The 228,109-nt window shown below is 58.1% G+C and carries 194 protein-coding genes, 4 tRNA genes, 14 pseudogenes and 2 riboswitches (2 of these 214 cut by a window edge); of the genes and pseudogenes, 101 read left to right on the forward strand and 111 right to left on the reverse strand.

Translation table 11 applies throughout. The annotated features are described in order from the left end of the window. The 4 genes from AC3IT6_RS12375 to AC3IT6_RS12390 form a co-directional block, all read right to left on the reverse strand. Positions 1-304 carry the 5' portion of a gamma-glutamylcyclotransferase gene (locus tag AC3IT6_RS12375; RefSeq protein ID WP_489355839.1) on the reverse strand. It extends 413 nt beyond the left edge of the window, so only the first 304 of its 717 coding nucleotides appear in the window; its start codon is at positions 302-304; its stop codon lies off the left edge, out of view. A gap of 39 nt (positions 305-343) precedes the next feature. Then, on the reverse strand, positions 344-1,303 hold the full coding sequence (locus AC3IT6_RS12380) for an alpha/beta fold hydrolase (protein WP_489355841.1): 960 nt from the start codon (positions 1,301-1,303) through the stop codon (positions 344-346). A gap of 16 nt (positions 1,304-1,319) precedes the next feature. Then, the gene (locus AC3IT6_RS12385; protein ID WP_489355843.1) at positions 1,320-2,732 is read right to left on the reverse strand and encodes an NAD(P)-binding protein; all 1,413 of its coding nucleotides are present in this window, start codon (positions 2,730-2,732) and stop codon (positions 1,320-1,322) included. A 199-nt stretch (positions 2,733-2,931) separates the two neighbouring features. Next, positions 2,932-3,633 carry an EthD domain-containing protein gene (locus AC3IT6_RS12390; protein WP_489355845.1) on the reverse strand — a complete coding sequence of 234 codons (702 nt, stop codon included), beginning with the start codon at positions 3,631-3,633 and terminating at the stop codon, positions 2,932-2,934. 271 nt (positions 3,634-3,904) lie between these two features. Here AC3IT6_RS12390 and AC3IT6_RS12395 point away from each other — a divergent pair, with 271 nt between their 5' ends. Next, the gene (locus tag AC3IT6_RS12395) at positions 3,905-5,062 is read left to right on the forward strand and encodes an HD-GYP domain-containing protein (RefSeq protein ID WP_489355847.1); all 1,158 of its coding nucleotides are present in this window, start codon (positions 3,905-3,907) and stop codon (positions 5,060-5,062) included. A gap of 51 nt (positions 5,063-5,113) precedes the next feature. Next, on the forward strand, positions 5,114-9,523 hold the full coding sequence (locus tag AC3IT6_RS12400) for a response regulator (RefSeq protein ID WP_489355849.1): 4,410 nt from the start codon (positions 5,114-5,116) through the stop codon (positions 9,521-9,523). Positions 9,524-9,566: 43 nt separating this feature from the next. Here the strand turns inward: AC3IT6_RS12400 and AC3IT6_RS12405 are convergent, their stop codons facing one another. After that, positions 9,567-10,970, reverse strand: a complete 1,404-nt coding sequence (locus AC3IT6_RS12405) for a glutamine synthetase family protein (RefSeq protein ID WP_489355851.1) — start codon at positions 10,968-10,970, stop codon at positions 9,567-9,569. Positions 10,971-12,145: 1,175 nt separating this feature from the next. Between AC3IT6_RS12405 and AC3IT6_RS12410 the strand changes: the two are divergent. From AC3IT6_RS12410 to AC3IT6_RS12425, 4 genes and pseudogenes are all read left to right on the forward strand, one after another. Beyond that, positions 12,146-12,277: pseudogene (locus AC3IT6_RS12410) on the forward strand (amino acid ABC transporter ATP-binding protein); the annotation flags it as partial. Positions 12,278-12,327: 50 nt separating this feature from the next. Continuing rightward, positions 12,328-12,993, forward strand: coding sequence for a GntR family transcriptional regulator (locus AC3IT6_RS12415; RefSeq protein WP_489355853.1), 666 nt, complete (start codon positions 12,328-12,330; stop codon positions 12,991-12,993). Positions 12,994-13,007: 14 nt separating this feature from the next. Then, positions 13,008-13,859 (forward strand): urea carboxylase-associated family protein, encoded by an 852-nt coding sequence (locus tag AC3IT6_RS12420; RefSeq protein ID WP_489355855.1) that lies wholly within the window; start codon positions 13,008-13,010, stop codon positions 13,857-13,859. Between the two features lie 273 nt (positions 13,860-14,132). Beyond that, positions 14,133-14,267, forward strand: a pseudogene (locus tag AC3IT6_RS12425) (transposase domain-containing protein); the annotation flags it as partial. Positions 14,268-14,391: 124 nt separating this feature from the next. On the opposite strand, the gene AC3IT6_RS12430 reads toward AC3IT6_RS12425, so the two are convergent. After that, positions 14,392-14,781, reverse strand: coding sequence for a MerR family transcriptional regulator (locus tag AC3IT6_RS12430; protein WP_489355857.1), 390 nt, complete (start codon positions 14,779-14,781; stop codon positions 14,392-14,394). Between the two features lie 73 nt (positions 14,782-14,854). Between AC3IT6_RS12430 and AC3IT6_RS12435 the strand changes: the two genes are divergently transcribed. Further along, complete coding sequence (locus AC3IT6_RS12435; RefSeq protein WP_489355859.1) at positions 14,855-15,934, forward strand: SDR family oxidoreductase; 1,080 nt, start codon at positions 14,855-14,857, stop codon at positions 15,932-15,934. Between the two features lie 358 nt (positions 15,935-16,292). Here the strand turns inward: AC3IT6_RS12435 and bcaP are convergent, their stop codons facing one another. Further along, entirely contained in the window at positions 16,293-17,681 is a 1,389-nt protein-coding gene (gene bcaP / locus AC3IT6_RS12440) for a branched-chain amino acid transporter BcaP (RefSeq protein WP_489355861.1), read from the reverse strand. A 195-nt stretch (positions 17,682-17,876) separates the two neighbouring features. Between bcaP and AC3IT6_RS12445 the strand changes: the two genes are divergently transcribed. From AC3IT6_RS12445 to AC3IT6_RS12455, 3 genes are all read left to right on the forward strand, one after another. Next, positions 17,877-18,407, forward strand: coding sequence for an Lrp/AsnC family transcriptional regulator (locus AC3IT6_RS12445; protein ID WP_489355863.1), 531 nt, complete (start codon positions 17,877-17,879; stop codon positions 18,405-18,407). 141 nt (positions 18,408-18,548) lie between these two features. Continuing rightward, positions 18,549-19,448 (forward strand): DMT family transporter, encoded by a 900-nt coding sequence (locus AC3IT6_RS12450; protein WP_489355865.1) that lies wholly within the window; start codon positions 18,549-18,551, stop codon positions 19,446-19,448. A gap of 161 nt (positions 19,449-19,609) precedes the next feature. Beyond that, positions 19,610-20,080 carry an autoinducer binding domain-containing protein gene (locus AC3IT6_RS12455; RefSeq protein WP_489355867.1) on the forward strand — a complete coding sequence of 157 codons (471 nt, stop codon included), beginning with the start codon at positions 19,610-19,612 and terminating at the stop codon, positions 20,078-20,080. 14 nt (positions 20,081-20,094) lie between these two features. Here the strand turns inward: AC3IT6_RS12455 and AC3IT6_RS12460 are convergent, their stop codons facing one another. From AC3IT6_RS12460 to AC3IT6_RS12470, 3 genes are all read right to left on the reverse strand, one after another. Then, positions 20,095-20,835, reverse strand: a complete 741-nt coding sequence (locus AC3IT6_RS12460) for an NAD-dependent epimerase/dehydratase family protein (RefSeq protein WP_489355869.1) — start codon at positions 20,833-20,835, stop codon at positions 20,095-20,097. A 156-nt stretch (positions 20,836-20,991) separates the two neighbouring features. Then, the gene (locus AC3IT6_RS12465) at positions 20,992-21,366 is read right to left on the reverse strand and encodes a GNAT family N-acetyltransferase (protein WP_489356543.1); all 375 of its coding nucleotides are present in this window, start codon (positions 21,364-21,366) and stop codon (positions 20,992-20,994) included. Between the two features lie 50 nt (positions 21,367-21,416). Next, positions 21,417-22,550 carry a pyridoxal-phosphate-dependent aminotransferase family protein gene (locus AC3IT6_RS12470; protein WP_489355871.1) on the reverse strand — a complete coding sequence of 378 codons (1,134 nt, stop codon included), beginning with the start codon at positions 22,548-22,550 and terminating at the stop codon, positions 21,417-21,419. A 535-nt stretch (positions 22,551-23,085) separates the two neighbouring features. Between AC3IT6_RS12470 and gbdR (AC3IT6_RS12475) the strand changes: the two genes are divergently transcribed. Next, positions 23,086-24,189 (forward strand): choline metabolism transcriptional regulator GbdR, encoded by a 1,104-nt coding sequence (gbdR, locus tag AC3IT6_RS12475; RefSeq protein WP_489355873.1) that lies wholly within the window; start codon positions 23,086-23,088, stop codon positions 24,187-24,189. An 80-nt stretch (positions 24,190-24,269) separates the two neighbouring features. On the opposite strand, the gene AC3IT6_RS12480 is transcribed toward gbdR (AC3IT6_RS12475), so the two are convergent. From AC3IT6_RS12480 to AC3IT6_RS12510, 7 genes are all read right to left on the reverse strand, one after another. Further along, on the reverse strand, positions 24,270-25,706 hold the full coding sequence (locus AC3IT6_RS12480; RefSeq protein ID WP_458369570.1) for an NAD(P)(+) transhydrogenase (Re/Si-specific) subunit beta: 1,437 nt from the start codon (positions 25,704-25,706) through the stop codon (positions 24,270-24,272). Then, positions 25,703-26,059, reverse strand: coding sequence for an NAD(P) transhydrogenase subunit alpha part 2 (locus AC3IT6_RS12485; protein WP_223441317.1), 357 nt, complete (start codon positions 26,057-26,059; stop codon positions 25,703-25,705). The genes AC3IT6_RS12480 and AC3IT6_RS12485 overlap by 4 nt, the downstream gene beginning before the upstream one ends. An 11-nt stretch (positions 26,060-26,070) precedes the next feature. After that, positions 26,071-27,192 (reverse strand): Re/Si-specific NAD(P)(+) transhydrogenase subunit alpha, encoded by a 1,122-nt coding sequence (locus AC3IT6_RS12490; protein WP_223441320.1) that lies wholly within the window; start codon positions 27,190-27,192, stop codon positions 26,071-26,073. 73 nt (positions 27,193-27,265) lie between these two features. Further along, positions 27,266-28,378, reverse strand: a complete 1,113-nt coding sequence (gbdR, locus tag AC3IT6_RS12495; RefSeq protein WP_489355876.1) for a choline metabolism transcriptional regulator GbdR — start codon at positions 28,376-28,378, stop codon at positions 27,266-27,268. Between the two features lie 111 nt (positions 28,379-28,489). After that, a complete protein-coding gene (gene gabP, locus AC3IT6_RS12500) occupies positions 28,490-29,890 on the reverse strand; it encodes a GABA permease (protein ID WP_489355878.1) in 1,401 nt (466 codons plus the stop codon). Between the two features lie 550 nt (positions 29,891-30,440). After that, positions 30,441-30,995, reverse strand: coding sequence for a YdeI/OmpD-associated family protein (locus AC3IT6_RS12505; protein ID WP_223442839.1), 555 nt, complete (start codon positions 30,993-30,995; stop codon positions 30,441-30,443). 47 nt (positions 30,996-31,042) lie between these two features. Beyond that, entirely contained in the window at positions 31,043-31,498 is a 456-nt protein-coding gene (locus tag AC3IT6_RS12510; protein ID WP_489355881.1) for a VOC family protein, read from the reverse strand. 379 nt (positions 31,499-31,877) lie between these two features. Here AC3IT6_RS12510 and AC3IT6_RS12515 point away from each other — a divergent pair, with 379 nt between their 5' ends. Beyond that, positions 31,878-32,360, forward strand: a complete 483-nt coding sequence (locus AC3IT6_RS12515) for a GNAT family N-acetyltransferase (protein ID WP_489355883.1) — start codon at positions 31,878-31,880, stop codon at positions 32,358-32,360. A gap of 186 nt (positions 32,361-32,546) precedes the next feature. Here AC3IT6_RS12515 and AC3IT6_RS12520 read toward each other — a convergent pair whose 3' ends face one another. The 6 genes and pseudogenes from AC3IT6_RS12520 to AC3IT6_RS12545 all read right to left on the reverse strand — a co-directional run. Then, entirely contained in the window at positions 32,547-33,440 is an 894-nt protein-coding gene (locus tag AC3IT6_RS12520; protein WP_489355885.1) for a LysR family transcriptional regulator, read from the reverse strand. An 80-nt stretch (positions 33,441-33,520) separates the two neighbouring features. Further along, positions 33,521-34,576, reverse strand: a complete 1,056-nt coding sequence (locus AC3IT6_RS12525; protein ID WP_489355887.1) for an alpha/beta hydrolase — start codon at positions 34,574-34,576, stop codon at positions 33,521-33,523. Positions 34,577-34,629: 53 nt separating this feature from the next. After that, positions 34,630-35,700 carry an alpha/beta hydrolase gene (locus tag AC3IT6_RS12530; protein ID WP_489355889.1) on the reverse strand — a complete coding sequence of 357 codons (1,071 nt, stop codon included), beginning with the start codon at positions 35,698-35,700 and terminating at the stop codon, positions 34,630-34,632. Between the two features lie 2 nt (positions 35,701-35,702). Next, positions 35,703-36,488, reverse strand: a complete 786-nt coding sequence (locus tag AC3IT6_RS12535; RefSeq protein ID WP_489355891.1) for a carboxymuconolactone decarboxylase family protein — start codon at positions 36,486-36,488, stop codon at positions 35,703-35,705. A gap of 76 nt (positions 36,489-36,564) precedes the next feature. Continuing rightward, entirely contained in the window at positions 36,565-37,056 is a 492-nt protein-coding gene (locus AC3IT6_RS12540) for a (R)-mandelonitrile lyase (RefSeq protein ID WP_489355893.1), read from the reverse strand. Positions 37,057-37,096: 40 nt separating this feature from the next. Continuing rightward, positions 37,097-37,192, reverse strand: a pseudogene (locus AC3IT6_RS12545) (flavodoxin); the annotation flags it as partial. 514 nt (positions 37,193-37,706) lie between these two features. Between AC3IT6_RS12545 and AC3IT6_RS12550 the strand changes: the two are divergent. Then, positions 37,707-38,051 carry a DUF6124 family protein gene (locus tag AC3IT6_RS12550; protein WP_489355895.1) on the forward strand — a complete coding sequence of 115 codons (345 nt, stop codon included), beginning with the start codon at positions 37,707-37,709 and terminating at the stop codon, positions 38,049-38,051. A 167-nt stretch (positions 38,052-38,218) separates the two neighbouring features. Here the strand turns inward: AC3IT6_RS12550 and AC3IT6_RS12555 are convergent, their stop codons facing one another. The 6 genes from AC3IT6_RS12555 to AC3IT6_RS12580 all read right to left on the reverse strand — a co-directional run bounded on the left by AC3IT6_RS12555 (position 38,219) and on the right by AC3IT6_RS12580 (position 46,789). Then, on the reverse strand, positions 38,219-39,958 hold the full coding sequence (locus tag AC3IT6_RS12555) for a dipeptidase (protein ID WP_489355897.1): 1,740 nt from the start codon (positions 39,956-39,958) through the stop codon (positions 38,219-38,221). A 160-nt stretch (positions 39,959-40,118) separates the two neighbouring features. Beyond that, a complete protein-coding gene (locus AC3IT6_RS12560; RefSeq protein ID WP_489355899.1) occupies positions 40,119-40,418 on the reverse strand; it encodes a hypothetical protein in 300 nt (99 codons plus the stop codon). 163 nt (positions 40,419-40,581) lie between these two features. Beyond that, positions 40,582-41,796, reverse strand: a complete 1,215-nt coding sequence (gene gltS / locus AC3IT6_RS12565) for a sodium/glutamate symporter (protein WP_489355901.1) — start codon at positions 41,794-41,796, stop codon at positions 40,582-40,584. A gap of 225 nt (positions 41,797-42,021) precedes the next feature. After that, on the reverse strand, positions 42,022-42,582 hold the full coding sequence (locus AC3IT6_RS12570; protein WP_150723586.1) for a lipid-binding SYLF domain-containing protein: 561 nt from the start codon (positions 42,580-42,582) through the stop codon (positions 42,022-42,024). 301 nt (positions 42,583-42,883) lie between these two features. After that, complete coding sequence (locus tag AC3IT6_RS12575; protein ID WP_489356545.1) at positions 42,884-46,210, reverse strand: Ig-like domain-containing protein; 3,327 nt, start codon at positions 46,208-46,210, stop codon at positions 42,884-42,886. Positions 46,211-46,701: 491 nt separating this feature from the next. Then, positions 46,702-46,789: transfer RNA gene (locus AC3IT6_RS12580), tRNA-Ser, on the reverse strand. A 123-nt stretch (positions 46,790-46,912) separates the two neighbouring features. Between AC3IT6_RS12580 and AC3IT6_RS12585 the strand changes: the two genes are divergently transcribed. Beyond that, on the forward strand, positions 46,913-47,584 hold the full coding sequence (locus AC3IT6_RS12585) for a Bax inhibitor-1/YccA family protein (protein ID WP_057714309.1): 672 nt from the start codon (positions 46,913-46,915) through the stop codon (positions 47,582-47,584). 60 nt (positions 47,585-47,644) lie between these two features. On the opposite strand, the gene AC3IT6_RS12590 is transcribed toward AC3IT6_RS12585, so the two are convergent. Both AC3IT6_RS12590 and AC3IT6_RS12595 read right to left on the reverse strand, forming a co-directional pair. Continuing rightward, positions 47,645-47,974, reverse strand: a complete 330-nt coding sequence (locus tag AC3IT6_RS12590) for a YceK/YidQ family lipoprotein (RefSeq protein ID WP_489355904.1) — start codon at positions 47,972-47,974, stop codon at positions 47,645-47,647. Positions 47,975-48,030: 56 nt separating this feature from the next. Continuing rightward, entirely contained in the window at positions 48,031-48,468 is a 438-nt protein-coding gene (locus AC3IT6_RS12595; RefSeq protein WP_046038550.1) for an Lrp/AsnC family transcriptional regulator, read from the reverse strand. A 136-nt stretch (positions 48,469-48,604) separates the two neighbouring features. On the opposite strand from AC3IT6_RS12595, the gene AC3IT6_RS12600 reads away from it, so the two are divergent. After that, the gene (locus tag AC3IT6_RS12600) at positions 48,605-49,498 is read left to right on the forward strand and encodes a DMT family transporter (RefSeq protein WP_489355906.1); all 894 of its coding nucleotides are present in this window, start codon (positions 48,605-48,607) and stop codon (positions 49,496-49,498) included. Positions 49,499-49,513: 15 nt separating this feature from the next. Here AC3IT6_RS12600 and AC3IT6_RS12605 read toward each other — a convergent pair. Together AC3IT6_RS12605 and AC3IT6_RS12610 are read right to left on the reverse strand one after the other, a co-directional pair. Continuing rightward, positions 49,514-50,210 (reverse strand): annotated as a pseudogene (locus AC3IT6_RS12605) (hypothetical protein). 68 nt (positions 50,211-50,278) lie between these two features. Continuing rightward, a complete protein-coding gene (locus tag AC3IT6_RS12610; protein WP_489355908.1) occupies positions 50,279-51,904 on the reverse strand; it encodes an NADP-dependent glyceraldehyde-3-phosphate dehydrogenase in 1,626 nt (541 codons plus the stop codon). A gap of 450 nt (positions 51,905-52,354) precedes the next feature. On the opposite strand from AC3IT6_RS12610, the gene AC3IT6_RS12615 reads away from it, so the two are divergent. From AC3IT6_RS12615 to AC3IT6_RS12660, 10 genes and pseudogenes are all read left to right on the forward strand, one after another. Continuing rightward, positions 52,355-53,242, forward strand: coding sequence for a Dyp-type peroxidase (locus AC3IT6_RS12615; protein WP_489355910.1), 888 nt, complete (start codon positions 52,355-52,357; stop codon positions 53,240-53,242). 50 nt (positions 53,243-53,292) lie between these two features. After that, positions 53,293-53,489 (forward strand): annotated as a pseudogene (locus AC3IT6_RS12620) (gfo/Idh/MocA family oxidoreductase); the annotation flags it as partial. 220 nt (positions 53,490-53,709) lie between these two features. Beyond that, on the forward strand, positions 53,710-54,462 hold the full coding sequence (locus AC3IT6_RS12625; protein WP_489355913.1) for a GntR family transcriptional regulator: 753 nt from the start codon (positions 53,710-53,712) through the stop codon (positions 54,460-54,462). After that, complete coding sequence (locus AC3IT6_RS12630) at positions 54,459-56,189, forward strand: fumarate reductase/succinate dehydrogenase flavoprotein subunit (protein ID WP_489355915.1); 1,731 nt, start codon at positions 54,459-54,461, stop codon at positions 56,187-56,189. The genes AC3IT6_RS12625 and AC3IT6_RS12630 overlap by 4 nt, the downstream gene beginning before the upstream one ends. Before the next feature lie 26 nt (positions 56,190-56,215). Beyond that, positions 56,216-56,461 carry a 4Fe-4S dicluster domain-containing protein gene (locus tag AC3IT6_RS12635; protein WP_489355917.1) on the forward strand — a complete coding sequence of 82 codons (246 nt, stop codon included), beginning with the start codon at positions 56,216-56,218 and terminating at the stop codon, positions 56,459-56,461. 316 nt (positions 56,462-56,777) lie between these two features. Continuing rightward, positions 56,778-58,184: an ABC transporter substrate-binding protein gene (locus AC3IT6_RS12640; protein ID WP_489355919.1), complete on the forward strand. Its 1,407-nt coding sequence runs from the start codon at positions 56,778-56,780 to the stop codon at positions 58,182-58,184. Positions 58,185-58,336: 152 nt separating this feature from the next. Then, positions 58,337-59,119, forward strand: a complete 783-nt coding sequence (locus tag AC3IT6_RS12645) for an ABC transporter permease (protein WP_489355921.1) — start codon at positions 58,337-58,339, stop codon at positions 59,117-59,119. Continuing rightward, the gene (locus tag AC3IT6_RS12650; protein ID WP_489355924.1) at positions 59,119-59,967 is read left to right on the forward strand and encodes an ABC transporter ATP-binding protein; all 849 of its coding nucleotides are present in this window, start codon (positions 59,119-59,121) and stop codon (positions 59,965-59,967) included. Before AC3IT6_RS12645 ends, AC3IT6_RS12650 begins: the two co-directional genes overlap by 1 nt. Continuing rightward, positions 59,964-60,926, forward strand: a complete 963-nt coding sequence (locus tag AC3IT6_RS12655; RefSeq protein WP_489355926.1) for a HEAT repeat domain-containing protein — start codon at positions 59,964-59,966, stop codon at positions 60,924-60,926. The genes AC3IT6_RS12650 and AC3IT6_RS12655 overlap by 4 nt, the downstream gene beginning before the upstream one ends. Then, positions 60,923-61,201 (forward strand): DUF971 domain-containing protein, encoded by a 279-nt coding sequence (locus AC3IT6_RS12660; RefSeq protein WP_489355928.1) that lies wholly within the window; start codon positions 60,923-60,925, stop codon positions 61,199-61,201. Before AC3IT6_RS12655 ends, AC3IT6_RS12660 begins: the two co-directional genes overlap by 4 nt. Positions 61,202-61,270: 69 nt before the next feature. Here AC3IT6_RS12660 and AC3IT6_RS12665 read toward each other — a convergent pair whose 3' ends face one another. The 5 genes from AC3IT6_RS12665 to AC3IT6_RS12685 all read right to left on the reverse strand — a co-directional run bounded on the left by AC3IT6_RS12665 (position 61,271) and on the right by AC3IT6_RS12685 (position 65,866). Then, a complete protein-coding gene (locus tag AC3IT6_RS12665; protein WP_489355930.1) occupies positions 61,271-61,990 on the reverse strand; it encodes an AAA family ATPase in 720 nt (239 codons plus the stop codon). A 754-nt stretch (positions 61,991-62,744) separates the two neighbouring features. Continuing rightward, positions 62,745-63,950 (reverse strand): YcaO-like family protein, encoded by a 1,206-nt coding sequence (locus AC3IT6_RS12670; RefSeq protein ID WP_489355932.1) that lies wholly within the window; start codon positions 63,948-63,950, stop codon positions 62,745-62,747. 1 nt (position 63,951) lies between these two features. Continuing rightward, positions 63,952-64,743 carry a SagB/ThcOx family dehydrogenase gene (locus AC3IT6_RS12675; protein ID WP_489355935.1) on the reverse strand — a complete coding sequence of 264 codons (792 nt, stop codon included), beginning with the start codon at positions 64,741-64,743 and terminating at the stop codon, positions 63,952-63,954. Further along, a complete protein-coding gene (locus AC3IT6_RS12680; protein WP_489355937.1) occupies positions 64,724-65,605 on the reverse strand; it encodes an McbB family protein in 882 nt (293 codons plus the stop codon). Before AC3IT6_RS12680 ends, AC3IT6_RS12675 begins: the two co-directional genes overlap by 20 nt. 78 nt (positions 65,606-65,683) lie before the next feature. Further along, the gene (locus AC3IT6_RS12685) at positions 65,684-65,866 is read right to left on the reverse strand and encodes a hypothetical protein (RefSeq protein WP_489355939.1); all 183 of its coding nucleotides are present in this window, start codon (positions 65,864-65,866) and stop codon (positions 65,684-65,686) included. A gap of 781 nt (positions 65,867-66,647) precedes the next feature. On the opposite strand from AC3IT6_RS12685, the gene AC3IT6_RS12690 reads away from it, so the two are divergent. From AC3IT6_RS12690 to AC3IT6_RS12720, 7 genes and pseudogenes are all read left to right on the forward strand, one after another. Next, the gene (locus AC3IT6_RS12690; protein ID WP_489355941.1) at positions 66,648-67,889 is read left to right on the forward strand and encodes an MFS transporter; all 1,242 of its coding nucleotides are present in this window, start codon (positions 66,648-66,650) and stop codon (positions 67,887-67,889) included. Then, positions 67,873-68,976 (forward strand): DegT/DnrJ/EryC1/StrS family aminotransferase, encoded by a 1,104-nt coding sequence (locus AC3IT6_RS12695; RefSeq protein WP_489355943.1) that lies wholly within the window; start codon positions 67,873-67,875, stop codon positions 68,974-68,976. The genes AC3IT6_RS12690 and AC3IT6_RS12695 overlap by 17 nt, the downstream gene beginning before the upstream one ends. 94 nt (positions 68,977-69,070) lie before the next feature. Further along, positions 69,071-69,225: pseudogene (locus AC3IT6_RS12700) on the forward strand (gamma-butyrobetaine hydroxylase-like domain-containing protein); the annotation flags it as partial. 90 nt (positions 69,226-69,315) lie between these two features. Continuing rightward, positions 69,316-69,933, forward strand: coding sequence for a transcriptional repressor LexA (gene lexA, locus AC3IT6_RS12705; protein ID WP_489355945.1), 618 nt, complete (start codon positions 69,316-69,318; stop codon positions 69,931-69,933). Next, complete coding sequence (gene imuA, locus AC3IT6_RS12710) at positions 69,933-70,550, forward strand: translesion DNA synthesis-associated protein ImuA (RefSeq protein ID WP_056724376.1); 618 nt, start codon at positions 69,933-69,935, stop codon at positions 70,548-70,550. The genes lexA and imuA overlap by 1 nt, the downstream gene beginning before the upstream one ends. A gap of 7 nt (positions 70,551-70,557) precedes the next feature. Beyond that, positions 70,558-71,973 (forward strand): Y-family DNA polymerase, encoded by a 1,416-nt coding sequence (locus AC3IT6_RS12715; RefSeq protein ID WP_489355948.1) that lies wholly within the window; start codon positions 70,558-70,560, stop codon positions 71,971-71,973. Further along, entirely contained in the window at positions 71,949-75,056 is a 3,108-nt protein-coding gene (locus AC3IT6_RS12720; RefSeq protein WP_489355950.1) for an error-prone DNA polymerase, read from the forward strand. Before AC3IT6_RS12715 ends, AC3IT6_RS12720 begins: the two co-directional genes overlap by 25 nt. 120 nt (positions 75,057-75,176) lie before the next feature. On the opposite strand, the gene AC3IT6_RS12725 is transcribed toward AC3IT6_RS12720, so the two are convergent. The 7 genes from AC3IT6_RS12725 to AC3IT6_RS12755 all read right to left on the reverse strand — a co-directional run bounded on the left by AC3IT6_RS12725 (position 75,177) and on the right by AC3IT6_RS12755 (position 82,549). Beyond that, positions 75,177-75,839 (reverse strand): flavin reductase family protein, encoded by a 663-nt coding sequence (locus AC3IT6_RS12725; RefSeq protein WP_007973324.1) that lies wholly within the window; start codon positions 75,837-75,839, stop codon positions 75,177-75,179. Positions 75,840-75,851: 12 nt separating this feature from the next. Next, complete coding sequence (locus AC3IT6_RS12730) at positions 75,852-77,339, reverse strand: amidohydrolase family protein (protein ID WP_489355952.1); 1,488 nt, start codon at positions 77,337-77,339, stop codon at positions 75,852-75,854. Then, a complete protein-coding gene (locus tag AC3IT6_RS12735; RefSeq protein WP_489355954.1) occupies positions 77,336-78,532 on the reverse strand; it encodes an amidohydrolase family protein in 1,197 nt (398 codons plus the stop codon). Before AC3IT6_RS12735 ends, AC3IT6_RS12730 begins: the two co-directional genes overlap by 4 nt. Before the next feature lie 143 nt (positions 78,533-78,675). Beyond that, on the reverse strand, positions 78,676-79,743 hold the full coding sequence (locus tag AC3IT6_RS12740; RefSeq protein WP_489355956.1) for an extracellular solute-binding protein: 1,068 nt from the start codon (positions 79,741-79,743) through the stop codon (positions 78,676-78,678). Between the two features lie 16 nt (positions 79,744-79,759). Further along, a complete protein-coding gene (locus tag AC3IT6_RS12745; protein WP_057714357.1) occupies positions 79,760-80,548 on the reverse strand; it encodes an ABC transporter permease in 789 nt (262 codons plus the stop codon). Next, on the reverse strand, positions 80,545-81,462 hold the full coding sequence (locus AC3IT6_RS12750) for an ABC transporter permease (protein WP_015094870.1): 918 nt from the start codon (positions 81,460-81,462) through the stop codon (positions 80,545-80,547). Before AC3IT6_RS12750 ends, AC3IT6_RS12745 begins: the two co-directional genes overlap by 4 nt. A 1-nt stretch (position 81,463) precedes the next feature. After that, positions 81,464-82,549: an ABC transporter ATP-binding protein gene (locus AC3IT6_RS12755; RefSeq protein WP_489355958.1), complete on the reverse strand. Its 1,086-nt coding sequence runs from the start codon at positions 82,547-82,549 to the stop codon at positions 81,464-81,466. A 140-nt stretch (positions 82,550-82,689) separates the two neighbouring features. On the opposite strand from AC3IT6_RS12755, the gene AC3IT6_RS12760 reads away from it, so the two are divergent. Together AC3IT6_RS12760 and AC3IT6_RS12765 are read left to right on the forward strand one after the other, a co-directional pair. After that, on the forward strand, positions 82,690-83,379 hold the full coding sequence (locus AC3IT6_RS12760; protein ID WP_046038514.1) for a GntR family transcriptional regulator: 690 nt from the start codon (positions 82,690-82,692) through the stop codon (positions 83,377-83,379). Between the two features lie 251 nt (positions 83,380-83,630). Next, positions 83,631-85,742, forward strand: coding sequence for a hybrid sensor histidine kinase/response regulator (locus AC3IT6_RS12765; protein ID WP_489355960.1), 2,112 nt, complete (start codon positions 83,631-83,633; stop codon positions 85,740-85,742). Here AC3IT6_RS12765 and AC3IT6_RS12770 read toward each other — a convergent pair. Then, positions 85,732-85,917 carry a hypothetical protein gene (locus AC3IT6_RS12770; RefSeq protein WP_489355962.1) on the reverse strand — a complete coding sequence of 62 codons (186 nt, stop codon included), beginning with the start codon at positions 85,915-85,917 and terminating at the stop codon, positions 85,732-85,734. The genes AC3IT6_RS12765 and AC3IT6_RS12770 overlap by 11 nt on opposite strands. On the opposite strand from AC3IT6_RS12770, the gene AC3IT6_RS12775 reads away from it, so the two are divergent. After that, entirely contained in the window at positions 85,916-86,149 is a 234-nt protein-coding gene (locus AC3IT6_RS12775; RefSeq protein WP_458369605.1) for a DUF465 domain-containing protein, read from the forward strand. The genes AC3IT6_RS12770 and AC3IT6_RS12775 overlap by 2 nt on opposite strands. Before the next feature lie 258 nt (positions 86,150-86,407). Here the strand turns inward: AC3IT6_RS12775 and AC3IT6_RS12780 are convergent, their stop codons facing one another. The 5 genes from AC3IT6_RS12780 to AC3IT6_RS12800 all read right to left on the reverse strand — a co-directional run bounded on the left by AC3IT6_RS12780 (position 86,408) and on the right by AC3IT6_RS12800 (position 90,974). Then, positions 86,408-87,487, reverse strand: a complete 1,080-nt coding sequence (locus AC3IT6_RS12780; RefSeq protein WP_223442942.1) for an SMP-30/gluconolactonase/LRE family protein — start codon at positions 87,485-87,487, stop codon at positions 86,408-86,410. Then, a complete protein-coding gene (locus AC3IT6_RS12785) occupies positions 87,484-88,629 on the reverse strand; it encodes a sterol desaturase/SRPBCC family protein (protein ID WP_223442945.1) in 1,146 nt (381 codons plus the stop codon). The genes AC3IT6_RS12780 and AC3IT6_RS12785 overlap by 4 nt, the downstream gene beginning before the upstream one ends. Positions 88,630-88,735: 106 nt before the next feature. Beyond that, complete coding sequence (locus AC3IT6_RS12790) at positions 88,736-89,599, reverse strand: LysR family transcriptional regulator (protein WP_489355966.1); 864 nt, start codon at positions 89,597-89,599, stop codon at positions 88,736-88,738. 271 nt (positions 89,600-89,870) lie between these two features. After that, positions 89,871-90,185 (reverse strand): SCP2 sterol-binding domain-containing protein, encoded by a 315-nt coding sequence (locus AC3IT6_RS12795; RefSeq protein WP_015094878.1) that lies wholly within the window; start codon positions 90,183-90,185, stop codon positions 89,871-89,873. 78 nt (positions 90,186-90,263) lie between these two features. Then, positions 90,264-90,974, reverse strand: coding sequence for a histidine phosphatase family protein (locus AC3IT6_RS12800; RefSeq protein ID WP_489355969.1), 711 nt, complete (start codon positions 90,972-90,974; stop codon positions 90,264-90,266). Between the two features lie 201 nt (positions 90,975-91,175). Between AC3IT6_RS12800 and sohB the strand changes: the two genes are divergently transcribed. The 3 genes from sohB (at position 91,176) to AC3IT6_RS12815 (ending at position 98,103) form a co-directional block, all read left to right on the forward strand. Continuing rightward, positions 91,176-92,198, forward strand: a complete 1,023-nt coding sequence (sohB, locus tag AC3IT6_RS12805; RefSeq protein WP_223442954.1) for a protease SohB — start codon at positions 91,176-91,178, stop codon at positions 92,196-92,198. A 488-nt stretch (positions 92,199-92,686) separates the two neighbouring features. After that, entirely contained in the window at positions 92,687-93,994 is a 1,308-nt protein-coding gene (gene ltrA / locus AC3IT6_RS12810) for a group II intron reverse transcriptase/maturase (protein WP_489355972.1), read from the forward strand. 221 nt (positions 93,995-94,215) lie between these two features. Then, positions 94,216-98,103 carry a dermonecrotic toxin domain-containing protein gene (locus AC3IT6_RS12815; protein WP_489355974.1) on the forward strand — a complete coding sequence of 1,296 codons (3,888 nt, stop codon included), beginning with the start codon at positions 94,216-94,218 and terminating at the stop codon, positions 98,101-98,103. A gap of 51 nt (positions 98,104-98,154) precedes the next feature. Here the strand turns inward: AC3IT6_RS12815 and AC3IT6_RS12820 are convergent, their stop codons facing one another. Both AC3IT6_RS12820 and AC3IT6_RS12825 read right to left on the reverse strand, forming a co-directional pair. Then, complete coding sequence (locus tag AC3IT6_RS12820; protein ID WP_150723618.1) at positions 98,155-98,649, reverse strand: DUF934 domain-containing protein; 495 nt, start codon at positions 98,647-98,649, stop codon at positions 98,155-98,157. Beyond that, the gene (locus AC3IT6_RS12825) at positions 98,633-100,291 is read right to left on the reverse strand and encodes a nitrite/sulfite reductase (protein ID WP_150723619.1); all 1,659 of its coding nucleotides are present in this window, start codon (positions 100,289-100,291) and stop codon (positions 98,633-98,635) included. Before AC3IT6_RS12825 ends, AC3IT6_RS12820 begins: the two co-directional genes overlap by 17 nt. Before the next feature lie 523 nt (positions 100,292-100,814). On the opposite strand from AC3IT6_RS12825, the gene AC3IT6_RS12830 reads away from it, so the two are divergent. After that, complete coding sequence (locus AC3IT6_RS12830) at positions 100,815-101,900, forward strand: ABC transporter substrate-binding protein (protein ID WP_489355976.1); 1,086 nt, start codon at positions 100,815-100,817, stop codon at positions 101,898-101,900. 6 nt (positions 101,901-101,906) lie between these two features. On the opposite strand, the gene AC3IT6_RS12835 is transcribed toward AC3IT6_RS12830, so the two are convergent. Further along, positions 101,907-102,125, reverse strand: coding sequence for a DUF2970 domain-containing protein (locus AC3IT6_RS12835; protein ID WP_489304313.1), 219 nt, complete (start codon positions 102,123-102,125; stop codon positions 101,907-101,909). A 180-nt stretch (positions 102,126-102,305) separates the two neighbouring features. Between AC3IT6_RS12835 and AC3IT6_RS12840 the strand changes: the two genes are divergently transcribed. Continuing rightward, complete coding sequence (locus AC3IT6_RS12840; protein ID WP_489355978.1) at positions 102,306-108,923, forward strand: NEL-type E3 ubiquitin ligase domain-containing protein; 6,618 nt, start codon at positions 102,306-102,308, stop codon at positions 108,921-108,923. 148 nt (positions 108,924-109,071) lie between these two features. On the opposite strand, the gene metH is transcribed toward AC3IT6_RS12840, so the two are convergent. Next, positions 109,072-112,782, reverse strand: coding sequence for a methionine synthase (gene metH / locus AC3IT6_RS12845; protein ID WP_489355980.1), 3,711 nt, complete (start codon positions 112,780-112,782; stop codon positions 109,072-109,074). A 156-nt stretch (positions 112,783-112,938) separates the two neighbouring features. Here metH and AC3IT6_RS12850 point away from each other — a divergent pair, with 156 nt between their 5' ends. Further along, positions 112,939-115,236, forward strand: a complete 2,298-nt coding sequence (locus tag AC3IT6_RS12850; RefSeq protein WP_489355982.1) for a fatty acid cis/trans isomerase — start codon at positions 112,939-112,941, stop codon at positions 115,234-115,236. Between the two features lie 201 nt (positions 115,237-115,437). Then, positions 115,438-116,022, forward strand: a complete 585-nt coding sequence (nfuA, locus tag AC3IT6_RS12855; RefSeq protein ID WP_489355984.1) for a Fe-S biogenesis protein NfuA — start codon at positions 115,438-115,440, stop codon at positions 116,020-116,022. 157 nt (positions 116,023-116,179) lie between these two features. Here nfuA and cobM read toward each other — a convergent pair whose 3' ends face one another. The 4 genes from cobM to AC3IT6_RS12875 all read right to left on the reverse strand — a co-directional run bounded on the left by cobM (position 116,180) and on the right by AC3IT6_RS12875 (position 118,330). Continuing rightward, complete coding sequence (cobM, locus tag AC3IT6_RS12860; protein ID WP_056724408.1) at positions 116,180-116,926, reverse strand: precorrin-4 C(11)-methyltransferase; 747 nt, start codon at positions 116,924-116,926, stop codon at positions 116,180-116,182. 83 nt (positions 116,927-117,009) lie between these two features. Beyond that, positions 117,010-117,423, reverse strand: a complete 414-nt coding sequence (locus AC3IT6_RS12865; RefSeq protein ID WP_223460948.1) for a cobalamin biosynthesis protein — start codon at positions 117,421-117,423, stop codon at positions 117,010-117,012. Next, entirely contained in the window at positions 117,420-118,127 is a 708-nt protein-coding gene (locus tag AC3IT6_RS12870; protein ID WP_489355987.1) for a CbtA family protein, read from the reverse strand. The genes AC3IT6_RS12865 and AC3IT6_RS12870 overlap by 4 nt, the downstream gene beginning before the upstream one ends. An 11-nt stretch (positions 118,128-118,138) precedes the next feature. Then, complete coding sequence (locus tag AC3IT6_RS12875; RefSeq protein WP_489304307.1) at positions 118,139-118,330, reverse strand: CbtB domain-containing protein; 192 nt, start codon at positions 118,328-118,330, stop codon at positions 118,139-118,141. Between the two features lie 121 nt (positions 118,331-118,451). After that, positions 118,452-118,677: riboswitch (cobalamin riboswitch) on the reverse strand. A 210-nt stretch (positions 118,678-118,887) separates the two neighbouring features. Then, a riboswitch (cobalamin riboswitch) is annotated at positions 118,888-119,100 on the forward strand. A 103-nt stretch (positions 119,101-119,203) separates the two neighbouring features. Between AC3IT6_RS12875 and cobW the strand changes: the two genes are divergently transcribed. The 4 genes from cobW to AC3IT6_RS12895 all read left to right on the forward strand — a co-directional run bounded on the left by cobW (position 119,204) and on the right by AC3IT6_RS12895 (position 125,978). After that, positions 119,204-120,274 (forward strand): cobalamin biosynthesis protein CobW, encoded by a 1,071-nt coding sequence (gene cobW, locus AC3IT6_RS12880; RefSeq protein ID WP_489355989.1) that lies wholly within the window; start codon positions 119,204-119,206, stop codon positions 120,272-120,274. 3 nt (positions 120,275-120,277) lie between these two features. Then, the gene (gene cobN, locus AC3IT6_RS12885) at positions 120,278-124,141 is read left to right on the forward strand and encodes a cobaltochelatase subunit CobN (protein ID WP_489355991.1); all 3,864 of its coding nucleotides are present in this window, start codon (positions 120,278-120,280) and stop codon (positions 124,139-124,141) included. Between the two features lie 164 nt (positions 124,142-124,305). After that, positions 124,306-125,313: a magnesium chelatase ATPase subunit I gene (locus AC3IT6_RS12890; RefSeq protein WP_489355993.1), complete on the forward strand. Its 1,008-nt coding sequence runs from the start codon at positions 124,306-124,308 to the stop codon at positions 125,311-125,313. A 119-nt stretch (positions 125,314-125,432) separates the two neighbouring features. Then, positions 125,433-125,978 (forward strand): vWA domain-containing protein, encoded by a 546-nt coding sequence (locus tag AC3IT6_RS12895; RefSeq protein WP_317853287.1) that lies wholly within the window; start codon positions 125,433-125,435, stop codon positions 125,976-125,978. A gap of 120 nt (positions 125,979-126,098) precedes the next feature. Here AC3IT6_RS12895 and AC3IT6_RS12900 read toward each other — a convergent pair whose 3' ends face one another. Further along, positions 126,099-127,322 (reverse strand): NADH:flavin oxidoreductase/NADH oxidase family protein, encoded by a 1,224-nt coding sequence (locus AC3IT6_RS12900; RefSeq protein WP_489355996.1) that lies wholly within the window; start codon positions 127,320-127,322, stop codon positions 126,099-126,101. Positions 127,323-127,398: 76 nt separating this feature from the next. On the opposite strand from AC3IT6_RS12900, the gene AC3IT6_RS12905 reads away from it, so the two are divergent. The 11 genes from AC3IT6_RS12905 to AC3IT6_RS12955 all read left to right on the forward strand — a co-directional run bounded on the left by AC3IT6_RS12905 (position 127,399) and on the right by AC3IT6_RS12955 (position 135,600). Beyond that, positions 127,399-127,803 carry a MerR family transcriptional regulator gene (locus tag AC3IT6_RS12905; protein WP_489355998.1) on the forward strand — a complete coding sequence of 135 codons (405 nt, stop codon included), beginning with the start codon at positions 127,399-127,401 and terminating at the stop codon, positions 127,801-127,803. Between the two features lie 305 nt (positions 127,804-128,108). Continuing rightward, positions 128,109-128,357, forward strand: coding sequence for a type II toxin-antitoxin system Phd/YefM family antitoxin (locus AC3IT6_RS12910; protein WP_489356000.1), 249 nt, complete (start codon positions 128,109-128,111; stop codon positions 128,355-128,357). Beyond that, the gene (locus tag AC3IT6_RS12915; protein ID WP_460156972.1) at positions 128,347-128,628 is read left to right on the forward strand and encodes a type II toxin-antitoxin system RelE family toxin; all 282 of its coding nucleotides are present in this window, start codon (positions 128,347-128,349) and stop codon (positions 128,626-128,628) included. The genes AC3IT6_RS12910 and AC3IT6_RS12915 overlap by 11 nt, the downstream gene beginning before the upstream one ends. A 267-nt stretch (positions 128,629-128,895) precedes the next feature. Further along, positions 128,896-129,744, forward strand: a complete 849-nt coding sequence (locus AC3IT6_RS12920; protein ID WP_150753471.1) for a transporter substrate-binding protein — start codon at positions 128,896-128,898, stop codon at positions 129,742-129,744. Positions 129,745-129,795: 51 nt separating this feature from the next. After that, positions 129,796-130,458 (forward strand): amino acid ABC transporter permease, encoded by a 663-nt coding sequence (locus tag AC3IT6_RS12925; RefSeq protein ID WP_150756924.1) that lies wholly within the window; start codon positions 129,796-129,798, stop codon positions 130,456-130,458. An 8-nt stretch (positions 130,459-130,466) separates the two neighbouring features. Beyond that, positions 130,467-131,135 carry an amino acid ABC transporter permease gene (locus AC3IT6_RS12930; protein WP_489356004.1) on the forward strand — a complete coding sequence of 223 codons (669 nt, stop codon included), beginning with the start codon at positions 130,467-130,469 and terminating at the stop codon, positions 131,133-131,135. Continuing rightward, the gene (locus tag AC3IT6_RS12935) at positions 131,132-131,926 is read left to right on the forward strand and encodes an amino acid ABC transporter ATP-binding protein (protein ID WP_150723637.1); all 795 of its coding nucleotides are present in this window, start codon (positions 131,132-131,134) and stop codon (positions 131,924-131,926) included. Before AC3IT6_RS12930 ends, AC3IT6_RS12935 begins: the two co-directional genes overlap by 4 nt. A gap of 30 nt (positions 131,927-131,956) precedes the next feature. Further along, complete coding sequence (locus tag AC3IT6_RS12940) at positions 131,957-132,346, forward strand: RidA family protein (RefSeq protein ID WP_046038467.1); 390 nt, start codon at positions 131,957-131,959, stop codon at positions 132,344-132,346. 172 nt (positions 132,347-132,518) lie between these two features. Further along, positions 132,519-133,283, forward strand: a complete 765-nt coding sequence (locus AC3IT6_RS12945; RefSeq protein ID WP_489356007.1) for an IclR family transcriptional regulator — start codon at positions 132,519-132,521, stop codon at positions 133,281-133,283. Between the two features lie 39 nt (positions 133,284-133,322). After that, complete coding sequence (locus tag AC3IT6_RS12950; protein ID WP_489356009.1) at positions 133,323-134,540, forward strand: amino acid deaminase; 1,218 nt, start codon at positions 133,323-133,325, stop codon at positions 134,538-134,540. 127 nt (positions 134,541-134,667) lie between these two features. Then, the gene (locus AC3IT6_RS12955) at positions 134,668-135,600 is read left to right on the forward strand and encodes a sugar kinase (protein WP_489356011.1); all 933 of its coding nucleotides are present in this window, start codon (positions 134,668-134,670) and stop codon (positions 135,598-135,600) included. 126 nt (positions 135,601-135,726) lie between these two features. Here the strand turns inward: AC3IT6_RS12955 and AC3IT6_RS12960 are convergent, their stop codons facing one another. From AC3IT6_RS12960 to AC3IT6_RS13015, 12 genes are all read right to left on the reverse strand, one after another. Further along, positions 135,727-136,002: a peptidylprolyl isomerase gene (locus AC3IT6_RS12960; RefSeq protein ID WP_007898282.1), complete on the reverse strand. Its 276-nt coding sequence runs from the start codon at positions 136,000-136,002 to the stop codon at positions 135,727-135,729. Positions 136,003-136,068: 66 nt separating this feature from the next. After that, positions 136,069-138,606, reverse strand: coding sequence for a PAS domain-containing hybrid sensor histidine kinase/response regulator (locus tag AC3IT6_RS12965; RefSeq protein ID WP_489356013.1), 2,538 nt, complete (start codon positions 138,604-138,606; stop codon positions 136,069-136,071). 210 nt (positions 138,607-138,816) lie between these two features. Continuing rightward, positions 138,817-140,772: an acetoacetate--CoA ligase gene (locus tag AC3IT6_RS12970; protein WP_489356015.1), complete on the reverse strand. Its 1,956-nt coding sequence runs from the start codon at positions 140,770-140,772 to the stop codon at positions 138,817-138,819. A gap of 145 nt (positions 140,773-140,917) precedes the next feature. Then, positions 140,918-141,691: a 3-hydroxybutyrate dehydrogenase gene (locus tag AC3IT6_RS12975; RefSeq protein ID WP_489356017.1), complete on the reverse strand. Its 774-nt coding sequence runs from the start codon at positions 141,689-141,691 to the stop codon at positions 140,918-140,920. Positions 141,692-141,698: 7 nt separating this feature from the next. After that, entirely contained in the window at positions 141,699-143,090 is a 1,392-nt protein-coding gene (locus tag AC3IT6_RS12980) for a GntP family permease (RefSeq protein WP_150723644.1), read from the reverse strand. 285 nt (positions 143,091-143,375) lie between these two features. Next, a complete protein-coding gene (locus tag AC3IT6_RS12985) occupies positions 143,376-144,791 on the reverse strand; it encodes a sigma-54 interaction domain-containing protein (RefSeq protein ID WP_489356020.1) in 1,416 nt (471 codons plus the stop codon). Between the two features lie 140 nt (positions 144,792-144,931). Next, positions 144,932-146,509, reverse strand: a complete 1,578-nt coding sequence (locus AC3IT6_RS12990; RefSeq protein ID WP_489356022.1) for an ABC transporter ATP-binding protein — start codon at positions 146,507-146,509, stop codon at positions 144,932-144,934. A gap of 26 nt (positions 146,510-146,535) precedes the next feature. Continuing rightward, positions 146,536-147,558 (reverse strand): ABC transporter permease, encoded by a 1,023-nt coding sequence (locus AC3IT6_RS12995; protein WP_489356024.1) that lies wholly within the window; start codon positions 147,556-147,558, stop codon positions 146,536-146,538. Beyond that, entirely contained in the window at positions 147,558-148,619 is a 1,062-nt protein-coding gene (locus AC3IT6_RS13000) for a microcin C ABC transporter permease YejB (RefSeq protein WP_489356026.1), read from the reverse strand. The genes AC3IT6_RS12995 and AC3IT6_RS13000 overlap by 1 nt, the downstream gene beginning before the upstream one ends. Beyond that, on the reverse strand, positions 148,619-150,487 hold the full coding sequence (locus AC3IT6_RS13005) for an extracellular solute-binding protein (RefSeq protein ID WP_489356028.1): 1,869 nt from the start codon (positions 150,485-150,487) through the stop codon (positions 148,619-148,621). Before AC3IT6_RS13005 ends, AC3IT6_RS13000 begins: the two co-directional genes overlap by 1 nt. A gap of 135 nt (positions 150,488-150,622) precedes the next feature. Further along, entirely contained in the window at positions 150,623-150,904 is a 282-nt protein-coding gene (locus AC3IT6_RS13010) for a peptidylprolyl isomerase (RefSeq protein ID WP_008051985.1), read from the reverse strand. A 107-nt stretch (positions 150,905-151,011) separates the two neighbouring features. Further along, on the reverse strand, positions 151,012-151,893 hold the full coding sequence (locus tag AC3IT6_RS13015; protein ID WP_489356030.1) for an esterase/lipase family protein: 882 nt from the start codon (positions 151,891-151,893) through the stop codon (positions 151,012-151,014). A 338-nt stretch (positions 151,894-152,231) separates the two neighbouring features. On the opposite strand from AC3IT6_RS13015, the gene AC3IT6_RS13020 reads away from it, so the two are divergent. Then, positions 152,232-153,296, forward strand: a complete 1,065-nt coding sequence (locus tag AC3IT6_RS13020; RefSeq protein WP_489356032.1) for a hypothetical protein — start codon at positions 152,232-152,234, stop codon at positions 153,294-153,296. Between the two features lie 72 nt (positions 153,297-153,368). Here AC3IT6_RS13020 and AC3IT6_RS13025 read toward each other — a convergent pair whose 3' ends face one another. Together AC3IT6_RS13025 and AC3IT6_RS13030 are read right to left on the reverse strand one after the other, a co-directional pair. After that, entirely contained in the window at positions 153,369-154,433 is a 1,065-nt protein-coding gene (locus AC3IT6_RS13025) for a 3-deoxy-7-phosphoheptulonate synthase (protein ID WP_489356034.1), read from the reverse strand. A gap of 338 nt (positions 154,434-154,771) precedes the next feature. After that, on the reverse strand, positions 154,772-154,900 hold the full coding sequence (locus AC3IT6_RS13030; RefSeq protein WP_259674428.1) for a hypothetical protein: 129 nt from the start codon (positions 154,898-154,900) through the stop codon (positions 154,772-154,774). 162 nt (positions 154,901-155,062) lie between these two features. On the opposite strand from AC3IT6_RS13030, the gene AC3IT6_RS13035 reads away from it, so the two are divergent. The 8 genes from AC3IT6_RS13035 to AC3IT6_RS13070 all read left to right on the forward strand — a co-directional run bounded on the left by AC3IT6_RS13035 (position 155,063) and on the right by AC3IT6_RS13070 (position 161,567). Next, a complete protein-coding gene (locus AC3IT6_RS13035; protein WP_489356036.1) occupies positions 155,063-155,821 on the forward strand; it encodes a carbon-nitrogen hydrolase family protein in 759 nt (252 codons plus the stop codon). Further along, on the forward strand, positions 155,821-156,294 hold the full coding sequence (locus AC3IT6_RS13040; protein ID WP_489356038.1) for a GNAT family N-acetyltransferase: 474 nt from the start codon (positions 155,821-155,823) through the stop codon (positions 156,292-156,294). The genes AC3IT6_RS13035 and AC3IT6_RS13040 overlap by 1 nt, the downstream gene beginning before the upstream one ends. Before the next feature lie 96 nt (positions 156,295-156,390). Further along, positions 156,391-157,032, forward strand: a complete 642-nt coding sequence (gene gacA, locus AC3IT6_RS13045) for a response regulator transcription factor GacA (RefSeq protein ID WP_008015884.1) — start codon at positions 156,391-156,393, stop codon at positions 157,030-157,032. A gap of 2 nt (positions 157,033-157,034) precedes the next feature. Continuing rightward, positions 157,035-158,858 (forward strand): excinuclease ABC subunit UvrC, encoded by a 1,824-nt coding sequence (uvrC, locus tag AC3IT6_RS13050; protein ID WP_489356040.1) that lies wholly within the window; start codon positions 157,035-157,037, stop codon positions 158,856-158,858. A gap of 32 nt (positions 158,859-158,890) precedes the next feature. Beyond that, entirely contained in the window at positions 158,891-159,451 is a 561-nt protein-coding gene (gene pgsA / locus AC3IT6_RS13055; protein WP_007992985.1) for a CDP-diacylglycerol--glycerol-3-phosphate 3-phosphatidyltransferase, read from the forward strand. 63 nt (positions 159,452-159,514) lie between these two features. Beyond that, a tRNA-Gly gene (locus AC3IT6_RS13060) sits at positions 159,515-159,590 on the forward strand. A 46-nt stretch (positions 159,591-159,636) separates the two neighbouring features. Beyond that, a tRNA-Cys gene (locus AC3IT6_RS13065) sits at positions 159,637-159,710 on the forward strand. Between the two features lie 285 nt (positions 159,711-159,995). Next, positions 159,996-161,567 (forward strand): SNIPE associated domain-containing protein, encoded by a 1,572-nt coding sequence (locus AC3IT6_RS13070; RefSeq protein ID WP_489356042.1) that lies wholly within the window; start codon positions 159,996-159,998, stop codon positions 161,565-161,567. Between the two features lie 208 nt (positions 161,568-161,775). Here AC3IT6_RS13070 and AC3IT6_RS13075 read toward each other — a convergent pair whose 3' ends face one another. Beyond that, positions 161,776-162,522: a tyrosine-type recombinase/integrase gene (locus tag AC3IT6_RS13075; RefSeq protein ID WP_489356044.1), complete on the reverse strand. Its 747-nt coding sequence runs from the start codon at positions 162,520-162,522 to the stop codon at positions 161,776-161,778. Here AC3IT6_RS13075 and AC3IT6_RS13080 point away from each other — a divergent pair. From AC3IT6_RS13080 to AC3IT6_RS13100, 5 genes and pseudogenes are all read left to right on the forward strand, one after another. Further along, a pseudogene (locus AC3IT6_RS13080) lies at positions 162,418-162,951 on the forward strand (phage late control D family protein); the annotation flags it as partial. The gene AC3IT6_RS13075 and the pseudogene AC3IT6_RS13080 sit on opposite strands and share 105 nt — an antisense overlap. Before the next feature lie 40 nt (positions 162,952-162,991). Beyond that, complete coding sequence (locus AC3IT6_RS13085) at positions 162,992-163,555, forward strand: glycoside hydrolase family 19 protein (RefSeq protein ID WP_489356046.1); 564 nt, start codon at positions 162,992-162,994, stop codon at positions 163,553-163,555. Continuing rightward, complete coding sequence (locus tag AC3IT6_RS13090; RefSeq protein ID WP_489356048.1) at positions 163,537-164,079, forward strand: lysis protein; 543 nt, start codon at positions 163,537-163,539, stop codon at positions 164,077-164,079. Before AC3IT6_RS13085 ends, AC3IT6_RS13090 begins: the two co-directional genes overlap by 19 nt. Before the next feature lie 150 nt (positions 164,080-164,229). Beyond that, positions 164,230-165,024, forward strand: a complete 795-nt coding sequence (locus AC3IT6_RS13095) for a DNA adenine methylase (protein WP_489356050.1) — start codon at positions 164,230-164,232, stop codon at positions 165,022-165,024. Between the two features lie 168 nt (positions 165,025-165,192). Beyond that, a complete protein-coding gene (locus AC3IT6_RS13100) occupies positions 165,193-165,570 on the forward strand; it encodes a DUF6232 family protein (RefSeq protein WP_489356052.1) in 378 nt (125 codons plus the stop codon). 368 nt (positions 165,571-165,938) lie between these two features. Here the strand turns inward: AC3IT6_RS13100 and AC3IT6_RS13105 are convergent, their stop codons facing one another. Both AC3IT6_RS13105 and AC3IT6_RS13110 read right to left on the reverse strand, forming a co-directional pair. Further along, on the reverse strand, positions 165,939-166,616 hold the full coding sequence (locus AC3IT6_RS13105; RefSeq protein WP_489356054.1) for a hypothetical protein: 678 nt from the start codon (positions 166,614-166,616) through the stop codon (positions 165,939-165,941). Between the two features lie 1,271 nt (positions 166,617-167,887). Continuing rightward, complete coding sequence (locus AC3IT6_RS13110; RefSeq protein ID WP_489356056.1) at positions 167,888-168,358, reverse strand: hypothetical protein; 471 nt, start codon at positions 168,356-168,358, stop codon at positions 167,888-167,890. A 226-nt stretch (positions 168,359-168,584) separates the two neighbouring features. On the opposite strand from AC3IT6_RS13110, the gene AC3IT6_RS13115 reads away from it, so the two are divergent. Next, positions 168,585-169,622, forward strand: coding sequence for a hypothetical protein (locus tag AC3IT6_RS13115; protein ID WP_489356058.1), 1,038 nt, complete (start codon positions 168,585-168,587; stop codon positions 169,620-169,622). 646 nt (positions 169,623-170,268) lie between these two features. Here the strand turns inward: AC3IT6_RS13115 and AC3IT6_RS13120 are convergent. From AC3IT6_RS13120 to AC3IT6_RS13130, 3 genes are all read right to left on the reverse strand, one after another. Beyond that, positions 170,269-170,556 carry a hypothetical protein gene (locus tag AC3IT6_RS13120; RefSeq protein WP_489356060.1) on the reverse strand — a complete coding sequence of 96 codons (288 nt, stop codon included), beginning with the start codon at positions 170,554-170,556 and terminating at the stop codon, positions 170,269-170,271. A gap of 50 nt (positions 170,557-170,606) precedes the next feature. Continuing rightward, positions 170,607-171,428 (reverse strand): hypothetical protein, encoded by an 822-nt coding sequence (locus tag AC3IT6_RS13125; RefSeq protein ID WP_489356062.1) that lies wholly within the window; start codon positions 171,426-171,428, stop codon positions 170,607-170,609. Between the two features lie 230 nt (positions 171,429-171,658). Next, positions 171,659-171,829, reverse strand: a complete 171-nt coding sequence (locus AC3IT6_RS13130; RefSeq protein WP_489356702.1) for a hypothetical protein — start codon at positions 171,827-171,829, stop codon at positions 171,659-171,661. Between the two features lie 537 nt (positions 171,830-172,366). On the opposite strand from AC3IT6_RS13130, the gene AC3IT6_RS13135 reads away from it, so the two are divergent. The 7 genes from AC3IT6_RS13135 to AC3IT6_RS13165 all read left to right on the forward strand — a co-directional run bounded on the left by AC3IT6_RS13135 (position 172,367) and on the right by AC3IT6_RS13165 (position 178,380). Next, positions 172,367-172,453: transfer RNA gene (locus tag AC3IT6_RS13135), tRNA-Leu, on the forward strand. A gap of 160 nt (positions 172,454-172,613) precedes the next feature. Further along, positions 172,614-173,933, forward strand: coding sequence for a tyrosine-type recombinase/integrase (locus tag AC3IT6_RS13140; RefSeq protein ID WP_489356064.1), 1,320 nt, complete (start codon positions 172,614-172,616; stop codon positions 173,931-173,933). Beyond that, entirely contained in the window at positions 173,924-174,589 is a 666-nt protein-coding gene (locus tag AC3IT6_RS13145) for a hypothetical protein (protein ID WP_223487422.1), read from the forward strand. The genes AC3IT6_RS13140 and AC3IT6_RS13145 overlap by 10 nt, the downstream gene beginning before the upstream one ends. Positions 174,590-174,661: 72 nt before the next feature. Next, the gene (locus tag AC3IT6_RS13150) at positions 174,662-174,883 is read left to right on the forward strand and encodes a helix-turn-helix transcriptional regulator (RefSeq protein WP_007899974.1); all 222 of its coding nucleotides are present in this window, start codon (positions 174,662-174,664) and stop codon (positions 174,881-174,883) included. A 122-nt stretch (positions 174,884-175,005) separates the two neighbouring features. Then, positions 175,006-177,480 carry a toprim domain-containing protein gene (locus AC3IT6_RS13155; RefSeq protein WP_489356067.1) on the forward strand — a complete coding sequence of 825 codons (2,475 nt, stop codon included), beginning with the start codon at positions 175,006-175,008 and terminating at the stop codon, positions 177,478-177,480. Further along, entirely contained in the window at positions 177,480-177,770 is a 291-nt protein-coding gene (locus AC3IT6_RS13160) for a hypothetical protein (RefSeq protein WP_489356069.1), read from the forward strand. Before AC3IT6_RS13155 ends, AC3IT6_RS13160 begins: the two co-directional genes overlap by 1 nt. A 256-nt stretch (positions 177,771-178,026) precedes the next feature. Next, complete coding sequence (locus tag AC3IT6_RS13165; RefSeq protein WP_489356071.1) at positions 178,027-178,380, forward strand: HNH endonuclease; 354 nt, start codon at positions 178,027-178,029, stop codon at positions 178,378-178,380. Positions 178,381-178,671: 291 nt separating this feature from the next. Here the strand turns inward: AC3IT6_RS13165 and AC3IT6_RS13170 are convergent, their stop codons facing one another. Together AC3IT6_RS13170 and AC3IT6_RS13175 are read right to left on the reverse strand one after the other, a co-directional pair. Next, positions 178,672-179,418 (reverse strand): GIY-YIG nuclease family protein, encoded by a 747-nt coding sequence (locus AC3IT6_RS13170; RefSeq protein WP_489356073.1) that lies wholly within the window; start codon positions 179,416-179,418, stop codon positions 178,672-178,674. A gap of 456 nt (positions 179,419-179,874) precedes the next feature. Beyond that, positions 179,875-180,939 (reverse strand): restriction endonuclease, encoded by a 1,065-nt coding sequence (locus tag AC3IT6_RS13175; protein ID WP_489356075.1) that lies wholly within the window; start codon positions 180,937-180,939, stop codon positions 179,875-179,877. Between the two features lie 216 nt (positions 180,940-181,155). Between AC3IT6_RS13175 and AC3IT6_RS13180 the strand changes: the two are divergent. Next, positions 181,156-181,292 (forward strand): annotated as a pseudogene (locus AC3IT6_RS13180) (IS5/IS1182 family transposase); the annotation flags it as partial. A 227-nt stretch (positions 181,293-181,519) separates the two neighbouring features. After that, positions 181,520-182,037: pseudogene (locus AC3IT6_RS13185) on the forward strand (isochorismatase family protein). 311 nt (positions 182,038-182,348) lie between these two features. Here the strand turns inward: AC3IT6_RS13185 and AC3IT6_RS13190 are convergent. From AC3IT6_RS13190 to AC3IT6_RS13200, 3 genes are read right to left on the reverse strand one after another with little or no spacing between them, the layout of a single operon-like run. Then, a complete protein-coding gene (locus AC3IT6_RS13190; RefSeq protein ID WP_080274897.1) occupies positions 182,349-182,558 on the reverse strand; it encodes a KTSC domain-containing protein in 210 nt (69 codons plus the stop codon). 8 nt (positions 182,559-182,566) lie between these two features. Continuing rightward, positions 182,567-184,438, reverse strand: a complete 1,872-nt coding sequence (locus AC3IT6_RS13195) for an ATP-binding protein (RefSeq protein WP_489356078.1) — start codon at positions 184,436-184,438, stop codon at positions 182,567-182,569. After that, a complete protein-coding gene (locus tag AC3IT6_RS13200) occupies positions 184,438-185,658 on the reverse strand; it encodes an SIR2 family protein (protein ID WP_489356080.1) in 1,221 nt (406 codons plus the stop codon). Before AC3IT6_RS13200 ends, AC3IT6_RS13195 begins: the two co-directional genes overlap by 1 nt. A gap of 805 nt (positions 185,659-186,463) precedes the next feature. Between AC3IT6_RS13200 and AC3IT6_RS13205 the strand changes: the two genes are divergently transcribed. Continuing rightward, the gene (locus AC3IT6_RS13205; RefSeq protein ID WP_489356082.1) at positions 186,464-188,026 is read left to right on the forward strand and encodes an AAA family ATPase; all 1,563 of its coding nucleotides are present in this window, start codon (positions 186,464-186,466) and stop codon (positions 188,024-188,026) included. Between the two features lie 3 nt (positions 188,027-188,029). After that, positions 188,030-188,881, forward strand: coding sequence for an HNH endonuclease (locus AC3IT6_RS13210; protein ID WP_489356084.1), 852 nt, complete (start codon positions 188,030-188,032; stop codon positions 188,879-188,881). A gap of 280 nt (positions 188,882-189,161) precedes the next feature. Here the strand turns inward: AC3IT6_RS13210 and AC3IT6_RS13215 are convergent, their stop codons facing one another. The 3 genes and pseudogenes from AC3IT6_RS13215 to AC3IT6_RS13225 form a co-directional block, all read right to left on the reverse strand. Beyond that, positions 189,162-190,493 carry a protein kinase domain-containing protein gene (locus AC3IT6_RS13215; RefSeq protein WP_489356086.1) on the reverse strand — a complete coding sequence of 444 codons (1,332 nt, stop codon included), beginning with the start codon at positions 190,491-190,493 and terminating at the stop codon, positions 189,162-189,164. A 774-nt stretch (positions 190,494-191,267) separates the two neighbouring features. Then, positions 191,268-192,300 (reverse strand): annotated as a pseudogene (locus tag AC3IT6_RS13220) (tyrosine-type recombinase/integrase). A gap of 1 nt (position 192,301) precedes the next feature. Continuing rightward, on the reverse strand, positions 192,302-192,508 hold the full coding sequence (locus tag AC3IT6_RS13225; RefSeq protein ID WP_489356088.1) for a DUF4224 domain-containing protein: 207 nt from the start codon (positions 192,506-192,508) through the stop codon (positions 192,302-192,304). Positions 192,509-192,682: 174 nt separating this feature from the next. Between AC3IT6_RS13225 and AC3IT6_RS13230 the strand changes: the two genes are divergently transcribed. Beyond that, positions 192,683-193,108, forward strand: coding sequence for a hypothetical protein (locus AC3IT6_RS13230; protein ID WP_489356090.1), 426 nt, complete (start codon positions 192,683-192,685; stop codon positions 193,106-193,108). Positions 193,109-193,273: 165 nt separating this feature from the next. On the opposite strand, the gene AC3IT6_RS13235 is transcribed toward AC3IT6_RS13230, so the two are convergent. Beyond that, on the reverse strand, positions 193,274-193,651 hold the full coding sequence (locus tag AC3IT6_RS13235) for a hypothetical protein (protein WP_489356092.1): 378 nt from the start codon (positions 193,649-193,651) through the stop codon (positions 193,274-193,276). Positions 193,652-193,914: 263 nt separating this feature from the next. Between AC3IT6_RS13235 and AC3IT6_RS13240 the strand changes: the two are divergent. Further along, positions 193,915-194,007: pseudogene (locus AC3IT6_RS13240) on the forward strand (acyl-CoA thioesterase); the annotation flags it as partial. 1 nt (position 194,008) lies between these two features. On the opposite strand, the pseudogene AC3IT6_RS13245 reads toward AC3IT6_RS13240, so the two are convergent. The 3 genes and pseudogenes from AC3IT6_RS13245 to AC3IT6_RS13255 all read right to left on the reverse strand — a co-directional run. Further along, a pseudogene (locus AC3IT6_RS13245) lies at positions 194,009-194,221 on the reverse strand (phiTE_072 family protein); the annotation flags it as partial. A gap of 610 nt (positions 194,222-194,831) precedes the next feature. Next, the gene (locus AC3IT6_RS13250) at positions 194,832-195,188 is read right to left on the reverse strand and encodes a hypothetical protein (protein ID WP_489356094.1); all 357 of its coding nucleotides are present in this window, start codon (positions 195,186-195,188) and stop codon (positions 194,832-194,834) included. 57 nt (positions 195,189-195,245) lie between these two features. Then, on the reverse strand, positions 195,246-195,461 hold the full coding sequence (locus AC3IT6_RS13255) for a hypothetical protein (protein ID WP_489356096.1): 216 nt from the start codon (positions 195,459-195,461) through the stop codon (positions 195,246-195,248). A gap of 91 nt (positions 195,462-195,552) precedes the next feature. Here AC3IT6_RS13255 and AC3IT6_RS13260 point away from each other — a divergent pair, with 91 nt between their 5' ends. After that, entirely contained in the window at positions 195,553-195,870 is a 318-nt protein-coding gene (locus AC3IT6_RS13260; RefSeq protein WP_489356098.1) for a hypothetical protein, read from the forward strand. A gap of 253 nt (positions 195,871-196,123) precedes the next feature. Then, positions 196,124-196,609 (forward strand): annotated as a pseudogene (locus AC3IT6_RS13265) (phage portal protein); the annotation flags it as partial. Between the two features lie 98 nt (positions 196,610-196,707). Here the strand turns inward: AC3IT6_RS13265 and AC3IT6_RS13270 are convergent. Beyond that, entirely contained in the window at positions 196,708-196,962 is a 255-nt protein-coding gene (locus tag AC3IT6_RS13270; RefSeq protein WP_489356100.1) for a hypothetical protein, read from the reverse strand. Positions 196,963-197,425: 463 nt separating this feature from the next. Between AC3IT6_RS13270 and AC3IT6_RS13275 the strand changes: the two genes are divergently transcribed. Next, complete coding sequence (locus tag AC3IT6_RS13275; RefSeq protein ID WP_489356102.1) at positions 197,426-197,647, forward strand: GDCCVxC domain-containing (seleno)protein; 222 nt, start codon at positions 197,426-197,428, stop codon at positions 197,645-197,647. Positions 197,648-197,848: 201 nt separating this feature from the next. Here AC3IT6_RS13275 and AC3IT6_RS13280 read toward each other — a convergent pair whose 3' ends face one another. Beyond that, positions 197,849-203,128 (reverse strand): DUF5801 repeats-in-toxin domain-containing protein, encoded by a 5,280-nt coding sequence (locus AC3IT6_RS13280; RefSeq protein ID WP_489356104.1) that lies wholly within the window; start codon positions 203,126-203,128, stop codon positions 197,849-197,851. A 553-nt stretch (positions 203,129-203,681) separates the two neighbouring features. Between AC3IT6_RS13280 and AC3IT6_RS13285 the strand changes: the two genes are divergently transcribed. Then, a complete protein-coding gene (locus tag AC3IT6_RS13285; RefSeq protein ID WP_489356106.1) occupies positions 203,682-203,957 on the forward strand; it encodes a hypothetical protein in 276 nt (91 codons plus the stop codon). Between the two features lie 449 nt (positions 203,958-204,406). On the opposite strand, the pseudogene AC3IT6_RS13290 reads toward AC3IT6_RS13285, so the two are convergent. Next, positions 204,407-204,646: pseudogene (locus AC3IT6_RS13290) on the reverse strand (cytochrome d ubiquinol oxidase subunit II); the annotation flags it as partial. Positions 204,647-205,148: 502 nt separating this feature from the next. On the opposite strand from AC3IT6_RS13290, the gene AC3IT6_RS13295 reads away from it, so the two are divergent. The 6 genes from AC3IT6_RS13295 (at position 205,149) to AC3IT6_RS13320 (ending at position 211,613) form a co-directional block, all read left to right on the forward strand. Next, complete coding sequence (locus AC3IT6_RS13295) at positions 205,149-205,754, forward strand: transglycosylase SLT domain-containing protein (RefSeq protein ID WP_489356108.1); 606 nt, start codon at positions 205,149-205,151, stop codon at positions 205,752-205,754. Positions 205,755-206,043: 289 nt separating this feature from the next. Continuing rightward, positions 206,044-206,940 (forward strand): HpcH/HpaI aldolase family protein, encoded by an 897-nt coding sequence (locus tag AC3IT6_RS13300; RefSeq protein WP_489356110.1) that lies wholly within the window; start codon positions 206,044-206,046, stop codon positions 206,938-206,940. Between the two features lie 61 nt (positions 206,941-207,001). Then, positions 207,002-207,922, forward strand: coding sequence for a branched-chain amino acid transaminase (locus AC3IT6_RS13305; protein ID WP_489356112.1), 921 nt, complete (start codon positions 207,002-207,004; stop codon positions 207,920-207,922). Positions 207,923-208,015: 93 nt separating this feature from the next. Then, on the forward strand, positions 208,016-210,724 hold the full coding sequence (gene mdeB, locus AC3IT6_RS13310) for an alpha-ketoglutarate dehydrogenase (RefSeq protein ID WP_489356114.1): 2,709 nt from the start codon (positions 208,016-208,018) through the stop codon (positions 210,722-210,724). 96 nt (positions 210,725-210,820) lie between these two features. After that, positions 210,821-210,952 carry an E3 binding domain-containing protein gene (locus AC3IT6_RS13315; RefSeq protein ID WP_489356116.1) on the forward strand — a complete coding sequence of 44 codons (132 nt, stop codon included), beginning with the start codon at positions 210,821-210,823 and terminating at the stop codon, positions 210,950-210,952. A gap of 148 nt (positions 210,953-211,100) precedes the next feature. Then, positions 211,101-211,613, forward strand: a complete 513-nt coding sequence (locus AC3IT6_RS13320; protein ID WP_489356118.1) for an Lrp/AsnC family transcriptional regulator — start codon at positions 211,101-211,103, stop codon at positions 211,611-211,613. 236 nt (positions 211,614-211,849) lie between these two features. On the opposite strand, the gene AC3IT6_RS13325 is transcribed toward AC3IT6_RS13320, so the two are convergent. Together AC3IT6_RS13325 and AC3IT6_RS13330 are read right to left on the reverse strand one after the other, a co-directional pair. After that, a complete protein-coding gene (locus tag AC3IT6_RS13325; RefSeq protein WP_489356120.1) occupies positions 211,850-212,044 on the reverse strand; it encodes a hypothetical protein in 195 nt (64 codons plus the stop codon). A 92-nt stretch (positions 212,045-212,136) separates the two neighbouring features. After that, a complete protein-coding gene (locus tag AC3IT6_RS13330; protein ID WP_489356122.1) occupies positions 212,137-212,979 on the reverse strand; it encodes an NAD(P)H-binding protein in 843 nt (280 codons plus the stop codon). Between the two features lie 178 nt (positions 212,980-213,157). Here AC3IT6_RS13330 and AC3IT6_RS13335 point away from each other — a divergent pair, with 178 nt between their 5' ends. Next, the gene (locus AC3IT6_RS13335; RefSeq protein WP_489356124.1) at positions 213,158-213,820 is read left to right on the forward strand and encodes a TetR/AcrR family transcriptional regulator; all 663 of its coding nucleotides are present in this window, start codon (positions 213,158-213,160) and stop codon (positions 213,818-213,820) included. Between the two features lie 202 nt (positions 213,821-214,022). On the opposite strand, the gene AC3IT6_RS13340 is transcribed toward AC3IT6_RS13335, so the two are convergent. The 7 genes from AC3IT6_RS13340 to AC3IT6_RS13370 all read right to left on the reverse strand — a co-directional run bounded on the left by AC3IT6_RS13340 (position 214,023) and on the right by AC3IT6_RS13370 (position 221,010). After that, positions 214,023-214,253, reverse strand: coding sequence for a hypothetical protein (locus AC3IT6_RS13340; protein WP_057714650.1), 231 nt, complete (start codon positions 214,251-214,253; stop codon positions 214,023-214,025). 129 nt (positions 214,254-214,382) lie between these two features. Continuing rightward, positions 214,383-214,604 (reverse strand): hypothetical protein, encoded by a 222-nt coding sequence (locus AC3IT6_RS13345; protein ID WP_223443953.1) that lies wholly within the window; start codon positions 214,602-214,604, stop codon positions 214,383-214,385. 126 nt (positions 214,605-214,730) lie between these two features. Next, positions 214,731-215,810 (reverse strand): molybdenum ABC transporter ATP-binding protein, encoded by a 1,080-nt coding sequence (gene modC / locus AC3IT6_RS13350; protein ID WP_489356126.1) that lies wholly within the window; start codon positions 215,808-215,810, stop codon positions 214,731-214,733. 3 nt (positions 215,811-215,813) lie between these two features. Next, complete coding sequence (gene modB, locus AC3IT6_RS13355; protein ID WP_489356128.1) at positions 215,814-216,494, reverse strand: molybdate ABC transporter permease subunit; 681 nt, start codon at positions 216,492-216,494, stop codon at positions 215,814-215,816. Then, positions 216,495-217,262, reverse strand: a complete 768-nt coding sequence (gene modA, locus AC3IT6_RS13360; RefSeq protein WP_489356130.1) for a molybdate ABC transporter substrate-binding protein — start codon at positions 217,260-217,262, stop codon at positions 216,495-216,497. Positions 217,263-217,384: 122 nt separating this feature from the next. Continuing rightward, entirely contained in the window at positions 217,385-218,452 is a 1,068-nt protein-coding gene (locus AC3IT6_RS13365; RefSeq protein ID WP_489356132.1) for an NAD(P)H-dependent flavin oxidoreductase, read from the reverse strand. 104 nt (positions 218,453-218,556) lie between these two features. Next, the gene (locus AC3IT6_RS13370; RefSeq protein WP_489356134.1) at positions 218,557-221,010 is read right to left on the reverse strand and encodes an autotransporter; all 2,454 of its coding nucleotides are present in this window, start codon (positions 221,008-221,010) and stop codon (positions 218,557-218,559) included. Positions 221,011-221,188: 178 nt separating this feature from the next. On the opposite strand from AC3IT6_RS13370, the gene acuI reads away from it, so the two are divergent. Continuing rightward, positions 221,189-222,172 carry an acrylyl-CoA reductase (NADPH) gene (gene acuI / locus AC3IT6_RS13375; RefSeq protein ID WP_489356136.1) on the forward strand — a complete coding sequence of 328 codons (984 nt, stop codon included), beginning with the start codon at positions 221,189-221,191 and terminating at the stop codon, positions 222,170-222,172. Here acuI and ada read toward each other — a convergent pair whose 3' ends face one another. The 5 genes from ada to AC3IT6_RS13400 all read right to left on the reverse strand — a co-directional run bounded on the left by ada (position 222,173) and on the right by AC3IT6_RS13400 (position 225,324). Then, positions 222,173-223,237: a bifunctional DNA-binding transcriptional regulator/O6-methylguanine-DNA methyltransferase Ada gene (ada, locus tag AC3IT6_RS13380; RefSeq protein ID WP_150723682.1), complete on the reverse strand. Its 1,065-nt coding sequence runs from the start codon at positions 223,235-223,237 to the stop codon at positions 222,173-222,175. An 87-nt stretch (positions 223,238-223,324) separates the two neighbouring features. Next, on the reverse strand, positions 223,325-224,005 hold the full coding sequence (gene alkB, locus AC3IT6_RS13385; RefSeq protein ID WP_489356139.1) for a DNA oxidative demethylase AlkB: 681 nt from the start codon (positions 224,003-224,005) through the stop codon (positions 223,325-223,327). Then, complete coding sequence (locus AC3IT6_RS13390; protein ID WP_489356141.1) at positions 223,995-224,699, reverse strand: 2OG-Fe(II) oxygenase; 705 nt, start codon at positions 224,697-224,699, stop codon at positions 223,995-223,997. Before AC3IT6_RS13390 ends, alkB begins: the two co-directional genes overlap by 11 nt. A 117-nt stretch (positions 224,700-224,816) precedes the next feature. Beyond that, positions 224,817-224,984: a hypothetical protein gene (locus tag AC3IT6_RS13395; protein ID WP_191624874.1), complete on the reverse strand. Its 168-nt coding sequence runs from the start codon at positions 224,982-224,984 to the stop codon at positions 224,817-224,819. A 37-nt stretch (positions 224,985-225,021) separates the two neighbouring features. After that, positions 225,022-225,324, reverse strand: a complete 303-nt coding sequence (locus tag AC3IT6_RS13400) for a DUF1883 domain-containing protein (protein ID WP_007912251.1) — start codon at positions 225,322-225,324, stop codon at positions 225,022-225,024. Positions 225,325-225,525: 201 nt separating this feature from the next. Between AC3IT6_RS13400 and AC3IT6_RS13405 the strand changes: the two genes are divergently transcribed. Next, the gene (locus tag AC3IT6_RS13405) at positions 225,526-225,882 is read left to right on the forward strand and encodes a hypothetical protein (RefSeq protein ID WP_489356143.1); all 357 of its coding nucleotides are present in this window, start codon (positions 225,526-225,528) and stop codon (positions 225,880-225,882) included. A gap of 72 nt (positions 225,883-225,954) precedes the next feature. Beyond that, on the forward strand, positions 225,955-226,185 hold the full coding sequence (locus tag AC3IT6_RS13410) for a hypothetical protein (protein WP_008053025.1): 231 nt from the start codon (positions 225,955-225,957) through the stop codon (positions 226,183-226,185). A gap of 11 nt (positions 226,186-226,196) precedes the next feature. Here AC3IT6_RS13410 and AC3IT6_RS13415 read toward each other — a convergent pair whose 3' ends face one another. Continuing rightward, positions 226,197-226,478, reverse strand: a complete 282-nt coding sequence (locus AC3IT6_RS13415) for a hypothetical protein (protein WP_489356145.1) — start codon at positions 226,476-226,478, stop codon at positions 226,197-226,199. Positions 226,479-226,612: 134 nt separating this feature from the next. Beyond that, positions 226,613-226,801 carry a hypothetical protein gene (locus AC3IT6_RS13420; RefSeq protein ID WP_007985505.1) on the reverse strand — a complete coding sequence of 63 codons (189 nt, stop codon included), beginning with the start codon at positions 226,799-226,801 and terminating at the stop codon, positions 226,613-226,615. Positions 226,802-227,091: 290 nt separating this feature from the next. On the opposite strand from AC3IT6_RS13420, the gene galU reads away from it, so the two are divergent. Together galU and gorA are read left to right on the forward strand one after the other, a co-directional pair. Beyond that, complete coding sequence (gene galU, locus AC3IT6_RS13425) at positions 227,092-227,931, forward strand: UTP--glucose-1-phosphate uridylyltransferase GalU (protein ID WP_007975949.1); 840 nt, start codon at positions 227,092-227,094, stop codon at positions 227,929-227,931. 130 nt (positions 227,932-228,061) lie between these two features. Continuing rightward, on the forward strand, positions 228,062-228,109 hold the 5' end (the start) of the coding sequence (gorA, locus tag AC3IT6_RS13430; protein WP_489356147.1) for a glutathione-disulfide reductase. 1,311 nt of this gene lie beyond the right edge of the window; only the first 48 of its 1,359 coding nucleotides appear in the window; it begins with the start codon at positions 228,062-228,064; its stop codon lies off the right edge, out of view.

Here is a 228,109-nt window from a genome sequence, read left to right on the forward strand (position 1 = left end):
CGCGCGTGCCGCGCCAGCGAGTCAGTTTGAGGCAGAACGATCGATGCCAGCCGAAGGCGGTAGCGCTACGGCTCTCCAAAAAATCGAACTCCGGACTCCATATCAGTGAGCCATAAGCAAAGATCCAGAGCTCCTGCGGTTTGTATTCAAACAACAGTGCCTCCACCATCGCATCAAACTCTGCTTCGGTGTGTTCGGTCGTGCCCGGTTCGGGTCCGGGATCGGGCTCAAAACGCTCAACGCGAGCGACGAGTTCTGCAGTCAGGTTTCGTCTTTTGGCGGGCGTGGTTCTCAGGGGTGCCATACCGGCCCTCCCACTATGGATAGAAATTCAAGCTCCTGATCAGAGTTTTTTCAGGAAGCCCAGTAGCAACTCATTGACCTCGGTCGCGCGTTCGCGCTGTATCCAGTGGCCGGCATCTTCGAGGATATGACACCCGCGCAGGCCCGGCAGTGTCTGCGCGAAGGCTTCGATCTGCCGCGGGGCGCCCGGAAACTTCAGCACGGCGTCGCGGCTCCCGGCAATGAACATCGACGGCTGCCGGATAATGCAACCGCGCCAGGGTGCCAGCAGTGCCCATGAGCGCGTCATGTTGCGGTACCAGTTCAAGCCGCCGCGAAATCCGCTGCGGGTGAATTCGCGGGTGTAGTAGGCAATATCCGCAAGGCTTAGCCAGGCTGGCAGGGTTTCGGGTTCGATCATCCCCCCCAGGAAGCCCTGGTCCGGCTGCAGCTGGCCAAACACCGGCCCATCGGGCCCGTCACCCGAGCCATTGAAGTAGATGCGCCGGATCGACGACTCGACGTCCCTTTCCAGCTCGGCCTCGGCCACACCCGGCGTCTGGAAATACTGGATGTAGAAGTCGCTGATACCTCGCGAGGCCAGCGCGCTCAGGAGCTCCACGCGCCCCGGTGGCGAGAAGGGAACGCTCATGCCGACCACTGCGCGGAACAGATCGGGCCGCATCAATGCTGCGCTCCAGGCCACCTGCGCGCCCCAGTCATGGCCGACGATCACGGCTTGCTGTTCGCCGAGTGAGTTGACCAACTCCACCATGTCGCCCACCAGGTGGAGTGTGGTATAGGCGTCGGGTTCGGCCGGCGCATCGGTGCCGCCATAGCCACGCATGTCGGGCGCGACCGCTCTATAGCCGGCGGCCGCCAGCGCAGCAAGCTGGTGGCGCCACGAGTACCACAGCTCCGGGAATCCGTGGCATAGCAAGACCAATGGACCTGAGCCCTGGATGGCGACCTGCATGCGGATGCCGTTGATGTCGAGCATTTCGAGGTGTGGCTCGTTCATGTGTGCTTCCTGCAATTCAAGCGATGGACCCCAGCAACCGCGGCAGATTCGCCGCAGCCTGCTGCCTGCTGACAGAGAGGCGATGCAGCTGTGCCAGTTTCTCGGTGTCGGTTTCCTGCAACCCCCTGACCACCGCCGTCAGAAAGTACAAACGCGACTGCCTGATCCAGCGGGCCAGGCCTTCATGTTCTCCCCAGCGTAGTTGGTTACCCAGGTAGACCGCCCACATTCTGATCCAGTCCGTGGGTACGTGAGGCGGGGGGACCATGGTGCAAAGCGCGTTCATTTGCGCTTGATCGTCCAGGTGGCTTTCCACATAAGCGATCAAGGCTGCGCTGAACAAGGGTTGGCAAGTGCTTACCATCAACAGGTTAATCTTGCCGCCATCGAACACCTTCATTTCAGGCAGTGACGGGATGGCACTGGCGCTGCAGTCAATGTGCAGAGCACCCGGGCTCGTGGCGATGCTGCCCTGCTCAAGCACAATGCGCGTTGGCTCGATCACTCGCACCCGCCCCAGGCGCACAATGTTGTCGATGCGGCGAAGCTCACGTAATTCCGCCTGTGTGACAGTGGCGCAACGGTAAGCAGTGGGTTCCACCGACTTGTCTATGCGCAGGAGCTGGCCCGTCGCCTCAAGCCTGGAGAACAGGTCCGGGATCGAGTCTGCGGTTGTGATGGCCTCAAATTGTGCCGTGAGGCCGCCGATTGTTCGTTCGAAGCTGTCGAGGCCAGGTTGCAGGTTGGCCCGGTCGATCAACCACGGGTCGTTCGGCATGATCCAGCAGATTTTTTCGGGCGCAATACCGTTTTGCAGACACCACAGGCAAGCGTCGATCCCGGTCTTGCCCGATCCCACCACTACGTAGCCAGAGTGTGGGTGCCGGATCTTCGGCAGGTCGTTCAGTGGCACGCATTCCACGCCGGGCTCCACCCTGTACCTGGGCGGGTGAGTCGAGGGAACTGCCGTCTGGGCATGGGTGGCGTCCACCACCTTTTTGTGCACCCGGACCTGATGGTTTGCGCCGCTGACCAGTGAGGTAAAGCGGTGGTCGTCAATGCGGTCGCCGGTGTAGTTGCACATGGGGAAGTAACGGACTCGACCTGACGGCAGAAACTGCTGATTCATCACCTGGTCGAAGTAGCTCACCACCTCAGTGCCGGAGGCTAGCTCATACAAGCCCGAGTTCAGTGGCGCCTGGTCTTTCGTTGCGCTGCCCAGTTCCCGTGAGTTGACGCCATAGAAAGCCGAGGGCTGATGCAATCGGACGAACGAGTAGGCATCATTCCAGTGCCCGCCAGGTCGATCGTGTCGATCCACCATCATGACGCGTGCATTCGTTTCCTTGAGTAGCGTATCGACGAAAGCCATGGCCGTCGCGCCAGCACCAATGATCAGGTAGTCGGTTTCGATCATATTTTCGTCCATATGCTTTCGCCTTTCTGAAGGTTGCTCCCTCTCAAGTTCAGTAGATTAGCTACCTGTACCAAGCCCAATAGAACGAATGCTCCTCACTCAAATAACCGATGGAATTAATGGCTGCGGCCGCAGTGATCATTAGCGCCGGCGGGCATGCTATTGCAGTGAATTCGCGTGAGGGGCCTTCACACATGACGATTTCCCGGTCCTACAGGCAGTACTGGCTGGTAGGCAGCACGTCGATCCTGTCGAAATCGATGAAGCGGCTGCAGCTGTCCGTCATCGCGGCCAGGTTGCGCTGGAATTTCGCTTCGTCGCCCACCGCATCGAAAAAGGCCATGGGATCGGTCATGGCCGCCGGCGGAAAACATTCCTCGACGATGGCATCGATCCGTGGGGCTCCATGCGTCAGTGCCGACACCACCAGGTTTTGCACGTACTGGAAGTTGGCTTGCGTGTCCACGGCCACCGTCGTGTGATGGTTGCGCCAGATGTCCAGCCAGGCCTCGGGGGTCAGGCGTGGAGGGCGGGTCAGCAGGGCCAGTTGGGCAAAGCCGTGGGTACGCTCACCTGGCGTTGCAGGGAAGCGAGTATTGGCGATAGCAACCGACTCGCAGACCAGGTAGGCGGCCATGCGCGCCGTTGCCGCGCTGATCAAGTGATCGAAAGGGCGACGAGCCGGCCCGTTGGCACTGTCCAGCCACAGCGACAGGCTGCCATCGGGCAATGGCCGGTTGTTTTCCTGGCGCAGGCCGGCTGCAGGCAGAACATCGGCATCGGCCAGGTTCAATTGCACATTACGGGCACCGAGTGCCTGCAATTGCCCGGCGACCTCACTGCGCAGGCGATGGGCGAAGGTATCAGGACTGACTTGAGTATCACGCCACAGCAGATAGATGACTTTTTCCATAGCTATCAAACTCCTCGTTGCGGTTGATGGATGGCGCAGCGGTCGTGCTGCCTGGTCCATCCGGATGGCCGAAAATCCCTGGCGTCATAGTCATTCAAGGTCTGCCCTGGGTAATACCTCAAACAGACTATTGACCCGCACTATGAGGGCAATGGCTCCGCCGCTCGACGCCGGGCAGCCCTGGAGAACTGCAGCTAAGCTTTCTTGCGCTGGGGCGGCAGTGGAAGTGTTGCCTTGGGATGGTCCATGTCTGGCAAGGGAGCCCCCCGCCATGAGTGCCGAACAGCGTCATTACAGTCCACCAACCCTCCTGGTGGTCGATGACACGCCCGATAACCTGATGCTGATGACGGATCTGCTCAAGGATCGCTACCGGGTCAAGGCCGCCAATAGCGGTGAAAAGGCTTTGCGCGTACTACAGGGCGACACCCTCCCGGACCTGATCCTGCTTGACGTGATGATGCCCGGGCTGTCCGGCCATGAAGTGGCGCAGCAGCTCAAGCGCGACCCGCGCACCCGTGATATTCCGATCATCTTTCTGACGGCCATGGCCGCGACCGAAGATGAGATCCATGGCCTGGAACTGGGCGCTGTCGACTACATCACCAAACCGATCAGGCCGGCGCTGGTCCTGGCGCGGGTAGATACCCAGCTCAAGCTCAAGGCGGCGGCAGACTTCCTGCGCGATCACAACGACTATCTGGAAAAGGAAGTGGAGCGCCGGACCCGCGAAGTGATTGCGATCCAGGATGTGGCCATCCAGGCCATGGCTTCACTGGCCGAGACTCGCGATAACGAAACCGGCAACCATATCCGGCGGACCCAGCATTACATCAAGGTGCTGGCGGAGCATCTGCGTGATCATCCGCGTTTCAGTCACTTTCTCACCGAGGACACCATCCAGTTATTGTTCAAGTCGGCGCCGCTGCACGACATCGGCAAGATCGGCATTCCCGATCATATCCTCCTCAAGCCGGGACGCTATACCGAGGAAGAATTCGAGATCATGAAAACTCATACAACGCTGGGACGCGACGCCATCCAGCATGCCGAGGATCAGCTCGGCATTCGCGCCGAGTTCCTCAGCCTGGCCAAGGAGATTGCCTACAGTCACCAGGAAAAATGGGACGGCAGTGGGTATCCGCAGGGGCTGGCGGGTGACGACATCCCCGTCAGCGCCCGGTTGATGGCGGTGGCTGACGTCTATGACGCGTTGATCAGCCGTCGGGTCTATAAAGCGGGGATGCCCCACGCGCAGGCCGTCGAGATTATTCGTCAGGGGCGGGGCACGCACTTCGACCCGGACATCTGCGATGCCTTCCTGGTCTGCGTTGAACAGTTCCAGACCATTGCCGAGCGCTTCGCCGATACCGAACAGGACATGGCCGGCCAGCGGGCTGCCCTGGAGCGTATCGGCCAGACTCCGTGAACCCGCTACTGCCCTATATCAGTGTTTTCATCAGGTCCACGAGGACAGGTCATGGCCGGATTGCGCACCCTGCTTGAGCGCCTCGCGCTGTTGCACAAACTGATCCTGGGTTTTTCAGCACTGCTGCTGTTGGTGCTGGTGCTCGGCGTGCAAAGCCTGCGCACCCAGCAATCGCTGAAGCAGGACATGCAGAACCTCTACCTGCAGGAACTGGTCGGCATGGAGCACTTGCAGGAAGCACGTGTGCAATTGCCCCATATGATGCAAGCACTGCAGCGTGCGGTGGGCACCGACAGCGCGCAGATTCGCGTCGAATCCCTGCAGCAACTGCATGCAATCCGCGAAGGCCTGCAGCAGGCCGTGGCCCACGCCAAAGTGACCCTCAGACGCGCGGAGAATCTGGCGCGTCTCTCCGAGTTCGACCTGCTGCAGCAACAGTTGCAGCGTTATAGCGACCAGGCCTTTGTATTGATCGACCAGGGCCAGCAGAGTAGGGCGTTGTTGCTGCTCAATAGCAGTGAGTTCCAGCAACTTGCCCAACAGGCCGACAGCCTTTTGTACGCGATCGCCCAGATCAAGGAAGCCTCGATTCGCGACACGGCCAAGGACATTGCCGAGTTTGCCGAACACAGCACCATGCTGACTTACGTACTGTTGTTCGGTGGCTTGTCGCTGTCGTTGCTGTTGTCCTGGGTCGTCAGCCAGTCGATCCGCAATCCGCTCAACCGGGTGCGAGTGGCGGTAGACCACTTGGCCGCCGGGCAGCTCGATCAACCGATTCCCCACACCGACCTGAACAACGAAACGGGCGATCTGGCGCGGGCCATCGCCAAGCTGCAGACCGAGTCCCAACAACTTGAGCGTCAGCGCTGGATCAAGGCGCATACCGCCCAATTGCAGGTCGATCTGCAGCAGGCAGAAACCCCGGCGGAACTGGCGCAGGTGTTCCTGCAATGCATGGCCAGCCTGCACGGAATCTGCCAGGGGGTGCTGTACAGCGCACAGGAGGACGCCGGCACGCTGCTGTTGATGGGCCGCTATGCCACCGATTCCGAGCGGCCACCCGAGGCGCAAATCATGTTCGGCGATGGCCTGTTGGGGCAGTGCGCGGTGGATCGCCTGCCACGCCAGTTTCAGGCGATGCCGGAGCAATACTGGCGTTTGCGCTCGCCGCTTGGCGAGGTCCCGGCCCGTTGCCTGCTGCTGCAACCCATTGTGCGTGGCGAGCGGCTGCTGGGCGTGCTCGAACTGGCTGGCCTGGAGCCATTGGGCGAGCGTGAATTGCTGCTGTTGCAGGAAGCCACACCACGCCTGGCCGCGGCCATGGCGATTCTGGAGCGCAATCAGGCGGTCAAGACCCTGTTGGCGGAGACCCGGCGCCAGGCCAATGAAATGGCGGAACAGGCGCTGCAACTGGAGCAGCAGGCGCAGGCACTGGAAACCCAGCAATCGGCGTTGCGCGCCACCGAGGCCTGGTATCGCGGGATTATCGAAGCGGCGCCGGACGGCATGCTGGTGGTCGATGCCGAGGGACAAATCCTGCGCACCAATCGCCAACTGGATCAGTTGTTCGGCTATAGCCCCGGTGAGTTGCTCGGCGAGACCATCGATCGCCTGGTGCCGTTGCCCAGTCGCGGGCGTCACGTGGCGCTGCGCAAGGGCTTCATGGCCCACGGCGACACTCGCCAGATGGGGGCCAACCTGGACGACCTGCAAGGCGTGCGCAAAGACGGCAGTCTGTTCTCGGCAGAAATCAGCCTGTCGCATCTGCCGAGTCTGGAGGGGGGCGGAGAATGCGTGTGCGCTTCGGTGCGCGACGTGAGTGAACGCCGTCATCTGCAGGCGGCACTCAAGGCCAGCGAGGCGCAGTTGCGCGCAGTACTCGACAGCAGCCCGGTGGCCATGGTGATCAGGGACGTCGATGGCCGTCCGACCTACTGTAATCCGCAGTTCGACAGCTTGTTCGGGACTCGTCTGGCTGAACTCGAAGGTACGGATCCGGCGCAGTTCTGGATCGACCCGCAGGCACACCAGCGCTTTCTCGCAGCGGCAGCGCAAGGTCCAGTGCTGAACTTCGAGACCACCCTGCAGCGCGTTGGAGGCGAACGCGTCGACGTACTGGTTTCGGCCGTCTCGATGACGCCGGGGGAGCGGGGCATGGGGGCCAATTGGTACTTTGACATCACCGACCGCAAGACCGCCGAGGCCGAGGTGCAGCGCGCACGCGAGGCTGCAGAAGAGGCGACCCGGGCCAAGAGCAACTTCCTGGCCACCATGAGCCACGAGATCCGCACACCGATGAACGCCATCATCGGCATGAGCTACCTGGCATTGCGCACCGAGCTCGACCACCGCCAGCGCAACTACATCGAAAAGGTCCATCGCTCGGCGGAATACCTGTTGGTGATCATCAACGACATCCTCGACTTCTCCAGGATCGAGGCCGGCAAGATGCACCTGGAGCACATTCCCTTCCACCTCGAAGCCGTGCTCGACGGCTTTGCCAGCATGATTGGCCTGAAAGCCGAGGACAAAGGCCTGGAATTGCTGTTCAGCACCGATGCCGAACTGCCGACCGCTTTGATCGGCGATCCGTTGCGTCTTGGCCAGGTGCTGATCAACCTGGGCAACAATGCGACCAAGTTCACCGAGCAGGGCGAGATCGTGCTCGGTGTAGAGCAGCGGAGCTCGGCAGGAGAGCTGGCGCAGTTGCATTTCTGGGTACGTGACACCGGGATCGGCATGAACGCCGAGCAATGCTCGCGCCTGTTTCAACCCTTCAGCCAGGCCGATAGCACCACCACCCGCAAGTACGGTGGCACCGGATTGGGCCTGGCCATCTCCCGGCATCTGGTGGAATTGATGGGCGGGCACATTTGGGTAGAGAGCGAGCCGGGCCATGGTTCCACCTTTCATTTCGAGGTGAGCCTGGGCGTGCAGCGCGACAGACATTTGCGGCGCATGGTGACCGCCGACGAATTGCTGGGCAGCCGTGTGTTGGTGGTCGATGACAACGCCAGCGCGCGCGAGATCCTGTCCAGCATGGCACGCAGTTTTGGCGTGGAGGTGGACGTCGCGCAAAGTGGCCGGGCTGCACTGGCCATGCTGGTGGAGGCCGAAGCGAAGGTGCTGCCCTATGATCTGGTGCTGATGGATTGGCGCATGCCTGGCATGGACGGCGTGGAAACAGTGCGGCAGATGCAGGCCGCCAAACTGGCGCAAACACCATCGGTGATCATGGTCACTGCGTTCGGTCGCGAGGAGGCCCGCGAAGAAGCCAGTCGGCACGGTATTCATTTGCCGGTGGTACTGACCAAACCGGTGACGCCGTCTACGTTGCTTGAGGCGCTGGTCACGGTGCTCGGCAAGATCCCCCAGGCCGATACCTGGGCCAGTGAGCGACTCGGCCAGAGCGCCAGCGCCATGGCCAGCCTGCGTGGCGCGCGACTGCTGTTGGTCGAAGACAATGAGCTGAACCGCGAGCTGGCCTGTGAACTGCTGGAGAGCGCCGGGATCGAGTTGTGCCTGGCCGTTCACGGCGCGCAAGCGCTCGATCAACTGCAGCATGACGCAGACTTCGATGGTGTGTTGATGGACTGCCAGATGCCGGTGATGGACGGTTATACCGCGACCCGCAAGATACGTGAGCAGCCACGCTGGGCGGATCTGCCGGTGATCGCCATGACTGCCGACGCCATGGCGGGGGACCGTGAGCGGGCGCTGGCCTGCGGCATGAACGACCACATCTGCAAACCCTTGAACGTCGACGACATGTTCGCCACGTTGGCCAAGTGGATACATCCGCGAGCTGACCGTGGCGCGGTGTCGGCTGACGTTTCGCCGCTCACCACGGTGCCAGCGGCGAGCCTGCCAGCCAGCCTTCCCGGTATTGATTTGAAAGCGGGCCTGGGCACCTGCATGGGCAAGGTCGAGCTTTATCTGCGCCTGCTGCGCAAGTTTCGCTCCAGCCACCAGGCTTTTTGTGCCGAGTTCCTGGCTGCCCGAGGTCAAGGCGATCCTTCGGCGACGGTCAGGCTGGCCCATACCTTGCGCGGCACGGCGGGCAACATCGGTGCTGTTGAATTGGCGAGTGCAGCCGGCGCGCTGGAGCAGGCGTGTCTGAACGATGGGGCGGGAGATGGGGTGGAGCAGGACCTGGCCGATCGGCTGGTGGAGGTCGAGCGTTGCCTGACACTGGTGCTGGAAGGATTATCGGTGCTCGGCGAACCGACATCGTCCGCAGACTCATCAAGCGCGCCACCGGGCAGCGAATGGCATGCACAATTGGCCCACGTCCGGTCTCTGCTGGCCGAGAGCGACACCCAGGCGCTGACGGCCTTGCTCAAGCTGCAGGGGCTGGCTTCAGACCCGCGGATGACCGAGCAGTTGCTTCGGGTTGTCCGGCAAGCGGAGTGCTTCGATTTCGATCAGGCGCTGGAGTTGCTTGAAAACCTGTCCTGATCATTAAATCGGTGGATAGGCATCGCTCATGCCTGAATGCCGGTCAGGGTTGGGTCAGGTACCAGCGCCAGTCCCGTTCACCGAACTCGGCCATGAATTGCCGGTACTCAGCGCGTTTGACTGCCAGATAGACGCCGAGAAATGCCTTGCCCAAGGCGTCGCGTGCCCAGCTCGATTGTTCCAGCGCCTGCAGTGAAGTCAGCCAGTCGGTGGGCAGCAGCTCCTTGGCCTGAGTGTGGCCGTCGCCTTCAACCGGCTCGCCCGGATCGACGTTTTCACTGATCCCGTGATGAATGCTGGCGAGAATCGCTGCCGCTGCCAGATAAGGGTTGGCGTCGGCGCCGCAGATTCGATGCTCGATGTGCCGTGTACAAGCCGGGCCAGTGGATACACAGAGGCTGGCGGTGCGGCTGTTGATGCTCCAGGTCGACGCGAGTGGCGCGTAGTTATTGGCCTGGAAACGGCGGTAGGAGTTGGCGTTGGGGCAGAACAACAGCAACGAGTCGAGCAGCAGGGCCAGCATGCCGCCCACCGACCGGCGCAGCAGCGCAGTACCGGCCTTGTCTTCACTGGCGTAAAGGTTGTTGCCCTCGGCATCGGCCAGGCTCACATGCAGGTGCATGCCGGTCCCCGCCAGGTGCTCAAAAGGCTTGGCCATGAAACAGGCCTGCAGGCCATGTTTGTGGGCCACGCCTTTAACGATTCGCTTGTAGCGAATGGCCTGGTCCATGGCCGATAGCGCGTCTCGATGCTCAAGGGTGATCTCCATCTGGCATAGCGCGTCTCCATGCTCCGAGGTGATCTCCACCTGGCCGGGGGCGCACTCGGAAATCGCGGTGCGCGCCTTGATATTCTGGGCCATGCACGCGGCATACAAATCCGCCATAAAGGGTTCGATCTGCTCCAGTTCACGCAGGCCGTCGACCTTGGAGCTGCGCCGGCGAGCGACGTCACCGTCGAGTGTCGGTTGTGGCCGACCCTGGCTGTCGCGCGGCTGGTCGAGCAGGTAGAAATCCAGCTCGCAGGCCATCACCGGGTTATAGCCATCGGCCTTGAGTGCATCGATCACCTTGACCAGCAGATGGCGTGGGTCGGCTACCGTGGCCGGCATGCCTTCGGTGGGGTGCATGCAGACTTGCACGGCAGCGGTAGGGATCAGTCGCGTGGGCATACGCATCAGACTGCCCTCCAGTGGGTAGGCGCAGCAATCGATATCGCCCACATCCCGGGTCAGCCCCGAGTCTTCGACATCATCGCCGTTGAGCGTCAGGCCGAGCATGGCACTGGGCAAGGAGCGCCCGCGTTGGTAAACGGTCAACAATTCCTCACGCTGCAGCAGCTCACCGCGAGGCACGCCATTAGCGTCGAGGATGAACAGCTCGAACATTTCAATATCAGGGTTCTGCGCTAGAAAATCCTCGGCTTGCTGCACACTGGCAAATTGCATGGGACTCTCGCTTGCGCCATCGGGCGCACGGGGACCGCCTACGGTTAGCGGCAGGCTGGTCTTCATCGGATTGAGGCCGGCCGTGTTCGGCCAACGAATTCAAATCAACGCGAGGGCTGCATCTGGTGGGCGCGCATGACGGCAATGCCACAGCGCCCAAAAGGCCAGAATGATATGGAGCAGGGGATTTTGACACGGACGGGCTCGCACCTTCGGGAAGGAAGGGCTTAGCTGGCGACGGATCAAGCGCAGGAGCGAAATCATGGCTGCGGATACTCCCACCGTTTGAAGGTGCATTAAATCAGCATTTGTGAACCTTTGGTTATTGCTTGATTAAACAACTGCAGCAATGCGCCGGGGCCGTGTTCTACAGTGAAAACCAGCGGCAGCGCCCCCAATATTTGCTGATCAAATCAAAGCCGGCTCACCTGCAGCACCCAGAAGACTTCTGCATGCCTGATGACTGCTTCTGGCCGATCGGTGCCTGTCGCGAAGGGCAGCGTGCGACGCAAAGCGGCCTATCGCTACACACCATGCAGACAAGCACCAGGGCTCTTAATGAGGCAAAAGCCTGGCTTCAAAGCGCACCTCGATCGCGCCATTGCCTATAAACGCTGACGTCGACCCTCATTACCTCGACAAAGAGATCGATGTAATTGAGGGGGACCAGGTCCCTTTCTGTCTGAAAATGTCCGGAGGGCCGTGAAATCGCTCCTGCCTGGGCGTCGCCAATCCAGAATTGAAGTCATTGGCTGCCGTTCGGTTGGGTACAGGAATCCATCGAGATGAGCGCGCGATTTACCGAGCCACTACGCAGCGCAGGGTCACCAAACAGTGAAGCTGCCCCTCCACAATGACGATCAATCCATTGCAGCTTACGGCTATGCGGGAATCGTGCGCGTTCGGTAATAACTCGAAATTTCAGCTGCGTAAAAACTGTTTTTTGCTCTGCAACGTAGCGTTCGGTAACGAATCGCACCGTGTTGGCGTACCCGCCTGTCCATAAAAGACGTTCTCCAGACAAAAAACTTTCAAGCAGGCCTTAAATTAGGTAATTGGCACGGTATGCGCATACATGCAATCAAGTGATTGTTGAACAATCATGATCGCCCTCACTGCTTCCACCTACCGAGGATACGAACATGCAAAAAGGTCTGATGGGCAAGAAAACCACGCGTAACCTCATCGCCCCGGCGCTGGCCATGCGACCTTCGGTGATGCTGTTCGACGAGCCGACTTCGGCCCTCGACCCGGAACAGGTCGGCGATGTCCTGGCGGTGATCGAGGAACTGGCGCGCGAAGGCATGCCCAGGTTTCTCAAAGACGTACAACTGGCGTGGACGGAGGGAGTGCAACGGTGAGTCAACCCAAGGAAAAAAGCCTGTCGCTGCCGGACCAGGTCGCCATCGAACTGCGCGAAGACATCATTGGCGGGCGCCTGTTGCCAGGCATGCCACTGGTGGAAAGCGAGCTGGTCAACGCCTACAACGCCTCGCGCAACACCGTACGCGAGGCGCTGCACCAGTTGGGTCGCGAAGGCCTGACCAGCTATGTGCGCAACAAAGGCGTGATGGTGCGCCGAATGGGTATCGACGATGTGCGCGACATCTTCAAGGTCCGCCGCACGCTCGAATTGCAGGCGATCGCCGCGAGCAAGCCGTTACGCGAGTACCAGTCCGATCTGATGTTCGATGCCATCGAGGCGGCGCAACTGGCCCAGGATCGCGAGAACTGGCAAGCCTTCGGTACCCACAGCCTGCGTTTTCACCAACACATCGTCGGCCTGATGCGCAGCCCGCTGTTCGACGAATTCTTCACCCACGTGGCAGCCCAGATGCGCCTGGTGTTTTCCAACGCCCCCAGCGAGGAAAGTTTCCAGAAACCCTGGCTTGAACGCGACCGGCATATTCACGACCTGCTGGGCGATGGCCGCAAGAAGGAAGCCGAGGAGGCCATGAGCAGCTATCTCAACGACTCCGAACTCGTGCTGCTGGATATTCTGAGCAGCCGACCAAAACACTGAAGAGAGGATCCATCATGTACAAGGATTATCCAGCGGCCTACCAAGTCAGCAAGGGCGCCGCATTGCAGGTAGACAAAGCGTTCTATGACCGCGTGCGCGAAAGCAAGGAAGGCCGCACGCTGGTCGAGCAATTCGAAGTGCCGATTCGCACCGGCCGCGCCTGGAAGGTGCCGGCGGGGCATGTGTTTCGCGTGACCACGCCTGTGGGGCCACAGGTCGGCGACTTCAACGTGTGGAGCGCCAACGATCCCCGCGAACGCATGTGGGCGGCCCGCACCCGTCAGTTGCAAGGCGCGCATGTCACCACCTACGACCGCTTGTGGTCGAACCTGCCGTTCCTGCGACCGATGGTCACCATCACCGACGACAGCCTGGCCGGCTACGGCATCGACGAACATGGCGGCCGTTTGCACGACCTGCTCGGCACCCGCTGCGATCCTTACGTGAACAAGATGCTCACCGGCGAGGATTTCCATCACCATTGCCACTCCAACCTGACCCGCGCAGTGTTGCCGCACGGCCTGACCGAGTTCGACGTGCACGATGTGTTGAACATTTTCCAGTGCACTGGCCTCAATCACGACGACATGTACTTCATGAAGGCGTGCCCGGCGAAGCAGGGCGACTACCTGGAGTTCTTCGCGGAAATCGACCTGCTCTGCGCGCTGTCCACCTGTCCGGGCGGTGACCTGTCATTGCCGATGTGGGGTCCCGACGCGGAGGATCCGCTGAAGGTTTGCCGTCCGCTCGGCGTGGAAATCTACCGTCTCGACGATTCGCTGCTGGAGGGTTGGAAACAGCCTGAGCGCGCCGCTTATAACGGTAACCACGGCTTGATGATTCCCAAGGCCGAGTGGGAAAAGTAAGGACCGAGTCGATTGACACCCGGGATGTCCGCCTGTCCCGAGTGTGTTCGCAAGCTGTCGGCGGACGAATGTTCATGAAGGCGCGATGTTGGTCGGTGAGAATTCATTGAGCCGTTCCTGTCGATCCAGGGAAACAGCGAGCGATCAGTTCGAAGGTTGACTCCTCTTGTCATGGGGCCTTGGCGCTGTTGATGTTTCAGCAAAATGTGGGGCACACAACATCAAAGGTGAATCGGAAATACGCTCGTATCGTCAAAGGCTGGGTGAAAGCCATTGGCCTTGATCCAGTCGGCACGGCTTAACGGCCGTGATCCGTATGCGTATTTAAAGGACGTGCTCACGCGACTGCCGACGCAGCGGGCGAGTGAGATTACCGAGTTGCTGCCGCATGGATGGGCGCCCGTTTAACCACGCAAGTTCTGTTGGGCGGACGCTTACTGTCCAGGGCCTGGCCAGAAGGTTTTAGAAAATGCGTAGGGGGGGCTTGAAACTGGAAGCAGGCTGCAGCTTCCGTTTCCCAGATGCTGACAGTTCAGTTGGAAGAGTTGTTCAACTGCTGAAGCGCAAGTTGCTTGGCAGCACTGGCTTCGAGGTTTGCACGCTCTTCATCCAGATACCGATAAATGCTTTGGAAGTTGGCGATTTTCTGTTTGATTTCTGCCATCTTCTTTTCAATTAGCTTGGCGCCGTCAGCACAATCGATCAGCTTGTTGCGCTGCGCATCCAGAATCTCGCGTATTTCCCCCAGGGAAAATCCCATGCTTTGCGCGTGCTGGATAAAGTCCAGATCCTGCAGAGTTTGCGCTGTGTAAACGCGATAGTTGTTAGTTCGCCGCAGCGGTGAGATCAGGCCGATTTGCTCGTAGTAACGCAGCGTATGGCGGCTGGCGCCGCTGCGGGCCTCGAGTTCACCGATTTTCATGAAAACACCGCTTGACTATAGAGTTGGGTCGATAGTTTACGCTTGATTTCTCACCTTAACCAGGAGCAGGGAAATGAGCGTGGAGTGCTTTGTAACGGGGGGTACCGGCTTCATCGGTCAACATTTGGTGGCGTACCTGAGTGCAAAAGGTCACACCATTCGGGTGTTGATGCGTCGCCCAGAGCGACTGGCTGCACTGCGGGAGCAAGTCGACAATTTGGGAGGGAGCGCAACCCGGGTATTTGCCGTAGCTGGCGATCTGGAACGGGACAACCTCGGGCTGAGTCTTGCTGACCGAGAAGTGCTGAGGCACGCCAGAGTCATATTCCACCTGGGCGCCCACTTCGCTTGGGGGCTTTCAGTGGAGCATTCTCGTGCGGTGAATGTAGAAGGGGCAAAGCGCGTGGCGCTGTTGGCGGCTGAGCAAAAAAGCCGGTTAGTGATGATCGGCGGCTACATGCTGAAAAATCATGAACATCTGCAACGCATCGGGATTGATCCTCGTTATCCGCAGCTGACGAATTGGCCTGCCGTCTACCGGCATGTCGGTGGTTACGAGGGGAGCAAGCTGGAGGCGCATTTTGCGACCCTGGAGGTCATGTCCGCCAAGGGCGGGGAGATTACCGTTGTCCATCCCGCGACGGTTTGTGGCCACAGCCGCACGGGGCATATCCTTGACGGTCAGCCGCTGGTGGAGCTGATACGCAACCTTGTACAGGGAAAGCTGACTGCAGTGCCCGGTACCGCCGAGCACTGGCTACCACTGGTTACCGTGGATTACCTGGTTGAACTGGTGGCGGTTTGTGCTTTTGATCCTGCCATGGTGGGTCAGGAACTGCTGGCGCTTGATGACCAAACTCCCAACTTGCGAGAACTCCTGGTACAGGTGGCAAAACCCGTTGGCTTAAAGTCTCCCAAGCATTACATTTCGCTGCGATTGCTGAAGTTGCTACTGAGTATTCCTCCCGTCGCGCGTTTTTTGAATACAAAACCCGAAGCCTTGGACTTTATCCAGGCCACTCGTTTTGATACAGCGGCGGTCGAGCAATTTGCCAACAGGCATGGAATAGCCAAACCGGATATACGCCAGTCTTTGCAGCACACTGCAACGTTCGTCAACTCATATTGCATAGCGAAGGGCAAGGCCCGCTGACTTCTCCCTTGGGGGCGACAAAGCCGTTAGCCCCGATTAAATGGCGGCAATGGCGGCAGAGCGCGCGGAAGTCGCTAAGCGATTGCTCATCCCATGTGACGGTGAGGTACTGAATATCCGAACCGTAAGGAGCGGGAGTAGGTACCTTGAAAATGGCCAGCTCTGCTGAAATAGTTGGCATTCGGGTTCAAAAAGGCTTCGATAGATGACTCTGCCGGACGCATACGATAAAAAGCAGGATGAATGAGGTGAGGATTGACAGGCGCATGCAATCAGGTGCGCAACTGGAATGCAGTTTCGCACCTGAAAACTATTGGAGGTTGATTGACACTCCAGAGAGACCTGACGAAATGCCGGATCAATGCAACAACGAGCGGCGCCTCGCATAGGCGAAGTAGATCACCAGGCCAATTGCCAACCACGCCCCAAATACCAGCCAGGTCGTCTGCTTGAGGAAGGTCATCAAGGTTACGCAGAACGCGATGGCGAGCAACGGAACAACGGGCACGCCCGGGCATCTGAATGCGCGAGGGAGATCGGGTCGGGTCTTGCGCAATACGATCACTGCCACCGAGATCAGACTGAATGCGGCCAACGTACCGATATTGATCAGCTCGGCGAGGACGTTCAGCGGAATCAGTGCCGAGATCAGCCCGAAGACTATTCCGACCATCCAGGTGGCGAAAAATGGTGTGCCGAATCGTGGATGAACCCTGGAAAGGCGCTGGGGAAGCAGTCCGTCGCGCGACATTGCGTAGATGATCCTGGTTTGACCGTACGCCATAACCAGAATGACAGTCGTCATGCCAATGATTGCGCCTAAATCAACGAACCCGGCGACCCAGCTTTCACCGGCATGTTGCAACGCCAATGAGACCGGATGATCAACGCCAAGGAATTGGGCATAGGGCACGATGCCGGTCATGATCATTGAAACGGCAACGTACAACACTGCACAAACGGCCAAGGAACCGATAATGCCGATGGGGAGGTCACGCGCCGGGTTTTTCACTTCTTCGGCGGCAGAGGAAACCGCATCGAAACCAATAAAAGCAAAAAAAACCAAGGCCGAAGCACTCAAAATGCCTTGGCCACCGAAGGGCGCGAAAGGTTGCCAGTTAGCCGGCTGAACATGTCGCACACCAACGGCGATGAAGAGCAGCACCACGGCGATCTTGATGATCACCATCACGTTGTTTACGCGCGCGGATTCCTTGATGCCCATGGAAAGCATCCAGGTAATTGCCAGCATAATCACCAGCGCGGGTAGGTTGAACCAGGTTTCCACACCGGGCAAAGAGCCTGGAGCCGCCGTAAGCACAACCGGAAGACTCAGCCCAAATCCGCTCAGCAAGGACTGGAAGTAACCCGACCACCCAACAGACACAGCCGAACTGGCCAGTCCGTATTCGAGCATCAGATCCCAGCCGATCATCCAGGCCACCAACTCTCCCAGCGTCGCGTAGCTGTAGGTGTAAATCGAGCCTGCTACCGGTACAGATGAGGCGAACTCGGCATAACAGAGCGCCGCAAATGCACAGGCCAACGCCGCTAACAGGAATGAAACCATGAGGGCCGGTCCCGCAGTCAATGCGCCGGTTCCGGTCAATACAAAGATGCCCGTCCCCACGATTGCACCGATACCAATCAGGACCAGATCCAGCGGCCCCAGCACTTTTTTCAACCCGGCAGGAGCTCGGGCAGCAGCAATCATTGCGTCCAGGTCTTTTGTTCTGAAAATGCTCAATATTGCCTCCGTTGTTACTTGTTTTTATTGTCAGAGCCAGTGGCTTGGGTGTCGGAAATGACAAGAAATTGTATTTCAGTGCCTCGAAAATTAGCTTTCGAAACGGATCTGTATTTAATTATTTTCAGACGTTAATTATCCAAAATGTGTTCTTTATGTAATTTCCTTTCTAATATTTGTCGTTTCTGGAAATGGATGCTTGATCAAGGACCTGCGGGATGGGGCCAATCGCCCTACCGCGTACTCATTGTTAAAGGGAGAGAACACATGGCGGAAATGGATAAGGTTGATCGTTCAATTCTGGAAATTCTGCAAATGAATGGTCGCCTGACGAACGCCGAGATCGCCACTCGTGTCTGCCTGTCAGCGCCGGCCTGCTGGAAGCGCCTGAAGCGCCTGGAAGAGGAGGTGATTGTCGGGTATCACGCGCACTTGAACCCAAAGACCATGGGGCTGGGACTTTTTGCTTTCATCAGCGTCACCCTCGATAGCCACTCCGAGGACGCCATGGAGCATTTCGAAGCGGGCGTTCTGGCGCTGCCCAACATTATTGCCTGTCACAAAGTGTCGGGGAAATACGACTACCTCTTGCAGGTAGTCGTCAAAGACATGGAGGCATTCCATGAGCTCGCCATGCATCGCATACGTACGCTCGGCAATATCAAGGAAATGTACACCGGGTTTTCGCTCAAGGAGATCAAGCACTGCAATACCTTGCCACTGTAAGTGCCTGGACTTGCCCCTTGTTCAGGACGAGTCACACAATCAATGCCGGGTTTGGCGGGATCTTTGTATCCTCGAACTTGGCGCCGTCGATGTGGGCTGGCATTCTATCTAACGACAAAGCAACGACAGGGACCGTCATCAATGCAATCCAGTTTCAGCAAAGGCGTCATGTTTGCACTCTCCGCCGCGGCACTGAACGCGACGATCGGTGTGCTTAGCAAAGTACTCATGAGTAATGGCTTCACTGCCAGCAGTGTGGCCGTCATCAAGACCCTGCTGGGTTGCCTGCTACTTTCGATCCTGTTGCTTTTCCTCAAGCGCCCGGCGTCTACGGCCAAATGGTCTCAGGCGGCAATCTGCGCCTTCCTTGGCATCTTCGTGCTGTTTCACTTCGAAACGTCCGCCTATCGGCATTACGCTGCGGCAGGTGTAGTGGTGGTGCTGATGGCCAGTGCCTCGATTTCCTCGATCATCCTGGGGCGCATTTTCCTCAAGGATGCCATCACCGCGAACGCGACCGTGGGCGCCGCACTGGCCATCGCCGGGATCGCGGTGATCTTTGGCGCCGACCTGCAACAGGGCTTTACCCTGCAAGGTGCTGCGCTTGCCTCCATGGCCGGCTGCGGTTATGGGGCCTTTTCGGTTGCCATGAAGCAGATGGGCGTGTCCGGGGGGCTGCACCTCACCCGGCAATTGCTGTTTTTTGGCAGCCTGTACCTGCTGATGCCGACTGCGGCCGATGGTTTCGTGATCGGCGAGCTGTCGCCATTGGCGATCGCCGCACTGCTGGCGCTGGCCGCGCTGCCGACCATCCTCGGCTTCTTTTGCACCACCAAGGCCATCGAATATCTCAAGCCATCCCAGGTGCAGGCGCTGGAACTGACCGAGCCGCTGTTCGCCGCGCTGCTGGCGTTTGTGGTGCTCCATGAAGTACCGCGCGAAAGCCTGTTCGCGGGGGCGGCACTGATCATCGTCGGGCTGTGTTTCTCCAATGAGCTGATCCGCTTGGGCAGTAAAGCCCCGACCCCGACGACTGAGTGAGCGATTGACGGGGCCTTTGCTGGCATATTGACTTCAATGCTCCCCGTCACTACCTTGCCGCCCCACTTTAATGGCAGGGCTCGATTTCCCTCGTGCTATCTCAGGATGAGAGCACCGTCGAACGGTGTGATCTTGGAAGGGAATGACCATGCTGGTAATGGATGATCCGGTACAACCCGGTAAGACGGAGCGCTTCGAGGACTGGCTGGGGGAGCCTGAAAACACTGACGTGTAGACTGGGTTACTCGAATTTCCTGTTGGGCGTAAAGCCTGGTCCTGGTACGCCCAACCAGCAGGTATTGATTCAAAGCAACTACCCGGTTACCTGGCGCAATCATTACTACAGCCAGGCCTATGCAGCGATAGACCCGATCGTGCATCACTGCCTCAACTCTAACCTGGCGCTGCTCTGGAACCGGGAGAACTACCGTCGGCCCGCGGAATCGGCGTTCTTCGAAGAAGCCGCGATGCATGGGCTCCAGTTGGGGCTGGCAGCCATTTGCAACGGATTTGACCCGCACCCCTGGCAACCAAGACTGGCAGTGAACGGCCAGAAGCGGTCTCTCGAAAATCATCAGAGTGGCTCCGACAAAATACGGCCAACTTCTGTCGGATCAGTTAGTCGTTCTTAACGTATTACTTGTGTTCAATTAGATTGAGCGTTTCCTTCCAGAATCTCAAACCCATCATCAAGGGGGGCGTATCCAACAACTTTTCTGGTCTTATCAATAGAAAGGCGCTTATACCTGTTGTCTGAGACCCCATGGATAACGTGGAATCCGTTCAGTTCGGCCTCAACGCAATTTCTAAGCAGTGCGACAACATCCTTAAAACTGATAAAAGCAGCTACGTCCCTAGGACTGTGGCTCTCCCCTTGGTGAAACTTGGCTACGTTTGCAATACGGACTGCGATTGTTGTCATGTGACCATCGTTTGCATACATCGAAGCGAGAGCTTCCCCAAACACTTTGCTGACCCCGTAAAGATTGCCTGGTTTAGGTGCCATACATTCATGTATCTGGACATCTTTTGGATAACCTTCAATAGTCTGGGCACTGCTCGCAAATATGAAGCGCTTGCAGCCTTGAGCCCTTGCGGCGAATAGCATGTTGTAGGTCCCCACAATATTCACAGGAAGCAGGGAGGTCATGAAATCGGCGTCTGGGTTAGGGTCAGCAGCTAGATGAATCACGGTATGTATGCCTTCGCAAGCTTCAAGGCAACTGGCTTGATCCCTGATGTCGAGAGAGAAACGTTGTGCCGAGTCCGGAAGTTTTGAAACGTCTATATCGGCTAAACGCAAATCTGACTTATCGCCTTGCGCTGTCCAAAAAGCGCTGCCGATCTGGCCCGCAGCACCTGTGACTAAAATTTTTCGTGTTCTCATTTCAGCATGTCCTTATGGTAAACCTCACTCTAGCCTCCCAGCCTTGTGGACGGTTTACAACCTCCAATAAGGGTGACAAGCATCAATTCTAAAGTCCGCTGCTGGCCGATTGTGGTCCCCAACGAAAGCAGCTATCGGGCCAAGATCAAAACGCTGTCAGCACAACGACTTCTGGTAATAGAGCCGGGTATGTCCCGGTGGATAGTCTGCCAGGCGTCCGAATTCGGAGTAGCCAAGTTTTTGATAAAAACCGGGTACTTGAAAGCTGAAGGTCTCCAGCCAGATACCAGTGCAGTTCTTTTTCTGAGCGATATCTTCGGCCATGCGCATTCGCCGTTCTCCGATACCTTGGCCACGCATCGACTCGGGAACGCTGACAAGATCAATGAGCAGCCAGCGATAGGAGACCTTGCCGTACAGCCCGCCTATAACTTCGTTACTGTCAGGGTCTCGTAGCAACAGGGCAAATGTTTCATGGGCGTCGTCCCCTCCGTTGGCCAGATTATGGGCCGGCAGTGCCCAGGGCAGGATGCCTTCCTGGAATTCACAGGTTCGTTATGTGCTGCGGGCAAGATGAGGGCTTAGTTAACCATCACCTCGTCCAGTGCCTGCTCGAGGGTGCTGACCGTGCGCTCGATATTGTGCAGCTTTTCGAGTCCGAACAGACCGATGCGGAAGGTCTGGAAGTCGGCCGGCTCGTCGCATTGCAACGGCACTCCGGCGGCGATCTGTAGGCCGTGGTTGGCAAATTTCTTACCGCTCTTGATGTCGGCATCATCGGTGTAGCTCACCACTACGCCAGGGGCCTGAAAGCCGGCTGCGGCCACGCTTTTGATGCCTTTGCCGGTCAACATTGCGCGCACCCGATCGCCCAGAACCTGTTGTTCGCCGCGGACCTTGTCGAAACCGTAGGCTTGTGTCTCTTTCATCACTTCGTTAAATCGCGCGAGGGAATCGCTGGGCATGGTCGCATGGTAGGCATGTCCGCCCTGTTCGTAGGCCTGCATGATCTGAAGCCACTTTTTCAGGTCGCAGGCGAAGCTGCTGCTATGCGTCTGTTCGATGCGCTCGAGGGCCAAAGAACTGAGCATCACCAGGGCGCAGCAAGGGGAGGCGCTCCAGCCTTTCTGCGGTGCGCTGATCAGCAGGTCGACTGCGCATTTGTGCATATCAACCCAAAGCGTGCCTGAGGCGATGCAGTCCAGCACGAACAGGCCACCCACCGCATGCACGGCGTCGCCGACGGCCCGCAGGTACTCGTCGGGCAGGATAATCCCTGATGAGGTTTCAACGTGGGGGGCGAAGACAATCTGCGGCCTCGAAGCCTGAATGGCTGCCAGCACTTCGTCCAGAGGGGGTGGGGCGTAGGCAGCCTGGCGACCAGTGTCGACCGGCCGGGCTTTCAGCACCGTGGTGGCCGCCGGGATGTTGCCCATCTCAAGGATCTGGCTCCAGCGATAACTGAACCAGCCGTTGCGTATCACCAGACATTGCTGGTCGGTGGCAAACTGTCGCGCCACCGCTTCCATGCCGAATGTGCCGCTGCCCGGGACCACCGCAACAGCCTGGGCGTTGTAGACCTGTTTCAGGGTCCTGGAAATGTTCTTCATCACGCCTTGAAATGACTGCGACATGTGATTGAGCGAGCGGTCGGTGTAGACCACTGAGTACTCGACCAGCCCCTCGGGATCGATACTGGGATATAGCTTTGACATGGGGTGACTCCTTTGGCAGAGATGTCAGTGGTATCGAACCTGCCCTAAGCCTTGGCAAATGACAAGATTACTCGGGATTGAATTACGACTTCTGTCGAGCGGCTGGAATCATCAGGTCGATTACTGGACGTAGCAATGCTCGCAGGTGGCTGCTGAGTTGCGGGAGGGTGGGCCTTAAAGGTTCCTTGTGTCAGCCCAAATCGGGGCATTGGTTGTTACTTTATTCAAAAACCGACATGTGGATGTCGGTGACAAGTAAGTTGTCGTTTATAGGCATCTCTCGCGTATATGCTACGAAAGTGCACAACATTGATGAACGCAGGCGCAAACTCAAGCGTTTTCCCTATGGCTCCCGCCCTGCAAACCCTCAGCATAGAGACATTGGGTGATGTCGTTTTTGGATCCACTCAAAGTTATGTAATTGGGTATGACCTTTGCAGATTGAATAGGAATAAACCCACCAACTTTTGGATGGGATAATAAAAAGAGCCTTTGCCTGAGGCCATTCACCCGCTTTGTGTGAGGAGATACCGCGATGACGTCGTTCAACTCCGGGGCCCAACCCCAGAACCGTGCGCCTCAATCCATCGGCTTTCTGCTGCTGGACAATTTCACGCTGATTTCTCTGGCGTCCGCTGTAGAACCGCTGCGGATGGCCAACCAGTTGTCCGGTCGCGAGCTGTATCGCTGGACCACCCTCACCGTTGATGGCGGCCAGGTCTGGGCCAGTGATGGCCTGCAAATCACCCCTGACGCCTCCATGCACAAAGCCCCGCCAATGGACACGATCATCGTTTGCGGTGGCGTCGGCATTCAGCGCACCGTTACCCGTGAACACGTATCCTGGTTGCAAAGCCAGGCCCGCAAGGCCTGCCGCCTCGGCGCGGTGTGCACCGGCAGCTGGGCCCTGGCCTGCGCCGGCCTGCTCGATGGTTTCGATTGCAGCGTGCACTGGGAGTGCCTGGCGGCGATGCAGGAAGCTTTCCCGCGGATCGTAATGAGTACCCGTTTGTTCACCCTCGACCGTAACCGCTTCACCAGCTCCGGAGGCACCGCGCCGCTGGACATGATGCTGCACCTGATCAGCCGTGATCACGGGCGTGAACTGTCCGCCGCGATCTCGGAAATGTTTGTCTACGAGCGCATCCGCAACGAGCAGGATCACCAGCGCGTGCCGCTCAAGCACATGCTCGGCACCAATCAACCGAAGTTGCAGGAAATCGTCGCGCTGATGGAGGCCAACCTCGAAGAGCCGATCGACCTGGACGAACTGGCGGTGTATGTCGACGTGTCCCGTCGTCAGCTGGAGCGGCTGTTCCAGAAGTACCTGCACTGTTCGCCGTCGCGTTACTACCTGAAACTGCGTCTGGTCCGTGCGCGCCAGTTGCTCAAGCAAACACCGATGTCGATCATCGAAGTGGCTTCGATCTGTGGCTTCGTGTCCACGCCGCACTTCTCCAAGTGCTACCGCGAATACTTCGGCATTCCGCCGCGTGACGAGCGCGTCGGTTCCAATACCGCGCAGCAGGTGGCGATGATACCGCTGCCGCAAGCATTGGTGCTCTCGCCGTTGGCCGGTTCGATGTCAGCTTTGAGCCAGGCACGTAACGAATCAACTTTTGCCAGCGTTCGTCTATAAGTCTTCATCCCTATCCTGCGAAAGCGTAACGTTCGCAGGATAGGGGGGCGCTTCATTTTAGTGTTGCGCTGAGGCAGGTTTTACTCGACGGCTTTGACCATGTCTTCGATGACCTTTTTAGCGTCGCCGAACACCATCATGGTCTTGTCCAGGTAGAACAGTTCGTTGTCCAGGCCGGCGTAGCCGCTGGCCATCGAGCGCTTGTTGACGATGATGGTCTTGGCCTTGAACGCCTCGAGGATCGGCATGCCGGCAATCGGCGATTTCGGATCGTTCTTCGCCGCCGGGTTGACCACGTCGTTGGCGCCCAGCACCAGTACCACGTCGGCCTGGCCGAACTCGGAGTTGATGTCGTCCATCTCGAACACCTGGTCGTAAGGCACTTCGGCCTCGGCCAGCAACACGTTCATGTGGCCGGGCATACGACCGGCAACCGGGTGGATCGCATACTTCACGGTCACGCCGCGGTGGGTCAGCTTCTCGGTCAGTTCCTTCAGCGCATGCTGTGCCCGGGCTACCGCCAGGCCGTAGCCCGGCACGATGATCACGGTGTCGGCGTTGGTCAGCAGGAAGGTCGCGTCGTCAGCCGAACCGGATTTCACCGGACGGGCTTCTTTCGAGCCCGCCGGGCCGGCCGCATCCGCCGTATTGCCGAAACCGCCGAGCAGTACGTTAAAGAAGGAGCGGTTCATCGCCTTGCACATGATGTACGAGAGGATCGCACCGCTTGAGCCCACCAGCGAACCGGCGATGATCAGCATCGAGTTGTTCAGCGAGAAACCGATACCCGCCGCTGCCCAGCCGGAGTAGCTGTTGAGCATCGACACGACCACTGGCATGTCCGCGCCACCGATCGGGATGATGATCAGCACGCCGAGCACGAAGGCCAGGGCCAGCATCACGGCGAAAGCGGTGTAGTCGCCGGTGAGCATGAAGGTCACGCCCAGGCCCAGTGTGGCCAGGCCCAGCAGCAGGTTCAGCTTGTGCTGGCCACTGAACTGTACCGGTGCACCCTGGAACAGGCGGAACTTGTACTTGCCGGACAGCTTGCCGAACGCAATCACCGACCCGGAGAAGGTGATTGCACCGATGGCGGCACCGAGGAACAGTTCCAGGCGGTTACCGGCCGGGATGGCGTCACCGAGTTGCTTGACGATGCCCAGCGACTGCGGCTCGACCACGGCAGCCACGGCGATGAACACCGCCGCCAGGCCGATCATGCTGTGCATGAAGGCGACCAGCTCGGGCATCTTGGTCATTTCAACGCGTTTGGCCATGATCGAACCGGCAGTGCCGCCGATCAGAAGGCCGACGATCACGTAGACGATGCCGTCATGGGCCAACTCGGAACCCAACTTGTAGATCAGGCCGACCGTGGTGAGGATCGCCAGGCCCATGCCGAGCATGCCGAACAGGTTGCCACGACGCGACGTGGTGGGGTGTGAGAGGCCCTTGAGCGCCTGGATGAAGCAGACCGAGGCGATCAAATACAGGGACGTAACCAGGTTCATGCTCATGCTTGCTGCACCTCAGCCTTGGCTGCTGCGGCTTTGGCTGCCGGAGCTTTTGCCGGAGCCGCTTTTTTCTTGAACATTTCCAGCATGCGCCGGGTCACCAGGAAGCCACCAAACACGTTGACTGCGGCCAGGGCCACGGCCAGGGTGCCCATGGTCTTGCCCAGCGGGGTCACGGTGAGGGCGGCGGCGAGCATGGCGCCGACGATCACAATGGCCGAGATGGCATTGGTGACGGCCATCAGTGGCGTGTGCAGAGCAGGTGTCACGTTCCAGACCACGTGGTACCCGACATAGATAGCCAGCACGAAGATGATCAGGTTGTAGATACCGTCAGAGATCAGCATGTCTTCCATTGTTTTTATCCTCAGCCGTTCTTGCGCACGATCTGGCCGTCGCGGCACATCAGGCACGCGGCGACGATATCGTCTTCAAGGTTGATCACCAGTTGTCCTTCTTTATCGAACAACAGTTTCATGAAGTCCAGCAGGTTGCGGGCGTACAGCGCCGAAGCGTCAGCCGCCACGGCGCTGGCCAGGTTGGTCGGGCCAACGATGGTCACGCCATTTTCGACGACCACCTGATCGGCCACGGTCAGCGGGCAATTGCCGCCCTGGGCGGCCGCGAGGTCGATGACCACCGAGCCCGGTTTCATCTGTGACACGGTTTGCGCGCTGAGCAGTGTCGGTGCCTTGCGGCCGGGAATCAGCGCGGTGGTGATAACGATGTCAGCCTGCTTGGCGCGTTCGTGCACGGCGGCGGCCTGGCGCTGCATCCAGCTGGCCGGCATCGGGCGGGCGTAACCGCCGACACCGACGGCGCATTCACGCTCTTCGTCGGTCTCGTAAGGCACGTCGACGAACTTGGCGCCGAGGGATTCGATCTGCTCTTTTACCGCAGGACGCACGTCCGACGCTTCGATCACCGCCCCCAGGCGTTTCGCCGTAGCGATGGCCTGCAAACCGGCCACGCCAGCACCGAGGATCAGCACGCGGGCCGCTTTCACGGTGCCCGCAGCGGTCATCAGCATCGGCATGAAACGCGGGTAGTAGTGCGCGGCCAGCAACACAGCCTTGTAACCGGCGATGTTGGCTTGCGACGACAGCACATCCAGGCTCTGAGCGCGGGAGGTACGAGGCGCGGCTTCCAGGGCAAAGGCGGTAATGCCGCACTCGGCCATTTTAGCGATGGTTTCATTGCTGAACGGATTGAGCATGCCCACCACTATGGTGCCGCTCTTGATCAGTGCGAGCTCACTGTCGCTGGGGGCGACGACTTTGAGAATCAGCTCTGCACCAAACGCATCGTTGGCGCTGCCAATGCTTGCGCCTGCCGCTTCATAGGCACTGTCGACAACGCTGGCATTAATGCCGGCGCCGCTTTGTACAGTGACCTTATGGCCCTGGCCGATCAGCTTCTTGATGGTTTCCGGGGTTGCAGCAACCCGTGTTTCACCGGTCTGGGTTTCGAGAGGAACACCAATGTGCACGTCAAATCTCCTGCGTGATCTTATTGAGTAAACCCATGCACTGCGGATGAATGGGGACGGCAGGGACGGCCGATCAGCACGATTGCGCCAAATCGGAACGATCAATCATCCGAACACTGGCAAAAGTCGATTCGTTTCGTGCCTGGTCGAGCGCTGTCAGCGGTCTGGTCGATGAATGCTGCGTAGTCGCAAGCGTTGCAGGTTTGCCACTCATTTCAGAGCCGGAACGCTCGTCGCTGGGTGGAACACCAAAGTACTCGCGATAGCATTTGGAAAAGTGGGGTGTGGACACGAAACCGCATACATACGCCAACTCAATGATCGACAATGATGTTTGCTTAAGCAGTTGTCGCGCTCGAATTAGACGTAATCTCAGGTAGTAGCGTGACGGCGTACAGTGAAGGTATTTCTGAAATAGCCGCTCCAGCTGTCGACGTGACAGATCAACGTATTCGGCAAGGTTATCCAGGTCGAGCGGTTCCTCGAGGTTGGCCTCCATCAACGCGACGATCTCCTGCAACTTGGGCTGATGAGTTCCCAGCACATGCCTGAGCGGAACGCGCTGATGGTCCTGTTCGTTGCGTATGCGCTCGTAGACAAACATCTCAGAGATGGCGGCGGATAATTCACGACCATGATCGCGACCGATCAGGTGCAGCATCATGTCCAGCGGCGCTGTTCCCCCGGAGCTTGTGAATCGGTTTCGGTCGAGGGTGAAGAGACTCGCGCTGATGCTGACTCGTGGGAAAGCTTCCTGCATGGCAGCCAAACATTCCCAATGCACGCTGCACTCGTAGCCGTCGAGCAGCCCGGCTTTGGCGAGCGCCCAGCTGCCGGTGCACACACCTCCCAACCGTCTGGATTGACGCGCCAAGGCTTGCAGCCAAGTAATGTGCTCGCGGGTAATCACACTCTGGATTCCAACACCACCGCACACGATTACAGTGTCCGCCACTAATGGATTGTTCCACGAAGCATCCGGAGTGATCGGCACGCCGTCACTGGCCCAGACAGGCTCTCCATCGGGGCTGAACGTATGCCAGCGGTATAGCTCTCGCCCCGACAACTGATTGGCCATGCGCAGTGGCTCTACGGCGGACGCCAGGGAAATCAACGTGAATTTATCCAACAGCAGAAAACCAACGGATTGAGTCGTACCGCCGGACACGGTGGAGTTCGATGACATCGTGGTCATGTCCTCACAAAGAGCGATTACGGCCTGAGACACAGGAGCTTGTAATTCCCCCCAGCCTCGGCGTAGGGAGCATCAGGTTCGGCGCAAATACCTCCTTGGTTTTTATCCCACTGACGTTGCCCTTGCATCCCGCGCAGGCTGACGCGATGTCACAAGACCGATAAAGGAAATCGCCAGCGCCAGGCCAATGGTCGAGCTCACTTCGCTACGGTGTTCCGGGGTGACCATCATCACCGCCAGCGCTGCGCAAATGAACGCGATCACCAGCCAGGTGAGCCACGGGAACAGCCACATGCGAAAGGCCAGTTCGACATTCTGTCGGCGCAGCATCCGACGCATACGCAACTGCGACACTGCAATGGCCAGATACACCAGCAAGGCAATCGCACCGGAGCTGGCCAGCAGGAAGTCAAACAGCCCGGCGGGCATGAAGTAGCTCCACACGGTGATCGCTGCGCCCAGCACGGTGCTGGCGATGACGGCTGCCCGCGGCACGCCTTCGGAGGAGGTCGCCTTCAGCGCCTTCGGCGCATCGCCACGACGGCCCAGCGAGTACAGCATGCGCGAGGCAATGTAGATCGAGGAGTTCATGCAGCTGGCCACGGCGATCAGCACCACCACGTCCACCATGAACTTGGCGTTGGGAATGTTCATGATTTCCAGTGCCCGCTGGTAGGAGCCTACCTGGGCCAGCAGCGGATCGTTCCAGGGCACCACGGAGATGACCACGAAAATCGACAACAGGTAGAACACGCCGATGCGCCAGATCACCGAACGCGTGGCTTTGGCAATGTTCTGCGACGGGTTGTCGGATTCGGCGGCGGCGATGGTGACCGCTTCAGTACCAATGAAGCTGAACATGATGGTGATGAAAGCGCCGACTACCGCCGACAGGCCGTTGGGGGCAAGTCCGCCATGCTCGGCCATCAGTCCGCTCAAGCCGCTGACTTCCCGATCGGGAACCCAGCCCATCAGCACGGCAAAACCCACGCCGATGAAACCGATGATCGCCACCACCTTGGCCATGGCGAACCAGAACTCGAATTCACCGTACTTGGACACGCTGAACAGATTGGTGATCACCAACGCAATGATCGACACCAGGGCGAACAGCCAGGCATCGATCTGGGGAAACCATTGGTTCAACACATGGCCGGCGGCCAGTGCTTCGATAGGGATCACCAGCACCCAGAACCACCAGTAGAGCCAACCGATGGTGAAGCCTGCCCAACGACCTATTGCCTGGTCGGCATAGGTGGAGAACGAGCCGGTGTCCGGGTTGGCCACCGCCATTTCACCGAGCATGCGCATGACCAGAACGACCAGCAGGCCGGAGAATAGGTACGCCAGTAGGACTGCTGGGCCAGCAGCTGCAATGGCATGTCCTGAGCCAACGAATAAACCGGCGCCGATAATCCCGGCGATAGACAGCATTGTTACGTGACGAGGCTTGAAGCCCTGCGCCAATTGGCCACTCGAATCCTTGGAGTTCGGGCTAATCATTGGTTTTTTTTTCTCTGCTGATCGAGATTTAAGCGAATTGATAGGGGCAACGGATCATCATTGTTGCCTGCTGGCCTTCCTGAAAGTGGCACCCTTCAAACGCTGCAGTTCTTATCAAACCCATCTTCGCGATGTGGTTATTTCGATGAAAAGATGCGCCACCTTACCCGGCTTGTCCGACGTTTCAGTTACCTGTTCGCGTCGCCTTCTTGTCTGATATCGACACATGCAAATTTAGCGTTCACGGTGAATACCAATCGGTCATGAAATGGCCAGGCGCAATTATTTTGTTTTGTTGAAGAATCTGCTAGAGCAGCAACGGATGGGGATAGCTTGGAAGGTTTAAGCGGGCGAGAAGGTTTCGGGACCAGGGCCGCGAGATCTCTCTGGGACGAGCGGATTGGATGATTACTGCCTGTCGCGACCGGTTGAAAACGACCCTTTGCAGACATTCATAACAATTAAGCTAAAAGGCCGGCTTTAGCCGGTCGCGGTGAACGAAGCGAACGATTTGAACGCATTGTCAGGCGTATTCAACGGAATGTTCCATTTAAAAATTTTCTGCCTCGGGTGCACGGAAGGCCTTACTGTAGTAGCCGGACTGGTCGAAACAGCAAACCTGCTTCTTGCCGGATGCAAGCATATCGCAGGCATCACCCATTCGTTTTGCGCGCGTCTTAAGTTGCTTGGCTGAAGTAATCCAGTGTATCCAGTCTACTCGTGCGATGGTCGTCGTATTGTTCCAAACTTTACGAGCCTCAGGAGTGGCTGCCAGTGCCTCCTGAAAATCTGGCGGGATGTCAGGCTCGGGTTCCTTCTTCACAGGGATTAGCTCTAGTGTAACGATATCCCCAACGGCCGCGCCTGCGGCTTCGAGTAACTCTCTACTTACCTGCAGCCAATGGCTCAACTGACCATCCGGCTCAAGGGTTGCCTGGAAATGGTGCCCATTGATTGTGCCTTCAACTGTCGTCCTTCCTCGCCTCGGAAGCTGTTCACTCGCGTCTCTTGGCAGTACTACGAACGCCCACGACGTATCATTACCAGGCTTTGCCGGACGAAGAAGCTTTGCTTCGAATCGGGATTTCACATCGATTGTTGTCATTGCAACTCCTCCAACTAATACGCCTGACTACTATTTGGCGACATCACTCAGGCAAATGCAGCCTCTACAAACGCCTCTAGCGCCTTGTCTTCCAGGATTTCGATAGAGAAGTGCCCGAAGCGCTTGGGTAACCAGATAATGCGTGTCCCGGACGGGGATTGCAGGTTCGCGCGGGCCATTGGCTTTCCGTTTTCGTCTTCTGGCTGAACACCGGCGGCTATCAGTTCGTCATAGGCCTTCTCGATGTCCGGCGTCGAATAGCAGTGGCGATAAATCATCCCTTCGCCCGAGGCGTCCAATAGCTCCCTCAGGTTCCCTGCCAACGGCTGTACCAACATGAAACGCTCTTGACCGATCAACGCAATCGCGTAGCGCACATGCAGACCACCTCGTTCCCAGACGAGCGTTTTGGAGATCCTGGCGTTCAGTATCTGTGCGTAGTAAGCACAGGCTTCCTCGAGATCCTTGACCAGTACATCGATGTGACTGAACTTCAGTTCCATTACATGCCTCCTGCTGCCCCGGCGTCCTATTGACCCATGGATGAGCAATGGGTACTGATCTCGAAATTGCTCAATCATAGACCGAGGCCAGCATGCCATTAACCACTCTCTGGCGTTGCGATGATCTTGTCGATGTCGACACCGGCAATTACTACCGTAAAACGCTTGGTTTCACAGTGGCTGACCTCAATGTTCACCTTGAATGAAGCGTTTCACCGGCTTCCCCCTGTAAATGAATACGCAAAAATAATAGTACACAGAGGCAGCCCTTCATTCGCATTTGAGGTGGACGTATGTATTCGACGGTGAAGCCGAACTGGGAACCACCTATCAGGCTCTCTATACTGGCCATCTCTGGATGGTAGTTAGAGTGCAAAATATGCCCGTCACACCCAATCAAAATTCCCCAGTCGTTTTGGTCCTGGCTCAACAAAGCGACTTGGACAATCTTGTAGCCATTCGAATTGAGGCTATGCGCGACAGTCTGGAGCGTGTTGGGCGATTTGATCCAGTGCGTGCGCGCGAGCGGTTTCTTAGCGGTTTTGAAGCCCACAACACACACTACATCGAGGTATCTGGAGAGAGGGTTGGTTTTGTAGTGGTCAAGCATCACCACAATGAACTCTTGCTCGACCACTTGTATGTGAGACCGGCCGCGCAAGGATCAGGGATAGGCTCTGCTGTTCTCACACAGATTTTCAAAGAGGCGGATGCGGCTGCGCTCCCTATTAAAGTTGGTGCTCTCAAAGAAAGCGCTTCGAATCGCTTTTATACCCGCCATGGCTTCCAATTCGTCGAAAGCAGTGAATTCGACAATTATTATGTTCGTCAGAGCGTTCCGCCGGTTGGCCCAGCTTGCTAGCTGGATGTGATGCACCTTGACGTACGTTTTTACACACTCTGGGCCGATTGCTGCCTGTCTCGAAGGGCTGCAAACGATTGTGGATTCAACCGGTCGATGCAACACAACTAAGCTGTCCTTCATGGCGGAACTGCTGTGCGAAGTTCCCCGTTAACGTGCCATCCAGGCACCTTAACGATGGACGACTCAGCGTTTATAACGCAGCGCGTCCACCACTACGCCAAACGCTGAAGAATGCTCACGGCGATTGGGGTAGTAAAGGTGGTAGCCGGCAAAGGGTTGGCACCAATCCTCCAGCACCCGCACAAGGCTACCGTCGGCAAGTTCCCTGGCGACCATATCTTCCGGCAAAAAACCCAAGCCGCAGCCCGCAACGGCAGCGCGCAGGATCGGCACGCTGCTGTTGAACGTCCATTGCCCTTCGACACGCGCCTTGAGTTCGTGACCGTCCTTTTCAAAATCCCATTGCATCAGGCTCCCGTGGGTGGGCAGGCGCAAATTGATGCAATTTTGGGCGGCCAAATCCCTTGGCTCTTGCGGAAACGGCCGCTGTTTGAAGTATTCGGGAGACCCCACTACCGCGATGCGCAACGGGGGGCCGATCGGCACGGCGATCATGTCCTTGGCCACCTGGTCTCCCAGGCGCACGCCTGCGTCGTAACGCTGCGCGACGATGTCGGAGAGGGCGTAGTCGACGGTGATTTCGACCTTGATGTCCGGGTAGTCGGGAAGCACCTTCAACAGCTTGGGCCAAAGAATGTTGTTCGCCGCATGTTCGGAAGCTGAAATCCGCACGTTACCTGCCGGGGTGTCGCGAAACTCGCTGACCGCAGCCAGTTCAAGTTCAATTTCGTCGAAGCGCGGCGCCATGGACTGATACAGCCGTTGACCGGCCTCGGTAGGGGATACGCTGCGCGTGGTCCGGGTCAGCAGGCGAACGCCGAGCCTGGTTTCGAGCGCGCGCATGGTGTGGCTCAGCGCAGACTGCGAGACCCCCAGCTGTGCGGCGGCGCGAGTGAAGCTGCCTTCGCGGGTAATGACCACGAAGGCTTGCAGATCGTTGAGGTTGGCGCGGGACATTGATGAGGGCCTCTCATGCGGAGCGCGGGATTATTCCATGTAATCAGGTTCCGCATGGATGCGCGACCCAAACGAGCCAATCACAGGGTTCTTGCGTAGAACGGCGTCAACTTGCCGAGTGCAGCGTCCACATACTTGGGAACCCAGTAGGTTTCGATGTGCGTTGCGCCGTCGATGATGAACAATTCCTTGTCTTTCGTACCGGTGGCCTTGGGGAACGCGTCCTGGGTCATGTACAGGCTGTCGGCCTTGCTGCCGGCAATCATCAGCAATGGCTGATTGATCAGTTCGATCTGGTTGGTGGCGTCGAAGCGCATCAGATCCAGCAGGCTGCTCGTGGTGTACTTGAAGGTCGAGTCAGGGTGGGCATGGGTCTTCCAGTAGTACTCGTAACCCTGGCGATACAGCTCGAACGGCAGTTTGGCGATTTGCTCGTCGGTGAGGTTGGCATCACCGGAATAGAGCACCGCGCCGCCGGCTGCTTCCTGGGCGCGGGCAGCGGAAGCCTGTTGCAGGCGTTGCTCGATGGTGTCCAGTTGCGAGTCGTTGTAGCCATTGCGACGCACCCGTCCAGAGTTGAACATGCTCACGGTCGCCACCGACTTGAATCGCTTGTCGGTTTGCGCGGCGGCCAACGAGTAGCCACCGCCACCGCAGATGCCGAGCAGGCCCAGGCGCTTGCCGTCGACGCCGGCATACTGAGTGATGAAGTCCGCCATGCCGTGGATATCCTCGATACGGTACGCCGGCTTGTCGATGCTGCGCGGCTGTCCGCCACTTGCGCCTTGATACGCGGCATCGGCGGTGATCGTGATGTAGCCTTGTTCAGCCAGGCGCTGGGCATACAGACCGGCCACTTGCTCTTTCACGCCGCCGTTCGGGTGCGCCACCACCACCGTGGGATAGACCTTCTTCGCATCGTAGTTGGCAGGGGTGTAGACGTTGGCAGCGATGTCCAGGCCATTGAGCTTGTAGCTGACCGGGTGGATGTTGACCTTGCCGGGCTCGTTCTTGGTGATTGCACCGTCGTAAGCCAGGGTGAACGGGTTCTTTTTGTAGTCGGCGGCACCGGCTTCGCCAGCAGACATACCGACCATGGCGGCCATCAGCGAGGCTTTCAGAATGGTGTTTCTCATAAGAGTCTCCGGAGCATTAAAAGGGGGGCGTTTGAAAAACTGTTCTGTAGCCGTCAATCCAGATGCTTTTCGGTCAGGAACCCGGACACCAGGTCCGCGATCTGCACGTTGTTCAAATCCGACATGGGGAAGTGGGTATTGCCCTTGATGCCAATCTCCGGCAAGTGGATCAGCCTCACGTCACCGCCATGCCGGTTGACGGCATCGCGCCATAGCCGGGCCATGGTGAGGCGGGCGCGCCAACTGTCCTGGGCGGGCAGGTCGACGGCCTGCTCCGGGATGTTGTCGCCGTAGAAGATCAGGATCGGAATGCGCGTGAGCGCCATGAACTGATCCATCGGCACCGCTGCGCCTTGCACCGTGTCGAACGCGCTGGGAATCGGCGCGGGGACCTCACCCTGCGCGAAGACAAAGCTGCTGCCCGGCTCGAAAGCCACGATGGCCTTGACCTTGTTGTTCTTGATCGCCGTCAACCAGCCCGGTCCGCCACCCTGCGAGTGAGTGAACAGGATGCCGGGGCCGATTTTGTCGAACACCGCCGACACGCCATCGGAGACCACGTTCATGTCGAACGGCCCGGTGTTCGGCGTCATTGCGCGGAAGAACTGGTCGCGCGTTTGCGCATCCCGGGCAACCTGCACACCTTCGAAATAGTCGGGCCACAGGCCGATGCGGAACTGGTTGAACCAGAGCTGTTCGTCCGGGACAGGCTTGACCGTCGCCTCGACCATGCTGCGTCCGGCATCGCCACGACGCGGCTGGTCGATCAGATACACGCCGAACTGACGACGCAGAAAGATGTTCTGGAAGCCTTCCCGGCCATCCGCGGTGGTTTCCCAGGTCTTGGAAAACTGGCCTGCGCCGTGCCACATGACGATGGGCAGTTTTCGCGCATCGACCGGGATCTGGTAGAAGGTGTAGGCATGGTCGCCGTGGTAAGTCTGGCCGTCTGGCGTCATGGGCTTACGCGGATTGAACGTGCCCGGTGCGGTGGTCATCGTCCCGCCGGCGGCAAAGCTGCCTTGCTCCTGAATCATCAAGGGAGCGGCGGCATTGGCATGGCTTGCACAGGCGGCAAGCACGCTCAGCAGGGTAACGCCCAGCAGGTTTTTTCCAGTCTTCATGTTCAACCTCCCGAGGCAGCAAGTGCCTGTGTCAGGGCCGTGCTTGCACGTTTGGCGGATTGTTCATCACCGTGTTTGGCCAGTACCTCGATGACCTGACGCAATTGCTCTACGCTCAACCCGACCCGCATGCTTGCTCGCATGTGCGAGCGCAACTGCGATTCCACACCCGGCGTTGCGGCCAGCGCGCCGACGGTCGCCAGCTCGCGGCTTTGCCAGTCGAGGTTGTCGCGCTCGAAGATGTCGCCGAACAGGTGGGTTTGCAGGAACTGGTTGATGACCGGGGCGAAATCGAACACCGGCCCTTTGACCGGCCCACCCGAGATACGGGTTTGATTGGCCGTTCCTGCCGCGAGCAAAGCTTCACCGGTTGGGATGGCACGGCCAGGTTCGCTTCCAGGCGCATCCTGGATGCCACGCTGTTTGCGCGCTTGCACCACCGTCATCAGTTCATTCAATGCATTGAGGCTGCGGGGGAAGCCGACATAGGCGTAGAGCTGCACCAGGATTTCCCTGGTCTCGCTGACCGTCAGGCCGGCATCCAGGCCTTGGTTCAACGCAGCGTTGAGCCTGGGCATGTCACTGGTCGCCATGAACGCTGCGATCAGTGGAATGGCCTGCTGCCTGGCCGACAGCGTTTGTGCCGCAGGTTGTGTGTTGGTCATGGGTTGCGATGCCTCGGCTTTCTGAGTGGCAACACCCGACACCAACCCAAGGCCCAGACACAGGGCTATCAGCGCGGGGAGAGGGCTGGTCTTGCGATGTGCGATCGGTGTGTCAGTGGTCATCGTGGAAGGCTCCATCCATTGCTCATCACTGCTTTGGCAGGCGGTGTTCGAGTGAGGTTTGATCTACAACAAACAGCTACATGCCCTGCGCGGGCGATTGACCTTCGTACTGCGCATCCGAAACTTTTTCCGCCCAGGTGACAGCCTTGCCGTCCTCGGCTTCGGCGATTGCGATATGAGTCATTCCGTTGGTGGCCGTCGCGCCGTGCCAGTGACGTGTTTGCGGCGGGACCCAGACAATGTCGCCCGGACGGATTTCCTGACGTGGGGCGCCCTCTTGCTGCACGTAGCCGACCCCGGCGGTGACGATCAGCGTTTGCCCCAGCGGATGGGTATGCCAGGCGGTGCGTGCACCGGGTTCGAAGGTCACGGTGCCACCGCCGATGCGGGCAGGGGAATCACCCTTGAACAGGCCATCAACCCGAACCGTGCCGGTGAAGTTTTCCGCAGCGCCCTTGACGGAGGGCTGTGAGCCGGCGTGGGTGACCCGGATCTCGCTGGAGGCCTGGGCGCTGGTTTCTCCAGCCATGAGGGATAAGGCCACCAATGGGGCGATCAAGGGATTCATCAATGTTGCTCCTAAAGGCGGGTTAGCCAACTGCAAGGCAGCCGCCGTGGGTGTTGAAGGGGATGATGGTTTTCCCGCTGAGGTCGTGGGCCGTCAGGAACGAGCGCACAACGGGAGGCGTGGTTTCACCCCAAATTCCCGCTTTTGATGGTCAGGCTGCACGTCAGTGGTATCGGCTGGGTACAGGACCGCTGGGGAAACAGTAAGCGAGCTAACGGATGAGCACTAGACGGGTAAATCGGCAAGGGTTCATGAGGTTTGTTCATCAATCCGGGCAAGTGCGCCATGTCACTCAACATCGCCGGAGAGCGTTTGTTTAAAGGCGTTTAAGGTTACTTCATGCAAGCTACAAGACCTTGCGCCGTTGCCTACGGCTACGCCAGAATCCGCCGGCTTGTGCGCCTTGGGGGCCATCGGTAACTTGATTCGAGTCACTGCTCATCAGTGATCGGGTTTAGTCGCCTGGTGGTAATTGAAGTCGCACAAGTTCCGTCAGACAGGTATTTCCTCCTGTATTTGATGGTGGCTGTGCGCAGGGCACCTTCGGGTGCGCCGGCTTCTTCAATTCCCCGGTCGACTAACCTGCGTACAGCTACCACCCCTTCGTTTAGTCGCGAAGTGGTGACAGCATCACTCAGGAATTGAAGATCATGTTCAAGGTAACGCCAAACCCACCGGACGCCGATCCGGTCTCCCCACATGAACCCGACTCAACCAGGCTCAACGAAGCCGCCCTCGATTTTCACATCCCCTCGATTGCCGATATAAAAGCCACACCGCGCACCCCCAGCACCTTGTTCACCGTGGACCCGCAGGCGAGTGCCGAAACGTTGATGGTTTATCTGGTCGAAACCCTCGCGTCGGTCGATGTGATGGTGCATCAGTTGGTGGATCACCTGGATGGTGGGTCGCGCAATGCGCTGCTGGGCATTTCCAACAGCGTGATGCTGGCGGAGATCACGGCGAACCGGGTGCTGGATCAAATCGACCGGTAGGAGCGAGCTTGCTCGCGATGCAGGGTAACGATGACGCGGGAATCCAGACTTACCGCGGCGTCCTCTGGTTTTTCGCGAGCAGGCTCGCTCCTACAGGGGCCGGCATGTGATTTGGGAGTGGGAGTGAAAGCAATGGACCCGCCAGGGCGGCGGGTCCGAAGGGGGGATCAAAGTTTCGGCAATTGCCCGATGCGGCCCATCATCTCGGTCACGATCTGCAAGTCCAGCAGGAACTGCTCGGTGGTCTTGAACTCGTTGTCGTTGTGACCGGTGTATTTGACGTCCGGCATGGCCAGGCCGAATTGCACACCGTTGGGCAGTTCATGCACGGACGTGGCGCCGGCGGAGGTGCCGAACTTGTGTTCCATGCCGAGGTTTTCGCTGGCCACCGCGAGCAGGGCCTTGACCCATTCACCCTCGGGGTTGCGGTACATCGGTTCGGCAATCGACAGGTCGAAGGTCGGTGTGATGCTGGTCTTCTTGCTCCAGGCGTCCAGCTTAGCGGCGATTTCGGACTGGAGCACTTGCGGCGTCTTGCCCTTCGGTACGCGCAGGTTGACCGCGAGTTTGAAGGCTTTGTCATCCATCCCGACATAGGTCAGGGAAGTGGTCAGCGGGCCCATGAACGCATCGGCAAAACCGACTCCCAACTTGCCACCCAGGTAGTCCAGCCCCCAGTTGTCGGCGGCGTAGCGGGCGGCGTCCGTGATCTGGTTGTGCTTGAGCGCGACCTTGCCGTCGAGGCCATTGATGAAGTCGAGCATCCTGGCCACCGGGTTGACGCCGGACTCGGGCTCGGAGGAGTGGGCGGACACACCGATGACCGTCAGTTTGACGTCCTTGCCGTCGACCTTGGCGGCGACCTCGAAGTTGCCGCCGTTGCGCTTGGCATATTCGGTGCCGGCCTTTTGCAGGCTGGCGGCCAGTTCGGCGGGCTTGTCGGTCACCAGGGTCGCGACCGATGTCGACGGAATCTGGTTGGTGGCCAGGCCACCGGTCATCGAGGTGATTTCTGCGCCCTTGTCTTGCGCGGCGCGCTTGGCGAAGCTGGCCATGACCGTGCCGTAACCTTTCTCGGCGATCACCACCGGGTAGCCGCCATCCAGCGCCAGGTTGTAGTTGGGCGTCGGGTTGCGTTCAAAGTAGTAGGGAATGGCGTCGCCCGTGGTCTCTTCGGTGGTGTCGACCAGCAGCTTGAAGTTGCGGGCCAGCGGCAGCAGCTCTTCCTTGATGATCTTCATTGCGTAGAGCGCCACCACGATGCCGTTCTTGTCATCCTCGGTGCCGCGGCCATACATGCGATCGCCGATCAGGGTGACCTTGAACGGATCGAGGCGGGTGCCGTCCTGCAGCACCCAGTTTTCCGGCGTCACCGGCACCACATCGGCATGGGCGTGGATGCCCACGACTTCATCGCCGCTGCCTTCGAGGGAGATCTCGTAGACGCGGTTGTCGATGTTGCGAAAGTTCAGGTTGAACGCCTGGGCCAGGCCCTTGATCTTCTCGGCAATCTTGAGGAATTCGGGGTTGTCGTGTTGGGCCACGCCGTCCACGTTCACGGTAGGAATGGCCACCAGCTCCTTCAAGGTTTCGGTGGCCGCGCTGCCGTATTTCACCCGGGCATAGAGGCCAAGCAAACGATGGATTTCGTTTTGCTGCTCAGCGTTAAGCGTCTTGTTGTCGAGGAAGGCGCGGATGGCCGGGCCGAGGTCGTCGGTCTTGGCGATATCGCTCTTGGCCAGGCTTCCCAGGAACTGCCGGAAATCCTTGACCGATGCATCACTGAAGGTCTTGAGGATGATCGCGCTCTGTTGCGGAGTGATGTTGGCGTGGGCAGCGGTGGTGAACGACGAAAGGCTGGCGAGCATCAGGGTGGTCGCAGCCAGGTGCTTGAGGGAAAAATCCATTGCTGGGGGCATTCCTTTGCAGGCGGTTTGTAAGAAATATCTGATCGCTTGATCAGAAACTTTTCAAAACTAACACCACGAGCGTGTGAAACGGGAGCCCCTGAAGTGGGATCTGTCGCACAGAAAGGCAAAAGCGACGCAGAAATGAAAAACCACTCTATCAATGCTTACATTCCGCCATCACCACTTTACAGGTGTTCGGCGTGCCGCCGGATCGGCCCGCATAACGGATGCAATTATCCAGGGATTTCTGGCGAGCCATGTCCAATGTGTCGGCCCAGGCGAGGCCACCTTCGCCGACAGTGGGGAGGGCTTTTGCGTAGCAGGTTGAACCCGTGCTTGGGGCTGAATATTGAGCCGTGGTGGCTTTGCCTGAACATCCCGCTGTCAGTGCCAGGTCGATGGCGAGCAGGGAAAGCAGGATCCATGGCGAGTATTGGCGCGCAGTTTTTCCCGTCATCCCGGTTCCCCTGTAGCAAGAGGCGTATTTGAGATCGTACCTGGCCAGATCAGGGCTGGGGCACACTCTTTCTCTGAGCCTATCCTTGCGGCATCGATCCTGCTGCTCCTTTCGTCTGCTTTCCTGTCTTCAGTCTGGCCGTCCGATAGCCGGACTGAGGTCGCTATAGACCACTGAACATGTTGATGATTACGGCATTGACCAGGTCTATGAAAAAGCCACACACCAGCGGCACGATCAGGAAGGCCTGGTGTGCCGCACCGTACTTTTGCGTCACGGTCGACATGTTGACGATGGCCGTCGCCGTGGAGCCGAGGGCAATCCCGCCGAATCCGGAAGCGATCACGCTGGCTTCGTAATTGCGCCCCATGAAGCGGAAGACCACAAAATACGTATAGGCGACCGTTAGCAGGATTTGCAGGGTCATTGCGCACAGAATGAACATCAACGCGCCGTTGAGTTGCCATAGCTGAAGCCCCATCAGGGCCATGGTCAAGAACATGCCCAGACAGATATCGGAGATCAGCGACAGCCCCAGGCTGGCGCCGCTCCAGGTTTTCAGTCGTTGATCACCCACAAAGGCCAGAACGAGGTGGTGAATGACGATGCCCGCGAACAGGCAGCTGACAAATTTGGGCAGAGTGACGCCGGCATCGACCAGCACCAGGTTGAGCCCGTAACCGGCCATCAGGGTCAGGTTGAGCCACATCCAGGCCCAGAGCACGTCGTAGTAGTCCAGCGCCTTGCCCGGTTGTTGCTCGAGAATGCCGACTTCCAGTTCCGCATCCCTGGACGGCGTCAGTTGATAACGGTGTATCAGCTGGTTGGCGATAGGGCCGCCGATGACGCAAGCGGCAATCAGGCCGACGGTGTTGCTGGCGATGCCCAGTTCGTGGGCGTTACTGATGCCCAGTTTTTCGACGAAAAGCGGTGCCCAGGCCAGGGTGGTGCCCACTCCACCGGTGAGGGAAATGGAGCCCACCATCAAGCCCGCCTTGGGATCAAGCCCAAAAACTTCGGCCACACCCATGCCCAGCGAGTTCTGCAGCAGAATGAACACAGCGGCGAGTAGCAGCAGGATCAGCAGCGGGCGCCCACCCTTGAGCAGTTGGCGCATGTCCGATTTCAAGCCAATGCCGGCAAAGAAATAGAGCAGCAGGGTGTCGCGAACTTGCAGATCGAATTCGATCTGGATATTCAGGCCGAAGTACAGCAAGGACGTCACCGCCGCACAGACGAAGCCGCCAACTACCGATTCGGGGATGCAGTATTGACGCAGAAAGGTGTTGTGCTGGACGAGGGTCTTGCCGAGGAAAAGCAGGAGGATGGCGAGGGTAAAACTCACGAGGCCGTGAACCTGAAAGAGCTGTGAAGTCATTTAAGGCCTACCTAAAAACTGGAAAATCATTATCAGGATTCGCTCGTTCAATGTTTAGACCTGTATCAATGAACGGTCGAAACAGCCTTGCTCGTCCAGATGGCTTCCCAATCATCAGGTTCTGTCTGTGCGCCAGGAGTGAGGACAGCCTAGCCTAAACGGGAAAACCCATCCGGGTTGGCACAGGCTGCCATCACGCTCCCGATGGCCAGTCAGACGGTGACTTCAGCGCTTGATCAGAGAAATCTTCGTTCCCTCGATACTGACCCCCGCCATTAATCCTTGCTGGTCGAAGATGAATGCGTAGGCGTCGTCTTTCAGCGTCGAGCTGGACAGGTTCTTCGCAACCCCTTCATCCACAAACACGACTGTTGGCCCTACACCGATTTCCCAGCCCTTGGTTTTGGCTACATAGTCCACGGCTTTATCGGTCATCAGGAAAACCACATAGCCGTACGACTGGGCGCCGGCCTGCAGCCCCCATGAGCCGCTGACGGAGTTGTAGTAGTTCTCGACTTTCGTGCCCTTCATTAAAACGCCTTCGCCATAGCTGCCGCCGAACACAAGTCCCGCCTTGATGATGTTCGGGAAGACCAGCACCGCCTTGGCTTGGTGCGAGATGGTTTCGGAGAATGGATTGGTCTTGTAGAGCGTCTGCAACGCTTGTCGAGCGTCGGCATTCAGATCCTCGGCGGTGGCCGCTGCGGCATTGTTCAGGAAACCGGCCGATGCCAATGTTGCAATCGCGAGGAAGAACGAGAGGAAGAACCGCATTGATTGAGTCATTTGCGTACTCCGTCGAGGGAGCAGGGGGATGAGAGCAGCGGCAAGTGCCTGTGTCACGCAGGAACCGAACCCACTGAGGTTATCCGGCGCACCCTGAAATGTGTGAATTGCAGGCATCGCTCGTGAATTTGCGCTGCCTTCAGCTGTTATGACCGTTGCGTAATGGACGGGTTCGTTGTCACTACTGCTTCTGGCCGATGGTTTCCCGTTGCACGGGGTTTATCCAGGGTCTGGGCTGAAGTGGGGGGGCTTGTAGCAAGAGGGCTCAATGAAGCCCTCATTGCTAAAGCCAGGTTTTAACTCAGTTCGCCTTTATCGGCACCGTCACGGTTTTGCCGAAGGCCGATTTGATGGTCGCTGTCGGGCTCGGCGACGGGCCACTGCCGGCGGTTGTCACCGCTATGTTCCAGCGCGCGCCTGTAGCCGTAGGCGTCAGGACGGCGGCGCCAAGGTTCACCGTACCGGTTGTGGTGGTGGCAGTCGCCGTGATGGTATTGCCCGTGCCACGCGAGGTGGTGCCGGACAGGACCCAATAGTAGCGGCTGTTGCTGCGGGCGGTGACGGTAGCGCTGGTGACGATCAGGCTCTCATTGACTGCTGCCGAGACCGCTACGGACACCGTCGCCGGTGCCGACTCCGCGTCCTTGGCATCGCTGGCGCTATAGGAAAAGGTCGCGGTGAACGGCGCGGGGACCGTGGCCGGTGGTGTGTAGGTCACGCGCAGACCGTCGGTGCTGACCACGCCCTTGCCGGAGTCCGGTTGCTCCAGGCCCACCACTCTAAGTGGCACGTTACCGTCAGGGTCGGTGTCGTTGGCCAGCACGTTGATGATCACCGGTTGGCCGTTGTTGCTGACGGCGCTGTCGGGGTTGGCGATCGGTTTTTGGTTATCGCCTTCGTTATTGGTACGGGTATCGCCAGTGCGGAAGGTCGGCAACGCGGAGGAATTGACGTAGGTGACGCCGTCCCAGCCGGGCAGGGGAGCTGGCATCAACTGGAACTGGCCGGGGTGCTCGATATCCCAGCGCAGCAACATGGACGTGTCCTCGTGCTGGGTGTTGTGGCAGTGCTCCATGTAAGTCCCGGCGAATTCCCGGAAGCGGATCGCCATTTCCACATCCACCGAGCTGTCGATGCCATCGCCGATGCGATAGACGTCCTTGCGCGCCCATTTCTCCCATTCCGGCGGCGGGTTGCCATCGCGGTGGAGGACGATCCCCTCTTCGAAGTGCACGTGCACCGGGTGGTTCCAGCCATTGCCGCCGCTCTTGATTTTCCACACCTCAAGGGTGCCGTCGCCGGAGAACCCGGCAGGGGTCGGGCCGTTGGCCAGTTGCGGGGCGGCGCTGATGACTCGAGGGTCCATGGGGAAGCCGAATTCACCACCGTCGGTCTTGATCGTCCAGGGTGCTTCGTCGGTGCCGTCGGAGCGGCCGAAGATGAACTCGCGATGCCGCGCCACCTTGAGCTTGGCCTGCACCGCCGGATCGTCACGGTTGAGGGTCAGCGGGATCATGGTCTTGCCGGCCGGTTTGCCCGGTTTGGCGGGTTCGTAGTCGGCGGGGTTCATGCTCACGTCTTGCCCGGCATAAGGCTGGACCACCAGCTGCAGGAACTTGCCCACCGCCGGGTCGCCGCCGTCCCATTCCAGCCCTTTGCTGCCCAGCTTGAGCACCGCCTTGTACGTCCCGGACAGGACATCGGCCAGGCTCAGCAGTGTAGCCTCCGGCCCCTTGCCGTCGTGGTGCTCCATCAGGTTGACGAAGTACAGCTTGTCGCCGGTGTTGATCCCGTTTTTCGCGAAGTTGACGATGATGTCGTAACGCTCGGCGATGCCCATGGTCGGCAGGATGGCGTTGTGGTTCTGCATGTCGCCGTTACCTTCCAGGTCCAGGCTGCCGTCGAACGGCACGGCATATTCCATAAGGTTGCCGTCGTTGGCGATCAAGTGGAACGGCACGCGGCTATAGGACAGGCCGGAACCGGCCGGGCCGGGGAATTCGCCGCCGGTGCCGGTGACTTCACGCACCAGCGCGATCCTGAAGTAGCGCGATACCGAGCCATTGAGGATGCGGAAGCGATAACTGCGCGCCCGCACATTCAGGCGCGGCTGGTACTGCCAGTTGACCAGGAGCTGATCGCCGAGGAAACCGTCGGTGTTGAACGGGTTGAACCACAGCTGGCCAGTGGCGTCCCAGGCCTTGTCGGCAATCATCAGGTTCACATCGTAGTCGCGGTTGCCCCAAGGCAACGCCGAACCGCTGGGCAGGCGCAGGTTGACGCCGTCTTGCAGCGCTTCGTTGCCACGATCCAGGGCGCTGTAGTAATTCATCATCACCGCGTTGCCCTTGTAGACGTTCTGCGCGGTGAAATCGACCATGTGGTCATGGAACCAGTGGGTGCTCATGGTTTCGCGCCAGTCGCCACGGATCTTGATGCTGCCGTTGTTGCACGTCTTGAGGCCCGGAGTGGCATCGTTGACGAACAGGGTTTCGCCCGGGCCGCAGGGGAACGCTGCACGCGGATCCTGAGCGCTGGTGTTGATGGTGTCGTAACCGGCCAGTTGTATCGGCCAGCGATAGTCGTAGTACTGCCCCGGAAAGAAAAACGCACCGGAAAAGCCATCGCTTTCGGCCGGGGAGTGGCCGTTGTGTTCGTGGGTGGTGAGGGTGTGCAGGCCAAACCCCATGTTGGCCGCCGGATCGATCGGCAGGGCGTTGTAGTGGCGCATCAGCGCGGCTTGACCGTAACGCACCATCAACAGTTTTGGCGGAAAGGTGCCGTCGAAGGTCCAGAGCGCCTTGTGGTTCTGAATCGGCATGTTGGGGTGAAAACGGACACTTATGCCTTTGGTGGTGCCCGCAATGACCGGGGTGTTCGAGGTCTGGTTGTAGAGCCCGCCAGGCCCGAACTCACCGACGGCGTAGTTGTGCAACTGTCGGCGGTCGCGCATGCCGCTGTTGATCTGGGCGCCCGCTTGCACGGTCTTGAAGCCGACCTGCGGGAAGAACTCGTTCCAGCGCTGGTGCGACCAGCCTTTTCCTGGCGGACGACCTTCGGCCGGCGAGCCGACCGGATGGCGGTTGAGGAAGGCTTCGATCTGCACTTTCCACGGGTTGCGGTCCAGCACGTTGGAAAACTGCGACGGAAACGGGTACAGCCCCGGCTGGCGCATGAAGGCTTCCAGCGCCGTGGGCGAAGGGCCGCTGCGGGCGATGTTGTTCGGGTCCTGGGTGGGCGCCGGGCCGACGATCGGAACCGGGAAGGTCAGGGGCGGTGCCGGCAGTGTCGGGTCGAGTTTTTCCGTGCCGAATTCTTCGAACAGCAGCAGTTGCTGAGTGTACGGCTGGGCGCCGAACAATGGGCTGGGCTTGCCATTGGTGGGGATTTTGAAGGATGTCTGCAGGGCTGGCGGCAGCACGTTGTCGGCCGTTGGCGTGGTGCGGGTGCCAAAAACACCATTGGGCAGGGCGATGGCGCCCTGGTTGACGGGTGGCATGGCCCGTAAGGCATCCGCCGCGGCATCGAGATCGGCCGGCGGGTTGCTAAACGCCGAGGGGTCCGTCGGTGGTGGCGGGCCGAAATCATCCAGCGGTACGGCGTTGACGGTGGTCAGGGTAAGGAGCATCGCATAGGGCAGTGACCTGCGCAGCAAGGCGATGGAGCTGCATGGTAGTGTCGCGCGTTTCATTTTTCACCCCTTGCGTCATGCCGAAGCTGGCAAGCCCCGCCGTCTCCATGATGTCCGGGACGACAGCTGTTGCGGGTATCAGGGGGTGGTGCAACTAATGAGCCACTACCATGGTGGGAAGAAAAAGTTCAAATTAATTAGCAATTTGTTTCTGAATGTTACAGTTGGGAGTAGGGGGGGAGTGGGGAATATTCCTCAACTTAGGTGGTAAATGCCCGGTTGAGTGGGTGTAGTGCCCCATTTATGGAGAGAGTAGCGGCTGTTTCACCGACCGTTTTTGGTAGAGACAAAGAGACCATTCGAAAAACTGGCCGCTGCTCGAAAAGCAGGACTCCATCCAGGGTGTAGGCTGAAGTGTGGGTTGGGGCTTTTTACCAAACCCCAGAAACGACAAAGCCCTGAATAATCAGGGCTTTGTCGTATAAAGATGGCGGAGGCGATGGGATTCGAACTCATGGACCTGTTACAGTCGACGGTTTTCAAGACCGTTGCCTTAAACCACTCGGCCACACCTCCGTTTGCGTTGCGGGCGCCATAATACCTGAATGAAACACACTGTCAAACTCTCTGCATAGCTTGTTACAGAGCGTCTGTTATGATCTTTGCGACTGAACGTTTCAAACCAACAGGAGTGTCGCCATGCGCGAACAGGATTACGCAGTTAATAACAGCGTGCAGGCTGAGCAGCTAGAGGTTAGCCGCGTCCTGCGCAACACATACGGCTTGCTCGCCCTGACCCTGGCTTTCAGCGGTGTGACAGCCTACGTTGCCCAGCAGATGCATGTTGGCTACCCGAACATTTTCGTGGTGCTGATCGGCTTCTACGGTCTTTTCTTCCTCACCAACAAACTCCGTGATTCGGCCTGGGGCCTGGTATCGGCATTTGCCCTGACCGGTTTCATGGGTTTCCTGCTGGGCCCGATCCTCAACCGTTACCTGGGTATGCAGGGCGGCGCTGAAGTGGTCAGCTCGGCTTTCGCGATGACGGCGCTGGTGTTCGGCGGTCTGTCGGCGTATGTGCTGATTACCCGCAAGGACATGAGCTTCCTCGGCGGTTTCATCACGGCAGGTTTCTTCGTGCTGCTGGGTGCAACGCTGGCGAGCCTGTTCTTCCAGATCAGCGGCCTGCAACTGGCGATCAGCGCAGGTTTCGTGCTGTTCTCCTCGGTCTGCATCCTGTTCCAGACCAGCGCCATCATTCATGGCGGCGAGCGTAACTACATCATGGCCACCATTAGCCTGTATGTATCGATCTACAACCTGTTCGTCAGCCTGTTGCAGCTGTTCGGCATCATGAGCCGTGATGACTGATCCTCGGCCTTGAACTGAAAAACCCGCTCAGGCGGGTTTTTTATTGCCACAAATCCAGGATTACTCCGCAATGACGATGCTGCCATCGGCTTGCTGGCGGTAGATGGTGTAGGGCAGCAACAAGGTATCGAGTGCGCCGGAGATGACCACGTCAATCAGCACAATGGCAGGGGCACTATCATGTACCTGCGCATCGCGGCCTTTTTCCAGGGGCGCATTCAGCGTGCAAAAGTCGTAGGTCACGCCGCTGTAGATTCGCGGTACCGCGCCGCAATAACTCTTGTGGTCCTTGAGGCTTTTTGCGGCCACTTCGTCACCGCGCACAACCGTCTGAATCGTGCCGCAACCCGCAAGCATCATTGCCACGAGTAGCATTGCCTGAGTTTTCATGCCGTCAATCCTTCGCCGGAAACCGTCAATCTACTTCAGGCTGAAACAAATATCACTCACGCCATGGGCGGCAACCGGCGCTTGACCGGGGTTTTCTTGACGATCGCCGTATTGGTTTCAGCGTGGGTGTTGAGGCGGTCGAGCAGGGTGTCCAGTTGTTCCATCGAACGCACATGCAGGCGCGCAATGAAACAGTCGTCGCCGGTCACCTTGTCGCACTCGGTGAATTCGGGAATGGCCATGATTTGCCGTTCCACTTCCTGCAATTGCCCTGGCAGCGGGCGAATACGCACGATGGCCTGGAGTTGATAGCCAAAGCATTTCGGGTCGATTTCAACGGTGTAGCCCTTGAGCACGCCACGCTCTTCCAGGCGACGCAGACGCTCGGCAACACTGGGGGAGGACAGGCCACTGATTTGCGCCAGGGCCTTGAGCGAGCGTCGCGAGTCTTCCATCAGCGCCGTGATCAGCAGCTGGTCGATGTCATCGGTCATGGCGAAACCCTCTGTTAGGCGTTTTTTCAAAATGGCCTTTATAAAAAAGGCAGATCCCGAGTTTAGCCTGCTTTTTGCTCTGGAGTAGCCCCTGGGTGCATTGGCATACTTTGGCCACAAACACAGGAGTCTGATGATGGACAAAACCCTACGCCGCGGTTCGTTCGAAATGACGGCCGCCATGCTGATCTCCGGCACCATCGGCTGGTTCGTGCTGGTGTCCGGGCAACCGGTGCTGGACGTGGTGTTCTGGCGCTGCCTGTTCGGTGCCGGCACCTTACTGCTGATTTGCGCGGCCTTCGGCTTTCTGCGCCCCGGCATTCTGACCCGCACAACGTTCCTGCTTGCGGTGCTCAGCGGTGTAGCGATTGTCGGCAACTGGGTGCTGTTGTTCGCGTCCTATTCCCGGGCGTCAATTGCCATCGGCACTGCCGTCTATAACGTCCAGCCGTTCATGCTGGTCGGGCTGGCGGCGTTGTTCCTCAACGAAAAGATCACCGCGCAGAAACTGACCTGGCTGGGCGTTTCGTTTCTCGGGATGCTGGCGATTGTCAGCGCCCATGGCAGCCAGGGCGAGAGCGGCAGCGATTACCTGATGGGCATTGCCTTGGCCTTGGGCGCGGCGTTTCTCTATGCGATTGCCGCGTTGATCATCAAGCGTTTGACTGGGACCCCGCCGCACTTGATCGCGCTGATCCAGGTCAGCACGGGCGTGTTGTTGCTCGCGCCATTGGCGAATCTTTCCGTATTGCCGCAGGCACCGAGCGCGTGGGCCAGCCTGGTGACGCTGGGCATGGTGCACACTGGTGTGATGTACGTGTTGCTGTACGGCGCGATTCAAAAACTGCCGACGGCGCTGACGGGCGCGTTGTCTTTCATCTACCCGATCGCGGCGATTTTCGTCGACTGGTTTGCTTTCGGCCATCGTCTGGAGCCGCTGCAATGGATCGGTGTCGCGGCAATTCTGCTGGCCGCTGCCGGCATGCAACAAGGCTGGTCACTGAAGTTCCGGCGCACGGTGACGCCGTAACCCGCGACCCAGGCGTCAGATGTTCCAGCGCGACGCGTTACTGGCCAGTCGCTGGCGCATCTCACCGACGTTGGCGGCCAGTTGTTGAGTCAGCAAGCGATACCCGTCCAGCGTGTTGTAGACCGGCGCATCAAGGCTGACAAGCGGCACATCCACGGGCCGATTGAGCCGCTGGGCGGCGCCTGATTTCAACGCCCGGGCCATGCCGATCAATTGCACGCGAATCTGTCGATGCTCGGCTTTCAATGCCGTTTGCAGGAGCGACATCGCCTCGGGGTCATTGGCATCCGGTCGGGTATTGCCGAGGATTTCCAGGGTGCTGACGCACATGCGCAGGTTGCGCTGGAGGGCATCCAGTTCGGTCATGGAAATCTTCACTTCCTTGGACACCGAGGGCATCAGTGAGCGAAGTTGCACCATCGCCGTGCCCCGCAACGATGAACACGGTAATCGCCGACAGCAGCGCGGTGTACCCCCTTGCCGATGGCGTGATACGAGAAAAACCCGCAGACCACCGACATCGCGAAATAGGTCAGCCAGGGCATCCCGAGCCAGGCCTGTTGTGCCACCAACACCAGGCCGTCACCGACGCCCACTCACCGTGGGGCAGGTTGATCCCGGTGGTCAGCAGGATCGTCGCCAGCGACCCGAGTGACACCCGCACCGCATGGATCACCCGGGCATGGCGGTAGCGCCGGTACGGGTCCAGCAACGGACGCAGCAGTCGGCGCAGCAAGGGTGGCAGTCGATGGGCTCTGGATGTACTCAGGCTGACTCTCCTCAGAAGATGTAGTCGGTGGTCAGGAAGCTCGAACTGCGGCCGCTGATGATCTCGCTGATCAGGTCCTTGTTGGTCTCCTGGAACTTGGTGGCCACCAGGGTGCGGATCGAAAACACCCGCAGTGCGTCATGTACCGACAAGGTGCCTTCGGCCGAGTTCTTGCGACCATTGAAGGGATAGGTGTCCGGCCCGCGCTGGCACTGGGCATTGAGGTTGATGCGCCCGACCTGATTGGCGAAAGTGTCCACCAGCCGGCCGACCGCCACCGGGTTGGTGCCGAAGATGCTCAACTGCTGTCCGAAATCCGACTCCAGCACGTAGTCGATCACGGTATCCAGATGACGGTACGGCACGATGGGGATGACGGGGCCGAATTGTTCTTCCTGATAAACCCGCATCTGTGGCGTGACCGGGTACAGCACCGCCGGGTAGAAGAACGACGCACGAGCCTCGCCGCCATTGGGGTTGACCACCTTGGCGCCCTTGCTCTCGGCGTCCGCCACCAGTGCATGCAGATAGTCGACCTTGCCCGATTCCGGCAGTGGCGTCAGGGCTACGCCAGTTTCCCAGGGCATGCCGGGCTTGAGGTTGGCGAGCCTGGCATTGAATTTGTCGATGAAGGACTCGACCACATCTTCGTGGACAAACAGGATCTTCAGCGCGGTGCAGCGCTGGCCATTGAACGACAGCGAGCCGGTCACCGCTTCACTGACCGCATTGTCCAGATCCACTTCCGGCAGGACGATGCCCGGGTTTTTCGCATCCAGGCCCAGTGCCGCGCGCAAGCGGTGTGGTTTGGGATGGAGTTTTTTCAGGTCACTGGCGGCCTTGTTGGTGCCGATGAAGGCAAAGATGTCGATCTTGCCGCTGGCCATCAGCGCACTGACCGTCTCGCGGCCGCTGCCGTAGATGACATTGATCACCCCGGTCGGGAAGCTGTCGCGGAAGGCTTCCAGCAGCGGGCGAATCAGCAGCACGCCGAGCTTGGCCGGCTTGAACACCACGGTGTTGCCCATGATCAGCGCGGGGATCAGCGTGGTGAAGGTTTCGTTTAACGGATAGTTGTAAGGCCCCATGCACAGGGCCACGCCCATCGGCACGCGACGGATCTGGCCGAGGGTGTCCTGTTCCAGTTCGAAACGGCTGGAGCGGCGGTCGAGTTCTTTCAGCGCATTGATGGTGTCGACGATGTAGTCGCAGGTGCGGTCGAACTCCTTTTCCGAGTCCTTGAGGTTCTTGCCGATTTCCCACATCAGCAACTTGACCACGGCGTCGCGCTGCTCGCGCATGCGCCCGAGGAAGGTTTCGACGTGCTGGATGCGTTCGGCCACGCGCATGGTCGGCCACAGACCCTGGCCGCGGTCGTAGGCACGGACCGCGGCGTCGAGGGCGGTCAACGCGGTGTCGGCATCCAGCAGCGGCGTGCTGCCGAGGATCACCTGTTCGTCGCCATTCGGGCCTGCCAGGTACACCGGGCTGCGGACCTGGGCCAGCGGCCCGTCCCAGGTTCTGAGTTGGCCATCGACCAGGTACTCGCGCTGCTCGGTCTGGCCGTCAAGGCGGTACTTTTCCGGGATGTCGGCGGGGCTTGGGAACAGGTTCTGGAGAATATTGGCTGTGGTCATGTCGCTACCCCTCTGGATTGGCTGATGCACTGATGAATCGTTTTAGCAGACCTCAGCAACGCTTGTCATGACTCATCTCAGCGTTTTGCCGCACGGCGTGATGTCCGGGGACTTATCGGGCCTTGCGTCATGGCCTCAGAAGCGCCCCTTGTTGGCCCCCAATGCCCTCAACCCGCCCACGCGGGGTGCCTTAATGTTGACTCTCCTTGATCACAACAAAAAAAAGCTGCACCCGGCTGGCCGGGCAGCCAATGAGAGAACAGCCATGCGGGCAAGCCGATTAACTGAAAAGCCTAGCCTTTGTTTGGCCATGGTGGGGTGCGTCTTTGCGGCATTGCTGGCGGGGTGCGGCGATCCGACAAGCCCCCATTGCCACAGGTTCCAGGCCTCTGACGCCACACAAACCCTCGTACTCCGGTTAAACTCCATGCTCTTTTTCAAGGAGTTCATATGAGCCATTACCAGTCGGGCATTCTCGCCACCCCTGTTCCGCCTCAAGCCCGTCATATGTTCTTCGCCCTCGAGTCCGTTGCGGCACTGCCGGCCGCGCTCGACAACTTGATGCAACTGGTGGACGGGAAATCGGCTGTCGTCGGCTTCGGTGAATCCCTGGTCAAGGCACTGGATGGGCAGATCGATGGCCTGCGAACCTTTCCGGCGTTGACCGGTGTGGGCGTCGACAATCCGTCGACCCAACACGCGCTCTGGTGCTGGCTGCACGGTGAAGACCGTGGTGAGTTGCTCAACCGCAGCAACGCCATCGAAGCGGCAGTGGCCCCGGCGTTGCGTCTGGTGCAGATGAACGAAACCTTCCGCCACATGACCGGGCATGACCTGACCGGCTTCGAAGATGGCACCGAGAACCCCCACGACGCAGCCGCCGTGACCGCCGCCCTGGTGGGTGAGGGCGCGGATGGCACGGTGGGTGGCAGCTTTGCCGCGATCCAGCAGTGGCAGCATGACTTGAAAGGTTTCCATGGGCTGTCGGCGGATGAAAAAGACAACATCATGGGCCGTCGCTTGAGCGATAACGAAGAGATCGACGACGCGCCGGTTTCCGCCCACGTCAAACGCACCGCCCAGGAAAGCTTTGCGCCCGAGGCCTTCGTGGTGCGCCGCTCGATGCCGTGGATCGAAGGCGACCGCGCCGGCCTGATGTTCCTGGCCTTCGGTTTTTCCCTCGATGCCTTCGAAGCCCAACTGCGCCGCATGAGTGGCCTGGAAGACGGCGTCACCGATGGTTTGTACCGCATCAGCCGTCCGATCACCGGTGGCTACTACTGGTGCCCGCCACTCAAGGACGGTCGACTGGACCTGCGCGCATTGCGCGTCGGCTGAGCCGCAAGGAGTGCCTATGAACCTGGTGCGCTGGGGCATGATCGGTTGTGGCAGTGTTCAATGAACACCCGGTCGAGCTGCACATCGATGAACACCTCAGCCTGAACATCGAGCATCACGCCCACATTCAGTGGCACCACGTATTGGGCATGAATGCGTATATTCGCGGCGAGGCGCAGCACCCGGCCTAGCCGAGCAGGCGCTGAAGACCGATTGGGTGATGGAGCAGATCCTCAAGCGGCGCTGAATCCTCAGGTCACACTTAACCCCCTGTGGGAGCGGGCTTGCTCGCGAAAGCGGAGTGTCAGTCACCATCAGCGTTGACTGACAGGATGCCTTCGCGAGCAAGCCCGCTCCCACATTTGTTCTTGCTTCGCACTTCTAACCTTATGCGCATTCGGTATTTCTCAAGCGTGTCATAACCTCTCTAAGATCACGTCATAACTCGTTATAACAAGTGATCTGCCATGACCGATAACGTTCTATCCCTGAGCAGCGTCCCGTTGCACACCCAGCTGCGAGACGTGCTGCGCGCCCGCATCCTCGATGGCGAATACCCGCAAGACAGCCAGATGCCTTCCGAAAGCGAGCTTGGCGCGTTGTTCAGCGTCAGCCGCATCACCGTGCGCCAAGCCTTGGGCGACCTGCAAAAGGAAGGGCTGATCTTCAAGATCCACGGCAAGGGCACCTTCGTCGCCAAGCCGAAAACCTTCCAGAACGTCAGCACCCTGCAAGGCCTGGCCGAGTCCATGACCGGTCGCGGCTATGAGGTGATCAACCGTCTGCGCAGCTTCAAATTCATTGCCGCCAACAAGCTCGTTGCCGAGCGTTTGCAGGTCGCCGAAGGCGAGGTCGTGGCGCAGATCAAACGGGTGCGCCTGATCAATCGCGAGCCGATTTCCCTGGAAATCACTTACCTGCCCAAGGCCGTTGGCGAGCGCCTGGAAAAAGCCGACCTGGTCACCCGCGACATTTTCCAGATCCTGGAAAACGACTGCGGCCTGGCCCTGGGGCACGCCGACCTGGCCATCGATGCGGTGCTGGCCGACAGCGACCTGACTCGGGCTCTGGGCGTCGAACCCGGCTCGCCGATCATGCGCATCGAACGCTTGACCCACGATGTCGACGGTTGGCCGCTTGACTTCGAACACCTTTTCTACCGTGGCGATGCCTTCCAGTACCGCCTGCGGATCGACCGGCAAAAAGGGGAGCAGGCATGACGCGCAGCACGTTGGAGCAGGAATACGACATCGTTGTTATCGGCGGCGGCACCGCCGGCCCCATGGCGGCGATCAAGGCCAAGGAACGCAACCGCGACCTGCGGGTATTGTTGATCGACAAGGCCAACGTCAAGCGCAGCGGCGCGATCAGCATGGGTATGGACGGCCTGAACAACGCGATCATTCCCGGTCACTCGACGCCGGAGCAGTACACCAAGGAAATCACCATCGCCAACGACGGCATCGTCAATCAGGCCGCGGTGTACGCCTATGCCACCCACAGCTTCGAGACCCTCTCACAACTGGACCGCTGGGGGGTGAAATTCGAGAAGGACGAAACCGGCGACTACGCGGTGAAGAAGGTTCACCACATGGGCGCTTATGTGTTGCCGATGCCGGAAGGGCACGACATCAAGAAAGTCCTCTATCGGCAGTTGAAACGGGCGCGGGTGAGCATCACCAATCGCCTGGTCTGCACCCGATTGCTGACGGATGAAGAGGGCGCGGTCAACGGCGTGATGGGCTTCGATTGCCGTACGGCTGACTTCCATGTGATCAAGGCCAAGGCGGTGATCCTCGCCTGCGGTGCGGCCGGACGCCTGGGGTTGCCGTCTTCGGGCTATCTGATGGGCACCTACGAAAACCCGACCAATGCCGGCGACGGCTATTCGATGGCCTACCACGCCGGGGCCGAGTTGGCGAACCTGGAATGCTTCCAGATCAATCCGCTGATCAAGGACTACAACGGCCCGGCCTGCGCCTACGTCACCGGCCCCTTGGGTGGCTACACCGCCAACAACAAGGGCGAACGCTTCATCGAGTGCGACTACTGGAGCGGGCAGATGATGTGGGAGTTCCATCAGGAGCTGGAAAGCGGCAATGGCCCGGTGTTCCTCAAGCTCGATCACCTGGCCGAGGAAACCATCCAGAACATCGAAGAGATCCTGCACAGTAACGAGCGTCCGAGTCGCGGCCAGTTCCACGCCAATCGCGGCACCGACTACCGCACGCAGATGGTCGAAATGCACATTTCCGAGATCGGTTTTTGCAGCGGGCATTCGGCGTCGGGGGTGTGGGTCAGCGAGAAGGCCGAGACCTCGGTCAAGGGCTTGTATTCGGCGGGGGACATGGCTGCCGTGCCGCATAACTACATGCTCGGCGCGTTCACCTATGGCTGGTTCGCCGGCCACAACGCGGCGGACTTTGTCGCCGGGCGCGAGTTTTCAGCGCTGGATGCCCGGCAGATCGAAACCGAAAAACAACGGGTCTACGCACCGCTGGATCGCGAGTACGGCCTGCCACCGGCCCAGGTCGAATACAAGCTGCGACGCTTCGTCAACGACTACCTGCAACCGCCGAAAGTGACCAAGAAGATGCAGATCGGCCTGCAACGCTTCAGCGACATCCAGCGCGACCTCGACCAGATCAAGGCCCACAACGCCCACGAGCTGATGCGCGCCATGGAAGTCAGCATGATCCGCGACTGCGCCGAAATGGCCGCCCGCGCTTCATTGTTCCGCGCCGAAAGCCGCTGGGGGCTTTACCACCATCGCGTCGATCACCCACAACGCAACGACCGCGACTGGTTCTGCCATTGCCACCTGAAGAAAGACGAAAACGGTTTGATGAGCAGTTTCAAGAAAGCCGTCGAGCCTTACATCATTCCGCTCGATGCCGACGAGATGCAGGCCTACGACCGGTTGCGGGTCGGTGCCGATGCGGCTTGAGCATCACCCAAGAGAGAGACCGTGAAATGGCCTATCAAGCCCAGGAAATCTTCTTCCGTTCCAACGCCCCCGTCACCGTCGACGAGGACAAATGCATCGCCCACAAAGGCTGCACCGTGTGCGTCGATGTTTGCCCGATGGACCTGCTGGCGATCAACCCGGCCACGCAAAAGGCCTACATGGCCTTCGATGAATGCTGGTACTGCATGCCCTGTGAAAAGGATTGCCCGACCGGGGCGGTGAAAGTAGACATCCCGTACCTGCTGCGCTGAAACACTGACCATGTGGGAGCGGCGGTGCGACGATTCGACTTGCTCGCGAAGAGGCCGGCACAGCTGGCATCTCCATTGACTGAACGGACGCATTCGCGAGCAAGCCCGCTCCCACAGGGATCGAGGCCAGACGCAAGTCCTGCGTACACCAGAAAAACCTGTGGGAGCGGGCTTGCCCGCGAAGAGGCCAGCACAGACAACCCAAAACGCCATCCGGCAACAACCGGACGCCTGATTCAAAACACCCCTCGTTTCCCACCGCGCCCTGATCGTGGCGGAGACGAACATCCAATAAATGATTCGAGGGGAAATACTCATGATGTTGCGCGCAGCTTTGGCCGGTCTGGTACTGGCTTCATTCACCCTGTCGGCCTCGGCCGAAACCATCCGCATTGCCATCGGCACCCAGGACACCACCATCAACTGCGCCGCCGGCGGATTGTTGATTCGCGAACTCGGGTTGCTGGACAAATACCTGCCCCACGATGGCCCCTACAAAGACGCCCAATACGAGGTGCAGTGGAAAAACTTCACCAGCGGCGCCCCCCTGACCAACGAGATGGTGGCCGGCAAACTCGACTTCGGTGCCATGGCCGACTTCCCCGGTGCGTTCAACGGCGTGGCGTTCGAAACGGCGAGCAAGCACAGCCTGTTCATCAGCGTGCTGTCGGGCAGCATCAAGGGCAGCGGCAACGGCATCGTGGTGCCAAGCGCATCGGGCGTGCAGTCGCTGGTAGAGCTCAAGGGCAAGACCATTTCCGTGCCGTTCGCTTCCACCGCCCATGGCATGCTGCTGCGCGCCGTCGCGGCCCAGGGCTGGGACCCGCTCAAGGACGTGAACATCATCGCCCAGCCGCCGGAAGTCGCCGGCTCCGCGTTGCAGGCCGGCAAGATCGATGCCCATGCCGACTTCGTGCCCTTCGCCGAACTGTTCCCGAGCCGTGGTTTCGCCCGCAAGATTTATGACGGTTCCCAAGCCAACGCGCCGACCTTCCACGGTGCGCTGGTCGATCAGGCCTATGCGAAGAAGTACCCGGAAATCGTCGTCGCTTACCTGCGGGCGAGTATCGAAGCCAACCAGTTGCTGGCGGCTGAGCCGGAGAAATACAGCGAGTTGATCGCCAAGGTCACCGGGGTCGATACCGAGGTCAATTACCTGTTCCATGGCCCCCTCGGTGTGCAGACCCGCGACCTGAGCTGGAAGCCGGAATACCGTCAGGCCGTGGGTACCGCCATCGATACCCTCAAGTTGTTGAAGAAGGCCGATCGCGGTCTGGATCTCAACACCTTCATCGACGACCAATACATCCGCGCCGCCTTCAAGGCCTCGAACCTGGACTACAACGCGCAACTGGCCAGTTACGGGCAGGCGCCGCTCAAAGCCGTCGATGCCGCTAGCGGCCAAGCCATCACCGACTTCAGCCACGTGGCGGAAATCTGGGTACGCGGCGAGCCGAAAGTCCGCCAGTACGCCTCGGCGCAAGCGGCGTTTGCCGCGCTGGCCAGCCTCAAGCAGGAAGGCAGGAGCATCCGCGCGGTGTACGCCCAGGCCAGCGACAGCGGGATCAAGTTGCTGGCGGATCAGGCGTGGTTTGCCACCGATGGCAAAGGGCAGCTGAGCGCGTTCCTGCTCAAAGGCCAGGCCCAACAGTTCGCCACGGCCCAGGGCGGCAAGGTCCTCGACTTTACCGATGCCACTGCGCAGGCCGTGGCTGTTCGCTAATCCCAAGCACCCCTCGGGCAAATGTGGGAGCGGGCTTGCTCGCGAATGCGGTTCAACATTCAAAATCTGAGTTGACTGAAACACCGCTTTCGCGAGCAAGTCGGATCGCCGTACCGCCGCTCCCACAGGGTCCAGGGTTCAGAGGAATAATTGTGTACCGATCCTATTCACGCTGGATCCCCAGAGCCGCATCCTTGCTGCTCTGCCTCCTATTCTGGCAACTCGCCGCCAGCCACCACTGGAACCTCGGCCTGGTGACCTTCGCCAACGTCCCGACACCCGTGGCGGTCATTGAAGCCGCCCTCGGCCTCGGCGACTCGGGCAAACTCGCGCAGCACCTGGGCAGCAGCCTCGGCCGGGTATTCGCCGGTTACCTCGCGGCGCTGATCATCGGCGTGGCCTTGGGTCTGGCCATCGGCCGCTCGAAATGGGCCGAAGATCTGTTGCTGCCGCCCCTGGAAGTGCTGCGGCCGATCCCGGCGGTGGCATGGATTCCCCTGGCGATCCTGATGTTTCCCTCCTCGGAGCTGTCGATGGTGTTCATCACCTTCACCGGCGCACTGTTCCCGATCCTGCTCAACACCGTGCACGGCGTCGAAGGCGTCGACCCACGGCTGATCGCCTCGGCGAAAAGCCTCGGGGCAGGGCGCCGGGCAATCCTGCTGGAGGTCGTTCTGCCGGGCGCAGCGCCCAGCATCATCACCGGCCTGGCCATCGGCATGGGCACCTCGTGGTTCTGCCTGGTGACGGCGGAAATGATCTCCGGCCAATTCGGCATCGGCTATTACACCTGGGAGTCCTACACCATCCAGAACTACGCCGACATCGTGGTCGGCATGTTGCTGATCGGCGTGCTCGGAATGGGCAGCAGCCTGTTGATCAAGCGTCTGGGCGGGTTGTTCACGCCTTGGCATCGACCGCGAGGAAAAGCCTGATGAGCGTTTTTCAACACCTGGAAGGGCGTATCGATATTCGCGGGCTGTCGATCAGCCTGGGCGAGGGCGACACTGCTTTCGAAGCTGTGCAGGGACTCGACTGCCAGATCGAGCCGGGGCAGTTCGTATGCATTCTCGGGCCGTCCGGTTGCGGCAAATCGACCTTGCTCGGCGCCCTGGCCGGCCACCTGCAACCGCGCACCGGCACGCTGAATGTCGATGGCGCGCCGGTGTCGGGCCCATCGCCACAACGCGGCATGGTGTTCCAGCAGCACACGCTGTTTCCGTGGCGCACGGTGCGCGACAACGTGGCGTTCGGTTTGAAAATGCAAGGCATCGGCAAAGCCGAGAGGCACAAGGCGGCGGATGAAATCCTCGCCCTGGTGGGCCTCGAAGGTTTTGCCGGGCGTTGGCCCGACCAGCTCTCCGGCGGCATGCAGCAACGGGTGGAAATCGCCCGGGTGCTGGTCAACCGTCCGCGCCTGTTGCTGATGGACGAACCCTTCGGTGCCCTCGATGCCCTGACCCGATTGAACATGCAAGAACTGCTGCTGGACATCTGGACGCGCATCCGCACCACCGTGGTGTTTGTCACCCATGACATCGACGAAGCGCTGTTCCTCGCCGATCGCCTGCTGGTCATGAGCTCGCGCCCCGGGCGAATCATCGAAGACCTGCGCCTGGACTTCCCCCGGCCGCGCAGCACGGAACTGGTGACCCGCCCTGAATTCTCGCACCTCAAGCGCCATTGCCTCGAACTCCTGCGGCACGAAGACGGTCGGCAACTGCCGCGCCTGAACCCGCTCGGACTTCCCCCTGAAAACAAACTGCCGCGATTTGCCCTATGACCTCACTATTCGATGTAACCGATAACGACGACATTCTTGCCCTGCAACCGCGCCTGACCGATGACGACCCCGGTGTACGCCGGATCGCGCTGATCGAACTGGCCGATCTCGAGGAGCCGGACGGCCTGCTGTGGTTGATCGATCGACTGGCCGAAGACCCGATTGCAGAGGTTCGCGCCGAAGCCGCACGCCTGCTGGAAGCCTGGGAGGACGAGCCGGTGGTCGAAGCGTTGTGCCAGGCCCTGACGGATTCATCCCCGGCGGTGCAGGTGGCTGCTGCACAAAGTCTCAGCCTGCTCAAGAGTGAAGCGGCGGGCCGGGTCATCCTGCCGTGGACCGGGCACGCCGACAGCGGCGTACGCATTGCCGCGTTCAGGGCGTTGCGCGAGTTGCGTTGCCCCGATGCCGCCGCTGCGGCGGCCCGGGCACTGGACGATGAAAGCGCCAGCGTGCGCCGTGAGGCGGTGGGCGTGCTCGGCTGGCTCAAGCAACTCGATGCCTTGCCGGCACTGGCGCGACTGGCCAGCACGGACCCGGACACTGAAGTTCGGCGTGCCGCCACCGGGGCCTTGGGCCTTGCGTCTGACGCACAGGTGCTGCCGGCCCTGCGCCAGGCCTTGCGCGACGACGCCTGGCAAGTCCGCGAAGAAGCCGCCACCACCCTGGGCAAGGTCGGCCACCTCGACGCCGGCCCGGCCCTGATCGACGCCTTGGGCGACGATTACTGGCAAGTGCGCCTGCGCGCCACCCGCAGCCTCGGTCGCTTGCGTTTTGTACCTGCGCTCCAAGCGCTGATCGACACCCTCAGCCACCGTATCAGCAACCTGCGCAAGGAAGCCGCGTTGGCCCTGGGCGAATTGAACGACCCACGGGCCATTGCGGCATTGCAGCACGCACAAGACGACGGCGACCCTGAAGTGCGCAAGGCCGTGCGCATTGCCTTGAGCCAACTGCAATGAACCCGCTGGCGATTGGCAATTCCCGCCGCAAACAGCAGTTGCGCCTGAACTGGCCGGATGGGCGCGAACAGGTGTTCGAGCACGCCGAACTGCGTCGGCAGTGTCCGTGCTCGCAATGCCGGGCGTTTCGGTTGCGGGGGATGGTACCGTTGGTGGATGAGCGGGTTCAGGTGATCGAATTGCACTCGCAGGGGTATGGACTGCAGCTGGTGTTCAGTGACGGGCATGAGCGGGGGATTTATCCGTGGGCTTATCTTGCTGGGCTTACCGACTGAATCGAACTCCATTCCTTATCGGGAGTTGTCGCGGTCTGCGGCAGCTCCCCCGTGTGCGCTTCCAGTTGCTTATGTTGCGAATACAGGTTCAGTAACGGCTCGGATAAACGCATCGTCCACAGTCTTTACGCCATACCGATGCATGAACTCACTACCATTGGCAAAGCGATTGAAGCGTTGCTGGCTAATCATATAAAAATAATCACAATGGTTAATTACCTCATCAACATTGTGCGATGAAACCAGAATAGCGGCGCCCTCCCTGGCGGCGCCGTGAAGGCATTGCCAAATATAGCGACGAAATTCTGGATCTACGCCGGCAGTAGGTTCATCGAGAATCACAAAGTCTGCAGAAATTGAAAGAAGAGACAGAGTAAAGAACCAGCGTGTCTCTCCGTAGCTGCATAGCGATGATTTTTTGTTCCAGATATCTTGGTATCGGTCAACTATCGCAGGGCTCCACGCGCTTAGTTTTTTTAAGGTCTTTTCTTGTGTCATAGGTTCGCTTGATGACAGCGCAGTCACCATTTTAAAAATGTCACGCATGCGCAGTGGTGGGGGAGTGGAGATGATTTGAGAAAGGTATAGAAAGTGATTGAAGTCGTTTTTTATGAAGCCGGATTTTGTTTTCTTAAGGTCACAGACGATATCGAAAAAAGTTGTTTTTCCAGATCCATTGGGCCCCAGAATGCCGACAATGTCACCTTGAGCAACCTCAAGAGATGCCTGGGTCAAGAGGGGCTTGTCCGTATAGGAGAAGTCAATGCTCTGCGCCGTGAATTTTTTCATCAGTATCGACTCCATACGGGATTGATTCTTAGGTGTTTGAAGGTTTTGTGCAGTACTGAAATAAATAAAATAATTATTGCTGTCGTGATGAGTTTGTTGGATTCAAGACCTTGTTCCATTATCTGGCTTGCAAGTGTCAGTGGGTTTGCGAGGTTCAAAGTGTCGGTGATGGGGTTTGATCTGCTGGCACTCATTACTCCGAGAATCAGCATGCAGAACGAAAAAATGGAAAGCAAAGTGTTCGAGTTCTGAAAGTTGATCGGTAATAATGAGAATACAGCCCCGATCGCGCAAAACATGATAAAGCAGATGTAAAAGCGTGGTGTGATATTCAGTAGTTCATTGAGATCGTAGTTTCCGAATGGTAATTTGGTCGTTAAGTAAAAGGTTGCGCAATAAGATATCGATATTAGCGAGTAGGCAATGAAGTGCGATAAAAGAAAAATCAGTTTCGATTCCTTGGAGTAAATAAATGATCGGGTGAATCCACTTTCCCTTCTTCCGATTATGTAAAAGGCGAATCCGAATAATGCGACACTTGAAGAGATGTAGGCATAAAACCATGCTGAAATCGTAATGTAATTGCTCGAAAAATAGTTGGGGTCTTGCCTGGTTATTGCAAAAAAATAGAACATCGCACAAGGTGATATCATGATCCAGAACAAGGCGATGGGTTCTTTTAATTGTTCTTTTATGAATATGGACGTTAGGGAGAAAACTCTGGGCAGAATATTTTTAGTCATGATTGGTTTCTCTATGGGAATGGAACCATTGTTTCTTTTCTTTCATTGTATATTTCGAAGCGAAAGGAGCTTGAATAATCGTTGATTAAGTTTATGTCTGCTGAATTATTCATGTGCATAAATAATGATGGCGAAGTGAATTTGCAGAATGTGTAGTTGGCTCCATCTATTTTGGTTGTTTTTATATAGAGGTATCCTTCGAGGTTTTTGTTTCTCAAGCATTTAATTAGGTTTTCAGTATCCAATTTGCAGGGTGGGCTTTTGTTGTGTGAAGTATGTGGATAGTAATTTAATTGCGATGTGATTTCTTCGAACGTTTTATAGTGATTGCACTTTACGAAGTGGCGGATATAGGAGTCCTTAAGAGAGTCCGGGTTGCCGTGTAAAACGCTGAATAAATTCATGAATCGAAATGTTTGCCATAGCTCTAGAATAGACTTGTTCAATGCTTCTGCTCGATTTTCTGAGTAAGACATTCCTGCGCAGTAGTGAACATTTCTATCTGGGTCATTGTTTCCATAAACGGTTAACAAGCAAACTCCTGGGAAATTTTCATCAGAAATGTCAATTGTTAATAGTTGTCCTGATTTTATAAGTGCATTGTATAGACCATATGAGGGGAGTGTTTTTATTGTGGTTAATATCTCGGCCGGTTTGATCGTTCCTGTACATTGCTTGGTTAGCCAGAATCGAGTGAGAAATTGGCGTTCTAGTGATTCTTTAATTGAACCAAGAACGGCGAGTTCGGGATTCCAGTGAAAGCTGCATCCACAAGTGTCACGGCTTGGATAGATGTTGTCGTCGTCGCTGTTATGGTGGGTCAGAGAGATACATACAGTCGGAATTGAGCAGCATGAAAAATCAGAAATGCGTATGGCTGAATTCATGTCGAGTTTGCGATTTGCAAGGTTTGATAAGTCTATGTTTTTCATGGCAGTTTGACTGAAAGCTATAATGAATTTCTCGGCCTCTTTTGGCGTGAGAGAATTCTCTAATGTCGAAATGCTGTCGGGTAATATTTCTAAATAGAAGTGACGCCTCTCGAAGTATTCACCTAGAGCTGTTTTTATTGATGTTGAACTTGTGCCAATTCCTGAGCCTATTGAATTCCATTGATCACCAATCTCCGTGCAAAAAGGGAAGTCGAAAATACATGGGGGTTGGCACCACATTTCCGCAGGTAGTGAGGGATCATTGCTGTAACTTGAAATTTTCAATTTAGCCTCCTATCAAGTGTACGCATGCAGGAAAAAATAGAGTTGGGTTTAACCCCATGGCCTTGCATAGCATGTTGTCGGTGTATCCAGACCATTGACGACTTTTGAGGTTTAATTGTTTGCATTGGAGATCAACTAGCATATACATTGATCCGGTTTCCATTAGTGCTAGCCTGTATCCGCGATAACGATACTTGAATAACGTTTTCGGCATATACATTACATAAATTATAGCTATTCCAGGGGTGCCAACTTTGCTCCCCTTGGGCAAAATGGCTTCTTTTATTAGGCTGACGTCGGAACTGTCCTGTAATATTTCAAATTTTCTTGAATGTGGCAGTAGGTGTAAGATTTTTTCAGGGTGCGGCCATGTGTTTTTAGGTGATAGGGAGCAGCAGAATACCTCTACTGAATATAGTGCTCCTGCACTAGGGTATCCTCTTTTGTAAGTGTTTTCGCCAATTCTTAATAGTGGGCTGATTAATTGTTTTATTGACTTGAATGTTATGTCTCGATCGTCGAAAAAGTCGCATGATTGATTTCGATGCAAAGGGCTTGTAGGCTCTAGTGCTTCGAGTGTCACCCCTTTCGTAGTGATATCCATATCGGGATATAATTGCAGTTCGTTACCTGTTAGATCTGAAAGTAGCTGTGGTGGAAGGTTGTGCAGTAAGGAAATGTTTTGAACGCAGTCATGGATGGTGAAGTTGCCTTTGTTGTGGAATTCCAAGGTGTCCTCGATGACTTTCTGATCGAGGAATTTCAGATAGTAATCATGTGGAATATTTTTCATATTTAGATCTCAGGCAGGTACAGGAATGCCAGTGAGGGCTCAATTCTTCCGTAATCAGCCCGCTGTTTAAATCTACAGTCATTGATGAAAGAGAGTTGTCTTGGTATCTGAAGCCTTGATTATGCTCCGTATGGAGTTTTATTTTTTTTGTCAGAGCACCTAATGCAAGATTTCTCTGCAATAAGCTTAGGTTTGGCGCAGGTATCGTAATGTTTCGGTCAACACAAAAATTCAACAAGGCAGACCAGGAATTTCGACTTTCGTTGAATTTTTCATAATTCAATTGCCTTTCTACAAGGCAAAAATGGCAGGGGTTTCCAATGCTTGGGATGTATGGTTGACTTATACGAAAAACATCTCCGCTTAAGTACGCTATTGAGATGGCACTGCTCGGAGACGAGTCTGCTAAACAAAAGTATAGATCTTTAAGTTTTGAGTAGTTGTATTGCATGCAAATTATTTTAATTAGAAGTGCATTGCCTCTGGCTCGGTCAATTAAGGAGTCTATATCGTTCACTATTTCGTGATCGAATTTTACCTCTTGATCAATGATCGCTTCGAATTCTTCTCGGTTGCTCCAGTCATGTGCTATTAATACTTTTTTGAAGTATATCTCCGATGGTTGATTTTTTAGTCCAATGGCGAAATTCAAGAACGAATAAGTTTCTTTTAGTGGTAGTTTCTGGGCGGATACCACCTTGTCGAATAGTGCTTTTGATATTTTTGGTGATTGTTGTTTTTTTAGCTCTTGCAGTACGATTAATAGTTTTTTTGAATCGGTTTTCGATGCTCCATCGGTAGATATTATTAGTGATTCATTTGGTAGGTTTATAATGTCAAATTCTGAAAATATCAGTTGCATTTATCTCATCCTAAAGGACCTTTCACTTTGAAAGATCCTTTTAACTTTGAAAGTTGGCAGAGAGTTTTACTATCTGTTTCAACTACATACCTCTACAGCCACCGGTGCCACCACCGCCAGTGCCTCCTGCACCGCCACAGCCACCATTTCCCCCACCACTACCACCGCTGCATCCGCCACCCCCACCACATCCACCGCTGCCCCCGCAACCTCCTGCACTTCCGGAGCCACCAGCGACTTGCGGATTGAGGCTCGATCCAACATCATTTCTAAAATTGAATAGCACTGTTCCAAGTTCGTTGTTTTTCATTTTGTTTTTACTCGTTGTATTTGCCACTTGATATTAAGTGGTGCTGCAAGGATTAGTTGATTTTAGTGTTGGGTGCAAGTGAGAGGATTTTGTGATGTAGGGGTGTTCCTACATCTTTTTAAGATGCGTCCTACATGATATTAGGAGCCTTGGCGGTTTGGTTTTGTTTTAGTGTGGATGGTTTACAGCGCGGGACTGTGGAATTCCTTTTTGAATCTGTATTTTAGTTTTTGGCAAGTAGAAATGATCTTGCTGCGTTGAGTAAAATATTTCTGTAGGAGTAAATGTGCGTTTTGTACTTTTTTATTGATTTTTATTTTTTTCAGATGCTAATTTTTTTAGAAAGGCGACGAACGGTAGACCTTGTTTCTCGATCGTCCGTTTTGTTCGAGTAAGGAGTGCGGGGTTTTACGTCTGCGGGTTATCGAGCGGCACGCTCAGGGGGATGACCTGCAACAGGTGTTTAGCAATGGGCATGAACGGGGATTTATCCGTGGGCACGGGCGTACCTGGTACAACTCACACCCGAAACCGCCCCAATCTGATGTGTGCGAGCCTGCTCGCGAAAGCGGAGGGTCAGCCAATGAAGTATCGACCGATATACCGCTTTCGCGGACAGCGGCTCAAGGTCTCGATTCTCGGTCGAGGAGAACTCGAAGTCTGCCGAGGGGGATTGAAGCTCGCTACGCACTTAAATGAGGACGCAAGTATAGGTCTCAAGGAGGATTACTTATGATCTCAATTGCCGATCGCTTATCACCTTATACCGAAGCGCTGAGCGTCTCGTCTTTTCGCAAGTTGCTCATTGGACAGAGTCTCTCGATGGCCGGCGACGCTATTTGTCTGGCCGCGCTGCCAATAGCGCTTATACGGACCGGTTTCGGAGCAGAAGTATTCGGTTTTGTTATGGCGGCAGTCGGGGTAGGAACCGTGATCGGGGCCTTGGTCGGAGGTTTGCTGGCGGATCGAAAGTCGCCGAAGCAAGTACTGATTTACACCGACACGACGAGGGGTTTTGCGCAACTGGCCGCAGTGGCACTGATCGTCTCCGGTACGCCTTGGTGGTACCTGGTCTTTGCCTACATGATATTTGGTATCGGCATTGGGGTTTCCCGTCCGTGCGCTCAGGTACTGCTCGTCAATTTGCTGCCCAAGCAAGCACTGGTGGCAGGCAATGGTGCGATGAACTTTGTCGACAACCTGGTCGCTGTGCTGTTTCCCGCGACGCTGGGTGTATTCATCATTTTCTGGGATCCGGTCTGGGGCATATTGATCGATGGTCTGACATTCTTCTGCGCCGCCATTTACACGGCGATGTTGCCTAATGTGGAGCCCCATGAGTTCGAGGAGGAGTTCTCGATCCGAGAAGCGGTCAATGGCATTGCCATCGTTACCGGCAACTCCAAGCTTTTGCTGGGCTTCGCGGCCACCCTCGTGGTGAACGTATTGTGTTTCCCGATTTTCCTGGTCGTCGCTCCCTATGCCATCAGCGATCGATTCAATGAAGAAATGTGGGGTGTGTGTCTGGCCGCCTCGGGATTCGGCGCGTGCATTGGATCAATCATCACGGTACTCGCTTCCGGCCATGCACGACTGATGGGGCTTGCCGTGACCTGTGGATTATTCCTGGCTGGCGCAATGGCTCTCCTCGGCATGGGAAGCGCACCCTGGATGGCAATACTGGGGGCGACCTTCGTGGGCATCGTCGAAGCGTCCTGGTTGACGGGATGGGCCACCGCGATGCAGACACTGTCTCCCGAGAAGGACCTCGGTAAAGTGGTGGCAGTCGATACGTTTTTTACCAGTGGCCTGCACCCCTTTATTTATCTTGGAAGCGGAATCGTCGGCGGGCTGATTGGTTACTCCCAGACCCTTTCCCTCACGGCAATCCTCAGTGCAGTGGGTACCCTGTTCATTGTTTTGGCGGCCTTTACGCTCATGCCAAGGAGTGCTCAAAATGATCAAGTGCAATAACGTGCAAGAGCAGGCCCAAGATCTTTCAGCCCTGATTTTTCAACGTTGGCAGGAGCTTTTGGTGACGGGAGACTTTGTGCTTGGCGAGGAAGTCACGAGGTTCGAAGCATGGATGTCCGAGCGTTGCAACAGGGCTCATGCCATTTCCCTCAATTCAGGCACCGACGCTTTGCTTCTGGCGATGCGGGCTCTCGGAATAGGGCCCGGCGATGAAGTCATCACCTGTGCAAACACCTTCGTCGCGACGGTGGGGGCAATAGTTGCCGCTGGCGCCACACCCGTTCTGGCAGATGTGGGCGATGATGAACTCATAAATGCCGATACCATCGAGCCTCTCATGAATGCCCGGACGAAAGCAGTCATACCGGTTTACCTGCGCGGCCGTCCAATGAATATCGACGCGATAATCGACTTGTGCCGTTCTCGCCATGTGGCGGTAATCGAAGACTGCGCCCAGGCTATCGGCACTACCCTTGACGGGCATCAAGTGGGCACTCGTGGCGATGCATCAGCCTTTTCCATGCATCCACTGAAGACACTCGGTGGCTTGGGAGATGGTGGGGTTCTGGTGACGACCCATCCGAAGATTGCCGAATATGCCAGGAGGGCACGTAATCACGGGTTGGAAACGCGCAATGAATCAGTGTTGTTCGGAATCAATTCGCGCCTCGATTCGTTGCAGGCGTCAGCCCTCAACATCAAGGCCCAGTATTTAGACCAATGGTTGAAGCGGCGACGGGAAATCGCTGCTTTCTATGATCAGGCCCTTAGCGAGACAGCGACGGCGGTAGACCTTGGTGGTGGCAAGCCCGGTGGGTCTTACTATCACTATGTGGTGCAGTCGAAGCACCGAGACAGGTTACAAAGCTACCTGGCCGAAAATGATATCCAAGCGGCTGTTCATTATCCGACACCTATTCATTGGCAAGAAGCTTGGTTGAAGAGCCAAGCTCAGGTTGTTTTGCCCAATACCGAGCGCTTGTCCCGAGAAATGCTCACTCTTCCTTGCCACCATCATTTGACAGACAGTGACGTTGAAAAAATCGTAGGCGCGATTAAGCGCTTTGAGCTGATGGAAAACCAGTGACCTGGAGCGGTTCTTCGAAGCGCTGGATCAGGCGTTGGAGCTACTGCGATGTACTTGCCTGCCGGTGCCGTCACGGCGCTGGAAGATTTGGCGGGTTGATGCGCAGGTTCGGGTGATCGAACTGAACCCGCAAGGGTATGGCCTGCAACTGGTCTTCAGCGATGGGCATGAGCGGGGGGGGGTTATCCGTGGGCCTACCTGGCACAACTCACCCCTGTAGGAGCGAGCCTGCTCGCGATAGCGGACTGACATTTGACTGTGCTGGCCTTATCGCGAGCAATCGAGCGTCGACCGGCTGCTCCTACAAGTCCTTGCCAGGAAAAAGCCAAAAGAGTACAAGTGTACTCCATGACGACTCTGACTCCCCGCCGTACCGCCATCCTGACCTTTATCCGCGATCGCATCGCCGAGCACGGTCAGCCTCCGAGCCTCGCTGAAATCAGCGAGGCGTTCGGTTTCGCCTCCCGCAGCGTGGCGCGCAAGCATGTGCTGGCGCTGACCGAAGCCGGGTTTATCGAGGTCAACCCGCATCAGGCCCGGGGCATTCGCCTGCTCGGGCAGCCGCCGCGTCCCGAGTTGCTGGACATCCCGGTACTCGGCCGGGTGGCGGCCGGTGCGCCGATCGGTGTCGATGCGCAAATCCATAGCCGCTTGCTGCTCGATCCGTCGATCTTCTCGCGGGTGCCGGACTACATGTTGCGGGTGCTGGGTGATTCGATGATCGAGGACGGCATTCTCGACGGCGACCTGGTGGGCGTGCACCGCAGCCCCGAGGCCGTTAATGGCCAGATCGTCGTGGCGCGGCTCGACGGCGAAGTCACCATCAAGCGCTTTGAGCGGGTCGGCGATGTGGTTCGCCTGCTGCCACGCAACCCGGCCTACCAGCCGATCATTGTCGAGGCCGACCGGGACCTGGCCATAGAAGGTGTGTTCTGTGGTCTGGTGAGGCAAGGCTGATGGGCGCCGTCGTTGCGCTGGATACGCTGTTCAATGGCGGCCAGGTCTGGAAGGGCCGGCCTGCGCCACCGGCCGCCAGCCCGCAACCCACCGGGCATGCCGCGCTGGACGCCGCATTGCCCAGCGGTGGCTGGCCGGAGGCGGCGCTGACGGAGATCCTGTTGGCCGGGCAGGGCGTGGGCGAGTTGCAACTGGTGTGGCCGACGCTGGCACGGTTGTCGGCGGCGGGCGAGCGTATCGTGCTGGTGGCGCCGCCTTATGTGCCGTATCCCCAGGCGTGGCAGGGCGCCGGGGTCGATCTGCGTCAGTTGTCGATCATTCAGGCCAGTGAGCGCGATGCGCTGTGGGCCGCGGAACAATGCCTGCGCTCGGGCAGTTGCGGCGCGGTGCTGTGCTGGCCGCACAAGGCCGATGACCGCGCCTTGCGCCGCTTGCAGGTGGCGGCGGAAACCGGCCAGACCCTGGCCTTCGCCTATCGTCCCCTCGGTGAAGCGATCAACCCTTCGCCGGCGGCCCTGCGCATTGCCATCGATGCCCGACCGGCACAACTGCGCGTGCTCAAGTGCCGCGGCGGCCTGGCCCGTTCGGCGCCGATTGCCTTCGCCGTGGGGCATTGAGGTTGCCATGCGCTGGGTCTGTATTCTTTTCCCGCAATTGGCGCTGGACGCGGTACTGCGTCAGCGCGCCGGTCCCGATGAACCCCTGGCGTTGCTGACCGGCCCGGCCCAGCGCCGGGTGCTGCAGGCCGTCAACGGCGCGGCGCGGGCGCTGGGGTTGAGTCCCGGCCAGTCCATGAGCGCGGCACAGGCCTTGAGCAAAGGCTTTGTCACGGCTGAATACGACGCCGCTGAAATCGAACACTGGCAGCAGTTTCTCGCCGCCTGGGCCTATCGCTTCAGTTCCCAGGTCAGCGTGCATTACCCCCGGGCCGTGGTGTTCGAGATCGAATCCAGCCTCGGCCTGTTCGGCGCCTGGCCGCAATTCGAAGCGCTTCTGCGCCGTGAGCTCGGCGAACTGGGGTTTCGGCACCGCATCGTGGCCGCGCCCAACCCGGTGGCGGCGCGAGTGCTGGCCAACACCTATGACGGTCTGGTGGTCCCGGACGATCAAGCCTTGCAGCATCACCTGGGGCAAATGCCCGTCGACCGGATCGGCTTGGAAGCACCGGTCGCCACGGCCTTGTCGCGCATGGGCTTGCGCACCTTGAGCCAGGTGCAGGCGTTACCCCGGCATAGCCTGGCCCGGCGTTTCGAGGCCCAGGTGCTCAAACATCTGGATGCCCTGTCGGGGTCGCGGCGGCTGGCGCTGGCGTTTTACCTGCCGCCGGACCGCTTCGATGTGCGTATCGAGCTCAATTTCGATGTGCAGTCCCATCAAGCCTTGCTGTTTCCGTTGCGCCGGTTGACCGGCGACCTGTCGGCGTTCCTCAGCGGTCGTGACAGCGGCGTACAGCGTTTCGACCTGCATCTGGAACACGCCGGGTTGCCGGATACGCTGATCAAGGTCGGCCTGCTCAGCGCCGAGCGCGATCCGGCGATGCTCTTCGAGCTGGCCCGGGGGCGGCTGGAACAAGTCCAGGTCGAGGCGCCGGTGCGCGGCTTTCGCCTGCGCGCCGAGGATTTGCCGACCTTCGTGCCCCAGCATCAGGAGCTGTTCGACGATCGCCCGCAGCAGTCCTTACCCTGGGAGCAACTGCGCGAACGCCTGCGTGCACGGCTGGGGGATGACGCGGTGCATGGCTTGCGCTTCCAGGCCGATCACCGCCCCGAGTGCGCGTGGCAGGCCAGTGCCGACAGCCAGGCCTGCGCGGTGCCGGCCGCGGTGAAACGGCCGGGCTGGCTGCTGACTGAACCGCTGGCGGTGCATCAGGGCTCGGCGCGCATCCTCATGGGGCCGGAACGTATCGAGTCCGGCTGGTGGGACGGCGACGACGTACGCCGTGACTATTACCTGATCGAAACCCGTGCCGGCCAACAGGGCTGGGCCTACCGGGCGGTCGGTGAGGATGGCCCGTTGTGGTTGCAGGGCTGGTTCGCATGAGCAGCGACTATGCCGAATTGCACTGCCTGTCGAACTTCAGCTTCCAGCGCGGTGCCTCCAGTGCCCTCGAACTGTTCCAGCGCGCGAAAAGGCAGGGTTATCAAGCCCTGGCGATCACCGACGAATGCACCCTGGCGGGCATCGTTCGCGCCTGGCAAGCGGCGAAGTCCGTGGAGTTGCCGCTGATCATCGGCAGTGAAATACGCATCGAGAACGGTCCGAAACTGGTGCTGCTGGTGGAGAGCCTCGAAGGCTATCAGGCGCTGTGCCGATTGATCACCCGCGCCCGGCGCCGCACGCAGAAAGGTCAGTACCAGGTGCTGCGCGAAGACTTCAGCGAACCCTTGCCGGGATTGCTGGCGTTGTGGGTGCCGGACGCTGTCGATGCCTTTGAACAGGGCCGCTGGCTCAAACAGGTCTTCGCCGAGCGCCTGTGGCTGGCGGTGCAGTTGCATCGCGGCCAGGACGATGCCCAGCGCCTGAACGATCTGCTGAGCCTGGCCAGGGAGTTGCGCATTGCGCCCGTGGCCAGTGGCGATGTGCACATGCACGCGCGCGGCCGGCGCGCCTTGCAGGACACCATGACCGCGATCCGTCATCACCTGCCGGTGGCCGATGCCGGGTTGCGCCTGCACCCCAACGGCGAACGCCATCTGCGCAGCCTCGACGTGCTGCAGGCACTTTATCCGCCAGACTTGCTGGCAGAAACGCTGAACATCGCCCGGCGCTGCACCTTTGATCTTGGCCAGTTGCGTTACCAGTACCCCCGCGAACTGGTGCCGCAAGGGCACTCGGCCACCTCGTGGCTGCGTCATTTGACCGAGGAAGGCATCGAGTGGCGCTGGCCAACAGGGCCGAAAAGCGAAGTGCTGGTGCAGATCGACAAGGAGCTGCAACTGATCGCGGAGCTGGGCTATGAAAGCTATTTCCTGACGGTCCACGACATCGTCCGCTTTGCCCGTCAGCAACAGATTCTTTGTCAGGGTCGTGGTTCTGCCGCCAACTCGGCAGTGTGCTTCGCTCTGGGGATCACCGAAATCGACCCGGATCGCACCACACTGTTGTTCGAGCGTTTTCTCTCCAAAGAGCGCAATGAACCGCCGGACATCGACGTCGATTTCGAGCATGAACGCCGCGAGGAAGTCTTGCAGTACGTATTCCAGCGCTATGGCCGGGCCCGGGCCGCGTTGACGGCGGTAGTCAGCACTTACCATGCGGCCGGTGCGGTGCGCGATGTGGCCAAGGCCTTGGGCTTGCCGCCGGACCAGATCAACGCCCTGGCCGATTGCTGCGGTCACTGGAGCGATGAAACACCGCCCGTGGAGCGTCTGCGCGAGGGCGGGTTCGACCCCGAGAGCCCGGTGCTGTACCGGGTGCTGAGCCTGACGGGGCAGTTGATCGGCTTCCCCCGGCATTTGTCCCAGCACCCCGGTGGTTTCGTGATTTCCGAGCAGCCGCTGGACAGTCTGGTGCCGGTGGAAAATGCCGCCATGGCCGAGCGCACCATCATCCAGTGGGATAAGGATGACCTCGATGCAGTCGGTTTGCTCAAGGTCGATATTCTGGCGCTGGGCATGCTCAGCGCGATTCGCCGATGTTTCGATCTGCTGCGCCGACATAGGGGGCTGGACCTGAGCCTGGCGACCATCCCGTCCGAAGATGCGGCCACCTACGAAATGATCGGTCGGGCCGACACCATCGGCGTGTTCCAGATCGAATCCCGGGCGCAGATGTCGATGCTGCCGAGGCTCAGGCCGAAGACGTTTTACGACCTGGTGATCGAGGTCGCCATCGTTCGGCCGGGGCCGATCCAGGGTGGCATGGTGCATCCGTACCTGCGGCGACGGAACAAGGAAGAACCGGAGGCCTATCCGTCACCGGAACTGGAAGTGGTACTCAAGCGCACCCTCGGCGTGCCGCTGTTTCAGGAACAGGTGATGCAGATCGCCATCGTCGCCGCCGACTACAGCCCCGGCGAGGCCGATCAGCTACGTCGCTCCATGGCCGCCTGGAAACGCCACGGCGGGCTCGAACCACACAAGGAGCGGCTGGCCGCCGGGATGAAAAAAAACGGCTACACCGCCGAATTCGCCGCGCAGATCTTCGAGCAGATCAAGGGCTTTGGCAGCTACGGTTTTCCCGAGTCCCACGCGGCCAGTTTTGCCTTGCTGACCTACGCCAGTTGCTGGTTGAAATGCCACGAGCCGGCGGCCTTCGCCTGTGCGCTGATCAACAGTTGGCCGATGGGGTTCTACAGCCCGGACCAGATTCTGCAGGACGTTCGGCGTCATCATTTGCAGGTTCGCCCGGTGGACGTGCGCGCCAGTGACTGGGATTGCAGCCTGGAGCCGATCGCCGGTGCGCAACCGGCGATTCGCTTGGGGCTACGCATGATCAAGGGTTTTCGCGAGGACGATGCCCGACGCATCGAGGCGGCACGCTCGAAAGGTGCGTTTGCCGACATCGCCGACATCGCCGACCTCGGCGAACGGGCACGACTCGATGCCCGCGCCCAGGAGCAACTGGCCGATGCCGGCGCGTTGCGTGGCCTGGCTGGCGACCGGCATCGGGCACGCTGGGAAGTGGCCGGGGTACAAAAGCAGCTGGGTTTGTTCGCCGGCCTGCCGAGCCAGGAGGAGGACGCGGTGTCATTGCCAAAGCCCACCGTGGGCGAGGACCTGCAAGCCGATTACACCAGTGTCGGCACCACCCTCGGGCCACATCCGCTGGCCCTGTTGCGCGGAGAGTTGAAGGCCCGGCGCTGCCGCAGTTCGAAGGAATTGCTGGACGTCGAGCACGGTCGGCCGGTCAGCATCGCCGGGCTGGTCACCGGCCGACAACGCCCGGCCACCGCCAGCGGCGTGACCTTCGTCACCCTTGAGGACGAGTTCGGCAACGTCAACGTGGTGGTGTGGCGCGACCTGGCCGAGCGGCAGCGCCAGGTGTTGGTCGGCTCGCAGTTGCTCAAGGTCGATGGGCGATGGGAGAAGGAGGGGGAGGTCCGGCATTTGATTGCCGGACGCTTGAGTGACCTGAGTTTGTTGCTCGATGGCATCACTGTGCGGAGCCGGGATTTTCACTAATACCGCAAAACCAGTGGGAGCGAGCTTGCTCGCGATAGCGGTGTATCAGACACATTAATATTGAATGTGCCGACGCCTTCGCGGGCAAGCCCGCTCCCACAGGTTTTGTGCAGCCGCGGCTTACTTGGCCAGCGGCCAAAACCGCTCCCCACCCCCCGGCGCATCCGTCCAGGCCTGTAACGAACGCGTCGGCAAGTCGAAGTAATCCCGCGTGCGCGCATAGCCATGCCCGCCCATGCGTCCGATCGCATCCAGCCCCAACTGATCGATGTACAGGGTTTTCGGATCGATCAGTTCGTCCCGCACATGGGCCATCAGCACTTCACCAAAGATAATCTCCCGGGATTGGCCGATGGACAGCGCCATCATCCGCCGGCACTCCAGTGCCACCGGGGCTTCGCCGATGCGCGGGCATTTGACCGTGGTGCCGGGGATGGCGGTGAGGCCAGCGGCGGTCAATTCGTCGAAACCGGGGGCGAAGGGCACGGCGCAGACGTTCATGGCTTCCACCAGCGCATCGCTGACGATGTTCACTGTGAATTCCTGGTTGAGTTGAATGTTGCGGGTGGTGTCCTTGGGGCTTTGGTCGCCGTAGTTTTCCACGCCCAGGGCGAGGATGGGCGGGTCGGCCGACAGCGCATTGAAGAAGCTGAACGGCGCCGCGTTGATCCGGCCTTCGCCGTCGACGGTGGTGACCAGGGCAATCGGCCGTGGCACGACGCTGCCGATCAGGATCTTGTATTTGTCCCGTGGGCTCAATGTGCTGAAGTCGAAGCTTTGCATGGGCAGAAATCTCTAGAGGAGTGGATCAATCGCGCTCAGTGGCGCGTGGGCGCTGTAGTCGTCGGCGAACGGGATGGCTGGCTGGAACAGGCTTTTCCAGTCCGGTTGGGCAAAGGCCCGGTCGCTGTGGCTGCGCATCAGTTTTTCGAATTGTTGTTGGGCCTGGCGTTGCAGGGCGGGGTAGTCGATGCCCAGGACCTGGCATTCGTGCATCACGCAACGGCCATCGATGTAACTGGCGATGCAATCGTCACCACGCCCGGCCAGTACAAGATTCTTCAGCGGATCGAATAGCGGCCCCAGATGCATCCCGCGCAGGTTGAACACGGTGATGTCGGCCTTGCACCCCGGTGCCAGCCGGCCGAGATCGTCGCGGCCCAGTGCCTTGGCGCCGCCAAGGGTCGCAGCGTTGTACAGGTCCAGCGTGCTGGTCAGCTCGTGGCCACCCTCCATCAATCGAGCGATGTTCAAGCCCTGGCGCATGTTGTCCAGCAAGTCCGCCGGCCAGGTGTCGGTGCCCAGGGCGAAGTTGATGCCCTTGGCCCGATAGCGGCCAAACGAATTCAGCGCCTCGCCGTCCCGGGCAAACACCACCGGGCAATGCACCAGGCTCGCGCCGCCATCCACCACCCGTTGCAGGTCGTCATCGCCTCGGGTGTAGATGCCATGGGGCAGCAGGCTGCACGGGGTCAAAAGCCCAAGCTGCTGCAGCCAGCCCAGAGGCGAGGTGCCGCGCAGTTGCTCGACCAGCGCCACCTCGCCGAGGCCCTGGCAGCAGTGCAAACGCATCGGCGCGTTCAGTTCCTGGCTCAGTGCTGCGGTGCGTTGCAGCAACGCCGGGGTACAGGTCTGGATGCGATCGGGCAGCAGCGCGCCGCGAATCAGGCCGTTGTGCGCGCCGTCAAAATCCTGAAAGAACCTTTCAGCGGCATCGAGGCCAGCCATGCCCCGGGCTTCGTCCCAGTGGTGCGCCAGGGTTCCATCGGCCTGCCAGTAGCTCATGCCGCTCATGTAGCAAGGGCCGAGGTAAGTGCGCAGCCCCAGTTCGGCAGCCACGCCTGCCACCGCCGCAAATTCGTCGTAGGTTTCGGCCCACTCGCGGTAATACATCGAAGTGATCGGCATGGCCGTGGTGATGCCGTTGCGGATCAATTGGGTGAAGGCGTAGCGGTATTTGAAGACTTCTTCTTCGGGGCTGTAGCTCTCCCGCGATCCCCGCGCCAGATACTCTGCCGACCACATCCGGCCCATGGCGCGCTCGTCGCCGTTGTCCAGGGTCAGCACCGTGGAATCGAGATCGCCAAGGGCATCCAGGTCGATGAAGCCTGGACCGATCAGCGCGTTGCCGTAATCGATCCATTGATCCACCGGGCCCGGATAACCGCGCCCGACAAACTCGATGCGTGAACCGGCGAACACCACTTCGCCATCGCGCCACAGCACATGCTGCGTGCCGTCGAAGCCGACCACACAACTGGCGCGCAAGCCGATGCGCTTCACAAACGGCTGTCCAGCAAACGGCCACCCGCAGCAATCAACTGACCCGCGCGATAAACCTGACGCAACGGCCGCGAAACCACCGCCTCACCCAGTGTTTGTACCGGCATCAACAGGAAGTCTGCCGGCTGGCCGATCTCCAGGCGATTGGCTTCGCAACCCAGCGCCTGGGCGCCGTTGACGGTCGCCGCCTCGAACGCCGCAGCGAGTTCTTCGTCCTTGTTCAAATCGAAACGGAACGCCAGCAGCATCGCCCGCTCCAGCATGTCGCCGTTGCCCATGGGCGACCAGGCATCACGAATGCCGTCCGAGCCCAGGCACACATTCACGCCGGTTTCGCGCAGGGCCAGGAACGGCGGCACCGCACAATCGGCCGGGGCCGAACTCATCAGCGAAATACCCAGCGTCGCCAGGCGTTCGGCCACCGGTTTGACCTGGCTCCACGGCAACATGCCCAGGCAATACGCGTGGCTGATCATCACTCGACCTTGGCGGCTGAAACGCTCGGTGTAGTCGGCGATCAGCGCGATCTGCCACAGGCCCAGTTCACCCTTGTCATGCAGGTGAATGTCGACGCCACGGTCGAACTCGCTGGCCAGTTTGAACACGAAATCCAGTTGTGCGATGGGGTCGTTGTCGATACCGCACGGGTCCAGTCCGCCGACGTTTTCCACGCCCAGGGCCATGGCTTCGCGCATCAGTTCGGCGGTGCCGGGGCGGCTGATCAAACCAGTCTGCGGGAACACCACCAATTGCAGGTCGATCAGGTCGCGGTAGTTTTCACGCAGTTGCTGCATGGCCTCGACATGCCGCAGGCCGAATTCCGGGTCGATGTCGACGTGGCAACGCATGGTCAGCGAGCCACGGGCGATGCAGTTTTCCAGCAAGGCGCCGGCCCGTTGCGCGATGGGCGTGGTGACTTCGCGCAGGATGCGCCGCTCGTTGGCGATGTAGTCCTTGAGGGTCGGGCCGGCGCTGTTGGGGCGCCAGGGTTGGCCCCAGAGGGTTTTGTCCAGGTGCACGTGGCTTTCCACCAGGGCGGGGGTGAGCAACTGGTTCTGGCCGTCGATGTCGGTGGCGAGCAGCTCGGTGGTCGAGGCCGGGCGGCGTTGGCTGAAGTGGCCGTTTTCGATCAGCAGGTCTTCGGCAGGGGCGCCGTAGGGGCGCACGTTGCGCAGCCAGTGGGGTTGGGTCATGAGTAACCTCAATGAATTCTCTGGTGTCTATGTTGGCCTCTTCGCGAGCAAGCCCGCTCCCACATTGTCCGTGTGAACACTGGAGATCCCTTGTGGGAGCGGGCTTGCTCGCGAAGGCCGCAAACCGGTTTCAAGTCGAACAATCAGCCCTTGAGCTTGGCCCAGATCCGGTCCTGCAGCTCCCGCGCCTTGTTGCTGCATTCCTTTTCCGGGCGCAGGCGCGAGGCGAATTCGTCGGGCATGTTGATGGCGTCCATCACTCGCCATTTGGCATCGATCAGCTTGTCGCTCTGGATGCCGTTGTCGTAGGCGATGGCGTTGGAGACGGCGGCGGCGTTTTCCGGTTTCATCATCCAGTCGATGAAGATCTTCGCGTTGCCGGGGTGCGGTGCGCTTTTCGGTACGGCGAAGTTGTCCTGGAACATCGCCAGGCCTTCCTTCGGATACACGTACTTGATGGTGCTCTTCTGCAAGGTGGCCCGCGCTGTAGAACCGTTCCAGTTCTGCATCATGATCACTTCACCGGAGGCCATGCGGTCGACGGTGTTATCCGAGCTGTACATCTTCAGGAAGGGTTTCTGTTTTTGCAGCAGTTCGAGGATGCGCTTGGCGTCCTGGGGATTTTCACTGCACTCGTCGACATTCAGGTAGTGGCTGGCGGCGTTGATCACGCTGCTGGAGGTATCGAGGGCCGCGAGTTGGCCTTGCAGTTCCTTGCGCGGCTCGAAGAACTCTTTCCACGAGTCGTCGAGCTTGCCGCCGGGCACTCGGGCGCTGTCATAGGAGAACCCGGTAGTGCCCCACAGGTACGGTGCCGAGAACTTGCGGCCCGGGTCGAAGCTCGGGTCGCGGAACGCCGGTTTGACGTACTGGAAGTTGGGCAGGGCCGAGGCGTCGATTTCCAGCAGCAGGTCCTGGTTGATCAGGGTGCGCATGATCGATTGCGACGGCACGATCACGTCATACGCCGCGCCGCCTGCCTGCAACTTGGCCAGCAGGGTTTCGTTGCTGTCGTAGCCGTCCATGGTGACCTTGATGCCGGTTTCCTTTTCGAATTTGGCCAGCAGTTCCACCGGGTAGTAGTCGGTCCAGTTGTAGAAGAACAGTTCCTTGGGCTCGGCGGCCTGGGCGCCGAACGCAGTGAGCGCGGTAAAGCAACTCAAGGCCAGACCGGCAACGGCGAAACGGATGCTTTTCACTTTCTTGCTCATATAGAAGTCTCCAGGCTTATTGTTGTTTGCCGCGCTGTCCCAGCCAGAAGGCCAGCACCACCAGCACGATGGAAATCACCAGCATCAGCGTTGAAATCGCGTTGATCTCCGGTGTCACGCCGGCCTTGATCGCCGAGAAGATGTACACCGGCAGGGTCGTCGAGCCGGGGCCTGCGACGAAGAAGGTCATGATGAAATCGTCGAGGCTGACCACGAACGCCAGCACCGAACCGGACAACACCGCCGGCCACAGCAGCGGCAAGGTCACCCGGCGAAACACCTGCCACGGGTTGGCGTACAGGTCGTTCGCCGCTTCCAGCAGGCTCTTGTCCAGGTCATTGAGCCGCGCACGAATCGGCAGGTAGGCGAAGGGAATGCAGAAGCCGATGTGCGCGACGATCACCGTCAGCAGACCGAGCTTGATTCCCAGCGCCATGAACAGCAGCAGGGTGGCCACGGCGGTGACGATCTCCGGCAGGATCAGCGGCAGGTTGATCCCGCCCTCGACCATTTTCTGCCCGTAGAACGGCCGGTAAGTCGCCAGCGCCGCGAGCAGGGCAATCGCGGTGGCACAAACGGTGGCGATACTGGCGACGATGATCGAGTTCAGCGCCGCCGTCTGGATCGACGGGTTGGCCAGGATTCGTCCATACCAGTCGAACGAGAACTCGGTCCACACCGTCGCCGAGCGATTGGCGTTGAAGCTGTAGGCGATCAACACGAAAATCGGCAGGTACAGATAAGCCAGCATCAACAGGCTGACTTCACGGGTCAGCGGCAGTTTTTTCAGGTGCAGGGCGATCATGCTTGGGCTCCTGGGCGTTGGGTCTTGGCGGCATTGCGGCTATAGAGGGCGTAGAGCACCAGGGACAGCAACATGATCCCCAGCAACAGGAACGACAGCGAACTGCCCAGCGGCCAGTTGCGCGCGGTGCCGAACTGCTGCTGGATCAGGTTGCCGATCATCAGGGTCTTGCCGCCGCCGAGAATCGCCGGGGTAATGAAGGCGCCCAGGCTTGGCACGAACACCAGCAACGCACCGGCGATCACGCCCGGCATCGACAGCGGCAGGATGATCCGGCGCAACGCGTGCCAGCGGTTGGCACCGAGGTCGTAGGCGGCTTCCACCAGGCGCCAGTCGAGTTTTTCCAGGGTCGAATAGATTGGCAGGATCATGAACGGCAGGAAGCTGTAGACCAGGCCGACGCTGACCGCGAAGTCGTTGTAGAGCAGGGTGATGCCACCGGCTTGCGGGAACAGCGCGTTGAGGCTCTGGGCGACCCAGCCGTGTTCACGCAGGATGATCAGCCACGCGTAGTTGCGGATCAGCAGGTTGGTCCAGAACGGGATGGTGATCAGTAATACCATCAGGTTGCGCCGGCGCGGTGTCAGGCTCGACATCCACAACGCCACGGGGAAGCCGAACAGGAAACACAGGACCGTGGTGCCGCCGGCCTGGAACACCGAGCGCAACAACGCTTGGGCGTAGACCCAGTTCAGTTCCAGTTCACCGTCGAAACCTTCCTGGAAAAACAGCTGCACATAACTTTGCAATTGCCAGTCGGCCTGCCAGTCGACGCCGCCATAGACGTTGCGCGGCAACAGGCTGATGTAGCCCATGATGCCCAGCGGAATGGCGATCAGGGCCAGCAGGGTCAGGACCACCGGGCTGAGCAACAGCGCGCGGTTGAGGGCTGGGGAAGTGCTGCTGACGCTCATCTCAGGCCTCCATCAACAGGCAGGCGTGGGGCGGCAGGTTGACCGCGACGCGATCGCCCACCACCCGCCCGTGGTTCAGGCCTTCGTTGTTCTCGCGCAGCATGACCTTGATGTCGTTGTTCAGGCGGCATTGATAGAGCGTGGCCGTGCCGACATACAGCACGGCCTCGATCACACCGCGCAGGTGATGTGGCTGCGTTGGCTCGACCAGTTGCGAACGCTCGGGGCGGAACGCCAGTTGCACCTTGCTGCCGTCAAAGCCCTGGGCCGGGCAGGGGATTTCCACGGGCATGCCGTTGGGTACGAAGAGCTTTTCGTTTTGCTGGCCGCGCTTGAGGTGGCCGGGGAGGAAGTTGATGTCGCCGATGAATTGCGCGACGAACTGATGCTGCGGCCGTTCGTAGATTTCATTGGGCGTGCCGATTTGCAGGATCTTGCCAGCGGACATCACGGCAATGCGATCGGACAGGGTCAGGGCTTCTTCCTGATCGTGGGTGACGAAAATGAAGGTGATCCCGGCTTCTTTCTGCACGCGCTTGAGTTCGACCTGCATTTCCTTGCGCAGCTTGAGGTCCAGGGCCGACAGCGGCTCGTCCAGTAACAGCACTTTGGGTTTCGGCGCCAGAGCCCGGGCCAGAGCCACCCGTTGCTGTTGGCCGCCAGACAGTTCGGCCGGTTTGCGCTTGGCCAGGTGCTGCATTTGCACCAGCGCGAGCATCTCGTCGACGCGCTGCGGGATGAGTTTGCGATCAAGGCCCTGCATCTCGAGGCCGAAGGCGATATTCTGCGCAACACTCATGTGCGGAAACAGCGCGTAACTCTGGAACACCGTGTTGACCCGACGCTTGAACGGCGGCAAATCGTTGACCGGCTCGCCCGCCAGGCGGATCTCACCGTCGCTGACATGCTCGAAGCCGGCGATGGTGCGCAGCAGGGTGGTTTTGCCGCAGCCAGAGGGGCCGAGCAGGGTGAAGAATTCGTTGTCGGCGATGTCCACCGAGACGTTATCGAGGGCAGGAGCCAGCCCCGGATCGTCGGAGTATCGTTTTGAGACGTTTCGCACTTCGATTGCTGTTGGATGACCCATTATGGTGCATTCCTCTAATTATTGTATGCAAAATCTGGATGCAATTTAGAAATACCCGGATTAATCTGCCCGTGCAAGCCCCTTTTTCAAAGGCTGTTCATTCGCCAGGGTCGGTTGCACAGGGCGCCAGGAGTTGATGAATGACGGAAAAGAAACTGGAAACCACGGTCGACCGCGTCTACCAAGGGGTTTACGAGGCGATCAGCAAACGCTCGTTGCGTCCGGGCATGAAGCTTGGCGAAGCCTCTTTGGCCGAGCTTTTCAATGTCAGCCGCACGTCCGTCCGGGCCGCGCTCAAGCAATTGGAGGCCGATGGACTGGTCACCACCGAGCCCAATAAAGGTGCGTCGGTGTCGTTGCCGAGTGACGAAGAGATCCGTTCGCTGTTCGAAACCCGTCGCCTGGTCGAGATCGGTATCGTCAGCGAACTGTGCCGTCGGCGTGATACGGCGGTGACCCAAGACCTGCGCGATCACTTGCTGCTGGAGGATGAAGCGCATCAGAGTGGTGATCACGAACGGCTGATTCACCTGCTCGGCGAGTTCCACATCAAACTGGCCCGCAGCCTGAACAACCCGGTGCTGCTCGACTGGTTCCAGAAGCTGATTTCCCGGGCATCGCTGTATGCCGCTGCGCTGGACGACGACAGCCATGAGGTCTGCCGCGACGACGAACACCTGCGGTTGATCGAGTACATCGAAGCGGGGAACCAGAGCGCGGCCATCGAGCTGACCTGCATGCATTTGAATGGCATCGAGAAGGCCATTCTGGATGTCGCGGCCACGCTGAAAAGCAGTTACAACCCGCTAAAGCACTTGATCGAGGTGTAGTGCACGGTCTTTCGGTTACTGAGGACTAAATTGTGGGAGCGGGCTTGCTCGCGAAAGCGGTGTATCAGCAGACGAATATGTTGAATGACACACCGCCTTCGCGAGCAAGCCCGCTCCCACAGGGAATCTCTACTGGCCACAGATTCCCGGCTCGACAAGGAAGCCTCAGAATCAGCTATACCTCTATGAAACGAATAGCGTGCAGGACGCTCGAAACAAACGGGCGCAACTTACCGGGATAGAGCCAGCCGATGCAGTTTCTAGAGGATAGCCACGGGTGCTCCGGGTGGAACGGCGAAATGGCCGGGCGCATTCGTGCGTTCGACTGGAGCCTGACCGAACTTGGCCCGCTCGATTCATGGTCCAGGAGCCTGAGCAGCGCGGTGCAGTTGATGCTCGCGTCCTCGTTGCCGATGGTGATGCTCTGGGGGCAGTCCGGGTACATGATCTATAACGACGCTTACTCCAAGTTTGCCGGTGGGCGTCATCCGTACCTGCTGGGGTCTACGGTGGAGCTGGGTTGGCCAGAAGTCGCCGAATTCAATCGCCACGTGGTCGACACCTGCCTGGCGGGCGGCACCTTGTCCTATCGCAACAAAGAACTGGAGCTGCTGCGTGACGGGGTTCCGGAAGATGTCTGGATGGACCTCTACTACAGCCCGGTGGCTGACGATGACGGACGTCCGGCCGGGGTCATGTCCATGGTGGTGGAAACCACGGAGCGGGTGATATCCGAGCAACGCCGACAAGTGGCTGAAGACGCTTATCGTGCGGATAACGAGCGGGTACGCCTGGCGTTGAACGCCGGTGCCTTGCTCGGTTCCTTTGTCTGGGACATCAAGGCCAACGTGCTGACGGGTGATGAGCGCTTCGCTCGCACGTTCTCTTATCCACCCGGGCAAGACTTGGGCAACCTGTCTCAGGAGATCGTCGAAGGGCGGATCCATCCGGACGACCGTAGCTGGGTTCAGGAACGGGCCACGCTGGCGGTCGAGACTGGCGAACCCTACAACGTCGAGTACCGGATCCAGCGCCCCGACGGCAGTTACTTCTGGGTGCTCGCCAGCGGTTGCTGCGAATTCGATGAGCAAGGCGAGGCATTTCGTTTCCCCGGCGTGCTGATCGATATTCACGAACGCAAGATCGCCGAAGAATCCCTGCTCAAGTTCACCCGCAACCTGGAGCAACGGGTGGCCGATGAGGTCGAGGCGCGGCTGGCGGCGGAAGAGCAACTGCGCCAGTCGCAGAAGCTGGAAGCCATCGGCGGCCTCACCGGCGGTGTGGCCCATGACTTCAACAACCTGTTGCAAGTGATCGCTGGCAACCTGCACCTGTTGGCACGCCATGAGCCGAATAACCCCAATGTGCAGCGCCGGGTATCGGCGTCGATTGCCGCGGTCGAGCGCGGTGCCAAACTGTCCTCGCAACTGCTTGCATTCGCCCGTCGCCAACCGTTGTCGCCCGCGGTCTCCACGTTGCGGCAGATTTTCGATGGCCTGGCGGAACTGTTGCAGCGTGCCTTGGGGGAAACCCTTCAGGTGCACATGGCAGCGCCTGAAGATTCCTGGAATGTGTTTGTCGATCGCAATCAACTGGAAAATGCCATTCTCAACCTGGCGATCAATGCCCGGGACGCCATGCAGGGTGAGGGGACCATTGATCTTTGTGCGGACAACATCGTCCTCGATCGCAAGTTTTGCGCCGGCAAGGGCATTGCTGCCGGGGACTATGTGCGGGTGTCCGTGACGGATACCGGCGTCGGCATGCCGCCGCAGGTGCTGGCCCAGGCATTCGAGCCGTTCTTTACCACCAAGGCCGACGGCCAGGGCACCGGATTGGGCCTGAGCATGGTGTTTGGCTTCGTCAAGCAGAGTGGCGGTCATATCGAAATCGCCAGCGACGTGGGGCGGGGGACTCGGGTGCAGTTGTACTTCCCGCGCACCTTGCGCGCGGCACCCAGCGAAACGCCGGGCCCTGTTGTGCCGCAACGGGGCGGGCACGAACGCATCCTCGTGGTCGAAGACAATGAGGCCGTGCGGGTGTCGGCGGTGGAGTTGTTGCGCGAAGAGGGCTATCAAGTCCTGACGGCGACCAACGGTGATGTCGCCATGCAAATGCTGCTGGAAGGGGTGACCGTAGACCTGATATTCACCGACGTGGTCATGCCCGGCCTGATCAAGAGTTCGGACCTGGCGGCCTGGGCGAAAGTGCAAGAACCACCGGTGGCCGTGCTGTTCACCTCGGGGCATACCCGCGACATCATTTCGCGCAATCACCAGCTCAGCCCCGACACTCACCTGTTGAGCAAACCCTACAATCCCGAAGCACTCAGGCAGATGGTGCGCATGGTGCTTAACGGCTGAAACCAGTGGAGACGCCGGTGCAGGCAAAGGTTTTATCGCCTGTGCGACAGGACGACGAACGGACACCGCTGGTCTGACAGGTGGTCGACAGAACGGGCAAACCGAGGCCATTCTGATAGTTGGTGAACGCAATTGATCGCGTTTCGCTGCCGATCAACAAACGGAGGTGTTCCATGCCGGTGCCCCATGACCTTTATCAGGATCTGAAACGCTCAAAGGAAGAAATCCAGCAGAAACGCACCAAGGATCCGTTACTGGATTCACTGCTTAACAAGTATTCCCAGGCGGATGCCGAAGTGGTGAAAGCAGAGGAGGCCAAGTCCAACGATGACACCGTAAGGAAGCTCAAGGAGACTCGCTTGCTGGTCAAGGACAAGATCGTCAAGCAACTGGGCTCGACATCCTGACCCAGCGTGCTGCCACCGACGACCGGTGGCCGGAAAGTTGGAAAGTTGGAACGGCAACCAGAACCGGCACCTCGAATGCTCAGAGACCGATGTTACGGCTCTCAACGAGGTGCCTCATGACCCAGCCCGAATATCCCAGTGAACTGAACGCTGTCCCATGTGGGAGCGGGCTTGCTCGCGAATTGGGCCTGCCAGTCAATGTCGATGCTGAATGTGCTGACGTCTTCGCGAGCAAGCCCGCTCCCACAGGGGGGCTGCTCATTGCAATGCCTTGCTCAACGGCAATCGCACCATGTTCTGCGCTTTCAGTGAACCGAAATACAACCAGTCCCCATACTCGCGCACCGTGGTGATCGGTGAGTAGTTGTCGCTGCTGCCGTCCTGCAGGTTGGCGATCACTTTGCCCTCAAGGTCCAGGCCCAGGGCAAATCCGCGTTTTTCCACGGGCTTGGGCAAGACGGTCATGGCCCGCACGATCATCTTGCGTACCAACGGATGCGCCGCCGTGGCGTCGAGCAATGGGTTTCGGGGGGCATACAGGGCCACCCAGAAGCGGTCGTGGCCATTGAACGACAGGTTGTCCGGCAGCCCTGGCAGGTTGTCGATAAACAGGTCGTGGGTACCGGCCTTCGGACCGCTGAGCCAATAACGGCTGATGCGGTAGGCACCGGTTTCATTGACCAGTACATAGGCATCGTCCGGTCCCAGGGTCACGCCGTTGGCAAACTCCAGCTTATCCAGCACAACCGACGTCTTGCCGGTCTGGAAGTCGTAGCGCAGCAGTCGACCGTCGCCGCCGTGTTCGATCACGGCCTCTGCGTCGTGACCATAGCCGAAGCGGCTCGAAGCATCGCTGAAATAAGCGTAGTGACCAGGTTTGTCGATAACCACATCGTCGATAAAACCGAAGGGAACGCCGCCGGCCTCTGTGGTCAAGGCCACCAGGCGTCCCTGGGCGTCGAGGGACAACAAGCCTTTGACGGCATCGGCGATCACCAGCAGACCATTGGGATGCCGGGCCAGGCCCAGTGGCCGGCCACCGGTAACGGCCAGGACTTTGGTGGTCTTGCCGTCCAGGCTCGTGCGGATCAGGCGACCGTCGTGCAGGCCGGTGATGAGTGTGTCGTTTTCCAGCAGCAAGGCTTCCGGCCCGTCGATGTTGGCGGCACCCACGCGTTCCACCCCCTTGAGCCGCTGATTGTCGGCGTAGATTCCGCTGGTGAGGGACGGCGCAGGTTGTGGTGTCCAGGCCACCGGTCGCACCTTGGTCGGCATCAGCAACAGAAAGGCGCCGATAACGACGATGACCAGCAACAGACATTTGAAGGTTCTGCTCACGCGCCGACCCCTGTCGCCACCAGGTACTTCTGCGCCATGTCGCGCAACGCCAGCATCGACGCCGCCGATTCCCGATCGATGCGCCGCTTGAGCAACAACCGGTTGGCAATGCGCATCGCCAGGCCGCTGAATTGATACTCAAGGGTGCGGACGAAGCGGGTGTCCTCGCCTGTGGCATCGCATTCATAGGTCACCACCAGCGACAGGCCGTGATCACCCCGGGCCTCAGCGCTCCAGCGCCGTCCGGGCAGATATTCCGTCACTTCCCATCTCAAGTGCCCGTCGCGCCCGCCGGCACGGATGTCTTCCTCGAAACGTGCGCCGGCATACAACGGACCTTTTGGCCCATCGATGCGCAGCGACGACGGATGCCATTGCGGCCAAAGGGTCACGGTGCTGGCGTAGGCAAGTACCTCGACCGGGTTTCCGGCAATGACAATCTGATGCTGCATGCGGGTCATGGGCGTTCTCGTCGGGTTGAGCGGCGCAGGTTCCGGCTCCCAATAGAGGGTGCCGAACAGGTAGTCCATCAGCGGGAAAACGATGTTGAAATTACGCTCCTGCATCAATTCGCGGCGGTGATGCAGTTCGTGCAGCCGGCGCATCTGGCGGATCCACGGCAATCGTGTGGCCAGGTTGCGCGACGGCAGATGCTCGCAGGCATGAAACACTTCGTAAGTCAGGTAACCGAGGACAAGAAGGCCGCCGACCAATCCGGCGACGTTGGTATTGATGTGCTTGAGCAGCCACCAGAGAGGCAGGGCGACCGCGAGGGTGTGCAGCACGATCAGCCACGCCGGAAACAGAATCACCCGCCAGTCGCGGGCGCTGTCGTAGGTCATGTGGCCAGGGGTGAAAAAACTGTGGTGGTCGACTGCGTGACGGGCATAAAACAGCCGGGCGAAGCTCTTTTTATGATGCCCCAGGTGGCGATGCACCATGTACACACCGAGGTTGAACAACAGCAGCGTGACGGGCACCGCCAGCCATTCCGCTGGCCGCACCTGATGTACGTTGCTCCAGAAAGCGCTAATCGCCACTGCCCCGAACACCAGGACAAACACGCCGTGCAGCCAGGGGTTGTAGAGCGGATGAATGTCGGCGCGGTAACGGCTGCGGAATCCTTCGGTGGTCTGCCTCACTGCAATCACCTGTCGTTTTTGTTATCTCTTTCAGATTAGCCGATCCCGGTGATTTGACGGAGCGAACCTTGAGGACACAACGGCCATGATCCGGTGCAAACCGGTCTCAGGTCAGCGGATCCCAGCGTTGCGACCAGTCTTCGTCGGAATCGATGACCTTGCGCAGCAGGTCGAAGGCGCGTTGCAGTGTCGGCGAGTCACGATCGCGCGAGTAGACCAGATAGGTCGGGTAGCTGAATTCCGGCGCCTTGGGCACCCGTTCCAGGGCGCCGCTTTGCAGATAGCTCTGCACGACGCGGGTACGGAAGTAGCCACTGCCGCCGTTTTCGAGAAGGTACTGCAAGCCCAGCGGGCCGAGATTGAAACTCAGCGCGGCCTTGGCTTTTTCCGGTAGGGCAGCGTCGTGCTGGCGTCGGAATTCGCTGCCCCAATCGATGTACACATAAGGATCGGGCTTGTCGGCCTGGCGCACGAGAATCAGTTTTTCTTCGAGAACCTGCTCGACTTGCAAGCGCGGCCAGTACTCGGGCTGATACACCAGCGCGGCATCCAGAACGCCCAACTCCAGTTGGCGCAGCAGGTTTTCGCCGTCGCGGATTTCCATGCGCAGGGCATGGCTGGGGATATTTTGGCGAATTTCGCCGGCCCAGCCGAGCATCAGCGGGTTGCACAGACTCACCTCGCCGCCGATGTGCAGCACATCGCGATAACCCTCGGGCAACGGCAAATCACGCCGCGCGGCTTCCCAGGTTTGCACCAGCTGATTGGCGTACACCACGAACGCTTCACCGTTGGGCGTCAGGCGGGCACCGGCACGATTGCGCACGAACAGGGTGCTGCCCAGCTGGCTCTCGAGTTTTTGCACCCGCGCGGTGATCGCGGTCTGGGTGACATGGAGTTTTTCCGCGGCGGCAGCCAGGCTGCCATGGCGGACGATTTCGAGGAAGGTGCGGGCGAGGTCGATGTCCATGGGGCGGCCGGTGTTGTAAGTGCTCGCATTGTAAGAGCGGATACCTCATTGGTACCACTCATACCCTGTGGCGAGGGGGCTTGCCCCCGTTGGGGCGCGAAGCGGCCCTTTAGACCCGCTCAAACATAGCGGGGCTTCGGATTGACGACTGCTTCGCAGCCGAACGGGGGCGAGCCCCCTCGCCACAGGGAAGGCAGAAACGACGAATCCCGCCACTAAGGGCGGGATTCGTTTGCAGCAGGCACGCTCCCGAAGTTCGGGAGCCCAGTGCTTACGACGGGAACAGCTCGGACAGTTTCATCGCCAGCATCATGTCGCCTTCAGCGCGCAGTTTGCCGCCCATGAACGCTTGCATACCGTCAGTCGAGCCGTCGACGATGCCTTCCAGGGTTTCGCCGTCCATCACCAGGGTCACCTGGGCGTCCGGGTTCTCGCCTTCCTGCAGCTCGCAGGTCTGGTCTTTGACGATCAGCGAGAAGTTCTTGGTGTCGTCGATGCGGAAACCGAAGACCAGGTCCAGACCGGCAGCAGCGGCTGGGTTGAACTTGGCTTTCATTGCTTGTACGGCGTCTGCTACGGAGGTCATGGTTCGATCCTTTCTTGAGTAATAAGAGCTGGGTAATAAGAGCTGGGTGATTACAGCCAGGGTCACAAAAGTCCGGACTCAGCGAAACGTGATGAGTTCCGGAGCCTTCAACAGTTGCAGGTGCGCATGACTGTTGAAGGAAGCCAGGGACACCTCGCGACCACGAAACTTCAGCTGGTTGAGCGAGGTGTTGACGATTTGCCAGTTCAATTCAAAGGCCTGCCGGGCAGGCATTTGTGTAATCAGGTGGAGCAGGGCGGTGATGGTGCCGCCGGACGTGAACACGGCGATTTTCTGGGTGTTGTCGGCCTGATCAAGGATGCGATGCAAGCCGGCCTGCACCCGCTCGACAAACCCCAGCCAGCTTTCCAGGCCCGGTGTGTCAAAGGTACCGGCCAGCCAGCGTTCGATGATCAGGGCGAAGATACGCTGGAACTCACCGCGGTTTTGCGCGGCGTTGCGCAGGATGTCCAGGGCTTCGGGTTCGTCCGGCAGCATGGCCGGCAGCAGCGCGCGGATCACCGCATCGGCGTCGAACTCGTTGAAGGCGCAGTCGGTTTCCAGCAGCGGCACCGGCAGGCCCACCGCGGCGAATTGCTCCAGCGCGCTGTTGGCCGTGTGCTGCTGGCGGCGCAGATCTCCCGCCAGGCAGCGGTCGAAGCTGATCCCGAGTTCGGCCAGGTGCCGGCCAAGGATTTCAGCCTGACGAATGCCGGTCGGCGACAGGACGTCGTAGTCGTCCGCACCAAAGGAGGCCTGGCCATGTCGAATCAAATAGATGCTGCCCACGTCCGCGTCTTCCCGGTACGTTGAAGGTTTGGCGAGGTTATGAGGATGGCGGTGTGCTGTCAATGAAAAAACATACGCTTGTTTGAAATGCCCGTTACAGGCCTGTTGCCAGAGCTTTGACGGCTGGTCGCAAGGTCGGCGCATGGGTATGCTGGAGGTATCCCGCGCGCGTTCGAGCCGCGCATCGTTTGAGGAGTCCCTGTGGAGTTTTTTTCCGAGTACGCCATATTTCTGGCCAAGACCGTGACCCTGGTGATCGCCATTCTGGTGGTCCTGGCCAGTTTTGCGGCCTTGCGCAGCAAGGGGCGGCGCAAGTCGTCCGGCCAGTTGCAGGTCAGCAAGCTCAATGATTTCTACAAAGAGCTGCGCGAACGCCTGGAGCAGACCTTGCTCGACAAGGACCAGCTCAAGGCCTTGCGCAAGACCCAGGCTAAAACCGACAAAAAGCAGAAGAAAAAACCCGAGGCCAAACCCCGGGTGTTCGTGCTGGATTTCAATGGCGATATCAAGGCTTCGGCCACCGAAAGCCTGCGCCACGAAATCACGGCCTTGCTGACCCTGGCCACACCGAAGGACGAAGTGGTGCTGCGCCTGGAAAGCGGCGGTGGCATGGTTCACAGCTACGGCCTGGCCTCCTCGCAACTGGCACGAATCCGTGAGGCCGGCGTGCCCTTGACCGTGTGCATCGACAAGGTCGCGGCCAGCGGTGGCTACATGATGGCGTGCATTGGGCAGAAGATCATCAGTGCACCCTTCGCGATTCTCGGCTCGATTGGCGTGGTGGCGCAGTTGCCCAACGTCAATCGCTTGCTGAAAAAGCACGACATCGACTTCGAAGTGCTGACCGCTGGTGAATACAAACGCACCCTGACTGTGTTTGGCGAAAACACCGAGAAGGGCCGGGAGAAGTTCCAGCAAGACCTGGACATCACCCATCAACTGTTCAAGAACTTCGTGTCGCGCTATCGCCCGCAACTGGCGATCGATGAAGTGGCCACCGGCGAAATCTGGCTCGGTGTCGCAGCGCTGGACAAACAACTGGTCGACGAACTCAAGACCAGTGATGAATACCTCTCCGAGCGCGCCAGCAAGTCCGAGCTCTATCACTTGCATTACGCCGAACGTAAAAGTCTGCCGGAGCGCATTGGCATGGCCGCCAGCGGCTCGGTCGATCGCGTGCTGCTGAACTGGTGGAGCCGATTGACCCAGCAACGCTTCTGGTAACGGGCCAGGAGATACAACAAAACATCCAACCGGGGCATTTGCCCCGGTTTTTTTGTGCGCCCAGCATGGGCGCAATCTTGCGGGTGAAAGTCCCGCCATAAGCTGACCACAGCGAACGAAGTGAAGCGCAACTGCATGAGGGCGACCGAGTGTGGGGAGGAAGCGTGAATCGAAACCGCGAGCCGATGGACAAGAACCGGATATAAGGCGAAGCCGATCAGGGCGAGCGAGCAAAAGATCGCGAAGCTCTAGTGGTCAAGGATCAGGCTGCGTAAATCCGGCGGTTGTGCGGGAAGGATTGCGTTCTTACCTGGGGAGATCTCGCCTTGTGCCTGAAAGGACGACGGCGCGAGCCGGAGCGAGAAGTCAGCAGAGGCCGTAGTAGTCTTTTTTTTGACGAAGGGCCGAACGAGAGAGAGTGTTGTAGGCCATGTTGATGCGAACGACCGGAAGTCAGATGCCTGCCAAACGCGGGGCGGATGGAGATGATGAGCGGTGAAGCCGTGAGAAGTCCCGTCAGCGACGAGGTCAATCGCCCGCAAGATGAATCCGATAACGCAGGGCAAGGGCTGCTGGAGCGGGCCTTTGCGAGAGAAAACCTGAAGCGGGCGTGGAAACGGGTCAAGGCCAACAAAGGTGCAGCGGGAGTCGATGGTCTGGATATTGAACAGACCGCTGAACATCTGCTGAGCCAATGGACGGCGATTCGTGAACAGCTTCTTTCAGGTGTCTACCGGCCCAGCCCGGTACGCCGTGTGGTCATCCCCAAACCTGACGGCGGTGAGCGCGAGTTGGGCATTCCGACGGTCACCGACCGCCTGATCCAACAAGCGTTGCTGCAAGTCTTGCAGCCACTCCTCGATCCGACTTTCAGTGAACACAGCTACGGCTTTCGTCCGGGACGCTGCGCGCAGGACGCCGTTTTGGCGGCCCAGCGCCATGTGTCTTCAGGGCGCAAAGTGGTGGTGGATGTTGATCTGGAGAAGTTCTTCGACCGGGTCGATCACGACATTTTGATTGATCGCTTGCGCAAACGGATTGCGGATCGGGCGATTATTCGGCTGATCCGGGCCTATCTGGATGCGGGAACGCTGATCAATGGCGTGATCGAGAAAAGCCGCTGCGGGGCGCCGCAAGGCGGCCCGCTGTCGCCGTTGCTGGCGAACGTGCTGCTGGACGAAGTGGATCGGGAACTTGAACGTCGAGGTCATTGCTTCGTGCGCTATGCCGATGACGCGAACGTCTATGTTCGCAGTCATAAAGCCGGGCAGCGGGTGATGATCTTGCTAAGGCGTCTGTATGAAAAGCTGCACTTGAGCGTCAACGAGAGCAAGAGTGCGGTGGCCAGTGCGTTTGGTCGCAAGTTTCTGGGCTATGCATTTTGGTGCGCCCGTGACGAAGTCAAACGTGCGGTATCTCAGAAGGCACAAAAGCAATTCAAGCAACGTATCCGGCAGTTCACTCGCCGTTCATGTGGCCGCAGTTTGCAGCAGGTCGTCGACCTCCTACGTCCCTATTTACTGGGTTGGAAAGCCTATTTCAAGTTGTCACAAACACCAGGTGTCTGGCGTGAATTGGACAAATGGATGCGACACCGACTCAGAGCGATTCAACTCAAGCAATGGAAACGGGGAACGACGACTTATCGCGAATTGCGGGCTTTGGGTGCGAGTAAAGAAGTCGCCCAGAAAGTGGCATGTAACACCCGTCGTTGGTGGGACAATAGTCGATGGGCCCTGAACTGGGTGCTTAATCTCGCGTGGTTTGATCGCTTGGGACTTCCACGTCTCTCCTGACCTCAATCCCTCGAACCGCCCGGTGCGGACCCGCATGCCGGGTGGTGTGGCAGGGGTACGGTCTATGAAGGCCGTCCCCTATGCCGATTGCCTGCGAATGCTTGCCCGATGTCCTCCACGGCACGGCGAAATCTCTGTAGCCAGCAGGCGACCGTTCCTGCTTTCGGCAACGCGGTGGCTGGTTATGTTGGTGTTCCAAAAACAGTTGCCATGGAATGCACATGAATGACCATCAGACACCGCTTCATTCCGAACCTGCGCCGCTGCGCGAAACACTGAAATCTGTGGTGAACGCGGCTTTACCGCAGTCTCCCGAGCAGTTCGGTGCGCAGTTGATCAAGGCAAAATGGGGCCAGGACATCGACCCGCAAAACGCCCTGTTGGTCACGCTGGATTACCGCTACCGCGGGCACCCGCCGCAGGACGGCATCGAGCAAGGCCAGGTGGCAAACACGCAAACCCTGGTGCAGGCGTTGCTGGCGAACTACCAGACCGTCGGTGACGGGCGTTTTGCCGAAAGCCTATTGGGTTTGTTCACACCGCCCGATGTCGGCCCGTCCATTCGCATCGTGGAGCATGTCGATGAATTCGCCGACCACGGCAATGGCAACCACCATACCTACGAAGGCATCTATCGCCGGACCACGCCCCAGGTGTATGGGCCGGCAACGCAAATTGTCCTCAGGCCGACGGCGTTCAAACAGTGGGTGTGGGAACTGGATCTGCAAACCCTCTATCAGGCTTACCTTGATCGCACCTGGCCCTCCGACAAGCGAATCGCCCAGGCGCAGCCTTACGACCTGAGAACCTCGGCCAAGGCCGCCTTTATCATGAGCGCCTGCCTGCAACATCAGGAGGGCAGTTTGAGTCAGGAAGGCCTGGCCTTGGCCATGCAGGCCGCCGGCTTGCCAGCGGAGCAGGCCTGGAGTGCGTTGACCATCGATCAGGTGCAGGCGCCCACGCGCGTCAGTGCGCCGATCGAAGTTGGTCGGCTGACGATCTATCGCTACACATCGGACGATATCTGGTGTTATCGCCACCGTCACAGCGGCCGGGTCTTGTTGAATATTCCCGGCAACTCCTCACCCTTGCATGAATTCGCCGAATGGCCGCACTTGCGCCAATGGATCGTGGCCCAAGGCCGGGTTGCCGCCACACGGCAAGCGCTGGTCGCGCATTTTGCCGAGGACGATCGTGAAGACGGCACTTTCCATGCGGGCGTGTTGACGGCGTTGGAGGGCATGGCGGTTTACCCGAAGGAGCACTGGCTGAAAAAGAACGCGGGGTTTTTCAACAACGACGGTTTCTGGGACCCGCAGGACTACATCGACCTTGAGCGTGTGCCAGCCGACACCGACCCGTTCGCGCAACTGGTACTGACCATGAAGCAGGCCTCCATGGCCAGCGTCAAAACCATCCGTGACGATGCCCAGGTCAATCGCGACAACCTGAGCGCGGTGGTGGAACCGCTTGTGCAATGGATCAACCGGCTGGGACCTTTGGCATTGTTCATTCCGGGAGGTGAGGGCGTCCTGGTGCTGGCCGGGCTGATCGATGCCGGTTATGGCCTCGATCAGGCCATCAACGGTAAAACACCGGAGCAGCGATCCGAAGGCGTGACGCGTACGGTGTTCGGCTTGCTCAATGCACTCCCGTTGGCCGGGGCGGTGGCGGCATTCAAGGGCGAAGAGAAAATCGCCGGAACGCTGCACGAGCGGGGGGAGTCGGGGAACGAGCCGCATCCCGGAGCGCCGGCCGAGCCCACACCCGGGTCGGTTTCGGCACCGGTGTCGACACGTGTGGAGTTGATGCGTGGTATTTGCGCACCGCTTGCGGCCTTCAGTGATGAGGTATTGGCGCAGATCGCGCGGATCAGCACGGTCGACGACGATATACTGCGTCTGATGCAGACCGGTCGTGCGCCGACGCCGTCGCTTGCCGACACCATCACTCGCTTCAAGCTCGATCAGGAGCTCGAGGCCGTCGCCGATCCGCAAGCGCGGGCCGGATTGTTCAACGCCCGCTATCAGGCGCTCCAGCACTCGGACCAGGATTGGATTCGCCTGTTTCAGCGCGAGTACCCCGATTTGCCGAAAAGTGCCGTGGAGCAGATCCTCGACCGTTCGGGGGTCGACATCGATCGGCCCGTCGATGCTGACGAGGCGCTGCAACTGTTCAAGCGCCTGGACAACAAGGCGCGAGAGTATCAGCAGCATGTACGGCTGAACCGTGCCTATGAGGGCCTCTGCTTGCGTTCGGTCAGCCATCCCGATTCCGATGTCCTGGCGTTGCATTCCCTGCAACGCCTGCCCGGTTGGCCGAAAGGCTTGCGCATCGAAGTGCTCGACGGGGCAATCAGTGGCCGGGTCCTGGACCGTTGCGGCCCGCTCGATTCGGCGGATTGCCGGCGCTTGATCAAGGCCGGTGATCGCTATCGGTATGCCACGGTGGCGGCTACCGACGGCGAGGGTTCGGATCTGTTTGCCGCGCTGGTCGATCTAATGTCAGGGGAGGAGCGCGCGGCGATGTCGCTAAGCTCGCCCGACGCGGCCAGCCAGTTGCGCCTGCGTATTGGCGGGCACGCCTTGCCCCGCTCCGAACTGATACTCGGCCTGGATCGAATGGATTCGCGGTTGCCCTTCGACGCCAGGGGATTGCGCGGCGGCGGCTTTCCGAACACGCCACAGGCCGCAGCGCTGACTCACGGAGTCATGCGCCTGCAGGTCAAGGATCTGTATCCGGATTTCACCGATGCCCAGGCCGATGAGTTGCTTATTAACGCGGGTGCCGGGGCGCAAGCGTTGGTGGATCGCCTGATTCTCGAGATGCAGCAATTGCATGCCGATCTGCGCCACTGGGTCGAGCAGGCCGTGCTGGATGTCGATGACATGGACGTAGAATTTCTCGCTGTGGACGATGATGATGCCGCGGGCATGAGTCCTCAGCAGGTGGCGGCGCACAATGTCGAACTGCTGCAAACCGTGATCGATTACGAGCGTGAAACGCGAATTGAGCTGGGCGATGAGCTGATGAGCATCTGGCAAAAATGCCCGCCGCAGATCAATAGAGTGGTGTCTGGTGAGGTGTTTTCCGGCTACAGGCTGGATCTGGGTTTCGAGGACTACCATCGGTTGCCGACGATGAACGTGCGCTTCAATGAGGTCGTCGAGCTATCGATGCAGGGCCTGCACCTTATCGAGCGCGAGAGCCTGAATGCTTTTCTCGAAAGTTTTCCCAATCTGCACTCCCTGAACCTGGAACGCGTGGATCTGCGTCGGCTCAATGCAGACGATGTGCTGGAGGGGGTATTGCCTCCACCGGTTCGGCAAATGACTCGACTCACAACGCTCAACCTGAGTTCAACCTTTCTTCAGCTTCAGGAGAACACGGCTTCGCAATTTCGTGATCTGGTGAGCCTGCAAGCGCTGGATCTGAGTGACAACCCGTTGACTGTCCCGCCCGTGGTATTGGGGTTGAATGAGTTGCGTGTATTGAACCTGAGAAACACTCGGATCAGCCATTGTCCGATTGGCATCGCCGATCAGCCGTACCTCACCTCGCTCGACTTGCGAGGCAACCGGATCCGCCGGGTTCCCTACGCGATACTCAATCAGGCGGTCTCCCGGGACCGGGTGAAACTGTGGGGTAATCCACTGACGGATGAAGAGACGTTGTTGCGCCTGGTCGATCATCGCGAGCGCACCGGTATCAACCTGTGGCTGAGTGAGCCGGGTGCCGATTATGGCGGTGCGACGCCCTGGCTGGAGGAGGGCGATGAAAGCGTGCGCGAGGCGCGGCAACAGATCTGGCAACGATTGGCCGTCAAGCCATCGGGCAGTACGTTGCTCCGGGTCATGGATGGATTGCGCCTGACGGCAGATTTTGAGGTCGGCTATCGGTCGCTGCAGGCACGCGTGTGGCGCTTGCTCCACGAGGCGGATACGTCAGAAGAGTTGTGGGGTTGGTTGCGGCAGTGCGTCGAAACGCGGATGGCCGATGCGCAGAATCCGTTCCGGTTGTTCGTGGTGCTGGAGGATCGAGTCCGGCTGTACCGCGATTGGGTCGCCATGGGGCGGCCGATGCCGCTGGCCGATTATCCGGTGTTTTAGCGGGAAGGGTAAAACGCCTTGAACCCCGGGCCGGGGTTCAAGGCGTGACGGTCAGCGGCGACGGAACAGCGGTAGCGGTTCGTCGGTAGCTGCCTGATAGGACACCGAGAAGTCCTTGAGGCCTTCAAGGGCTTCGTGCGGGTCTTTGTCGGCGCGAATGGCGAACGCGTCGAAACCACAGCGATGCATGTAGAACAACTGGTCACGCAGCACGTCGCCAATGGCCCGCAATTCGCCCTTGAAACCGTAACGGTCACGCAGCAGGCGGGCGTTGGAGTAGTTGCGGCCATCGGTGAATGCCGGGAAGTTCAGGGCGATAACCTGGAACTGCGCCACGTCTTCGCCGATCTCCTCGGCTTCTTCATCGGCGTCCAGCCAGATGCCCAGGCCGCCGTCACGGGCCAGGAGCATGCGGCTGTGTTCACGCCACAGCTGCAACGGCACGATGAGGTCGTCGCAGTTGCTGATCTCGTCGATGTTGAAATCCTTGGGCAGCAGGTGCCAGGTCTCGTCGACGACCTCGTTGTTCTTAATTATTCGCTGCATAGACACGCTCCTTGAAGAGGTCGATGCCAATACGCTGATAGGTGTCGATGAAGCGTTCGTCTTCGGTACGTTGTTCGATGTACACGTCGATCAGCTTTTCGATCACGTCAGGCATGGCTTCCTGGGCAAAGGACGGGCCGAGGATCTTGCCCAGGCTGGCGTCACGGCTGGCGCTGCCGCCGAGGGAAACCTGATAGAACTCTTCGCCTTTCTTGTCCACCCCCAGGATGCCGATGTGGCCGACGTGGTGGTGACCACAGGCGTTCATGCAGCCGGAGATGTTCAGGTCCAGTTCGCCGATGTCGAACAGGTAGTCCAGGTCGTCGAAACGGCGCTGGATCGATTCGGCGATCGGGATCGACTTGGCGTTGGCCAGGGAGCAGAAATCGCCGCCCGGGCAGCAGATGATGTCGGTCAGCAGGCCGATGTTCGGCGTGGCGAAGCCTTGCTCGCGCAGTTCGCCCCACATGGCGAACAGTTTGTCCTGCTCAACGTCGGCCAGGATGATGTTCTGCTCGTGGGAGGTGCGCAGTTGACCGAAGCTGTAGCGGTCGGCCAGGTCGGCCACGGCGTCGAGCTGCTTGTCGGTGATGTCGCCCGGTGCAACGCCGGTTGGCTTCAGGGACAAGGTCACGGCCACATAACCCGGCTTCTTGTGGGCCAGGGTATTGCGTACGCGCCAGCGGGCGAAGCCCGGGTGTTGCTGGTCGAGCTCGGCCAGTGCGGCGGCCTGGTTTTCCAGGGCCTTGTAGTCCGGGTCGACGAAATGCTTGGCGACGCGCTGCACTTCGGCTTCGGTCAATGTGGTCTGGCCACCGCGCAGGTGCTCCATTTCCGCATCGACTTTTTGCGCGAAGACTTCAGGCGTCAGCGCCTTGACCAGGATCTTGATCCGCGCCTTGTACTTGTTGTCGCGACGGCCATAGCGGTTGTAGACCCGCAGGATGGCGTCGAGGTAGCTCAACAGGTCTTGCCACGGCAGGAATTCATTGATGAACGCACCGACCACTGGCGTACGGCCCAGGCCGCCGCCAACCAACACACGGAAGCCCAGTTCGCCAGCGGCGTTGTGCACCGGCTCAAGGCCGATGTCATGGACTTCGATGGCGGCACGGTCGGAAGTCGAACCGTTGACGGCGATCTTGAATTTGCGCGGCAGGTAGGCGAATTCCGGGTGGAACGTGGTCCACTGGCGGACAATCTCGCACCATGGGCGCGGGTCGATCAATTCGTCGGCAGCGACACCGGCAAACTGGTCGGTGGTGACGTTGCGCAGGCAGTTGCCGCTGGTCTGGATCGCGTGCATCTGCACGGTGGCCAGTTCAGCGAGAATGTCCGGAATGTCTTCCACGGCTGGCCAGTTGAACTGCACGTTCTGCCGGGTACTGATGTGGGCGTAGCCCTTGTCGTAGTCGCGGGCAATTTTGGCCATCATTCGCGTCTGGCGCGAAGTCAGTTGGCCGTATGGCACGGCGACTCGCAACATCGGCGCGAAACGCTGGATATAAAGGCCATTTTGCAGGCGCAGCGGGCGGAATTCTTCTTCGCTCAGCTCGCCTGCCAGATAGCGTCGGGTCTGATCACGGAACTGCTTGACGCGGTCCTCGATGATCCGCTGATCGTATTCGTCGTATACGTACATATAAGTCCTGTTCTCAGGCTTGGGCCGGTCGGAAACAGCGGCGTTTTTTGGCTTGCTGGCGTCCGATAAAACCTCGGCAATTCTGCGCGCACGGCCGCGCACTCCCTACGGAGCCGGGGCAAGATAACAGTTTGCAGTTATGCGTAAAAGTGATGTTTGAGCATATGTAAAGAACCAAATCGCCTAATGAGAATCGTTGTTGCAAAGGCCCTGTTTGTGGTGCGGGCAATCGTCGTCTTTACTGTGCTCGAGTCTTTATGCAATCACCGATAAAACCGACAAGAGGCGATGCAATGAGCAACCCAACCAAAGCACGGAAAAGCGATAGCACCGTTGATGCATGGGCAATTTTGTTCCTGATCATTCTGGTCGTGGGGACGGCGGTTTTCTGGGTCAGTCATCAGTAAGCGACCCCGTCCGGGCCCGGTTCCGACGATTGTCTGACAAAAACCGGAAAAGTCGCCGTTTTACGGAGGTTCGCTGGCTATAATGCGCGGCGAATTTCCGGGGGGTCGGACGACCAATGTTGAAGTTTCTATGTGGCGTATTACTGGCGCTGGGCATGGTCGTGGGACCTTGTGCCCAGGCGGCGTCAGTGCTGTTCCTGAACCCGGGAACCCCCACGGAAGCTTTTTGGGTGAGTTACTCGCAGTTCATGCAAGCCGCGGCGACCGACCTGGGGATGGACTTGCGCATCCAGTATTCCGACCGCGTCTCCGAAATCACCATCCAGCAGGCTCGCGAAGCCCTTCAGGGCCGCCATCGTCCCGACTACCTGGTCTTCGTCAACGAGCAATACATCGCCCCCGAAATCCTGCGGCTGGCCAAAGACAGCGGTGTGAAGTTGTTCATGGTCAACAATGCCCTGACCCCGGATCAGACGAAACTGATCGGTGCCCAACCTGACAAGTACCCCGATTTGCTCGGCAGCCTGGTGCCCAATGACGAGGAGGGCGGCTACCTGATGCTCAAGGAACTGATCCGACAGCACGGCCCGGTGGCCCCCGGCCAGACGATCGAATTGCTGGCCTTTTCCGGTTTGAAAATCACCCCGTCCGCTCAGTTTCGCGAGAAGGGCTTGCGGCGTGCCTTGGCCGAGCATCCCGAAGTGCGGTTGCGGCAGTTGGTGTACGGCGGCTGGACCCGGCAACGCGCCTGCGAGCAGGCCAGGTTGTTGTTCAAGCGCTACCCGCAGACGTCGCTGGTCTGGGCCGCGAATGACGAGATGGCGTTCGGTGTGATGCAGGCGTATGTCGAAGCCGGAGGTGTGCCAGGAAAAGGCGTGCTGTTCGGCGCGATCAACACTTCACCCGCGGCGTTGCAGGCACTGCTGGACCGTCGCCTGAGTGTCTTGCTGGGCGGGCACTTCAGTCTCGGTGGCTGGGCGCTGGTGCAATTGCATGACTACGATCAAGGCGTGGACTTCAGCCAGTACGGCGGCCGTGACCGACAGATTCCGCTGTTGCAACTGATCGATCGGACACAGGCCAAACGGCTGCTGGCGATGGGCACAGCGCAGGATTTCGGCGTGGATTTTCACAAACTCTCGGCCAAGGGACGTCCCGCGTCCTGGCGATACCCGTTCACCCTGCAAACCCTGATGCACTGAGTCGCATCAAACACCGGCCAGAAGCAGCACCAGCTTGACGATGCCGAACAGCATCAATGCAAACACCGCCGTGAACACAATCCCCAGAATCACGAAATGACTCGGCTTGCCGTGAGTGAAATCACGGGCCCGGTTCTTCCCGCTCTGCACCCCGAACGCCGCCGCCATGACGCTGTGCAGCATTTGCCAGAAGGTCGGCGGCTTGTTGTCGGCCGGATCGTTCATAAGTCCCTCGCCTGTCATTAGGTCCTCAGAGCATAGACAATCCGGCGGCCAGTGTTGTGGTCGGAGCGGCCTGTGGATCGACGCATTTTGAAATCAGTCTTGATCGGTGCGATAACTATCTACCGCAGAAGCGGTTCGCTGAAATGATGTTCTGTCGTTCCATTATTCAGGAGCGACATAATGTCTACCCATCCCCCCTCTGTGCCTCGTCAACGCCTGGTTCCGGGCCGAAACAGCATTCATCGCGAACTTCTTGAACAGTTGACGCCTGGTTGGTTGATCGATGCCACGCCGCAGCGGCGAGCAGCAATGAAAGCGAGCGGCTCGCTCCCGCCGCACTGGTACCAGCGAGCATCCCGCGAGCAACAGCAGGCACTGAAAGACGTTTTCAACGACAGTTTTGTTTCCCAGGCCCGGCTCGACAAGACGATGTCGTCGCTGCCAGATGCCGAAAGCTTTGCCGAGCCGATACTGCGCAAGGCCTTGAAGGACCAATTTGGTGTTGAGGTCGACGTCAACAAAACCCTGGTGTGTCTCAGGCGAGCGCTGGAAGTCAGCGACCTTGAAATAGAGATCGCCTCGTTCGAGGTGATGAAGATTTCGTTGTTGCAAGCGGCACTGCATAACTTCGAAGCGTCCGAGTGTGAGGAGGGCGCCTTTCATCGTGGGTCCGGGTTTGTGATCGAGACATCGACGCCAGGCACGTTCGAGGTCGCTACCTTCAGCATGTCGGTCAGGCAGTTCCTCTCTCTCTGTCGCAAGCTGGATATCGGTGCGCAGTATCGAACCCGAGTGAAGGCGTTTTTCCAGCCAGTGGATGCGCAGAAGGAAACGACATTGCGCCAGCAATTCGTTGCCAGCCAGAAAGCGGCATTGAGGGCGGCAGCCGAACTGGCGCTGCTGAAAAAGGACATCGAGCCCGACGATTACGCAATGATTCTTTCGGTGGTTAACGGCGAAGTTCATCCCCGTCTCGGCAACAGGCCTGTCTGGTTTCGTGACCTGAGTTTGATGAAACGCAGGATGACAGGCTGCGTCGTGTTCGGCATCTGTGAACAATATCGCTATTCCGATGATTTCATCGTTTACATTCCTCATGATCCGGAGCATCCGCTTAAACGCTATACCCCTGAGCGGATGAGGGCAGAATTCAAGCGGCAATTCACAGCCCTTGGCGCATCTCCATCGAGTGATGGACCGACGGAGCACCAGCGGTTTTTCAGCCAGTTCGTCGCTTACGCCGACCGCCCTTACTATTTCAGTCAGTTCACCCGTAAAGCCGCGGATGCTCCCGCCGATCCCTTGCACTCTATCTGGGTGAAAGTCGCGCAGTACATTCCCGTGCTTTCTTCCATCGCCCGCATCAAGGAATTGCCACCAGAGCGTTCGACCAGGCGCGAGCCGGTCGAAGATCCGTATCTCAAGCCTGTCGACGTCAATCGCAAAGGCGTGGCCGGCATCTGGGCTGCCAACACTGATCTCTGGATCTATCTCTACGAGCAAAACCGCGCCAAGGTCATCGCCGATGCGCGCAGTCATGCCGTACCCACGGCGGACGTCGATGCAAAGGTGCGGGCAGAAAAGCTCAATCACCTGCTGGAAATCGGCATGCTGGGCTTGAACATGGTGTCGATGTTCGTACCAGTGCTGGGCGAGATCATGCTGACGGTAATGGCCGGGCAATTGCTGTACGAGTCGTTCGAAGGGGGTATCGAATGGAGTGAAGGTGATCGCCATGCGGCCAAGGCGCACCTGATCGATGTCGCGGAAAACCTGGCGTTGATCGCGGCGATGGCCGGGGCCGGCAAGGTGCTCGGCAAGATAGCGCCGGTTGCACCGGAGCCGGTGATCGAAGGGCTGGACGCCATCAAGCGCCCCGATGGCGCGACACGGCTGTGGAAACCCGACCTGGAGGCCTATGAGTGCAACGTTGAGCTGGGCGATGACATCGCCCCCAATGCCCTGGGACAGTTTCGTGCGAACCGCAGGACTTACATTCGCCAGGCGGGCAAGGTGTATGAGATCACCTTTGATTCAACGCTGAAAAAATGGCGCATCAAGCATCCGTCCGATACCGGGGCCTGGCGACCGATTCTCGAACACAACGGCTACGGTGCCTGGCGCCATACGCTGGAACGTCCTCTTGAGTGGGACCGACTGACTCTGTTGCGGCGCATGGGCCATGCGACCGAGGCCCTGACTGACGAACAACTGCTCACCATCGCCGATGCCAGCGGTACCCGTGACAGTGCCCTGCGCAAGATGCATCTCGATCACCTGCCTCCGCCTCCCGGGCTGGCTGAGTTGTTGTCGGCGTTCGAGCCTGGCCCGGGGAACACCGAGGCGGTCAAGGGACCGGTGGCGATGCTGCGGCGCGCTTGCCCGGGGCTGAGTGAACCGGCTGCCAACAGAGTGTTGCTGGATGCCAATGCCGAGGAACTGGCACGGTGGCAGACGACGCGGCGGATTCCCTTGAGCATGCTTGAAGAGGGCCGCTGGTATGCACGACAAGGGCGCGTCAACCGTGCCTTTGCCGGGTTGCATCTGGAGCGAATGGCGTCGGCGGACAGCCGATGGCTCGCACTGCATTCCCTGGAGAAGCTGCCGGGCTGGTCCGACAGCGTGCGCCTGGAAGTGCGCGACGGTCACGTCGAGGGGCCGCTGATCGATGGCATTGGCAGTCAGACTGCCGTCACGCGTAAATACGTGGTCAAGAAAGGACCGGCTTACCAGGCGTTCGATGAACGCGGCGAGGAGCTCAACGGCATTCCTCGAAATGGCGACAACTTTTACTCGTCGATCATGCACGCCTTGCCCGACTCGGCGCGCCAGGCGCTGGGTGTTCCTCATGTGGCTCAGGGCAGCCAGTTGCGCACGGCAATCATCGACTACGCCAGCGCCCATCGTGTCGAACTGGCACAACGCCTGGAGACACGCACTGGCAAGACTGCGAAGTTCAAGCCTCCGGTTCGGGTCAACGAACGGTTGGTGGGGTACTACGCCAGCGGACGCGGGCAAGGGATCAATCCTTCGCTGGCGACGCGGGTTCGGGATGTCTATCCGGCGCTGACCGAACAGCAGGCCAACGGATTTGTCCTGGCGCAGTTGCGTGCGGGAAAAACCGATGCGCAGATTTACGGTTTGTTGCAGGCCCGCCTGCGCGAGTGGGAGATGCTTGAGGCGACGCTCGATCATTGGGTTGGCGAGCCATCGCCGAGCTCTGCCCTGGAACGCATGCTGGGCGGCAAGGCCTCGGTCGCGCAGAGCCTCAAGCAAAGCTGGCGCAACTCGCCATTGGCCGCAGAGCACTCGCGCTTCACGTTGCTTGACCTGACCTGTGATCAAGCGCTTCCTTCGTTGTCGGCGGATTTCTCCCATGTGCGTGATCTGTACGTCCGGGGCCGGTGTATCACGGACGCCAATGCCGATGTGCTGTTGGCGAATTTCCCCAGGTTGAAAAGACTGCGGATCAACGCCACGGACAACCAGTTCAGCAATGTGCCCGAGGCCATCGGCACGATGCCGGAGCTCACCGATCTGAGCCTGTATTCAGCCGCTCCCTACGCCGTCGACATGCCGTCGAGGCTGAGCGCGCTGACCAGGCTTGAGGACCTCACTGTCTATTGTTCGGGGTTCACGCCGATTGCGCTGGATGTCAGCCAATTGCGCAATCTGCGCCGGCTGGATGTGCTGGCACTTGCGATGTTTGAATGGCCCGCCGGGGTTCTCGAACTGCCGCGCCTTGAGCGATTGAGTCTCAAGGGCACCGGAATCAGAACCTTGCCCGACGGCATTTTCAACGGACATGGAAAGCTCTGGTCCGGACTGTCGCTGGACTGGTCGAATGTCCTTCGTGAAAATTTCAGGCCAGCGTATGAGTACGCCAAAAGGCAATCCCCACACCTTGTTGATCTCGAGGAAATGGTCAGGGATTACAGCAAGGGTGAGTTGAGACGCCTTGGCGAGGGCATCAACGAGAATCACGAGGCCTTGTTCAATCGGTTTGTCGAGCAGTGGCAGGACGCCGAGGCGAGGTACGGGGCGATCGAAGCCTTGAGTGAGCAACACCATGTGCTCAACCGCAACCTCAATGACTGGTCCTATCGTGCGCTTAAACTGCCAACCGCGATCAATGAAGTGGCAGGTCGGACATTAGCGGCAAACTCCCTGAGAGCGTGCTGGCGCAACGGTGTATTCAAGCGTTACGGCGCTACAGCCAATGCCTCGGTGCTCGACTTGCCTAATCTGGGACTGAGTAGTTTTCCCGAGCTGCCGGCCGGCGCTTTCCCAGAGGTGCAAACGCTGTATTTGAGGGGGAGTAAAGCGCCTGCAGAACAGATTCGCGGTTTCATCAATGGGTTCTCCGAACTTCAAACACTCGACTTGCGTAGTTGCAGCCTGACGGAAATCCCCATCGGTCCCAACGATCTCGGAAAATTGACTCAGCTGGATCTCTCCAATAACGCGATTGTTGTCGATTCAGGTGTTCAGCAAGGTCTCGATGGGTTGCAGACGCTCGAATATCTGGAACTGAGCAGCAACCCTGTGAACACCCTGGACGTCAGCGCAATGACTCGCCTCAAGGCCTTGAACCTGCACGCGACAGAGTTGCGGGAGTGGCCGGCAGGTGCCCAGGACTTGCCGGAGCTGACCTGGCTGGATTTGCGCGACAGCAAGATTTCCGAGCTGCCGGTGGCAGTGCTGGAAAATGAAGTATTGCTCAAAACCAATCTCGGCGGTTCGCCCTTGACCCCTCAGGCTGGCGCAATGCTCAAGAGCGCCTGGCAGCGAATAGACGTTGCCAGGGTGCTGCCGGAGGGTGCCCTGGAGCGGTTCGCCCTGGAGCCGATACCGCTCGGTTTCCCGCCGTCCGAGAGTGGGCTTTCCATTGCGCAGCATTTGCTGGCGCTGCCTGAGGTTGCGGCGGGAGAAGGGGCCGAGGTTTTCACAAGGCGTCTGCAACGTTTGAAGCCGACACTGGCGGATGATGAAGCCTTGCAAGCGCTGGAACAGATGCGCGAGCGCGGGGCGACCGAGGTGCAAATCAGTGAGCGTCTTGCCGGTTGGGAACAGACCTTCGAAGCGCTTACGCGTCAGTTGAACGGCTGGATCTTTACCCGTGGAGTGCGCGGCACAGGCTGGATGACGTCCTCAAGCATTCGCAGGCTGGGCGCCTTGCGCATCCTCGAATGCTGGCGCGAAGGCCTGACCGGCGTGGAGGGTGTTGCCAATGCCGTATTGGATCTGAGCGGCCTGCAACTGGGCGATCTTCCCACGTTGCCGGCAACGTTCGAGCACGTCGGTACGTTGAAACTGACCGGTGTAAAACTGACCCGGACAGGCTCCGACGGGTTCCTCGATGCCTTTACCCTGCTGAAAACCCTGGAACTCAATGGCAATGGGCTGGAGGCAATACCCGAGCCGGTCCAGCGCATGGATTTGCTCGAGCGGCTGGAACTGTCTTCGAACCGGCTGGACGATGCCGAGCACCTCTACGCCTCGTTGAGCAATCTGGAACGCCTGAAGCGGCTGGACCTGGGCTACAACGAACTGGACTCCTTCGATCTCGACGTTTTCGATGCGCTGGTGACACTCGATCTGCGCAATAACAATCTGACGCAATGGCCGGGCGGCGTGCTGGATGCCGCCCACCTCAGAGTCCTGAATCTGAGTGGTAACGACATCACATCGGTTCCGGCGCAGGCTCTGGATGGCAATCACAACGTCCTGATGATCGGCATCGATCTGAGCGACAACAACCTGGCGCTTGAAAGCCTCGAACGCTTGAGGGCCTACCGTGATTCAGGAGCACGGGACACCGTGCTGGGACTCTCGCGCGCTGAACTCGACGAGTTGCTTGATGATGCTCACGACCAAAGCGACAGTGACAGCATCGAGTCGGATGAAGAACTCCCTGACGTTGAGCCTGATTCCGCGCAAAAGGCCCCTTGGCTGGCCAATGTGCCTGCGGAGGAACAGGCCGGTAAAAGCGAAATCTGGAATCGGCTGGCAGCCGAGCCGGACAATGCTGCGTTCTTTCATTTGCTTGAGCGATTGCAAGACACCCGGGAGTTTCGGGTGGCCAGTGCCGACTTGACGCGACGGGTCTGGACAGTGATGGAGGCCGCAGCCAGCAACAGCGAGCTTCGGCAAGTCCTGTTCGCCAGTTCGAGCACCCATGGCACCTGTGTCGACGGGCGAATCCTCACGTTCAGCGGGCTGGAAAGCAAAGTGTTCACCCACAATGCCTTGCTCGACATTCCGCCTGGAGGCCTGAGTGTGAAGGGCGAAGCACTGCTGAAACTGTCCAGGCAGCTGTTTCGACTGGACAAGATCGATGATCTGGCGACCAAAGCCGCGGCTCATTCCGGCGAGGATGAGGCCGAGGTGCGCCTGGGTTATCGAATCGGTCTGACGGAGGGCTGGGATGACGGCCTGATCCTGCCGGGTCAGCCGAAACACATGACGTATGCCTCGGGCGTCACGCGACAACAACTGGCGCACGCGCGCGTGGAAATCGTCAATGCGGAACGGTCCGACGGGTTTTTCGAAGACTTGATCCAGCGCGACTATTGGGTGAGTTATCTCAAGGAGAAATACCCTGAAGAGTTCACGGCACTTGATGAGGCGGAGAGTCAGGCAGGGGAGGATGACGGTGTTGATATCGCCGATGACGCTGCTCTTTTGACTCAGATGTTCGAACAGACGGCGGCGCGCAACGCGAAGATGATCGAGTTGTCCCGCAAGGAGGTTGCGGGTGAAGAACCGCAACCAGGGACATCGGCCAGGAATAGCTAAATCAGCCGCCGGATAGCTAATGTGGGAGCGGGCTTGCTCGCGAAAGCGGAACAACATTCAACATCGATGTTGACTGATAGACCGCTATCGCGAGCAAGCTCGCTCCTACAGAAGGCCTTGCCAACCACAATGTGATCGGCAAGGCTGTTTAGTTGTCGTAACCCAGGTTCGGCGCGAGCCAGCGTTCGGTCACGCTCAATTCCTGGCCTTTGCGCGAGGTGTAGCTCTGCACCTGGTCCTTGTCGATCTTGCCCACGGCAAAGTATTGCGCCTGCGGGTGAGCGAAGTACCAGCCGCTGACCGCTGCCGCCGGGAACATCGCGTAGTGTTCGGTGAGGAATACCCCACTGCGGCCTGCGCGCATTTCCTGGGCTTCTGGATCGAGCAGGGCGAACAACTGGGCTTTCTCGGTGTGGTCCGGGCAGGCCGGGTAGCCCGGTGCCGGACGGATACCGCTGTACTGCTCCTTGATCAGCGCATCGTTATCCAACGCTTCATCCTTGGCATAACCCCAGTAGTCTTTACGCACCTGCTGGTGCAGCCACTCGGCGCAGGCTTCGGCCAGGCGGTCGGCCAGGGCCTTGACCATAATCGAGTTGTAATCGTCGCCGGCGTCCTGGTAAGCCTTGGCCACCTCTTCGGCACCGATCCCCGCGGTGGTGATGAAACCACCCACGTAGTCAGTCACTTCACTGCCTTTGGGCGCGACGAAGTCGGCCAGGGAGAAGTTCGGCTTGCCGTCGGTCTTGATGATCTGCTGGCGCAGGTGATGCAGCTTGGCCATCGGCTTGCCGTCATCGCCATAGAGCTCGATGTCGTCGTCATGCACCTGGTTGGCCGGCCAGAAACCGAACACCGCACGGGCGCTGATCAGCTTCTCGTCGATCAGTTTGGTCAGCATTTCCCGAGCGTCTTTATAGAGCGAGGTGGCGGCTTCACCGACCACTTCGTCCTGGAGGATGCGCGGGAACTTGCCGGCCAGGTCCCAGGAAATGAAGAACGGCGTCCAGTCGATGTACTCGGCCAGGACGTTGAGGTCGATGTTGTCCAGCACCCGGGTGCCGGTGAAGGTCGGTTTGACCGGCGTGTAGCCCGCCCAGTCGAATTGCGGTTTCTTGGCGATGGCCGCGCCGTAACTCAGGCGTTCGGTGCGGGCGCTGCGGTTGGCGGTGCGCTCGCGAACCTCGATGTAATCCTGGCGGGTTTTCTCGACGAAACCGGCCTTGAGCTCCTTGGACAGCAACTGCGTCGCCACGCCCACCGCGCGGGAGGCGTCGGTGACGTAGATCACCGCATCGTTGCTGTACTTGGGCTCGATCTTCACCGCCGTGTGCGCCTTGGAGGTGGTGGCGCCACCGATCATCAACGGCAGGTGGAAGTCCTGGCGCTGCATTTCCCGGGCGACGTGGACCATCTCGTCCAGCGACGGGGTGATCAGGCCGGACAGGCCGATGATGTCGCACTTCTGTTCCTTGGCCACCTGGAGGATTTTCTCCGCCGGCACCATCACGCCGAGGTCGACGATGTCATAGCCGTTGCAACCGAGCACCACGCCGACGATGTTCTTGCCGATGTCGTGCACGTCGCCTTTCACGGTCGCCATGAGGATCTTGCCCTTGGCTTGCGGCTTGTCGCCTTTTTCCAGTTCGATGAACGGGATCAAGTGAGCCACGGCCTGCTTCATCACGCGGGCGGATTTCACCACTTGCGGCAGGAACATTTTGCCGGCGCCGAACAGGTCGCCGACGATGTTCATACCGGACATCAGCGGACCTTCAATCACCTCGATCGGGCGAGCAAAGGACTGGCGCGATTCTTCGGTGTCTTCGACGATGTGGGTGGTGATGCCCTTGACCAGTGCGTGCTCCAGACGCTTGTTGACGTCCCAGTTGCGCCACTCTTCGGTCTCGGCTTCCTTGACGCTGCCGTCGCCCTTGTACTTGTCGGCGATGGCGAGGAGGGCGTCGGTGCCTTCCGGGGTGCGGTTGAGGATCACGTCTTCCACGGCGTCGCGCAGTTCCACCGGGATCTGGTCGTAGATCTCCAGTTGCCCGGCGTTGACGATGCCCATGGTCAGGCCGTTGCGGATCGCATACAGCAGGAACACCGAGTGAATCGCCTCGCGCACCGGGTTGTTGCCACGGAACGAGAACGACACGTTCGACACGCCGCCGGAGGTCAGTGCATACGGCAGTTCGTTACGGATGTAGGCACAGGCATTGATGAAATCGACGGCGTAGTTGTTGTGTTCTTCGATACCGGTGGCGACGGCGAAGATGTTCGGGTCGAAGATGATGTCTTCCGGCGGGAAGTCCACTTCGTTGACCAGAATGTCATAGGAGCGCTTGCAGATCTCCTTCTTGCGCGCTTCGGTGTCGGCCTGGCCGGCTTCGTCGAAGGCCATCACCACCACGGCGGCGCCGTAGCGCTTGCACAGTTTGGCGTGATGGATGAACTGCTCGACGCCTTCCTTCATGCTGATCGAGTTGACGATGCCCTTGCCCTGGATGCACTTGAGGCCGGCTTCGATCACTTCCCACTTGGAGGAGTCGATCATGATCGGTACGCGGGAGATGTCCGGCTCGCCGGCAATCAGATTGAGGAAGGTCACCATGGCCTTCTTCGAATCGAGCATCCCTTCGTCCATGTTGATGTCGATCACCTGGGCGCCGGCTTCAACCTGCTGCAGGGCGACTTCCAGGGCTTCGGTGTAGTTGTCTTCGCGGATCAGACGGGCGAACTTGGCGGAACCGGTGATGTTGGTCCGCTCGCCGACGTTGACGAACAGCGAGTTGCGATCGATGGTGAACGGCTCAAGGCCCGAGAGGCGGCAAGCCTTCGGGATGTCCGGAATCTCGCGCGGCGCATAACCGGCCACGGCCTTGGCGATGGCTTCGATGTGGCCCGGCGTGGTGCCGCAGCAACCACCGACGATGTTGAGGAAGCCGCTCTGGGCGAATTCTTCGATGACCTTGGCGGTTTCCGACGGCAATTCGTCGTACTCACCGAATTCGTTCGGCAGGCCGGCGTTCGGGTGCGCGGAAACGTGGGTGTTGGCCTTGTTCGACAGCTCTTCGAGGTACGGGCGCAATTCGCGGGCGCCGAGGGCGCAGTTCAGGCCGACGGAAATCGGCTTGGCGTGGGCCACGGAGTTCCAGAACGCTTCGGTGGTCTGGCCCGACAGGGTGCGGCCCGAGGCGTCGGTGATGGTGCCGGAAATCATGATCGGCAGCTCGATCCCCAGTTCCTCGAACACGCCTTGTACGGCGAAGATCGCGGCCTTGGCGTTCAGGGTGTCGAAAATGGTTTCGATCAGGATCAGGTCGGCGCCGCCTTCGATCAGGCCTTTGGTGGACTCGGTGTAGTTTTCCACCAGTTCATCGAAGGTCACGTTACGGTAGCCGGGGTTGTTCACATCCGGGGACAACGAGCAGGTGCGACTTGTAGGACCGAGCACGCCGGCGACGAAGCGTGGTCGGTCCGGGGTTTCCAGGGTCTTGGCGTCGGCAACCTTGCGTGCCAGGCGTGCGCCTTCTACGTTTAACTCATACGCTAGGCCTTGCATGCCGTAGTCGGCCAGGGAAATCTGGGTGGCGTTGAAGGTGTTGGTTTCCAGAATGTCGGCGCCAGCGTCCAGGTAGGCTTTTTCAATGCCGCCAATCACGTCCGGGCGAGTCAGTACCAACAGGTCGTTGTTGCCTTTGACATCGCTTGGCCAGTCAGCGAAGCGTTTGCCACGGTAATCCTGCTCTTCGAGCTTGTAGCTCTGGATCATCGTGCCCATACCGCCATCGAGAATCAGGATGCGCTCTTTGAGGGCGTGCTTGAGAGCTTGAAGGCGAACGCTGCGATCGGACATTTGGACTACTCGGTAAGGCCATGACGAAGGGCCGGGATGATAGCAAACCTGTGCGCTTTTGGAGCATGACTCGAATTTGCATGAATATCGTTCATGTTGGTAAGGATGACAGACCGGTAGAATCGCGGCGTTTTTTCAGGATCCGGGACCAGGGACATGTCGTATCGCTTCGTCATCGGCACATTGCTGCTGTTTTTAAGCTGGGGCGCCGTGGCGCAAAGTCCGGCGATTTCCTCTGCCATTTCATACAGCCGCGACATTCAGCCGATCTTCACTGAAAAGTGCGTGGCCTGCCACGCCTGCAACGACGCCGCCTGTCAGCTCAACCTGGGCAGCGGTGAGGGCGCGGCACGTGGCGCGACCAAAGTCCCGGTCTATGACGGTGACCGTCGCCAGGCGGTTGCACCGACCCGACTGTTCTATGACGCCTCTGGCAAACAGGCCTGGCAGCAAAAGGGCTTTTATTCGGTGCTCGATGCCCAGGGCAGCCAGGCTGCACTGATGGCGCGGATGCTGGAGCTTGGCCACAAGACTCCGTTGCAACCCAATGCGAGGCTGCCGGAAGACATCGTCCTGGGCCTGAACCGGGAAAACATGTGTGCCATGCCCGCGGAGTTCGACGGCTACGCCGCCAAGCATCCGAAGGAGGGTATGCCGCTGGCAGTGACCGGCCTGACCGACCAACAGTACCAGACGCTGCAACGCTGGCTGGCGGCAGGCGCGCCGATTGATCAGCAGGCGCTGGCGCCCAGCGCCAGGGAAGCCTTGCAGGTGGTGCAATGGGAAAACCTGCTCAATTCGCCGGGCGCCCGGGAAAGCCTGGTGGGGCGCTGGCTGTACGAGCACTGGTTCCTCGCCCATCTCTACTTCAAGGACGGCGAGCCTGGGCATTTCTTCCAGTGGGTGCGTTCGCGCACCCCGACCGGCCAGCCGATTGACCTGATCAACACCCGTCGCCCGAACGATGATCCGGGCACGCAGTTCTACTATCGGTTGTGGCCGGTGCAGGGCGTGATCGTGCACAAGACCCACATCACCTATGCGCTGAGTCCGGCGAAGCTGGCGCGGGTCAAGAGCCTGTTCTACAGCGGCAACTGGCAGGTCGACGCATTGCCAGGCTATGGGCCGCAGAGCCGGGCCAACCCGTTTGCCACCTTCGAAGCTATTCCGGCCCAGGCGCGCTATCAGTTCATGCTCGATAACGCCGAGTATTTTGTGCGCACCTTCATCCGTGGGCCGGTGTGTCGTGGTCAGATCGCCACGGACGTGATCCGCGATAATTTCTGGGCGCTGTTCCAGGCGCCCGAGCACGACCTGTATGTCACCGATCCGAACTATCGCGGGCAGGCCACGCCGTTGCTGGCGATGCCGGGGCAGAACGATGATGTCGGCAGCGTCCTCAGCCTGTGGCACGACTACCGCGACAAGCGTAATGAATACGAAGCCTTGCGCCGGGACAGCTACGCCGACGAGCCTGCGCCGAGCTGGTCGACCCTGTGGGCCGGCAACGACAATGCGTTGCTGAGTATCTTCCGCCATTTCGACAGCGCTTCGGTGACCAAAGGCCTGATTGGCGAAGTGCCGCAAACGATATGGCTGTTCGACTATCCGCTGCTGGAGCGCACCTACTATCAATTGGCAGTGAACTTCGATGTGTTCGGCAACCTGTCCCACCAGGCTCAGACGCGCCTGTATTTCGACCTGATCCGCAACGGCGCCGAGCAGAACTTCCTGCGCCTGATGCCCGCCGATTCCCGAGATGGCTACCTTGACGACTGGTATCAGAACAGTGGCAAATTCAAGATGTGGCTCGACTACGAGACCATCGACGACGACAAGCCGACCGCGCTGAAACTCAATCCGGTTGACCCCAAGCGTGACTTTGCCAATCAGCTGCTGGCCCGATACGGCGACCTCAATGCCAGGCCCGACCCGATCAATCGCTGCGACGGCGCTTACTGTTCGCGGCCGAACATCGACCCGGACCTGCAAAGTGCCGAGCAGGCGCTGAGCCGTCTGACTTCGCGGCCGGCTGCCGGGCTGAAGGTCATCGACCAACTGCCGGAAGCCACCCTGCTGCGGATCGAAACCAGCAGCGGCAAGCGTGAGGTCTATAGCCTGTTGCGTAACCGTGCCCACAGCAACGTGGCGTTTTTGCTCGGCGAATCGCTGCGCTACCAACCGGGGCTCGACACCTTGACGATTTTCCCCGGCGTGCTCAGCAGCTACCCGAACTTCATGTTCAACATTCCGGCCGGGCAAGTGCCAGCGTTCGTGGATGCGATGGAAAGCGCCAAGGACACTGACAGCTTCGAGAAAATCGTCGAACGTTGGGGAATACGCCGCAGTCATCCGCAATTCTGGGTTTATTTCCATGACCTGAGTCGCTACATCCAGGAAAATGACCCGGTGGAAGAGGGCGTGCTGGACATGAACCGCTACGAGAACCTCTGATCCACTGCTGACCCCCTGTGGGAGCGGGCTTGCTCGCGAAGACGTCGTGTCAGGCAGCCTTGATGGCGACTGACCCACCGCTTTCGCGAGCAAGCCCGCTCCCACAGAGGGATTTGTCGGAATCTTTCCCGACAAAAACACTAGGACTTTGTCCGGCGCGTTGATTGGCGTAAACTGCGCCCAAGCCTGCGAGGAGTTTCCATGACCGCTATTACCATCACTGACGCCGCCCACGATTACCTGGCTGATCTGCTCTCCAAGCAGAACACCCCGGGCATCGGCATCCGCGTCTTCATCACCCAGCCTGGCACCCAGTACGCCGAAACCTGCATTGCCTACTGCAAGCCGGGCGAAGAAAAATCCGAAGACACCGCGCTGGGGCTCAAAAGCTTCACCGCGTACATCGACCACTTCAGCGAAGCCTTTCTGGACGATGCCGTTGTCGACTACGCCACCGACCGCATGGGCGGCCAGCTGACCATCAAGGCGCCAAACGCCAAAGTACCGATGGTCAACGCCGACAGCCCGGTCAACGAGCGCATCAACTACTACCTGCAAACCGAGATCAACCCGGGGCTGGCCAGCCACGGCGGTCAGGTCAGCCTGATCGACGTGGTCGAAGACGGCATCGCTGTCCTGCAGTTCGGCGGTGGTTGCCAGGGCTGCGGCCAGGCCGACGTGACGCTGAAGGAAGGCATCGAGCGCACCTTGCTCGAGCGCATCCCTGAGCTCAAGGGTGTTCGCGACGTGACCGACCACACGCAGAAAGAAAACGCCTACTACTAAGGTGTTCGCTGCGAAACGAAAAAACGGCGCCCGTGAGCGCCGTTTTTTTTATGGGGAAATTTCGTTGGCTCCTTCGCGAGCAAGTCGAATCGTCGCACCGCCGCTCCCACAGGGGAATGCATTCCAAGTGGGAGCGGGCTTGCTCGCGAAGAGGGCCTCAGGGCCTGTAGAGATGCGCATGCCCCGCGCGATACAGCGACGATTCACTGAAATGGTCGCTGCCCAGCACCCGACCCACCAGAATCAACGCCGTACGCCGAAACCCCTTGGCTTCAACCTTCCCGGCAATATCCTCAAGCGTGCCCACCACCCAATCCTGATCCGGCCAGCTCGCGCGGTGAACCACGGCAATCGGGCAATCGGCGCCGTAATGGGGCAGCAGTTCCTCAACGATCTTCGCCAGGTGATTGACCCCCAAGTGAATCGCCATGGTCGCGCCGTGCTGCGCCAGGCTGGAGAATTCCTCCCCAGGTGGCATGGCGGTCTTGTCGGCGTAGCGCGTCAGGATGACGCTTTGCGAAATGTCCGGCAGGGTCAGTTCCGCACCCAAAAGCGCTGCGCAAGCGGCTGTGGCCGTCACGCCAGGTACGATTTCGAACGCAATGCCCAGCTCGCGCAGATAGCGAATCTGCTCGCCAATGGCGCCATACAGGCTCGGATCGCCGGAGTGCACCCGGGCCACATCCTGGCCTTTGGCGTGGGCGCTCTTGATCAGGTCGATGATCTGTTCCAGATGCAGTTCGGCGCTGTTGACCACCTGTTCGGCACAGTGACCTTCCAGCACGGCGGCGGGCACCAGGGAACCGGCATAAATGATCACCGGGCAGCTGCGAATCAGCCGCTGGCCCTTGACGGTAATCAGTTCGGGGTCGCCGGGACCTGCGCCAATGAAGTAGACGGTCATCGTCGGTTCCTGTGGGGAAAAAGAGTCTGAACAGGGCTTCAGATGAAGAATGTTCATGATCAAAGGCGGGGATTATCGGTTTTTTACGCAGCGCCGGCCAATGCCAGTGTTGCCTGGGCGTATTTTTGCCGTGGAATCAGCAGTTTTGCCGGGGCCTGGGCCAGTTGTTCCGCCAGGGCCAGTGCGGCGCTTTCCGCCACGCCGTAGCAACCGGTGCGTTCAAACGCTATTTGCGATTGATGACTGAGTTGCGGTTCATAAGCGGCCAGTTGTTCACTGCTGAAATACATCAATTCCAGGCCAAGCTGCTGAGCCAGTTCGATCAGCGCAGGTTCGTCGCGCTTCGAATCGATGCTGGCCAGCGCCTTGATTTCATGACGAGCAATCTGGTGTGCCTCCAACGCCTGATCGAGCAGCGCCAGCAACGTGCTGACAGGGCAGCCGCGCTGGCAGCCCAGGCCGACCACCAGGGTCGGCGCTGTGCTGATATCCGTCATGCGTGGTATTGGCCATCGCTTTTGCGACGGAACAACCAGGCGCTGATCAGGCCCAGGGCCAGCCAGAACGCCACGTTGGTCAGTTGCGAAGCGATTTTGAACTGGGTTTCCAGCGCCTCTGGAGCGAGCATCGAATGCACTTCCGGTTGTGGTGCGCCAATCACATGGGGAACGGCGAGGATCGCCGCGCCGAGGACTTTCATCAGCCAGTGCCGGCTGAACACGATCAGGGCGATACCGACGGCGGTGGAGGCGGCGGTACCGATCCACCACAGTTGCCGTTGTGCCAGATCGGCGGCAGCGGTGCCTGGCAGTTCCGGTGGCAGGCCGAGGGTCGGCGCGAGCACGAACGTCGCATAACCGGCCAGGCCCCAGAGCAGGCCTTGCGAGGTTTTGGTCGGCGCACGCAAGGTGTACAGGCCGGCCAGCATCAGGGCGAAACCGACGGCCACTACCAGGTTGCCACCGGTGGTCGACAGCACGCGCTGCCAGCCGTCTTCCGGCTCCCAGGCTTGTGCGTCGTGGGTATGGGCAGCCATCGCACCGTCGGCGTGTTCATGCATTGCAACAGCGGCCGGTTCGGTTTTTTCGTAGGTCTCGGCCTGCAAAATCAGCGGAGCGACCCAGAAGCTTTGCAGCAGGGTCAGCAGCAGGGCGGCCAGCAGCCCGGTGAAACCTGCGGTTTGCGCAATACGCTTGATCATGTCGACAGCTCTCAATGGCACGGGAACGCGGAGCTGTGACGGGTATCGTGGGCGGCGTTGTGCACCGCTTCGATGTGCGAGAAACCGGCGAAATACACAAGGCTTGCGCCCAGGATCGACGCGCAGACGGCGGCGGCCAGACGTTGGGTCAGGGTTGAGGTGGTGCTCGCGGATGTGTGTTCGGCGCTGCTGATGATCGACATGGCGTTTCCCTCTGGTCTGTCAGCGGGGAATAAGAGCGCATGCAAAAACCCGCACGACCAGGCGCGCAAGGTTTCAAACAGCGCCCGCCCACCGCGGGTTTGTTGGTTCAGTGACCGTACTGGTCACTTTGTGTTGCGGGCCGGTCTCCGGGCTCACGAGGGGCAAAGGCTTGGGCCTGAACCTGAAAGCATCACCTTCCCATGCCGCAGTGGCACAGTGGATCTGACGCTTCGCTCGCTTACCGTTGCGGGGGCAGCACCGGACTGACATGGCTTAAGAGTAAAGCACATGATTCACCGGTTTCCCGTTTCACCCTGTGAAGGGCACCCGTAACAAGGTGTGTAGGAGAGCATGGGCGGGGGTTGGGCGTCAATTGGCAAGGGTTCTCAATTCGGAACCGAGGCGTGGCCTTCGCGAGCAAGCCCGCTCCCACCTTTTACCGTATCCCCATGAAAGAACCCGATTCAATGTGGGAGCGGCGGTGCGACGATTCGACTTGCTCGCGAAGGGATCACCGCCGATTTCAAGTGAACATTGACCCGCCCCAAGACCATGCGTAGCCTTGCGCTTTCGAGGTTCTTCGGCGTTTGCCGAAGCTAAGAAGGGAACGCGGTCGATGCCGCGGCTGCCCCCGCAACTGTGAACGGTGATGTTCGTTGCCACGCCACTGCAGGCTCAAACCATGAGGCCGGCGGGAAGGCGCAGCGAATGCCAGGCTCAAGGCCGGCACACCGTCAGCCAGGAGACCTGCCTCGTCACAGATTCTCACTTTCAACCGGGCGGGGTGATCCGGTGGCGAACTCTTCAGGCACGCGCGTCCGCGTTGTCGGTCGTCGTCCCGTATGCCCGTCACATTAGCCATAGGGCATCCGATGAAAACACTGGCCAAACTCCCCGTCACCATCGTTACCGGCTTTCTCGGCTCGGGTAAAACCACGCTGCTGCGGCACATGCTCGACAACGCCCAGGGTCGCCGCATCGCGGTGATCGTCAACGAATTTGGCGAGTTGGGCATCGACGGCGAAATCCTCAAGCAGTGCTCCATCGGTTGCACCGAAGAAGAAGCCAACGGCCGTGTCTATGAACTGGCCAACGGCTGCCTGTGCTGCACCGTACAGGAAGAATTCTTCCCGGTGATGCGCGAACTGGTGGCCCGTCGCGGCGATCTGGACCACATTCTCATCGAAACGTCCGGCCTGGCCCTGCCCAAGCCGCTGGTGCAGGCCTTCCAGTGGCCGGAAATCCGCAGCGCCTGCACGGTGGATGCGGTGATCACCGTGGTTGACAGCCCGGCCGTGGCCGCCGGCACCTTCGCCGCGTTTCCGGATCAGGTCGACGCCCAGCGCAAACTCGACCCGAACCTGGACCACGAGTCGCCGCTGCACGAACTGTTCGCCGACCAACTGGCCAGCGCTGACCTGGTGATCCTCAACAAAACCGACCTGATCAACCCGGCGGACCTGGCCCGCGTGCGCCTGGAAGTCGCCGAGGAATTGCCGCCAGCGGTGAAAATCATCGAAGCCAGCAGCGGTCGCCTGCCGCTGGACGTGCTGATCGGTCTGGGTGCCGGCTCCGAAGAACACATCGACAGCCGTCACAGCCACCACGACCATCATCACGATGGTGACGATGATCATGACGACCACGATCACGACGCCTTCGATTCGATCTCCATCGAACTGCCGCAAGCCGACGAAAGTCTGCTGCTGGATGCGCTGACCCAACTGGTGGTCCAGCACGGCATCCTGCGGGTCAAGGGTTTTGCGGCGATCCCGAACAAGCCGATGCGCCTGCTGATCCAGGCCGTGGGCACGCGTTTCGACAAGCACTTCGACCGCCAGTGGGGCGCTGAAGAAGCGCGAGTCACCCGCCTGGTGCTGATCGGCCAGGAACTGGACTCCACTGTTCTCGAAGCGCAATTGCGCGCCGCGCTCAGCGTGTAAGCCATGCACCTGCTCAGGACCCAGCCCGGCGGTTTCGTGTCGGATGACAACATTGCCGACCTTGGACAAACCCCCTCCGAGCTGGTGGTCCTGTGCAGCGGCGACTCCAGCCTGGCGCTGCTCGCCGAAGCGGCGCAGCAGTTGCCCGACGATTACCCGAGCGTGCGCCTGGCCAACCCGATGCAGGTGCAGAACCATGCCTCGGTCGATTTGTACGTCGATGAAGTGCTGCGTCACGCCAGGGTGATCCTGATTTCGCTGCACGGCGGCATCGCCTATTGGCGTTACGGCATCGAGCGCCTGGTCGAGCTGTCGCAGCGCGGCGTGCAGGTGATTCTGGTGCCGGGTGATGATCGCCCGGACCCGGAGCTCAGTGACCTGAGCACCGTCGGTGCCGAGGATCGCGACCGGCTCTGGCAGTTTTTGCGCCAGGGCGGCATGGGCAACGCCCTCGATTTCTTCCGCTGCCTGGCCAACCGCTGGCTGGCGCGTGATTACAGCTGGGGCGAGCCGCAAACCCTGCCACGCACGGCGATTTACCATCCGCACAAACACTGCGCCGCACTGAGCGACTGGCAAGCCGATTGGCAAGCGGGTCAACCGGTGGCGGCGGTGCTGTTTTACCGCTCGCATTTGCAGGCGGCGAACACGGCTTTCATTGATGTTTTTTGCCAGCGCTTGCAGGCCGCGGGGTTGAATCCGTTGCCGATCGCGCTAGCCAGCCTGAAAGAGCCCGGTTGTCTTTGCGTGGTCGAGGACTGGCTGGATGAGGCCAGCGTCTCGGTGATTTTGAACACCACCGGCTTCGCCCAATCCAGTCCTGAAGCACCGCATCTGCGCCCGTTTCGCCGCAATATTCCGGTGATCCAGGCGATTTGCGCCCAGGACAACGAACCGGGTTGGCGCGCCAGCGAACAGGGCCTCGGCCCCCGTGACCTGGCGATGCACATAGCCTTGCCGGAACTGGACGGACGCATCATCAGCCGCCCGATCAGTTTCAAGGACCTGGCGTGGCGCAGCGAGCGCAGTCAGTCGGATGTGGTCTGCTACCGGGCCCAACCTGAGCGTATGGATTTCGTTGCCGAACTGGCGCGGCGCTGGGTCGATCTGGCGCGGGTGCCCAATGCTGAAAAACGCATTGCCTTGATTCTTGCCAATTACCCGACCCGCGACGGTCGCATCGGCAATGGTGTCGGCCTCGATACCCCGGCCGCCGCGCTGAATATCCTGCGGGCGCTGCATGCCGAAGGTTATCCGTTGCCGGCTGAGTTGCCGGACAGCGGCACCGCGCTGATCCAGCAGTTACTGGGCGGCGTCAGCAACGATCTCGAGACCCTCGACCAGCGTCCGTGCCAGCAAAGCCTGGGAATGGATGACTATCTGGCGATGTTCAACGCACTGCCCGAAGTCAATCGCGCGGCGGTGCTCGAACGTTGGGGCGCGCCGGAAAGCGACCCGATGTGTCGCAGCGGGCGGATGATGATTGCCGGCCTGCGCTTTGGCCTGACTTTTGTCGGCATTCAGCCGGCGCGGGGTTATCAGGTCGATCCGAGCGCGGTGTATCACGACCCGGACCTGGTGCCGCCCCACGGTTACCTGGCGTTCTACTTCTGGCTGCGCAACACCTACGGCGCCCATGGCGTGATCCACGTCGGCAAACACGGCAACCTCGAATGGCTGCCGGGCAAGGGCGTGGGGCTCTCGGAAAACTGCTGGCCGGACGCGCTGCTCGGGCCGCTGCCGAACATCTATCCGTTCATCGTCAACGACCCGGGCGAGGGCGCCCAGGCCAAGCGGCGCACCCAGGCCGTGATCATCGATCACCTGATGCCACCGCTGACCCGCGCCGAAACCTACGGCCCGCTGCGCAACCTCGAACTGTTGGCCGACGAGTATTACGAAGCGCAACTGCTCGATCCGCGTCGTGCCCGAGAGTTGCAGCGCGATATCCTGCAACTGGTGCGTGACACCCACATCGACCGTGAACTGCAACTGGACGAACAGCTCGACAGCGATGCCGACGCGGCGATCTGGTTGCCGCGACTCGACACTTACCTGTGCGACTTGAAAGAGTCGCAGATCCGCGACGGCCTGCATGTGTTCGGCGAATCGCCCACCGGGCGTTTGCGTATCGACACCTTGCTGGCGTTGTTGCGTATTCCACGAGGCGATGGGCGCGGTGCTCATTCGAGTGTATTGCGGGCATTGGCCAAGGCTTTCGAACTGGGTTTCGACCCGCTCGATTGTGCGCTGGCCGAACCGTGGACAGGGCCGCGCCCCGAGGCTCTTGAGAACATCAGCGAAGAGACCTGGCGTACGGCGGGCGATACCCGCGAACGCCTGGAACTGTTTGCCGCGCAGATGATTTCGGACGCGTTGAACAGCCCCTGTGGGAGCGGGCTTGCTCGCGAAAGCGGTGGGTCAATCGACATAAATGCTGAAGGATCAACCGCTTCGTCGGAACGCCGCCCGGAGACAAGCCCGCTCCCACAAGGGGCCGACTGGATCGAGGTGCAAGCCATCATCGATAGCTTGCGTGAGGTGGTCGCCCCGCGTCTGGACGCCTGCGGTCCGGCGGAAATGCGTGGATTGCTCGATGCCCTGAGCGGTCGCTTCGTCCCGGCCGGTCCCAGCGGCGCGCCGAGTCGTGGCCGCCTGGACGTGCTGCCCACCGGTCGCAACTTCTATTCGGTGGACGTGCGCAATCTGCCGACCACCACGGCGTGGCGCATCGGTTTCCAGTCGGCCAACCTGATTCTTGAACGGCATCTGCAAGACCACGGCGATCATTTGCGCCAGCTCGGTCTGTCGGTGTGGGGCACCGCGACCATGCGCACCGGTGGCGATGACATCGCCCAGGCCATGGCGCTGATGGGCGTGCGCCCGGTCTGGGCCACCGGCAGCCAGCGGGTCGATGATTTCGAGATTCTGCCGCTGAGCCTGCTCGACCGTCCGCGGGTCGACGTGACCTTGCGTGTGTCCGGTTTCTTCCGTGATGCCTTTGCCAATCTGATTCGCTTGTTCGACGCGGCGGTGCAAGCGGTGGCCGACCTCGATGAGCCGGATGACCTCAATCCGTTGGCGGCCAAGGTACGCGCCGAACGTGAAGCCTTGCTGCAGGCAGGGCTCAATGAAGAGGCTGCGCGGCGTCAGGCCGGCTGGCGGATTTTCGGGGCCAAACCCGGTGCCTACGGCGCGGGTGTGCAGGGCGCCATCGATGGTCGCCTGTGGCAGAGCCGCGAGGACTTGGCCGAGGTCTACCTCAACTGGGGTGGCTACGCTTACGGCGGTTCCGACGAAGGCACCGCCGCCCGCGAACAGTTCAGCCAGCGCTTGAGCCAGGTACAGGCGGTGCTGCAAAACCAGGATAACCGCGAACATGATTTGCTCGACTCCAACGATTACTACCAGTTCCAGGGCGGTATGCTCGCAGCGGTGGAAAGCCTGAAAGGCGAGGCCGCGGCCAGCTATCATGGCGACCACAGCCAGCCGGACCTGCCGAAGATTCGCACCTTGAAGGAAGAGCTGAACCGGGTGATCCGCTCCCGGGCCGCCAATCCGAAGTGGCTCGAAGGCGTTAAGCGTCATGGCTACAAAGGTGCGTTCGAAATGGCCGCGACGGTCGACAACCTGTTCGCCTTCGACGCCACCACGCAGTTGATCGACGATCACCAGTACGCGTTGCTGGCCGACGCTTATTTGCTCGACCCGGACACCCGGGATTTTGTCCGCGAACACAATCCCCATGCCTTGCGCGACATGACCGAGCGCATGCTCGAGGCGCAACAGCGGGGGATGTGGAAGGAGCCCGGCGAGTACCGCGAGGCGCTGGAGAATTTGTTGCTGGATATAGAGGAAGACGGCTAATCACCGCAAACCCTGTGGGAGCGGGCTTGCCCGCGAAGGCGTCAACACAGTCGACATCGATTTCGACTGTCAGGCCGCCATCGTCGGAACGCCGCCCGGAGCAAGCTCGCTCCCACAGGGATTGAGGCGCCTGTGAGATCACCGACCATGACCGAGATAAAACAATGACCGATACCCCGCATTTCCCGCTCTCCGCCGTGGTCGGCGCCGACGATTTGAAGCTGGCCCTGTACCTGACCGCCATCGACCCGAAAATCGGTGGTGTCCTGATCGAAGGCCCGCGGGGCATGGCCAAGTCGACCCTGGCCCGTGGTCTGGCGGACCTGCTGGCCAGCGGTCAGTTCGTCACCTTGCCGTTGGGCGCCACCGAAGAGCGGCTGGTCGGCACTCTCGATCTCGACGCGGCACTGGGCGAGGGGCGCGCACAGTTTTCCCCCGGCGTACTGGCCAAGGCTGACGGAGGCGTGCTCTACGTCGACGAGGTGAATCTGTTGCCCGATCACCTCGTTGACCTGCTGCTCGATGTGGCCGCCAGCGGCACCAATCTGGTGGAGCGTGACGGCATTTCCCATCGGCATTCGGCGAAGTTCGTGCTGATTGGCACCATGAATCCGGAAGAGGGTGAACTGCGTCCGCAATTGCTTGACCGTTTCGGCTTGAACGTCGCCCTCGGTGGCCACACCGCGCCGGCCGAGCGCGGTCAGATCATCCGTCGTCGCCTGGATTTCGACAGCGATCCGCAAGGTTTCTGCGCCGAATGGGAATCCGCGCAGGCGTCTCTGCGCGAACGTTGCCAGAGCGCACGCAACGCGCTGGCAAACATTCCCCTCGACGATCAGGCGCTGGCACACATCACCGAACGCTGCTTTGCCGCTGGCGTCGATGGTTTGCGCGCCGATCTGGTCTGGCTGCGCGCCGCCCGGGCGCACGCCGCCTGGCGCGGGGCGAACGCCATCGCCGAAGAAGATATAGACGCCGTTGCCGAGTTCGCCTTGCGCCATCGTCGTCGTGAGCATTGCGCACCGGCGCCTCAGCCATCCCAGTCTGAGCAACCCTCTGAGCCGCAAAAAGCCAACCCGAGCGAAGGGCAGGGCCAGTGGGGTGAGTTGCCTGCCCAGGCGTTGGCGGTCGGCGCACGACGTGAAGTGCCGAGCTGGCCAAAAAAGCCCTAGGCATTCGCCCTCGCTCAGACTCGGGGGCGAATGCCAGACCTCGTGCCGGGCGGCTGGATCACGGCAAACTAGGCAAGCGTCATGCAGCCACCAGCGGCTCGGTCAACTGGCCCGGCACTTTGCTCAATGGCCGACCGCGTCAGCGCGACGACCTGTTATTTCACCTGCGCACTCGCTCGCCCCATGAACTGTGGCTGGTGATCGTTGATGCCTCAGCATCGACCCGCCGTCATCAGGCGTTGAGCGATGCCAAGGGATTGCTGGCACAGTTGTTCGACGATGCCTATCGCCAGCGTGCGCGACTGGCGTTGCTCACGGCCAGCGGTGCCGCACCCAAGTGGCAGGTGCAGGGGTTGAAGGCTTCGACCGGGTTGCGCCATTGGCTCGATGGTCTTGGCGCCGGGGGCGGTACGCCGTTGCTGGCCGCGTTGGGTGAAGCGGGGCAATGGCTTGCGGCACGGCAAAAGCGTTTTCCGGCAGAGCAGCAGCGCTTATTGCTGGTGACCGATGGCCGGCTGAAGGACTGGCCGTTGTTGCCGACGCTGGAGTGCCCGGGGTTGCTGATCGACATCGAGCGCGGGCCGATCCGGCTCGGGCGCAGCAGGGTGTTGGCGGCGCAGTTGCAGGCCGAGTATCGGCATATTGACGAGCTGCTTCCAGGCTGAGCCCTGTCTTGTCTGGGGCGGCCTCTTCGCGAGCAAGCCCGCTCCCACATTTGGAATGCGTTCCCCTGTGGGAGCGGGCTTGCTCGCGAAAGCGGTGGGTCAGTCACCATCCATTTCGGATCATTTGCCCATCGCCTGCCGATACTGCCGGGTGCGCTTGCCAATGTATAACCGGTCGACAATCAACGCCCACAACGCCGAGACTTCAGGTCGGGTTTTGCGCCCACGACTCAAGCGATGCAGCTGGAATTTGACCACCGCCATGCTCGCCAGCGCCGCCAGGGTCTTGCGCTTCCAGCGGATCGGCGGCAGTTGCGGATGACTGTCCTGGCCTTCGCGCCAGTGCTTGACCAAGTGCGGTTCCACGGCCAGCGCGGTGCCGATGCCGGCCATGGCAAGGCCGCTGTCGAGCACCTGTTCGACGATCGCCAAACGGCGGATCCCGCCGGTCACCATCACCGGCATCCGCGCTACGCTGGCCAGTTCGCCGGCCATTTCCAGAAAGTACGCCTCCCGTGCCAGGGTCCGTCCGTCGCGGGCTTCGCCTTGCATGGCCGGTGCTTCGTAACTGCCGCCGGAGAGTTCCAGCAGGTCGATCGGTTGTTCGTTAAGCCACTGGATCACTTGCCGTGCATCATCGGCATCGAAACCACCGCGCTGGAAATCCGCCGAGTTGAGCTTTACCGACACACAAAATTGCGGTGACACCACTTGGCGAACCGCCTCGACGACGGACAACAGCAGGCGCGCACGATTTTCCAGTGAGCCGCCCCATTGATCGGTGCGCCGATTGGTCAGTGGCGAAAGGAACTGACTGATCAGGTAGCCGTGGGCGGCATGGATCTGCACCCCGGTAAATCCGGCTTTCTCGGCCAGTGCGGCGCTGCTGGCGAAGCGAAGGATCACCTCCTGGATGTCCGCCTCACTCATGGGCTTGGGTTCGGCGAACATCTTCGAGAACTGGCCGAGATCGAGCGCAACCGCCGACGGCGCCAAGGCTTGCTGGCCGAGGTTGGCCATGGTCTGGCGGCCAGGATGGTTGAGCTGCACCCAGAAATGCGCACCGCCGGCCCGACCAACGCTGGCCCACTGGCGGAAGCGCTCCAGGTGGCGCTCGTCTTCCAGCGCTACACCGCCGGGGCCGGTCATGGCGCGACGGTCGATCATCACGTTGCCGGTCAGCAACAGGCCGGCTTCGCCCTCGGCCCAGGCCTGATACAGGCGAAACAGCGCCTGGTCGGGCACCTGATCGGTATTGGCCAGGTTTTCTTCCATCGCGGCTTTGGCAATGCGATTGCCGATGGTCTGGCCGTTGGGCAAATTCAATGTTTGGAAGGGTGACATGCTTGACTCCTCGAAGTGATGAGCAGAGGCTAAGCTTAAAGTTAACTTTAATGTCAAGCGAACAAATGAGGCCCCTATGAAGATTGGTGAATTGGCACAGTTGAGCGGGTTGACCGCATCACGTATCCGTTTTTACGAGTCTCAGGGCTTGATCCGCCAGGTCGAGCGTTCTTCCAACGGTTATCGGCGTTACTCGCAACAGGCGCTGCAAACCCTGCAACTCATCCAATGCGCACAACAAGCCGGTTTCAGCCTGGAGGAACTCAAGCAGTTGCTGCCGGATACTGTGACGGGCGCGTTCAAGCACGATGAGTTGATGGCTGGCTTGCATCGCAAGATCGAGCAGATCGAAGAGATGCAACGACACCTGGCCCATAGCAAGGCGCAATTGCTGGGCTGGATCGACACCATTCAAGCCAGGCCCGAAGGCATGAGTTGCGATGAAAATGCTGAACGGGTGATGACGTCATTCAAGCATTAGGTCAGAACGGGCCACGGGGTCGGGATTGCGCATCAGCGTACCGACCCTGCGCGCGCCTGGCTGTGCGGCGCTGGCTCGGAAATCTCGGACAACTTTTCAAGGCACGGCTCACAAGGGTCTCGGAAATGTTGAAGCAAGTGACGTGATAATTTTGTGTGTTCATTGGCGAGCATGGTTGTGCGCCAATTCAAAAGGGAGATCAGGGACATCATGCGAATCAGCATTTTCTGTCGAAAGGATAGAGCGGGAATGCGCTTTGGAGTGCTATTTTGAGTACCTCTAATAGCACTCCAAGGAATAATTTCATGACACATATCGTGCTGTCGCAGGTCGTGGCGAGCATTTCTGAACTGAAAAGAAACCCTATGGGTACGGTTGCTGCAGGTGGTGGCTTGTCAGTTGCGATCCTCAATCGCAATGAACCCGCCTTCTACTGTGTCCCGGCAAAAGAGTACGAAGCCTTGATGAATCGTCTGGAGGATCTGGAGCTGATTGCTCTGTGCAAGGAGCGGGAAAACGATCCAACCATAAAGGTTTCAATTGATGACATATGAACTGGAGTTTTCCGAAAAGGCCTGGAAAGAATGGAAAAAGCTTGGAGAAAACCTGAAGGGGCAGTTCAAAAAGAAACTCAAAGAGCGGTTGGTCAATCCACACGTTCTTGCAGATCGACTCGGAGGGCTTGGTAACGCCTACAAAATCAAGTTAAGAAGTGCCGGGTATCGAATGGTTTACCGCGTGCAAGATGAGGTACTGGTAGTCACGGTAATTGCTGTAGGAAAAAGAGAGCGGGGTGAGGTCTACAAGGACGCTCTCGAACGCTAGCAGTCTGAATGACAGGCTGCATCGAAATGGCCCGGTTCGGCCCGGTTGTGAACCAGATACCCGCCCCCCTGTAGCCAACGGTAGCGCCTGTCTGCCCATGCGTTTGGTAACGCTTTTTTCTGTGTGCACGCATCCCTCTGATTCAAAACAAATTTCAATCCCCCTCACATTCCCTCCACATCCTGTGGCACACTTTCTGCTGTATATTCCGTTGTTACATACCATGTTCCGGTATAGCGGAATGAACATCACCCAGGAGTGCTTGCCATGCATCGCCGTCCTTCATTGTTCAAAGCGTGTGTTTTTCTGTTCGCGGCTTCTGCCGCTGCCATGGGGGTAGCCCAAGCGGCGGACAGTAAGCTCGATAGCGTTCTGGCCCGCGGCAAACTGATTGTAGGCACCGGCAGTACCAATGCGCCGTGGCACTTCCAGGGCGCGGACGGCAAGTTGCAGGGTTTCGATATCGATATCGGGCACATGATCGCCAAGGGTTTGTTCAACGACCCGACCAAGGTTGAGTACGTGGTGCAGTCGTCCGATGCGCGGATTCCCAACCTGCTGACCGACAAGGTCGACATCAGTTGCCAGTTCATCACCGTGACGGCCAGCCGCGCGCAGCAAGTGGCGTTCACCCTGCCGTACTACCGCGAAGGTGTCGGCCTGCTGCTGCCGGCGAACAGCAAGTACAAGGAAATCGATGACATGAAAGCCGCCGGTGACAGTCTCACCGTGGCGGTGCTGCAAAACGTCTATGCCGAAGAACTGGTGCATCAGGCGCTGCCCAAGGCCAAGGTCGATCAGTACGACAGCGTGGACCTGATGTACCAGGCCGTGAACTCCGGCCGCGCCGACGCGGCAGCCACCGACCAGTCTTCGGTGAAGTACCTGATGGTGCAGAACCCTGGCCGCTATCGCAGCCCGGCCTACGCCTGGAGCCCGCAGACCTATGCGTGCGCGGTCAAGCGCGGCGATCAGGACTGGCTGAACTTCGTCAACACCACCCTGCATGAAGCCATGACCGGCGTTGAGTTCCCGACTTACGCGGCGTCGTTCAAGCAATGGTTCGGTGTGGATCTGCCGACCCCGGCCATCGGTTTCCCCGTCGAATTCAAATGATCCCGTGAGAGCAGGGCGCCCAAATGCGCCCCGCTCAAGGTACTGCTGACCATGAACTATCAGTTGAACTTTGCCGCCGTGTGGCGCGATTTCGACACCTTGCTGGTGGGGCTCGGTATGGGGCTTGAACTGGCCCTGGTGTCGATCGCCATCGGCTGCGTGATCGGCCTGATGATGGCGTTTGCCTTGTTGTCCAGGCATCGCGCATTGCGGGTGCTGGCGTCGGTGTATGTCACGGTGATTCGTAACACGCCGATCCTGGTGTTGATCCTGTTGATCTACTTTGCGTTGCCGAGCCTGGGGATCCGCCTGGACAAGATCCCCTCGTTCATCATCACCCTGTCGCTGTATGCCGGGGCGTACCTGACTGAAGTGTTCCGCGGCGGCTTGCTGAGCATTCCCAAGGGCCTGCGTGAAGCAGGGTTGGCCATTGGTCTGGGCGAGTGGCAGGTCAAGGCCTACGTCACCGTGCCGGTGATGCTGCGCAATGTGTTGCCGGCGCTGTCGAACAACTTCATTTCGCTGTTCAAGGACACCTCGCTGGCGGCCGCGATTGCGGTACCTGAGCTGACCTATTACGCGCGCAAGATCAATGTCGAGAGCTACCGGGTGATTGAAACCTGGCTGGTGACCACGGCGCTGTATGTGGCGGCCTGTTACCTCATAGCCATGATGCTGCGTTACCTCGAACAGCGTCTGGCGATTCGCCGATAGGAGCCCCCATGTACGAATCCCCCAGTTGGTTGCATGAGTTGTGGGTGGCGCGGGAAGTACTGTGGCAGGGCTTTCTGACCAGTGTCCAGGTGTCGGTGTTGGCGATTTTGCTCGGCACGCTCGTTGGCGTTGTCACCGGGTTGGTGCTGACCTACGGCAAATTCTGGATGCGCGCGCCGTTTCGGTTTTATGTCGATGTGATTCGCGGCACGCCCGTGTTCGTGTTCGTGCTGGTGCTGGCGTGCTTCTACATGGCGCCGGCACTGGGCTGGCAGATCAGCGCGTTCCAGGCCGGTGCACTGGGTTTGACGCTGTTCTGCGGCTCCCATGTCGCCGAGATCGTGCGCGGTGCATTGCAGGCATTGCCGCTCGGGCAGATGGAGGCGAGCAAGGCCATCGGCCTGACGTTCTACCAGGCCCTCGGTTACGTGCTGTTGCCCCAGGCATTGCGGCAGATCCTGCCGACCTGGGTCAACTCGTCCACCGAGATCGTCAAGGCCTCGACCCTGTTGTCGGTGATCGGTGTAGCGGAATTGCTGCTCAGTACCCAGCAGATCATTGCCCGGACGTTCATGACCCTGGAGTTTTACCTGTTCGCCGGTTTCCTGTTCTTCGTCATCAACTACGGCATCGAGTTACTCGGCCGGCACATTGAAAAGCGGGTGGCTTTGCCATGACTCAGACCCAAACCAATGCACAAAACGGCCAACCGCTGCTGGACATTCGCGGCCTGCACAAGCGTTACGACCAGCTCGAAGTACTCAAGGGCGTCGACCTGAGCATGCAGCGCGGCAACGTGGTGACGCTGATCGGCTCCAGCGGCTCGGGCAAGACCACGCTGTTGCGCTGCGTGAACATGCTTGAAGAGTTCCAGGGCGGGCAGATTCTGCTCGACGGCGAATCCATCGGTTATGACGAGGTCAACGGCAAACGCATTCGCCACCCGGAAAGAGTCATTGCCCGCCATCGCGCCATGACCGGCATGGCGTTCCAGCAGTTCAACCTGTTTCCGCACCTGACTGCATTGCAGAACGTCACCCTGGGCCTGCTCAAGGTCAAGAAACTGCACAAGGACGAGGCCGTGGCCCTGGCCGAGAAATGGCTGGAGCGCGTTGGCCTGCTGGAACGTCGCGATCACTTTCCCGGTCAGTTGTCTGGCGGGCAGCAGCAGCGCGTGGCAATCGCCCGCGCCATCGCAATGAACCCGAGCCTGATGCTGTTCGACGAAGTGACTTCGGCACTGGACCCGGAACTGGTGGGCGAAGTACTGAGCGTGATCAAGGGGCTGGCCGAAGACGGCATGACCATGCTGCTGGTGACCCACGAAATGCGCTTTGCGTTCGAGGTCTCGGACAAGATCGTTTTCATGAATCAGGGGCGTATCGAAGAGCAGGGACCACCCAAGGACCTGTTCGAACGCCCGCAGTCGCCACGACTGGCGGAATTTCTCAAAAGCACCCGTTTTTGATCCTTCAATTTTCAATCAGGAGAAGCACCCATGAGCATTACTCGTTACGGCACCGGCAGCACCGCCGCTGGCGGTCAGCCTCGCCCTTTCGCCCGCGCCGTTGAAGCCGATGGCTGGCTGCACGTTTCCGGGCAGGTGCCGGCGGTGGACGGCGAGATCATTACTGGCGGCATTGTCGAACAGACCCATCAGACCATGAAGAACCTGATCGCGATTCTCGAAGAGGCAGGTTTCGGCCTGGAAGACGTGGTGCGTGCTGGCGTGTGGCTGGAGGATCCGCGGGATTTCACGAGTTTCAACAAGGTGTTCTCCGAGTACTTCAAACCCGAACACGCCCCGGCGCGGGCCTGCGTGCAGGCGAACATGATGGTCGACTGCAAGGTCGAGATCGACTGCATTGCTTACAAGAAAAAGGCCTGAGATCCGTGGTGAAGTCTTCGCGAGCAAGCCCGCTCCCACAGGTTTTGTGTGCTGCCACAGATTGCAGACACACCATCAATCCCTGTGGGAGCGGGCTTGCCCGCGAAGGCGGCCTAACAGTCGTCGCCGCACTCTCGGTAAACTCCCGGCATTATGAATGGGAATCACTGAAATGACCGAAGACACCATCAAGCGCCGGGCACGCGGTCTGGACCGGGCGTTCGATATCCTCGATTTCCTCAAGGAGATCGGCCAGCCCCTGCGCCCGAATGACATCGCCAACGGCATCGGCAGCCCCAAGTCCACGGTCTACGAACTGGTGGCCTCGCTACTCGAACGACGGATCCTGGAGCCGGTGGGCAAGGACGGTCATGTCTACCTCGGTCGTCAGTTGTATTTTCTCGGACAGGCACACCTGCGGCATTTCGACCTGACCCGCGAGGCCGATCACGCCTTGCAGGAAATCGTCAGTCAGACCCACGAAACCGCGCAGATGTGCCTGCTCAACGGGCGCAAATACACCGTTGCGCTGATGAAGGAGGGGGAGCGGCATTTCCGCATTTCCTCGGACATCGGCGAAAACGCCCCCATCCCCTGGACCGCCTCCGGGCGCCTGTTGCTGGCGCACTTGAGCGACCAGGCAATCGTCGACTTGATCGACCGCGACGACTTCATCCTGCCCGATGGCGAACGCTTGCCGCTGGAGCAATTCCTCAAGGAAATCCGTCAGGCCGGTATCGATGGTTTCTTTTCCTTCGATAGCGTCGCCGACACCTTTACCCATTGCTTCGCGGCGCCGGTCAAAGACCCCAGCGGCGTGGCCATCGCGACCCTGTGCATCGTTGCCCCACGGGCCGATGCGAAGAAAAACTACAACGACTACCGCCGGGTGCTGATCGAAAGCGCCAACAGCCTGGCCCGTCGCATCAACGAATAACAGCGGCTGCCTGCGGCCGCGTGAACGAGGAGTTCGACCATGTCTTCTGCCCCCAATACTGCCGCTGTGGAAAAAGGCACCGCGCCCATTGGCGCCAGCCTGGTGCGTGACGTCAGCCTGCCCGCGTTGGTACTGCACCGCGAGGCGCTGGAACACAACATTCGCTGGATGCAGACGTTCGTCAGCGACAGTGGCGCGGAACTGGCGCCCCATGGCAAAACCAGCATGACCCCGGCGCTGTTCCGGCGCCAACTGGACGCCGGTGCCTGGGGCATCACCCTGGCCAGCGCCACGCAAACCCGTGCGGCCTACGCCCATGGCGTGCGCCGGGTGTTGATGGCCAACCAGTTGGTCGGCACGCCGAACATGGCGCTGATCGCCGACTTGCTGGCCGACCCGACGTTCGACTTCTATTGCATGGTCGATCACCCGGACAACGTCGCCGACCTCGGCGCCTATTTCGCCTCCCGCGGCGTGCGCCTGAACGTCATGATCGAATACGGCGTGGTCGGCGGTCGTTGCGGTTGCCGCAGCGAACAGCAAGTGCTCGAACTGGCCAAGGCCATCGGCGCGCAACCGGCGTTGGCCCTGTCCGGGATCGAAGGTTACGAAGGCGTGATCCATGGCGATCACGCGGTGACCGGTATCCGTGATTTTGCCGCATCGTTGGTGCGTCTGGCGGTGCAGTTGCAGGACAGCGGAGCCTTCGCCATTGCCAAGCCGATCATCACCGCGTCGGGTTCGGCCTGGTATGACCTGATTGCCGAGTCCTTTGAAGCACAGAACGCCGCTGGGCGTTTCCTCAGCGTGCTGCGTCCCGGCAGTTACGTAGCGCACGACCATGGCATCTACAAGGAAGCGCAGTGCTGCGTACTCGACCGTCGCAGCGACCTGCACGAAGGCCTGCGTCCGGCGCTGGAAGTGTGGGCGCACGTGCAGTCGTTGCCGGAACCGGGGTTTGCGGTGATTGCCCTGGGCAAACGCGACGTGGCCTACGACGCGGGTTTGCCGGTGCCGTTGCTGCGTTACAAGGCGGGCGTGGTGCCGGCCAAGGGCGATGATGTGAGCGCCTGCAAAGTGACTGCAGTGATGGACCAGCATGCGTTCATGAGCGTGGCGCCGGGGGTTGATCTGCGGGTGGGCGACATCATTTCGTTTGGTACTTCGCACCCGTGCCTGACGTTCGACAAGTGGCGTGTCGGCTGTCTGGTGGATGAGCAACTGAACGTCATCGAGACCATGGAAACCTGTTTCTAAGACTGAAACCGCGGCGCGGCCTTCGCGAGCAAGCCCGCTCCCACAGGGTTTTGTGTACACCGAAGATCCAATGTGGGAGCGGGCTTGCTCGCGAAGAGGCCCTACCAGACAAAAGAGAAACCCGCGTATGAACACCATCAACACCCTCGGCCCCAACACCCCGCGCATCGCCCTGATCGGCGAGTGCATGATCGAGTTGCAGCATGGCGCCGACGGCAGCCTGCAACAGAGCTTCGGCGGCGACACCTTGAATACGGCAGTGTACCTGTCCCGGGAACTGGGAGAGGACGGCAGCGTGGATTACGTCACCGCCCTGGGCGATGACAGTTTCAGCGATGCGATGTGCCAGAGTTGGGCAGCGGAAAATATCGGGCTCGGCATGGTTCAGCGCCTGCCCGGACGCCTGCCGGGTTTGTATTGCATCCAGACTGACGCCGCCGGTGAGCGACGCTTTCTGTACTGGCGCAACGAAGCGGCCGTCCGCGATTGCTTCACCACCCCGGCTGCCGCGCCGATCCTCGCTGCGCTGCCGGATTACGACGTGCTGTACTTCAGCGGCATCACCCTGGCGGTACTCGGCGTGCAAGGCCGGGAAAAACTGCTGGAAACCCTGATCGAAGCTCGCCAGCGCGATGCGCGGATTGTGTTCGACAACAACTACCGGCCACGGCTTTGGGCATCGGTCGAGGATGCCCGGGCGGCGTATCGCCGTGTGCTACCGCAGGTTGATCTGGCGTTGCTGACGGTGGATGACGAACAGGCGTTGTTTGGTTATGCCGATTGTGACGCGGTGTTTGCCGCGTATGAGCAGATCGGTACGCCGGAAGTGGTGCTCAAGCGCGGCGCCCAAGCGTGCCTGATTCGTTGTGATGGCGAGTCGTTCGAAGTTCCGGCGCAGAAGGTCGAGCGGGTGGTGGACACCACGGCGGCGGGGGATTCGTTCAGCGCGGCGTATCTGGCTTCGCGGCTCAAGGGCGGTAGCCCTGCGGATGCCGCCGAGGCTGGGCATCGATTGGCGAGCCGGGTGATTCAGGTGCCTGGGGCGCTGATTCCAAGGTAAGCGGTGAATGGCCGCTGGCTGCGCCATCGGTTCGCGGGCAAGCCCGCTCCCACATTTGATTTGTGCACGGCGCAGATCCCCTGTGGGAGCGAGCTTGCTCGCGATGGGGGCCGAAAGCCAACAACATCAATCCCGGTAAAACACCTGCACCAGGTGATACCCGAACTTGCTCTTGATCGGTCCATGCACCACCCGCAGCGGTTTCTTGAAGATCACCGCATCGATCACGCCGACCATCTGCCCCGGCCGCACTTCGCCGAGATCGCCGCCGCGCTTGCCCGATGGGCAGGTCGAATACTTCTTGGCCAGAACGTCGAACGCTTCACCCTTGGCGATGCGTTGTTTGAGCTGCTCGGCTTCTTCCGAGGTTTTCACCAGGATATGGCGGGCTTGAGCTTTCATGTGGCGGTACCTTGCAACGGTGGTGGCTATGTGGGTGGCAGCGGGGGCGCGCGATTATGCCTCAACTCAGTCCGGTTGACTGATCATCGTGCGAATCTTGTTGGCCAGCAGGTCGATGGAAAACGGCTTGGCCACCATGTCCATGCCTTCTTCGAGGAAACCCTGGCGCTCGGCGGCGATCCCGGCGTAACCGGTCATGAACAGCACTTTCAATTCGGGACGATGCTGACGGGCGATTTCCGCCAGTTGGCGGCCGTTCATGCCCGGCAACCCGACGTCGGTCACCAGCAGGTCCACCCGCAGGTCCGACTCCAGCACCGGCAGTGCGCCCTTGGCATCTTCGGCTTCATGGGCGCGGTAACCGAGCTCCTTGAGCAGGTCCAGTACCAGCATGCGCACCGCCGCATCGTCTTCGACCAGCATCACGGTTTCGCCGGCAATCGCCGCCGGTGCCTCGCCGACGACGGGTGACAGGACTTGTTCCGGCTCGGTCGAATGCAGGCGCGGCAGGTACAGGCGCACGCTGGTGCCCCGTCCGGGCAGGCTGAACAGGCTGACGTGGCCCCCCGTTTGCTGGGCAAATCCGTAAATCATCGACAAACCCAAACCGGTGCCCTGGCCGATGGGCTTGGTGGTGAAGAACGGGTCGAATGCCTTGGCCAGCACCGAGGGTGTCATGCCGGTGCCGTTGTCGCTGACGGCAATCATCACGTAGTCGCCGGCCTTGACCGGTTCCAGGGTCGTGATGTCGCTGCCGTCGAGGTACACGTTGGCGGTTTCGATCTGCAACTCGCCGCCATCGGGCATGGCGTCCCGGGCGTTGATCACCAGGTTGAGCAAGGCGTTTTCCAGCTGGCTGACATCGGTGCTGACTCGCCAGATATTCTCGGCCAGTTGCAGTTCGAGCTCGATATGGTCGCCCTTGGTACGCCTGAACAAGTCTTCGAGCGAGTGAATCAACTCGTTGGGGTTGAGCGGCTTGCGGTTGAGCGACTGACGCCGGGAGAACGCCAGCAAGCGATGGGTGAGGGCGGCGGCACGGTTGGCCGAGGACACGGCAGCTTCGGTGAACCGGCCTATCTCGGCGGTGCGGCCGTCGGCAATGTAGCGCTGCATCAGGTCGAGGCTGCCGATGATGCCGGTGAGCATGTTGTTGAAGTCATGGGCGATGCCGCCGGTAAGCTGGCCGACCGCATCCATTTTCTGCGCATGGCGCAAGGCGTCTTCGGCACGCTCACGCTCGAACATCTCGTTTTGCAAACGCTCGTTGGCCTCGGCCAGTTGGCGGGTGCGGGCGGCAACCCGCTCCTCAAGGGTTTCGTTCAGGTTACGTAGGGCTTCCTCGGTCTTTTTGCGTTCGGTTTCGTCGATCACGAAGATGTAGAAACCGTTCACCGCGCCATCCGCACCGTGGCGTGGCAGGTAATTCATCAAGGCCTGGCGGTTGCTGCCGTCGCGGTGTGGCGTGCTGATGCTGAAACAGCAGGGCCGGCCGGACAGTGCTTCAGTGATGTACGGGGCGCGCAACGCATAGGCTTCTTCGCCAATCACTTCAAGAATGGTTCGCCCGTAAAGCTCTTGCGGCGTCAGCCCGTACCAGTCCAGGTATGCCGCATTGTTCAGGCGAAAGCGTTCTTCGCGGTCGACGTAGCTGATCAGGATCGGCATGGCGTTGATGATCAGTTGCAGCTCGGTCTGGCTCTGGCGCAGGGCCTGTTCGGTGTGTTTGCGCTCGGTCAGGTCCAGGGCGGCGCCGAGGAAGCGCACCGGCCGGCCGTGGTGATCCTTGTAGCAGCGACCGCGGGCAAATACCCAGCGCATCTGGCCGTCGGTTTGCAGCAGGCGATACTCCTCGGCGTATTCGCTGCCGTGGGTGATGCAATGCTTGATGCTGCGGGCGATCAGGGCGCGGTCTTCGGGGTGTACGCCGTGCAGGTACTCACTGATTGGCAATTGACTGGCCATGGCCGGGTCGATGCCGTGCAACTGGGCAAAATGCGCATCGGCGATGAAACGGTCCTCGCTGATGTCCCAGTCCCAGGTGCCGACCGCATCGGTGGCGGCGAGGGCCAGTTGCAGGCGTTCCTCGGTTTCACGCTGGGCCTTGAGGCTGGCCGCCGAGCGCTGTTCGAGTTCTAGGGCAATGCGCCGGCGTTCGTTGGTTTCGATGGCGGTGACCAGGATCCCGGCCACCTCGGCGCCTTCGTCGCGGATCGGGCTGTAGGTCAGGTCGAGCCAGAAGTCGGATTCCCGCTCCCCGCGTTGCAGGGTAAAGCGCTGCTCGCTGTAGGTTCGTACCTGACCTTGCAGGACGGCGCTGTAGATCGGGTCGGTGAAGTCTTGCAACTCTGGCCAGATCAGGTGCGTCGGTTGACCAAAGGCGTGTGGATGCTTGCTCCCGGCGAGCAGGGCGAAGCCGTCGTTGTAGATCTGCGTCAGTTGCGGGCCCCATAGCAGCAGCATCGGCATCGGTGAGTGAATGACGATGTCCACGGCGGTTCGCAGGCTTTGTGGCCAAGTGCTGGCAGCGCCCAGCGGGCTGCTTGCCCAGTCGATACGGGCGATCAAGGCCTGGGCATCGCTGGCGGTTGGTGTTGCGTTCATCTGGGAGTCCTGCACATGAGTCGCTTTGGCTGACGTCTATTCTTGCACAGGTGGTTGAAGCTGGAGGATTCGTCGGCGCGAGTGGTTCAGTGATGCAGATTCCTGTGGGAGCGGGCTTGCTCGCGAAGAGGCCATCACATTCAGTAGCTCCGTTGACTGATCTGACGCTTTCGCGAGCAAGCCCGCTCCCACAGGGTTTTGCGTGGTGCTTCAAGATTTGAGTTCGGGCCGGTCACGAAATTGCTCCAGCGCTTCGGGATTGGCCAGGGCATCGGTGTTTTTCACCTTCTGCCCATGCACCACATTGCGTACCGCCAACTCAACGACCTTGCCGCTGATGGTCCGGGGAATGTCAGTCACCGCGACAATCTTCGCCGGCACATGACGCGGCGTGGTGTTGGCGCGAATCGTCTCGCGGATCTGCTGTTGCAGCGCCTCGTCCAGTTCGAGCCCGTCGCGCAAACGTACGAACAGCACCACCCGCACATCATCCTGCCACTGCTGTCCGATGGCCACGCTGTCGAGCACCTGGGGGACTTTCTCCACCTGACGATAGATTTCCGCCGTGCCGATGCGTACGCCGCCGGGGTTGAGCACGGCATCGGAGCGACCGTGGATCATCATCCCGCCATGGGGCAGTTGTTCGGCGTAATCCCCTTGGGACCAGACGCCGGGGAACAGGCTGAAATAGGATTGGCGCAGTTTCTCGCCATCGGGATCGTTCCACAGGCCAATGGGCATCGCCGGGAAATGGCCGGTGCAGACCAGCTCGCCTTTTTCGCCGATCACCGGGTGGCCTTCGTCGTTCCACACTTCGACGGCCATGCCCAGGCTCTTGCCCATGATTTCGCCGCGCCGCACGGGCGACATCGGGTTGCCGTTGACGAAGCACGAGACGATGTCGGTGCCGCCGGACATCGAGGCCAGGCACACGTCAGCCTTGAAGTCGCGATAGACGTAGTCGTAACTCTGCGGCGACAGCGCCGAGCCGGTGCAGAGCAACGTCTTGAGGCTGCCCAGGTCATGACTTTCACGTGGCTTGATACCGCTGCTTTCCAAGGTCGCGAGGTATTTGGGGCTGGTGCCGAAGACGCTGATGCGTTCGTCGTCGATCAGGTCGATCAAGCGTTGCGGGTCGGGCTGGAACGGTGAGCCGTCGTACAGCACCACGGAGCTGCCTGTTGCCAACGCCGACACCAGCCAGTTCCACATCATCCAGCCGCAGGTGGTGTAGTAGAACAGCCGTTCACCGGGGCCGAGATCGCCATGCAGGCCGTGTTCCTTGACGTGTTGCAGCAACACGCCGCCGGTGCTGTGGATGATGCACTTGGGCACGCCGGTGGTGCCGCTGGAGTAGAGGATGTACAGCGGGTGGGCGAAGGGCACGGGGACGAAGTCCGGTTCGCCGCCGGGGGTGTAGAAGTCGTCCCACAGCGTCACGTTGGCCTGGGTGCGGAATTCTTCTCTGTGCGCCTGTGGCCGGGCGTATGGCACGATGATCAACTGCTGCAATGACGGCAGGCGCTGGAGGATTTCGTTGACCTTGGCGGTCTGGTCGATCTCTTTGCCGGCATAGCGATAGCCGGCGCAGGTCACCAACACTTTCGGTTCGATCTGGCCGAAACGGTCAACCACCCCTTGGGTGCCGAAGTCCGGTGAGGAGCAGGACCAGATAGCGCCAAGGCTGGTGGTGGCGAGCATGGCCACCAGGGTTTGCCAGGTGTTGGGCATGCACGCGGCGACCCGGTCACCCACACCGACGCCGGCGGCGATCAAGCCATTCTGAAAACCGGCGACCTGTTCGGCCAGTTCGGCCCAGGTCAAATGTTCACGCTGACCGTTTTCGCCGACGGCTATCACGGCGATCGCATCGTCGCGACGCTGTAGCAGGTGTTCGGCAAAGTTCAGCGTTGCACCGGGGAACCATTGGGCGCTGGGCATCCGGGGGCCTTCGAGCAGCACGGCGTCGGGTTGCTCGTGGAAGCGGATGTCGAAGAAATCGACGATGGCCTGCCAGAAGTCAGGGCGTTGATCGATGGACCATTGGTGTAGGGCCGGGTAGTCGTCGATCTTGAGGTGGTATCGCTGATTGACGAAGCGCCGAAAGGCTTCCATGCGGGTCTTGCCAATGCGTTTGGCGTCGGGTTGCCAGAGGATGTCGGACATGGTTTGCCTCTTCTTATGCCTTTAGATCCATTCGCGGGCAAGCCCGCTCCCACAGGTTTTGTGTTTGACGCCGAATTTGGGAACGACATAAAACCTGTGGGAGCGAGCTTGGCCGCGATGAACGATAACGCGGTCTAGCAGATGATCACTGCGCCAACCACCCACCATCAACATTCCACGCCGCGCCCCGTACCTGGCTGCCAGCTTCGCTGCACAAGAACAACACCAGTTCACCCAATTGCGGCGGTGTCACGAACTCCAGCGATGGCTGCTTTTCAGCGAGCAAATCGTGTTGCGCCTGCTGCGGGTCAACCCCGTTGGCGGCACGATCATCAATCTGCTTTTGCACCAGCGGCGTCAATACCCAGCCTGGGCAAATCGCGTTGCAGGTGACCTGGGTAGTGGCGGTTTCCAGCGCGACTACCTTGGTCAAGCCGATCACCCCGTGCTTGGCGGCGACATAGGCTGACTTGCCCACCGAACCGACCAGGCCATGCACCGAGGCAATGTTGATCACCCGGCCCCAGCCCTTGGCGCGCATGCCCGGCAGGCTCAAACGGGTGCTGTGAAACACCGACGACAGGTTGATGGCAATGATTGAATCCCAGCGCTCCACCGGGAACTCATCCACCGCAGCCACGTGTTGAATGCCAGCGTTGTTGACCAGAATGTCGACTCCGCCGAACTCGCGCTCGGCGTAGGCGATCATGTCGGCAATTTGTGCCGGATCGCTGACATCGGCCGGGTGATGGCCGACCTTGCCGCCGAACTGTTGCACCTGGGCGATCACTTGGGCGGCATCGCCGAAGCCGTTGAGGATCAGGTCGGCCCCGGCCTTGGCCAGGCTGAGGGCGATCCCCAGGCCGATGCCGCTGGTGGAACCGGTGACCAGTGCGGTCTTGCCCGAAAGAGTCGTCATGAATACCTCACACAATGCCAGTGGCGTAGAAGGTGCCGATCACCACGAAGACCGCCAGGGTCTTGATCAGCGTAATACAGAAAATGTCTTTGTAAGCCTCGCGGTGGGTCAGGCCGGTGACCGCCAGCAGGGTAATCACCGCGCCGTTGTGCGGCAGGGTGTCCATGCCGCCGCTGGCCATCGCGGCGACCCGGTGCAGCACTTCCAGCGGAATGTTCGCGGCATGGGCGGCGCTGATGAACTGTTCGGACATCGCCGCCAGCGCGATGCTCATGCCGCCCGAGGCGGAACCGGTGATGCCGGCCAGCAGGGTCACGGTAATCGCTTCGTTGACCAGTGGGTTGGGAATGCTCTTGAGCCAGTCGGCCAGCACCAGAAAGCCCGGCAAGGACGCGATCACGGCACCGAAACCATATTCCGAGGCGGTGTTCATCGCCGCCAGCAGCGCACCGCTGACCGCACTTTTACTGCCTTCGGCCAGCTTGCGGCTGATCGCCTTGTAGCCGAACGCCAGCACCATGAGGATGCCTACCAACAGCGCGGCCTGGACCGCCCAGATCGCCGTGAGCTTGGCGATTTCCGTGGTCACCGGCGCGGCCATGCCTGGCAGCGCGAGGCTGTGGGTCTTGCCGTACACCTGCGGAATCCAGTGGGTGAACAACAGGTTCATGATGCCCACCGCCAGCAGTGGCGACAGCGCCAGCCACGGGTTGGGCAGCTTGAGGTCGGCGGCGGTTTCCGGCTCGTTGCGCAGGTCCGAACCATAGCCTTCACCGGCACGCTGGGCCTTGTTGCGCTGACGCTGGAGAAACAGCATGCCGGCGCAGAACACGAAGATCGTGCCGATCACACCCAGCCACGGCGCCGCCCAGGCGGTGGTGTTGAAGAAGGTGCTGGGGATGATGTTCTGGATTTGTGGCGTACCGGGCAGGGCGTCCATGGTGAACGAGAAGGCGCCCAAGGCAATGGTCGCCGGGATCAACCGCTTGGGGATGTTGCTCTGGCGGAACATTTCAGCGGCAAACGGATAGACCGCGAACACCACCACAAACAACGATACGCCGCCGTAGGTCAGCAGGGCGCAGACCAGCACGATCACCAGCATCGCCTGGCGGGTGCCGAGCAGGCGAATCGCCGCCGCGACGATGGAACGCGAGAAGCCGGACAGTTCGATCAACTTGCCGAACACCGCGCCGAGCAGGAACACCGGGAAATACAGTTTGATGAAGCCGACCATTTTTTCCATGAACACCCCGGTGAAGGCGGGGGCGACGGCAGACGGGTCAGTCAGCAGGACAGCGCCGAGGGCGGCAATCGGGGCAAAAAGGATAACGCTGTAGCCACGGTAGGCAGCCAGCATCAGCAGCGCGAGGGCTGCCAAGGCAATGATCACACTCATGGTGTGTCTCCTGGGTTGTTATTTTTGTTGGGTGAAGCCTGGTAGGAGAGGCGTATAGCGAGTTTTGTGCCAGATGATTAAGTTATTGAAATATAAGGATATATTTTCAATGTGGTGAGCTTGTCAGATGGTTTTGTCTCTGGTTTGAGACTTGCTTTGGCAGTGCTGGCCTCTTCGCGGGCAAGCCCGCTCCCACAGTTGACCGAGTTGGTCAGGAGAGCAAGGTCTCCTGTGGGAGCGGGCTTGCTCGCGAAGGACTTTCTAACAATGGAGATTAATGTCTCTTTATTGAGACTCTACGATCCCCAGCAGCACCATCTTCTTGTACAGCGTCGACCGTCCAAGCCCCAGCTGCGCCGCCGCATCAACCACCTTGCCCCCGCATTGCGCGAGGGTGGTTTGGATCAATTGCCGGTCAAACCGCTCCCGCGCTGCACTGAACGTCTCATGGGCAAGCGGTTCAATGGTCAAGGGCACCACGCGCTCAACCGGTGTGAATGTACCAATCGCCGCGCGGATATCGGCTGTCGTCAGGCGCAAGTCATCACTGAGCAACGCGGCCCGCTCCAGCACATTGCGCAGTTCCCGGATGTTCCCCGGCCAGGCGTGTTGGCCCAACAGTTCCAGGGCTTCGTGGTGCAGTTCATGCTGGCTGCGCAGTTCTTCGAGGATGGCTTCACTGAGCGCCGGCACGTCATCGAGGCGGTCGCGCAGGGGCGGAACCTGGATCGGCAGCACGTTGAGTCGGTAGTACAAGTCGGCGCGGAATTCGCCGCGCTTGATCGCCGCCTCAAGGTCTGTGGAGGTCGCGGCGATGACCCGCACATCGCTCTGGATCACTTCGTTGGAGCCCACCGGCTCGAATTCCTTTTCCTGCAGCACTCGCAGCAGTTTGCTTTGCAGGGGCAGCGGCATGTCGCCGATTTCGTCGAGGAACAGCGTGCCGCCCTGGGCGATCTGCAATTTGCCAGCACGGCCCTTGCGGTCGGCGCCGGTAAACGCGCCCGGGGCAGTGCCGAAGAACTCGGCTTCCAGTAACGACTCGGGAATCGCCGCGCTGTTGATACTGACAAATGCCTTGTGCGCGCGGGGCGAGGCATTGTGGATCGCCTGGGCCAGCAGTTCCTTGCCGGTGCCGGTTTCGCCGAGCAGCAGCACCGGCGATTCGGTACTCGCACTGCGCCGGGCACGGCGTTTGACTTCGAGGCTGGCGGCGCTGGTGCCGATGAAGTGGGCGAAGTTGTATTTGGTCTGCCGCGCCCGCAGCAGCGAGCGGGTGGAGGCCAGTTCCTCCTGCATGCTCATATAGCGCTTGAGCATCGGCGACAGGCTGCGCAATTCGTCGAACAGGGCGAACCCGATGGCGCCGATGACTACGCCGGCATCGTCGTGAATCGGCAGGCGCATGACCACCAGCGGCTCTTTGGGGGTGTCTTGCATATCCAGCAGAATCGGCCGGCCGGTGCGCACCACCTCACGCAGCAGGCTGCCGGGGATCACGCTTTCACAGGGCTTGCCAATCGCGACTTCGGCCGATTGCAGGCCAAAGCGCCGGGCATAGCGCTCATTCATCCAGACGATGTTGGCATCGCGGTCGACAATCACCGTGCCCTCACTCGATTGCTCGATGATTTCGAACAACGAACGGATCGCCAGCAAGCGAACGCGCTGGTAGTCCTTGAGGCTTTCGGTGGTGTTCATGGGGGCTGATCCTGATTATGTTTTGCCTGTGCCGGCCTCTTCGCGGGCAAGCCCGCTCCCACAGTTGATCTGTGTCGTTCACAAATCCCCTGTGGGAGCGGGCTTGCTCGCGAAGGCCGCGCCGCGGTCCAACGGAAGGATTATGCCTGCCCAAGCAACGCCGCCGCCAACAGCTCCTTGGTATACGGATGCTGCGGCGAATCAAACACCTCATGACTGGCGCCGCGTTCCACCACTTTGCCGTCCTTGATCACGATCATGTCGTGGGCCAGGGCGCGCACCACTGCCAGGTCATGGCTGATGAACAGATAGGTCAACCCGTATTTTTCCTGAAGCTGGCGGAGCAGGGCGACCACTTGTTTCTGCACTGTGCGGTCCAGCGCCGAGGTCGGTTCGTCGAGCAGGATCAGCGCCGGTTTCAGCACCAGCGCCCGGGCGATGGCGATGCGTTGGCGCTGGCCACCGGAGAATTCGTGGGGATAGCGATGGCGACTTTGCGGGTCGAGGCCGACTTCGCTCAGTGCCCGGATCACTTCGGCGTTGCACTCTTCAGCGCTCAACTGGCTGTGCACTTCCAGGCCTTCGCTGATGATCTGCGCGACTGACATTCGCGGGCTGAGGCTGCCAAAGGGGTCCTGGAACACCACCTGCATCTTCTTGCGCCACGGCCGTAGCTGTTTTTGCGTCAGGCCGTCCAGCGCCTGGCCCTGAAAGCGGATACCGCCTTCGGAATCGAGCAAACGCAGGATCGCCTGACCCAGGGTTGACTTGCCGGAACCGGACTCGCCGACAATGCCCAGGGTCTTGCCGCGCTGGATATTCAGGCTGATACCATCGACGGCACGTAGCCAGGTCTTGCGCTGAAACAGGCCGCCACCGACGGGAAACCGCACCTGCAGGTTGTCCACCTCCAGTACGTTTTCGCGTTCGTCCCGGGGCAAGGCTTCGCCCTCGGGTTCGGCGTGCAGCAATACGCAGCTGTAAGGGTGCCTGGGTTCGGTGAACAGGATTTCGCAAGGCGCCTGCTCGACGATTTCCCCGGCCTTCATCACGCACACGCGCTGGGCGATGCTGCGCACCAGATTGAGGTCGTGGCTGATCAGCAGCAGCGACATGCCCAGCCGCTGTTGCAGGGATTTGAGCAGCAGCAGGATCTTGCGCTGCACCGTCACATCCAGCGCGGTGGTCGGTTCGTCGGCAATCAACAGTTCCGGTTCGCAGGCCAGGGCCATGGCGATCATCACCCGCTGGCGCTGCCCGCCGGACAATTGATGGGGATAGGCCTTGAGGCGTTCCTCGGGTTTCTGGATGCCCACCAGCTGCAGCAATTCGAGGATCCGCGCTTGCGCCGCCTTGCCCGCCAGGCCGTTGTGCACCAGCAGCGTTTCACCGATCTGTTTTTCGATGCTGTGCAGCGGGTTGAGGGAGGTCATCGGCTCCTGGAAGATCATCGCGATACGATTGCCGCGCAGTTGTCGCAATTTGCCGGCATCGGCACCCACCAGTTCCTGGCCGCGATAGCGGATGCTGCCCGTCGTCTCGGTATCGGTTTGTGGCAACAATTGCAGGATCGAGTGGGCCGTCACCGACTTGCCCGAGCCCGATTCGCCCACCAGCGCCAGGCATTCGCCGGGGCGGATGTCCAGGCACAGATTGCGCACTACGGTCTGGCCGCTGAAGGCCACGCTGAGGTCACGGATTTCGATCAGGTTGGTCATATCAACATCCGCATCAAGATCGAGGATCAAGATCGAGGATCAAAAGCGTCGCGCAGCGCTTCGCCGATGAACACCAGTAAAGAAAGAATCAGCGCCAGGGTGAAGAACGCTGTCAGCCCCAGCCACGGCGCTTGCAGGTTCTGCTTGCCCTGGCCGATCAGTTCGCCTAAGGAAGCGCTGCCCGCAGGCATGCCGAAGCCGAGGAAGTCCAGCGCCGTCAGGGTGGAAATCGCCCCGGTCAGAATGAACGGCAAGTAGCTCAAGGTCGCGTTCATGGCGTTGGGCAGAATGTGCCGCACGATGACCTTGCGGTCGGTCAGGCCCAGCGCGCGCGCGGCCTTGACGTATTCCAGGTTGCGTCCGCGCAGGAACTCGGCGCGCACCACGTCCACCAGGGCCAGCCATGAAAACAGCGCCATGATCCCCAGCAGCCACCAGAAATTCGGCTCGACGAAGCCCGACAGGATGATCAGCAGGTACAGCACCGGCAACCCGGACCACACTTCCAGCAGACGCTGGCCGAGCAAATCCACCCAACCACCGTAATAGCCTTGCAGGGCCCCGGCAGCGATGCCGATCAAGGCACTGACAAAGGTCAGCATCAAGGCAAACAGGATCGACACCCGGGCGCCAAAGATCACCCGGGCCAGAACGTCCCGCGCCTGGTCGTCGGTGCCCAGCCAATTGACGCTGGAGGGCGGGCTGGGGGCGGGTTTGTTCAGGTCGTAGTTGGGCGTGTCGTCACTGAACGGAATCGGCGGAAACAGCAACCAGCCGCCATCCTTCTTGATCAGTTGCTGCACGTAGTCGCTGCGGTAGTCGGCCTGGAACGGCAGTTGCCCGCCGAACGCCTGTTCGGTGTGGCGCTTGAAGACCGGGAAGTACCACTGGCCCTGATAGCTGACCATCAGCGGTTTGTCGTTGGCGATCAGTTCGCCGCCAAGGGTCATTGCGAACAGGCCGACAAACAGCCAGAGCGACCACCAGCCCCGACGGTTTTTCTTGAATCGCTCGAAGCGGCGACGCGCCAGCGGTGAAAGCTTGAGCATCAGGCGTTCCTCGCGGCGAAGTCGATACGCGGGTCGACCAGGGTGTAGCAGAGGTCGCCGACCAGTTTTATCAGAAGGCCGAACAGGGTGAAGATGAACAGCGAGCCGAACACCACCGGATAGTCCCGGGATACCGCTGCTTCGTAGCTCATGCGGCCCAGGCCGTCGAGGGAGAAGATCACCTCGATCAGCAGCGAGCCGGCAAAAAACACACTGATGAACGCCTGGGGAATGCCCGATACCACCAGCAGCATGGCGTTGCGGAACACGTGTCCATAAAGCACCCGTCGCTCGCTCAAACCCTTGGCCCGGGCAGTGACCACGTACTGGCGGGTGATTTCATTGAGGAACGAGTTCTTGGTCAGGATGGTCAGTGTGGCGAAGCCGCCGATCACCAGCGAGGTCACCGGCAACACCAGGTGCCAGAAGTAGTCGGCCACCTTGCCAAGGGTCGACAGCGATTCGAAGTTGTCCGAGACCAACCCGCGAACCGGAAACCAGTTCAGCGAAGTGCCGCCGGCAAAGATCACGATCAGGAACATCGCAAACAGGAACGCCGGCATGGCATAGCCGATGATGATCGCGGTACTGCTCCAGATGTCGAAATGGCTGCCATGGTGCACGGCCTTGCGGATGCCCAGGGGAATCGATACCAGATAGGTGATCAGCGTCGCCCAGAGCCCGAGGGAAATGGTCACGGGCATTTTTTCGAGGATCAGGTCGGTGACGGTGGCACCGCGGAAGAAGCTCTTGCCGAAGTCCAGGCGCGCGTAGCTGGTGAGCATCAGCCAGAGGCGTTCGTGTGCCGGCTTGTCGAAGCCGTACTGTTTTTCAATGTCCTTGATCAGCTGCGGATCGAGCCCGCGGCTGGACCGGGACTTGCCGCTCATGGCTTCACCGGAACCGCCGCCAACCGCGGCGCCGCCAATGCCTTGCAGGTGCGCGATGGCCTGTTCGACCGGCCCGCCCGGCGCGGCCTGGACGATGACAAAGTTGACCAGGAGAATGATCACCAGCGTCGGAATGATCAGCAGCAGGCGCCGCAATATGTAAGCCCACATCAGTGTGGCCCTCCGGGTTTGCCACGGCTGATACGCTCGGCCGTCATCTGTTGGTTGGTCAATGGCGTGGTGCTCATCTCCCACCAGCTCTCGATGGCTTCGTCATTGCTCGCTTGTACGTTCGGGATGCCAAAGCGGTTCCACCACACCGTCGAGGTGCCCGGCGGGTAATAGTTGGGAATCCAGTAGTAATTCCATTGCAGCACCCGGTCCAGGGCATGGGCGTAATTCAGCATGTCAGCCTGGGTATTGGCACGTATCAGCCCGGTGATCAGGGTGTCCACTGCCGGGTTCTTCAACACCATGTAGTTGTTGGAGCCTGGGTCGGTGGCCGCCGCCGAGCCGAAATAATTGACCAGTTCACCCCCCGGCGAGGTGGTGACCGGGTAGCCGGTGACGATCATGTCGTAGTCGCGGCTCATCAGGCGATTGACGTACTGGGACGAGTCGATGCGGCGGATGTTCAGGTCGATGCCGATCTGTTTCAACGTGCGTTTATAAGGCAACAGCAGGCGGTCCATGCCGTTCTGACTGACCAGGAAGGTGAAGCTCAGCGGCTCGCCGTCGGCATTGACCAGTTGGTCGCCATCGGGTTTCCAGCCGGCCTGTTCGAGCAAGTCCAGGGCCTGCAGCTGCTTGTCGCGAATCACGCCACTGCCGTCGGTCTTCGGCGCCTCGAACACCTGGGTGAAGACTTCGTCGGGAATCTGCCCGCGCAGCGGTTCGAGAATCGCCAGCTCACCGGCATCCGGCAGTTGCCGGGCCGCGAGATCGGTGTTGGAAAAAAAGCTCTGCTGGCGGATGTACATGTCGCGCATCATCTGCCGGTTGCTCCACTCGAAGTCCCACAGCATCACCAGTGCCTGGCGCACGCGACGGTCCTGGAACATGGGCTTTTGCAGATTGAACACAAAACCCTGGGCCGGCTGCGGCGCCTCGGTGGCGAGGTGGGCCTTTTGCAGGCGACCGTCGCTCAGGGCCGGGCTGTCGTAGCCGATGGAATAGCCGGTGGCGGAAAATTCCCGGTTGTAGTCAAAGGCGCCGCCGCGCAATACCTGGCGCGCCACGTCGGTATCGCCGAAGTACTCGATGCTGAAATGATCGAAGTTGTACAGGCCACGGCTGACCGGCAGATCCTTGCCCCACCAATCGGGATTGCGCTCGAAGGTGATGCTGCGCCCCGAATCGATCTTGCCGACTGTATAGGGACCGCTGCCCAACGGCGCTTCATAACCGCCGCCGCCGGCGAAATCGCGGCTCTTCCACCAGTGTTCGGGAAACACCGGCAAGGTCGCGATATCCAGCGGCAGGGTGCGATTTTCGTTGTTCTTGAAATCAAAGCGCACGGTCAGTGGCGATTCCACTTCGACGCCTTTGACGTCAGCGAACTGGGTACGGTAACGCAGGCTGCCCTGGGTCATCAGCAGGTCGAAGGTGTAACGCACGTCTTCGGCGGTAATCGGTTTGCCATCGGCAAAACGCGCCTTGGGGTTGAGGAAAAAGCGCAGGGACAGGCCATCCTCGGAGCGCTCCATCTTCTCTGCCACCAGACCGTACACGGTGTAAGGCTCGTCCAGCGAGCGTTGGGCCAGTGGTGAATAGAGCAAGCCGTCGATCTGTGTGACGCCGATGCCTTTGTCGATGTAAGGCAAGACATGGTCGAACTGACCGATTTCGATCGCCGAGCGCCGCATCGTGCCGCCCTTGGGGGCCTGCGGGTTGGTGTAGGCGAAATGACTGAAGCCGGCAGGGTATTTCGCCGGTTCGCCGTACACGGTCATTGCCGGTTGCGGTGCCGCATTCACACCCGCGGCAGCCATCAGCAGGGTCACGGCAGTGAACAACAAGGTAGGGAAAGCCAGTCGCATTGTCAGCCTTGGAGCCGGGTGGTCGTTAACGACAATTTGTACGCTAGCGGCGCGTCCCTCGCCAGCCGTATTACGCATCGCAAACACAACGGCCCACCAAAAGGCGGGCCGTTGTGTGAATAGCTCAAGCGTCGATCAGTCCTGACGGCTGGTCACTTCCAGCAGGTGGAAACCGAACTGGGTCTTGACCGGGCCCTGGACCACGTTGAGCGGTGCGCTGAAGACCACGGTGTCGAATTCCTTGACCATCTGGCCCGGACCGAACGAACCCAGATCACCGCCCTGGCGGCTGGAAGGGCAGGTGGAGTTTGCCTTGGCAACTTCAGCGAAATCGGCGCCAGCCTCGATTTGGGCCTTGAGTTCGTTGCACTTGGCTTCGGAGGCAACAAGGATGTGACGGGCAGTGGCTTTAGCCATGGGTAAATACTCCTTTCAATACTCGATAAAGTGCTGAGCCTACCGGATTCAGTGAGCTATTTCTCCTCAAAGTTCCGCTCCACGCGGGATCCACGGCAGGCAGCACCTCAAAGTCCGGCGTCTCTCAAGCGCTCGGCATGCTCAACATACAGTTCAATCGGATCGACACCTGTGCGCAACTGGCCGGTCGGTTGGCCAATGGTGTCCAGATGATCCAGCGCATAGTCGGAACGGATAACCGTGCCCAAATGGGAGCTGAAGCGACCGACCAACCCGTCGTTCTGCTCGCTTTCCGTGACGAAATAACCGGAAAGGGCCCGGCAGAAGGCGTTGAGCGGATCGAACGCATTGAGCCCTGCCTCGAGAACATTCGACTGCAGCACGCCGCTCCACGAGTAGTAACGAACACCGTTGACCCGTTCGCGCCCCTTGCCACCCCAGGTGGTGGGCAGCCCTTGCGGGTATTTGTCGTTGAATGCGCCTACGCCTTCGGTGGTCAGCGCCTTGAGGGCCGCAATGGCGTTCTTCGGTTGGTACTGATTATTGCTCAACGTCGCGAGGAAGTCGGCGAACAGGGTCACCACCGTCTCGGCCACCTGTTCCGGCAGGCAACCTGGTATCAATGCCTTACGCAGGAAATCGGCCAGTTCCGAGCCATGGTTCGGCCCGCTGACGGAGGTCACCGACGCCACACTGTGTGGCGCAATCGCTGCGGCATAACGTGCGGTCAGTGCGCCCTGGCTATGGCCTATGAGGTTGACTTTGCGTGCACCGGTTCCTTCCAGTACCCGTTCGATCTGCGAGAGCAATTGGCCACCGCGTGCTTCGTTGTCGTGGGTGGCCGACAAGTGGGGAACGAACACCCTGGCTCCGGCGTTCCTCAGCGCCTGCCTGATGTCGTGAAAGAGCTCGAACTTGCCGATTCTTTCGAAGCCGAAAAGGCCGTGGACCAGCAGTATTGGGTAACAAGTGCTTGCATTCCTTTGCATGTTCATACCTTTGCACAGAAGTTTGTTGGGACTGCATGGCACTTCACTCTAAAACACTCGAGGTTGGCGCGGTGTATGAAAAGTCCGCCGAAGCTTGCGAATAACGGAATAGAACAAGTGCGAAAACTCAAGAATGGCTGAGGCCTTAGTCGGAACAGATTGAGGACTTTTCACGGCAATCAGCTTGCTACTGATCAAAGACCTACTTCGTGCATATCGATTTTCCGAGCGAGCCGGAGTAAGTGGCCGACATCACGGCTGTTTGTCGTGAGATTAAATAGGCGTTATCCAAAGCCGACCACCCGTTCGGTGTTTATTCCAAGGACTGGAGCGAATGAATGACTGTTTATGAACCCGATACCTTGAATCTCGCGCAGCAACCATTACCACCTCCCATGCTTGAGCAGGCGCAAAACGGCGTTCTGAATCCCTCTGACAAAAAAGCCGTCATCAGGATCCAGCCTTATCCAGGCATGACCTGCGGCGACAAAATGCTATTGAATTGGGCGGGGCTGGATGCCGATGGCCTCGCCTGCAATCATCAGGTGGCGCGTTTTGTCAGTGAGGATCGGGTCGGCGAAGAGATAATCTTTGCCGTGGGTAGCGCACACATCGCGGCGCTTGACGGTGGCTCACTCGAAATCAGTTACTCACTCACTAGCACCCGTTTTACCGAGCCCGTGCATTCCCATCGATTGCAACTGAGTGTGGGTGACGTGCAGTCCGACCTGTTGCCTGCGACGGTGAACGATGCGGTGGGTAGAACGCTTGATCCGGATCGGGTGAAAGAAGGGGCGATCGTTACGATCAAACCCTATGCGCGCATGGCGGCGGGCGACTGGGTATTATTGACCTGGGCGGGAGTTACGGTCGAAGGAAGTTTCAGTGATGCACTCAAGGTCGAGTCCTTTGCTGTGGGGGGCGAACTGTCGTTTTGGGTCAGCCCGGAGTGCATTGCGCCCAGTCTGGGCTCCTCCATTTCCGTCGATTATTGCGTCAAGCAAGCAGGGCATGGTCCTCGTTACTCTGAACTGACGACACTGATGATTGGCAGGATGGAGTGGGGACCTTTGCCAGCACCCATTGTGTTGGAAGCCGACGAAGGGTGGGTGGACCTGCATGATGCGCAGGATGGCGTGACCGTCGTCATCGAAAACGCCAGGGCTGAAAAAGGCGAGCTGGTTTGCCTGGAGTGCGACGGGGAGAAGTTCGATCACCGTGACGACCGCGAAATAACCGGAGACACCGCCGGCGAGCCGTTGGTATTCATCGTTCCCTACTGTTTCTGGAGGGAACATCGAGATTCTACGATCCGTGTTTCCTATTCAGTCGAGCACCGTGACGGAACCCACCAGCAATCCGGGGTGACGCTGGTTCAAGTGCAGTCCCTGATGGGACATTGATTGCCATTTGCCCTCCAGTCTTCGCATGAAGGCCGGAGGGCGGACCGATGATGCCGGCTATTGGGCGTAGTTTTACGCTCGTAGCCGATCTGCCGCTTCAAGCAACAGTTGTTCTGTCCCGCTCCAGCCGAGGCAGCCATCGGTCACTGACACACCGTATTGCAATGACGAACCCAACGGCTGGCAGCCTTCGAACAAATGACTCTCGATCATCATGCCGATCAGCGAACGGTCACCTTGCAGACGCTGTTCAAGTACATCCTTGAACACGGCTGGCTGGCGCAATGGGTCTTTGCCGCTATTGGCGTGACTGCAATCGACCATGATTCGAGCCGGGATCCTGAGCCTGGTCAGGTCGCTGTTCACCTGGGCGACGCTGGTGCTGTCGTAGTTCGGCCCGCGATGACCGCCGCGCAATACCAGGTGAGTGTCCGCATTGCCCGGGGTTTGAATGATCGCCGGATGTCCCTGGCTATCGACACCGAAATGGCGATGGGGATGGGCGGCGGAACGCATGGCGTCGCTGGCGACACCGACACCGCCATCAGTCCCGTTCTTGAAACCGACTGGCATACCCAGGCCGCTGGCCATTTCCCGGTGGATCTGCGACTCCGTGGTCCGGGCGCCAATCGCCACCCAGCTCAACAGATCGTCGAAGTAGCCGGCCGCCATCGGTTGCAGCAGTTCAGTGGCAACGGGCAGGCCCAGTCGGAGCACTTCGCACATCAGTTCGCGGGACAGCGTCAGGCCGGCGGCCATGTCATCGCTGCCATCCAGGTGCGGGTCGTAGGCCAGGCCTTTCCAGCCAACCGTGGTACGGGGTTTTTCGACGTAGGCGCGCATCACCAGCAGCATTTCGCCGCTGACTTCGGCGGCGAGGCGGGCAAGGTTGCCAGCGTATTCGAGGGCTGATTTCGGATCGTGTATCGAGCATGGGCCGACGATCACCAGCAGGCGGGAGTCTTCACCGTTGAGGATCGCGCGAACCGCCTGGCGGTGGGCGGTGACTTGTCGGGACAGGGCGTTGCTGAGGGGCAATTGCTGTTTGAGTTGCAATGAGCTGGGCAGACGCAGGGTCAGCGCTTCATTGGCAGGGTTCAAGGTGGACAGCGGCAGTGCAGAGACGGACGAGTTCATATTCAAGGCTTCCTGGGCTGGGGGGCGGGTTCGTGCCCGCGCGCTCGGCCCTACTGGGGTGTTCGACAATTGGCCGGATTGGCTGTGTGTATGTGCTTGCCACCTGTGGGTGACCGATCGGAGGCGGCAGGCTGTCCCGAGCGGAGGGTGGTAAATCGCCAGGCGGTAAAACTGTCGTAACGGTAATAAGTGGCGTAGTTCATGTTCTGAATCCTCTGAATGTCTGGTGTGTCGCTAAAAGTGTTGGGGCTGAAAAAACAAAACCCCCGGTCGGGAGGCCGACCGGGGGTTGAGAATTCTCTGGTGGCGACCCGTTTAAAGTGGGCGCCGTGTGGGTATCAGGCGCGCCAGTGGCTAAACCAATACCCAAAATAAAAGCTGACCGGAGCACAACCGTCGTTCACCCGGGCAGCCGCAACCGAGCGCAGGGCGCTGGCGGTACGAAGCTGTAAGAGGGTGTTGAACATGGTCTGTCTCCAATGGATGGGTCGAGCTTACTAGAGGCCGGTACGCACATTCAATCAGAAAATGCTATCGGCCAACGACCACGCTTTCTATCGCTTGAGTGCCCCGAAGGTTGTGACACACTCTTCGCCTCAACAAAAAACACATCGTCACAAGGACGCATCATGACGGCACTGACCATCGCCGCCGCTCAATCGATCTCCATCGCCGGAGATCTCGCCGGCAATATCGCCAGACATCAACGTTTCATGCAGGTGGCTGCGGAGCAGGGCGTGCAATTGCTGGTGTTCCCTGAATTGTCGCTGACCGGCTATGAATGGGGGCTTGCGGCGCAATTGGCTATTGCGCCGGACGCGGCCGTACTGCAGCCGCTGCGTGATTTTGCCAAGGAAGTCGGCGTGACGGCCGTCGTCGGCATGCCGATTCGGCTGGCGGACACATCGCCTGTACTAATTGGCGCGCTGACTTTGGGTGCCGATGGTTCTCTCGCGGTCTACAGCAAACAGCATCTGCATCCGGGGGAGGAGGAGGCGTTTGCGCCAGGAGCGGGGGGCGAGCCGCTGACAATCGGCGTCGACACGATTGCGTTGGCAGTGTGCGCGGATTTCAACCATGCCGATCATGCGGCTATGGCCGCACTCAAAGGCGCAGGCATATATGCCGCTGGTGTGTTGATCACGGCAAAAGGCTACGACCCGGATACCGCGTTATTGCAGGGTTATGCCGCTGGCCATTCAATGGTGGTGTTGATGGCCAACCATGGCGGTGCAACGGGTGGCTGGGAGTCGGCAGGACGTAGCGCGGTGTGGGCGCCGGACGGTTCGCTGATTGCGGCCGCCGCCGGTACCGGCAACCAGATGGTCATTGCCCGGCGTAATCCCGCGGGCTGGACCGCAGAGGTATTGGCGGTGGAGCCAGCGTGATGGAACGTCAATGGCGTCCGGCATCGCCTGCTGACCTGGGATTCGCCCGCGAACTGACCTGCAGAGGCATGCTGCGTTACTACATTGAGCATGACCTGTTGTGGCAGGACGAAGCGTTTGACGTGGCCTGGGCCGGGCGAGACAACCGCTTGATTGCATCGGGCGACAAAGTGCTGGGTTATGTCAGCCTGAGCCGTGATGCCAGAGCCTTGTATATCCGCGAATTGCATATCGTCGAAGCGTTTCGTGGGCAGGGCACGGGGTCCTGGGCGATCGATCAGGCACTGGCTCTGGTGCGCCAGGAGCGGCGCCCGGCATTGCGCCTGACGGTTTTCGAAAACAACCCGGCGCGAGCGTTGTACGAGCGCAAGGGATTGAGGGTGGTGGGCAAGGACGAATGTTTCCTGAGGATGCAGCTGGATATCTCCGTCCTGGATTGCTGCAACACGCTTGCGACAAGCCTTTCAAGATGAATTGAAACTTTTAATCTAACGCTTTCCGCTAGGTCTGCCAGATGCTTTTTGCTAAGGTGTCTGATAACCAATAAGACCATATCGCGAGGTGTCTGCTTGATTAGGGTGCTAGTAGTCGATGACCATGATCTCGTTCGTACAGGCATTACACGAATGCTGGCTGACATCGATGGCCTGCAAGTAGTCGGCCAGGCCGAGTCAGGTGAGGAATCCCTGCTCAAGGCGCGTGAGCTGAAACCCGATGTGGTGTTGATGGACGTCAAGATGCCGGGTATCGGCGGTCTTGAAGCCACTCGCAAGTTATTGCGCAGTCATCCGGATATCAAAGTCGTCGCGGTGACCGTGTGTGAAGAGGACCCGTTTCCTACGCGGCTGTTGCAAGCCGGTGCGGCAGGGTACCTGACCAAGGGGGCAGGTTTGCCGGAAATGGTCCAGGCCATTCGCCTGGTGTTCGCCGGGCAACGCTACATCAGCCCGCAAATTGCGCAACAACTGGCGATCAAGTCCTTCCAGCCCACCAACGATTCGCCTTTCGATGCCTTGTCGGAGCGGGAAATCCAGATCGCGCTGATGATCGTCGGCTGCCAGAAAGTTCAGATCATTTCCGACAAGTTGTGCCTGTCCCCGAAAACCGTGAATACCTACCGTTACCGCATTTTCGAAAAGCTTTCGATCAGCAGTGATGTCGAGTTGACGCTGTTGGCGGTTCGTCATGGCATGGTCGACGCCAGCCTCTGAAAATGAACGAAACCTTTGATCCGAGCGCCTTTCTGTCGACCGTTAGCGGGCGCCCCGGCGTGTACCGCATGTTCGACAGCGAAGCGCGGTTGCTCTACGTCGGCAAGGCGAAAAACCTCAAGAGTCGCCTGTCGAGTTACTTCCGCAAGACCGGGCTTGCCCCCAAGACCGCCGCACTGGTAGCGCGTATCGCCCAGGTCGAGACGACGATCACCGCCAACGAAACCGAAGCCTTGCTGCTTGAGCAGACGCTGATCAAGGAATGGCGCCCGCCCTATAACATCCTGCTGCGCGACGATAAATCCTACCCCTACGTCTATCTCTCCGACGGAGAGTTTCCGCGCCTGAGCATTCATCGCGGCGCGAAAAAGGCCAAGGGCAAATATTTCGGGCCTTACCCGAGCGCTGGCGCGATACGCGAAAGCCTGAGCCTGCTGCAAAAGACGTTTTTCGTTCGGCAATGCGAAGACAGTTATTACAAGAACCGCACACGTCCATGCCTGCAATACCAGATCAAGCGCTGCAAGGCGCCCTGTGTCGGGCTGGTGGAACCTCAGGTGTACGCCGAAGATGTGCGCCATTCGGTGATGTTTCTTGAAGGGCGCAGCAATGCGCTGACTGACGAGTTGTCCGCCGGGATGGAAGAAGCGGCGATCAATCTCGAATTCGAACGAGCAGCCGAGTTGCGGGACCAGATTGCATTACTGCGCCGGGTCCAGGATCAACAGAGCATGGAAGGCGGGACCGGGGACGTCGATGTGATTGCCGCCCTCGTCAACCCGGGCGGCGCCTGTGTCCACTTGATCAGCGTGCGGGGCGGGCGGGTACTGGGAAGCAAGAACTTCTTCCCTCAAGTCGGTATTGAAGAAGACGTTTCTGAAGTCATGGCCGCGTTTCTTGGCCAGTACTTCATCAGCAGTCCTGAACGCGACTTGCCAAGTGAGCTGATCGTCAATGTGGTCCACGATGACTTTCCAACACTGATCGCCGCCATCGACGAGTTGCGCGGTCGTGAACTGACCATCAGCCATCGCGTGCGGGGTACGCGGGCGCGCTGGCAGCAATTGGCGGTGACCAATGCCGAGCAGGCACTGAGTGCGCGCCTGGCGAATCGTCAGCACATTACGGCACGCTTCGATGCACTGGCCGAGGTGCTGCAGCTGGATGAGCCTCCTCAACGACTTGAGTGTTACGACATCAGTCATTCCAGTGGCGAGGCGACGGTGGCGTCCTGCGTGGTCTTCGGCCCCGAAGGCCCGATCAAGGCCGATTACCGCCGGTACAACATCGAGGGCGTTACGGCCGGCGATGATTACGCAGCGATGCATCAGGCGTTGACCCGACGCTTCAGCAAACTGAAGGACGGGGAGGGCAAGCTGCCGGATATCCTGCTGGTGGACGGCGGTAAAGGTCAGTTGTCCATGGCCCGCGATGTGCTCGATGAATTGGCCGTGCCTGACCTGATTCTGCTGGGCGTGGCAAAGGGTGCGACGCGCAAGGCCGGTTTCGAAACCCTGTACCTGAACGACGCTGCACATGAGTTCACGTTGCGCGGCGATTCTCCCGCGTTGCATTTGATCCAGCAGATTCGCGACGAAGCCCACCGGTTTGCCATTACCGGGCACCGCGCCCGGCGTGGAAAAACCCGTCGGACGTCTACACTGGAAGGCGTCGCCGGCGTCGGACCCACACGTCGGCGTGATTTGTTGAAACATTTTGGTGGATTGCAGGAGCTGTCTCGTGCAAGCATCGAAGAAATTGCCAAAGCCCCCGGGATCAGTAAAAAGCTCGCAGAGTTGATTTATGCAAATCTGCACAGCGAGTAGAATGCCCCCTCACCTCGTAGCCAGTTGTGCCGATGAATATCCCTAATCTGATTACCGTTCTACGCGTCCTGCTCATACCAATCTTCATTTTGCTGTTCTACCTGCCTTACCAATGGAGTTACCTGGCCTCCGCCTCGGTCTTCGCATTCGCTGCCGCCACCGATTGGCTGGACGGGTACCTGGCCCGCCGTCTGGAACAAAGCACACCGTTCGGGGCTTTTCTCGATCCGGTTGCCGACAAGCTGATGGTTGCGGTTGCATTGGTACTGTTGGTCCAGGAACACGGAAACCTGTGGCTCACGCTGCCAGCTGCCGTGATCATCGGTCGCGAGATTGTCGTCTCGGCACTGCGCGAATGGATGGCCGAACTGGGCGCTCGTGCCCACGTTGCCGTGTCGAACCTGGGCAAATGGAAAACCGCCGCGCAAATGCTGGCGCTGGTAATCCTGCTCGCCAATCCGAAGGATTTCAGTTTCTGGGTCTTGCTGGGCTACACCTTGCTGATGGTGTCGGCTGGCCTGACTTTGTGGTCGATGGTCCAGTACCTGCGGGCTGCCTGGCCACATCTGAAGACCGACGTTGAAAAGAAATAAAACTTTTTTGAATCAAAGGGTTGACGGGGCTTCTGGATTCTATAGAATGCGCCACACCAAGACGCGGGAATAGCTCAGTTGGTAGAGCACGACCTTGCCAAGGTCGGGGTCGCGAGTTCGAGTCTCGTTTCCCGCTCCAAGTTTGTACGCATTTGATGTCGCGCTACTGACAGCAAATGTTTTGAGGCCGAGTAGCAAAATGGTTATGCAGCGGATTGCAAATCCGCCTACGCCGGTTCGATTCCGACCTCGGCCTCCACTATAAATAGCCCCGTAGATCAGTGATCTACGGGGTTTTTTATTGCTCGCAGGAAAGTGATGTGTTCCGCAATTTTTGACTGGTGTTCCGCAACTGGCCCATAGCTGACGTTTGTAAAGGGAAGAAATCGACTCAAATCGATCACACTGTTGACGCTGACCGAAAACTGGCTCAACAGAGAATTTCGTGACAAATGTAAGTTGACCGAAGGCATCAGGGTGGTGGCGTATAGCTATTGTGGCAATGTACGATCCGCACTTTGATATCAGGCAGGGATCGCAGCTCATGGAGCTACTGGCTTTAATCGCGGGCATAACAGCATTCGTTCTTTTGATAAAAACTACGAAAGCAAAGGGACTTATAAGTCAGCTGAAAATGGAGCTGACTTCACGACAGAACGACTTGAAGTCAACCGAGCAAGAGGTTGCTGCGTTGCGGCAACAACTGCAGCAGAAGCTGAGGGAGTTGGAGCGTTTCAAGGATATTGTGGATGTTGAAGCCGAGGCGGTCCGGATCCTCGGTGATACCAAAACGGAGCGTAGCCGATTACTGCAGCAAGCTCAGTCGAAGGTGGATCAAGCAGAAAACCGATTGACCCAAGCGATCGCTGATGCAGAGAAAATAATCGCAGGCGCCCAAGAACGAGCGCAAGAGATGGCGGGCGATGCCCTTGAGGCCATGGGCAAAGCCAAGCATTACGCTGAAGCGGCTCAGGCGATGAGAAACATAATAGAAGGTTACGGTGATGGCTACATCGTCCCGACGTACAACCTTCTGGATGATCTCGCTGAAGAGTTTGGCTTCACCGAAGCAGGTCAAAAGCTAAAAGAAGCCCGGGAGTTCACGCGACTCATGGTCAAAACTGGTAGGGCGGCCGCCTGCGATTATGTCGAAACCAATCGCCGCGAGACCGCGTTACGATTTGTGGTGGACGCTTTCAACGGTAAAGTCGACTCGATCCTTTCGCGCTCAAAATCAGACAACCACGGAAAGCTCGAACAAGAAGTTCGCGACGCTGCGGCATTGGTAAATCTCAATGGTGCGCCATTCCGCAACGCCAGGATAACCGATGAATACCTTAGGTCTCGCTTGGAAGAGTTGCGCTGGGCTGTTACGGCGAAACTGCTAAAAGACCAGGAGCGAGAAGAACAGCGTCAACTGCGTGAGCGAATCCGGGAAGAAGAGAAAGCTCGCCGCGAGTATGAACGGGCAATCAAGGATGCAGCCAAAGAAGAATCCAACCTTCGCAAAGCGCTCGAGAAAGCCCAAGAGCAGGTAGCGGCTGCAACCGCTGCAGAACGTGCGGAATTTGAATCTCGTTTGGCTATGCTGCAAGAACAATTGCAGGCTGCTCAAGAGAAGAATCAGCGTGCACTTTCCATGGCGCAGCAAACTCGCGCAGGCCATGTCTATGTCATTTCCAACGTTGGCTCTTTCGGCGAGCAAGTCTTCAAGATCGGGATGACACGCCGATTGGAACCGCTTGATCGCATACGTGAGCTCGGCGACGCAAGTGTCCCGTTCGAATTCGATGTACATGCAATGATCTTCAGCGACGATGCACCAGGCCTCGAGAAAAAACTTCACCGGCACTTCTTGCGCGAACAAGTCAACAAGGTCAATCCAAGAAAAGAATTCTTCCGAATCGGGCTGCCAGCAATCCGTGCCGAGTTTGAAGACTTGGGCGTAGAAACTCTTTGGACGATGAGCGCAAAGGCTCTTGAATACAAAGAGACCCAGCGGATAGAGCTGCAAATTCTGGAAAACCCTGCAATCGCTGCAGAATGGACGCAACATCAGCTAGAAGTAGAGGAGGCGATTGAGCATTCGGAGGAGGAAGCATTGGCTTCAGCCTAACGCCTTGGTCACCTAAGCGTGTGCGTATCGACTTCTATTTAATGGCCGGTGGCCGTCCTAACCTGCGTGAATAGGGGAATCCCTATTCACGCACTGCAATCTCAATGGAATGTCCCGCGGCCGCATTCGACCTAAAACCGCCGCTGAGCACCGGTATCCCAGTTCCTAAGGGCTAGCAACCTACCGACCCCTTTGAAATACATTTCCTTCATTTCGTGGGTTTTACGATTTCACCAACACGTCGATACACTTTCTTCGTCATCTCTTCCTTAGAATGTCCCAGCAATCGACTTGCATGGTCCAACTCGATTTCACTGGCCGCTTTGGGGCGGATATCTCGAAACTGAAACTCTCGAATACTGGCAGCCTGCAAGGAGTCGCCATTGGCGGAGGCCTTGATAGCCGCTGTCTGTCTGGCTTCGTCCCACCGATAGCGTAGCATCTGCTGGCTCATTCTGAGGCCCGAGGCGTTGGTTATAAGTGTCGAGGTCTTTATTTCGTTGATCGATTTTCGCTCAAGCAGGGCTTCAATGAAGATGCTCAATTTGGATTGGGCGCCGTCGTCTGCCAGGCTAATGCGCAGGCGCTTTTCTGTTTTGCCTTGGCCGACCATCAAAAAACCGTTGTTCAAATCTGTTGCGGCTGTTTTCAGCACGTCCGCTGGACGTTGTCCGGTGAGGTAGGCCAGGTCCATTGCGTCTTTGAGTTCCTGGACGGCCTCAGCGTAAACCGCATTCCGCACGGTTTCTCCAGCGTAGTAGTCCCGGGGTTTTTCTTTATTGCGTCTGACGCCAAAGCAAGGGTTTGCCTTGTCGGTGAGGCCCCACTCCCGTGCAATGGTGAACATGTGCGCCAAGGCGGACAGAGCGCAAGCGGCAAAGCTTTCGGCATGGTCACGATCACTCGCGGCGACGTCAGCCGTTGGCAATTCCGTCTGGGCGATCGCAATGCGCACAAAGCGGTGGCCACCAAACACCAAGACAAGAAAACCGGAAAGTTAGCGGTTGTCAGCTTGAACAACGACGACGTGCCCGATGGACTGCCGGCGGTGCATACCGATCGGCATATCTACCCCAACAAGACAGCTGCCGGGCAAGCGGCCCAGGCGCGTCTGACGGCCTTCAACCGATCAGGCGCCGGGGTGCGGCTGGAAATGCCAGGGCGCACGGACTTGTTCGCCGAGCGCTCGATCAATGCCCAGGGCTTCAAGGTCGGACTTGATGGTGAATACCTGGTGGATTCGGTAGAGCAGGTTTACACCCAGGCCGGCTGGTCGACCACGGTCGAGTGCAACGGAGGCAAGCAGGGCAAGGCCAAAGCACGAGGCAAGAAAAAGAAGAAGGCGGCTCAACCTCTGAAGGTCGAGACGCTAACCCCGCAATAACAACGACCGCCGCCGTGCGGTTTTTTCGTCTGGAGCGTGTATGTCCCTAAATGAGCAACAGCTACAACGCATCATGCCCAACGCCCACCGCCAAACGGGCGTTTTTGTATCCGCTCTAAATGCCGCCATGGCCCACCGGCAAATCAATACACCGAAGCGCCAAGCGGCGTTCCTGGCCCAAGTGGGTCACGAGTCGGGCCAACTGCAGTACGTCCGCGAGCTGGGTGGTGAGCAGTACCTGAGCAAGTACGACACCGGCAACCTGGCGGTAAAACTGGGCAACACGCCTGATGGGGACGGAGATGGCCAGCGCTATCGCGGTCGCGGCCTGATCCAGATCACCGGCCACAGCAACTACCAGCGCTGCAGCTTGGCGCTGTTCGGTGACGAGCGATTGCTGCGCACCCCTGAATTGCTCGAGTCACCGCAATGGGCGGCTGAGTCAGCGGCCTGGTTCTGGTGGGGGCGCGGGCTGAATGCTCTGGCCGATAAGGATGAGTTCGAAGCGATTACCCGCAAGATCAACGGCGGCCTCAATGGCCTGCCTGATCGACTGCAGCTGTGGGAGCGGGCGAGGGCAGTGCTATGCGTCTCATCGACTTGATTCCGGCACCCTATCGGCTGTTCGTCATCGGAGCATCGCTGGCCGTATTGGCTGGCGGTTCTGCCGCGTTGGCCTGGCAGGTTCAAGATTGGCGCTACGGAAAGCAACTCGCGGAACAGGCCCGGCTGCACACCGACACTCTCAATCAATTGGCCTTGGCCTCGGCCGCACAACAGCGCACCGAACAGGACAAACGTCTGGTCCTGGAGCAGCGGCTTTCAGTCAGCGAACAAACCCATTACCGAGCCATGAGCGATGCCCAACGTGATCAAGGTCGCCAGCGCGACCGCCTTGCCACTGCTGATGTGCGCCTGTCAGTCCTACTCGACGCCACCGATTCAGCCAGCGGCTGCACAGTGTCAGCCACCACCGCACCCGGCGGCGTGGTTCATGGCTCCGCAAGAGCCCAACTTGACCCAGCGCATGCTCAACGAATTATCGGCATCACCGATGCCGGTGACCAAGGACTGATCGCCTTGGCGGCCTGTCAGGCCTATGCCAAAGAAGTCTCAACACCGAAGTGAAAAAGAGCGGCCGGGGTGGATGCGTCAACATCCAACCCGACCGCCGTCCCTGCAGATTGTCCCTGCAAGTCCAGCCAAGGCTCTTGCTCCGTGCACAAAGCGCGGCGAGCCTAGCACCTGTTTATCCATACAGTAAAGGTCTTGCTCTCAATGTCTACACCCATCATTCCCTGGATGGGCGGCAAACGCCGCCTGGCCGATCGTCTCATCCCGCTTTTTCCGCCTCACGAATGCTACGTCGAAGTCTTTGCCGGCGGTGCCGCGCTCTACTTCATGCGGCCCCAGGCAGCACCGGTTGAGGTCCTAAACGACATCAATGGGGACCTGGTCTCGCTATACCGCGTCGTGCAGAACCACCTTGAAGAGTTCGTGCGCCAGTTCAAATGGGCGCTCAGCTCGCGCCAGGTATTCGAGTGGCAGAAGATGACCCGCCCCGAAACCCTCACAGACATCCAGCGCGCCGCACGTTTTTTCTACCTGCAGCACCATGCCTTCGCCGGCAAGGTCACCGGGCAGACGTTTGGCACCGCCACTACCGGCCCAGCGATCAACCTGTTGCGGATCGAAGAAAACCTCTCTGCCGCCTGGCAACGTCTGTCCGGTACCTACGTCGAAAACCTTCCTTGGCTGGAATGCGCGGAGCGCTACGACCGTGCGCATACCTTCCATTACATGGACCCGCCTTACTGGCAGACCGCCGGCTATGGTGTGGACTTTCCGTTCGAGAATTACGAGCGAATGGCCTATTTCATGCGTCGTTGCAAAGGCAAAGTGATGGTCAGTATCAACGATCACCCGGACATCCGACGCGTGTTTGAGGGTTTTTACTTTGAAATCCTGGACATTCGCTACTCTAATACTAACCAACGGCAAGGTAAGGCCGAGGTGAGCGGAGAGTTGGTGATCATGAACTGGGAGCCGGCAGCGTTGGGAGGATTATTCTGATTTTTTTAGGGGATGCGCTGCAAAAACCTATGTATCAAGGTGGAGGCTGATAGCCGCTAGCGTTTTTTGCAATCAACCGACTAACATGGAGTGGCTATTTGCCATTTTGGCGAGTTCCGGTTGACTTTTTTGAACCCATTGATCGCAAATTTTGTGAAAGGAGAAGCAATGGAAATTCAGCAAGAAAAAGTTTTTTTCGACGAGCGAGAGGTAAAAGTTACCAACAGTCGGTTCATTCTGCCTGGGCAAAAGACCTTTGCGATGAGTGGCGTGACGGCAGTAAAAGCCTCTCAAGTCAATCCAAACCGTGCTGGCCCAATAGTGCTCATCACCATCGGAGTGTTTCTTGGGTATAACAAAGGAATTAATGCCATTTCAGTAGCTCTGGTTGTTGCAGGCCTAGCTTGGTTCTTCATACAAAAAACCATCTACACAATTGTACTTACCACCTCGTCGGGAGAGCAGCAGGCTTTGCAGGATGCTGATCTATCTTGGATCTTAAGGGTGGTCGCCGCGCTGAATGACTCAATAATTCATCGTGGATAGGCACTGGCTGGATCAATAGAAGTCAGGCAGGGGCTGGGGGAATCGGGGACGGGCTACGATTTTTTGGCTCAATCACTTTGTGTAGTGGTCTAGTTTTCCCAGGCGCCTCGATAGGTGGAGAATGCATCTATCGAGGTGTCGAAATTAGTTGACCACTGCATCAGTCAGGGCCCTTCGAATGGTAATGACGACGCCGCCGTCCCACTGCTAGGGTTCTCTGCTTTAAATTAATTTTTGGACGTCCTCCATCAATGTCAACGAGCCTGCTGTCGAAGCTGATTCGATCGCCATTGAGAAAAATAAGCTTGACGCGTTTCTTGCGACGGACAATTTCGCTCCTTGTAACTTCTTGCGGCATTCGAATGTGTTCATGTCCACCGTTTCGCGCCAGCTTTTCCCATCCTCTCGCTGCCAGTCGAATGGGCCTTTAAATTCCACTTCGTCGCCGTGGTATTTCGCCTGCCACCAAAGGCCTGTTTGTGGTTCAAGCCAGCTAAGATAGCCCTAGGGGCCTTAATTGCTCCTGTGAAACTGTACCTGGTGCCAGATGAAGCGACCGGATCAAAGTAATTTGGAGTATGAAAATCGGAAAGGCGTATACCGTTTACATCGTATCCAAACTCGGGCAACTCGCTGGGGTCACAAACCTCCACCAGGTATCTAACTCGACCTTGGTTGGGTTTTATTGAGTCGGAATTGATCATCCTGTCACCGAACGGGTCAACAAGCATTTCCAGTAGTTCATGGCTGCATGTAATTGGCGTGCCCTCACTTGCATCGACAAGCGCATAAGGTTGTCCATTTCTATCTAGATGAACCCTCAATGCGCCAGGGTAGTCGATATCGTCGCGAATGAGGATGTGCCAGTAGCCATCTGGGACATTTTCTACCCGCTTGAACGCATCGACCGTTGCATTGATATCCCATATCGGACTGAAGTCTCTCGATACTTGCCTCTGAAGTGCAGCGGATATCTTCAAGGCGTCGCCGATGGACACATCCGGCGTTTGTGAAACGAGAGCAATTTGCTTTATGAAACCGCTCATTTTGACGATCCTTTGCAGATACTGGTTTGTAAGGTAGGTAGTCAACAAACTATAGCTAGTATCTGATCTCTCCCTTTATCAAATCAGACCTAGAGATCCCGTTTTGCCATTTCCTCTGAAATCGCCTGAAACCGAAAAAATCTCAAAAATCGATGAAAATGAAGGCGTTAGTCTTTGGGTACCTGTCGTGCTCACATCTACTCTTCAGCAGCGAAATATATTCCATGTGTGGCTATTTCAGATCTTCATTAAAGCGTGAAATTTATAGCCAAGGATTATAAAAGATAATTAGCTATTTAGTGGTTCGCAACCATAATTCTTTGCGCAGGAATAATGAAGTGCCTATAACACTAGCCGGTATAGAGTATAGAGTATAGAGTATAGAGTATAGAGTATAGAGTATAGAGTATAGAGTATAGAGTATAGAGTATAGAGTATAGAGTATAGAGTATAGAGGATAGAGGATAGAGGATAGAGGATAGAGGATAGAGGATAGAGGATAAATAAATGAACCTTACACCTGAGGCAGTGATGCAAATAGAGTCTGAAGTTAAGAAGTCGCTGAGCTCCCCGCCGGTATGCAAGCGGCGGTGATAGATTTCGATAACTTGGTAGTCAATAAAGCTCTGACTTTAGGTTTTCTAGAAATATTGGTTACTTTTATTCTGGGTATTTTTGGCAAGATTGCTGGGCAGGCAATTATTGTCGCAGCTAACGCTTGGTTTAAGAATGCAGAAGATTAGTTGGTTTTCGCCTGGGTTTGCAGTTTTTAGCACGGATTTTTTGCAGTTGTCCTAGTTGGCCAGCAGGTAGGTAGTTGGCGCATTGGCTAGCTATGACGGGTTGAAGTTGTTGCAGGCCGATCAAAAGCTTACATACATATAGTTTTAATATCATTAGATTTGTCAGTCAGGGTGGCTAACTTTTTTGAAAAATTGCCTGCCTGCAAAATTAGCTGCGTCGGGGGGGTGTCGATGGATATAAGCCCAACATAATTCTTTTTGAGCGGCTAGTTAGCTTAATAATAAGAGCGCGAAGGTCGATGATAATCGGTGGGAAAGGATTATGGAAATTTCGGTCCGGCCACAGGCTGCAGCCTGCCTCAGGCGGAGTACGAAAACGCTGCTTTTAATGGTCTGGAGCGGTCCTCAGGGGCGCGCGAAGTGAGACGAATCATGGGCAGCTCGGATCAATTGGTCAGGCGTATTTCAGCACATCTGCGGACTTGTTCAGAGAATCCTTAACTTGCTTGAGATATCGCAATTGGGGCTTCATTTCTTGAGCACTGCGCATGATCCGGCGTAAGAATGAATGGCCCCGAACTCGTGGGTGTAGCCGTAATAGCGCTGCTTAGTCCAATCGATGTGGAAATATCCGCTTCCCAATTGACCACGCAGGCTCAAGAAGCCGCTGCTGTCCGCCCAGCCAGGATCTGAGTACAGGAAAATGTCGTGCTGAATGTCAACGAAGTCTTTTGAGTAAGCAGTCTTCTCTCTGAGATTGTAGAAATCCTGCCCCTCCCCGTATGAAAAGTGTGTTTGGTCGCCACTCTTGGTGATCGTGACCTTGCCGCCGTACTCGAACAAATGAGCAGCAGACCCTGGAAGGTCGAGTTTCTCGATGCCGGCGCGGTGGTGTTCATCGGGGGTACAGAGTATCTGGGCTGGAAGCGGTGAGGTTGCAGCGCTTGCAGTGGTGATGAAAGCCAGAAAGGCTAGAGTTTTAGGGATGCGAAGCTTCATTCCATTGCTCCTTGCTGAGAGCCCACATTCTCGCTGGATGCAGCCTCGGATCCAAGCTTTTCCTTCAAACTCGTGGCTTGTGGCTCACCGTAGAGTTCCCCACTGACTGGTCCCCCATACTTGTTCGGAGGGTCCCTAGTACCGTAATCAAAAATGTATAGGCCATCTATAATTTCAAGATGAATTGGTCCATTATTTTGATCTCCATTCATTTTTGGTGCTGCACATGGCCTATTCTATAATTGAAGCGATGCCCTCAGTCCATTCTACGCTGATTGGTTTCGTTGGCGCATTTTTATGCGCAATCGGTGTTTACGCGATGCAGAAAATTCATGAGGCGTCGGATCGATTATCTGATGTTTTGGAGAAAGCTAAGCTGAATCTTGTTCCGAAAAACTATAAGCCGGATTCGATAGGCCTAGTCCTGCCGGACGGCAACCTTGATTGGACTAAATCTTCAAAAATAATGCATGCCGCTGCGTGCGTATCATTAGCGGATGAGTATGTCGATAAATTCTACACTCGTTCCGCGGCAGCCGATGATGAAGTGGTCATTGCGTTTGAAAGATTGTGGATTCTATTGGCTCATGTCTTTATTTGTTATCCGTTCAATGGTGAGATAAAAGGTTTAAATTTTTCTGACGCTGCAATGAAACTTAAAAATAAAGAGTTTGACGTTGAGCGAATGACGGAAGTCAGAAGTAGGTTGTTTAAGCTTGAGTGGTACAAAAAAACTAGTGGTGAGAAAGTACTAGCTTTGGCTAGGAAATATTCGACGATTCAGCACGATAGAAATACTCAGAGGAAGATTGAGCAGGTTGCTGAGGGAAGAGCGGTATATCCTAAAAATATGACTGATGAAGAATTAAAGAGGATGGATTTGTCTATTATGCACTCTCCGGCGAATGTGATTAACGGGGAGCAGGTAATAGTGGATCTATTCGGTCTTGTGGATGAGTATTCAATGAGATTTATTCCTGTGTTAACTAATGTCCTGAGTGTTCGGGACCTATGGAGTCGCAGACTACCCATAAAATATATAACAAAGCTGGGAGGAGGGTTTTCATGTTTTATTCTTTTGTTTGGGGTTTTTTTACCTCCTGTGGTGTTAAGTCTGCAAACTGACTTTGACTTGTGTGTTGACTACAAGCTTTGCTGGTCAACTTGGATGGGGTATTTATTATATGGAGTCGCAATGATTCCCTATTTTGGTGGTGCGTGGTTTCTCTGGAGAAAATTTAGACACTCCAAAGAGCTCCATTGAATGCGAAAGATAGTGGGCAATACCAGTTCAGCCCTACAGCCCGCGATACGCGTGGCTGTAGGAGTTTTTCTTGTTTGTACTCCAGCACAATTGGCAAGTAGTGTTGGTGTCTGTGGATAATGCCTGGGTTGGGGCGGCAGTCACTGGCGACAAAACTTGTTAGCGGTGGCAGGTACGTGCGGACGGCGAATAGATAGTGGTACGAAAGTGGTGCGCGGAAAAATTAGGTTCTCTGCAAGCCTTTATTTATAAGCTATTCAGGAATAGGTGTTCTAATCCATCATAGGGTGTAGCGCTCGAGATCCCTGCGCCAGCAAGTAAGGCGACGGTGCTTGGAATTCCTGCAAGGATTATCACTGAGGTCGGGGCTGCTGAGAAAAAGAAACCTTTAGCAATCCGTTGAGCCCAGCATCCCAACTTTGAGCCCGAAGGGACTCTCGGAGGCTGCGCATCGCTGGCAATACGTTGGCCTGATACTGGTCTGAGACTTCTTGTCTCAGTGCTTCTATAACCACCTCTTTAGGCAAGTCCGTGGTAAGACGTGCAACTTCTCGCCTGAATACGTTTAGATTAAGGGGCGGGCTTTAGCCCGTCCCAGTGAGCGAAGCGAACGACTTTGAATCGTTTGTTAGGATAAATGCTAAGCCTAGCAATCCCAAACTTCACCCGCCCCCGTTGCTATTAATCCTATTGCTTTAGAAAGCTCAATATTCCTTGTTGCAGGGGTTGAGTAGAAGTCGTCAAGTTGCCGAACGTAATAGCTGGGAGAATAGGTAACCTTACAGCCATTTGATTCAATGTTTCTTAAAATTCGCTGCATTTCCTCATGTTTGCTTGATGATGGGGCCACACTCCAGTCATTGCCATTCACCGCGAATGCTAGGTTTGTGATAAGGCAAAGTGCTATTGCTGTGTACTGAGAAAGTTTCTTCATGGGGTAGACTCCTAACGTTCAGGTTAAGGGACAAGCAGTAGGCTAGCTGACTATTTGGAAGTGTCTTGCTTCATCGACTCAGGAAAAAATGGAGAGTACACATGTTTCATATCACTCACATAAGAAGAACATTCGAGATCATCGCCACAGTTCATGGGGAGAATTGACACGGGAAAAAACGAATCAGCAGAATTCATGCCTAACATATTGTGATTATTCATTAGAATTTCTCCGCTGCCGTCCATATAGATGAACCAGCAGTAGTTTTCTGTCTGTTTACCTATCTGGCGCGAAGCACATGCTGCTGCCACCAGAGGCTCTTCGGTTGCCAATGCAATGCTGAATTTTCCGCTTACATCAGTCTGCGTGGTGATGGAGGGCCGAGGCAAAGCCGACGCGAATGTCGCGACATCTGTTTTATAAAGAAGCTCATAATAAACAGCTTGTCGTTCGCGTTTCTTCTTACTCCAAATACTAGCGGCCCTTTCGCGTACATCAAGTGAAGCCTTGTAGGATTTTGCGAAGGCATAAGAAGCTTCGGTCTCTTCGCTGTGCTTTTTTTCAAACACTGGAGCTAGTCGAGCCACCTCCGCACCAATCGAGGTGTACATGTTGCGTTTATAGTCTTGGATCTGGTCTAGGGTATAGAAGCCAACAATCACTCCTCCAAGTGGGATGCTGTCGCCCCCACGCGTCACAATAAATATTTGCCCGCTGAAGTTTTTTTCTAATGGAGCTTCCTTCGTAACTCTAGACAGGTTGTTAATCAGGCTGGAAAATAAATTTTCATTCGGAGCGGTGTACAACATAAAAGTTGTAGCCCCCAAAGCCAGCACGAGCGTTCCCAAAAAAAAGAGGAGTATATTTTTCATGGCTCAACTCCTTTGTGAGGTTCCCATTAAAAGGTGCGGCTAGCGTTGTTGCGGTTGTAAAGAACCTCAAGGGACGGTGATAGTCCTTTACTTGATGAGCCTCCGGTAGAGTTTTCCTGCATAGCAACCTCCTGAAAAAATAAAACACCAAGGTCTTATTCAAGACCATGCGCCTCAGTTTTTCAGGATAGCCGGTCAGCGAACTGGCGTATGACATACCGGCCGGACATCTACCTCCGCCAGGCGAATGCCGGATCCAGGTCGCCGCGCACGTTTTCGGCAACATCTGCGGCTCCCTGCTGCTCGACCCAGCTGGTGAGTTCCATGATGGCAGCTTCTAGAGCGAGTTGATTTTGGGTGATCTTGAACAGCAGGGAAGGGAGCAGGTCTGAGTCAGGCATCGCGAATCCTCTGTGGATACCTCAGCGTAACCGTCGAAAATTGCGTTGCAACGGTACGTGCAAACTCCTTGAGGTCCGCGCAATCAGACCCCAAAGCGGATGCTTTGCCGATGGCTCTCTGTTTTCTGTCATCGTCCCAAGAAAATCTTGATGAGGTTGAGTGCGTTTTGCGCCGGAAAATGGTTCCGCAACTCAAAACCCGCCCCTTGAAAACCGCTGGACGCAGCTCGTTTAAAATCAGTAGCTTGCGGAACACACGGCGTGCTAACCTATTGATCTACTTAGCTTTGTGGGTGGATTGCAAATCCGCCTACGCCGGTTCGATTCCGACCTCGGCCTCCACTAATAAACAAGCTCCGTAGATCTATGATTTACGGAGCTTTTTTATTTGCAGTAGCCTGCAAGATTTAGTCTTGAAAAGGGTATTTGCGAACTTGCTTCACTGGGGCGGGATGTATATATTTCCACCTCTGCTGCACAAGCGTCAGAACTGCCAGATCGTTATTTGGCAAAACCTGGACGCTTCACCGCGCTACCGCCCGAATGGCGAAACTGGTAGACGCATGGGACTTAAAATCCCCCGCTCGTAAGGGCGTGCCGGTTCGATTCCGGCTTCGGGCACCAATAGTATGATTTCAGATGTTCCCGTAAACATCTGAAACCTAGAGAAACCGGCCTTGTAGCCGGTTTTTTTGTGTCTGAATATCCCCGTATGTTCCTGTACAGCCCCACGATTTAGGTATACGTTTAGGTATATATCGGTTCGATATCGAGGCGTATACCTATGGCGCGCACCGTAACCCCCCTTACTGACCCCAAATGCGAGGCCGCCAAACCCCGCGCAAAGGACTACACCCTGTTCGACGGGCAAGGGCTTTTTTTGCTTGTAAGGGCCACCGGCACCAAGGTCTGGCGCTTCAAGTATAAAAAGCCAAGCGGTAAGCCTGGTCTGGCAACGTTCGGCAACTACCCGGCTCTCGGTCTGAAAGCCGCCCGCGCGCGTCGAGCCGATGCACTCGAGTTGCTGGCGCATGGCCAAGACCCCATCGAGAGCGCTAAGCAAGCAAAGATCGAGGCGGCCAATGAGGCGGGGAACACCTTTGAGGCGCTGGCCCTGGAATGGCACGCCAGCATGGCCGGCAAATGGTCGAAGGATCACGCGGTCAGGGTGCTGAAAGAGATTGAGGTTGATCTTTTCCCCATGCTGGGCAAACGCCCCGTATCCGACCTGAAAACCCGCGACCTGCTGGCCTGTCTGAAGGCAGTAGAGAAGCGCGGCGCGCTTGATGTGGTTGGGCGACTGCGTCAGCGCATCGCCGGAATCATGCGAATCGCCGTTCAGCGCAATTTCATCGAATACAACCCGGCGCTTGATCTGGTGGGGGGGACTGCCACCCGCAAGACCAAACACCGCCCGGCCTTGCCCCTTGAGCGGTTGCCGGAGTTGTTGCAACGCTGCGAGGCTGACACCGGACGACCGCTTACCTGTCTTGCTGTAAGCCTAGCTTTACTGGTGTTCATTCGTTCTAGTGAGCTGCGTTTTGCTCGCTGGTCGGAGTTCGACTTTACCCGGAGCATGTGGACGATTCCCGGCGAACGGGCACCAATCGAGGGTGTCAAGAGGTCGCACCGAGGAGCCAAGATGGGGACTCCGCACCTTGTCCCGTTGTCACGCCAGACGCTTGAGGTGCTGGAACAGATACGTCGGCTGAGCGGTCGTTTTGAGCTGGTGCTGCCAGGAGATCACTACCACTGGCGGCCAATGTCGGAGAACACCGTAAACAAGTCACTGCGCCGCATGGGATACGACACCAAGATAGAGGTTTGCGGGCACGGTTTCCGCACTATGGCCTGTTCCGCGTTGGTCGAGTCCGGCCTATGGTCGCGTGACGCGGTTGAGCGGCAAATGAGCCACCAAGAGCGCAACGGTGTGCGCGCGGCCTACATCCACAAGGCTGAGCACTTGGAAGAGCGCCGACGGATGATGACGTGGTGGGCTGACTACTTGGACGCCAACCGGAAAAAGCACATCACGCCCTATGATTTTGCGCACCAGAACACCGATGTGGTGAGCGTCGAGAGGGGGCTACAAGCATGGCAATAAAAAGGGGCAAGCGATCAAAGGCACTTCCAGTATTCGACAATAAACCCGAGTGGGGTACAGGTGATTTGGTCGATGAAAGCCTGTCTGATGCTGCGCAGGCAATTATCGCTGACTTGGCCGAACATCACGACGTCGATCTTCAGGAATGGTTCAAGCAAAGGCTTGGGTCCTACAGAGCGGTCATCAGCGAAACGGAAAAAGGACCGGCGCGCCACGAAGAAATTCGACATGTACAGCAGGCGCAAATTTATCTTCAGGAAGCGGTCCGGTGGCTAAACAGTCTCCCTCCTTTCGCCGAGGGTTACATCAACGATGCCTGCTGGCGTAACCATGGGTGCTTTTTCAGCGGCGGTTTACTTTCTGACTTTACGACGAAGGCCGCCGCGGTATCCGATGCTCTGAGCATTACCGAGCAAAAACTGGAGCAGGCTCCAACTATTCGTGGCGTGAAGCCGAAGTATCCGCGAGATGATTTTTTGGCTGATACCGCGGACAAGCTGCGGCAGTCGTCCTTAGTGAAGATGACCAAACGCAGAGCTGCGGCGCTCGCCCGAGAGCTTCTCGTTGCCGCAGGAGTCGAGGTGCCAGAGGACGTTGTTGAATATGAAAAATTGATCCGACGTGCAAAAAAAGGGGGGAAAAAAGCCTCTAACTAATCTCTTTTGAGCACTGCGACAGCAATCGGGGGTTCAACAAAAATGGCTCCGTACCGATACGGAGGCGCACAAATGCAACCAGTAACAATTCCCCCGAAAGCTCTTATCCGTCAGCCAGCGCTCTGTCAATGGCTGGACCTGTCCCGCTCCGGCCTAGACAAACTCCGCAAGAAAGACCCGACCTTCCCGAAGCCGATCAAAGACGGCGACACCCGCCAGGCTGCTGCGTATTACGTCGTGGCTGAGGTGGATGCATGGCTGCGCGCCAAGATCGAAGCGAGGGATGCAGTATGAGCCATTCATCATCGCTTACAGCGTCCTGGAAGTTTCGCGTAATGGCCGCCCTGCACGCTGATTCCTCCCAGTCTTCTTCTCTCTGGTCCTGGCGCAAAGCCAAGCAGCTCGGGGTGTAACCCATGAAAAGTCAAAACGGCGCCAATGCGCCGACGGGATCGGCTTGGCTGAAATCCATGATTGGGCCAGTAGCCCGGTACCTTCTTGGCGAGCCAAATCCCGCAATGAGCAAGCCGACCGAGCTTCGATTCGGAGCGCATGGCTCTTTATCCGTTGATCTGGAAAAGGGGGTATGGCACTCGCACGAAGACGGGCGCGGTGGAGGCGTATTGGATTTGATAGCCTGGCAAACCGGCATCACAAGTCGGGCCGAGCAAATGGGCTGGCTTGAGCAGCAAGGCTTAAAAGAAAAGCAGCCGGCACCATGTCCTGGAAGTCCTGATGTCCTACCGGCCAGCCGTCGCATGTCGGCTTGGTATGACTACACAGACGAAGACGGCAACGATCTGTTTCAAGTTGTCCGCTACGAACCAAAGGCCTTTCGCCAGCGCCGCCCGGACGGAAAAGGCGGCTGGATGTGGTCAGTGAAGGGGGTGCGTCAGGTTCCCTACCGTCTGCCGCAATTGCTGGACACGCCGTGGGATACGCCAGTGTTTGTCGTGGAGGGCGAGAAGGACGTATTGCGCCTGGAGTCACTGGGGTTGGTCGCAACCTGCAACGCCGGCGGCGCTGGCAAGTGGCCTAATGCGCTCAACAAACATTTCGCGCGCCGCCACGTAGTGATTCTGGCGGATAACGACGAGCCGGGACGTCAACACGCCGACAAGGTTTGTCGGGCACTGAGTCAGGCCGAGGCAGAAGTTCGCGTACTGAGCCTCCCAGGGCTGCTGCCGAAGGGCGACGTATCCGACTGGCTGGACGCGGGCGGCACCGTCGAGCAACTGCTGCAAATGGTGGATGCTCCCTGCAATCACCAGTTCGAGGACGACGATCAGCAGCCAGTCGAGGAGCACTTCGAGCCCGGTGATGATGCCGAGGAAAAGCAGAGCCAGGCGTCTCTACTGGTGAAGTTCGTGGAGCAACGCTTCGAGCTGTTCCACGATGAAAACAAGGACGTCTTCGCCCGGGATCGTACGACGGGCGAAGTGCGTAATCTAGCCGCACGCCAGTTCCGAGATGCACTGGTCGCCGGATTTTACTCGGACAGTGGAAAGGCGCCCCGAGATCAATCGGTCCGGGAGGCGCTGGGCACCCTGAGCGGCCTCGGCCGATTCCATGGAGACTGTCAGGAGGTACACCTGCGCACTGCTGGTGCCGCTGGTGATTACTTTCTCGACCTGGCTGTACCAGGCAGTAGCCGAGCGGTTCGCATTCGGCCGGGTAAGTGGGAGATCGCCGAGTCACCCGAGGCCATGTTCGTTCGACCTGAATCCATGCAGCCGATTCCAGCTCCAGTTCCAGGTGGATCGATCGAGCAACTTTGGCACGTGGCGAACATCCCGCACGGCTCCCGTCTGCTGGCCCTGGCTTGGCTGATCGAATGCCTGCGTCCTGATACGCCTTATCCAGTGCTGGAGCTGCTGGGCGAGCAGGGTAGTGCGAAGAGCACGACACAAACAGCGCTGCGCCAGCTCATTGATCCGAATTCCTGCCCTTTGCGCAGTGCTCCGAGGTCGTCGGAGGACCTATTCGTTTCTGCTGGTGTGTGTGCGGTAGTGAGCCTGGAGAACGTCTCGCACTTGCCCGCAGCAACTCAGGATGCCATGTGCGTATTGGCAACCGGAGGCGGCTTTGCCAAGCGCAAGCTGTACTCGGATGCCGACGAAAGTGTTATCAGCGTGAAGCGCCCCGTCGTGCTGAACGGCATATCTGCGGCAGTCACGGCGCAAGATCTGGTGGACAGAACGATCACCATCGAGACGCCGGTCATCAGCGAGCGGCTGGAAGTAACAGACCTTTGGCGGGAGTACGAAGCCGAGCGTCCGTGTTTGCTGGGGGCGCTGCTGGATATTTTCGCCAAGGCGCTGGAGTTGTTGCCGCAGATGCAAATCCCCGCCGACGATCGTCCGCGGCTGGTTGAATTTGCTCGCCTCGGTATGGCTGTCGCCGCCGCAGCAGGTCATGAGCCCGAGGACTTCCTGCGCGAGTTCAAAGCCAGTCGGCAGGAAAGTCTGGCTCGCACCATTGACGCTAGTCCGGTAGCTGCCGCCGTAGTGGAACTGGTCGAGGCGCGTCCGCACGGCGTGACCGCCCCGGCAAAGGATATTCTGCGAGCCCTGGAACAGTACCGTCCAACCGGCTGCGATTCGTGGCCCCGTTCCGCTAAGGGGCTAGGGGACGCCCTGCGACGTGCTGCTCCCGCTCTTCGGCAGATAGGCATCGAGTGCAAGTCCCTGGGTAAATCTGGGGGGACGGTGAAATGGGGTATCGGGAGAAAGTTATCGAAGCAATGTCCTGCAAGTCCTGATGTCCTGCCAGACGATCACCCCGAGCAGGACATTGGGACTTGCAGGACTTCGAGTCGGCAACTATCCCCCGACACCACCAGTACTTCGCAGGACATGGCCTTCGATGAATCCGACGCGGAGGCCTTCTGATGGGAGTTATCGACTATCTCCAGGATCGCGGGTTCAGTGCCAAGGTGGTGGGTACCCGCTTATTCGTTTCGCCATCCAGGAGGCTGACACAGGAGGAGCGTCGCTACATCAAGTTGCACCGTTTGGAGCTGATGGTCGAAGTGGCGGCCAGCGATGGTGAAGCCCGCCGCAGTCACTGGACAGTGTCCGTGACAGGGTACGGTCCCTTCACAATGATCGGTGAGCCGATGACTCATGCCGAAGCCTTGGTTGAAGCCCGAACGCGATGGCCTAATGCGAAGATAGAGTAACGTTTAGCCCGGATAACTACCGGGCTTTATTCTTTTACGCAGTTGATTGGTGATGATTTCGCCTGCATGGGTGTCCGGGAATACTTGACCAGTTCAGGTTGCCTCCAGACTACTTGATCACTGCTTTGGTTTTGGCATAGATTTACTCTTGTCGTTCCCTTAAGGGGGCGATGTTGGGCCGGTTCGAGTGATTCGACTGGTACCGTTCTTGCCTTATTAGGCGCCGCGGACCTCCACTTTCATACAGGAGGCCGCCATGGCCCATAAATCTGTTATCAAACATCGTTTCGCTGCGTTCGATCGCCAAGGTGGCCGCTGCTATTACTGCGGCTTCCAGATGTGGCGCGATACTCCTGAGGCCTTCGCCCGCCGCCATGGCCTTTCCCTTCGGCAGGCTAGGCACTTCCAGTGCACAGCCGAGCATCTGGTTGCCAGGCAGGATGGCGGAAGAGATACCCAGTCCAATATTGCTGCTGCCTGCCAGCGGTGCAATCAGCGCCGTCATAAGCTTAAGGACGCGCCTGAGCCGCAGGAGTACAAGGCTCTAGTGGAGAAGCGGCTGAGCAAAGGTGGCTGGCACCCGCTTCCAGCAGGTACCTATTTGTTCTGATCACCAAGATGGCCTTGGCTGCTCTGGAATGCGTTTATCGGGAGCCGATCCCGACCCAAAGCTGATGGTGGCGACAGGCAGAAATCGGCCAAAAGGCGCCCTCCAAAAAAAGGCCGCTCACAACCAGTAATAAACCTCGGGAAGGGCAACAATCGTCTATGGGTTCAACCGGTCGATGCTACTCACTAAATTCTGTGTACTCAGGAGCCGCGTTGCGCCGAGCTGAACCAGAGCCAGCATCTTACGATGGGAACGGGACACCTCGGTTTGAGTCGAGCTTTGACCCGACAATCAGAGAAAATTCGAGGATTTCAGTTTCTCTATTTTCAGATACGCATTCTTGAACTGATGGATTGCCGGAAGCACTTCTGACTGGTAGACCGCCGCATAACGCTCACTCCTCTTCAGGAATTCTCGGCAGCTGTCTGCAAGCCCTTTCGGTGTAATCAGGGTGATTTCGGCCTGATCGACAACTTGGCCGGGCTCGAACGCCGAAACGCCAGTAACCATCAGGAAAGCCGAGGAGGGGGTAGGACGCGGCGCTCGAAGATTGAAAAGTTCCTCAAGGCCGACATCTTCAGCGACAAGCCCCTCACGCATCTTTAAACGGAGCGAAATGAACCGGTCGGTTTCGAGCAAACCGTCAATTCTTGCCTTCGTAACCAACTCCAGAATCTGTTCGACCTTCGCTCCGGTAGTCACGATGTTTCGGGCAACATTACCATAATCAAACATCACCTCTTCAGGTCGGAGCTTTCGAGTGTTTCCAATGGAGGCAGGGCTGCTTTGGGCAGCTTCGGCCAAGTTGTGAAGCACGTTCCACAGCGGCTTTTCGTCTACGATTGCACGCTGCTCTGCTTCAACCGCCTGGCTCCTGGTCTCAAAGTGTTCGATCTCGATGGAGGTAATAGTGCGCGCCCACTTTGAGTCACGCATGTGCTGAGAAAGCCTGCGCGAGGCGCTCAGTGATATACCCACGTAGAGCAGTCGCTTTTCGGCATCAAAGTGCCGATATAGTGCTGTAAAGTCCTGTCCCATCCCTTGGTTCCACTCGGCTCTGATTGGAACCTAATGGTAACAAGGTTTGTTGAGCCATGGGGTACAGCACCAGAAACCTAGCCAAAGTTTTTAACGCCCCTGGGCGACATTGGTACTCCATCTGGCTGTGATCATTGCGTTATCTTTCTCTGTTCGACAACGTCATTGGTCTGGCGAACAACATTCACGAAATTTAAGTCCTGCCCTGCGCGAGGCGTGTTACCGGCCAATGCGGGTCAGATGAGGTTCTTTCGCTCGGACTTCCACGCCAGCGGTGGAAAGAGCTTATAAATATTCCTACAGGCCAAAATAAAAATATTTAAGTGGTTTCTTATCATTGCGGCCCGCTACCTAAGTTAATTATTTTATGGTTTTTTTTGGGGGGGCGTTCCTAGTGAGCAAAAAGGAATATTCAGCCGATTTTTTTCCTCGGTTTTTGTAGCCACTCCTTGGGGCTTACATCTTTCTATGGACTAGTATCTCCACCCCGAGTTTGTTTGCCATTTCCTCTGCCGCATCAGTGTATCCCTTTGTTGTTATAATACAGTAGCGGGTGCAGTCGTAAAATTTTCCTCCAGAGTGAATTTGCATTACTGCATCAACCCCAACAGGTGAGGAGAGGTTTTTGCACTGAACTCCTATCTTTTCCGAGTTTGACTTTGCGATTATATCAACGCCAAAATCGCCAGTGGCGCTTGTTATTACAACATCATAACCGAGTGACTTATATATTCTGTATACTTCCATCTCAAACTCTGCCCCCTTTAGATAGCTGCTTTGGTGGCTCTCTTGGGCTTTGCTTAGGGTTCGCTCTTCTTCGTTAATTATTAGCTCGATTAGTCTGCATATAAAGTATGTATTGGTATGTTTTGTGTATTTAAAGCCAAGGTTTTTGCTCGTAGCTCTTTTTACTAGGCTTGTATCGAACTCCCCATTAATTAGTCTTATTTTCCTGCCAGAAAACAAGCTCATTATGTGGTGCCTGTTTTCTGTGATCTGCTTTATTGGGTGCTCTAGACCTGATATTACTTTGTATATGTCATGTATTTCGTCGCAGATACGTGCTGAGCATTCGGAGAGTTCTTTTCGGGTGATCGACGAAACAAAATCAGCGCTTGCCGGGATTGAATACCACTTCTCGAAATATTCCTTGTTTATGATTTTATTAAACTCCACTCCTTCTATGTTTTTGTCGCTCTCGAGAAGCTGTCTTGAAAATTCCAAAACCTTCATCTCAATTTCTTCTATTGAGTCTTCTGAGCTTGCTTTAACTTTTAGTCCATATTTTTTTGAGTATTTATTTATTTCTTTGACAGTGTCATCTTTAAGAGGATCGTCGCCGACCGCATCATATCCGTCGAGATCTTTTGTGTATACGTATGGCTCTCTGCTCAAATTATTTAGTGACGGCGTATTCCATGGAATGGTGTTCCAATATGCAAAAAATTGATCTTGGTCAACTCTGAAGTTGTCTGAAATTTTAGAGTAAACCGATATAAAACCCTCAATATCTATCACCATTACTGTCATCCTTATCTATTTTTACATTAGATGTTACTTTTTGTGCTTGTATAGTTAATCTAAGCGTTTGATAGGGTAAGCATGGCCCAAAAAAGCAGGGTCTGCAGAGGGACGGTAGTATCCGGGGGCTCCCGCCTATCTCTTCGAGGGCTCGGATTCCTGAAAAAGACTTCCGAATCTGGTGAAAAACACCGATCCCGTTGCATGAGTTTCCCGATGAAGCAGGTGACCTTCGCCGACGCCGGGTACCCCGGCAGGCGCAAGCAGACCGCAAGGAGTTGTTCCTGATCGAGATGGATCAGGTGGTGCGGTGGAAGAGGTTAGAAGCGGGCCTCCAAAGTCGATACATGAAATATCCCTCACGCAGGTCGCGCGCACTCGCCAACCAGATACCGTGCAGACACTGTCAACTTCATGAATAAGCCACGAATTGCCTTGACCACGACTACCACGACCGCCCGAGGCGGGTCGTGAGAGGTGTCGTGAGCCAATAACACACGAACTTCAAAGGCCCGCCAGTGATGGATAGGGCCTTTTCTTTTGCCCTTGTGTCGCTGGTCCCAACACAAGGAAAAGCACTATGTATGCACCGTTGATTCTCGATATGCAGGTTGGGTTGTTTCATGGTCCGGATAAACCATGGGCTGGCGAAGCGCTGCTAAACACTTTGAATAGTCTATTGAGCAAAGCCCGGCGTGCGGGCGCGCCAATTTTTCTTGCTCGCCATATCGGTCCGCCTGGCTCGCCTATCGAGTCAGGAAGCCATTGACACAATTGGTGCAGGAACTGTTGCTACAAGGCGGTGAAGTGATCTTCGAAAAAAGCCGACCCAATGCCTTCGCCACGACTGACCTGGCGGATCAGCTATAGGCTTGTGGATCTCAGGGCGTGGTTATTGCCGGAATGAAGGCCCTGTATTGTGTCGACAGCACCTGCCGTGCCGCACGAGATCTTGGATTCGATGCAGTGCTGATCGCCGATGGGCATACCTGCACCGATACCCCTGCGCTGAAGGCCGAAAATACTGTCGCTCATCATAATGCGACCTTGGCGGCCCCCTTCTGTCGTGTCGTACTCGCTGAGGACTGGTGTTTCTGACCGGCATCGACAGATCCATCTGAGACAGGCTTGATCTGTCCGTTTTGGGTCGGTTTCAGCCCGTTGCAACAGGCAGTATTCGGCCAAAAGCAGTCAATCGCCGCCTACAAAATTAAGGGCGATTCACAGCACCTGCATATTGCTAACGTTACGCGCGCGACGCTGCGCGCAATGCCCGCGGTGAAGCGGAGGAGCAGAGTGTCCAAGGATGAAGGACGAATATTTCTGCTGGGGCGTGGGGAAAGCTCACTGCTAGAGTGGATGTCCGCGTGCTGTCAGATCGAGAAATCCACTCCATTTGTGAAGCTTGTTCAAACGCGAGAATATCTGTATACGCCTTTAATATTCTCGGCGAGATAACCTCCAACCGAGTCGGCGTTTACCAACCCGTTGAAGGCGCTTTGTGGTACATCGAAGTATTGGTAAAGCGTACCATTTTTAAACTCTACCTCTAAAGTCTCACTATCTTCGTCATAGCCTACAGACTCTACGTTTGAAGATGACACCGGGCTTCGTTCCATAATTACTCCTAAGGTTTTATTTTATCAATTCGAGGATTCTGAGCTCGCCATGTTTCTACTAGTTCTTCATAGTTAGGATTATCCTCCATTTTTATACCCCATCCACCTGGAGAAAGAGATTCATCCATAGGAAGCTCATCGTAAACTATAGGGTCTTGGCTGTCTGGTCGTCGATTTTTCGGCGGGGCTAGAATAGACGTCCTCATAGGAAGTTTTACCGCCTCGCCTAAGATGATCGCTTCCCCGGTCCTCAAGATGGGCAGCATACTAGTTAGTCCGTCAAGATTATCTGAGAGTGCGGATGTGATGTGCGCGCGATCTGTCGAATTGGTCAATCTAAGGGCAAAAAAAGTCCCGCACTGAGATAGAATTGTAGGGTCTATTTCAGACGGACGTTGGCTGACGATCATTGCGCCGATACCGTATTTTCGCCCCTCTTTTACTATCCGCTGCACAATTTTAGAAGCCATGCCCTTGAAACTATCATTGAGATATATATGCGCTTCCTCCATGACAATTAATAAAGGACGGTGCCTGCCGCCTTGAGATAGGTTTCTCGCCCAAAAAAGAGCTTCATACAGTATCCTTAGTACCGCCCCTATGGTAGTTTGCAATATGTCTGGGGGCACGCCAGATAAATCCAAGATAGAAATTGATTTTCCGCCAATCCAGCTCTCAAGTAATGCATCTAGATCAGTAACTACTGCACCGTCTGCTTCCGGCATCCAATCGCCGGGACGAAATATAAAGTCATACCTAGGTATTCGGAGTTTTGTGCCGAGTAGCAGAACATTTTTCCCGATGTTCAATGAGCCTGGTAGATAGTTGATTTTCTCCTCATTGGCCTCGGTAACGATGTTCTTAAATATTGGAGGTATCCCTGTAGCGGGATTTCCTCTTAGTTCATTGCCGGCGGGGTCAAGTTCAAATGCAAGATTATCCATAGGCTTTCCGGAGCGGCCTTTGTAGTAAGTTGCAAATGTCTCGATGAAAAGGTCATACCACAGGTGGTGAATACTAAAAGGAATAGGGGAGTCAACGCTAACCGAATCAAGGGATGCGCCAGCTCTTGGATATTTGGCGATTGACTCGGCTTTTAGTTTATGGACTCGCTCCATAACAACATTTTTTTCTTTCTCGTTGCTGAACTCGCCAAAGCTAACTTCGCAAAGCTCATCAAAATTTAACGCCCAGAATGGAATTCGTAGCTCGCTTTCTGCGAGTTTAGACGACTTAAATGAGTTAATTTTGAAGATGTCAGCCTTGTCTTTAAGGGCAGAACCATACTCCCCATGTAAGTCGAGCATAATAATTCGCGAAGAAGGGTATTTTTCAGTGTCGGATAGTGCATTCATAATGCTTGCTACCGTTGTGGACTTACCAGATCCTGTCGTACCAACGATAGCGGAGTGACGAGTGACAAGCTTATTAATATCAATCAAGGCCGGTATAGATTCAGCGTTTGAGATATGCCCTAACTTTACGAAGTAGGGTCGATCTGGACGGCCATAAATTGTTTTTAGCTCCTTTTCGGATACTAAGTGTACCTCATCCCCAATGGTGGGGTACTGTGATAGACCTCTTTGAAATGAGCCATTTCGTTGACCCTCACCGACAAGCTGGATTCTCATCCATCTATTACTTTGATCGTCGATGCTGGTTTTATTTTCTGGTACAGCGCTTGCGCCTACTTGACTGACAATTCCGAATAAATCAGAAAAGCCTATAGGTATTCTCACGAAACTACCGATCTGTCCGACCCTATATCCTTGGCCGTCTATATAAATGAAGCCTGTCAATGATTGTTTTGATAATGAAATGCTAACCGCCGTCCCGTTTACATCTTGGACATCGCCCAAGTAGGTTTCCTTGCTAGCCATTAACTTCCCCCTGCTGTTGAGCCGATTATCCTTTTCAAAAAGCTCGTAAAGACAGCAAAGTCACCAAGTTTGATAATGTTCTCTGTCTTGTCTGATGTGTCATCAACCTTGGACGAAGTAATAAACGCCCTGATATCCACGTCAGCATCGTCGTTTTCAGGAAATAGAGACCACCGCCCTGGGTTTGTACCAATAATGGCCTTGTTGAATGTCCAAATATTTAGGTTGTGCTGGTTTTTTGCTAATCGATATGCCTCAGGGTACTTTTCTTTCGCAATCCCGCCAGGAAGCTGATCTTCGAAATTTCCATACATCAGCGCTAGCACCATCGCGGTAGGGTTTGCTTTTAGAGCGTTTATTATGGTGTCATTTAAATGACCATCATTAAATGAGTAGCCTGACATTATGAGTAATGAAGATTTTTTACGAATGAATCTATTTAGCTGATCTATGAGTGCAAGATAAGGCATCTTCCGGCTTTCTTCATACTTCAAGTGTGAAGGGTAGATCAGGTGGGACGCATCCTCCTTTATTTCTGAAGATCGATAGACTTTCTTCTGGCCAGATATTTCTTCTTTGTACCAGTTAATTGATCCGTGAATTTTCCAAAGTCTAGACCAGTGAACGGGTATTAGATTGTCTTCTAGAGCTCGCAAGTCAAAAAACGATCTTCGGGCACCCACGAATCCATCGAAATACTCGACTTCAAGATCCTCAAGTGATTGTTCCATAAGCAAGTCGTAATTCGTGGTAAATATTTCGACGGGGGCTTTCCTGTCTATAGAACGTATCCATTTGCACAGTTGGTGATAAGGAGTGTCTTGGCTTGGAAGTAATACATCAATTTTTTTAACAATAATCTTGCAGATTTTTTTCTCAAGGTCTAAAAGACTCGTCTCGCTTAATCCTCTAACGTCTCCGCCTTTGGATACAGTTAAGAGACTTCTTAAGAAGCTTAGGGTGTCCTCTATATTTTCAGAGTTTCGTTCTGCCTTAACTAACTCAGTCAAAAGAATTTTATATTGAGCGTCTTCAATTAGCTGGCTGTTAATGAATTTTGTAAGGTTTGCTACGTCAGGGATTAATGGCCATTCATCTGTTGGCATGCTTACTGAGAGAGGGCATCCCGCAGATAAAAAAAAGCCGATTGATTCATTATCTTGTGATAAAGATTGACGAAGATATTTTAAATGCCTAATAGGATCATGAAAGCCTTCCATGTAACCGTTCCCCTCTGACATAGGTGTTTTGGCTGGTCACATTTCAGATGGGCGTAACATTGGCTTCCCGCCTGATGATTCCCTGCATAGGCTGAACCTAGCAGGCAGCCAAAATTGATACAAGCGCTTTTATGGCTGAATGCCACCTACGACGGGCTATAAACTCGGTCATGAATGCGCGAACGCGCGAACTGATTGGCGCCTGGGCGACTTAGGAGGTGTCTAGAACAGGGTTACACCCCCTGAAGATGGAAGAAATCACCTTCAAAGGCACGGCTATCATCGATAGTCTGAACTGGCCACGTGCCGCCTCGCCAAAGCCTGCATAAAGGCGAGTAAAGCGCTTAACGTTGGTACACGGTGTCGGGGATGAGGTGCACGCAGGCCTGAAAACTATCGCGCCATCAATTACCTCAATGCTCAGCTTGTTACCAATCTCCAACCTCAAACTCGTTAGTAGTTCAGGTGGCAAGTCGAAGTTCACAGACTGCTTCTGGCCGCTTTCTGCCTGTCGCGAAGGACTGGAAACGACCCAACGCGGACACTCCCTGCCCATTTCTTCCATCAGGGAGTATGTCTGGTTGTTAGCCAGTCTTGGCAAAGATAAACTTCGGCCAGAGTCTATGGGGGGCTCTCAGGACTTTGAGCGGAGCAAGGGAAGGATGTTAAGCCGAGGATCGGGGGGGCGGAGATGGGAGTCATCTGTACACGCACCGGGCGTGCTCGAAGGCGCACGTGAGGCTCGAGCGATGAGGCCATCAGCCAATCCGCAAGTGAAATGCTTAAATCCTGGGAAAAGGTTGACATGAGGTTCGTCGTACAATTTAGGTCAGGCGATTCGCCAACGACCAATCACTACCCGCATGCAGTGCTTGTCCAGGATAACTGGGACGACTATGGCTATAAGACAACGTTCCACGTCACGCTGCATATGTCGGCGGATGAAAGCTTTGATCTCGGCAACATCAAGATAATTGAGACCGGTCGAACAAGCGGCTACACCGTGATGCCCAGGCGGTCTTTCAAGGAATTGCCTAATGGTTATGCATCGCTAGGTGCAGACCTCGATTATTACGAGACGATCTTCAAACTCGGACGTGACGTCTTCGAGCCATATTTCAGAGGCATTCGAGATGTCGCGTTCGACGACGAGATCAAGGCCAGTGTCGAAGACAGCGAAGCCTATCGGGTCTCACTCTTGCGTTTTGGCGGTGCCGAACGGACCCTCGGCGACGCCGCACGATTACTGCGTGGGCCTACCTTACCGACGAAACGGAGAAGTGCAGGTTTTAAAGTCAAGTTTAAGACTCGGGTGGCGCATCGCTCAAACACCTTCACGATCGACTTCGATTTTCGGCGGCGTGGCCGTCTGCCGAACCGTATCAACGCTCTGATTGGCTACAACGGTACGGGCAAAACCCGGCTGCTCTCGAACCTCGCAATTGTGGCGAGCGGATACGGCTACGGTAGCAAAGAAGACGTGCTGGATGATGCGGCTGGGCGGTTTGTCGGGAACGCGCCGCCGTTCAAGACCGTGGTCGTAGTGTCCTACAGCGCGTTCGACACCTTCGTCATTCCGGGGCGCACAGAGGTGGAGAAGGAAAGGCTCCAAGAGCGCGGAGAGATTTTTGGGTACGTTTATTGTGGTCTGCGCGAGAGATCGGACGATGGCGCGCCGAACGGTGAACAGGCCTACCGGCTGCGCACGCCAACGGAAATCGAGTCGGAGTTCTTGTCGGCACTAGAGCGCGTCCGTGAAGCTGATCGCTTGGAGAGCCTGCTGGAGGTCCTGAAACCGCTCCTGCGCGATCCATCGTTCCAGCGAATCGGACTGACCCAGATCTACGCCAATCGCGATGATGACGAGCTCGGCGAGCTTTTTCGCAGCCTGAGCAGTGGTCACAAGGTGGTCCTTAAAATCGTCACCGAACTCACAGCGCACATCTCGGGTTCGGAGCCGACGCTAGTACTCATCGACGAGCCCGAAACCCACCTCCATCCACCATTGCTCGCCGCGTTTCTCAAGAGTGTGCGCGCGTGTCTCGAAACCTTCGATGGCTACGCGATCATCGCCACCCACTCGCCGGTGGTCCTGCAGGAAACTCCGGCGAAATATGTCCAGGTGCTGCGCCGAGTCGCCGACCAGACACGAGTCGTGGCGCCAAGCGTGGAGACGTTCGCGGAGAGCATTGGCGTAATAACGCAGGAGGTTTTCAATCTTGGCGACGGCTCAACCGATTGGCACGAAACACTGAGCGCGCTGGCGCGTCGAAACACACTTGAGGAGATCGAGGAAGCGTTCGGTCGCAAGCTGGGCTTTGCTGCGCGCTCCTATGTTCTGAGCATTCGCGACGAGATGGAGGAGTAGCGGATGCGCTCGATTCCACTGCTCGCCGTCGATGCGACGGACGTATTCGATGAGATTGCCGCGGCCAAGCACCAACCACGACGAGGAAGAATGCAGACGGCTCGCGCGGAGGTCCTCGCCGCCTATCAGGGCTACGACGATGTAGCGCCGGACGTTGGCGAGCTGGACAAGGCCCCGCTAACCGATCAGCAGAAGGAAGCGATGCGGCACGCGTACAACGTGGAGACCGAGCCGATGACTACGCTCCGCGGTGGACTCTTGAAGAGGATATGTGTCGCACGGTGCCCGTTCTGCGGGATCAGCGAGTCCTCGACGCTTGATCACTATCTGCCGAAGGAGCAATACCCCGAGTACTCGGTATTTCCGAGCAATCTCGTTCCGAGCTGCGCGGTCTGCAACACGCGCAAGCGAGACCGCATCCTGGACGAAGGAACAAACGTGCGGATGTTCCTGCACCCCTGTTACGACGTAATCCCAAACCTAGAGTTTCTGACGGTGCACACTCGCATGGAAGCGGATGCACTGATCTTATCTTATCGACTGACACGGCCGGCCGGGATGGCGCTTCGCACCTTCCAGCATTTACGGTCGCATTTCAGGGAGCTCAATCTCGCCGATCGTTATAGACGGATGGGCCTTGAGCATTTGGGGGGACAATATCCCGCCCTTCGCCGCGCTTACGGCTTGGGTGAAGATGCGGAACGCGTTGCGGAGAAGCTGATTGAGGGAGCGCAGGACTTTGAAGAAGTGTCAGGTCCGAACTACTGGCTCGCCAAGCTCTATCGAGCACTGGCCAGTAATATCGGTTTCTGCGACGGCGGCTTCGATGCAGTTCGAGTTCAAGCCCAGCCGTAGTCTCGTCCACGAGCAAGACGCCTTAGCAGCCGCTTGCCAGCATATTGCATAGGTCCAGTACAGGCATGCTAGCGCTTGATGTCAGCTTCTGGCCGTTCTCAGCCCATCATGGTTACAACGTGTGCTGGTCAAAAGTGCGGCAGACTGAGTCGCTCCTGATTTCGTAGTGCTTTTGGCCGATTCCTGTGTGTCACCTCAGGTAGGAACCAACCTAAAGCGCACACCGGTTACCAGCAAAGGTACGATCAAATCGATGCCAAAGAGGCACGCTGTACAGCGCTCAGACTTTCAGTAGTCGTTGTGTAGTTAATGAAAGGAATATTTGCAGCGTTTCAGGAGTGTACGTCCCAGTAGGTGCTATCCCGTCCACCATTTGCATTTCAAAAAAGAGTCCGTCTGGTGCGTTTCTTACAATCAGCATTGAGGTCTGAGAGGGGGCATCTTCGTTGTACATCGTGGCTCTGAAGAATGCTGGTACCGACTCGGTTGCAGGATGAAAACTTGAGTTCAATACTCGGCGCCGGTAGCGGACATTTATCACAGGCGCATCTGATTCATGCGTTGCCACTTGATTTACTAGAGCTCCCGTGGTTTGAGGCGTGTTCAGAGCTTCATCGAGCCATTCGCGCCACATTTGTAGCTCTGGATTGCTTTTATGCAGAGTAGAAATTGCGTTGAAAAAGTCCGAGCGGATTGCCCGAACAAACGTCGCTGTCGAAGCCTGACGTTGCTGGTACTCCACCTCAATCAAGGTCTGTGCACGCAATAACTCAATTGACCTATCACTATCTTCTTCAGTGATTTGACCATCTGACATCGCACGAAGCCCCTTGGCAAATTGGATCAAAGATGGACGATTATTGGGATTGATCGCGGCAGCATGGGATATGAGCAGCATCGCATGGTGAATGAGTGGTTGCCTTGGAAACAGCTGACCAAGGTCGTATTCCCTTTCGAACCACACGGGGCCGGGAAAGACGATCCCTCGTTCACCGTAGATCATCGCCCAAAAGACTTTCCCCAAGCTGAACACGTCGCCTTTTTCATCAACTTCTGCCACCCGGCCTACGGAATATTCGGGAGGGCGATATGCCCACGCCCCCATAGCCCGTAGTTGAGGGGTCAAACGCTCATCCTGAGCAAGATATGCGCATCCAAAATCTGCCAGATGAAGAGTTTGCTCCGATTCTTTGAAAAGTAAATTCGAGGGTTTGATATCCCGATGATGGATCGGCCGTTCGCGCTGGGCCAAGGCGGCAAGGGTGTCTGCTATAGGTAAGAGCGCCCGTGCTGCTGCGTCGGGTTGTCCTCTAAAGAAATGGATGATCTCTTCAAGGTTTTTATCCATTTTCTCCATAACAATTTCGACGTCACCAGCGCGCTCCCGGACCTCTCGAACAGCTACCAAACTAAGCTCTGGGACCTCCTGAAGCGAAAATACTATTTCAGCCTCGCGTTTGAATCTCGCAACAGCCTCCCGGCTGGCACCAGGTTTTAATCGCTTAATCGCATGGTGCCCATCCGTCCATACATAGGCATTTCCGCCTGCCCCTAATTGAACCCAGCTATCAGGTACGCCTGGGTGATTTTTCTTCCATGTGCTCGCTTCCATAGAAGTCACTACCGGTGATTTAAGTTTGAATGCTGAAGCCTATCATGACCGCATCGTGTGGACCGTCACCGGAAGCTTTTGGCCGTTCTCGGTCAATAATCAAAGCGGACTCCGACCACGGATCGTAATCGCCCCTAGCGGGTAATTCGAGACCCGACGCAGGGTTGCATACGGCATGGTGTGCCTGATTGGTTGTTTATCCGTAACTCGCCATCGGGCAACGCAACTGGGGTAGTAGGTGCTGCTCGATAAAGCCATTGGGTAGGGGAGGTCAAAAGTCTGGAGTCTTCGCCCGAAGGACCGATCCTTGCCTGTTTCAATCATTAATTCGTAGTTTTTTAGGAAATCGCTGTCTTGGGCGAATTTGAGGGGAATGCTGGGAGGTGCTGCGTCAAAAGTATTAGCGTTCGCAGTATCGGCCCCCGCGCCCAAACAATTTTTCCATCTCTTCATAACTTGTGTTCCTAACCACCATCCCTAAACGGGGATCGTAATGATGATCACAAGCGTCACCCGGCGACGGCAAAACGGGGGGAGGGTGTTGGCACGATAGGCGACCGGCGGGAGGCGGAGAAGATAAGGGTACTTCTCGTTTTAGGTATACGTTTAGGTATACATACTGAGATTAATAATAGATATAACCAGTAAAATAGCGGCCTTTAGGTTGTATGTTCGACCCCGGCTTCGGCACCATATATATCAAGGGTTTGCGTGCGAAAGCTGATGCAAACCCTTGTTTGTTTCTGGTCCGCAATTAATGATCTGGTCCGCAATTCACTTGGTTGGTGAGACCTTTTTCCCTTTTCGATTGCGGATGTACTGCTCGGTCATTACGACGGTCGTATGCCCAAGTTGATCTCTGGCCTGCAAAATATCGCCGCTTGACTCCGCCTTGTCCGTGCCGGTTTTAGCGCGCAAATCGCGCATCTGGAACTCGGATTTTGCAACCCCGGCTGCTTCTCTTGCCAAGTCAAACCTTCCCCCGCAACATCGCCATCGACATTGGTGCGCCATCCCCGGTAACGATCAGCCGCGTTGAGCGGACCTTGTGTTCTGACTTTCGGGACATGATTCGATCAATCAAAACCTTCGGCTCCCCAGTGATTTCGATTCGGTGCTTGGCGTTTGTCTTGCCCTGCAGCACCCATATCTGACCCTCTCGGACGTCGCGCTCATCGATCAATCGAGTGTCGGTCACCCGTTGGCCAGTCAAATAGGCAAGGTCCATCGCATCTCGAAGGCCCGCATCTGCTTTCTCGTACACACGTTTGAACAGTGCATCCTCGATATAGATGTCCCGCCCCGTTTCCTTGTTACCCTTGATCCCGGCGCAAGGGTTGGCGAGTGCTGTGTAGCCGGTATCCCGGGCGAAGTTCCAGATTGCACTGAGCAGTGCCTTCTCCCTGTTGGCACGCACTGGCGCGGCCTTGCGCCAGGTCAGGTACTGGCGGACGTGCAGCGGTTGGATAGTTTCGAGCGGGGCCGGTGGATCGTCGAAGAATGACATCAAGTTCTTTAACTCCCTAACGTTGTCCTTTTGCGTTGCTGGTTTCTTCGATGGCACCACGTCGACTAGGTACTTCTCGGCCACGTAACGGAAGGTGATCACCTTGGCCACCAGGTCGGTGGCGGTGCGATCACGCTCGAGTTTCGCGTACTCCATGATCGCCAGACCGTTATCGCTGCCCAGCGGAATTTCTTTGCGGTCCTTACCGCCTGTGTCGTAGCAATAGAAAACCCGGCCGCTGGCTTTCTTGCGCTCTCTCAGCCGGGCGATTGATCCGGGTTTGCTTGGTCGTCGTCCCATGTCAGCTAGCCTTGCGTGGAGTCCATGCGGGTTTCTCAGGCTCAAGCATACCGACCGCAGTCACGGCCATCGCCGTGACGCTTGGCCAGCCATTCACCTTGATGGTGTGCCTGATGCCGTTCTTCTTCAGGTTGAGGATCTGGCCTGCCTTGGTCCGCGCGCCGGTGAGCTCGCAAACCTCATCGTGGGAAAGAAATTGGATTTTCATGAACGTTTCCATGCCGCGCGTGGCGGCGGAAGGTGGTTTATAGGTGTGACTTGCACACAGGAATGCGCCCGACAAATGGCTACCGTTCGGAATTTGACACTCACCATTTGCCGTACTATTTGTTTCCTTCTCTGTTGGTTTCTTCGAGATTCGAATAGGAAGGAGGCCGCAAAGATGATGCGTAGAGGTTCCACGTATTGGCTGTGGGCCGACTGCGAGTTGCACTGTCGGTCTTACGAAGAAGTGCTCAGTGACGGCAGCATCGTCGACGTTCAGACCAGAATTTCCAGGAAGGGGAGAACGCAACTCTTTATCGGTGTGTACTACAAAAATGGAGTTCCACTGTTTGAGGAGGTCCACGATTGGTTGCCCAAAGACACCATGACAACTGCGCTTGATTGGGGTGTTGGTTGCGCGCGCAAAATCGCGAGAGAGAATATGGTTTTTGCCAAATCGAGCGAACGCTATTCAGGGCGAGAGTCAGCCAGGGCGGCCATCCGCAGTCTAAAGATAATTCCGCAGTCGGCGACAAGGGAGACCAAGTCGCCGGCTGTTGTTGATACGTTCTGTTCTCATCGAATTGTGAAAAAAATCAGATGAAGGGCTTAAGGCACGTCTTGAAGGTGAGCTACGGTTTATTGGTTCACCTCGCCAGTTGCGTACACGCTTTCTCCCCTGAGGTGGCTGGCGGGGTGGACCCTTACCGGCGCGGCCCCTTGTAGATGACCCTGAGCATGTAGAGCGGCGCTGCTATTGGTAGGAGGATCATGAGGCAATCTCCTTGATGTTTGACTCGACCCAATTCCGCATCCGCTGCCAGCGGCGTTCAGAGGTTTCGGGAATCCACTTACACCGACCGTCTTCTTGAGGCTCGTAGGTGCCCGGATGCTCGTCATTCTCGAAGACAATTTCAGACGCCATTGCTCTAGCGATTCCGAAAGCTTCAGACACGGTTTCCGGGCAGTGAGAATCGATGCTGCTCATATCTATCCCTCGTTTGGCACTCAGAATACCCAGCGTGCAAAACTGACCATCGGCTTCAAGGGTGTCTGTTACGAGCCGCTTATCAGGCATTGCATCCATCGCGTCTCGCAGCTCGAGCAGGAACGTCTGGCCGCGTTTACCTTTGAGGGCCGACTTCACTGCGCCACGCCAGCAGATCAGATCCCATCCACCGCAATCATCGCTGTATCCGCTGCGGCTCCGCCAGAGCTGAACTCCATCTGGCAGCCGCACTTCGCCGGTTCGCCATTCACGAACGTTATCTTTTCATCAGGCATGATTTCGTCCTTGCCGCTATAGCGGCTATGCATTAGAGATGAGAGGGAGGTATCGTCTACCCGGGACAAACAGGAGCTGCGACGCGGTTGTTTGAGCTCTGTCACTCAATATTAAGGATTGATCTTGTGCCGAACTCAGTGACTATCAAGAGAAAGGTATTGTTCGGCGACTGTGATCCGGAGGGGATTGTCTATACACCCAGGTTTTCGTACTTCGTTGGTAAGCGTTCCAACTCTTGTCCCAGCAGTTGATCGTGATCTTGCCCTGGGCCGTCTGGTAGTTCGGATTTGATTCGGTAGGGCAGTCGCGCCGGCCGAAGTCCTCGAGGAACACTGTGATCGGGTCAAGCCGCGGTGCGCCAGTGATCACCAGCTTCGTGACTGTCGAGCACTCAACCTCCAGCGATTCGGTCGGATTGTTTTCTGTGGCCATGGGGTGTTCTTCGCCGGTGATCGGCTACAGTTGATGGGTCACTGATATGGAGATCGAATATGAAATGCTTAATCTGTCAGGCAGCCGCCAGGATTGTTCACGCGCCTGGAGACTGTTCAGAGGTCAAATGCTCAGCTGGTTGTGGACACTTCAGGGTTTCAGCGAACCTTGTTGCGAAGATGAAGTTCAAGAAGGAATCCTTCGACATCGAACGCACAAGGCGATGGCTTGATATGTCCCGGAATGCGGAGCCTGTGCCATTGATATCGACCTACGATTACAACGTTTCCTTGCTGCATCGGGATGCAGAAGAGAGATCTACCAGCCTGCGGAATCGTTCTAGAAAGTCGGTAACTTCAGATTAGATAGAAATTCTTGCTTCGATTTGGCGAACTGCATGCTGCACGGCGGTGATAACCGGCTTCATCACCGTCGTGCGCTCATCCTATGGCGGCGCGACAGGTTTGGTTTTCTGTGGGTATGGGGCGTCCTATGCCGGGGCTTGCCATTTTTATCGTGGACGACAGGGGCTGGCTGGATCAAAACGATTTCTTCAGGCATGACTTCGTCCTTGCCGCTATAGCGGCTGATGTTGAAGAGGAAAGTGGTGTTACTTGTGGGGAGAGGCAGAGAATTTGGAGTAAGTGTTGATATCAGTTGTGGCAAGAAGGCAGCGGCCATCTTTGAATTTTGCGTAGAAAGTTATTTCCTTTTCTTTATCACATAGCCACCAGCCCGCAACTAGTCCAACCGGACCTAAAAGCAATGCTCCAGCCAGACTCCATCGAATAACGCTCCCTTTCTTATTAACTATTTCCTCAGTTGCTGCTTCTAAAGTTTCTAGTTTTGAAATGGGTATCTTAATTCCAAGAGAAGGTTTTACTGCGGATTTTAAAATGAACAGTCCAGATTGAAATTCAGCATCACCTGTCAGAAAGTCACCGGATATCACCGTTATCTTCGACATGGTGTTTCTCCTCTGATCAGGTTTAGCCAGCTGATTACTGGGCTCCAAAGGTCCCCGTCAGTCAATCGACTTGCGACAAAAGGTGAGGTTGATGGTCTCCATCGATACCAGATCATGGGCCCTTACAGCCGGCTTCGGCGTGTAGGTCAGCGTGCCGTCGAGGATGGCTTGCTTGATCGCCTCAAACTCCCAGCAGTAGTGCTGGCTGTTGACGTAGATGCGCAGCCCATCGCGGTAGTCGTGCTTCTTGCGCCGGATACCTCGGGTAGGCACCGCCCTCCGTGACCGGATGCGGTGGCGAGATGTGAGTTTGTGGGCTATTGGTTGATGATCCGGCATGAACCAGGAAGACAGGGAGCTACTAATGAAAACGCTGATAGTTGATCACTCTTGGACCAAAATCATCGAACGAGATGAGTTCGCCAAGATCGCGCTGGCGGCAAAGATTGAGCAGATCGAAGAAATTGAAGCTGCCATTCGAGCGGTTGAAGGTGAAGAGGCAGCCCGCAATGCTCTAAAAAATGGCTTGATAAAGCATGCATTAACGCGCTGCCTGGAGAACTTGCAGGGATCTGCATCCGTAACAGAGCAGGACTACTGGGTCTGTTACGAGTTTGCGACAACCGCTGCGAAGAATGCAGAGCAAATCATTGACGAAGAGCTTTCGCACGTAGGGTCGTGATCGTAGGCGCCGCCCTCCGTGACCGGATGTGACAGTGGCAATGTGAGTTGCGGTGAGTTATTTCGACCTTGAAGAGCTGCGGCTGGAGTACAACGCCGACGCCGTCGCCAACTTGCTCATGTGCCAATTCGTCGACGACGGCGCAAGCATCTTCCCGCTCAACGTATTGCAGCCCTGCATGGTCGGCAGTTCGGGCTTGGTGGTGGCCCCGCCAATGGTCCCTGGCGGCAAGTTCCGCGTGCTTGAGCGGCATCTGGAGACCTACTACCTGGTGCGCGGCTGGCGGGACGAGCATGAATTCAAGAAGGGTACGATCTGCCATCTGGGTGAGGCCGACATCAACCAGGAGATTTACGGGCTGCCGGAGTGGTTGCCTGTATTGCAGAGCACACTGCTCAACGAGCCCGCCACCCTGTTCCGCCGCAAGTACTACAACAACGACAGCCATGCCGGTTTCATCGCGTACATGACGGATACGGCTCAAAACGAAACCGACGTTGCGGCGTTGCGCTCGGCGCTCAAATCAGCGAAGGGGCCGGGCAACTTTCGCAACCTGTTCATGTACGCACCAGGTGGCAAGAAGGACGGCATCCAGTTGATACCGGTCAGTGAGGTGGCGGAGAAAGATGAGTTCGGCTCCATCAAAAACATCAGCCGCGACGACATGCTGGCCGCCTTGCGGATTCCGCCACAGTTGATGGGCATCGTGCCACAGAACGCGGGTGGGTTCGGATCGATCAATCCGCATCCCTGGTTTCGTGCGCTGCCCAGCGCGGGGTTAATTTTGAAGCACAAGTCCTCGGCAGGCTCCCCTGAAGCAGCACCACCTGTTCGGTCCTAGGTTCGGGATACCGGACTGCCTTTTTGAGTGGCCTCCTCCTTGGCGTTTTGCACCGCGCCTTGAATATAGCCATACAGCCCCACGCAGGCATCGGTATACGCTTTGAGTGCCTTTTCGGCCGCTTCACGGGCAGCGGGCAAGTCTTCGGGAGCGGCCACTTCGCGGGCCACCAATGCCTCATACCAAGCTGCTTCGGCTATCTGTACCGGTCGCAGGCCGGGCTTGAGGTATTCGCTGTCTATCATCGGCATGACGGGGCTCCTTTCAGTTCGTTATTCGTAACGCGGTGGTGCTCGCTTGCGCAACTCCAGACTTTCCGGCCATCACGCTGACAACGCAGCGGTACAGCGTGCGGCCCATATCGGCGTGGCAGTCGAACATCAGGGGCGGTCGCGTCACGCCCGGCGCGTCAAGCTGCGCCGCATAAAAGAATCGGCCGAGTGGGCAAGGTCAAACCTTTAAATGACCCATCGATCACCGGCAAGGCTTGCAGCGGATCTCGATCAACCTCTGAGCTGTCTACCTGCCCAAGCATGATCCGTGCCCGTTCGTTGTTCACGTCGGCCACCTACTGAGCCGTCTCCTCTGTACTTACTTCCCCGGCCAGGCATTCGTTTCTTGCACCAGATGCCGCGCCTTAGCGTATTTGGGGGGGCGGAGGAGGGATTTTAGGCTGGTGCGCGCTGTCGTACCCCCGCCACGCCTGCGGGCTAAATGGGTCGTTTTTTCTGCATACCTGCACTCAGCCCAAGCCGGCCCAGGCTGGGGGCTGTGTACGCGAATGTGGGGGGGAAGCCTGCGGATGTCTGCCAATTCTACTATGAGTGCCCCAGCTGTAACGTGCTGCTGTGCCCCCAACCCGGCGTCTGCTGCGTCTTCTGCTCGTACAGGTCGGTGAAGTGTCCGCCGATGCAGCACCAGGCGGGCTGCTGCTAGGGCCTAGTAATGGATCACGTCCATTTCCTAGGCCCCTCCTTTGTAGAATGCGCTTAGCGTCCCGCTGGTCGATCCCTCATCTATTTGCCCCCTCCGCCTGCGTATCAGTTCCTTTGTCCGCATGGGTTCAGGAACGCAGCCGCCCAATGAAAACGGCCTGGCCCCCTTTGGGGGAGCCAGGCCGTCTACCTGCAGCAGCATTCAGACAATGTCAGTGCTTGCCATGTTGGTCACACCGACCAACTGGATGATGTTGGTGATACCCACACCGTCACCGTCCTGTGCCAGGTAACCGTCGCCTCCAACGACGCCGAAGTAGTAGTTGGTGGTGCCGTTCAGCGCGCCATCGGCGGCCGAGATGAATCCGGCCAGGTTGGCAACGGGTGCCAGCACTTCGCTGTAGTTGGCTCCAGAACCTGCCGTCGTGAAGTCCAGCTTGTCGACGCCGGAGACGAAGCCGGCGGAGATCACGCTAGTCGTTGCGGACAGCAGCGCGTCGGTATCGGCATCCAGGGCCTTGAAGCTGAAGGTGTCCATACCCGCGCCGCCGGTGAAGGTCTTGCCGCCAGCGATGGTCACGTCCAGGGTCTGGGCAACGGTCGAATCTCCGTCAAAGTCCGTCACCGTCACGTCGAAGGTCAGGCGGGCGTCAGGCGTCGACGAGGTCACAAAGCCCATGTCGACGATCTTGACCACGTCGCCGTCCCAAGTTCCTGCTTCGCCGGCCTCCACGGGATTGCTCTTGCTGCCTTCACCAGACTCGTTCCCGAACGCCAATTTGGCACCGGTGCTTGCCCCGCTGAGGCCGACGTTGCCGTTGAGGTTGTACCCTTCGCCGGTGACACCCTCGGTCGAAACCAGCACCTGCACGCCCTGGATCACGTAGTCCTCGGTGCCGAAGTTGTAGTCATTGCGCTCGAGGATCACCGCGCCGTCGTTCTGATCCAGTGTGATCCCGTACGCCGCGGGATTCGCAATTGGATGGAAGTTGCTGTTGGTGGTGGAGGGGGTTTTCAGAATGACGTCCTGGCTGTCGACAATGATGGCCCGGGTGATCGGATTGTTGGATCCGTCAGGATCGACCAGCTTCAACACCAGCACCAGATCCTCGCTGCCGATGCCGTCGAACTTGATGAAGATCCCGTTGCTCGTGGCAGTGGGCGCCAAGTTGGTGTTGCCGAATGGATTGGCGGTGAAGAAGTCCAGGTCCATCACCTCGCCCTGCTGAATGGTGTCGCCGGCCACGCCGGCCGCAGTCCCGGAAACACTCACCCAGGACGCCGCCGCAGAGAACAGCTCACCAGGGGCGAAGGCGTTGTCGCCACCCGCCTTGATGTTGTTGGCTCCGGTTCCACCGCTCGCTTCGGCGAATCCACTGAACTGCACGAAGAAATCGTCGGCCAACCTGGCCACCGATACCGGCGGCTGTTGGTTGATCGGCGTCGTGCCGCCGATCGCATAACCGGTGAAGCCCTGTGCGCTCGACGTCCGCAGGATGCTGAAGCTTTCGATCTCGTCGGTCAGGCTCAGCGTATAGGTGTCGGCCACCTTGTCGAACGTCAGCGTACCGGTCGCATTGGTGGTAGCGCCCTGGTTCGGGTTGTTGGACACATAGGTAAAGGCGATGTTGAACACCGCCGTGGCGTCGGTTTCCGAGAGCCAGGTTACCGACCTGTTGGTAATGGCGTTCGCTCCCACCGAGACGCCCGTCATGCTCAGGGACAAGTCGCTGTTCGAGGCGCTGTAGAGTGTTCCCAGTCGATCATCCGCGCCGATGTCGTAAGCGAAGGTGCCGGTGCCGCCGGGGGTCGGATTGGCGGAGTTCCGGTAGACCAGGTTCGACTTGGCCGTTACCACCGGCGAGTCATCATCGACCGTGATCACCAGTTTTTCGGCTGCGGCCGTCACCGTATCGCCATCTGCGTCGATAGCCTGCAGGATGCTGCCGAGCTGGAGGGCAAGGTCGTTCTCGGTGTTGTCGCCCGCCACCCCATTGAGGCTCGGGTGGTCGAGTTGGTCGAGCTGCGTGAAAACGTAGGCGCCGGTCGCCGCGGTCAGCGCAAAGGTGAACACTTCGCGGTCAGCGGCTTGGTAAATGCCGTCGCTGGCTCCGACGTCCACGTAGGCCGTCAGCGTGTTGCCGGTCACGTCATATTTCACCGCCTCGCCCTTGGAGGTCAGCGTCTGCAGCAGATTGCTGGTGTCCGTGGACAGGCCATAGGTCAGCGGATTGTCGACGCCGGACTGGAAGATCGAGGCGATGCTATCTGAGGCGGACGCGACCTCCCCGCTTACATCGTTGGTCCCGCCTGCGATTCCGCCGGGCAAGCCGTCCTCGTCCACCGTCGCTGTCACGGGCGTGCCGTTTGCCGTCGGCCCATCGTCCTGGAAGGCAACACTGGCGCCGATGCCGACCGAGGCGGTATCGGTGTCGCCATCGCCGTCGGTGACGGTGGCAACCGCGAGCAGCGCGGCGTTGTCGATAGCGAGCGACTCATCGTGGCTGGCGCCGCCGGTGGGGTGCTTGATCGAGTGGTACTGCACGACGCTGAGCATGCCGGTGCTGGCGTCGATCGCCACGGCGAAGGCGGCTTCGCCGTCATCGGCGCCGCCGGAGATGCGGCCGACCACGAGCTCATCTTCCTTGAACAGCAGGATGTTATTGCCTTCGGTGGTGTCCAGGCCGGAATCAATGCCGACACTTGCGACATTGAGCGAGTAGGCAGTGCTGGCCAGGCCATCCTGGCCGCCGCTGCTGGCGCTGGAGTCGATCACCGAGGCGCTGCCCTGGGCGTAGGCCGCGGTCATGTCGCTGCTGACGGTGGCAACGGCGGCGAACACGGCAAGCGGGCCGAGTACGTCGTCCGCATCAGCGTCATTGCCCGTCGTTTCATCATGCCTGACCAGACCGGCGCCAAGCACCGCCGAGGCCGTCGGCCCATCGTCCTGGAAGGCGACACTGGCACCGATGCCGACCGAGGCGGCGTGGGTGTCGCCATCGCCGTCGGTGACGGTGGCGATCGCGAGCAGCGCGGCGTTGTCGATAGCGAGCGACTCATCGTGGCTGGCGCCGCCGGTGGGGTGCTTGATCGAGTGGTACTGCACGACGCTGAGCGCGCCGGTGCTGGCGTCGATCGCCACGGCGAAGGCGGCTTCGCCGTCATCGGCGCCGCCGGAGATGCGGCCGACCACGAGCTCATCTTCCTTGAACAGCAGGATGTTATTGCCTTCGGTGGTGTCCAGGCCGGAATCAACGCCGACGCTCGCAACATTGAGCGAGTAGGCAGTGCTGGCCAGACCATCCTGGCCGCCGCTGCTGGCGCCGGAGTCGATCACCGAGGCGCTGCCCTGGGCGTAGGCCGCGGTCATGTCGCTGCTGGCGGTGGCAACGGCGGCGAACACGGCAAGCGGGTCGAGTACGTCGTCGGCATCAGCGTCATCGCCCGCTGTTTCATCGTGCCGGACCAGGCCAGCACCGAGCGCCGCAGAGGCTGTCGGGCCATCGTCCTGGAAGGCGACACTGGCGCCGATGCCGACCGAGGCGGTGGCGGTGTCGCCATCGCCGTCGGTGACGGTGGCGACCGCGAGCAGCGCGGCGTTGTCGATGGCGAGCGACTCATCGTGGCTGGCGCCGCCGGTGGGGTGCTTGATCGAGTGGTACTGCACGACGCTGAGCATGCCGGTGCTGGCGTCGATCGCCACGGCGAAGGCGGCTTCGCCGTTATCGGCGCCGCCGGAGATGCGGCCGACCACCAGCGCGCCTTCCTTGGTCAACAGGATGTTATTGCCTTCCGTCGTGTCCAGGCCGGAGTCGACGCCGGCACTCGCGACATTGAGCGAGTAGACGGTGCTGGCCAAACCATCCTGGCCGCCGCTGCTGGCGCTGGCGTCGATCACCGAGGCGCTGCCCTGGGCGTAGGCTGCGGTCATGTCGCTGCTGACAGTGGCAACGGCGGCGAACACGGCAAGCGGGTCGAGTACGTCGTCGGCATCAGCGTCATCGCCCGCTGTTTCATCGTGCCGGACCAGGCCAGCACCGAGCGCCGCCGAGGCTGTCGGGCCATCGTCCTCGAAGTTCACCGCGCTGCCGATTTCCTGGGGCACGGCGACGATATTGGGCAAATGAAAGCCGCCGATATCGAAGGGGGAGTTGAGTTGGGCATTCGCATTTCCGATGTTCTCGATCAACACGCGGTTGTGCAGTTCGCTGGTGGTGTATTCGATCGAGTACTTGGACTGGAAGCCAGCAATCGTCACGGTGCGATCGGCGCCGCCATTGCTGAGATTGAACGTCACGGTGATATTGCCAACCGTCGTGTTGGCGGTGACGTCGTCGAGACCGGCGATGATATTGCCGTTGCCATCGCGGATCGTGACGCTGGTGATGTAGGCCAGGTTGTCGTCCGTGTCCAGGAGCCCCTCGAAGTAGACACTCTTCTCCTCGAAATCCGTGGTGTAGGCGCTGATCATAGCCGTGGACGCCTTGGGCGGTGTCTGCTGCGCAATGACAAAGGTCGCACCCGTCGTGCCGAAGAGTCCGCCAAAGTCGATGTTGCCTTCAACGTTTGCCTCCGTCGGCGACAGGTTCGGGACGGTGAAGAGTGGGTTCGGGTCGGTCACGAAGGTGAAAATCATCCCTTCACCTGGATTGACCGCCTGGTTGTTGGTGCCGATGGTCGTGCCGCCGCCACCTTGGCTGGTGGAGACGTTGTCACCCACGTCTTTGCCTTTGACGATCTTGTCCGGATCCATGCCGGTGACGACGAGTCCTACGTTCGAGCTGCCAGCTTTGAACATCAGGAAATCATTTTCCCCGGACGGCACACCGGCGAAATCGAAGGCGACATCCTGACTGGCGGTGGCCCAGAGGTGGTCCGTCATGTCGACCACGTCGTCGGGGTTCGAGGTAACCGGGTTCTGGAGCGGCCCGAACTGCGCCATCCAGACCTTGGCGCCGGTTGACGTCTGTTCCAGATAGCCGGAAAAAACGATGGTGCCGCTTGGATCTGCCACATCGTCCTCGGGCGCGTCGGTGGCCCCCTCAGCGCCTATGCGGCCCAGGACGATGTTGTTGTCGGTGGAGTCCGTGTACAGGAAGATTCTTCTGCCATCGAGGGTATAGAGACCGCTCCAGTCCGTACCGGCATTGGCATTGGTCGGGTCGCCGAGCGCTTTGCCCTCGGCATCGGTGAAGGCGAGATCGAGGTAGCTGCCGGTGATGGTGATCAGGTCGGTACCGGTGTTGCCAGCGTCGCCGGTATAGCCACTCAGCGCAGTCTGCATTGGAGTAACGGCACCCAACAGCGTGAACAATCGGGACTCGAATGCCAACGGGAGGTCGTTGGTTTCGTCGGTTCCGTTGATTGCGGCAACGGCAATGTCGTTATCGTTGCTGTCGTCTGGGATGCCGGGTGTGGTAGTGGCGTTCTGTAAACCGCCTGATTCATCAGTTGTGATGCTGCCGCTCAACGTAATAGCCATGACGTGCTCCTGAGGAGTTTCGGTCATCGAGGCCTGACCGTTGACCTTGCATTGCTATACGCCATCACTATGAAGAACGGCCGGGGGAGTGGGCATCGCCCGATACTCCCAATCGGGGCAGGAGATTCGGACTACCTGGATGCGCAAACGGGATGTGGACGCGAGGACGCGACGCCGCAAATCCCACGTGTGGATGAGGGTATGGCGCCTGTGCTCAAGGCCGCCCGGTGTGGGGAGGCAGCCTTCTTGACGGAGGTACGCGAAGCCCGGCGTGCCGAAGCTCCTGTCTTTCGATAGTCCTGCCTTATCCATAAGCGCTTGGAGCAGTTGGAAGAGGCCGCAGTGATCCATGCGACCGTGATATTCGATCAGGAACAAATCTTCGTAGACGCTGCCTGACCATAGTGGCCAATTGGTCGTGAATTAACCCGGTTATGTCGATCTTGCGCGTTATGAGAGGCGGCTTCAGAAGCCTGGCCATTGAGCTGGGCTTTTTCTTGCCCAGATGTTTTTCAGCCTTTACGCTAGCGACAGCCGCCGTGGAGTAGCTTAAATGAGCTTAATTGAAGTAAAGCAGCGTAACGTCATTCAAATTCAAGGCCTGAAGAGCAAATGGGTTGAGGGAGTAACGATTCCAGCAAACCCTCCGAAGTTGCTTTGGGTGGTTTATGAAGGGGAGAAGATTGCAGGAATCTTTTCCAATTGGGAGGAGGCGAGCATCCTTGTTGGTGCGCTTTATTGGGCGCAGCAAACGAGGCAGTTTTTGCGCGAAAAGGAGCTGGAAGAGGAAAAGAAGAATCCTGGCACCAGCCCCAAGCCAGGTGATTAATAGCCTCGAAGCCACAAAGAAGTATCGCACCAAGCCTCGGCATAACGCCGGGGCTTTTTATTTTCTGCTCCCGCATCGGGAGGACCGCATCAAACCTTCCTCGCAACATCGCCACCGACATCGATGTGCCGTCCTGCGTAACGATCAGCCACGTCGAGCAGATGTAACATCAAAATTTGCCCATCTCAAACGTCTCGCTCGTCCATAAGTCGTGTGCCAGCCACCCGCTGACCGGTCAAGGTGGCAAGGTCCATCGCATCCCGAAGGCCGGTACCAAGCGGATGATTTGCTTTTTTTACCGGACTTGTCAGAGCGTTCCAAGGGTCAACTCCATCGCCAGTGCAGCGGACAACGCCAGCATCATCAGCAACGCGATAAACATCAGGCCCAACTGAGCGACCTGCTTATAAAGGGGCATCGGCCTTTTTGTGATTCGAGCAATTGATTTATCAGAGGAAGCCATCATCAATTCTCACTTTTCCGCGGAACACGTAATAGCCCAATAAGGCGTACATCAGGATCACCGGCAGGAAGGACAGCGCGCCGATCAGGACGAACAGCCGACTGGTGGCCGGTGATGCCGCCGCCCTCAAGCTGGTGGATGGCGGGATGATGTTCGGCCAGATGCTCAGTGCCTGGCCGATGTAAGCGAGGAACATCAGCACCAGGGTGAACAAAAACGGCCAGTGCGGCCTTGTGGTCGGTAAGGAACATCGCACAGGGCGGGCTTGACCTGAGCAGCAAGGCAATGGAATTGCATGGCGGTGTCACGCGTTTCATTTTTCACCCCTCGCGTCATGCCGAATCTGGCGAGCCCCGCCGTCATCCATGATGTCCGGGACGACAGCTGTTGCGGGTACCAGGGGGTAGTGCAACTAATGAGCCATTTCAATAGGGCGAAGAAAAAGCTCAAATGAATTAACAGGCTGTTTCTGAGTGTTTCAGGCGAGAGAAAGGGTGAAGGGAGGGGACATTCCTCAAATTAGGTGGTAAACGCCCGGTTGGGTGGGTGTAATGCCCCAATTATGGAGATAGTAGCCGTCACCTTCATCCCGTTACGCTTGCGAATGTAGTGCTAAGGGTGACGCGGTCAAGATAGATATCTTCTGATGTTTTTGCCTGCACCTGCCTGACTCTGGCTCCTTGCAGTAAACGGAGGGCACCTTATGCCCCTATTTTTGAGGATGATGAATGAAACAAGGACAAGTTTTGCTGTTGGCTTTGTTGTTTATGTTTTTGACAGGTTGCACGACTACACCACCAAAAGATCAAAGCAATCTCTGCAGTATTTACCGTGACTATCCTGACTGGTATGAGGACTCGCTGGAAATGCAGAGTGAATATGGAACGCCTCTGCATGTGGCCATGGCGATCATGAAGCAGGAAAGCAGCTACGTGGCGGACGCATTGCCGCCTCGTGACTATCTGCTCTGGGTGATCCCTTGGGGGCGAGTCAGTTCGGCTTACGGTTATGCGCAGGCTCAAGATCCGGTGTGGGGTGAGTACAAGGACGATACTGGCAACGGTGGTTCGCGTGACAGCTTCGACGACGCGATCATGTTTATCGGCTGGTACGCCACTGGCACCCAGCGTCAGCTCGGTATCTCGCAATGGGACACCTACAATCAGTACCTGGCTTACCACGAGGGACGTGGGGGCTTTAGCCGCAATTCCTATCGCAGTAAACCGTGGCTGATGCAGGTTGCCCAGAAAGTGCAAAAGCAGTCAGAGATTTACAGCGCGCAACTCAAGCAATGCCGCCAAGAGCTGGAAGATGATCGGAGTGGGTGGTTCTAGTGTGGCAGATGAGTGATTACCCCGACGTATTGGGCGACTAGACCGGATGCGTCGGACTTTCGAAGAGTTTGATAAGCCTGTTTCCTTCACTGCCAAGTTCTCTCAATTCAACGATTTCTGTTGTTACAAACAACCCAGATGTACTCAATGGTTTTGGCATGTCGGTGAACTGAAAACGTCTATGTGAGTTTTGGCGTGAGTTTCGTTTCGGCGGCATTCCACTGAAATTCACCGACATCAGCATGACGATTTCGCGGATACCAAAAAAGTGGAATGAATGTTCTGTCGCATGTCGTTTCTGTTAATGAAAATGCGCAAAAAATACCCCTGGTATTTGCCTAACATGAGCCATCGATTACAGCCGCATCACGATGCCAGGAGATCTGCCATGGGCTTTGTAAATCCAATCAAGCACAGTTTGAAAAGCGCTAAACCAACCCTCGGTTGCTGGCTGACGCTCGCGAGCCCTGCGGTCGCTGAATTGATTGCTCATTGCGGTTTTGATTGGTTGGTCATCGATGCCGAGCACGGCCCTAATGATACCCAGGATATTGCTGCTCAACTTAGAGCCATTGATGCGGCGGCTTTTAATGGGGCAAGAGCCGTAGGTGCTGTGCGAGTAACCGCCAATGATCCTTCTTTGGTCAAGCGCGCCATGGATTGTGGGGCACAGACTATTGTCTTCCCGAACATTAACGGTGCGGCTGACGCGCAAGCCGCGGTGGCATCGATGTTATTCCCACTACCAGATCAAAGTGGTGTCAGAGGCGTCGCTGGAATGGTCAGAGCGGGGGCGTATGGGCTGGACAGTAACTATGTCAAAGACGCAAACAACCAGGCTTGTGCCATTGTCCTGATCGAGTCAGTGGAAGGGCTAGAGAACGTCGACTCTATAGCTCAAGTCGAGGGCGTTGACTGCCTGTTCATTGGTACGGCTGATTTGTCTGCAAGCATGGGGTTACTGGGGCAGACCGGGCACGATGATGTCAAGGCTGCGGTAGAGAGCGTCTTGACAGCTGCCCGCAAGCATTCCAAGGCAGTAGGAATCTTTGCGACTTCGGTGGAAGAAGCCCGCCAGTACAGGGAAAAGGGCGTGACCTTTATCGCACTTCACTCTGATACAGGTTGGTTGACCAAGGGGGCGACAGACGCCCTGGATGCTCTCAACTTAAAAAATAATACCTGATTGAATATCGAGTGCTATCGATGCGTATTAGTCGTTTTCATTGTTTGTATCGGGGGTTGAAATGTCGATGTCAGATCGTGATGGGAAAATCTGGAAAGATGGCGAATTAGTTGAATGGCGTGAGGCCAAAACTCACATTTTGACCCATACACTTCATTATGGCATGGGCGTGTTTGAGGGCATGCGCGCATACGAAACTGCGCGTGGCCCTGCAATCTTTCGTCTGAAAGAGCATATTCGTCGTCTTTTTAACTCGGCTAAAATTTTTCAGTTGGAGGTTCCGTTCGGCGAAGAAACTATTCGTAGCTCGTGCGAAGAAGTCATTCGAGCAAACAAGTACGACGCATGCTATCTACGTCCTTTGGTTTGGATCGGTTCAGACTTTCTGAGTATCGCAGCAAAAAACAACACAGTTCATGTCGCCACCGCTGCATGGCCCATGGGATCTTACTTGGGGGAGGAGGGCATGGAAAAAGGCATTCGAGTAAAAACATCGTCTTTCACCCGCCACCACGTCAACGTTTCCATGGTGCGTGCAAAAGCTTGTGGCTATTACATCAACTCGATCCTGGCTAACCGAGAGGTTACTTCGCTCGGGTTTGACGAGGCGCTATTGCTAGATACCGAGGGTTATGTAAGTGAGGGTGCTGGCGAGAATATTTTCATGGTTCGAGACGGGGTTATTTACACTCCCGATCTGGCGTCTTGCCTTGATGGCATAACCCGTGACTCGGTTATGCTAATTGCTCGGGATTTGGGCTTCGAAATTCGGGAGAAACGGATCACTCGCGACGAACTGTATTGCTGCGATGAGGCGTTCTTTACAGGTACCGCTGCTGAAGTAACACCTATTCGTGAGCTCGATGGTCGGACAATCGGCACGGGCTCGCGAGGCCCTGTCACTCAGCAGCTTCAAGAGGTCTACTTCTGCGCAGTACATGGAACTAATGAAAAGTACGCTCATTGGTTGACCCATGTTTGATGGTCGGGTGACCAGGATGTCGCGGCTATTGCTGGAGCCACAGCCAACTATTCCTAATGGTGGCTAGACTTCTTGATGTGAGGTGAGATAACCATGAATAGTTCCCAGCACGGTACTCCTGAAAGTTTGGAGTTTTCCACCAGCGAAAACGACACGCAGGAGTCTGCAGAGTGGCGTGATGCACTACTTTCCTTGATTGAAAATAGCGGCCCTGAGAGGGCTCGCGAAATCATCGATGAGCTGGTCAGTCTTGTCCGTGATCCCGCCATTGGCTGGAAACCTACGCTGGTTACGCCCTACATCAACACCATCCCCGTGACAAAGCAGCCTGCATTCCCAGGCGATTTGGCAATCGAGGAACGCCTGTCATCGATAATTCGCTGGAATGCTCTAGCCATGGTCGTACGTGCTAACCAGGCATATGGGGACTTGGGTGGTCATATCGCCAGCTACGCGAGTGCGGCTGATTTGTTCGAGGTTGGTTTTAACCATTTCTTCAGAGCGAGGAGCGACTCTTTTGGTGGCGACCTGGTCTTCTATCAGCCTCATTCGGCACCAGGCGTTTACGCGCGAGCCTTTCTTGAGGGGCGGCTGGGAGAAGAGAACCTTCAGCATTACCGGCAAGAGATCACCGCGTCTAGCCAAGGGGTACAGGGCTTGTCCAGCTATCCACACCCTTGGTTGATGCCGGGTTTTTGGCAATTTCCGACAGGATCGATGGGCATCGGCCCGATTAGTTCGATCTTCCAGGCCCGTTTCATGCGGTATCTTCACAACCGTGGCTTGTTAAACACATCTGAACGAAAAGTGTGGGGCGTTTTCGGTGACGGTGAGATGGATGAGCCGGAAAGTATGTCAGCTCTTACTTTGGCTGCAAGGGAGGGGCTGGATAACCTGATCTGGGTAGTCAATTGCAATCTTCAGCGGTTAGATGGGCCGGTACGAGGCAATGGGCGAATCATCGACGAGCTGGAAGCATTGTTTGTCGGGGCTGGCTGGAACGTCATAAAACTGGTTTGGGGGTCTGATTGGGACGGGCTTTTCGCCCGTGACACTGACGGAAGCCTGGTGCGGGCCCTTTCGGAAACCGTTGATGGGCAGTTCCAGACTTTTGCGGCGAAAGACGGACGTTACAGCAGGGATCATTTCTTTGGTCAAAACGAAGCATTGGCAAAGCTTGCCCAAGGTTTCACAGACGAACAAATCGATCGGTTGAAACGTGGCGGCCACGATATGGTGAAGATCTATGCCGCCTACCACGCTGCTTCTGTTCATAAGGGCCAGCCTACTGTGGTTCTTGCCCAGACCAAAAAAGGTTATGGGATGGGCGAAGCCGGCCAAGGGAAAATGACGACTCATCAGCAAAAGAAGCTTGATCGCGAAACGCTTATCGGCTTTAGAAATCGATTCAATCTTCCTTTGACTGATGAGCAGGTTGAGACTCTCTCGTTCTACAAACCTGCCGATGATAGTCGTGAAATTCGCTATCTCCTTGAGCGTCGGCAAAGCCTTGGGGGCTTTACGCCAAGCCGGCAAACGAATGTTCCGGTGGTCGCGGTACCCGGATTGGATGTGTATGCAAGCTTTGCCACTAAAGCGCAAGGCAAGGAAATGTCCACGACTATGGCTTTTGTCAGGATGCTCAGCAGCTTGCTGAAAGATCCTGTTTTGGGACGGCGTATGGTTCCCATTGTGGCAGATGAAGCCCGGACGTTCGGGATGGCGAATCTGTTCAAGCAAATCGGTATCTATTCCAGCGTCGGTCAGCATTATGAGCCAGAGGACATTGGCTCGATTCTGAGCTATCGGGAGGCGCTGGATGGTCAAATACTCGAAGAGGGTATCAGCGAAGCGAGTGCCATCAGCTCCTGGGTGGCAGCGGCAACCAGCTATGCCACCCATGGTCTGCCCATGCTGCCGTTCTACATCTATTACTCAATGTTCGGTTTTCAGCGAGTCGGCGATCTCATTTGGGCGGCAGCTGATCAGAGGGCTAGAGGCTTTCTGCTCGGAGCCACGGCAGGCCGTACAACTTTGGGCGGGGAAGGTCTGCAGCATCAAGATGGCAGTAGCCATTTGATGGCTGCTCTGGTGCCAAATTGCAGAGCTTATGACCCTGCTTTCGCTGGTGAATTTGCCGTAATTCTAGACCATGGCATGCGTCAAATGCTGGAGGAGCAGGTTGATGAGTTCTACTACGTCACCCTTATGAACGAGAACTACGCTCAGCCTAGCCTGCCGACTGATGTTGAGAAAGACATCATCAAAGGCATGTACCTCTTCTCAGAGCAAAAGTGTGGAACGGAATCGAACAAAGTTCGGCTGCTCGGATCAGGAACCATCTTGCGAGAAGTGATGGCTGCAGCAGAACTCCTGAGCGCAGATTGGCAGGTCGATTCCGAGGTATGGAGTGTCACGAGTTTTACAGAACTCGCCAGGGACGCCAGAGGAGTAGAGCGTTGGAACCGGCATCATCCTGAAGGCGATCAGAAGACTAGCCATGTGGGTGAGTGTTTGCCGAAGGGGACTCCAATCATTGCTGCGACCGATTACGTGCGCGCGCTTGCGCAACTTATTGGTTCCTATGTTGAGGATCACTATGTCGTTCTGGGTACCGATGGTTTTGGTCGCAGCGATACTCGCACAGCTTTACGCAAATTTTTTGAAGTCGACCGCCATCAGATAGTCCTGAGCGCCCTGTGGGGCTTGGTGCACGAAGGGCAACTTAGTGCTGAAGTCTGCTCTCGTGCAATTGCAAAATACGACATTGGATTTGACGAAACAGCCCCTTGGGAATGTTGATGTGAGTTTGTGAAGGGGGGCATCGAAATGGCGTTCGCCCATTATTCCCATTAACGCTGTCAGGCAAACATTGGGAAAGTAGTTTTCAATGAAATTTTGCCGTTCGCTTCACCATCAGTTCGTAAGTTAGCCCGGGAGCTTGGGGTGCCACTGAATGAAATTAATTATACGTCAGGACTTCGGATTTTTTGCGAGTTTAACCTTTGCCGCGCTTCGGGCTTAAACTGATATTATTGCTTAATCGAGAACTAGTCCCTTGTGGGGTCGTTTCAAGGCAGCGGGCTCCCAGCCCAGCGCAGTATGCGAACCGGTGGGAAGATACTACGGTTTTCTTGAAAAGAACTTATGCTAAGATCCCTTACTCTATTGAGGGGATATGGAATGTATATTCTGTATTTTTGGGGTTTTTGAAATGATCATACCGAAGGTTAAGATAGACGCTACGGATCGCCGCATATTGGCGGCGCTCCAGCGAGATGCAAGGCTGTCGAGTGCGGAGCTTGCTGAACTGGTATCACTGAGCGCATCTCCATGTTGGAGACGGGTCAAAAAACTAGAAGAAATGGGTCTGGTGCGAGGCTACCATGCCAGTATTAATACCGAAATGCTTGGGTACGCTATTACTGCCTTTGTACAGGTATCCCTGGATCAAAAGGATACTACCCATATGAAGGCTTTCGAGGAATCGATAACTTCTTTTGAGCAGGTTATAGCCTGCCACTGCATTTCAGGTGTTTATGATTACCAGTTAACGGTCTTGGCAACTGATTTGGCTGAATTCAGTGAGTTTGCCAGAAACAATATCAATGGTTTTTCAGGTGTCAAAGACGTTTGCACCTCCTTTGTCGTAAAGGAAGTCAAAGCGCCAGTGAATTTGATGGTCGGGTAGTAGGGGGGTATGTATCTAACCTGTTTGAAGTGCATGCTACTTACCAAACTATTGGAGAGTAAAGTCTGATTGATTTCTCCTCAGGAATTAAAATTTCCCGCTCGAAAGGGTATGCCGGCTCGTTTCCGTTGTGGGGGCGTCATCTGAAATCAAGGGCTTGCAAACGAAAACTGATGCAAGCCCTTGTTTGTTTCTGCTCCATTATTTCTATCTTGATCGTGGTTGCCTGATGCTTTTCAGGATGCCGGATCTGCCTTGCGGCGATCGCTGCCGGCCGGGTTGCCGGTATCGATCAGTCTTCTCTCCAGCAGTACGTTTTCCAAGGCCTGGCGGTCTGACGGGTTCATTTGATGTTCTCGCTCCTTGAGTTCCAACAGGATCGGGCTGGACCACTGGCGGTAGGTTTGTTCAGCATTACGATTGGGTGACATGGGTACCTCCTTGATCAGGCTCCTGCCAATAAAGGCGCCGCAGTTCGATACGCCAAAAACCCTAGTCGACGAAGCGGGTTCTCGCCACTGCTTTACGTCGGACTTCCATTTCCCCAGATGCCCGTAGCGGCAGTGCGCTGTACGTAGTCGCTAAAGTCGCGGGCCGGCCGACCCAGTGCCCGCTGTACGCCATCGGCCACGGGGGTGTTGCGACCGTCGAGCACAGTCGTGAACAGATACAACACCAGATCGATCAACGCCGGGGGAAATTGTTCCTGTTCCATCGCCTGTCGATAGGCATCCGGCGGTACGGCCACGAATTCGATGTTGCGACCGGTGGCACGGGCAATCTCGGTCACGGCTTGAGCAAAGGTCAACGCCCGAGGGCCGGTCAATTCATAGAGTTGGCCGGTGTGTCCGGGTTGGGTCAGTGCCGCGACGGCACACTCGGCGATGTCTTGCGCATCGACAAAGGGCTCGGCGACCTGGCCGACGGGGAGTGCGAGTTTACCTTGCACAATGGGTTCAAGAAAGTGTGCCTCGCTGAAGTTCTGGCAAAACCAACTGGCCCGTAGAATCGTCCAGTCAATCCCGCTGTCCTGTACGACACGTTCGGCCTGTTCCGCTTCAACTTCGCCACGCCCGGATAACAAGACCAGTTTGCGGACTCCGCTTTTCACCGCCAGGTCGGTGAACGCCTGGATGCTTTCAAGGGCGCCTGGAACGGCGAGATCAGGTTGAAAGGAAATGTAGACCGATTGAACGCCATCGATCACCGCGTCCCAGGTTGATCGATCTTCCCAGTCGAAGGGTGGATTGGCGTCGCGGGAACCCCGGCGAACGGGCAGGCCGGCCGCTTCGAGTCGTTGTGTGATGCGCCGTCCGGTTTTGCCGGTGGCGCCGAGGACCAGAGTGATTGGTTGAGCCGTTTTCATCGCGTTCATCTCCATTGGTTAATGTGAGCGATGCTCATGTTTAAAAGATGATAGATCCTCATGTTTTGCCGTCAAGCCGTCAAAGCAAATTCCCCGACGTGTGGCATCTGTTATTGGGCGCAGGGAGTGGCGATGCTAAGGTGAGTACATGTCACGTTATTGATCGGGAAATTCGCTCGTGCGCAAAAAGCCCTCTGAAACCCTCGAACAGCCTGCTGCGCAAGCGGTTCGACGTCATCCCACGCAGCAGCGCAGCCGCGAGCGTCAGGAGCGGATTCTGGCCATGGCCACTCAATTGATCGCGGACAAGGGCAGCGATCAACTCAAGATGAGTGAAATCGCCGAGCGCTCCGAGATCTCGATCGGTTCCCTTTATCAGTATTTTCCCGACAAGAGTTCCGTCATCCGCACGCTGGCCGAGCGCTACAACGCTGAAAGCCGCCGTTGCATTGCAGAGGCAATGGAGGCCGTCGAGGATGCCTGGGGTTTGCAGGCCGCCTATTCGCAGCTGCTCGATCAGTATTACGAGATCGTGATGGCGACACCGGTGATGCGTGACATCTGGTCCGGCATGCAAGCCGACAAGCAGTTGTTGCAGCTGGAACTGGGGGAGAGTCGGGTTGCCGGAGCGCTGCTGGCCCAGGCGATGCTTCGCGTATATCCCGACTGCGATGAACGCCAGGTCCAGGAGTCCGCGTTTTTGATCTGGCACCTAGGCGAGGCGACCATGCGCCTGGCGGTTACTTGTGCGCCAGAGGAAGGGCGCGCACTGGTCGAGGCGTTCAAACGCATGTCCCTGCGCGAGGTCATGGAGCCGGCGCGCAAGGGCGTCGACAAGTAACGTCTCCTTCGTGACGTGTGAGCGGTTGACTCCACGTGAGCGGGGACGTTCGATTGGTTTTGCGCAACAAAAAATCCCGACGCCAGGCCGGGTTGTAAGAAAGTATGGAAATGCAACAGGCAGCCAACGGTTCGGAGACGTTACTGTCACCGATCATGCTGCCCGGATCGGGCCTGTCCTCGCACCGCAAATCCGTGACGGATCATCTGAACCGAGGCAGAGGCCGGTCGACAGGTTTGAGAGACGACAGCGTGTGCCGGATCAGCGGCGTGTCCTTCTCGATGTCGTTCAGGCGATCACGAATTCTGAGGGCGGTGGGGTGTCCACCTTGATGATCGACCCAGTCGGCGATTTCCTTGCAGGCGGCGGCCAGGCGGGCCTGACGCGAGTCGAGCAAGGTGAGCAGGGTGGTGATGGACTCTTTTTCGGACATGGGAGACACCTCCGTTCAAGAAACCTGTGTGTGGCAGCAAAAAGCCCGCCTGGGGCGAGCTTTCTGCCGAAAGGGTTACTGATCCTTCAACTATTTCAGTATAGACCCGTTAAAAAATGGTGACGCTCGTCAACTTTGTCGAGCTGTCACTTGTGATTTAGCGTTCAACTGACGGCAAACACGCAGGGCGTCCTCTTCAACATCGTAGCCATCGCCGATAAAGCCTTGGGTGCGGGTATCGGCGATGCGGTACCAGACCGCAGCATCCGGTGGCAGGTGGTCAATTTCACCTTCACGGCGGCCATGGATGATGATCTTGTTGCAACGCTTCACGACGAAAATGTCTTCCATGGCGTCTCCGCAGCTGATTCGTGTTCAGTTCAACTATAGAAGCCATTGGTGATCGTGCAAAAAATGGACAAGTTAATTCGTCGGTTCAAGCGCTGACCTCTGTCCGGTGCAGCCGTGCCGGCGGATTTACGCCAGCACCGCGACCGCTTTTATTTGTGCCCAGAGTTGTTGACCAGGATGGACGTTCAGTTGATCGCGGGAATAACGCGTGATCCGCGCCAGCAGTGGCGTGCCTGCGGCGTCCAGGCGAATCAGCACATGGGCGGCGTTGTCGGCATTCATTTCACTGACGACGGTGACTGGCAGGCGATTGAGAATGCTGCTGTGCCCGGCATTGTCCAGGCTCAGGCTCACATCCCGCGCCTGGACCTTGCAGCGCAGGGCCTGGCCTGCATCCATTGGCGTATGAGGCACACGAATGTCGAGGGTGGTGTCGGGCAGTTGCAGGCTGAGCAATTGATAGCCGGCGTCATAGGCGCTGACACGACCTTCGATCACCACGCCAGCGTCATCCCCCATTGCCAGCGGCAAGTCGAGGCGTGCCAGGGTTTGGCCGATCGGGCCGCTGGCCAGTGCCCTGCCATTGCTGAGCAATACGATATGGTCGGCCAGCCGCGCAACCTCATCCTGGGAGTGGCTGACGTACAGCACCGGGATGTCGAGTTCGTCGTGCAGGCGTTGCAAGTAGGGCAGGATTTCACCTTTACGTTGGGCATCCAGCGCGGCCAGGGGCTCGTCCATCAACAGCAGTTTCGGGCTGGTGAGCAGCGCGCGGGCGATGCCGACGCGCTGTCGCTCACCGCCGGAAAGGTGTTGTGGGTGCCGGTCCAGTAAATGGCCGATGCCCAGCAACTCGGTGGCATGGGCCATGTCGACCCGACGCTGCGGCTTGGGAATGCGCTTGAGGCCGAACTCCAGATTGGCCAGCACCGATAGATGAGGAAACAGGCTGGCTTCCTGGAACACGTAGCCGAGCGCGCGTTTGTGCGGCGCGACGAAGACCCTGTTGTCGCTGTCTTGCCAGACTTCATCGTTGACCTGGATAAAGCCTTGATCGGCGTGTTCCAGGCCGGCGATGCAGCGCAGGCAAGTGGTCTTGCCCGAGCCGGAGTGGCCGTAAAGTGCCGTGACGCCACGGCCCGGCAGTTGCAGGTCGACGTCCAGGGCGAAGCCTGAATAACGTAGTTTCAGACGCATTTGAATCATCGATCAGCTCCAGCCCGCTTTGGTTTTACGGCTGGAATACAGCGCCAGCAGGACGACAAACGAGAACACCAGCATCGCTCCGGCCAGCCAATGGGCCTGGGCATATTCCATGGCTTCGACGTGATCGTAGATCTGCACCGAGACCACGCGGGTCTTCTCGGGAATGTTGCCGCCGATCATCAGCACCACGCCGAACTCACCGACGGTGTGGGCGAAGCCGAGAATGGCCGCGGTAATGAAACCGGGGCGAGCCAGGGGCAGCGTCACGCTGAAAAAGGTGTCCCAGGGATTGGCCCGTAATGTCGCGGCCACTTCGAGCGGGCGCGTACCAATCGCGGAAAAAGCGTTTTGCAGCGGCTGGACCACAAACGGCATCGAATACAACACCGAACCGATGACCAGCCCCGCGAAACTGAAAGTGAGGGTGCCAAGGCCGAGTGATTGGCTGAGCTGGCCAATGAACCCGTGAGGGCCGAGCGCCAGCAACAGATAAAAACCAATCACCGTCGGCGGCAGCACCAGGGGCAGGGCAACAATCGCCCCGACCGGGCCGCGCAACCAGGAGCGAGTGCGCGACAGCCATAACGCAATCGGAGTGCCGACGACCAGCAGGATGATGGTCGTCAGGGACGCCAGTTTCAGGGTCAGCCAGATGGCGGAAAAATCGGCACTCGATAGCGACATTTAGATTTCGTAACCGTAGGACTTGATGACAGCGGCCGCTTTCGGCCCCTTGAGGTAGTCAACCAGTGCCTTGGCGGCCGGGTTGTCCTTGCCCTTGTTGAGAATCACCGCGTCTTGTTTGATCGGGTCGTGCAGGCTGGCGGGAACGATCCAGGCCGAACCGCTGGTGATCTTGCCGTCCTTGTAGACCTGCGACAGGGCGACAAAACCCAGCTCGGCGTTGCCAGTAGAGACGAACTGGTAAGCCTGGGTGATGTTCTGGCCTTCAACGATCTTGTTCTTGACCTTGTCGGTCAGACCCTCCTTGGCCAGTACCTGGGTCGCCGCCAGGCCATAAGGCGCGGCTTTCGGGTTGGCGATGGACAGGTGCTGGTACTCGTTCTTTTTCAGCACATCGCCCTTGGCATCGACGTAGCCTTCCTTGGCCGACCACAGCGCCAGGGTACCGACCGCGTAGGTGAAGCGCGAACCCTTGACGATGTCGCCTTCGGCTTCAAGTTTTTTCGGGGTGCTGTCGTCTGCCGAGAGGAACACTTCGAACGGCGCGCCGTTTTTGATCTGGGTGTAGAACTGTCCGGTAGCGCCAAAGGATGCGACCAGTTTATGCCCGGTGACCTTTTCGAAATCAGCGGCGATGGCCTGGATGGGCGCGGTGAAGTTGGCGGCGACAGCCACCTGGACTTCGTCCGCCTGGGCTGAACCGAAGGCGAATACGGCGAGAAGGCTCGCCAGGCAGGTCGGGGCAAAACGTGAGGCACGAATGGTCATGAAACGGCTCCGTTAAAGGCAATTGCAGAAGGTTAATCGTTATGTACAAAAATATATAGCGAATTGCCTTTGAACGGAATCTGTCGCCGCGAAATTGTATACAATTTTAACGAAAGTGCTGCTCAGGGGCGACCTAGCAGTCTCGCTAATCCTTCATCAGCCAGCTTTCGAGTCAGTGCCTCGCTGGTCAAATCGACGCCGAGGGTAAATGCCTGGCCGGCCCAGAGGTTGCTGAAGTCCGCTTCACCTTTGGCCCGCAACGGCATCAGCGCGCCACCGGCAAGGGGGAAGGCCGGGGCCTTGGCGCTCATGGGCCCCAGCTCACGCATCACCCGATTGAGGATGCCCCGGGCCGGGCGACCGGTGAACACGTTGGTGACGGCGGTCTCGCTTTCCCGGGCGGTGCGCAAGGCTTGGTGATGGGACGGACTGACCTTGGCCTCTGGGGTGAACAGGTACGCCGTACCTACCTGTACCGCCGAAGCCCCGAGCATGAAGGCGGCGGCGACGCCTCGTGCGTCAGCGATGCCGCCAGCGGCAATCACCGGCACTTTCACCGCATCGACGACTTGGGGCACCAGGGCGAAAGTCCCCACCTGACTGCTCAGGTCATCACTGAGAAACATCCCGCGATGGCCTCCGGCCTCGTAGCCCATGGCAATGATTGCATCGCAACCGTGTTGCTCAAGCCACACGGCTTCTGCGACGGTGGTGGCCGAGGACAGCACTTTCGCACCGGTGGCCTTGACTCGGTCGAGCAGGGATTTTTCCGGTAGGCCAAAGTGAAAACTCACTACTTCAGGGCGAAACGCTTCGACCACTTCGCAGGCCGCATTATCGAACGGCGCCCGGTTGGACACCGGCGTCGGCGCATCGAAGTCGGCGCCGAGTTCCTGGTAGTAGGGTTGCAGCAGGTTTTTCCAGTCCTGTGCGCGTTGCTCATCCGGAGCTGGAGGCTGATGACAGAAGAAGTTGACGTTGATCGGGCGCTGGGTGTGTTGGCGGATGGTTTTGAGTTCTTCGCGCAGTTGATCCGTGCTGAGCATCGCTGCTGGCATCGAGCCCAGCCCGCCGGCATTGCAGGTGGCAATCACCATGGACGAGTTGGTGGCACCGGCCATCGGCCCCTGAATGATCGGCAGCTCGATCCCTAGCAGGTCAAGAATGCGGGTATCTGGCCATTGCTTCATGTGCTGTGTTCTCCGACGTTGAATCCGGGCAGGGACGGTAGAACAGGATTTGTAACGCAACGACTGGCGCAAGGCCAGTCGTCATTTCAGCGGCTGAGGCTATTTCAGCGTCGGTGGAAGCCGCCACCCCCACCCCCGAAGGAGCGATTCATAAACCCGGAAGAGTCGTGAAAATTGTTGAAGCGATCATTACCGAAGGAGCGCGCATCGTATTCCCGGTTGAGATTCTGGACCTGGGCAGTGTTGGCCGAATCGAGATGGGTTGCACCGCCCTGGACCATTGATTGCCAGCCGTTATCGGTCCTCTTGTAAACGTTGCCATCATGGCCGGCGTACACATTGTCGCCGACATGCGCCATGCCGCCGTTGCGATCATGGATACCACCGTACTGGGTGGTGTTGCCGGTATTGGGGTTGTAGACGGCACCGCGATTGGCGGAGACCTGGGTGCCAGTGCGAACATTGCCAGCCGTCACATGCTGGCCGGCAATGGCCCCGCCGTTGGGGCCGACGGCGACACCGCTGCGGCCAGCGGCATAGTTGCCGGTGTAGACGTTATGTACCGCGCCACGCTGGCCTGCCGCGGCGATGCCAGTGCGCGAGTTGTAGGAGGCGCCGACCTGGCCGGCCCAGCGATTGCCGGTCCAGGCGTTGTAACCGCCGCCGTAGCGGCTGACCGAAGCCCGATCGCCCCACTGGCGGTAGATGTTGCCGGTCGTGCCGGCCCAGCCACCGGGGCCCCAGGCGACGGCGCCGCCATGATAGCCGTAAGCGGCCCCGCCCCAAGGCATGGGCGCAGGGTACAGATGCGGCCCCCAGGCATAACCCCAGCCGTAATTGCCCCACCACGGATAGGCACCCCAGCCCCAACCCACGGCGACCGTACTGCCGCCCCAACTCCAGCCGAAACCGAAGCCGAAGGTCCAGCCCGTCCAGGGTGTATAGCGAATCGCCACGCCAAAGCCATAGGTCACCGGCGGGCCGTACCAGACACTGCCTACCCACGGCGTATAGGGATAACCGGTGCCATACACCACGACACCGCTGTCCGGGTCCAGCGTCGAACCTTGATACCCCGGCGTGTAACCGACGACGACCGTATCGCCACTGGCTTCGTAGACTTTCACGTAAGTGACGTAGTGCATCGGTGAACTGGGCGGAATCGAATAGATCACCGCCGGCACCGAAGAGGCGACCGTCCAGGGGCCTTGCACTGACGTGGCCACGAACCAGACACCGTTCTCCACCGCGTACCAGCTTTGTGCATCGACCATGATGATCGGCATCGGGCTGTTGACCACGTATTGCAGGGGCGTGCCTTTGATGGCCTTGAGTTGCGGCTCGCCGTCAAAAGTCGGCTTGCTCATTTTCACCTGGCTTTTCTTGATCGCCGAGGTCTGCGGAATGGTCGCTGCAATGGCCGCTTCCTTGGCTTGCGGCGTGCCGGCCACCGAGGCTTTTACGTTTTCCTTGGGGCTGTCATCGGGAATGTTGGCGAAGTCTGCCGGCAACTTGTCCGCACCCACAAAGGTCCAGGGGCCTTTCATGTCACCGGCGCGGAACCAGCGCCCCGAGATCAGCACGTAGCTGTCCTGGTCACCGATCTCCTTGAAAATATGCCCGGTGGTGTTGGTCACATACAGGAGCTTCGTGTTCTGGATCGGCTGCCATTGCGGCGGGCCGTCAGTGACGATCAGTTCGGTCGGCACCGTGGCGATATGGATTTGCGGAATCGGCGGCTTGGCCAACGTCGGTATCTTGTCCTTCGGATCGCTCTGGCCCGTCAGCAGGTCAACCTGGCGGCCCTGGATCGCAGCTTTCTTGGCTTTCTCCAGTTGGGCTGAAGGCGGGTGCAGTGGCGCATACTGCCCGCCCAGGTTGTCCGCCACCATCCAGCCATCGAACACGTGCAGGTAATGTTTGCCCTGCGCATCCTTGAGCAGCAGCGGCCGGGTGTTGATCACCCGCTGCAGTGAGGTGCCATCAACGGGGCGATAGGCCGGTTCACCATCGATGTACACCAGCAGCGCGGGTACCTCGGACGAAATAATGGTCGGCGGGGTATTTTCCAGCGGTTCGCTGCCGGACTGTTGCTCGGCGGCGATGACGCCGAGCGCGGCTTCGAGTTGGTCGAGGGAAATGCTTTTCGTGCGGTTCTCGGCGTCTTGCTTCAACGCCGCGACCCAGCTGTCAGCCTTGGTTGCGCTCTCGGGAAAATCGGCCTTGGTGATGGTGTACTGGTCGAGCGCCACCCAGCGGGTGGCCTTGTCGACCAGCGTGTGGGCGCTGAACTGCACGATGCCGTAGGTGGATTTGCCATCGGTGCCCGTGGCCTCCACGGCAGCCCGCGCGTTCAGGGTGTAGCCGTCCCAACTGTCCAGTTGCGGTTGGTAGATGGTCAATTTGGTGTCACCGGCAGCCAGCACCTGTGGCCAACTGGGGGAGGCGGTCGCCTGATTCGCGGGAGGTTGGGCGGGTTGCTCCGGTGCTGCCTGAGCGCCGCTGAGCGGAACCAGGCAGAGCATCAGCAAAACGCTGAATAAACGCAGTTGAGGCATTGTCAGCTCCATCGACAAGACAGTTTGTTGCGGCATTTCAAGGTTGCGAAAAGCATAGCCGCCGTCAATGAAAACGCCCGACGGTTTGCCTGATTGGCTTAAAGTCGGGTGCGGCAATCCGTTGCCATGTGCTATTTCAATTGCACTACCACCAGACCGATTCCATTGAGAGGCCGTAATGTTCAAAGGCATTTTGATCGACAAAGACGACAGCGGTTACCGGGCCACACTGCAAGAGATCCAGGACGATCAGTTACCCGAGGGCGATGTCACGGTGCGTGTTGCCTACAGCACGCTGAATTTCAAGGATGGTCTGGCGATCACCGGCAGCAGTCCGGTGGTGCGCAAATTCCCGATGGTGCCAGGCATTGATCTGGCCGGTGTCGTCGAAGTCAGCGGCCATCCGGACTACAAGGTCGGTGACCAGGTCTTGCTCAATGGCTGGGGTGTGGGTGAAGGGCATTGGGGGGGATTGGCGCAGAAGGCGCGCCTGAACGGTGACTGGCTGATTCCGCTGCCCAAGGCGTTTAGCGCAGCCCAGGCAATGGCCATCGGTACGGCAGGCTACACGGCGATGCTGTGCATCCTGGCGCTGGAGCACAACGGCGTGACGCCCGGGCAGGGCGACATTCTGGTGACCGGCGCCAATGGTGGCGTCGGCAGTTTCGCCATCGCCTTGCTGAGCAGGCTCGGCTACCGGGTGGTCGCGTCCACCGGACGCACCTCGGAGCACGACTACCTGAAACAACTGGGCGCCGGCGAAATCATCGATCGCGCCACCTTGTCCGAACCGGGCAAGCCGTTGGCCAAGGAGCGCTGGGCGGCCGTCATCGACTCGGTCGGTAGCCACACCCTGGCCAACGCATGCGCCAGCACCAAGGCCAATGGCACCGTCGCGGCCTGCGGCTTGGCCCAGGGCATGGACTTTCCAGCATCCGTTGCACCGTTCATCTTGCGCGGCGTGACCCTGGCCGGCATCAACAGCGTGACTCAGCCCAAAGCCAAACGCGTGGAGGCCTGGAATCGCCTGGCCCGGGATCTGGACTTCAACCTGTTGCCGCTGATCAGTCACGAAATCGGCTTGAGCGAAGCCATCGAAGCCGCGCCGCGCTTGCTGGCCGGGCAGTTGCGCGGGCGCGTGGTGGTGGATGTGAATCGCTGATCACTGCGACTCGCGTTCCAGCAACTGCCGTTTGCGCTCGACACCCCAGCGATAGCCCGACAGATTGCCATCGCTGCGCACCACGCGATGGCAAGGGATCGCCACCGCCAGGCTGTTCGCACCGCAGGCCTGGGCCACGGCGCGAACGGCTTTTGGTTGGCCGATACGCTGGGCGACATCGGCGTAGCTGGCAGTACTGCCAACGGGAATCTCCCGCAGCGCTTGCCAGACACGCTCCTGAAACGCCGTTCCGCGTACGTCCAGAGGCAAATCAAGGCCAATGGCCGGCGCCTCGATAAAGCCGACGACCCTGGCAATCAATTGCTCGAATTCATGATCGGCACCTATCAGGTTGGCGCGGCGGAATTTGTCTTGCAGATCACAGACCAGTTGATGCGGATCATCGCCCAGCAAGATCGCGCAGACCCCGCGCTCACTCTGCGCCACCAGAATCGCGCCCAGCGAACACTGGCCGACGGCAAAACGAATGTCGTTGTTTTGACCGGCGGCGCGGTAGTCCCCGGGTTTCATTCCCAGCAGTTGGTCTGCCGCTTCATAAAACCGGCTGTTGGAGTTGAAGCCGGCGTCATACAGGGCATCGGTCACCGAGCCGCCGTCCGCCAGTCGCTCGCGTACCTTGCGTGAACGATGAGCATCGGCGTAGCCCTTGGGCGTCAGGCCGGTGACGGCTTTGAACACGCGATGGAAGTGGAAGCTGCTCAGGCCCGCTTTCTCGGCCAATTCGCCCAAGGCGGGTAGCGTTTCGGCGGTTTCGATCTGGCGGCACGCGGCGGCCACGGTGGCGGCATGTTGCGCGGCGAGTTCGCTCTGATCCTTTGTCGCGCGTTTGCTCGGACGATAACCCGCGGCCCGGGCCTGTTCGGCGCTATCGAAGAATTCGACATTGTGGGGTTTGGGCAAGCGCGCGAGGCTGCTGGGATTACAGTAAATGCCAGTGGTCTTCACGGCATAGACAAACTGCCCGTCAGCCTTGGGATCGCGCGCGACCACGGCGGCCCAGCGCGGATCGTTTTCGATGGTGATCTTGGTCGATTGGGTTGTCATGGCGTCGCGTCCGTTGAGGGGTTGCCTGCACATTAACCATGGGGCAATTCCCACACACTCCGGTGCTTGCGGTCAAACTCGAAGTCTTTATCCGGCGGTACGGAAGGTGAAGTTGATGCGTTGCTCGCCCAGCTTCGGATGATGGCCGTCCTTGATCGGCAACACGCCGTGATAACGCAGGCGATCCACGCCACCCCAGACCACGATGTCACCATGGAACAGGGGAACGCGCTGATTTTTGTCGCTACGTGCAAAGCCGCCGAACAGGAACATCGCCGGCAACCCCAGGGATACCGAAACGATGGGGGCGTCGTAGGAATGTTCGTCCTTATCCTGATGCAATGACATTTTTGCCCCGGGGATGTAGCGGTTGATCAGGCAGGAATCGGGTGCAAAATCGGCGAAACCCGCTGCCTGCGCCGCTGCTTGTGCCAGTTGGAAAAACACCTCGGGCATCATTGGCCAGGGCTGACCGGTCTGTGGATCGTCGCGGGTGTACCGATAACCACTGCGGTCCGTGGTCCAGCCGAATTCGCCACAACTGCTCAGGGCGACCGACATGGTGAAACCGCCGGGTGTGACCATCTGCCGAAACGGCGCGGCCACCAGCACCGCCTCCAGGGCAGGCAGCAAGCGTTCCAGCCAGGGCAGGGCGAAGCCTCTGAGTACGTAGGACTGTTCGCCAATCTGCTCGCGCCTGGGCTGTTGCTCGGGCTCTGCATTTGCAAACAGATCGAAAGTCAGCGGATTCATGGGTTCATGACGCATCGTGAAAGATGATTCCAAGGGTATGCCGTTTGCCGCTGTGCAGGCGACTCACGCCGTGACGCAGGGTCACTCGGTAGTAACCGCGAGTCCCTTTGACCGGCCGCTGGTTGACGGCAAAGATCAGGCCGTCACCTTTCTTCAGGCCGATGACCATCGGGCGTGACTGCATTCGAGGGCGCTGTTCAGTCAGGACAAATTCGCCGCCGGTGAAGTCTTGATCCGGGTCTGACAGCAGGATCGCCACTTGCAGCGGGAAAACGTGCTCACCGTATAGATCCTGATGCAAACAGTTGTAGTCCTGCGGACCATATTGCAGCAACAAGGGGGTCGGACGGTTCTGACCAGCGGCATGACAGCGTTCGAGGAAGGCTGGAAGGGTTTCAGGAAAGCGGGTCGGCAAGCCCATCTGTTCATGCCAGCGATTGGCGATGGGCACCAGTCGTGGGTAGAGCGCGCCGCGCAAGCGGGCCACAAGTTCCGGCAACGGGTAGCTGAAATACTTGTACTCGCCTCGGCCGAACCCGTGGCGAGCCATCACCACGTGGGAGCGAAACAGCTCGGTTCGAGGGTACAAGGCGCTGACTCGCCCGCAAGCCTTGTGGCTCAACAGTGAAGGGATGACGGCGTAACCGTCCTGATCAAGTTGCTGCTCCAGCCGGGGCCAGTCCAGCCTGTCCAGATATTGCTCGCTCATTGCCGGGCCTCTTGTTGTTGAGGTGGCCAGTCTGCAAGGCAAGGATGAAGCTGGCACTCCGGTGCTTGCGGTCGAACTGCGAGTGGGAGCCGACGTCCATTGTCGCTCCGGATCGTGTTACAGCGCTTTGCTGACGCTGATTTCGCTGATGACGTCGTCCTGTCCATGAATGGCATCCAGAGCCGCCTTGGCTTCTTCCGGGGTGCCGTTTTCAAGCTGGGCAAACTCGAAGCGGCGCTCACCGTTGAGTTTGTATTTGATGACGTACTTGGTCGTTTGGGCCACGGTTGTATCTGCCTGTCTTGTGTTTCGGGTTCGCTGATCAGCTCAGTTTCGTGCTGGAACGGCGAATGATTTTGATCGAGTGCGTCAGGGTGGGTTTGCGCGTCACGCTGATAGCGCGGCGGTTGACGGTGTCGATCGTGATGTTCCAGAAGCCGGTGCTAGGGGCCGTGATGCGGGCCGGAAACGTGTCGAATGCACCGCCGTGATAGGTGTGACGACCGCCATTCTTGAAGCTGCGGAAGTTGGCGTCGTTCATCAAGCGGATGTTGCACATTTGGGAGCATTGAATGACGACAATGTCGTCTTCATTGAGGTGCTCGCGCTGATGGATAAATTTCATGAGGCGCCTCCAGAAGGGCTTTTTCTACAAAATCAAAACGATAGCATGGGCGATTGGCGCAGTTTATCAGCCCGAACGCCTTATTATCCGGCCGCTTTGACAATTAAAAACGCTTATTTCACGTTTGATGAGCGATAAAGCAGTTTGTCTCGGAGAAAAATCGCAATTGCGCTGTCCGAGGGTCTTTATCGGAGGTTTGGTATGAAGTGGGGTTTGTGGTGGTTGCCGATGGCATTGACGATCAGTGGTTGTGCGAACGTCTCGGACATCGACAAGTCCTTGCCGACGATGAACGTGATTTCTGGCAAGAAGCCCCATGAATACGCACAATGCCTGAGCGAAAAACTGGCTGAGAGCCGTGGCGCCTTGCAGATCCAGCCGCACAAGGATGGCTTACGCGTGATCGTGCCTCTCAAGTTTTCCGCGGGGCCGTCTGCGGTGTTTGACATTGAGGAACGCTCTGGCGGCAGCAGCATCAAGCTGCACGAGAGCATGTCCAATGTCCCGGTGCGGCCAAAGGACGTACAGAATGCTGCCAACGAGTGCATTTCCGGCTGATAGACTATCGACCATCAGCACCGATGCCGCCAAAGCCCTGCTTTGGCGGCATCGTTATTTCTGGAGTCGAACATGAAGCGAGAGCAGGTCCGGGAGCGCCATGCAGAGGGTTTAATCTCTGCCACCCATGTGATTCAGAATCCGGCGGAGCTGGGGGAATGGATCGTGTTTTTCAAGAAAAGTGCCGGGCGCAGCTATTTCCTGGTGGATGATAACGATGAGGTCGAGTCTTTCAGCCGCCTTGATGATCTGATCGATACCGTGCGCGGGCTCGGAATCAAATTCGCCGAAATCCATATGTAGGGCGCGGCGCCTTACTTGCAGATCACTACGACGTTGCGGCTCTTGTAGTTGCCGACGTCGGCGCCGAGAGTCTTTTCGCTCTCCTTGAGCGAGGGGGTGCCATCGGTTCCGACGATCTTGTAGCCGCTGCCTGCACAGGACGCATCGGCCTTTTCGTAGCACGCAGCCCAGGAATTGGCTTCCCCGGAGCAGTCAATCGATAGACCTTGCTCTCCGTTACCCAGGTAGGTTTCTTCCGACGTTGCGCAGCCGCTCAGGGCCAATACCGCTAGCAAAGGCAAAATTTTGTTCATGGCTTGATCATCATCAGGGGGGGCTAAGGCTGAGACAGCGTCGCAGGCAAAAGGTTATAGCCAAACGCCACGTTATTGCATGCATTCATAAAAAAGCCCTGCGCAATGGCAGGGCTTTTCGCATCGGGCGTCGATCAGCTCTTGTCCTTGCCGCGGCGCTTGGGTTCCGGGTGCTCAAGCTCCAGCACCGAGGCCACTTCGATTGCCAAGGCTTCGGAAGGGAAAGGTCCGGCGATATTTTCACCGGCGACACTGGCCACCCACCATTGACCGTCTTTCTCCTGATTGATCAGGAATCCGTTGACGCTTTTTACTGCCGACATCTATTTGCCTCGTTGTCTGGTTCAATCGCGCCATGATACCGCCAAACGCACTCAACGGGTGTCGATGGGCGTATGGTGGTTCGTTCCGGACGGTCAAGCCGTGCAATTGCGCAAGTCTCTGCTATGCATAAGGGCTCGCGCAGTGACCTGCGCACTCCCGCAGGGAACTATCGGCAAGTTTATTTCTCTATGTTGGCATCGGTTAGCCGGCGCGGGGGCATTGTAAGGTGCACGCCGCCTGATTAGACTGCGCCGAAACTCGTACACGCACAGCCCTTACAAGGACTTATATGATCAAGAAATGCTTGTTCCCAGCAGCCGGTTACGGTACTCGCTTCCTGCCAGCGACTAAAGCCATGCCCAAAGAAATGCTGCCGGTGGTGAACAAGCCACTGATCCAGTACGGCGTTGAAGAAGCACTGGACGCTGGCTTGAACGAAATCTCCATCGTCACCGGTCGCGGCAAGCGCGCCCTGGAAGACCACTTCGACATCAGCTACGAGCTGGAAAACCAGATCAAGGGCACCGACAAGGAGAAATACCTGGTCGGCATCCGCCGCCTGTTGGATGAGTGCTCGTTCTCCTACACTCGCCAGACTGAAATGAAAGGTTTGGGTCATGCGATCCTGACCGGCCGTCCACTGATCGGCGACGAGCCGTTCGCCGTGGTGTTGGCGGATGACCTGTGCGTCAACCTGGAAGGTGACGGCGTACTGAAGCAGATGGTCAAGCTGTACAAGCAGTATCGCTGCACCATCGTCGCGATCATGGAAGTCGACCCGCAAGAAACCAGCAAGTACGGTGTGATTGCCGGCGACCTGATTGGTGACGACCTGTACCGCGTGCGCAACATGGTCGAGAAGCCAAAGCCGGAAGATGCCCCGTCGAACCTGGCGATCATCGGTCGTTACATCATGACGCCGGACATCTTCAGCCTGATCGAACAAACCGAGCCAGGCAAAGGTGGCGAGATCCAGATCACTGACGCCCTGATGAAGCAGGCGCAGGATGGTTGCGTGATTGCCTACAAGTTCAAGGGCAAGCGTTTCGACTGCGGTGGCGCTGAAGGCTACATCGACGCGACCAACTTCTGCTTCGAGAACTTCTACAAGACGGGCAAGGCGTACTGATCGCTTTCGACCTGACTGTATTGAAAAGCCACCTTCGGGTGGCTTTTTTATTTTCAGGCCCCATATCGACTGCAGCGCTTGCCCAACAAATGTCTGCAGGTATGCTGGTCACCTGCCGAGGAGATTGAAAATGGCCTACGATTTTGACCTATATGTGATTGGTGCCGGTTCCGGCGGT

It is taken from the genome of Pseudomonas sp. KH_017, from assembly GCF_057840285.1.

Excerpts from the sequence above, each read along its gene's own strand:
- AC3IT6_RS12380 (WP_489355841.1), bottom strand. The coding sequence starts at position 1,303 with ATGAACGAGCCACACCTCGAAATGCTCGACATCAACGGCATCCGCATG.
- AC3IT6_RS12385 (WP_489355843.1), bottom strand. The coding sequence starts at position 2,732 with ATGGACGAAAATATGATCGAAACCGACTACCTGATCATTGGTGCTGGC.
- AC3IT6_RS12390 (WP_489355845.1), bottom strand. The coding sequence starts at position 3,633 with ATGGAAAAAGTCATCTATCTGCTGTGGCGTGATACTCAAGTCAGTCCT.
- AC3IT6_RS12395 (WP_489355847.1), top strand. The coding sequence starts at position 3,905 with ATGAGTGCCGAACAGCGTCATTACAGTCCACCAACCCTCCTGGTGGTC.
- AC3IT6_RS12400 (WP_489355849.1), top strand. The coding sequence starts at position 5,114 with ATGGCCGGATTGCGCACCCTGCTTGAGCGCCTCGCGCTGTTGCACAAA.
- AC3IT6_RS12405 (WP_489355851.1), bottom strand. The coding sequence starts at position 10,970 with ATGCAATTTGCCAGTGTGCAGCAAGCCGAGGATTTTCTAGCGCAGAAC.
- AC3IT6_RS12420 (WP_489355855.1), top strand. The coding sequence starts at position 13,008 with ATGTACAAGGATTATCCAGCGGCCTACCAAGTCAGCAAGGGCGCCGCA.
- AC3IT6_RS12430 (WP_489355857.1), bottom strand. The coding sequence starts at position 14,781 with ATGAAAATCGGTGAACTCGAGGCCCGCAGCGGCGCCAGCCGCCATACG.
- AC3IT6_RS12435 (WP_489355859.1), top strand. The coding sequence starts at position 14,855 with ATGAGCGTGGAGTGCTTTGTAACGGGGGGTACCGGCTTCATCGGTCAA.
- AC3IT6_RS12445 (WP_489355863.1), top strand. The coding sequence starts at position 17,877 with ATGCTTGATCAAGGACCTGCGGGATGGGGCCAATCGCCCTACCGCGTA.
- AC3IT6_RS12450 (WP_489355865.1), top strand. The coding sequence starts at position 18,549 with ATGCAATCCAGTTTCAGCAAAGGCGTCATGTTTGCACTCTCCGCCGCG.
- AC3IT6_RS12455 (WP_489355867.1), top strand. The coding sequence starts at position 19,610 with ATGATCCGGTACAACCCGGTAAGACGGAGCGCTTCGAGGACTGGCTGG.
- AC3IT6_RS12460 (WP_489355869.1), bottom strand. The coding sequence starts at position 20,835 with ATGAGAACACGAAAAATTTTAGTCACAGGTGCTGCGGGCCAGATCGGC.
- AC3IT6_RS12470 (WP_489355871.1), bottom strand. The coding sequence starts at position 22,550 with ATGTCAAAGCTATATCCCAGTATCGATCCCGAGGGGCTGGTCGAGTAC.
- gbdR (WP_489355873.1), top strand. The coding sequence starts at position 23,086 with ATGACGTCGTTCAACTCCGGGGCCCAACCCCAGAACCGTGCGCCTCAA.
- AC3IT6_RS12480 (WP_458369570.1), bottom strand. The coding sequence starts at position 25,706 with ATGAGCATGAACCTGGTTACGTCCCTGTATTTGATCGCCTCGGTCTGC.
- AC3IT6_RS12485 (WP_223441317.1), bottom strand. The coding sequence starts at position 26,059 with ATGGAAGACATGCTGATCTCTGACGGTATCTACAACCTGATCATCTTC.
- gbdR (WP_489355876.1), bottom strand. The coding sequence starts at position 28,378 with ATGTCATCGAACTCCACCGTGTCCGGCGGTACGACTCAATCCGTTGGT.
- gabP (WP_489355878.1), bottom strand. The coding sequence starts at position 29,890 with ATGATTAGCCCGAACTCCAAGGATTCGAGTGGCCAATTGGCGCAGGGC.
- AC3IT6_RS12505 (WP_223442839.1), bottom strand. The coding sequence starts at position 30,995 with ATGACAACAATCGATGTGAAATCCCGATTCGAAGCAAAGCTTCTTCGT.
- AC3IT6_RS12510 (WP_489355881.1), bottom strand. The coding sequence starts at position 31,498 with ATGGAACTGAAGTTCAGTCACATCGATGTACTGGTCAAGGATCTCGAG.
- AC3IT6_RS12515 (WP_489355883.1), top strand. The coding sequence starts at position 31,878 with ATGCCCGTCACACCCAATCAAAATTCCCCAGTCGTTTTGGTCCTGGCT.
- AC3IT6_RS12520 (WP_489355885.1), bottom strand. The coding sequence starts at position 33,440 with ATGTCCCGCGCCAACCTCAACGATCTGCAAGCCTTCGTGGTCATTACC.
- AC3IT6_RS12525 (WP_489355887.1), bottom strand. The coding sequence starts at position 34,576 with ATGAGAAACACCATTCTGAAAGCCTCGCTGATGGCCGCCATGGTCGGT.
- AC3IT6_RS12530 (WP_489355889.1), bottom strand. The coding sequence starts at position 35,700 with ATGAAGACTGGAAAAAACCTGCTGGGCGTTACCCTGCTGAGCGTGCTT.
- AC3IT6_RS12535 (WP_489355891.1), bottom strand. The coding sequence starts at position 36,488 with ATGACCACTGACACACCGATCGCACATCGCAAGACCAGCCCTCTCCCC.
- AC3IT6_RS12540 (WP_489355893.1), bottom strand. The coding sequence starts at position 37,056 with ATGAATCCCTTGATCGCCCCATTGGTGGCCTTATCCCTCATGGCTGGA.
- AC3IT6_RS12550 (WP_489355895.1), top strand. The coding sequence starts at position 37,707 with ATGTTCAAGGTAACGCCAAACCCACCGGACGCCGATCCGGTCTCCCCA.
- AC3IT6_RS12555 (WP_489355897.1), bottom strand. The coding sequence starts at position 39,958 with ATGGATTTTTCCCTCAAGCACCTGGCTGCGACCACCCTGATGCTCGCC.
- AC3IT6_RS12560 (WP_489355899.1), bottom strand. The coding sequence starts at position 40,418 with ATGACGGGAAAAACTGCGCGCCAATACTCGCCATGGATCCTGCTTTCC.
- gltS (WP_489355901.1), bottom strand. The coding sequence starts at position 41,796 with ATGACTTCACAGCTCTTTCAGGTTCACGGCCTCGTGAGTTTTACCCTC.
- AC3IT6_RS12570 (WP_150723586.1), bottom strand. The coding sequence starts at position 42,582 with ATGACTCAATCAATGCGGTTCTTCCTCTCGTTCTTCCTCGCGATTGCA.
- AC3IT6_RS12575 (WP_489356545.1), bottom strand. The coding sequence starts at position 46,210 with ATGCTCCTTACCCTGACCACCGTCAACGCCGTACCGCTGGATGATTTC.
- AC3IT6_RS12585 (WP_057714309.1), top strand. The coding sequence starts at position 46,913 with ATGCGCGAACAGGATTACGCAGTTAATAACAGCGTGCAGGCTGAGCAG.
- AC3IT6_RS12590 (WP_489355904.1), bottom strand. The coding sequence starts at position 47,974 with ATGAAAACTCAGGCAATGCTACTCGTGGCAATGATGCTTGCGGGTTGC.
- AC3IT6_RS12595 (WP_046038550.1), bottom strand. The coding sequence starts at position 48,468 with ATGACCGATGACATCGACCAGCTGCTGATCACGGCGCTGATGGAAGAC.
- AC3IT6_RS12600 (WP_489355906.1), top strand. The coding sequence starts at position 48,605 with ATGGACAAAACCCTACGCCGCGGTTCGTTCGAAATGACGGCCGCCATG.
- AC3IT6_RS12610 (WP_489355908.1), bottom strand. The coding sequence starts at position 51,904 with ATGACCACAGCCAATATTCTCCAGAACCTGTTCCCAAGCCCCGCCGAC.
- AC3IT6_RS12615 (WP_489355910.1), top strand. The coding sequence starts at position 52,355 with ATGAGCCATTACCAGTCGGGCATTCTCGCCACCCCTGTTCCGCCTCAA.
- AC3IT6_RS12625 (WP_489355913.1), top strand. The coding sequence starts at position 53,710 with ATGACCGATAACGTTCTATCCCTGAGCAGCGTCCCGTTGCACACCCAG.
- AC3IT6_RS12630 (WP_489355915.1), top strand. The coding sequence starts at position 54,459 with ATGACGCGCAGCACGTTGGAGCAGGAATACGACATCGTTGTTATCGGC.
- AC3IT6_RS12635 (WP_489355917.1), top strand. The coding sequence starts at position 56,216 with ATGGCCTATCAAGCCCAGGAAATCTTCTTCCGTTCCAACGCCCCCGTC.
- AC3IT6_RS12640 (WP_489355919.1), top strand. The coding sequence starts at position 56,778 with ATGATGTTGCGCGCAGCTTTGGCCGGTCTGGTACTGGCTTCATTCACC.
- AC3IT6_RS12650 (WP_489355924.1), top strand. The coding sequence starts at position 59,119 with ATGAGCGTTTTTCAACACCTGGAAGGGCGTATCGATATTCGCGGGCTG.
- AC3IT6_RS12655 (WP_489355926.1), top strand. The coding sequence starts at position 59,964 with ATGACCTCACTATTCGATGTAACCGATAACGACGACATTCTTGCCCTG.
- AC3IT6_RS12660 (WP_489355928.1), top strand. The coding sequence starts at position 60,923 with ATGAACCCGCTGGCGATTGGCAATTCCCGCCGCAAACAGCAGTTGCGC.
- AC3IT6_RS12665 (WP_489355930.1), bottom strand. The coding sequence starts at position 61,990 with ATGAAAAAATTCACGGCGCAGAGCATTGACTTCTCCTATACGGACAAG.
- AC3IT6_RS12675 (WP_489355935.1), bottom strand. The coding sequence starts at position 64,743 with ATGAAAAATATTCCACATGATTACTATCTGAAATTCCTCGATCAGAAA.
- AC3IT6_RS12680 (WP_489355937.1), bottom strand. The coding sequence starts at position 65,605 with ATGCAACTGATATTTTCAGAATTTGACATTATAAACCTACCAAATGAA.
- AC3IT6_RS12690 (WP_489355941.1), top strand. The coding sequence starts at position 66,648 with ATGATCTCAATTGCCGATCGCTTATCACCTTATACCGAAGCGCTGAGC.
- AC3IT6_RS12695 (WP_489355943.1), top strand. The coding sequence starts at position 67,873 with ATGATCAAGTGCAATAACGTGCAAGAGCAGGCCCAAGATCTTTCAGCC.
- imuA (WP_056724376.1), top strand. The coding sequence starts at position 69,933 with ATGGGCGCCGTCGTTGCGCTGGATACGCTGTTCAATGGCGGCCAGGTC.
- AC3IT6_RS12715 (WP_489355948.1), top strand. The coding sequence starts at position 70,558 with ATGCGCTGGGTCTGTATTCTTTTCCCGCAATTGGCGCTGGACGCGGTA.
- AC3IT6_RS12725 (WP_007973324.1), bottom strand. The coding sequence starts at position 75,839 with ATGCAAAGCTTCGACTTCAGCACATTGAGCCCACGGGACAAATACAAG.
- AC3IT6_RS12735 (WP_489355954.1), bottom strand. The coding sequence starts at position 78,532 with ATGACCCAACCCCACTGGCTGCGCAACGTGCGCCCCTACGGCGCCCCT.
- AC3IT6_RS12740 (WP_489355956.1), bottom strand. The coding sequence starts at position 79,743 with ATGAGCAAGAAAGTGAAAAGCATCCGTTTCGCCGTTGCCGGTCTGGCC.
- AC3IT6_RS12745 (WP_057714357.1), bottom strand. The coding sequence starts at position 80,548 with ATGATCGCCCTGCACCTGAAAAAACTGCCGCTGACCCGTGAAGTCAGC.
- AC3IT6_RS12750 (WP_015094870.1), bottom strand. The coding sequence starts at position 81,462 with ATGAGCGTCAGCAGCACTTCCCCAGCCCTCAACCGCGCGCTGTTGCTC.
- AC3IT6_RS12755 (WP_489355958.1), bottom strand. The coding sequence starts at position 82,549 with ATGGGTCATCCAACAGCAATCGAAGTGCGAAACGTCTCAAAACGATAC.
- AC3IT6_RS12760 (WP_046038514.1), top strand. The coding sequence starts at position 82,690 with ATGACGGAAAAGAAACTGGAAACCACGGTCGACCGCGTCTACCAAGGG.
- AC3IT6_RS12765 (WP_489355960.1), top strand. The coding sequence starts at position 83,631 with ATGCAGTTTCTAGAGGATAGCCACGGGTGCTCCGGGTGGAACGGCGAA.
- AC3IT6_RS12775 (WP_458369605.1), top strand. The coding sequence starts at position 85,916 with ATGCCGGTGCCCCATGACCTTTATCAGGATCTGAAACGCTCAAAGGAA.
- AC3IT6_RS12770 (WP_489355962.1), bottom strand. The coding sequence starts at position 85,917 with ATGGAACACCTCCGTTTGTTGATCGGCAGCGAAACGCGATCAATTGCG.
- AC3IT6_RS12790 (WP_489355966.1), bottom strand. The coding sequence starts at position 89,599 with ATGGACATCGACCTCGCCCGCACCTTCCTCGAAATCGTCCGCCATGGC.
- AC3IT6_RS12795 (WP_015094878.1), bottom strand. The coding sequence starts at position 90,185 with ATGACCTCCGTAGCAGACGCCGTACAAGCAATGAAAGCCAAGTTCAAC.
- ltrA (WP_489355972.1), top strand. The coding sequence starts at position 92,687 with ATGAGCGGTGAAGCCGTGAGAAGTCCCGTCAGCGACGAGGTCAATCGC.
- AC3IT6_RS12815 (WP_489355974.1), top strand. The coding sequence starts at position 94,216 with ATGAATGACCATCAGACACCGCTTCATTCCGAACCTGCGCCGCTGCGC.
- AC3IT6_RS12820 (WP_150723618.1), bottom strand. The coding sequence starts at position 98,649 with ATGCAGCGAATAATTAAGAACAACGAGGTCGTCGACGAGACCTGGCAC.
- AC3IT6_RS12825 (WP_150723619.1), bottom strand. The coding sequence starts at position 100,291 with ATGTACGTATACGACGAATACGATCAGCGGATCATCGAGGACCGCGTC.
- AC3IT6_RS12830 (WP_489355976.1), top strand. The coding sequence starts at position 100,815 with ATGTTGAAGTTTCTATGTGGCGTATTACTGGCGCTGGGCATGGTCGTG.
- AC3IT6_RS12835 (WP_489304313.1), bottom strand. The coding sequence starts at position 102,125 with ATGAACGATCCGGCCGACAACAAGCCGCCGACCTTCTGGCAAATGCTG.
- AC3IT6_RS12840 (WP_489355978.1), top strand. The coding sequence starts at position 102,306 with ATGTCTACCCATCCCCCCTCTGTGCCTCGTCAACGCCTGGTTCCGGGC.
- metH (WP_489355980.1), bottom strand. The coding sequence starts at position 112,782 with ATGTCCGATCGCAGCGTTCGCCTTCAAGCTCTCAAGCACGCCCTCAAA.
- AC3IT6_RS12850 (WP_489355982.1), top strand. The coding sequence starts at position 112,939 with ATGTCGTATCGCTTCGTCATCGGCACATTGCTGCTGTTTTTAAGCTGG.
- nfuA (WP_489355984.1), top strand. The coding sequence starts at position 115,438 with ATGACCGCTATTACCATCACTGACGCCGCCCACGATTACCTGGCTGAT.
- cobM (WP_056724408.1), bottom strand. The coding sequence starts at position 116,926 with ATGACCGTCTACTTCATTGGCGCAGGTCCCGGCGACCCCGAACTGATT.
- AC3IT6_RS12865 (WP_223460948.1), bottom strand. The coding sequence starts at position 117,423 with ATGACGGATATCAGCACAGCGCCGACCCTGGTGGTCGGCCTGGGCTGC.
- AC3IT6_RS12870 (WP_489355987.1), bottom strand. The coding sequence starts at position 118,127 with ATGATCAAGCGTATTGCGCAAACCGCAGGTTTCACCGGGCTGCTGGCC.
- AC3IT6_RS12875 (WP_489304307.1), bottom strand. The coding sequence starts at position 118,330 with ATGTCGATCATCAGCAGCGCCGAACACACATCCGCGAGCACCACCTCA.
- cobW (WP_489355989.1), top strand. The coding sequence starts at position 119,204 with ATGAAAACACTGGCCAAACTCCCCGTCACCATCGTTACCGGCTTTCTC.
- cobN (WP_489355991.1), top strand. The coding sequence starts at position 120,278 with ATGCACCTGCTCAGGACCCAGCCCGGCGGTTTCGTGTCGGATGACAAC.
- AC3IT6_RS12890 (WP_489355993.1), top strand. The coding sequence starts at position 124,306 with ATGACCGATACCCCGCATTTCCCGCTCTCCGCCGTGGTCGGCGCCGAC.
- AC3IT6_RS12900 (WP_489355996.1), bottom strand. The coding sequence starts at position 127,322 with ATGTCACCCTTCCAAACATTGAATTTGCCCAACGGCCAGACCATCGGC.
- AC3IT6_RS12905 (WP_489355998.1), top strand. The coding sequence starts at position 127,399 with ATGAAGATTGGTGAATTGGCACAGTTGAGCGGGTTGACCGCATCACGT.
- AC3IT6_RS12910 (WP_489356000.1), top strand. The coding sequence starts at position 128,109 with ATGACACATATCGTGCTGTCGCAGGTCGTGGCGAGCATTTCTGAACTG.
- AC3IT6_RS12915 (WP_460156972.1), top strand. The coding sequence starts at position 128,347 with ATGACATATGAACTGGAGTTTTCCGAAAAGGCCTGGAAAGAATGGAAA.
- AC3IT6_RS12920 (WP_150753471.1), top strand. The coding sequence starts at position 128,896 with ATGCATCGCCGTCCTTCATTGTTCAAAGCGTGTGTTTTTCTGTTCGCG.
- AC3IT6_RS12925 (WP_150756924.1), top strand. The coding sequence starts at position 129,796 with ATGAACTATCAGTTGAACTTTGCCGCCGTGTGGCGCGATTTCGACACC.
- AC3IT6_RS12930 (WP_489356004.1), top strand. The coding sequence starts at position 130,467 with ATGTACGAATCCCCCAGTTGGTTGCATGAGTTGTGGGTGGCGCGGGAA.
- AC3IT6_RS12935 (WP_150723637.1), top strand. The coding sequence starts at position 131,132 with ATGACTCAGACCCAAACCAATGCACAAAACGGCCAACCGCTGCTGGAC.
- AC3IT6_RS12940 (WP_046038467.1), top strand. The coding sequence starts at position 131,957 with ATGAGCATTACTCGTTACGGCACCGGCAGCACCGCCGCTGGCGGTCAG.
- AC3IT6_RS12945 (WP_489356007.1), top strand. The coding sequence starts at position 132,519 with ATGACCGAAGACACCATCAAGCGCCGGGCACGCGGTCTGGACCGGGCG.
- AC3IT6_RS12950 (WP_489356009.1), top strand. The coding sequence starts at position 133,323 with ATGTCTTCTGCCCCCAATACTGCCGCTGTGGAAAAAGGCACCGCGCCC.
- AC3IT6_RS12955 (WP_489356011.1), top strand. The coding sequence starts at position 134,668 with ATGAACACCATCAACACCCTCGGCCCCAACACCCCGCGCATCGCCCTG.
- AC3IT6_RS12960 (WP_007898282.1), bottom strand. The coding sequence starts at position 136,002 with ATGAAAGCTCAAGCCCGCCATATCCTGGTGAAAACCTCGGAAGAAGCC.
- AC3IT6_RS12965 (WP_489356013.1), bottom strand. The coding sequence starts at position 138,606 with ATGAACGCAACACCAACCGCCAGCGATGCCCAGGCCTTGATCGCCCGT.
- AC3IT6_RS12970 (WP_489356015.1), bottom strand. The coding sequence starts at position 140,772 with ATGTCCGACATCCTCTGGCAACCCGACGCCAAACGCATTGGCAAGACC.
- AC3IT6_RS12975 (WP_489356017.1), bottom strand. The coding sequence starts at position 141,691 with ATGACGACTCTTTCGGGCAAGACCGCACTGGTCACCGGTTCCACCAGC.
- AC3IT6_RS12980 (WP_150723644.1), bottom strand. The coding sequence starts at position 143,090 with ATGAGTGTGATCATTGCCTTGGCAGCCCTCGCGCTGCTGATGCTGGCT.
- AC3IT6_RS12985 (WP_489356020.1), bottom strand. The coding sequence starts at position 144,791 with ATGAACACCACCGAAAGCCTCAAGGACTACCAGCGCGTTCGCTTGCTG.
- AC3IT6_RS12990 (WP_489356022.1), bottom strand. The coding sequence starts at position 146,509 with ATGACCAACCTGATCGAAATCCGTGACCTCAGCGTGGCCTTCAGCGGC.
- AC3IT6_RS12995 (WP_489356024.1), bottom strand. The coding sequence starts at position 147,558 with ATGCTCAAGCTTTCACCGCTGGCGCGTCGCCGCTTCGAGCGATTCAAG.
- AC3IT6_RS13000 (WP_489356026.1), bottom strand. The coding sequence starts at position 148,619 with ATGTGGGCTTACATATTGCGGCGCCTGCTGCTGATCATTCCGACGCTG.
- AC3IT6_RS13005 (WP_489356028.1), bottom strand. The coding sequence starts at position 150,487 with ATGCGACTGGCTTTCCCTACCTTGTTGTTCACTGCCGTGACCCTGCTG.
- AC3IT6_RS13010 (WP_008051985.1), bottom strand. The coding sequence starts at position 150,904 with ATGGCTAAAGCCACTGCCCGTCACATCCTTGTTGCCTCCGAAGCCAAG.
- AC3IT6_RS13015 (WP_489356030.1), bottom strand. The coding sequence starts at position 151,893 with ATGCAAAGGAATGCAAGCACTTGTTACCCAATACTGCTGGTCCACGGC.
- AC3IT6_RS13020 (WP_489356032.1), top strand. The coding sequence starts at position 152,232 with ATGACTGTTTATGAACCCGATACCTTGAATCTCGCGCAGCAACCATTA.
- AC3IT6_RS13025 (WP_489356034.1), bottom strand. The coding sequence starts at position 154,433 with ATGAACTCGTCCGTCTCTGCACTGCCGCTGTCCACCTTGAACCCTGCC.
- AC3IT6_RS13030 (WP_259674428.1), bottom strand. The coding sequence starts at position 154,900 with ATGTTCAACACCCTCTTACAGCTTCGTACCGCCAGCGCCCTGCGCTCG.
- AC3IT6_RS13035 (WP_489356036.1), top strand. The coding sequence starts at position 155,063 with ATGACGGCACTGACCATCGCCGCCGCTCAATCGATCTCCATCGCCGGA.
- AC3IT6_RS13040 (WP_489356038.1), top strand. The coding sequence starts at position 155,821 with ATGGAACGTCAATGGCGTCCGGCATCGCCTGCTGACCTGGGATTCGCC.
- uvrC (WP_489356040.1), top strand. The coding sequence starts at position 157,035 with ATGAACGAAACCTTTGATCCGAGCGCCTTTCTGTCGACCGTTAGCGGG.
- pgsA (WP_007992985.1), top strand. The coding sequence starts at position 158,891 with ATGAATATCCCTAATCTGATTACCGTTCTACGCGTCCTGCTCATACCA.
- AC3IT6_RS13070 (WP_489356042.1), top strand. The coding sequence starts at position 159,996 with ATGGAGCTACTGGCTTTAATCGCGGGCATAACAGCATTCGTTCTTTTG.
- AC3IT6_RS13085 (WP_489356046.1), top strand. The coding sequence starts at position 162,992 with ATGTCCCTAAATGAGCAACAGCTACAACGCATCATGCCCAACGCCCAC.
- AC3IT6_RS13090 (WP_489356048.1), top strand. The coding sequence starts at position 163,537 with ATGCGTCTCATCGACTTGATTCCGGCACCCTATCGGCTGTTCGTCATC.
- AC3IT6_RS13095 (WP_489356050.1), top strand. The coding sequence starts at position 164,230 with ATGTCTACACCCATCATTCCCTGGATGGGCGGCAAACGCCGCCTGGCC.
- AC3IT6_RS13100 (WP_489356052.1), top strand. The coding sequence starts at position 165,193 with ATGGAAATTCAGCAAGAAAAAGTTTTTTTCGACGAGCGAGAGGTAAAA.
- AC3IT6_RS13105 (WP_489356054.1), bottom strand. The coding sequence starts at position 166,616 with ATGAGCGGTTTCATAAAGCAAATTGCTCTCGTTTCACAAACGCCGGAT.
- AC3IT6_RS13110 (WP_489356056.1), bottom strand. The coding sequence starts at position 168,358 with ATGAAGCTTCGCATCCCTAAAACTCTAGCCTTTCTGGCTTTCATCACC.
- AC3IT6_RS13115 (WP_489356058.1), top strand. The coding sequence starts at position 168,585 with ATGGCCTATTCTATAATTGAAGCGATGCCCTCAGTCCATTCTACGCTG.
- AC3IT6_RS13120 (WP_489356060.1), bottom strand. The coding sequence starts at position 170,556 with ATGAAGAAACTTTCTCAGTACACAGCAATAGCACTTTGCCTTATCACA.
- AC3IT6_RS13125 (WP_489356062.1), bottom strand. The coding sequence starts at position 171,428 with ATGAAAAATATACTCCTCTTTTTTTTGGGAACGCTCGTGCTGGCTTTG.
- AC3IT6_RS13130 (WP_489356702.1), bottom strand. The coding sequence starts at position 171,829 with ATGCCTGACTCAGACCTGCTCCCTTCCCTGCTGTTCAAGATCACCCAA.
- AC3IT6_RS13140 (WP_489356064.1), top strand. The coding sequence starts at position 172,614 with ATGGCGCGCACCGTAACCCCCCTTACTGACCCCAAATGCGAGGCCGCC.
- AC3IT6_RS13145 (WP_223487422.1), top strand. The coding sequence starts at position 173,924 with ATGGCAATAAAAAGGGGCAAGCGATCAAAGGCACTTCCAGTATTCGAC.
- AC3IT6_RS13150 (WP_007899974.1), top strand. The coding sequence starts at position 174,662 with ATGCAACCAGTAACAATTCCCCCGAAAGCTCTTATCCGTCAGCCAGCG.
- AC3IT6_RS13155 (WP_489356067.1), top strand. The coding sequence starts at position 175,006 with ATGAAAAGTCAAAACGGCGCCAATGCGCCGACGGGATCGGCTTGGCTG.
- AC3IT6_RS13160 (WP_489356069.1), top strand. The coding sequence starts at position 177,480 with ATGGGAGTTATCGACTATCTCCAGGATCGCGGGTTCAGTGCCAAGGTG.
- AC3IT6_RS13165 (WP_489356071.1), top strand. The coding sequence starts at position 178,027 with ATGGCCCATAAATCTGTTATCAAACATCGTTTCGCTGCGTTCGATCGC.
- AC3IT6_RS13170 (WP_489356073.1), bottom strand. The coding sequence starts at position 179,418 with ATGGGACAGGACTTTACAGCACTATATCGGCACTTTGATGCCGAAAAG.
- AC3IT6_RS13175 (WP_489356075.1), bottom strand. The coding sequence starts at position 180,939 with ATGGTGATAGATATTGAGGGTTTTATATCGGTTTACTCTAAAATTTCA.
- AC3IT6_RS13190 (WP_080274897.1), bottom strand. The coding sequence starts at position 182,558 with ATGGAACGAAGCCCGGTGTCATCTTCAAACGTAGAGTCTGTAGGCTAT.
- AC3IT6_RS13195 (WP_489356078.1), bottom strand. The coding sequence starts at position 184,438 with ATGGCTAGCAAGGAAACCTACTTGGGCGATGTCCAAGATGTAAACGGG.
- AC3IT6_RS13200 (WP_489356080.1), bottom strand. The coding sequence starts at position 185,658 with ATGGAAGGCTTTCATGATCCTATTAGGCATTTAAAATATCTTCGTCAA.
- AC3IT6_RS13205 (WP_489356082.1), top strand. The coding sequence starts at position 186,464 with ATGAGGTTCGTCGTACAATTTAGGTCAGGCGATTCGCCAACGACCAAT.
- AC3IT6_RS13210 (WP_489356084.1), top strand. The coding sequence starts at position 188,030 with ATGCGCTCGATTCCACTGCTCGCCGTCGATGCGACGGACGTATTCGAT.
- AC3IT6_RS13215 (WP_489356086.1), bottom strand. The coding sequence starts at position 190,493 with ATGGAAGCGAGCACATGGAAGAAAAATCACCCAGGCGTACCTGATAGC.
- AC3IT6_RS13225 (WP_489356088.1), bottom strand. The coding sequence starts at position 192,508 with ATGAAAATCCAATTTCTTTCCCACGATGAGGTTTGCGAGCTCACCGGC.
- AC3IT6_RS13230 (WP_489356090.1), top strand. The coding sequence starts at position 192,683 with ATGATGCGTAGAGGTTCCACGTATTGGCTGTGGGCCGACTGCGAGTTG.
- AC3IT6_RS13250 (WP_489356094.1), bottom strand. The coding sequence starts at position 195,188 with ATGTCGAAGATAACGGTGATATCCGGTGACTTTCTGACAGGTGATGCT.
- AC3IT6_RS13260 (WP_489356098.1), top strand. The coding sequence starts at position 195,553 with ATGAAAACGCTGATAGTTGATCACTCTTGGACCAAAATCATCGAACGA.
- AC3IT6_RS13270 (WP_489356100.1), bottom strand. The coding sequence starts at position 196,962 with ATGCCGATGATAGACAGCGAATACCTCAAGCCCGGCCTGCGACCGGTA.
- AC3IT6_RS13275 (WP_489356102.1), top strand. The coding sequence starts at position 197,426 with ATGGGTCGTTTTTTCTGCATACCTGCACTCAGCCCAAGCCGGCCCAGG.
- AC3IT6_RS13280 (WP_489356104.1), bottom strand. The coding sequence starts at position 203,128 with ATGGCTATTACGTTGAGCGGCAGCATCACAACTGATGAATCAGGCGGT.
- AC3IT6_RS13285 (WP_489356106.1), top strand. The coding sequence starts at position 203,682 with ATGAGCTTAATTGAAGTAAAGCAGCGTAACGTCATTCAAATTCAAGGC.
- AC3IT6_RS13295 (WP_489356108.1), top strand. The coding sequence starts at position 205,149 with ATGAAACAAGGACAAGTTTTGCTGTTGGCTTTGTTGTTTATGTTTTTG.
- AC3IT6_RS13300 (WP_489356110.1), top strand. The coding sequence starts at position 206,044 with ATGTCGTTTCTGTTAATGAAAATGCGCAAAAAATACCCCTGGTATTTG.
- AC3IT6_RS13305 (WP_489356112.1), top strand. The coding sequence starts at position 207,002 with ATGTCGATGTCAGATCGTGATGGGAAAATCTGGAAAGATGGCGAATTA.
- mdeB (WP_489356114.1), top strand. The coding sequence starts at position 208,016 with ATGAATAGTTCCCAGCACGGTACTCCTGAAAGTTTGGAGTTTTCCACC.
- AC3IT6_RS13320 (WP_489356118.1), top strand. The coding sequence starts at position 211,101 with ATGGAATGTATATTCTGTATTTTTGGGGTTTTTGAAATGATCATACCG.
- AC3IT6_RS13325 (WP_489356120.1), bottom strand. The coding sequence starts at position 212,044 with ATGTCACCCAATCGTAATGCTGAACAAACCTACCGCCAGTGGTCCAGC.
- AC3IT6_RS13330 (WP_489356122.1), bottom strand. The coding sequence starts at position 212,979 with ATGAAAACGGCTCAACCAATCACTCTGGTCCTCGGCGCCACCGGCAAA.
- AC3IT6_RS13340 (WP_057714650.1), bottom strand. The coding sequence starts at position 214,253 with ATGTCCGAAAAAGAGTCCATCACCACCCTGCTCACCTTGCTCGACTCG.
- AC3IT6_RS13345 (WP_223443953.1), bottom strand. The coding sequence starts at position 214,604 with ATGGAAGACATTTTCGTCGTGAAGCGTTGCAACAAGATCATCATCCAT.
- modC (WP_489356126.1), bottom strand. The coding sequence starts at position 215,810 with ATGATTCAAATGCGTCTGAAACTACGTTATTCAGGCTTCGCCCTGGAC.
- modB (WP_489356128.1), bottom strand. The coding sequence starts at position 216,494 with ATGTCGCTATCGAGTGCCGATTTTTCCGCCATCTGGCTGACCCTGAAA.
- modA (WP_489356130.1), bottom strand. The coding sequence starts at position 217,262 with ATGACCATTCGTGCCTCACGTTTTGCCCCGACCTGCCTGGCGAGCCTT.
- AC3IT6_RS13365 (WP_489356132.1), bottom strand. The coding sequence starts at position 218,452 with ATGAAGCAATGGCCAGATACCCGCATTCTTGACCTGCTAGGGATCGAG.
- AC3IT6_RS13370 (WP_489356134.1), bottom strand. The coding sequence starts at position 221,010 with ATGCCTCAACTGCGTTTATTCAGCGTTTTGCTGATGCTCTGCCTGGTT.
- acuI (WP_489356136.1), top strand. The coding sequence starts at position 221,189 with ATGTTCAAAGGCATTTTGATCGACAAAGACGACAGCGGTTACCGGGCC.
- ada (WP_150723682.1), bottom strand. The coding sequence starts at position 223,237 with ATGACAACCCAATCGACCAAGATCACCATCGAAAACGATCCGCGCTGG.
- alkB (WP_489356139.1), bottom strand. The coding sequence starts at position 224,005 with ATGCGTCATGAACCCATGAATCCGCTGACTTTCGATCTGTTTGCAAAT.
- AC3IT6_RS13390 (WP_489356141.1), bottom strand. The coding sequence starts at position 224,699 with ATGAGCGAGCAATATCTGGACAGGCTGGACTGGCCCCGGCTGGAGCAG.
- AC3IT6_RS13400 (WP_007912251.1), bottom strand. The coding sequence starts at position 225,324 with ATGAAATTTATCCATCAGCGCGAGCACCTCAATGAAGACGACATTGTC.
- AC3IT6_RS13405 (WP_489356143.1), top strand. The coding sequence starts at position 225,526 with ATGAAGTGGGGTTTGTGGTGGTTGCCGATGGCATTGACGATCAGTGGT.
- AC3IT6_RS13410 (WP_008053025.1), top strand. The coding sequence starts at position 225,955 with ATGAAGCGAGAGCAGGTCCGGGAGCGCCATGCAGAGGGTTTAATCTCT.
- AC3IT6_RS13415 (WP_489356145.1), bottom strand. The coding sequence starts at position 226,478 with ATGAACAAAATTTTGCCTTTGCTAGCGGTATTGGCCCTGAGCGGCTGC.
- AC3IT6_RS13420 (WP_007985505.1), bottom strand. The coding sequence starts at position 226,801 with ATGTCGGCAGTAAAAAGCGTCAACGGATTCCTGATCAATCAGGAGAAA.
- galU (WP_007975949.1), top strand. The coding sequence starts at position 227,092 with ATGATCAAGAAATGCTTGTTCCCAGCAGCCGGTTACGGTACTCGCTTC.